Below are 230,686 nucleotides of genomic sequence, written 5' to 3' on the forward strand. Positions count from 1 at the left end.
CGGCCTGCGGCGTGTTGGGCGGGCAGCAGCGGATGCAGGCAACCTGGACGTGGCGCGTATACCCGTGGCCGCCATGGCTGGAGGTTTATGCAGATGCAGGCAGTGGCTGCGCTACACCCCGGCAGGCCCGACACCGCCAATGCGCATCACACCGCGCGGTCGATGCCCAGCAGTGCCTGCAGGCGTAGTGCATTGGGCACCGCCAGGCCGGCGGCGGTGTTGTCGAAGATGATCCAGCGTTCGGTCTGTGGCTGGCCGGCCGCACGCACCGCTTCGGCCAGTGCCTGCAGCGCCCCCTCGTCGTAGGCGCTGTAATAGATGCGCGGGCTGCCATGCCACCGCCAGTACTGCGGCCCGGCGCTCGCGCTCGGTGCCGCTGCTTCAGCCACCGGGGCCGGGTCGGCCGCGCAGCGTGCGATGCGGTGGCGCGCCAGCAGCGCCTGTGCCTGCGGCAGGAACCAACTGGCGTGGCGCGGTTCGCACACCACCCCACCGTCCCAGCGCCGCCGCAGCATCGCAAAAAACCTCGCTGCCACGCGCGCGTCGAACGCCGCGCTGGGTGGCAGCTGCAACAGCAGGCAACCCAGGCGCGTGCCCAACGCGCCGGCCTGTGCCAGAAATGCATCCAGCAATGGCCCGGCAGCTTGCAGGCGTGCATCGTGACTGATGCTGCGCGGCAGCTTGACCGAAAAACGGAAATCCTCCGGCACGCTGTCGGCCCAGCGTGCGTAGGTGCTGGCGCGGTGCGGGCGATAGAACGAGGAGTTGATTTCCACCGCAGCAAAACGCGTGGCGTAGCGCTGCAGCACGCTGGCACCCTCACCGAACGCGGCGCGGTCGGCGGCAGGAATCGACCAGCCCGCGCAGCCACAGCGCACACGAGCATCGGCAGTGGGGAGACGAGCAGGCATGGCAGACGAGGCAAGGGGCGGCAGCACTCTATGCAGGGGCATCCGTCAGCAAAGCGTGTGCGCAGCGATCACGGCCGACTCACGAGCGGCTTCGATACTGGGCGCATGCCAGAAGGTCCCTCACTCGTCATCCTGCGCGAAGAAACGGCTGCCTTTGTCGGCCGCAACATCCTTCACGTTTCCGGAAACAGCAAGCAGGACATCGCACGCCTGGAACACCAGAAAGTGCTGGCGCTACGCACCTGGGGCAAGCACTTTCTGATCGAATGCGCACAGTTCAGCGTGCGCATCCACTTTCTGTTGTTCGGCAGCTACCGCATCAACGAAGAAAAACCCAATGCGGTGCCGCGCCTGCGCCTGGAATTCTCCAAGGGCGAGCGCCTGAACTTCTATGCCTGCTCGGTGCAATTCATCGACCGCCCGCTCGATGAGGTCTACGACTGGACTGCCGATGTGATGAACCCGCTGTGGGACCCTGCGCAGGCGCGTCGCAAGCTGCGCGCCGCGCCCGGCATGCTGGTGGCCGATGCCTTGCTGGATCAGACGGTATTCGCCGGCGTGGGCAACATCATCAAGAACGAGGTGCTGCACCGCATCCGCGTGCATCCGGAGAGCGAAGTGGGCGCACTGCCGGCGCGCAAGCTCGGCGAGCTGGTGACCCAGGCACGCGACTACAGTTTTGATTTCTACACCTGGAAAAAAGCTTTCGTGCTGAAAAAGCATTACCAGGTGCATACCAAGGCCAGCTGCCCGCGCGATGGTGCGCCGCTGCAGTACCGCAAGCACCTGGGCAAGGCCGGGCGACGTGCGTTTTTCTGCGAGGTGTGCCAGCGGCTGTATCGGGCCGACCAGACGTAGCAACCGGCGCGGGAAGCGTTGCGATGGGCGCTGGGTCCGGACGACCGTTCTGCGTTCGATCGGGTGCGTACGGTAGAGCCAGGCAGTGTTCCTCGATCACCGAGTGCGCAGCGCTGGCCAATCCTGCCGCGCAGGGCGCCAGGGTGCAGGGCGGGTCAGAAGTGGGCGCCCAATGTGAATGGCGGCTGGGGACGCCTGGCCAGACAACGAATTCCAAACGCGCGCAAACGCTGCGCCCGCTAGATTTGCCCGCTGGGCACCAGGGTCAGCGGTGCCGCTCCCGTCTTTCACTCACCGGTCTCCCGCATTGTGACTACCCGCAGGAAGGAAGCGCTTGTCCCGCATGTTGCTGCTGCCGCATGCACGGGCGCCATCCTGTTTTTCCTGGCCTGCCTGTTGCTGTACATGCCGGCGCCGCGCCAGACCCTGCAACACGACGACAGCTTGCAGGTGTATTTCGTGCCACGGCCGCAAGAGGCGCCCCCCACACCGCAGGAACCGCCGCAGGAACCCGAGCGCACACCGCGCGCTGCGGCAGCGTCGGCTGCGCGCACTGCGCCGCCACCCACGCGCACCCCGCCACCGCAGCGGCAGGTGGCCGCCGCCGATGCGCCTGCCAGCGACGCCATGGCGGCTCAGCTGTATACCCGCGAAGGGCGTCTGCGCATGGCGCAGGTGGACCCGATGGCACAGACCGGCGGCGCGGCGCCGCCGGGCATGACCGACGAGCGCGCGCAGGCCAAGGCGCGCAACGTGATGGAGCGGGTCAACCCGGTGCAGTACCAGGACACCCGCTTTGCCAAGGACTGGAAGAGCGATGGCACCCTGGGCGATGTGGCGATGCAGGAAATGAATCGCGGCATGAAGAAGTTCAACGACATGCTCAACGGGCCGCAGACGCAGGTGGCCAAGGCCCGCCCGCCGCCGGAGGTGCGCTTCAATCCGGCGCTGGCCGGCAACCAGGCCGAGATGGGCAGCGAGGCGACCGGCGATGCGTACAAGGCCGCGCCGATCGCGCATGAAACGCCGCCGGATCTCAAGGGCGAAGCCAGCCGCCGCATCCGCGAGGCCCTGGCGGCGCTGGAACAACGCAGCGCACGTTGCGACGCCTCCAAGCGCAAGTCGCTGTTATCGCCGGTGCGTACGCACCTGGGCGATCTGGAGCGTGCCGAGTATGCCTTGAACAACGGCGCCGATCCGGTGATGGCCGCGCAGCTGCTGCCGCGCCAGGCCGACAGCGCCTACGACCTGGCACGTCGCGCGCTGTGGTACGCAGACCGGCAATTGAAGCAGTGCGCGGTGGGGTGAGTGGCGCGGTGGTGGCGCGTTGACGCGTCGGCGGCTGGTGACCGTGGCGATTGGAGAGCCAGTCAGTCGGGGCGAGGTTGGGGTGAGGGTACGGATGCGACGCAGTGCCTACGCCAGGCTCTGCCGGTAACGATCCTTCTCCGCGCTCAACGCAATTTCCGCGCGCAGGAAGACGTGCCCGATGGGTTCGTCGGCGCGGCTGGCCAGGGCTTCGCCGAGCAGTACCGTCAGGCCCAGGGCCTGCTGCTGATGGGCCACGTCGCGCAGGTGTTGCAAGGTGCGTTCGGCATCAGGGCCGCGTAGCACGGCGATGAATTCCGCGCTGTCGGTGACCCGGTCGATGCTGTTGCCGGGCCCCTGCACCAGTGCGGCAAATGCCTGGTCGAGTTGCTGCAGCGTGCGGCCAAGCAGCCGCTCGCTCTGGCGTTCGGCCAGGGCGGCCAGCTCCTGTACTTCCAGGATCACCAGCCGGTACGGGCCTTCCGCATCCACTGCGGGTGCGGCCGCCGCTGCCGCCGCTGCCGGCTGCAGGATGGCGGCGCGTTCCTGCTGCAGCGCTTCCTGGCGTGCGTCGAGCAGGTTCATGGTGACGCGCGCCAATGCCTGCAGCCCGGTGCGTTGCAATTCATTGAGCGTGCGCGGCTCGGTATCGAGCACGCACACGGTGCCCAGCGCCACGCCCTCGGGCGTCACCAACGGCATGCCCGCGTAAAAGCGCGCGCCGGTCTCGCCGGTGACCACGGAAATATCGCGAAAGCGCGGGTCCTGGGTCAGGTCCGGCACTTCCATCAGGTGGCTGGGGTCGCGGATGGCGTGGTCGCACACCGCCTGGCTGCGGTCGGTCTGTTGCAGCCCCAGGCCGAGCTGGGCCTTGAACCACTGGCGGTCGCGGTCCACCAGCGACATCAGTGCAATCGGCGTTTCGCACAGCGCGGCGGCCACCTGCACGATGTCCTGGTAGGCAGCTTCGGGCAGGCTGTCGACGATGCGATAACCGTCGAGGACCTGCTGGCGGGAGGCTTCATCTGCCGTCGGCATTTCTTTCATCGGATCAGCCAAACACCTGTCGAAGAGAGCGGCCAACCTTACCGGGCTGGCCGATAACATGGCGTCGACGTGAACGTCGACGCCGCTGGAGATAAAGCGATGGATGCGCGCGCGACCGATGCCTGATCAGTCCGGCCCGGCGGCGAGCCCGCCCATCGACTGCGCTTGCGAACACGTATGCAAGCAGGCCGCTGATGATCAGTCGATCGATCGACGGTCTTGGTCGTCATCGCCGATCGGCCGGCGCCGAGCACCGGTGGCACTCAGCCCATCATCCCACCGCGCCTACACGCCGCACAGCGCGCCAACGCCGTGCACCTGCCCGCCTGCGTGGCGCAAGCGGGCAGGGCAGGCGGGCCGTCAGCGCTTGACCGGCTTGCCGTCCACGTCCAGCACCTGCACCTCGCCCAGCTTGAGCACACGGACGGGGGCTTCGATCTTCTTCAGGTCGCCCACGATCACCCAGGTCATGGCCTCCGGCTTGATGATCTGCTTGATGGCCTTTTGCGCGGCCGGCTGATCGATCGCTTCCAGGCGCGGCTTGAGCGTCTGCACGTAGTCATCGGGGCGATCGAACTGCACGATGCCTTCAATCGCGCCCAGCACCGCACCGGTGGTTTCGAAGCTGCCGGGCAGGGCGCGGATGCGCTGGTTCTTGATCTTCTCGATCTCGTCGTTGGACAGCGGCTTGTCGCCGATGATGGCGGTGGCTTCCTTGAAGATCTCGTTGGCCGATTCGGCGGTCTTGTCGGTCTGCACCGGTGCCGAGAACAGGTACGGCCGCTGGCCCTGCGCATCCACCATCTGGGTGCGCGCACCGTAGGCCCAGCGCTTGTTCTCGCGCAGGTTCATGTTCAGACGCGAGGTGAAGGTGCCGCCGAAGGCGCCATTGGCAACACCGATCGCCAGGTTGTCCGGTGCCTTGGTGGAGGGGGCCAGCAAGCCGGCCAGGATCACCGACTGCGGTGCGTCCGGGCGGTTGATCAGGTACACGCGCGGCTTGGGCTGTGCGGCGACGTTGGCCAGGTTTTTCTTCGGCAACGCCGTCGTCGGGGCCTTCCAGTCGCCGAATGCGGCATCGAGCTGGGGGATGATCTGCGCCAGCGTGGTGTCGCCGGCCACCAGGACGCGCAGGTTGTCCGGACGCAGCCACTGGCTGTGGAACTGCTGCAGGTCCTGCGCGTTGAGGCTCTTGATCGCCGCCTCGGTGCCGCTACCGGTGAGCGGGATGCCGTACGGATGCTGGTTGCCGAACAGCAGCGGCGGCAGCGCGCGCAGGCCCAGGCTGTTGGGCTGGGTCTTTTCCTGGGCGATGCCGGCCAGCCACTGGCCGCGCACGCGCTCGATGTCGGCGGCCTTGAACGCGGGGTTGCGCACGATGTCGGAGAACAGCTGCAGCGAGGGCTGCAGCTGGTCGTTGAGCGCATCCAGCGAGGCGCTGCAGCTGTCCAGATCGCAGCCCACCGACGTGATGGCGCCCAGCCGCTGGCGGCGCTGCGCCACTTCGACCGAATCCAGCGCGGCGGTGCTCTCGTTCATCAGCGCGGCGCTGAAGCTGGCGGTGCCGAGCTTCTTGCCCTGGTCTGCGGCGTAGCCGGCATCGAACAGCAGCTCCACCTGGGTGACCGGGATGGTGTGGCGCTCGGCCAGGATCACCTCGATGCCGTTCTTCAACTTGCCGCGCTGCAACTGCGGGAAGCTCAGGTCCGGGAATTGATCGGTCTGCGGCACGCCCTTGCTGCGATCGAGCGTGCTGGCAACGGTCTTGTACTTGCCTGCGGCCGGCAGCTTCGGCGCCGGCTTGCCGGCTTCTTCGCCGCGTGCAACCACCGCCTTGTCCTCGGCGGCCGGGTCGAAGTCCTTGCCGGCCGGCAGCACGGTGAGCAGGTAGTCGCCCTTGCCGAACCAGGTGGCAGCGGCCTGCTTGACGCTGTCCACGGTGGCGGCCTGGCCGCGTTGCAGATCTTTCTTGTAGGCGCCCGGGTCGCCGCGGTAGACCTGGCCTTCGGCCAGGATCACCGCCTTGCCACTGAAGCCGCCGACCTTTTCCAGCCCGCGCACGAAGCCGGCGCGGTAGGCCACCTGCGCGCGCTGCAATTCGTCGGTGGTCGGGCCTTGCGAGATGAACTTCTTGAGTTCCTCGTCGATGATCGCCTCGACCTTGGCCGGGTCCACGCCGTCCTTGACGTCGGCCTGGATCTGCACCTGGCTGGACAGCGCGAACGGCTGCACCGAGGCGGAGACGTCATCGACCAGGTTGTCCTGGTAGACCAGGCGCTGGTACAGCCGCGAAGTCTTGCCGCCGCCGAGCACGGTGGTGGCCAGGTCCAGCTGGATCACATCGTCGGTGCCCAGCTGCGGCGCGGCCCAGGTGCGGTAGATGCGCGGCTGCGAGACATGGTCGTGCTGCACGCCGCGCTTCTGCGCGGGCAGCGGTGTCACCCACGGCTGCTGGCGCGCCACCGGCTTGCCGGACGGGATATCGCCAAAATACTGCGCGGCCTTGGCGCGCGCCTGCGCCACGGTGATGTCGCCAGCCAGCACCAGGGTGGTGTTGGCAGCGCCGTAGTTGTCGTTGAACCACTCTTTGACGTCGCCCAGCGACGCTGCGTCCAGATCCTCCATCGAGCCGATGGTGTCGTGCTGGTAAGGATGGTTGGCCGGGAACAGGTTGGACAGGATGTTCTGGTCCACGCGGCCGTAGGGGCGGTTTTCGCCCTGGCGCTTTTCGTTCTGCACCACGCCGCGCTGGGTATCGAGTTCTTCCTGGCCGATGGCGCCGAGCAGGTGGCCCATGCGGTCCGATTCCAGCCATAGCGCGGTGTCCAGCGCGGTGGTCGGCACGGTCTCGAAATAGTTGGTGCGGTCGAACCAGGTGGTGCCGTTCATGTCGGTGGTGCCGACCTTTTCCAGCGGTGCAAAGAAGCTGCCCTTGTTGTTTTCCGAGCCGGAGAACATCAGGTGCTCGAACAGGTGCGCAAAGCCGGTCTTGCCGGCCGGCTCGTCGCCGGAACCGATGTGGTACCAGATGCTCACCGCCACCACCGGCGCCTTGTGGTCTTCATGCACCACCACGGTCAGGCCGTTGGGCAGGGTGAAGCGGGTGTAGGCGATGTCGGGAATGGCGCTGCTGGCCGCGCTCTTGGCCAGGCTGGCCGGGGCGGCAGCGACGGCGGGGGCAACGGTACCGGTGGCGACACCGAGCACACCGGCGATCAACAGGGACAGCGGACGCAGCATGTGACACTCCAGAACAGGGCAATCGGCCGAGGGTAGTGGCTGCTTGGCGGCGCCGCAAATGCAGGGCTGTGGACCACGCGTTTGGCTGCCGGTTAAGCGGGCGCCGCCGCACGTGCTCAAGTTGACCATCGCTTCGCCGTTACTTCGGGCGACCTACCCTCGCCAGACGCTACCCGCCAAGCACGCCATGACCGTCCTGTTGCCGCCCGTGCCGATTCCCGCCGACGACGCCCTGCGCGTGGACGCGGTGCGTCGGCTGGGCGTGCTGGATACCGAGGCCGAGGCCGAATTCGACGACATCGCCTGGCTGGCGGCGCATGTCACCGGGGCGCCGATGGCGCTGGTGTCGCTGCTGGACGCCGACCGCCAGTGGTTCAAGGCACGCTGCGGCACCGACCTGGAAGGCACCCCGCGCAGTGTGTCGTTCTGTTCGCACACGGTGATGGGCACCGAACTGATGGAGGTGCCGGACGCAGAGGCCGACCCGCGCTTTGCGCAGAACCCGTTGGTGACGGCGGCCCCTGGCGTGCGCTCATACGTGGGCGTGCCGTTGATCGGCCGCGAGGGCTACGCCTACGGCACCTTGTGCACACTCAGTACCAAATCGCGCGTGCTCGATGAACAGCAGAAGCAGGCCTTGATCCGGCTGGCGCGCCAGGCCGCCAAGCAGCTGGAGGCGCGCCGCGACCGGCTGGCCGCGCAGGCGCAGCGGCAGACCCTGAGCATGTTGCTGGAAGCCATGCCTGACGGCGTGGTGGCCTGCGGCACCGACGGGTTGCTGCGCGAGTTCAACCATGCCGCGCGACAATGGCATGGCACCGACCCGCGGGTGCTGCCGCCGGCGCAATGGGCGCAGCATTTCGACCTGTATACCGCCGACGGCAACGGCTTGCTGCCCACCGAGGCCATTCCGCTGGTGCGCGCCTGGCGCGGCGAACACGTGCGCAACGCCGAGCTGGTGATCCGTGCCAACGGGCAGGCGGCGCGCACCGTGCTGTGCAACGCGGACCCGGTGGTCGGCGACCAGGGCACCGCGCTGGGCGCGGTGTGCGTGATGCACGACATCACCGAGCTCAGGGATGCGTCGGCAGCCTTGTCTGCCGAGCGCGCGCGGCTGCAGGCGCTGGTGGATGCCTCGCAGGACGTGGCGATCATCGCCTTCGATCCGCATGGCCGGATCGAGTTGTTCAACCCCGGTGCCGAGCAACTGCTGGGCTACACCGCCGAGGAGGTGCTGGGCCGCTGCCCGGCGCAGTTCCACCTGCAGGCCGAGCTGGACCGCCACATGGCCACGCTGGCGTTGTCGCCTGCGTCGTACGTGAAGCTGGCGGCGGCCGCTGCCGGCGATGTGCTGGCAGAGGAACTCTGGACGCTGGTGCGCAAGGACGGTGAATTGCGCCGCGTGCGGCTGTGCTTCAACGTCATCCACGACGCACAGCAGGGGTTGGCCGGATACCTGGCCATGGCCATCGACGTCACCGCCGAGCTGCAGGCACAGGCGGCCGCGCAGCTGGCCGCCGAACGTTTCACCGGTGCCTTCGAAACCGCGCCGCAGGGCATGGCGATCGTCTCGCTGGATGGCACGTGGCGCGACGTCAATCCCTCCCTGTGCAGCATTCTTGGCTATCCGCGCGAGCAGCTGTTGCGCACCACCTTCCAGCAGATCACCCATCCGGACGACCTGCAGCTGGATCTGCAGCTGGTGCAGGAATTGATCGACGGCAAGCGCGACAGCTACAGCCTGGCCAAGCGCTACATCAGCCAGCACGGGGCGGTGATCTGGGCACAGCTGTCGGTGTCGCTGGTGCGCGACGGCAGCGGTGCGCCGGTGCATTTCGTCTCGCAGATCCAGGACGTCACCGAGCGCCATGTCGCAGCCGAGCGGCTGGCCGAAAGCGAAACCCGGCTACGCGCGATCAGCGATGCCACCCCGGCGTTGGTCAGCCAGTTCGATGCCGAGCAACGCTGCCTGTTCGCCAACCAGGCACACCGCGACTGGCTGGGCGTGGAGCCGGCCAGCCTGGTCGGGTCACCCATCACCCGTCTGCTCGGCACGCCGCTCAGCGGCCCGGCACGGGCGGCACTGGCACAGGTGGCCGACGGCCAACGTGCCAGTTTCGAGCATGTGCTGCAGGTGGGCGGCAGCGCCCGCGATGTGGAGATCACCCTGGTGCCGGAAACGGTGGGCACGTCGGCGGGCACGCAGGGATTCTTCCTGATGGCCCAGGACGTCACCGCGCACAAGACGCTGCACCGGCTGATGCACGAACGCGCCACCCGCGATGCGTTGACCGGCCTGCCCAATCGCCACGCCTGGACCGAGGCGCTGCAGGCGGCGGTGCTGCAGGCGCATCAGCTGCAGCGCGCGGTGGCGGTGATGTTCCTGGATCTGGATGGCTTCAAGCGCATCAACGATACCTATGGCCACCGCGCCGGCGACGCGGTGCTGGTGGGGTTCGGCCAGTGTCTCCAGCGCGCGGTGGAAGGCCGCTACCTGGTGGCGCGTCTGGCCGGCGATGAATTCGTGGTGCTGCTGGACAATCTGCAGACACCGCAGATGGACTGCGCCACGGTGGCCGAGCGCATCCGCCAGGCCGCGGCGGCGGGAGCGATGTTTGGCGGGCAGTGGTTGCCGATCCAGCCCAGCATCGGCGTGGCCTGGCAGCACGGCGATCAGGCCGAGGCCGCAAGCCTGATGCACGCCGCGGACGAAGCGATGTATGCGGCGAAAAATGCGCGCTGCAAAGACACCGCGACGAACGGCCGCGACGCTACGCGTTGAAGACGCAATGCGTTGAAGAAGTGGGTCATTGACGGCGCGTCGCTGTTCCTTCTCCCCTCGGGAGAAGGTGCCCGAAGGGCGGATGAGGGTACGTCAGCCGATGCGGTGATGGCAGTCGCCCGTTCTACGCTGCCTGAGCGGCGCCGTGGCGCTGCGTCGACCCAGGCTGCGCCGGCACCAACCGGAACACCGCCACCGCACGGGTCAGATCCGCCGCCTGGTCTTCCATGCTGCGCGCTGCCGCGGTGGCTTCTTCAACCAGGGCGGCGTTTTGCTGGGTCATTTCGTCCAGCTGCATCACCGTGGTGCTGACCTGTTCGATGCCGGCGCTTTGTTCGGTACTGGCGGCGGTGATCTCGGCCATGATGTCGGTGACGCGCTTCACCGAGCTGACCACCTCGGTCATGGTACTGCCGGCCTGTTGCACCAGGCTCGAGCCTTGCGCCACTTTGTCCACCGAATCGGAAATCAGCTGTTTGATCTCCTTGGCGGCACCGGCCGAGCGCTGCGCCAGGGCGCGCACTTCGGTGGCCACCACGGCAAAGCCGCGGCCTTGTTCGCCCGCGCGCGCCGCTTCCACGGCCGCATTCAACGCCAGGATATTGGTCTGGAAGGCGATGCCGTCGATCACCCCGATGATGTCGGAAATGCGGGCCGACGATTGCGTGATCGCCTGCATGGTGCTCACCACTTCCTGCACCACGCGGCCACCGCTTTCGGCCACCTCGCCGGTGCCCTTGACCAGCTGATTGGCCTGGCGTGCGTTGTCCGCGTTCTGGCGCACGGTGGAGGTGAGTTCTTCCATCGAGGCGGCGGTTTCTTCCAGGTTTGCAGCCTGGTGTTCGGTGCGCGTGGACAGGTCGGCATTGCCGCTGGCGATCTCGCCTGCCGCGGTGTTGATCATTTCGGCCGAATGCTGGATGCCCTGCACGATGCCGGTCAATTGAATGGCGGTGCGGTTGGCCGCATTGGCCAGACGCCCGAACGCGCCCTCGTAATGCGACTCCACGCGTTGCGACAGATCGCCGTCGGCGATGGCGGCCATGATGCGGCCCACATCGTCCAGCCCCGCGTCGGCCTGCTGCATCAGCCGGTTCAAGGCCTGCACCATTTCCGCAAACGCAAACTGGTAGCGCGATTGATCGCCCCGTGCAGAGAAATCGCCGCGCGCGGCCGCATCGGCCAGGCGTGCGATATCGCCATTGATGGCGGACAGATTGTCTTTGACGGTATCCAGCGCTTGATGCAGTGCGGCGCGCTGGCCGGGCAGGCGACGCATGTCGCGGCGCAGGTCGCCGCGGCCGTACTCGCTCATCACGTCCATCGCTTCATTGATGGCATCCAGATGTTCGAACACCACCGTGTTCACGCCGTGCGCCAGCGTGCCGTAATCGCCGGGGAAATCCTCCGGAATGCGGTGCGCGATGTTCTCGCCCTGCTGCAGCCGGATCATGGTCTGCATCTCATCGTTGAAGCGCTGCAGCTGGTTCTGCATCTGCTGCATGCTGTGCATCAGCTGGCCGGTTTCATCGCGCGATTCAACGCGGATGTCGTTGTCGAAGCGGCCCGAGGCAATCGCTTCCGCCGTGCGCGAAGCGGCACGCAGCGGCGCAGCCATGGCCGAGGCGATCAACCAGCACAGGCCGATCACCAGCGCCACCAATGCGCCACCGATCAAGGTCAAGGTGCGCGTGAATCCCCAGGCCTGCACTTGAATGTCTTCGGCATACACGCCCATCACCAGGACCCAGTTCCAGGCCGGGAAGGTCTTGGCGTAACTGATCTTCGGCAGCTGTTCTTGTTTGCCCGGCTTGGGTGCGTCGTAATAGCTGAAGCCGTCGCCGCTATCGATGGCGGTCTTGATGTCGCGATACACGTATTGCCCGGCATCGCTCTTGTAGTCGCTCATGTCGGTGCCGACGGCGCGCTTGGGATGCATCAGGATGCGCATCTGCGGGTCGACGATGAAGAAATAATCCACGCCGTCGTTGGTGCGCATGTCCGCCAAGGTGGTGCGCGCCGCTTCCTTGGCCTGGTCCAGGCTGAGTTCGCCGGCTTTGACCTTGTCGGCGTAGTGCTGCATCACGGTGAGGCCCATCTCCACCTCGGTCCTGACGCTGAGCTTGCGTGCCTCGATCAGGTCCAGGTACTGCAGGCGCGCGGCGGCCATCGCCAGCAGGATCACGCCCACCGTCAACAGCGTGCACAACAGCACGAACTTGCGCGTGAGCGGGAGATTGGCAACGTGACGACGCAACAGGGAGACAACGGGCATGACAACGACATCCAGAACGCGCCGAAGCGCTATGTCATGGATAGCGGCTGATGCACGCAGGTGTTGAACACTATCTGCGGCAGCGCCTGCTTGGGCGAGACATTCGATAGGTGATGCGCGATGCGGAATGTGCGGATGTATTCTGCGTCACTGCCATGTAGGAGCGCCCTTGGGCGCGATGCGGCGTTATCGACAACGCTGCATCGCGCCCAAGGGCGCTCCTGCCTTGTTTCTACAGAAATCTGCTGTAGTCAGCGCGGTTGCAACAACGACATGCATCGATCGAATGCGCTGCATGTCGTCATCGCGCGCAGCGCAGACTGTTGCAGTCTGCGCTGCACCGTTGGGCGCGAGCTGCACGCCCAACGCGTGTCGATCAACCTGCCGCGCAGAAACCGAATTCTGCCGTCGCACCTGCCGCCAGGGTGCGGTTGAAATCCACCCCGCTGGCCTTGAGCGTGGTGCCACTCTGCGACCAGGTGACGTTCCAGGCGTTATTGACGGAGCCGGTGACCGGCAGCGAGATCGCCCAGGTACCGCTGGCGGTGCCGGTGTTGGTGACCTGCACGCGATTGCAGTAGCCACCGTTCCACTGGCTGTCCACGGTCACCTTGGTGCTGAAGCCAGCGCTTGGTGTCGGCGTAGGCGTCGGTGTCGGAGTAGGCGTGGGGGTCGGAGTCGGCGTCGGAGTTGGCGTGGTGGTGCTCACCGTTCCCCACAGCGTCCGCAACAGCGTCATCTTGTCCTGGCGCACGGTGGTCCAGTCATCGCGCAGGATGCCGCCGGTGTCGCCGCTGTTGGGGTTCCACGACCAGTAGAAGCCTTCGTTGATGCCCTTGCTGCGCAGGTACTTCACCAGCGCGTCCTGCCACACCTTGTCGCGCGCATCGCCTTCGCCGTACTTGCCGCCGAACTCGCCCAGCAGCAGCGCGTACTTGCCGGCGAACTGGCCGAAGTGGCGGTCCCAGATGGCCGGCATGTTGTTGGGGAAGTTGCTGTCGTTGAAGTACGACTGCACATACACGTCCGGGCCGTACACGTGCGGCGCCAGCAGCAGGCGGTTGGCCGGAATGTTCAGCGGGGTGCAGGCCAGCGGCTGCAGGTTGCCACCCCAGAAGATGCCGCCGTTGGTCGAGCACACCGGGTTATCGGTAATGCCTTCCACCGCGATGATCCACTTCGGCGCCACGGCCAGCACCGCAGCCGAACCGCGCTCGGCGGCCTTGTTCCAGTCGGTGGCGGCGTTGCCGGTGCCCCAGGTCGCGGCGCCGTGGGGTTCGTTCTTCAGATCCAGGCCGAGCACGTACGGCACGTTCTTGTAGCGGTTGGCCACAAAGCGCAGGTCGGCCAGCCACTGGGCTTCGGTGTAGGAGTCGGTGTACCAGAGCTCGGAGATGCCGGCGCAGTCGGGGGTGTGGTGGTCCAGCAGCACGTACATGCCGCGTGCGTTGAACTCGTTGATCACCTTGTCCAGGATCTGCAGCGAGGTCAGGCCCTGCAGGTCGGCATTGCGGCTGTAGTCGATGCTGCTGGGCATCTGGCCGCTGCGCAGCGTAGCCGGGCAGAACGGCAGACGCACCGCATTGAAGCCCAGGCCCTGCATCTGGACGATCATGTCCTTCCAGTTGCGCGCCCACAGGCCATGCATGACATGGTTGCCGGTCTCGAAACCGAAGACGTTGACGCCCTTGAGCTGAACCACCTTGCCGCTGTCGTCGACAATCTTGTTGTTGCTGATGGAATAGCTGAATGCCGGTGCGGCGGCCAGGGCCAGCGCGGTGGCGAGTGCAAGCGTACTTGCAGTCCTGAAGATGGACATGGTGGTCTCCTAGATGACCGGACTCGACACCCGAGCCCGGTGAGGGGGGCATCTTGGTCTGCGGCAGCGTCGCGTGGCGTGATCGCAGCCACAGAAAGGCGCATTGGCGCACGGGTCACAGGCAGGCTGCGGGCGCGGTCGCTTTCCCGCACACTATTGCCGCTGCGTGCTGTCCGCAGGCTGTCCTTTCTGTCCCCGGAGTGTCCCCGATGTCCCTTTTGCGTGCCGAACTGGCGCAATGGCGCGCCTCACCTGCGCGCGAACTCATGGCCGGTGCGGTCGCCACCTTTGCGCTGATTCCCGAAGTGATCGCGTTCGCGTTCGTGGCGGGCGTCGATCCGCAGGTGGGTCTGTTCGCCTCCTTCGTCATCGGCATCGTGATTGCGTTCTGTGGCGGACGCCCGGCGATGATTTCTGCTGCTGCCGGCTCGGTGGCGCTGGTCGCGGCGCCGCTGGTGGCCGCGCATGGGCTGCCGTATCTGCTGGCCGCCGGCTTGCTGGCCGGCGCGGTGCAGGTCCTGTTCGGCGTGCTGCGGCTGGGCGTGCTGATGCGCTTTGTCAGCAGTTCGGTGCGTACCGGTTTCGTCAACGCGCTGGCGGTACTGATCTTTGCCGCGCAGCTGCCGCATCTGCTCGGCGCCAACATGACCACGTGGGTGATGCTGGGCATGGGCCTTGCGATCATCTACGGCCTGCCGCGGCTCCGCGTGCCCGGGCTGTCGGCGATTCCCTCGCCGCTGCTGTGCATCCTGCTGCTCACCATCGCCGGCAGCGCGCTGCAGTTGCCGCTCAAGACCGTGGCCGACCTGGGCAAGTTGCCGAACGCGCTGCCGTTCCTGCAATGGCCGGCGGTGCCGATGACGCTGGAGACCTTGCGCATCATCGCGCTGCCGGCCTTGGCCATTGCCATGGTGGGCCTGCTCGAATCGCTGATGACCGCGCGCGTGGTCGATGAACTCACCGATACGCCCAGCAACAAGAACCGCGAATGCACCGGGCTGGGCATCGCCAACGCCGCGGCCAGCCTGTTCGGCGGCATTGCCGGCTGCGGCATGATCGGGCAGACCGTGGGCAACGTGAAGTACGGCGGCCGTGGCCGGCTCTCCACCTTGTTTGCCGGCGTGTTCCTGCTGATCCTGATGGTGCTGCTCAAGCCGTGGGTGTCGCAGGTGCCGGTGGTGGCACTGGTGGCGATCATGGTGATGGTGTCGGCGGAGACCTTCGACTGGCGCTCGCTGCGCACCGTGATCACCCATCCGCGCACCTCCAGCGTGGTGATGCTGGCCACGGTGGCGGTGACCTTGATCACCCACAACCTGGCCGCCGGGGTGGCGGTGGGCGTGGTGCTGAGCGGGGTGTTCTTCACCTTCAAGGTGGCCGGCCTGCTGCAGATCGCCCACAGCGACGGCACGGACGGCGTGCGCACCTACACCGTGCGCGGGCAGGTGTTCTTCGCTTCCGCCGATGTGTTCATCGACGCCTTCGACGCACGCGAGGTGCCCGGCCGCGCGGTGGTGATCGATGTGGGCCGCGCGCATTTCTGGGACATCACGGCGGTGGCGGCGCTGGACAAGGTGGTGCAGCGGCTGCGCCATCACGACCTGGAGGTGCAGGTGAAAGGCCTGAATGCCGGCAGCCGGCGGCTGATGCAGCGGCACGCACTGGGCGAAGACGCGCTGGAATCCGCACTGCCCTGAGCCAACAGGCCGAGTCCCCGCTTGGCGCCGTGCGATGCGCTGGCTGGTGTGCCGTGCTGGCTGGCTGGCCCGGTGCTGAGCAGGGCCGGCGAGCGGTCTCAAGTTTGCCTGGCGGGCGCCGATGAACCGGCATCCAGATTGCCGGTCGCTGTCGTGAAGCCTGTGCATTGCCATTCCCGTTGTCGGTCGGCCTGCTGCGTGCGGCACGGCCGGCCTGCGTCCGCGCATCGGCGGGGGCTGCAATGAGCGACGCGCCGTTGCTGGAGCGGATGGTGGACATGACCGCCATCCGCGATGCCGATCTGCTGGACCTGAGCCTGCTGCGCACCATGCGCGAGGTCTGCGCGGCCGAGGAGCTGTCGTTGCTGCGCATCGCGCCGGACGGCCGCACCATGGCCGAAACCCGGCTGCGCGACGACGGCCGCCTGTCGTTGACGGTGGCCGAGCTGAAGGATGCGCAGATGCGCTCCCAGCTGGCCGATGTGCATGGCCCGGGCGAGGCCGTGCAGCTGCATCAGGACGGCCGCGCGCTGCTGGTGTACCCGATGATGGAAGCACGCGGCATCCGCACCTGCCTGCGGGTGGCCGGCGCCCGCCCGCCTGGCGCCGCCGAGCAGGCCATGCTGCAGGGCTTTGCACGCTTCTTCCAGAACTACCGCAGCCTGCTCGACGATGCACAGCGCGATGCCCTGACCGGCCTGCGCAACCGCAAGACCTTCGACGACGTGATCCTGCGCCTGTTCTCCGGGGCGCAGTCCACGACGGAGCAGGGCGTGTGGCTGGGTATCGTGGACATCGATCACTTCAAGCGTGTCAACGACACCTTTGGCCATCTGTACGGCGACGAGGTGCTGCTGCTGGTCGCGCAGCTGATGCAACGCACGTTCCGCCAGGACGACCTGCTGTTCCGCTTTGGCGGCGAGGAGTTCGTGATCGTGTTGCGCGGCGTGGACCGCGAATGCGCGGTCGGCCTGTTCGAGCGCTTTCGTCTGGCCGTGGCCGAGCATGTGTTTCCGCAGGTCGGCCAGGTCACGCTCAGCACCGGCATCGTGGAATTGACCCAGGGCCGTCTGATCAGCCAGTCGCTGGACGAAGCGGACAAGGCGCTGTACTGGGCCAAGCAGCATGGCCGCAACCGCGCGGCCGTGTACGCCGAGCTGGTGGGCAATGGCCAACTTCAGCACGCCACCCAACCCACCGGCAGCGTCGATCTGTTCTAGCGGCGCCCGCCCGGGCCTGTGGCACGCGGAATCGCGTTGGGCAGTCCTGCTGCCCCGGCAATACGCGGCGGCACGACAGCGTGCAGTGCCCGCATGCATCCGCTTGCACCCGCGGCTGGCTACACTCCAGGGCTGTCTGATGATCTGGGGTATGCAATGAAGCGAGTTGCGGTAGGACTCTTGGCAATGGCGGTCTCGACCGCACTGATGGCGGCGGCGCCGACCTTCGATGGCGCGCGCATCTCGCGCGACGTCAAGGAGTTAGCCTCCGATGCCTATGAAGGCCGCGGCCCGGCCACGGCCGGCGAAGACAAGACCATCGCCTATCTGAGCAAGCAATTTGCCGACGCGGGCCTGCAGCCCGGCGGCGATCTCACCGGCGGCAAGCGCCTATGGACCCAGGCGGTGCCGCTGCGGCGCGCCGATATCGTCGGTGCGCCGACCATTGCGCTGGCCAATGCCGGCAAACCGCAGACCCTGACCCAGGGCCAGCAGATCGCCATCCGCGCTGCGCTCGATGGTTCGTCCAAGGTCGACATCGCCAACGCACCACTGGTGTTCGTCGGCTACGGCGTCAAGGCGCCGGAGCGCGACTGGGACGACTTCAAGGGCGTGGACCTGAAGGGCAAGATCGCGGTGGTGCTGATCAACGACCCGGATTTCGAAACCGGCAAGGGCGCCTTCGATGGCGCCGGCATGACCTACTACGGCCGCTGGACCTACAAGTACGAAGAAGGCGCCCGCCAGGGCGCGCTCGGCGTGCTGGTGGTGCACGAAACCGCGCCGGCCTCCTATGGCTGGGACACGGTGGCCAGTTCCAACACCAACACCATGTTCGATGTGGTGCGCGACAACCCGCGCAGCGCGCATCCCACCCTGGAAGGCTGGATCCAGCGCGATCTGGCTGCCGACCTGTTCAAGCACGCCGGGCTGGACTTCGACACCTTGAAGAAGCAGGCGCAGACGCGCGATTTCAAGCCGGTCGAGCTGAAGGGCCAGCGCCTGAGCGCCAGCTACCAGGTCAAGTCCGACGTGATCACCTCGCACAATGTGGTGGCGCGCCTGGAAGGCAGCAAGCGCCCGAACGAAACCCTGATCTACAGCGCGCACTGGGACCACATCGGCGTGGGCAAGCCGGACGCACGCGGCGACACCATCTTCAACGGTGCCTTGGACAACGCCAGCGGCACGGCCGCGTTGCTGGAGCTGGCACGCGGCTTCGCCACCGGACCAAAGCCCGAGCGCTCGGTCGTGTTCCTGGCCGTCACTGCCGAAGAAAAGGGGTTGCTGGGTTCGGAGTTCTACGCCTCCAAGCCGCTGTACCCGCTGGACACCACCGTGGCGGTGATCAACATGGACGGCATGAACCCGTTCGTGCCCTCACGCGATTTCGGCATCTACGGCACCGCCAAGCTCGAGCTGCTCGACCAGCTCAAGCGCGTGGCCGCGCAATCCAAGCTGCGTTACACCCCCGATCCCAAGCCGCAGGCCGGGTATTTCTTCCGTTCCGACCACTTCTCGTTTGCCAAGCGCGGCGTGCCGGCGCTGTCGTATGCGGCCGGGCAGGATTGGGAAGTAGGCGGCGTGGCGGCAGGCAAGGCCGCATCGGACGACTACACCGCCAAGCGCTATCACCAGCAGGGCGACGAGTGGAAGCCGGACTGGACCTTCGCCGGTGCCGCGCGCGATCTGGGCGTGCTGTACACGCTGGGCCAGCAGCTGGCCGATTCGCGTCAATGGCCGAACTGGAGCAGCGATTCGGAGTTCCGCGCCACCCGCGATGCCAGCGAGGCGGCGCGCAAGTAGCAGCCGCTCACCAATTTGCGGGCGGCAAGGGCACCGCCCGCTACCAGACGTGAAGACAGCCAGGTGTTCGCGAGACGCACAGTGCAGGCGTCTCGATCTGATGGCTTAGTACGGAAAGGTCAGGCGCAGAGTGGATCATCTGCGCCTTTGCTGCAGGGGCTCTTGACCAGACTTGAAGATCGCCAAACGCTCGCGATACGCACATTCCTTTGTCTCAACCTGATTGCTCGCTACGGACAGATCAGGCGCAGAGCGGATCATCTGGGCCTTTGCTGCAGGGCCCTTGCCCGCCCACCATCGCAGGACACGCCGCAAGTACATCCATGTAGCTCCTTGGCGGCATCCATGCCGCCAAGGGTCCTGCGACGGTGGGCGGGCAAGGACCAGTGGAGTTGGTCGGTGCGCATGGATACGAACCAGCGACGATCAGGCTGGCGATGCGGTGACCTTGTGCTTGCAATAAAACCACCAGCCAACTGTCTGGCGTGGTGTCCTCGCCGATTGCGGGACCGTGTGGCGGCATGGATGCCGCCACCGAGCCTCCACGGACGGATTCACGGCGTGTCCCGCGAGCGGTGAGGGCGCCGCGCCCTCGACCAAGCTTGAAGATCGCCAAACGAGCGCGATACGCGCGATGCAGGCGTCGCTATCTGATTGCTCGATCCGGACAGATCAGGCGCAGAGCTGATGATCTGCGCCTTCGCTGCAGGGCCCTTGCCCGCCCACCATCGCAGGACACGCTGCAAGTACATCCGTGTAGCTCCGTGGCGGCATCCATGCCGCCAAGGGTCCCGCGACGGTGGGCGGGCAAGGACCAGTCGAGTTGGTCGGTGTGCATAGATTTCAACAGCAACCAGCACACCGTGCGACGCGGTGTCTTTGCTTTTCAACAAAACCGCCAGCCAACTTTCTAGCGTGGTGTCCTCACCGATTGCGGGACCGTGTGGCGGCATGGATGCCGCCACCGAGCCTCCACGGACGGATTCACGGCGTGTCCCGCGAGCGGTGAGGGCACCGCGCCCTCGACAGACTTGAAGATCGCCAAGCGATCGCGAGACGCACGATGCAGTCGTCGCTGCCTGATTGCTCGATCCGGACAGATCAGGCACAGAGCGGACCATCTGCGCCTTTGCTGCAGGGCCCTTGCCCGCCCACCATCGCAGGACACGCTGCAAGTACATCCATGTAGCTCCGTGGCAGCATCCATGCCGCCACAGGGTCCGGCGACGGGGGCGGGCAAGGACCAGTCACGATGGTCGGTGCGCTGTGTCTGCAGTCGGTGCGCAGTGTTTCAACAAGCAGCCGACCAGTCACACCTTACCGTCTAGCTTGACCGAATCCAGCGGCTCGACGCCAGGGCTCCGTCGCTGCAACCGATTGCGCCTAATGGCACGCCACTTGCAATCTTGCGGTATGACAGCCCGGCCAGCGGCTCGTGACAGCGCGTGTGCCAGGCTGCAATCTGTTGGGGTTGCGTTCGGTCGTCACGTCGTAGTCTGCCGCGCGGTCCTCGTCGGGAGGGGCGAAGACTGCACAATGGCCTTCGTTTCCTTTAACGGTCGATTCTTTAGGATGAGCCGCGACGTTGCGTCGCCGCCAGGAGAGTTTGTGCATCGGAGTGGTTTCATAGCTGCCAACACCGCGACCTGGTCGCACGCCGCCGGGTACGTCCTGCATGCGGCGCACCTAGCAACGTCGCTACGCGTTGCGGGGATGGACCTCCCGCATCAGCCCTTACTGTCGCCAGCGTGCGACGGGCAGCCTTGATGGACGGCACCGTGACCCTTCCCCCCGCACCAACCGCAGTCTCTTCCGTTTCCGCCCTCGACGCCGGCCAGCCCACGCTGCCGCCGGAAGCGCCGTTGGCGATGCCCGAGCAAAGCCTGCGCGAAGGCAGCCTGCAGGTTCGCCACCAGCGCACCTCGCCGGTGGGCATCGGTGTGCGCCGCTTCTATCTGATCGGCGGCACCTTCGCCACTACGGCCATTGCGGTGTGGGTGATGCTCAGTGTGCTGTGGCCTGACGGCATCAGCGTGCTGGAAGGCTGCCTGCTCGGCCTGTTCGTGCTGCTGTTCGCGTGGATCGCGATGTCGTTTGCCAGCGCGGTAGCCGGTTTCTTCACCGTGGTGGCGCGCGCCGGGCGCAAGCTCGGCATCGACCCCGAACAACCGCTGCCCACGCTGCGCTCGCGCACCGCGCTGCTGATGCCGACGTATAACGAAGACCCGCGCCGCCTGTTGGCCGGCCTGCAGGCCATCTACGAATCGGTGGCCGAAACCGGCCAGCTGGAGCACTTCGATTTCTTCGTGCTCAGTGACACCACCCGCGACAACATCGGGCGTGCCGAAGAACTGGTTTACAACGAGCTGTGCGACCGCGTCGACGGGCACGGCCGCATCTTCTACCGCCGCCGCGCCGACAATGCCGCACGCAAGGCCGGCAACGTGGCCGACTGGGTGCGCCGGTTCGGTGGCAGCTACCCGCAGATGCTGATCCTGGACGCCGACAGCGTGATGACCGGCGACACCATCGTGCGGCTGGTTGCCGGCATGGAAAACAACCCGGACGTGGGCCTGATCCAGACCCTGCCGGCCGTGGTCAATGGCCAGACCCTGTTCGCCCGCATGCAGCAGTTCGGCGGCCGCGTGTACGGGCCGATCATCGCCTTCGGCGTGGCCTGGTGGCATGGCGCCGAGAGCAACTACTGGGGCCACAACGCCATCATCCGCACCCAGGCCTTCGCCGATCATGCTGGCCTGCCCTCGCTGCGCGGGCGCAAGCCGTTCGGCGGGCATGTGCTCAGCCACGACTTTGTCGAAGCGGCGCTGATGCGCCGTGGCGGCTGGGCCATGCACATGGTGCCGTACCTGCAGGGCAGCTATGAAGAAGGCCCGCCCACGCTCACCGATTTGCTGATCCGCGACCGCCGCTGGTGCCAGGGCAACCTGCAGCATGCCAAGGTGGTCGGCGCCAAGGGCCTGCACTGGATCAGCCGCATGCACATGCTGATCGGCATCGGCCACTATTTCACCGCGCCGATGTGGGGCCTGCTGATGCTGATCGGCATCGGCATTCCGCTGGCGGGCGGCGGCATCGATCTGGCCGGCAACCTGCCGTTCTCGCCGGCGCGCTACTGGCACGGCAGCAGCCAGGGCAATGCGATCTGGATCTTCGTCTGCACCATGTTCGTGCTGCTGGCGCCCAAGCTGCTGGGCTATATCGCCCTGCTGCTCAACCCGCGCGAACTGCGCGCCTGCGGCGGCGCCATCCGCGCCATGCTGAGCATCCTGCTGGAAACCGTGCTGGCTGCCTTGATGGCGCCAGTGGTGATGTACCTGCAGTCGCGCGGCGTGTTCGAAGTGCTGGCCGGCAAGGATTCCGGCTGGGACGCCCAGGTGCGCGACGACGGCAAGCTGTCGTGGCCGGCCTTGCTGCAAAGCTATGGCGGGCTGACCGTGTTCGGCCTGTTCATGGGCGCGGTGGCCTACACGGTGTCGCCGTCGCTGGCGGCCTGGATGGCGCCGGTGATCGTGGGCATGGCGTTGTCGATTCCGGTGGTGGCGCTGACCTCGCTGCGTCGCACCGGCATGGCGCTACGCCGCGCCGGCATTTTCTGCATCCCCGAAGAACTCGACCCGCCCAAGGTGCTGGTGCGTGCGTCCGAGCTGCGCCGCGCCGCCGCGCTGGAACCTTCGCTGATCTGAGTGCCCGCAGGGTGATCCGCCATAGCTGACCGGCGCCTGCCCCGGCGCGCGCGCCGATCGCTGCCGACCCATGTGCCCGCGTCCGGTCCTGCGCTGCGGCGGTCCGGCCCTGGCGTGATCGGGCCGATCCGGCGCGCAAGGCATAATGCCCAGCCCGCAAGCGGAGCTGGATGATGCTGGAAGTGATCGAACGCGAGACCGGACCGAACCCGCAATGGAGCGTGCTGTGGCTGCACGGGCTGGGCGCCGATGGCAGCGACTTCGCCCCGATGGTGCCGGAGCTGGTGCGCCCGCAGTGGCCGGCGCTGCGCTTCGTGTTCCCGCATGCGCCGATCCGCCCGATCACCATCAACAACGGCGTGCGCATGCGCGGCTGGTACGACATCGTCGGCATGGATTTCGCCCAGCGCGCCGACAAGGCCGGCATTGCCGAGTCGGTGGCCCAGGTCGACGCCCTGATAGCCCATGAGCAGAGCCGCGGCATCGCGCCTGAGCGCATCCTGCTGGCCGGCTTTTCGCAAGGCGGTGCGGTGACCCTGGCCGTTGGCTTGCAGCGCAGCGTGCCGCTGGCCGGGCTGATCGCCCTGTCCACCTATCTTCCGGATCCGGCCGCAGCCGCCAGCCAGTTGCAGCCGGCGGCCCTACGCCAACCGCTGTTCATGGCCCATGGCACGGCCGACCCGGTGGTGCCGTTCGCGGCCGGCCAGGCCAGCATGCAGGCCCTGCGCACGCTGGGCTTCGCACTGGAGTGGCAGACCTATCCGACGGGGCATCAGGTCTGCCTGGAAGAGATCGAGGCCCTGCGCGACTGGATGCAGGCGCGCTTCACCGCCGCCTGAGCCCATGGCCACCGGCGCGCCGCAGATTACCTGGATGCCGGACCTGTGCCGGCTGCCACGGCTGGGCGCGATGCTGGGCCTGGCCGAACTGGTGGTGCTGGTGGTGACCCTGGTGCCCGACGCCGGCGCCGCGCGCGGTATCACCCTGTCGCGCTTCGTCTCGGCCAGTGGTCTGGCGCTGTGGCTGGCCCTGGCGGTCAGCGTGCTGCTGTGCGTGTTGCGGCCCTGGCTGTCGCGCTTGCCGCCCAGGCTGGGCGGGCTGGCCGCGCTGTCGATCGCCGCAGTTGTGGCGATGCTCGGTGCCGGGATCGTGCACGGCCTGTACGCGGTGCTGGACCAGGCCCCGCTTGGCCGCCTGGTCGGCTTCTGGCGGTTCACCCTGGGCAGTGCCGCCACGGTGGTGCTGATCACCGCGCTGGCGCTGCGCTATTTCTACGTCAGCGACCGCTGGGAGGCGCAGGTGCAGGCCAACGCGCGCGCCGAGGCCGATGCCCTGCAGGCGCGCATTCGGCCGCATTTTTTGTTCAACAGCATGAATCTCATCGCCAGCCTGCTGCGGCGTGACCCGGTGGTGGCCGAGCAGGCCGTGCTGGACCTGTCGGACCTGTTCCGCGCCGCGCTGGGGGCCGGCGAGGGCCTGTCCACCCTGCGCGCCGAATGCGAACTGGCCGAACGTTATCTGGCGATCGAATCGCTGCGCCTGGGCGAGCGCCTGCAGGTGCGCTGGCACCGCCAGGAGCCATTGCCCTGGGAACTGCCGATGCCGCGCCTGGTGCTGCAGCCATTGGTCGAAAACGCAGTGCTGCATGGCGTGTCGCGCATGCCCGAGGGCGGTACGCTGTACCTGTCGTTGCGCCAGCGCGGCAACCAGCTGCAGATCCGCATCGTCAACCCCGCCCCGCAACCGGGCACCCAGTTGCCGCTGCTGGCCGGTGCCGGGCACGCCCAGGCCAGCATCTCGCACCGGCTGGCGTTCCAGTTCGGGGCCGGGGCACGGATGGCGGCCAGCTGGACTGAAGGCTACTATGCCTGCGAGATCACATTGCCGCTGCCGTGAGGGGAAAGTCACTGCAGCGAGGGGGAGCCCATGACGGCCACGCAAGTGCGGGTGCTGATCGCCGATGACGAGCCACTGGCGCGCGAGCGCCTGCGCATGCTGCTGGCCGAGCATCCGCAGGTCGAGGTGATCGGCGAGGCCGAAAACGGCGCGCAGGTGCTGCAGCAGTGCGAACACCTGCACCCGGATCTGGTGCTGCTGGATATCGCCATGCCCGGGGTGGACGGGCTGGAAACCGCCCGCCTGCTGCGGCAACGCCAGCCGCCCCCGGCGGTGGTGTTCTGCACCGCCTACGACCAGCATGCGTTGTCGGCATTCGATGCAGCCGCGCTGGATTACCTGATGAAACCGGTGCGCCCGGAACGCCTGGCGTCTGCGCTGGAAAAGGTGGCCACCTTCCTGGCCGGCCGCGCGCCCAGCGTCGCGCAGGCCCCGCTGCGCACGCATCTGTGCGCCCGTCTGCGCGGCAGCCTGCGGTTGATCCCCATCGGCGATATCCGTTACCTGCAGGCCGAGGAAAAGTACGTCATCGTCCATCACACCCGGGGCGAAGACCTGATCGAAGAGTCGCTCAAGTCACTGGAGGACGAATTTGCCGACCGTCTGGTGCGCATCCATCGCAACTGCCTGGTCGCCCGCGATGAACTGGTGGAACTGCGCCGCAGCAGCGATGGCCAGGTGCACGCAGTGCTGCGCAACGTGCCGCAGCCGCTGGAAGTGAGCCGCCGTTGCGTGGCCAGCCTGCGCGAACAACTGCGCTAGAGCAGGTGGATCGCCGTGGCCGAGTGGAGCGGCGCACGGCACGGAGCAGCGGGCAATGGCGGGTGGAGCTGTGCCGTAGCAGTAATCGCCGGCGCACGCGGTGTAGCGCAACGTGGCCCAGCCGCTGGAAGTGCCGCGACGCAGCGTAGCCAGCCTGCACGAACGACTGCGCCAGAGCAGGCAAATCGCCGTGGGCCGGGTGGAGCGGAGCGCATGCCCAGACACGGCGTGTGCGCCTCCGCCGCGCCGCTGACGCCGGACGAGCAAGTCCTTCGCCGAAAGATGACGCTGCCACCGCTGGAACCTGCTCCGCGGTCTCGGGCGTCATCGGTTGCACCGCTTACAGCGCTGATCACTCCCATGTGCCGCAGGCTGGCGCCAGCCTGCGGCGCCGCGCGCTGACGGCCCTGCCGTCGCCTCAGCCTTCCTGTTGCGGGGTGTGTATGAGTTACGCGCCGGCTCCGCGATAATGGGCGGATGACCACGCTCCGCATCGCCACCCGCAAGAGCCCGCTCGCCTTATGGCAGAGCGAACACGTCGCCGCCGCGCTGCGCCAGCACCATCCCGGCCTGGAGGTCGTGCTGGTGCCGATGAGCACCCGCGGCGACGAGGTGCTGGACCGCTCGCTGGCGGCGATCGGCGGCAAGGGCCTGTTCCTGAAGGAGCTGGAGCTGGCCATGCTGCGCGGCGAGGCCGACTGCGCGGTGCATTCGCTCAAGGACGTGCCGATGGAGCTGGACGCGCCGTTCGTGCTGCCCGCGATCCTGGGCCGCGGTGATGCCGCCGATGCGCTGGTGTCCAACCTCTACGCCAGCCTGCAGGCCTTGCCGCTGGGCGCACGCGTGGGCACCTCGTCGCTGCGTCGTCAGGCGCAGCTGCGCGCCGCGCGCCCGGATCTTGAGCTGATCGACCTGCGCGGCAACGTCAATACGCGTCTGGCCAAGCTGGATAACGGCGGCTACGACGCCATCGTGCTGGCCTGTGCCGGCCTGCAGCGGCTGGGTCTGGATGCGCGCATCAGTGCGCGATTGGACGCGCCGGAGTGGTTGCCGGCTCCGGCGCAGGGCGCAGTGGCGGTGGAGTGCCGTGGCGACGATGCACGTGTCCACCGTCTGCTGGCGGTGCTGGACGCGCCCGCCACTCGCGTCTGCGTGGAAGCCGAGCGCGCAATGAACCGTGCGCTGCACGGCAGCTGCCACGTCCCGGTGGCTGCATTCGCGCGCTGGGAAGGCGAGGGCCTGTACCTGCAGGGCATGGTCGGCAGCGCCAGCGACGGACGCCTGATCCACGCCGAGGCCCATGGCAGCGCCGCAGACACCGAAGACCTGGGCCGCCGCGTCGCGCAGGGCCTGTTCGACAAGGGTGCCGCGCAGCTGCTGGCCGAGCTCTGACCCGGCCCGGAACAGACATCTGCCTCGTAGGAGCGGCCCTGGCCGCGAGGGCTTTCCCGGTAAAGCCCGCGCGGCCAGGGCCGCTCCTACAGGGCGCAGTTGCGGATTTGAACGTGGGACCGATCGACCGCCGCCTCGGCCAGGCCTATCCGGCAGGGCGCCGCTCTTCGTAGGAGCGGCCCTGGCCGCGAGAGGCTTCACCGGGAAAGCCCCTCGCGGCCAGGTCCGCTCCTACAGGGCGCAGTTGCGGATTCGAACGTGGGACCGATCGACCGCCGCCTCGGCCAGGCCTATCCGGCAGGGCGCCGCTCTTTGTAGGAGCGGCCTTGGCCGCGAGAGGCTTCACCGGGGAAGCCCTCGCGGCCAGGTCCGCTCCTACAGGGCGCAGTTGCGGATTCGAACGTGGGACCGATCGACCGCCGCCTCGGCCAGGCCTATCCGGCAGGGCGCCGCTCTTCGTAGGAGCGGCCTTGGCCGCGAGAGGCTTCACCGGGAAAGCCCTCGCGGCCAGGTCCGCTCCTACAGGCGCAGTTGCGGATTCGAACGTGGGACCGGTCGACCGCCGCCTCGGGCAGGCCTATCCGGCGGGGCGCCGCTCTTCGTAGGAGCGGCCTTGGCCGCGAGGGCTTCACCGGGAAAGCCCTTCGCGGCCAGGTCCGCTCCTACATATGCGGCGCTGTTTACTTGAACGTATAGACCAGGTTGACCGTGGTCAGCGTGTCGGTCTTCTTGTCGCCATCGCTGACCTCGCTGTTGTGGCGCATCTGCCAGGCCGCCTTCAGCGCGAAATGCGAGTTCATGCTCACCTGCACGCCGAAGTCGTTCTGCGCATACGTGTTGTATTCGCCCGATTCCACCAGCAGCGTGTTGATCAGGTCGGTGTTGTCGGTGACGGTGTACTTCAGGTCGAACAGCCCGCGCCCGATCAGGCCGGTCTCGTTGCGGTCCTCGTCGCTGTTGTGCGCGCGGCGGATACCCGGGCCCACCTGCGCGTCCAGATAGAACCGGTCGGCGTTGATCAGGCGTGTGCCGTAGCCGATACCGAAGGTGGCCAGGCGATCGTAGGTGGCGAAGTCGTCGTGTTCATAGCGGCCGGTGGCGGTGAGCTGGCGGTGTTCGCCCAGCTGCAATGCGCTGCCGGCGCTGCCGGTGTAACGCTCGGCGGTGGTCTGGCGCTCGCGCGTGGTGCTGCCGTCGTCATTGGTGTTGGTGTATTCCGAGCTCGAACGCAGCGCGGTGGCATCCAGGCTGTGGATCCAGTCGCCGTCGGTATAGCGCAGGCGGATGCGACCGTTCAGGCTGTCGGTGGTGCTGTTGCCATGCGCGGCGGCGTAGCCAAGCTCGCCACTGCTGCCGCCCCAGGGCGATGGCATCACCGCCGCGGCGGGGTCCACCGGCGTTGGTGCAACTGCCTGGGCCCAGACGGCGGGCGTGATCAACAACAACGGCAGCAAGGCAGACAACGGGGCACGGCGGGACATGGGCGGCTCGCTTGAGGGCAGGGCAGGAGGGTGGAAGCGATTTCATGATAACGGACTGTGCGGTCCGTCATAACCGGGTGAACGCCACGCTTCATTGGCGGTTGGGATGCTGATGCCGACCGTTCCGCTTGAGCTCGGCACCGGGGTTTGGTTGCCGCAGCGCTGCTGGAATCCACCACCGCGCCCGCGGTCTGTGCCTGGATCCCTGGCACCGGGCCATGGATGGATTGCGCTGCCACCGAGGTCGCACGCCAGCCGCCCGGAAGCGCGTCTGCCGGCAGCGCTTCCAGCACACCACGCGCCTGTGGGCACCCGCCGCACCACGGCGCAGGCGCCACGCTCACCCCGTCGCGCGAAGACTCGGACATAATCGGCGCATGGACCGCTATGAACGCATCAACTCCCTGCATCGCTTGCTCAAATCGGCGCGCTACCCGGTCACGGTGGCGCGGCTGCAGGATGAGCTGAGCTGTTCCCGTGCCACCGTGTACCGCGACCTGGCGTTTCTGCGCGATGCGCTGATGGCGCCGGTGGAAGGCGATGGCGAATCGGGCTTCCGGTATCTGTCCGGCGAGAGCGATCGGTTCGAACTGCCTGGCCTGTGGCTGAGCTCGGAAGAGCTGCACGCGCTGCTGGCCTCGCAGCAGTTGCTCGCACGCACCGGTGGCGGGGTGTTGTCCTCGATGCTGGCGCCGTTGCAGCAGCGCATCGAAGGCCTGCTGGCCGCCCAGGCGGGTGTATCGCAGTGGCCGGTGGATCGGGTGCGGGTAATTCCGCACCGCGGCCGCAAGCTGGACGAAGCCAGCTTCCGCACGGTGGCTTCCGGCGTGCTGGAGCGCAAGCAGCTGAGCTTCGATTACCGCGCGCGCTCTACCGACGAGTCGACCAAGCGCACCGTGTCGCCGCAGCGCATCACCCATTACCGCGACAACTGGTACCTGGATGCCTGGGACCACGGCCGCGACGGCGTGCGCAGCTTCGCGGTGGACCGCATCAACCACGCGCGCCTGCTCGACGCCGCGCCGCGCGATGTGCCCGACAGCGAGCTCGATGAGCAGCTCGCGGCCAGTTACGGCATCTTCTCGGGTGCGCCCAAGGGCTGGGCGACCATCGTGTTCAGCGCCAAGGCCGCGCGCTGGGTGGCCGACGAGCACTGGCATTCCAAGCAGCAGGGCCGTTTCATGCCCGATGGCCGCTACGAGCTCAGATTGCCGTACAGCAATTCGCGCGAACTGCTGATGGACGTGCTGCACTACGGCTCGGACGCAGAAATCGTCGAGCCGATCTCACTGCGCGAGCAGGCCAAGGCGCTGCTGTCGCTGGCATTGAGCAACTACGACTGAGCCAGAGGGGCCGCCTCTGCGCAGGTATTTTGTGCACCTGTTGGGCGGCCCGCTAGCGACATCCAGGGTCACGGGCCATCTCTTCAACGCAGGCACGCTGCTGACGGGTGCGCCCGCGCGCGGCGCCGGTAGCCGGTGCCTCCGCCACTGTGCGTGCACGCAACGCGCGTGGACGATCACTTGCTGCACAGAGACAGGCTTGCTGCCGCAGCGTAACGGCAGCCGGCTTAGCGCTCGTTCGGCACTTCAAAGCCCAGGCGGCCCACCTGTTCACGCAGCTGCGGCACCCGCTTGAGTTTGTCGGTGTAGATGGAATAGTCGTCGCGCATCTTGTTGACCAGTGTGCGGTACTGGTCGCGGCTCATGTCCGGCTTGCGCGAGAAGATCCAGGCCAGGTCGCGGCCGGGGTAGGAGATCAACATCCACGAGCCATCCGGTGCGATTTCCAGGATGCGCTGCTTGGCCGGGATCACCTTGTAGAACCACACCCGCCAGTCGCGATTGCCGCTCTCTGCATCCACCGACGCGCGTGCGTTGACTTCCTTTTCCGGCTCGCTGAAGCCTTCGCGATACAGATAGCGCACCGCCACCTTGCCGTCTTCGACCAGGGTGTATTCGTCGCGGCTTGTCACGTGGCCGCGCTCGACCGCGTTGGGCATGCGCGCAATCACATACCAGGTACCCATGATCTTGGACAGATCGATCGCCGGCTCGGTGGTGGACGTGTCCCTGGCATGTGCCACGGGCAGGCCGAGGACGAGCAGGAAAGCGAGGGCGATCGTAACGGTCAGGCGCATCGCAACATCACAAAGGGGCGGTAGGTGCAGCACACTACCGCATGCAGGGGGCAAGTTCGCGTCAACGGTCGGGCCTGGCGCGCGCCACCGGCCCAACGGCAGCCGCTGGCACCCCGAACGGCGGGTGACGCGTACGCAGCGGGTGCCGGTCAGTCCGGCCAAGGGCATTGCTGCGCATGGCTGGAACACCGGCGCGGTGCCCGTGCCGCGTTGACGGGGGCCGCAGATCGGGTTGCGGTGGCGAGGTGCGACATTGGACAGGCGTCGTGGCTGGCCGATCGACGCACTGAACGCGCATCGGGGCCGTCGGCTACCTTCTCGCTGACAGGCCAGCGCTGCCGCATGTCGGCAATGCGACGAGGCGGTGCGAATGGCGTTGACCCAAGCAAGAGTGCCAATCCCGAATCCCGAATCCCCGCCAGCCCACCCAACGCGCCCACGATCGCCACATGCCGCCGCCGAACGGCGCCGCCCAGCCGTCCGCCGCCGCCCAGGCCCCGCGCAGCACCCGTCCGAGCGCCCGGCGATCCCAGTATCCAGGTCGCAGTCGGTGAGATGGACGCAGGCAATGCTGCACGCCTGTTCCGATCCCTTCTGCCACGGAGTGCCGCCATGTCGCATCGTTCTTCCCGTCGTTCCGAACGCCCCGACCCGCGTGTGTTGCGCCCGATCCGGCAGATCGCCCTGGCCGGCCTGGCGCTGGTATTGGTGTGGCCGGCCGCGCGCGGGCACAGCGAGTGGATCGGCTGGCTGCCGCTGTGGCTGGTCGGCATGCCGATGCTGGCCTGGTGGAGCCTGCACCGGTTTGCATTGCCCACCCTGGTGCGCCCGGGCTCACGGCGGGCCACGCCGCGTCGACGCGGCCCGCAGGCACAGCGCCGGCGGGTGACCTCCCGGGCCACCGCCCCGGCGCGGGCGGCCTGACCTTCGGCAGGGGAGGGCCGGCGGAGCCCTGTGGTAGGTTTTCGGGCATTGGTTTTTCCGGAAAAATACATGCCCAAGTTCGCCTCGATCTGCCTGGTTGCCGGCCTGATCACCGCTGGCGCCGTCTCTGCAGAGGAAACCGCTGTGTCCAACGACCCCTACGCCTGGCTGGAAGATGTCACCGGCGCCAAACCGCTGGACTGGGTCAAGGCCCAGAACGCCAAGACCGAAGCGCGCCTGGCCACGACGCCGGCGTTCAAGCAGATGGAAACCAGCATCCGCGAGGTGCTGGATTCGGATGCCAAGATCCCGGGCGTGCAGAAGATCGGCGCGTACTACTACAACTTCTGGAAGGACAAGCAGCACGAGCGCGGCCTGTGGCGGCGCACCACGCTGGACGAATACCGCAAGCCGGCGCCCAAGTGGGAAACGGTGCTCGACCTGGACGCGCTCAACAAGGCCGAGGGCGAGAACTGGGTCTGGCACGGCGCCGACTGCCTACGCCCGGAGTACCAGCGTTGCCTGATCGCGCTGTCGCGCGGCGGCGCCGATGCCGATGTCACCCGCGAGTTCGACCTGGGCAGCAAGCAGTGGGTCAAGGACGGCTTCTTCCGTCCCGAGTCCAAGGGCGGGCTGGGCTGGATCGACCGCGACACGGTCTATGTCTTCACCGATTTCGGTGCCGGCAGCATGACCAGCTCCGGCTACCCGCGCATCGCCAAGCAGTGGAAGCGCGGCACCCCGCTCAGCGCTGCGGCGGTGGTGTACGAAGGCAAGCCGACCGACATGTACATCGCGGCGATGCACGACGACACGCCCGGCTTCGAGCGCGATTTCGTCAGTCGCACGCTGGCCTTCTACAACGACGAGCTGTATCTCAAGGGCGCCGACGGCAAGCTGGTCAAGGTGGATGTGCCCAATTCGGCCAGCAAGGCGGTCAAGCGCCAATGGCTGACGCTGGAGTTGCGCGAGCCGTGGACGGTCGGTGGCAAGACCTACAAGGCCGGCTCGCTGCTGGCCACGCGCCTTGACGACTTCATGGCCGGCAAGCGCAGCTTCGATGTGCTGTTCGAACCCACCGAGACCACCTCGCTGGCCGGCGTGGCGTGGACCAAATCGCACCTGGTGTTGAATGTGCTGGAAGACGTCAAGAACCGCCTGAGCGTGGTCACCCCGTCGCAGGACGGCTGGAAGAAGAGCGCCTTCGTCGGCGCGCCCGCGTTCGGCACGGTGGATGTCAGCGCGGTGGACAGCGACGACAGCGATGCGCTGTGGCTGACCGTCACCGACTACCTGACGCCCACCACTTTGTCATGGGTCGAGGTGGGCAGCGCGCCGCAGCCGCTCAAGACCATGCCGACGTTCTTCGATGCCGGCAAGGACAGGATCGAGCAGCACTTCGCCACCAGCAAGGACGGCACCCGCGTGCCGTACTTCCTGGTGCGCCCGAAGGACCTCAAGCTCGACGGCAGCACGCCGACGTTGCTATACGGCTATGGCGGTTTCGAGATTTCGATGACGCCCAATTACTCCGGTGGCCTGGGCCGCGCCTGGCTGGAAAAGGGGGGCGTCTACGTGGTGGCCAACATCCGCGGCGGCGGCGAATACGGCCCGCGCTGGCACCAGGCCGCGCTCAAGCAGAACCGCCACAAGGCCTATGAAGACATGGCCGCGGTGGCCAAGGACTTGGTGGCGCGCAAGATCACTTCCACCAAGCACCTGGGCGTGCAGGGCGGCAGCAACGGCGGCCTGATGACCGGCAACATGCTCACCCAGTACCCGGAGCTGTTCGGTGCGGTGGTGGTGCAGGTGCCGCTGCTGGACATGAAGCGCTACAGCCACCTGCTGGCCGGCGCCTCGTGGATGGCCGAATACGGCAACCCGGATACCGACGACTGGAAATTCATCCAGACCTTCTCGCCGTATCACCTGTTCGATGCGAAGAAGACCTACCCGCCGGTGATCTTCCTCACCTCCACCCGCGATGACCGCGTGCATCCAGGCCACGCGCGCAAGATGGCGGCCAAGATGATCGAGGCCGGCAAGGACGTGACCTACTACGAGAACATCGAAGGCGGCCACGGCGGCGCAGCCAACAACGCGCAAGCCGCGCATATGGCCGCGCTGGCGTACAGCTTCCTGTGGGAGCGGTTGGCCGACTGAGCTGGTCTTGGAAGCAAATCCTCAACTTGATCTGCTTTTTTATGTGTTGCGTTGAACCAAGCCCTGGGCCGAGTGGTCCAGGGCTTTTTGTTATTTCCTTCTCCCGCCGGGAAAAGGTGCCCGAAGGGCGGATGAGGGTACGGTCGCACGCAGAAGGAGGTGTTCCTGAGCGCAAAAAGTAAAAGCGCAGAGCCTGAAAAAAGCTGCTTTTATCGACCGCAGTGAGCGATGTTGCGGCTGAATGCCGCTACAGCGATGCGCCGTGCGAAACGCGCGGCATGTGATCAAAAATGCTTCAACCCACGCGCGATCCGCTCCACCGCCTGCTGCAGGCGTGGCAGGCTCTGCGTGTAGGCGATGCGTACGTGCTGGTTGGCGCGGTGGAAACCGAAGTCGATGCCGGGGGTGAATGCCACATGTTCGGTCTCCAGGAAGTGCGCGCAAAACGCCTGTGCATCGTCTGAAAATCCGCTGATGTCGGCATAGAGATAGAACGCGCCTTGCGGTTCGACGGCGATCGTGAAGCCTAGCTCGCGCAGGGCGGGCAGCAGGTAGTCACGACGTTGCTGGAACTGCGCGCGGCGCGCTTCGAAGATGGCGATGCTGTCCGGGGTGAAACACGCAAGCGCCGCGTGCTGCGCAATGGTGGAGGCGCTGATGTAGAGATTCTGCGCGAGTTTCTCCAGCTCCGGCACTGCGTCGGGCGGCGCGATCAGCCAGCCCAGCCGCCAGCCGGTCATGCCGAAGTACTTGGAAAAACTGTTCAGCACAAACGCGCTGTCGTCCACTTCCAGCACGCTGTGTGCGTCCAGCCCATAGGTCAGGCCATGGTAGATCTCGTCCACCACCAGATGCCCGCCATGTGCACGCACGGCATGCGACAACGCGGCCAATTGATCGCGTGACAGCACGCTGCCGGTGGGGTTTGCCGGCGAGGCGACCAGCGCACCTACGCTGTCGGTGTTCCAGCACGCGTCCACCAGGGCCGGGGTGAGCTGGTAGTCGCTGTCGGGCCCCACAGGCACCAGCTGCGCGGCACCTTCGACCAGGCGCAGGAAGTGCCGGTTGCACGGGTAGCCGGGGTCGGCGAGCAACCAGTGCTTGCTGGGGTCCACCAGCAGGCTGCTGGCCAGCAGCAGCGCACCGGAGCCGCCGGGGGTGACCAGGATGCGTTCCGGGTCGACGGTGCAGCCATAGCGTTGCGCATAAAACCCGGCAATCGCCTCGCGCAATGCGGGCAGCCCGCGTGCGGCGGTGTAGCGGGTATGCCCGGCGGCCAAGGCGGCCTGCCCGGCAGCCACGATCGGCGCGGCGGTGGTGAAGTCGGGCTCGCCGATTTCCAGGTGGATCACATCGTGACCTGCCTGTTCGAGTGCGTTGGCGCGGGCCAGCAGCGACATCACATGGAACGGGGCGATGTCCTGGCTGCGTCGGCTATACCCGGCCGCGGGCGAAAGCGTTGAGTTCATTGCGAAGATGATAGGCCAGCATGACCTAGGACACATGACGTCCGGCGACGGGCTCTTCCACACTCGGGCGCTGGGATGGCATTGCGTTCATCCGACGGACCCCAATCTGATGAAACCTGTCCTGACCTTGTTGATCGCCAGCCTGATGACCACAACCGCATCCTCTGCACTTGCCGCTCTCCCCACGCCGCCAGACGTCGCCAGGCACCCGCATGTGGTCAAGGCGCCGTTCGGTGCGACCCGCAACGACGACTACTACTGGCTGCGCGACGACAAGCGGCAGGACAAGGCGATGCTGGCCTACCTCAACGCCGAGAACGCCTACACCGACAAGGTGATGGCGCCGCTCAAGCCGCTGGAAGATACGCTCTACGGCGAGATCGTGGGGCGCATCAAGCAGGACGATGCCAGCGTGCCGTATCGCGAGCGTGGTTATTGGTATTACACCCGGTTCGAGGCCGGCAAGGATTACCCGATCCAGGCGCGCCGCAAGGGCAGCATGGAAGCGCCGGAAGAAATCCTGCTGGACGTCAATCAGATGGCGCAAGGCAAAGGCTACTTCAGCGTGGGCGAGGCGGAGGTCAGCCAGGACAACCGCATTCTTGCCTGGGCGGACGATGCGATCGGCCGCCGTCAGTACACGATCCGTTTCAAGAACCTGGACACCGGCGAGATCTATCCCGATACGGTGGAAGGCGTTGCGGCCAACCTGGTGTGGGCCGATGACAACAAGACGGTGTTCTATGTCGAAAACGACCCGGAGACGCTGCTGACCGTCCGCGTCAAGAAGCATGTGCTGGGCACTCCCGCCAAGGACGATGTGCTGGTCTACGAGGAAAAGGACGACAGCTTCTACATGGGCGTGGGCCGCACCCGCGACGACAAGTACATCACCATCGGCGTGGAAAGCACGGTGTCCTCAGAAACGCGTTACGCATTGGCGGCCAAGCCGGACACCTTCAAGGTGCTGGCCAAGCGCGAGCGCGATGTGGAATACAGCGCGGAACACTTCGATGGCCGTTGGGTGATCCGCACCAACGCCGATGGCGCCGAGAACTTCAAGCTGGTGACTGGACCGACCGACGCGACCACGCGTCAGCAGTGGACCGACTGGGTGGCACACGACGAGAGCGTGTACATCGAAAACTTCGAGTTGTTCGACGGCTTCACCGCCATCGAAGAACGCTCCGGCGGCCTGGAGCGTGTGCGCCTGCTCAAGCGCGATGGCAGCCATGAATACGTCAAGGCCGATGAGCCGGCATATTCGATGGGCCTGTCGGTCAATCCCGAGCCGGACACCGCGTGGCTGCGCTACAGCTACACCTCGTTGACCACGCCGGCGACCACCTACGAACTCAATACGCAGACCGGCGAACGCAAGCTGCTCAAGCAACAGCCGGTGATCGGCTACGACCCGGGCAAATACGTCACCGAGCGGGTCTGGGTGACCGCGCGCGACGGCGTCAAGGTGCCGGTGTCGCTGGTCTACAAGCAGGGCTTCAAGAAGGACGGCACCGCTGCGTTGTTCCAGTACGCCTACGGCAGCTACGGCATGTCCACCGACCCGGCGTTCAATCTGCCTGCAGTGAGCCTGCTCGATCGCGGCGTGGTGTATGCGCTGGCGCATATCCGTGGCGGCCAGGAGATGGGCCGCAAGTGGTACGACGATGGCAAGTTGCTGCACAAGAAGAACACCTTCAACGATTTCATCGACGTCACCCGCGGGCTGGTGGCGCAGGGGTACGCCGCCAAGGACCGGGTTGCGGCGTCCGGCGGCAGTGCCGGTGGGCTGTTGATGGGCGCGGTGGCCAACATGGCGCCACAGGACTATCGCGTGCTGGTGGCGCAGGTGCCGTTCGTCGATGTGGTGACCACCATGCTCGACGCCAGCATTCCGTTGACCACCAACGAGTACGACGAGTGGGGCAACCCGGAAGAGAAGGACTATTACGAATACATGCTGTCGTACTCGCCGTACGATAACGTGCGCAAGCAGGCGTACCCGGCGCTGTTCGTGGGCACCGGCTTGTGGGATTCGCAGGTGCAGTACTGGGAGCCGGCCAAGTGGGTGGCGAAGTTGCGCGATGACAATACCGGGACGCAGCCGATCGTGTTCCGCACCAACATGGAGGCGGGGCACGGTGGCAAGTCCGGGCGTTTCCGGCGCTACCGCGAACTGGCCGAGTCGTATGCGTTCGTGCTGGATCAGCTGGGCGTGAAGTGATCTGCGGGGCAAAACGACGCAACTGAGACTGCGGCTTGCATCCTTCTCCCGCCGGGAGAACGGGCCCGAAGGGCAGATGAGGGGAAGGTTGCGCAAAGGCATTGCAGCGATGCGATGACACGCGTCGTCTGAAGTTGTGAGTCCAGCCTTGAAGGCAGGGCTTGCGCTCGGCCTGGCGCGTCGGGCCGTGTGGCCGGGAGGACCGGTGCGATTCAATGCGGTGCGCCGGCACCTCGGGTCGGGACAGGCAGGACGCGCGGCTTGGCTGCGCTGGAGAGACCACCGTGGCCCGCTGTGGTCGTATCATTTGGCCATGACGCGACCGAACCGATTCCGCTGGGCCTGGTGGTTGCTGGCCTACGCCAGCCTGGCCACCGGCATCGTCGGCATCTTCGTGCCCGGGTTGCCGACCACCGTGTTTATCCTGATCTCTGCCTGGGCGGCGTCGCGTGGCTCCGAGCGGCTGCATGCGTGGCTGCTGTCGCATCCCCGCTTCGGGCCGGCGATCGTGGAATGGCAGACCTATCGCGCGGTCAGCCGCAAGGCCAAGTGGATGGCGACGCTGACCATGACGGTATGCGCCGGGATCATGCTGTGGTGCGTGCCGGTGTTCTGGGTGAAATGCCTGTCGATCGGCAGCATGGTGGTGGTGGCGATCTGGTTGTGGTTGCGTCCGGAGCCGCCGCCGCGGACGATGCCGGCGCCGCAGTGAGCGCACACGGCAGTCAGGGTGTTCTGGCTATACTCCGGTCCATGAGCATCATGTCCCGACCGTCTGTTCGTCTCGCACTGGTTGGTGCGACCTTTGTCCTGCTTGCCGCCTGCGGCAACAAGGGCCCGCTGGTGATGCCGCAGAAGCCGGTGCCGGTGGAAGCCCAACCGGTGCCGCAGCCGCCGGATGCGCCGCAACCGCTGGATGAGTCGACGCCGGCACCTGCGCCGGTGCAGACCGAGCCCAAGCCCGCCCCCACCACCGACCAGCCCGCTAGCAGCGGCAATGAGCGCTGACGGTCGCAGCGCGCGTCTGCGTTTCACCAAGATGCATGGCGCCGGCAACGATTTCGTGGTGCTGGATCTGCGCGACGGGGCGCCACCACCGGACGCCGCATTGGCCGCGCGGCTGGCCGACCGGCATTTCGGTGTGGGCTGCGACCAGATCCTGACCATCGAAGCCCCGCGTAGCGACGGCGCCGTGGCGGCCTATGGCATCTGGAATTCCGATGGCTCGCCGGCGCGCCAATGCGGCAACGGCGCGCGCTGCGTCGCGGCCTGGCTGGTGCGTGACGGCACCGCCCAGGGCGAGCGCTTCGTCATCGACAGCCCGGTCACCGCGCATGCGGTCGAGCGCGTGGACGCCGGCACCTACGCGGTGGCCATGGGCGTGCCGCAGTTCGAGCCGTCCCGCATCCCGCTGGCAGGGTTTGCACATGCGCGCGAGGAATATGCGTTGCCGGTGCACGGCGAGACGGTGCGCTTTGGCGCGGTCTCGATGGGCAATCCGCACGCCGTGCTGGAGGTGGGACGCGTGGATGCTGCACCGGTGGAGCGCCTGGGCAGCTTGTTGCAGCAGAACGCTGCCTTCCCCGATTCGGTCAACGTCGGCTTTGCGCAGGTGGTGGACCCCACGCATGTGCGGTTGCGCGTATTTGAACGCGGCGTCGGCGAAACGCTGGCCTGCGGAAGCGGGGCATGTGCCGCGGCGGTGGTGCTGATGCAGCGCGGCCGCGTGGAGCGCGACGTACGTGTATCACTGCCCGGAGGCGAGCTGCGCATTCGCTGGCCCGGCGATCAGGACGAGGTGGTGATGTCCGGCCCGGCCGTGTTCGTCTTCGATGGAGAATGGAACTGATGAGTGACAACACGGACAAGTTCGGTGCGCACGAGGTCGCAACGTGGTTGCGTCGTCATCCCACCTTCCTCAAGCAGTTCCCGGATCTGGCCGTAAGCCTGCTGGTGCCGCGCGACGACGGCCCCACTGCCTCGCTGGCGACCTATCAGCTGGAAGTGCTGCGCGACAAGAACCGCGAGCTGTCGCGACGCCTGCACGAGCTGGGCAGCAATGCGCAGATCAACGAGCGGCTGGCGGTACGCACGCACCAGTTGACGCTGGCGTTGATGCGCCAGACCAGCGCAGCCGACACGCTCAAGGCAATGGCGGCCTCGCTGGCGGAAGATTTCAACGGCGAACTGGTGCGGCTGGTGTTGCTCAAGCCGGTTGCTGCGCTGGAGGCAGACTGGCTGCAGGTCATCGCCGCCGACGATGCGCGGCTGGCCCCGTTTCGCGATTGCCTGAGCGATGGCGAGCCGATCTGCGGCCGCCTGCAGGCCGACAAGCACGCGCTGCTGTATGCCGACCAAGCGGGCGAGGTGCAATCCACGGCGTTATTGCCGTTGCCGGGCATCGGCCTGATCGCTGTCGGCAGTAGCGATGCCAACCGGTTCTATCCCGGCATGGGCACCTTGTTCCTGCGCATGATGGGCGAGTCGCTCGGCGTGGCGCTGCAGCGTTTCGACGCGTGATGCCGGTCGCGCGCCGCATCGTGTTGCGGTTGCGGTGCAACGCAGCGTCGATGGCGCGGCAAGGGGGTGGCTGAAGTGTCGTCGTCGGTGGATGCCTTCCTGTCGTACCTGCAGGTCGAACGCCAGGTCTCGGCACATACGCTGGATGCCTACCGGCGCGATCTTGCGGCCTTGCTGGGCTGGGCGGCCGAACAGCACGGCGACGGCGCGCCTGTCGAGGTTGCGCAGCTCGATAGCGCGCAGCTGCGGCAGTTCGTGGCGGCCGAGCATCGGCGCGGCCTGTCGGCCAAGAGCCTGCAGCGGCGCTTGTCCGCCTGCCGCAGTTATTACGCGTGGTTGCTCAAGCATGGCCGCATCGCGGCCAGCCCGGCAGCGGCGTTGCGCGCGCCTAAGGCGCCGCGCAAGTTGCCGCAGGTGCTCGACGCCGACGAGGCGGTGCGGCTGGTCGAAGTTCCCACCGATGCGCCACTGGGCCTGCGCGACCGTGCGCTGCTGGAGCTGTTCTATTCGTCCGGGCTGCGCCTGAGCGAACTCTGCGCGTTGCGTTGGCGCGACCTGGATCTGGCCAGCGCACTGGTGATGGTGCTGGGCAAGGGCGGCAAGCAGCGGCTGGTACCGGTGGGTTCGCATGCGATTGCGGCATTGCGCGCGTGGCAGCGCGACAGCGGCGGCCGCGCGGACACGTATGTCTTCCCAGGGCGCGCGGGCGGTGCGATTTCGCAACGCGCGGTGCAGATCCGCATCAAGCAACTGGCGGTGCGCCAGGGCATGTTCAAGGACGTGCACCCGCATATGCTGCGGCATAGTTTCGCCAGCCACATCCTCGAATCGTCCGGCGACCTGCGAGGTGTGCAGGAATTGCTCGGGCATTCGGACATCGCCACCACGCAGATCTACACGCATCTGGATTTCCAGCACCTGGCCAAGGTCTACGACGCCGCGCATCCGCGTGCGAAGCGTAAGAAAGCGCCCGAGTGAGCGCTGGGGTGTGTGATGTCAGTGACATCGCTGCATGATTGGCTGATGCAACTGATCTGGCTAATGCAGCGGCGAGCCGTCCATTAGCGGCGGCGGGCGCGTTCTGGAGAAGGGGCTAGGTGGCCAGCGCGTTGGCATGGCCTCACTGTTTGCTTTCGGAGCGAGTGCGGCGCGCGTCCTGTTGAGGCAGTCGATCGCCGTGTCGCGACGCTTCTCTGTGTCGCGTGCCCGCGTCGCTTCGTCGCAGCGCGCTTGAACCCGGCAGGGGCGTCCCCACCTCTTTGGAAACCCCCGGAGGACCCATGGATCCCAGCCAGAACCCCAACATCGTTCACGCCACCACCATCATTTCGGTTCGGCGTGGTGGGCATGTCGCCGTCGCGGGCGATGGTCAAGTCACGCTCGGCCATACGGTCATGAAGGGCAACGCGCGCAAGGTGCGCCGTCTCGGCCGCGAAGGTCAGGTGCTGGCGGGTTTTGCCGGTGCGGCCGCCGATGCCTTCACCCTGTTCGAACTGTTCGAAGCCAAGCTCGACAAGCACGGTCAGCTGACCCGCGCCGCCGTGGAACTGGCCAAGGACTGGCGCACCGAGCGCCGCCTCGGCAAGCTCGAAGCGTTGCTTGCGGTGGCCGACAAGGAGACTTCGCTGATCATCAGCGGCACCGGTGATGTGATCGAACCGGAAGACGGCATCATCGCCATCGGTTCCGGCGGTTCTTACGCCCTGTCGGCCGCACGCGCGCTGCTGGCGCATACCGAACTGGACGCCAAGACGATTGCCGTCGAAGCAATCAATATCGCGGGCGATATCTGTATCTACACCAATCGCAATGTGGTGGTTGAAGAGCTGTGAATCGGAGTGGGGAATCGGGAATCGCAACAGCGGTTTCGTCTCCACTCCAATGACATAGGCTTTTGAGTGCCTCCACGCTTCCCCATTCCCAATTCTCGATTCCCCAATGCCAAATCCCGATACTTCAACCATGACTCCGCGCGAAATCGTGCAGGAGCTCGATCGTCATATCGTTGGCCAGCACGACGCCAAGCGCGCGGTCGCCATCGCGCTGCGTAACCGCTGGCGCCGCATGCAGTTGCCGGAAGAACTGCGCAACGAGGTGATGCCCAAGAACATCCTGATGATCGGTCCGACAGGTGTCGGCAAGACCGAGATTGCACGACGTCTTGCAACGCTGGCCAACGCACCGTTCGTCAAGGTCGAAGCCACGCGCTTTACCGAAGTAGGCTACGTCGGCAAGGACGTGGAGCAGATCATCCGCGACCTGGCCGACACCTCGGTCAAGCTGTATCGCGAGCAGGCCAAGGTGCGCGTGCGCAACCAGGCCGAGGAACGCGCCGAAGACCGGATCCTGGATGCGCTGCTGCCGCGCCGTGCGGCCGGCATCGGGTTCGACCCGGAAGCGGCACGTAACGAGCCGTCGTCGCAGGACAACGAGACCCGCATCAAGTTCCGCCGCATGCTGCGCAACGGTGAGCTGGACGAGCGCGAGATCGAGCTGGAAGTGGCCGTCAATGCCAGCATGGACATCATGACCCCGCCAGGCATGGAGGAAATGGGCCAGCAGCTGCGGCAGATGTTCGCCAATATCGGCGGCGGCAAGTCGCAGAAGCGCAAGCTCACCATCAAGGCCGCGCGCCCACTGTTGATCGAAGAAGAGGCCGGCAAGCTGGTCAACGAGGACGACGTGCGCACCGCGGCGATCGAGGCCTGCGAGCAGCATGGCATCGTGTTCATCGATGAGATCGACAAGGTGGCCAAGCGCGGCGAAGCCGGCTCCAACGGCGGCGATGTCAGCCGCGAAGGCGTGCAGCGCGATCTGCTGCCGCTGGTGGAAGGCTCCAACGTGTCCACCAAGTACGGCACGGTCAAGACCGACCACATCCTGTTCATCGCCTCCGGCGCATTCCATTTGGCCAAGCCCAGCGACCTGATTCCGGAGCTGCAGGGCCGCTTCCCGATCCGGGTGGAATTGACCGCGCTGACCAAGGCCGATTTCGTGCGCATCCTCACCGAGCCCAAGGCGGCGTTGATCAAGCAGTACGAAGCCCTGCTGCAGACCGAGGGCGTGCACCTGAGCTTTGGCGCAGATGCGGTGGAGCGCCTGGCCGAGATTGCCGCACAGGTCAACGAGCGCCAGGAAAACATCGGCGCGCGCCGGCTGCACACGGTGCTGGAGCGCCTGCTCGATGTGCTGAGCTACGAGGCACCGGATCGTGACGGGCAGAGCGTCACCGTCGATGCGGCCTATGTCGATGCGCAGCTCGGCGAGCTGGTACAGGACCCGGACCTGAGCCGCTACATCCTCTGATCGCAGCGCAGCTGCGCGCAGGTGTCGAATGCAATGCATGGATGGTAGTCCGCATCCATGCATTGCAAGCATGGCAGGGACGCATCACAGGATGATGCAAGCGAGCTGCATCCTGTCAGATACAGCCGAACGCCGAGTCGGTCGAGGGCGCGGCGCCCTTACCGCTTGCGGGACACGCCATGAATCCATCCTTGGAGGCTCGGTGGCGGCATCCATGCCGCCACACGGTCCCGCAAGCGGCGAGGACACCGCACCAGACAGTTGGTCGGCGCTCATCTAAAAAAGCTGTCCGTCGTCTGGTGTGCATCAGACCTGTAGCCGATGCTTCAACGATCGAACAAGGCGCATCAAGCACCGCTCTACCATGCATACCGACCATCTCGACTGGTCCTTGCCCGGCCACCGTCGCGGGACCCTGAGCGGCATGGATGCCGCGCCGGAGCCTACATGGACGTACTTGCGGCGTGTCTCGCGATGGTGGCCGGGCAAGGGCCCTGCAGCCAGCTTGCAGATCACTCCCTGCAACGACCCCTGCAACGACGGCTCAGATCATCGCCTCTGCAATGGCCCCGCACCTTGGCAGCCGCCTGCACTGCACAGCCAACCTGCTAAATCCGGCAAACCGCTCAGTCCTCGCCGATGTCCTCGTTCCACACATCCGGGTTGGCGGAAATATAGCCACCGAGCAGATCGATGCATTCCTGGCTCTGCAGGTCGATGACAGTGACGCCATGTTCGCGCAGCCAGGACACACCGCCCTGGAAGGTGACCGACTCGCCGACCACCACGGTGCCGATGTTGAACTGGCGCACCAAGCCGCTGCAGTACCAGCATGGCGCCAAGGTGGTGACCATGATGGTGTCCTTGTAGCGGCGCTGGCGGCCGGCCTTGCGGAAGGCATCGGTTTCGCCATGCACGGACGGGTCGTTTTCCTGCACGCGGCGGTTATGGCCGCAGCCGAGCAGGCGCCCGTCGTTGTGATACAGCGCTGCACCGATCGGGATGCCGCCTTCCGCCAGGCCCTGGCGGGCCTCGGCAATGGCGGTGTCGAGCAGGGCGCGGTAGTCGGGGGTGGTGATCATGCGGACTCCAGGGTGGCCGCGCCGGCAGGGCGCAGCATGTCGAGATGGGGAATGCCGTCTTCCAGATACTGCGCCGATGAGGGCACAAATCCGTGGGCGGCGTAGAAGGCCTGCAGGTGGGCCTGCGCACCCAGTTGAATCGCGCTGCCGGGCCAGTGCGCGTGCACCAGCCGGATGCCTTCGCGTAGCAGCGCGTGGGCCAGGCCGGTGCCGCGCTGTGCGCCGGCGACGACCACGCGGCCGATGCTGGGCTCGGGGTAACTCAGCCCCGGTGGCAGCACACGCAGGTAGGCGGCCAGCTCTCCGGTCTGCGTGCTGCCCAGCACATGCAGCACGCCCGGCTCGGTGTCCTTGCCATCCAGCTCGGGATAGGCGCACTGCTGTTCCACCACGAAGACATCCGTGCGCAGCCGCAGCAGCGCATACAACTGCACGGTGCTCAGCTGCGCAAAGCGCAGGTGCTGCCAGTGCAGGGGTGGCGTTGGCATGGAGGGCATGGGTGCATGATAGCGGCTGCTCCGCCTGCGGGCGGTAAGTGGGTGCGGCGCATGGGTGCTGCGCCGGCGACCGAAACGCTCTGCACTGCAGTGCACGCATCTGGGTCCGCACGCCGTGCCTGTGCAAGCGCGGTGCCGTCAGCCGCGCTCAGTCGCCCGCGCTGGCGGTATCGACCGCGACCACCACCGACATGCCCGGGCGCAGCCGCGGTGCCAGCGCCTGGCCGGGGTCGACGCTGATCCGTAGTGGAATGCGCTGGGCGATCTTGACGAAGTTGCCGGTGGCGTTATCGGCCGGCAGCACGCTGAATTCCGAGCCGGCGGCCGGCGAGATCTCCTGCACGCGGCCATGCAGGCGTGCGTTGTCCAGTGCGTCCACGGTGAAGCTGGCGCGCTGGCCCACGCGGATCTCTGCCATCTGGGTTTCCTTGAAGTTGGCCACGACCCACAGCGTGTCCGGCACCAGCGACATCAGTTGGGTGCCGTTGGTGACGTAGGCGCCCTGGCGCACGCCGAGCTGACCAAGCTGGCCATCGCGCGGGGCCACGATGCGGGTATTGTCCAGATTGATCTGCGCCAGCTGCAGGGCGGCCTGTGCATTGGCAACGGCCGCCTCCAGCGCGGCGCGATTGACGGTGACGCTGCGCGCGTTTTCTTCGGCTGCCTGCACGGCAGCACGGGCCTGGGTGACGCCGGCATCGGCCTGCGCGCGTGCGGCAAAGGCCGTGTCGCGGTCCTGCTCGGAAACCAGCTTCTGGCTGGCCAGCTGTTGCGCACGCGCATACGCCGAGCGGGTACGGTCGCGCTGCGCCTGATTGCTGCTCAGCGCCGCACGTTGTTCGGCAATGGTGGCCTCGGCGCTATGCCGCTGCTGCTCCCAGTTGGTCAGGTTGGCCTGTGCGGTCTGCACTTGCGCCCTGGCCTGTTCGAGTTGCTGGGCGTAGATGCGGTCGTCGATGGTGGCCAGCAACTGGCCGTGTTTGACGTGGGCGAAGTCCTGCACCGGCACGTCGGTGACGTAACCGCTGACCTGCGGCGCGATGACGGTGATCTGGCCATGCACCATGGCATTTTCGGTGCGCTCCACGGCACTGACGAACGGCGGCAACTGCCAGGCGTAGAGCACCAGCGCCACGCCGATCAAGGCGAGCCCGCCAAAACCAATCGCGCCGGTGATGCGCCGGCGGCGCCGGCGTTGCTGATCGGCGACGGAGGGAGCTTCGGCAGGTGTATTCATGGGCGCACAGGAGAGGCAGGAGAAGGAGACGGCACGGACGGGCGCAGATAACGCCGCCACACCAGCACGGACAGGATCCACAGCCCGGTGGCGATGGCAATGCAGCCGATCAGCAGGAACACATCGTTGTAGGCCAGCACATTGGCTTCGCGCGTGGCCACGCTGCCCAGTGCACGCACGCCCTGCGCCTGGCGCAGCGCCGGGTCGCCGATGGCGCGCCCGTAGACATTGGCGTATGCCTGCACGCGCGCGGCCACTTGCGGGTCGGTCAGCACCAGGTGCTCGACCAACTGGCTGGAATGGTATTTCTCGCGTACCACCTGCACGGTGCCGAGCAGGGCGCTGCCGAGCAACCCGCCCATGTTCTGTGCCATGCCGAACAGCACGATGAAGCTGATCAGGTTGCCCGGTTGCGCAATGACCCGCCCGATCCCGGCCACCATGGCCGGGCCGATGAAGAACGTGCTGCCGAAGGCGAGCAGGAACTGGCTGACGTACATCTGTTCGGGGCGGGTGAGGCTGGTGGCGTCGGCGTCCATGAAGCAGCCGATGCAGATGGCGGCCACCGCGATGATCAGGTGTTCGGCAACCCGCGCCGGGTTGATCAGCCACGCGCTGGCGGCCACGCCCACCACCGCGCCCAGCAGCATCAGCGCAAACAGCGTCTGCAGCTGCACGTTGGCCAGGCCCAGGGTCTGGAAGAAGCCGATCGCGCCGGTGCTCTGTTCCGACAGCACCAGGCGGATCAGCAGGATGGCCAGCCCCAGCCGCAGCATGTCCGCGCTGGCCAGCCAGCGCGTGTTGATCATCGGGTTGCGGCGGTTGTGTTCGATCCACGCCGCCAGGCACAGCAGCACGATCGAGGCCGCCAGCACCACGCCCAGCCACGGCGTACTGGTCCACCACAACAGCCGGCCCAGCGACAGCACCGCCGCCAGACCGGCCGCACCGGCGGCGAACAGGCTGAAGGTGAGGAAATCCAGCGGCTCGAATACCCGGTAACGGTCGCCCGGCGGCAGCTTGAGCGCCAGCACGCAGGCCAGCGCAAACACCGCCAGCCCGAACTCGAACAGATACAGCCCCTGCCACTGGCCGAATTCCAGCAGGTCGGTGGAAAACACCCGCGCCAGCGGCAACGCCAGCTGGGTGACGCCCAGCCCCAGCACCACGGCCTTGAGCCGGTATCTGCCCGGAAACGCCTGGATCACGTAATACAAGCCCAACGAGCTGAGCGCGGCGCCGACCAGGCCGTGGGCGGCACGCACGGTGATCGCCGAGCTCAGGCTGTGCACGAACAGATGCGCCAGTGCGATGGCCGCATACAGGGCCAGGAAGATCTCGGTGAAGCGGCCCAGCCCGAACTGCTGGCGAAACTTCACCAACAACAGGTTCGCCGACATGTTGGTCATCACATAGGCGGCCGGCAGCCAGGCCATTTCGGTGGCGTAGGCGCCCAGCGCGCCCTGCAGGTAGGGCAGGTTGGCGGTGACCAGCGCATTGCTCAGGCCCCCGGTCAGCGCCACCACCACGCCGACCAGGCCGTACTGGATGCGGCGCCGGGTGGGGTGCAGCGGGGTGGAGGCCGAGCCCGGCAGGGTGGGCCTTTCGTGGGGCTGCCAGTCGCGCTGGGCGTACTTGTCACGCACGCAATGCTCGCAGGGCAGGGGCGGAAGAGTGCGCGATTGTGGTCCGGTTGCGGTCATGGTGGCGTCAGCAGTGCGATAATCCGCCCATGAGCGAATCCCCCTATACCTCCGGTACCACCCATTTCGGCTTTCGCGATGTCGCTGCCAAGGACAAGCAGAAGCTGGTCGGCGAAGTGTTCACCTCGGTCGCGCGCAACTACGACCTGATGAACGACCTGATGAGCCTGGGCGTCCATCGCGCATGGAAACGCTACTTCGTGGCGACCGCGCAGGTGAAGCCGGGCGACCGCGTGCTGGACCTGGCCGGCGGCACCGGCGACATCGCCGTGCTGCTCAAGGAGCGCGTGGGCGAAGAAGGCGCGGTGGTGCTGGGCGACATCAATGCCGGCATGCTGTCGGTGGGCCGCGACCGGCTCACCAACCGCGGGCTGGTGTCCGGGTTCGACTACGTGCAATGCAACGCCGAAGCGCTGCCGTTCCCGGACCAGAGTTTCGACCTGGTGACCATCTCCTTCGGCCTGCGCAACGTCACCGACAAGGACGCTGCACTGCGCGAGATGTACCGCGTGTTGAAGGTGGGCGGGCAGGCGCGCGTTCTTGAGTTTTCCGAAGTGACCGCCGACTGGTTCAAGCCGATCTACGACTTCCATTCGTTCAAGATCCTGCCCAGGCTGGGCCAGCTGTTCGCGCGTGATGCCGACAGCTACCAGTACCTGGCCGAAAGCATCCGCAAGCACCCGCCGCAGGAGTCGCTCAAGGGCATGATGGGCGAGGCCGGATTCGCGCGTTGCCATTACAAGAATCTGACCGGCGGCATCGTGGCCATCCACTCCGGTTACAAGATCTGACCACGCGCGCCGGGCCGCCGAGGCGGCGCATGCATCGCGTGCCGCGGTCTGGATGAGCTCGCGCCGCTTGGGTTCGCTTGGCGCGCCCTGGTTGCTTGCACAGGTGTGCGCACCAGCGGATTTCTGGGACGTTCGTCGCGTTGGCTCCACCGACTGTCGGCGACACTAGGCGCCCCTTTGCCGGAGAGTTGGATGCGCTTGTACGCCGGGCTCTCGCGCGTGTTTCCCCGTTCCTTCAGCGCCAAGTTGCTGGCGGTGACCTTCATCGGGATCCACCTGCCGCTGCTGTTGTTGATCGCCTGGCTGGCCTCGCAGAGCGAGCTGGAAGGCCGCCCGTTGTGGTCGGTGATCATCGTGGCCTTGCTGGCCACCTTGGCAGGCACCGCGCTGACGCTCTCGGCGCTGTATCGCCTGCTTGCCCCGTTGCGCATCGCCGCCGACGCGCTGGACACCTACTACGCCGACCAACGTCTGCCCAGCCTGCCCGAGCATGGCGACGACGAACTTGGCCGGCTGCTGCGCGGCATCAACCGCAGTCTGCGTGGCATCGACGCGGGCATGCGCGATCTCAGGAAGCATGCGCTGTTCGACCCGCTGACCGAAGCGTTGAACCGGCGCGGTTGCGAACAGGCCATGCGCGATTCGGTCGCCGCCTCGCAGCGCGAAGGCTGGCCGTTCGTGTTGTTCGTGCTGGACATGGACAACCTCAAGCCGATCAACGACCGCTTCGGGCATCTGGCCGGCGACCGCGTGCTGGTGCGGCTGGTGGAATCGGCCTATGGCTGGCTGGGCGCGCAGGACTGGATCGGGCGCTGGGGCGGCGATGAATTCCTGATCGGCGTGCATGCCAGCGAAGACGAAGCCACGCTCAAGCTCAATCAGTGGCTGTCGATGCTTGAACGCGAAGACGGCGATGAAGCGCCGCTGCATCTGAGCGCCGGTAGCGCGGTCTGCGAACAGGGGCTGGACGCCACCGAACTGTATCGGCGCGCGGACGCGGCGATGTACCGCGCCAAGTTCTCCGGTGGGCGGCGGCTGGTGCGCGATGGCCACGACACCCCGCGCAGCCATCCGGTGACCTGAGCGCCGGCGACGCGGCAGCGCTGACCGTGAGCAAGCGCAGGCTGTCGGCTGCGCGCCCGTACCCGGCGGCACGGGCAGGCCGTGGCCTGGAGCGCTAAAATGGCCAATTCCCTCGCTGCGGTGCTGTCGATGCGCTTCACTTCCCTGTCGCTGTCCCTGGCCGTGTCCCTCGCACTGGCCGGCTGTTCCAATGAGTCCACGCCGCCGGCTGCCACCACCGCCGCACCGGCCGCCACTGCCAAGGCCCCCGTGAAAGCAGACGCCCGCACCCACGACGAGAGCTCCTACGCCCAGCCGCAGCTGGTGGTCATCAAGGACCTGGCGCTGGACCTGAAGCTGGACTTCGATGCCAGGCAGATCGGCGGCACCGCCACCTACACGCTGCAGTGGAAGGACGAGGCCGGCAAGCAGCTGGTGCTGGACACGCGCGAGCTGAGCATTGCGCAGGTGCAGGCCGACGATGGCAAGGGCGGTCTGTCGCCGCTGCAATTCGCACTGGCGCCGGCCGACAAGACCTTTGGCAGCAAGCTCACCATCGAAGCGCCGAACCAGCCGGGCAAGGTCGTGATCACCTATCACACCGCGCCCACCGCCTCGGGCCTGCAGTGGCTGGAGCCGGCCATGACCGAAGGCAAGCAGCTGCCTTTCATGTTCAGCCAGTCGCAGGCGATCCACGCACGCAGCTGGGTGCCGCTGCAGGACACCCCGAGCGTGCGCTTCACCTATAGCGCGCATGTCACCTCGCGTCCGGACGTGATGGTACTGATGAGCGCCGACAACGACCCCAAGGCCGCGCGCGACGGCGATTACAGCTTCAAGATGCCCGAGCCGATTCCGTCCTATCTGCTGGCGATCGCCGCCGGCGATGTGGTGTTCAAGCCGATTTCCGCACGCTCGGGCGTGTGGGCCGAACCGGCGATGGCCGACAAGGCTGCCAAGGAGTTCGAAGACACCGAGAAGATGATCGGTGCTGCGGAAAAACTCTATGGCCCGTATCGCTGGGGCCGTTACGACATGCTGGTGCTGCCACCGTCGTTCCCGTTCGGTGGCATGGAAAATCCGCGCCTGACCTTCGCCACGCCGACCGTGATCGTCGGCGACAAGTCGCTGGTGTCGTTGGTGGCGCACGAACTGGCGCACAGCTGGTCCGGCAACCTGGTGACCAACGCCAGCTGGAAGGACATCTGGCTCAACGAAGGCTTCACCACCTATGTGCAGGGCCGCATCACCGAAGCGTTGTACGGCACGGAGATGGCCGAGATGGAGCGCGAGATCGACCAGGGCGATCTGCTGGCGGAAGTAAAGGACATGCCGCCGGCCGACCAGGTGCTGGAGTTGCCGCCGCTGGCGCAACGCGACCCCGACGACGCCTTGAGCCAGGTGGCCTACGTCAAGGGTGCGTGGTTCCTGCAGTTCCTGGAGCAGCGTTTCGGCCGCGAGGTGTTCGACCCGTTCCTGCGTGGCTGGTTCGACGATCATGCGTTCCAGAGCGCCACCACCGACCAGTTCGTCGATTACCTCAAGAAAAATCTGTTGGACAAGCATCCCAACACGGTGAGCGCCGCCGAAGTGGATGCCTGGCTGAAACAGCCGGGCATTCCGGCGTTCGCCGCAAAGGCGCGCTCGCGCAGCTTCTCCATCGTGGACACCGCACGCATCGCCTGGAGCGGCAGCGGCACGCTGCCCAGCAAGCAGGTCACCGGCGAATGGGGCACGCAGGAATGGGTGCATTTCCTCAGCGGCATGGGCGCCACCTTGAAGCCCGAGCAGCTCAAGCAGCTGGATGAGGCGTATCACTTCACCGGCACGCCCAATGGCGAGATCGCCATGCGCTGGTATCCGCTGGCGATCCGCAGCGGCTATACCGAGGCGCGCCCGGCCGCCGGTGAGTTCATCGAGCGCGTCGGCCGTCGCAAGCTGGTGCTGCCGATCTATACGGAACTGTTGAAGACCCCGGATGGCATTGCGTTTGCCGAACAGGCGTTCGAAAAGGCCAAGCCGGGTTACCACCCGATCACCACTGCGTCGGTGACCGAGATGATCGCCAAGGCCAAGGCGACTGCGCCGACGCAGCCGTAATGGCAGCGGAGGGCGTCGCAGACGCCCTCCGTCGCTTCCATCGCCGCATCGTGCCTGCAACCGCCCTCGTAGGAGCGCACCCGGGCGCGACAGGGCTTTCCCGGTAAAACCCCGTCACGCCCGGGTGCGCTCCTACGGTGTGCGGCGGTTGATCGCGGGTCATGCGGGCGGGCTGGTATCGTTGCCGCTGCTTTTCATGCATTCCGGAGTCGACGATGAAGTATCTGCTGAGCGCGGCCCTGTGCGTCGCGGCCCTGACTGCCTGCACCGACCGCGAGGCGCAACGCAAGGCGCAGGAAACTGCACAGGCGCAGGCCAAGGAGACCCAGGCCGATGCGCTTGCCAAGCAATACGACGAGGCGGTCAAGGCGCAGAACTGGGACATGGCGCGCGCCCACGGCGCCGCCTTGCTCGAAGGCTATGCCGGCACTGCAGCCGCCACACGCATCGAGCCCGGCTATGCCGACATCAAGGCCAAGGGCGAGCAGGCGCGCGAACTGCGCCGCATGCAGGCGCTGTGGCAGTACTCGCAGGTGCCGGCCAAGGGCGGCACCCAGCGCTCGGCGATGATCGAGGCCAAGGAACGCGTGGATGTGGATGGCAGCGGGCCAAAGCCGGTCAGCCTGGTGTTCCGCGATCATCCGCAGTGGAAGCGCCACAGCTATCTCGTGCTCAAGGCCGGCGACTTCAATTGCTACGCTGGCTGCAAGGTGCAGGTTGCGACCGACGGCGGCGCGCCACGCGCGATGGCGGCGCATCGCCCGGATACCGATGAAGCGATCGCCATGTTCATCGACGACGACAAGGCGCTGTGGAAGCTGGTGCGCAACGCCAAGCGCATCAGCATCGCCTTCCCGGTCAAGGCAGGCGGCACGCGGACCGCGGAATTCGAGGTGGGCGGGCTGGACACCACCCAGATGCCGGGCTGGAAATAACCCATGGACGGCGCGATTGCCGCACGCCTGCCGCTGTCTGCCTGCCGGCATTGGGTGTTCGACATGGATGGCACGCTGACCGAGCCGGTGCACGATTTTGCATTGATCCGACGCGCGCTGGAGATCCCGCCCGACGCGGACATCCTGCATCACCTGGCTGCATTGCCGGCCAATGAGTCGCAGGCCAAGCATGCCTGGTTGCTGGAGCACGAGCGTGCCCTGGCAGAGGCTGCACGCCCTGCGCCCGGTGCGCAGCAGCTGGTGCGCGCGCTGCAGGCCGATGGCTGCCGGCTGGGCTTGCTGACCCGCAACGCACGCAGCCTGGCGCAGGTGACATTGGAGGCGATCGGTCTGGCCGATGCCTTTGCGCCGGACGACATCGTCGGCCGTGACGAAGCGGCACCCAAACCCGCGCCCGATGGCCTGCGCTATTTCCAGCGGCGCTGGGCAGTGAGCGCCGCGGCACTGCTGATGGTCGGCGACCATCACAACGACCTGGCCTGTGGCCGCGCCGCCGGCGCAGGCACCGTGCTGGTCAACACCCCGGGCGATCCCTGGCCTGGCCTGGCCGATTGGCGCCTGCGCGATTGCGCTGACCTGTTACAGCACTGGCAGGCCCGCGCTGGTCGGTAGTTTCGCTGTCTTCACTTGGCACGGCGGCATATCGTTTGGCGCTCGCGCATTGGGTTGACCCGACGTCGCGCCGACGCAGCTCGCTAATCCACTGCCGCGCGCCTTGCGGCATGGGTTTGGCAGGCTGCGATCGGTCAATCTGCGGCACCGTGTTGCAGCGCTGTGCTGCACAGCGCGCACTGTATTGAGTTTCTGCAGAACACCTGCCCTCATCCGCCCTTCGGGCACCTTCTCCCGGTGGGAGAAGGGAGGCGTCTGATGTGGTGATTGAAAGCGGTAGCGTTGCTACTGGTGAGCAGAACAAGAGCAAGCTCCGGCGCTTAGCAAAGTGCTAGAGCGCTTAGCAAAGTGCTAGAGCGCTCAGCAAGGTGCTAGCCCCTCTCCCCGCGGGAGAGGGGTTGGGGTGAGGGTACGGGGTACGGCCCAGGCGCGGTCGGCACATCCTCGCGCCGTCGGCACATCCTCAGTGCATCGCGCAACGACGCTGCGCGATGCGTGCATCGTCGTGAGCAGTGCACCGTCTCCAACCGTCCAATGCCCGCTCTCATCCTTCATCGTGCTTGGTCTCCCAGCGGGCGAAGGCAGGCAACACTTTCCAACGATCCTGCGCACGTGCCTGGGCACCGCAATAGCGCCACACCTTCACCCAACCGCACGCAGTGCTCCACCAGCGCGACAGCACGCCCGGCGCAAACTGTGCCAAATGCGTGACACCTGGCGTGCCGCGGCAACCACGCATGCGCAACGCGCTGCCACTGCAAGGTGCTGCGACGCAACAGTGCGCTGGCACGCACTGTGCTCTGTCGTCTCCCGGTACCCACCGTGTGCGCCGTCGCTGCGCAGCAAACGCGCGTGGCTCTTCGTTCGATTGGATTCTTCACCGAGAGGGGTAGACGCATATGCACCAATCTTCCTGTCGCCGCATCGGCAGCTCGGCGCTGCTGATGCTTGCGCTGAGCACCGTGTTGGCCGGTTGCAAGAAAGACACGCCGGCTGCCGATACCGCACCGCCCGCACCTGCCGCCGCACCCGCCGCGACGCCGGCCGCCGCCGTGGTCGACACCGATGGCGAATTCACCGCCAACGCCAGCAATGCAGACAACTGGGGCGGCGTGGGGCGCGACTTTGCGCTGACCCGGCATAGCCCGCTGGCCGAGATCAATCGCGACAACGTCAAGAATCTGAAGATGTCGTGGGAGATGAAAACCGACGCCACGCGCGGCCACGAAGGCCAGCCGCTGGTGATCGGCAGCATCATGTACATGGTCAGTGCGTACCCGAACAATGTGTTTGCCATCGACCTCGCAGCACAGGACGATGGCGGCAAGGTGCTGTGGAAGTACACCCCGCAACAGGATGAACGCTCGGTGGCGGTGGCGTGCTGCGACACGGTCAACCGCGGCACCTCGTATGCCGATGGCAAGCTGGTGTTCGGCAGCCTCAGCGGCGATGTGATTGCGCTCGATGCCAAGACCGGCAAGGAAGTGTGGAAGCAGAAACTCGCGCACCCGGACAAGGGCGAAACCATCACCATGGCGCCGATCATCGCCGATGGCAAAGTGGTCGCCGGCATCAGCGGCAACGAGTTCGGCGTGCTCGGGCGCGTGGCCGCCTACAACCTGTCCGACGGCAAGCAGGCCTGGTCCTGCGATGCGGCCGGCACCGACAAGGCCATCTGCCTGGGCCCGGATTTCAACAAGGCCAATCCGCAGCATGGCCAGCTCGGCGATCTCGGGGTGAAGACCTTTCCCAACGACGAGTGGAAGCGCGGTGGCGGCGCGGCCTGGGGCTGGTACAGCTACGACCCGAAGTTGAAGCTGGTCTACTACGGCACCGGCAATCCCGGCCTGTGGAGCCCGTCGTACCGCTGCGGCAAGACCACGCACGAGGAATGCAACAACGGCGAGCATGACAACAAGTGGTCGATGACCCTGTTCGCACGCAAGATCGATACCGGCGAAGCGGTGTGGGGCTATCAGAAGACACCGTTCGACCAATGGGATTACGACGGCATCAACGAGCCGATCCTGGTGGACCTCACCATCGACGGCAAGCAGGTTCCGTCGGTGGTGCAGTTCGATCGCAACGGGTTTGCCTATGTGCTCGATCGTCGCGACGGCACGTTGTTGCGCGCGCATAAATTCGTGCCGGCCAACTGGGCCGAACGCATCGACATGAAGACCGGCCGCCCGGTCAAGGTGGCGGCGCATTCGCCGCTGGAACGCGGCAAGAAAGTGCAGGCGTTCCCCTCGGCGATGGGTGGCAAGGACCAACAACCGTGCTCGGTGGACCCGGCCAACGCGGCGGTGTTTTTCTGCGGCACCAACAACTGGCACATGGAGCTGGAGCCGCAGGAGCGCGGCAATACCATGATGGGCCTGCCGTACGTGTTCGCCAACGTGATGATGAAACCGAACGAGCCGGGTGCGCTGGGCATCGTCAAGGCGTTCGACGTGGTGGAGGGCAAGTCCAAGTGGGAGATCAAGGAGAAGTTCCCGGTGTGGAGCGGCACCCTGGTCACCGATGGCGGGCTGGTGTTCTACGGCACGCTGGATGGCTGGTTCCGCGCGGTGGACAAGGACACCGGCAAGAAGCTGTGGGAGATGAAGCTGCCGTCCGGCATCATCGGCAACCCGATCGCCTACAAGGCCAACGGCCACCAGTATGTGGCGGTGTTCTCCGGCATCGGTGGCTGGATCGGCCTGCCGGTCGCAGCGGGGTTGGATCCGAGTGACCCGTATGGCGCACTGGGTGCGGCCGGGCTGGCGTTCGGGGCGGGCTTCGACAAGATTCCGCTTGGCGGCATGGTGCATACCTTCCGCCTGGATGGCGCCGGCAAGACCGTGTCGACCACCACGACGGCCACCGCAGCGGCCGGGGGCGGCGGTACCGCCAACGCAGCAGCGAAGACGGCACGATGAGCTCCACGCACGGCGTTGGACGCGCATGTCGGCAGATGCCTGCCGGCGTGCGCGGCATGACCGCGCACCTGCACACGGTGCTGCTGGTTTGCAGCCTCGGACTCGTCGCCGTAGGTTGCACACGCGGGCCGTCTTCACCGACGGCTCGCGTTTCTGATTCCGGTGCGGTGCCGGCCGCGGTGCCGGCACCCACCGCGCCACCGGCATCCACCGCAGCGTCGGTGTCTGCGCCGCCGCCCACGCCCGATCCAACGGTGCTGCGGGTGTGTGCAGACCCGGGCAACATGCCGTTGTCCAACCAGGCCGGCGAAGGCTTCCAGAACAAGATTGCGCAGGTGGTGGCCGCTGCCATGGGCCGGCGGCTGGAATACGAGTGGCGCACCTATTACCAGCGCGGGCTGGCCCGCAGCACGATCAACGCGGGTCGCTGCGATCTGTTGATGGATCTCAACAGCGACTTCGAGCAGGGGCTGACCACGCGCCCGGTGTATCGCTCGGCCTATGTGCTGGTGACGCGCAAAGGCCTGAGCCTGGTACCGACCTCGCTGGACGACCCCGCACTGAAGAAGCTGCGGCTGGGCGTGTTCCAGAGTTCGCCGGCGCGCCAGGCGCTGTACGAACACGGCGTCAGCGGTGAGGTGCAGTACCTGTTCTACGACTCGGCCACTGCACCGGAAGAACACCCCGGCAAGCTGGTCGAGCGGGTGGCTGCCAATGCATTGGATGCGGCCGAATCCTGGGGCCCGGTGGCCGGCTATTACGCGGCGCGCAGCGGGCTGGGCGTGGTGCCGTTGAACACCATCGACGATGCGGTGCTGGAATACTCGATGGCCTGGGCGGTGTCGCGCAAGAATGCGGCCTTGCGCGATGCGTTGAACACCGCGCTGCAGGACAACGCCGCCAAGATCGCCGACATCCTGCGCAGCTATCACGTGCCACTGGTGCGCTGCGAGGACTGCGTGGTCACCGGCACGCTGCCCTCGCACGGGCCATACGCCACGCCGGCCCCCGCATCGCCTGCACCGAGTCCTGCCGCGTCCTCGCAGGACCTGGCGCAATTGCAGCTGCGCATCGCAGGCGGTGCCGACCCGAACCAGGAACTGGCGCATGCGCTGGATGGCGGCGATGCCGTGCGTGCAGCGTGGTTGCTGCGGCATGGTGCCGATGCCAACACCCCCAACCTGCTCGGTGAGCCGCCGCTGCACCAGGCCATCCGCAATCAGGAGCCGGACCTGGTGGGCCTGTTGCTGGACGCCGGTGCGCAGCTGGAGACGCGCGATGCCAGTGGCTGGACTGCGCTGATGAAGGCCGCCTGGGCCAACGATGCCGACAGTGTCGGCCGGCTGTTGGGCAAACGCGCGCGTGTCGACACCGTCTCCGGCGATGGCTGGAGTGCGCTGGATCTGGCGGTGTCGTATGCGGATGTCGGCGTGGTGCAGGCGTTGCTGGCAGCCGGGGCAAACGTGCAGCGCGCCAATGCCAGCGGATTCACCCCGCTGATGTTCGCCGTGGCGCGCGATGACCCGGCCATTCTCGATGCCCTGCTGGCACGCGGTGCCGATGTGCGGCATGCCAATGATGCAGGTGTCACCGCCCTGATGCTGGCCGCCGCGGCCGGACGCCAGGACGTTGCCACGCGTCTGCTGGCCGCCGGCGCAGACCCGGCCGCACGCAATCGCGACGGCAAGACGGCCGTGGCACTGGCGCAGGCACGTGGCGACACCGCATTGGCCACGCTGTTGACCGACGCCAGGCGCCCAGTGCGCAGATGACTGCATCACCCGCCGCGTGCACGGGGTGCGCGGCGTTCCCTCCGATCAGAAAGGTTCGTTCATGCGCAAGTCCACCGTGGGTTGTATCGATCGTTCCGTCCGCGCTCCGTTGTGCGCGTTGCTGCTTGGCGCGCTGCTGGCCGCATGCGGCAAGGAGTCTCCGCCGGCCCCCGCAGCCGATCCGGCACCTGCACCGGCCGCCGGCGCGTCGGCACCGGCGGCCCCCGCGGCCACGCCCGCAGCGCCCCCGCCAGCGGGCGCCTCGCCTGCCATGCCCAACCTCGCTGCCGGACCCGCACCGGACCCGTCCACCCCGCCGGCACCGCCGGCCACCGTGGTGCCGATTCCGAAGGGACCCGAGGTCAAGGTCACCCCGGAGCTGGTGGCCGAAGGCAAGAAGATCTATTTCTCTGCCGGCTGCAATGCCTGCCATGGCGGCACCGGTGGCGGCGGCATGTGCCCGCCGCTGACCAACGACATCTGGGTGTATGGCAGCGACGACGACACCTTGCGCGCGCTCATCAGCGAGGGCACTGCCGCGATGATCACCCACGGCAAGACCCGCATCGGGCACGAAAAGGTGGTCGGCCAGATGCCGCCGTTCGCACCGGTGCTCAAGCCGGGCGACACCGAAAAACTGCTGGCCTTCATCCATTCGATCAACAAGACCGCAGGCAAGCCGCAATGAAGCATGGCCCGCTGCGAACGGCGTGCGCAAGCTGGCAGCGCCGCTGCACCGTGGTTGCGGTGGGCGCACTGCTGGCGTTGGCCGGCTGCCAGCGCGATGCGGCAGTGCCGGCGGCGGCTGCCGGTGCGTCGCCTGCTCCGGTAGACGCCGCACCTGCGCCTGCACCCGCACCGGTCGTTGCCTATGTGCCCAACCAGCGCAGCGGCACGGTGTCGGTGATCGATACCGGCACCGACACGGTGGTGCGCACGCTCAGCGCGCAGGGCCAGCTCGGCAAGCGGCTGCAGCAGGTGTTGCCCGGCCCGCAGGGGCATCTGTACCTGATCGATGCCGAGCACCACCGCTTGATCGAACTGGACACCGCCAGGGATGCGGTGCTGCGTCAGGTCGACATCGGAGAAAACGCCGAGGGCATCGCGCTGTCGCCCGATGGCAAGCAGTTTGCCGTGTGCGTGGAAGGGCAGAACCAGGTGATGCTGATCGATGCCGCGCAGTTCCGCGTGCAGCAGGTGATCGCCACGCGCGGGCAGGCACCGGAGCACTGCGCGTATACGCCCGATGGGCAGTGGCTGCTCACCAGCAACGAGGGTTCCAGCGACATGGACATGATCGAGCTGGCCACGCACCGGTCGCGTGGCGTGGTGGCTACCAGCGGGCATCCGCGCGGCATGGCGTTCGCCCCGGACGGGCGCAGCGTCTACATCGCGCAGGAGACCGCCAACGTGGTGGACGTGATCGACCTGCAGACCCGCACCCGCCGCGCCAGTCTGCCGGCCGGCGTGCGCACCGCCGGGGTCGCCTTGTCGGGCGATGGCACGCGGCTGTACGCGTCCAACGGCGGTGCCGGCACGGTCAGCGTGATCGACACGCAGAGCGGGCGCAGCGTGGCCGAGATCCCGGTCGGGCTGCGGCCCTGGAATCCGGCGCTCACCCCAGCCGGCGACAAGCTCTACGTGGCCAACGGGCGCTCCAACACGGTGAGCGTGATCGACACCGCCAGCCTGCGCGAACGCAAACAGATCCCCGTCGGCGAACTGCCGTGGGGCGTGGTCATCGCGCGCTGAGCGGCGGCCATGCCGACGCGCGCCGGGGAGGCGGGATGAAGACACGCGCTGCGGTGGCCTGGGGTCCGCATCAGCCGCTGACCATCGAGGAGGTGGACCTGCAGCCGCCGCGTCCCGGCGAGGTGCTGGTGCGCCTGGTCGCCACCGGTGTCTGTCATGGCGACGCGCATGCATTGGTACATGGCCGCGCGAGCAGCTTCCCGGCGATCCTGGGCCAGGAGGGCGCGGGTATCGTCGAAGAGGTCGGCATCGGCGTCACCAGCGTGCGCGCCGGCGATCACGTCATCCCGCTGTACATGCCCGAATGCGGCGTGTGCAAGTTCTGCCGCTCCGGCCGCACCAACCTGTGCCAGGCGATCCGCAGCAGCCAGGAACGCGGCCTGATGCCCGATGGCAGCAGCCGGTTTTCGTTGAACGGCCGGCCCATCCTGCATCACATGGGCACCAGCACGTTTTCCCAATACACCGTGCTGCCGGAGATTGCGGTGGCACGCATCCACCCCGACGCGCCGCTGGACCAGGTCTGCCTGCTGGGCTGCACGGTCACCACCGGGGTGGGCGCGGTGCTCAACAGCGCGCATGTGCGCCCCGGCGATTGCGTGGCGGTGTTCGGCTTGGGCGGCATCGGCTTGTCGGTGATCCAGGGCGCGGTGCTGGCGCAGGCCGGGCGCATCGTCGCGGTGGATATCGACCCGGGCAAGTTCGCACTGGCGCGCGCGTTGGGCGCCACCGATTGCCTGGACCCGCGCGACTACGGTGCACCCATCCAGCAGGTGATCGTGGACCTCACCGATGGCGGCGCCGACCACAGTTTCGCGTGCGTGGGCGACGTCGCGGCGATGCGCGCGGCGCTGGAGTGCTGCCACAAGGGCTGGGGCGAGAGCGTCATCCTCGGCGTCGCCGACGACGCACAGGAAATCAGCACCCGTCCGTTCCAGTTGGTCACCGGGCGGGTCTGGCGCGGCAGTGCATTCGGCGGGGTGAAGGGGCGCAGCGAATTGCCCGGCTATGTCGAGCGCTATCTGCAGGGCGACATCCAGCTGGCACCGCTGATCACCCGCAGGCTGGCGCTGGAGGACATCAATCAGGCGCTGGCGGATCTGCGCGCAGCGCGCGGCATCAAATCGATCGTGCTTTATTGAAGGAGACGACATGACGTCGACCCACCAGGTGCTGGTTCATTGCAGGACACCGCGACCTCGCGCTGCACAACATCGATGCAACGCGCCACGAAAGCAGCGCTTGGCCTGCGCCTGCGCAGCGCTGCTGTGCAGTAGCACGATCGGCAACGTCCTTGCCGACGATACCCCGCAGGTGACCTGGCTGGACCGTATCGAAGTCACCGCCACGCCCATCCCCGGCACCACCATCGATGCGGCGCAATTGCCGTACATGGTGCAGTCGGCGACCAATGCCGAGCTGTCGCGCGGGCGCAGCAACAACTTGAGCGATCTATTGCAGCGGCGCTTCGTGGGTGTGGACGGCAACGACGTGCAAGGCAGCGCGTTCCAGAACGATCTCACCTTCCATGGTTTTCGCGCCTCCGCCTTGCCGGGCGCATCGCAGGGCGTGTCGGTGTATCTGGATGGCGTGCGCGTCAACGAACCGTTTGCCGACATCGTCAGTTGGGACATGCTGCCCGAATCGGCGATCACTGCGGTGACGCTGATGCCCGGCTCCAACCCCTTGTTCGGGCCGAATACGCTCGGCGGCGCGGTGGTGCTGTCCACCGCGTCCGGGCTGACCGCGCCCGGGTTGCAGGGCGAAGTGAGCAGCGGCAGCGGCGCGCGCAAGCGGCTGGATGCCAGTTACGGCGTCGCTGGCGCCGATGGCTGGCATGGCTTTGTGGCGGTGACCGGGTTCGATGAAAATGGCTGGCGCGATGCCTCCGAGGGGCGGCTCGGCACGCTGTTCGGCAAGCTGGGCAGGCAGGGCGAGCAGACCGACTGGAGCCTGTCGCTGCTGCATGGCCGCAGCCGTCTGATCGGCAACGGGCTGCTGCCCGATACGCGCTACACCGACGAAGGGCCGGCGCCTGGCTTGTACCGCGCCGATCGGCGTTCGGTGTACACCTCGCCCGATCTCACCCGCAATCGCAATACGCTGCTGACCGCGCAGCTGGACCACCGTTTCGATGAAGACACCGCGTTGCACGCGCTGGCCTATTCGCGCGTGGGTCGTCGCGACACTGTCAATGGCGATATCGGCGAAGACTACGAAGAGTTCGTGGAAGAATGCGCCTCTGGCTACGCCGCCGACGGCAGCGCGCTGGATGCCGAATGCGATGTTGCGCGCGCCGATGCCGATGCCTTGCCCACCGGCGCGCTCAATACCACCCAGATGCGTCAGGAAGCACAAGGCGTTGCGCTCAACCTGAGCACGCAATGGGGCGCACATGCGCTCACCACCGGCGTTACCTTCGACCGCGGCCATGTGCGGTATCGGCAGTTCGCCCGCGAGGGCTGGGTGCAACCGGACCGTTCGGTGGTGGCCGATCCGGCTGCAGAGCGGGCGTTCTTCTCCGGCGTGCGCGGCAGCTCCAAGACGCTCGGCGCGTTCGTCGCCGATACCTGGGAGCTGGACGCTGCCACCCACCTCACCGCGGCGGTGCGCTGGAACCGCGTGGTGGTGGACAACATCCTGTCCACCGCAGAAGACGGCGACCGCGCGCGGGAGCGCTTCGTCTATGCCAAGGCCAATCCCTCGCTGGGGCTCACCCACCGGCTGGAGTCCGGGCTGACGGTGTACGGCTCGGTCGCGCAGAACACGCGTGCGCCCACGGCGATCGAGCTGGGCTGCGCCGACCCCACCCAGCCATGCCGGCTGCCGACCGGCCTGCAGGCCGACCCGCGCCTGGAGCAGATCGTGTCGCGCACCTACGAACTGGGCGCGCGCTGGGCGCCGTCGGCCGACAGCAACGCCACCGTGTCGGTGTACCGCGCCGACAATCGCGACGACATCCTGTTCCTGCGCGCGCCGGAGACCCAGCTGGGCTACTTCGACAACGTGGGCCGTACCCGCTACCAGGGCGCCGATGTCGCGCTGGCGCTGCGCAGCGGCGCTTGGCAGTGGTCGGCCGGGTACAGCTATCTGGACGCCACCTATCGCAGCGACGGCGAACTGTTGTCCGGCGAGCGTGTGATCACCCTGCGGCCCGGTTTACGGATCGCCGCGCTGCCAAGGCACCAGCTCAAGCTCGGGGTGGACTGGCAACGCGACGCGCTGACACTGGGCGCCGGCGTGCGTGCGGTGTCCGGGCGCGTGGCCAGCGGCAACGAAGATGGCCAGGTCGACAACGCGCAGGAGGGTGAGGCCGCGCCAGAGCGCATCGACATCGGCACCGCCGGCTACGCGCTGGTCGATCTGCAGGCGCGCTGGGCCGTCACCGCGCGGGTAGCGGTCTTCGCACGCATCGACAACCTGTTCGATCGCCAGTACGCCACCTATGCCGCCGTGGCTGAAGACGTGTTCCCCGACGGCGAACTCGCCCGCCCGCAGGACGCGCCGGTGGAAACCGGACCGGCACGCTTCCTGGCGCCCGGGGTGCCGAGGCAGTACGTGATCGGGGTGCGGTGGGCGTTTTGAAGCCGGGATTGGGGATTGGGCATTAGGGATTCGCAACATCGAAGGCCAGCACCGCCGCTGCGCTGGTGTTGACGAATCCCCAATCCCCAATCCCCAATCCCAGCCCCTCATTCACCCGGTATCGAGGCCGTGCTTGCGCAGCTTGCGATACAGCGTATTGCGGCTGATTCCCAGCGCGTCGGCGGTGCGGCTGACATTCCAGCGGTGGCGTTCGAGTTGTTGTTGCAGCACCAGGCGTTCGGCCTGGTCGAGTGCGACGCGGCCGGGCATGTCGTCGGCGGCCACCGCGCGCCCGTCGACCAGGCACGGTGCGCTGCCGGCGTCGACGATTTCCTGCGGCAGGTTCGGTAGCCGGATCACCCCGTCGCTGCACAGCACCGCCGCGGTGCGCAACACATTGCGCAGTTGGCGCAGATTGCCGGGCCAGGCGTAGCTGAGCAGGGTGTGCATGGCTTCTTCGCTGATGCGCACGCTGTGCTCTGGGTTCTCTTCGCGCAGCAGGGTGCGGATCAACTCGGCCTTGTCGCTGCGCTCGCGCAAGGGCGGCAAGTGCAGCACCACGCCGTTGAGGCGGTAATACAGGTCCTCGCGAAATTCGCCAGCGGCCACGCGTTGCGCCAGATCGCGATGGCTGGCGCTGATCACATGCAGCTCCAGCGGCACCGCGCGCTCGCTGCCGAGCGGGGTAACGCATTGTTCTTCCAGCACGCGCAGCAGGCGGCTCTGCAACGGCAGCGGCATGTCGCCGATTTCATCGAGAAACAGGGTGCCGCCGCTGGCCTGCAGCAATTTGCCATGCCGGCCTTCGCGCGCCGCATCGGTGAATGCGCCGCGCGCATAGCCGAACAACTCGCTTTCGATCAATGCCTCGGGGATCGCCGCACAGTTGATCGCCACGAACGCGCCACCGGCCCACGGCGAGCCGCGATGGACAGCCTTGGCAAATTCTTCCTTGCCGGTGCCGGTGTCGCCACGCAGCAGGATCGAGACGCGATGCGCGGCCAACTTCAATGCATTGGCCAGGTTGTGGCGCATGCGCGGGTCCGAGCCCACATGTTCGCCCGGCGGCTGTTCGCCCTCCGGCGCCACCTGCGCGGCGGCGCCCACCGATGGCATGGCCGGGCGCGAGCGGGGCGGGCGCACCAGCGCGTAGAACCGCCGCCCGTGGCAGGCGCAGCGGATCGACCACAGCGTGCCCGCGTCGCTGCCGGCACGATGTTCCAGCGTATCGAAATCCAGCTGCATCACCTGCGAGATATCGCGGCCGACCAGCTGGCTGCGGTCGAGTTTGCCCAATTGCTCCAGCACCGCTTCGTTGACGGCCAGCACGCGGCCATCGGCGCCGATCGCGATCAATGCCTCGTGCAACAGTCCGGCAAATTCGGGACGGCTGTGAAAGCGCAGGATGAAGGCATGGCCGAACTGGTTGAGGAAATGCGAACGCGAGATCTGCGCGGCCGACATGCTTACCAGGGCCACGGTGTGCCGCTGGATCTGCTTGCTGTCCTGCGCATTGGGGGTGGACGCATCCAGCACGGCCAGCAGTCCGCCATGCGGGTCCAGAATCGGCGCCCCGCTGCACGACAGCGGCAGATGCCGGGTCAGATAATGTTCGCCACGATGCACGCTCACCGCAGTGCGCTCGGCCGCGCAGGTGCCCAGGCCATTGGTGCCTTGGTGGCACTCGGCCCAGCTGGCGCCGCAGAACAGGCCGGCCTGGCGGAACTCGCGCAGCAGGGTGGAGTCGTGCACGCTGTGCAGCACGGTGGCCTCGGCATCGCCGAAGATCACCGCATACCCGCTGCCGGCAATCTGCTCGTAGAGGTTTTCCATCTCCACCCGGGCGATGCGCAGCACCTCGCCCAGGCGTTGCTGGCGCTCGCGTACGTGCAGCGCGTCGTGCACCAGGGGCTCGGGCGTGGCCTCGGGCAGCAGCGCGTAGTCGTCCAGGCAGCGCCGCCACGAGCGCGACAACGGCGCCGCCAGCGACGCGATATCGCGCAGCCGCCGGGTCTGCCTGAGGACATCCGGCTCGATCTGGGGCGGGGCGGTGGAAGCGGCGGCGACAACGCTTGGCTCGGACATGGCCCAGCGTTCCTCAATGGACGCGAGGCGGCAGTAGAGACACAAATCGTCCCCATGCTCAAACTGCGTTGCAGCAAAGTGCGCTGCCGCTGCCGCTGCCGATGTCGCTGCCGATGTCGCTGCCGATGTCGCCGCCGCGATGTCGGCATAAAGCCCCTCTCCCGTCGGGAGAGGGGTTGGGGTGAGGGTACGGCGCGCGTAGCGCCCGAGTTCTCGAACTGCGCGAGGCTTCGCCCGTACCCTCATCCGCCCCTGCGGGGCACCTTCTCTCGGTGGGAGAAGGGCGAAGGGGGCGTCAGAGCGCGTAGCCGAACTGTTGCTTGAACTGGTCGTTGAACTCGGCGAAGTCGAAGCGCTGGTTCTGGGTGCCGGGGTGTTCCACCTTCAGCGCGCCCATCAGGTTGCCCATGCGCCCGATCGTCAGCCAATCGTAGTTGTGCTGGATGCCGTAGATCAGGCCGGCGCGGAACGCGTCGCCGCAGCCGGTGGGGTCGACCACGCGGCGTTCGTGCGCCGGCGGAATGTCGTAGGTTTTTTCCGGCGTATGCACCAGCGCGCCCTTCGGGCCTTGCGTGGTGATGTAGGCCTGCACACGGGACACGATGTCCTTCTCGTCCCAGCCGGTGCGTTCCTGCAGCAGGTTGGACTCGTAATCGTTGACCACCACGTAGTCGGCCTGCTCGATGAACTGGCGCAGCTCCGGGCCGTTGAACAACGGCATCGCCTGGCCCGGGTCGAAGATGAAGGGGATGCCGCCGGCAGCGAACTCTTCGGCGTTCTGGATCATGCCTTCGCGCCCGTCCGGGCCGACCAGGCCCAGGGTCACGCCCGGCACGTCCTTCACGTGGTTTTCGTAGCTGCGCATCATCGCGCCCGGATGGAAGGCGGTGATCTGGTTGTTGTCGTGGTCGGTGGTGATGAAGGCCTGCGGGGTGAACAGGTCGTCGATGATCTTCACCCGCGACAGGTCGATGCCGAGCATCTCGAAATGTTCGCGGTACGGGCCGAAATCCTGGCCCACGGTGCCCATCGGAATCGGTGCGCCACCCAGCAGGTGCAGGTTGTAGGCGATGTTGCCGGCGCAGCCGCCGAACTCGCGGCGCATGCGCGGGACCAGGAACGACACATTCAGGATGTGCACCTTGTCCGGCAGGATGTGGTTCTTGAACTGGTCCGGGAACACCATGATGGTGTCGTAGGCGAGGGAACCACAGATCAGTGCGGACATCGAGTCAGGCCTTTGCGTAAGGAAATACCCGCCAGTTGCCGGGCATGGCAGCGGGACGGCAGCAACGCCGCGGCGCAAAGGGTAACGGCTGCGACCGATCAGGGCCACAACCGCGTGCCATGGCCGGCGTGACCGGCACATGAAAACCGGGCCGGCAGATCCGATTTTTCCTTGCTCACCCCGGGGGGGATTGCTAGGCTAGCCGACTTCGTTTTCTGCCCAAAATTTCGCCACGCTGGCGGCCGGGCGCGCGACTTACCCAGGACCAACTCCCTCGATGTTCAAGAAACTGCGCGGCATGTTCTCCAACGACCTGTCCATCGATCTGGGCACGGCCAATACGCTGATCTACGTGCGCGGGCAGGGCATCGTGCTGAACGAGCCATCGGTGGTGGCGGTGCGTCAGGACCGCGCAATCGGCGGCACGCGTTCGGTGGCGGCGGTCGGCGCTGAGGCCAAGCAGATGCTTGGCCGCACGCCTGGTCACATCACCACCATCCGCCCGATGAAGGACGGCGTCATCGCCGATTTCACCTACACCGAGGCAATGCTGAAGCACTTCATCAAGAAGGTGCACAAGTCGCGCGTCCTGCGCCCCAGCCCGCGCGTGCTGGTGTGCGTGCCGGCCGGCTCCACCCAGGTAGAGCGCCGCGCCATCAAGGAATCCGCGGAAGAGGCCGGTGCGCGTGATGTGTACCTGATCGAAGAACCCATGGCTGCCGCGATCGGCGCCGGCATGCCGGTGACCGAGGCGCGCGGCTCGATGGTCATCGACATCGGCGGCGGCACCACCGAAGTGGCGGTGATCTCGCTCAACGGCATCGTGTATTCGCAGTCGGTGCGTGTGGGCGGCGACCGCTTCGATGAGTCGATCACCAATTACGTGCGCCGCAACCACGGCATGCTGATCGGCGAAGCCACCGCCGAGCGCATCAAGTTGCAGATCGGCTGCGCCTACCCGCAGGACGAGGTGCAGGAGATGGAAATCTCCGGCCGCAACCTCGCCGAGGGCGTGCCGAAGATGATCAAGATCAACTCCAACGAAGTGCTCGAAGCGCTGCACGAGCCGCTGTCGGGCATTGTCTCCGCGGTCAAGCTGGCACTAGAGCAGACCCCGCCGGAACTGTGTGCCGACGTGGCCGAGCGCGGCATCGTGCTCACCGGCGGCGGCGCGCTGCTGCGCGACCTGGACCGCCTGATCTCCGAAGAAACCGGCCTGCACGTGCAGGTGGCCGACGACCCGCTCACCTGCGTGGCCCGCGGCGGTGGTCGTGCGCTGGAGTTGGTGGACATGCATGGCAATGAGTTCTTCGCGCCGGAGTGATGCGTTCGGGATTCGGGAGTCGGCATTGGGGATTCGCAAAGGCGGTTCCTGCCTACGGCCCGGCGGGACTGCCGCGCAGTCCCGCTGATTCACGTGTTTAGCCGCATTCGTCTCGGGGCCAGCCAAATGCTCCCCGAATCCCCACTCCCGAATCTCCAATCCCGGCCCTGAAAGTGCCCTCCTACGCCGGTCCTCCCGTCGCCTCCCGCCCGGGCGAAGTCACCTCCACGCTGCGGCTGCTGGTCTATCTGGTGCTGGCGATCACCCTGATCGCGCTCGATAGTCGCGGGGGCTGGCTGAGCCAGGTGCGCCTGCAGGCCAATCTGCTGATCCAGCCGATCTGGGCGGTGGCCGGGTTGCCAGGGCGGATCGGCTCGCAGGTGCGCGACAACGCCGCCACCCATGCGCAACTGGTGGAAGAAACCCGCGACCTGCGCAATCAGCTGTTGGTGGCCAACGCGCGCCTGACCCGGCTGCAGACCGCTGCGCTGGACAACGCGCAGCTGCGCGAACTGCTCAACGTGGCCGAGCGCCGCGGCCTGGACGTGCAGCTGGCGCCGATCCTGGATATCGACCTGGACCCCACCCGGCAGCGCCTGCTGCTGGATGCCGGCAGCCGCGACGGCGTGCTGATGGGCCAGGCGGTGATCGATGCCGGCGGCCTGATGGGGCAGGTGATCGAAGTGACTCCGCTGCATTCCACCGTGCTGCTGCTCACCGACCCCGACCATGCGGTGCCGGTCAGCGTGGCGCGCAACGGCGTGCGCCTGATCGTCTACGGTCGCGGCGACCGCCTGGAACTGCGCGACATCCCGTTGAGCGCCGGCGTGCAGGTGGGCGATGAGATCGTCACCTCCGGCCTGGGCGGCCGCTTCCCGGCCGGCTTCCCGGTCGGCAAGGTCTCTGAGCTGCATCCCGACGACACCCACGCCTTCCTGGTCGGCGAACTCACCCCGGCAGCCAAGCTCGATCGTGGCCGCGATGTGCTGTTGCTGCGCGCGGGCAAGCCGCTGCGGGTGGTGCCGGGAATGGGGAATGGGGAGTCGGGAATCGGGAATGGCAACAGCAACAGCAACAGCAACAACAACGCGGTGCCCGCTGCCACTACCGGGCCAGCGAACGCGCCGATGAGCGCAGCAGCGCGTCCGTCGGCGGGCGGGGTTTCCAATGCAGTGATCGATCCGGCACGTCCGACGACAGGCGCGCCGGCGTCCAGCCGTCAGGCCAATGTGCCCGCCGCTCCTTTCGCGTCGAACCTCGCCAGAAACCAGACTCCCGATTCCCGCCCGGCTCCACAGCAGGGTGGCAACCGCGCCTCACCGCCGCAGAGCACCGCTCCTACCGATTCCCGATTCCCGACTCCCCAGTCCCGTCCGTCTCCAACGGAGACGGACCAATGACCCGCATGCGCAACACCTGGATCCTGCCGGCCAGCATCTTCATCGCGCTGGTGCTGGGGCTGCTGCCGTTGCCGGCCGTGGTGCAGCCGTTGCGTCCGTACTGGCTGGCGCTGGTGCTGGCCTACTGGGTGATCGAGGAGCCGGACCGGGTTGGATTGGGCGTGGCCTTCGTGGCCGGCGTGCTGGCCGACCTGCTGTACGGCGGGCTGCTCGGCGAGCAGGCGCTGCGGCTGGTGATCATGACCTTCATCCTGCAGCGCTTCCGCGCGCGGATGCGCTTCTTCCCGGTGTCGCAGCAGGCGCTGGCGATCGGTGGGCTGCTGCTCAACGACCGCATCGTCTCCTCGGCGGTCCATCTGGCAGTCGGCGAGCCGACCCTGCCGTGGAGTTACTGGTGGGCGCCGCTGCTGGGCATGGCGCTGTGGCCGCCGCTGTTCGTGTTGCTGGATGCGGTGCGGCTGGGCAAGCGGAGCAAGAAGTAGCCCATGCACGGCCGTCGCCAGCCCAAGAACCCGCACGCCGAGGCCGAGCAGTTCCGTCGTCGCGCGGTGCTGGGCTTTGTGATGGTGGTGATCTGCCTGGTCGGGCTGGGCGGCTGGTATTTCAAGCTGCAGGTGCTCGACCACGAGGTCTACGCCACCCGCTCGGAGGCCAACCGCATCAAGCCCAAGCCGGTGGTGCCCGGGCGCGGCATGATCTACGACCGCACCGGCCGGCTGCTGGCCGAAAACGTGCCGGCCTTTCGTCTGGACGTGACCCCGGACAAGGTGGCCGACATGGACGCCATGCTGGCCGCGCTGGGCAAGGTGATCCCGATCGCGCCGGAGGATCTGGAACGCTTCAACCGCGAGCGCAAGGCTCGCCGCAGCTTCCTGCCGGTCACGCTCAAGCTGCGCATGAGCGATGAGGAAATGGCGCGCTTTGCGGTGGAGCGCTGGCGCTTCCCCGGTGTGGAGCTGGAGCCGTACCTGACCCGGCGCTACCCGTACGGCCCGCTGTTCGCGCACATCATCGGCTACGTCGGCCGCATCGACGAGAAGGACCTGGCGGTGCTGGGCGAGGGCAATGCCGCGCTCACCCACATGGGCAAGTCCGGCCTGGAGCGCTACTACGAGCAGGACCTGCGTGGGCAGGTCGGTTACGAGCAGGTCGAAACCAATGTGCAGGGGCGGGCGATCCGCACTGTCGGTCGGGTCGCGCCGCAATCCGGTGCCGACCTGCGCCTGTCGGTGGATGCCGACCTGCAGCGCGCGATGGTGGCCGCGTTCGGCGAGCACGAAGGTGCGGCCATTGCCATGGACCCGCGCACCGGCCAGATCCTGGGCATGGTCAGCCTGCCCAGCTACGACCCCAACCTGTTCGTCAACGGCATCTCGCATACCGATTTCAAGATGCTCAACGACAATCCGTCGCGGCCGCAGTTCAACCGGCTGGTGCTGGGGGGCGTGGCGCCAGGCTCCACGCTCAAGCCGCTGATCGCGCTGGCCGGCCTGGACAGCGGCCTGCGCCGGCCGGAAGACCGCGTGCTGTCCACCGGCATGTTCTACCTGCCCGGCGTCAGCCGCGGCTGGGGCGATTCGCACCGCGGCGGGCACGGCTGGACCGACCTGCGCAAGTCCATCGCCCAGTCGGTCAATACCTATTACTACCGTCTGGCGGTGGACATGGGCATCGAGCGCTTCGACCACTACATGGCCGAATACGGCTTTGGCGCGCCCACCGGGGTGGACCTGCTGGGCGAGATCGGCGGCATCCTGCCGTCGCCGGCCTACAAGTACAAGACCCGCAAGGAACGCTGGTACCCGGGCGACACCGTCAACATCGCCATCGGCCAGGGCGACTGGAAGGTGACCCCGCTGCAGCTGGTGCGCGGCGTCTCGGGTATCGCCAGTGGCCTGCTGCTGCGCCCGCACCTGGTGCTGGAGCAGCGCACCGGCTTCGATCACCCCTGGCAGCCGATGATCCAGCCGCCGGGCAAGCCGATCAGCCCGAGCGCGGCGCATCTGCAGGTGGTGCGCGAGGGCATGATGGACACCATGCGCCCGGGCGGCACCGGCTACGCCATCACCCCCGGCGCGCCGTATCAGATGGCCGGCAAGACCGGTACCGCACAGGTGGTCAGCCGCAAGGGCGTGGCAGCGGTGGACCCGCGCAGCCTGCCGTTGCATCTGCGTCACCGTGGCCTGTTCGTGGGTTTCGCACCGGCCGACAACCCGGTCATCGCGGTGGCGGTGGCAGTGGAGGGCGGCGGTTTCGGCACCAGCTCGGCGGCGCCGATCGCACGCAAGATCTTCGACGCCTGGCTGCTGGGCAAGATGCCGGCCGGCATCCTGCCGCTGGACAGCGAGCTGGGCATGACCGCGGTGGGCATCAACCAGTTCGAAGCCGGCGCCACCGACGCGCGCGCAGCCGGCGACGCGGCCGCCGCCACGCTGGACGAGCTGCCGGTGGTGATCGGCCAGGCCGCCGTTGCGCTGGACCCCAACACGCCCGCGCAACCGGTGGTGCCGGACGTGCCGGACGCGGTGCAGGAGACCGACCATTGACTGACATCCTGCGCTGGCTGGTGGACATGGCCGCGCGCTTCACGCGCAGCCTGGACTGGGTGCTGTGCCTGGCGCTGGGTGCATTGATGGTGATCGGCCTGTCAGTGCTCAAGAGCGCCGGCGGCGCTGCCAATGGCGATCACCTGGTGATGGCGCAAGGCGTGCGCTTTGCCATCGGCGTGGCCGCGATGTGGGGTATCTCGCGCATGTCGGTGCTGCGCCTGCGTGCCTGGACGCCGTGGGTGTACGGCCTGTCGATGCTGCCGTTGCTGGCGGTATTCGCGCTGGGTACGGGTAAATACGGCCGCCAGTGGCTGGACCTGAAGGTGTTCTATCTGCAGCCGGCCGAGTTGCTCAAGATCAGCCTGCCGATGATGGCGGCCTGGTATCTGCACCGCATGCCGCTGCCGCCGCGCATCTCCACCGTGCTGGTCACCTGCATGATCATCGGCGTGCCCACCGCGCTGATCATGCTGCAGCCGGACTTCGGCACCGGCGTGCTGATCGCCGCCAGCGGCGTCTTCGTGCTGCTGCTGGCCGGCCTGCCGTGGTGGTGGGTGGCGGTGGGCGTGGGCGGTGTCTCGGCGGCGGCGCCGGTGGCCTGGTTCTGGCTGCTGCGCCCGTACCAGAAGGACCGCATCATGATGTTCCTCAACCCGGAAAACGACGCGCTCGGTGCCGGCTGGAACATCATCCAGTCCAAGATCGCGATTGGTTCTGGCGGGCTGGATGGCAAGGGATGGGGGCTGGGCTCGCAATCGCATCTGAACTTCATTCCCGAACAGACCACCGACTTTGCGTTCTCGGTGCTCAGCGAAGAATTCGGCTGGATCGGCGTGGCCACCGTGCTCACCCTGTATCTCATCGTCATCGGCCGCTGCCTGTGGATCGCCTCGCAGGCGCGCGACACCTATTCGCGCCTGGTCGCCGGCGCCACCGGCCTGGCGTTCTTCGTCTACGTGCTGGTCAACGGCGGCATGATCTCCGGCCTGTTGCCGGTGGTGGGCGTGCCGATGCCGCTGATGAGTTACGGCGGCACCTCGGCGGTGTCGCTGCTGGCCGGCCTTGGGCTGGTGATGGCGGTCAAGACGCACCGGCCGGTGCACGGGTATTGATGCGGGAGTGTCGCCGCGTTGCGCCAATGCCGTGCGCGTGTCCTCGGGTACTCGGCGCATGCAATCCCGCAGCGTCGATCGATGCGACAGGCGTATGTCAAACGCTGACACGTTTTCGGGCGCATCGCGTTTTTGCGCAGTGCATTGCAACGACGCGACACCGGCGTAGGCCTGCTTCGTTCGTGCGGTGCCGGGTTCGCGCGCCTGCTGCATGCGGGCACAGCGCTTCGTAGAGTCCGCCTGGCCGCCGCAGCGTTGGCGGCCGCGTCGCCTCGCCTGCACAGGCGCGCGCCATTCCTCATTCGGGTGACCTCTTCCATGAAACTGCTAACCGCCACCATCGGCGGTGTCTGCCTGTCGCTTTGCGCGCAGGCGGGCGCCGTTACCTTTGCCACCGGCGATACCCGCGCGGTCGCGCAACCGACGATTCCAACCGTGTGTTCGTCGCTGCCCGCCCACCTGACACCGACCGGGCACCTGTTCGATGCGGCGCTGGAAAGTGCGCCGCCCGATACCAAGACCATCCAGGCGGCACTCAGCGCCTGCAAGAACGGCGCGGTGCTGCTCACCGGCGGCAGTGGCAACGCCTTTCTGACCGGCCCGCTGACGATTCCCACTGGCGTCACCCTGGTCATCGATCAGGGCGTGACCCTGTACGGCTCGCGCAACCCGGCCGATTACGGCAGCGGCTGCGGCAGCGCCGGCTCCAAGAGCGGCGGGTGCGTGCCCTTGATCAGCGTCAAGGGTGCGAACTCAGGCGTGATGGGCATCCGCACCGACGGGCGACAAGGCACCATCGACGGCCGTGGCGATCAGGTCATGCTTGGCAAGAGCACCACCTGGTGGGAGTTCGGCGAGAACGCCAAGGCGGCCGGTCAGGTGCAGAACAGCCCGGACCTGATCAAGGTGCAAAACTCCAGCCAGTTCACGCTCTACAACGTCAATCTGGTCAATGCCGCGTATTTCCATTTCTTCTCGCACATCGTCAATGGCCTGACCATCTGGGGCGTGCGGGTGAAGTCGCCGGCCACCAGTCCCAACACCGACGGCCTGGATCTGGACAGCGTGGTCAACGCCACCATCCACGACAGCGATGTGATGGGCGGCGACGATTGCGTGGCGATCAAGACCATCGCCTCCAAGTCGGCCAACATCACCGTGCGCAACAGCCGCTGTTACGGCACGCATGGCATTTCCATCGGCAGCGAAGTGATGTCCGGCGTCAGCAACGTGCTGGTCGACAACAACGCACTCGTCTCCACCGACGATGCGGGCAATCGCAGCACCGACAACAGCGGCCTGCGCATCAAGACCAGCATCGTCAAGGGCGGGCCGGTCAGCCAGGTGACCTACCGCAGTACCTGTCTGTACGGCGTCACCAGCCCGCTGGTGATTAACCCGTTCTATGCCGGCGGCAGCAGCGGCACCAAACCGACCTTCAGCGACATCGTGGTCGATGGCCTGCGCAGTGCCAACGACGCCGGCGGCAAGGGTTGGATCCTGCGCGGCTACGATGCACAGACCCCGCTGGATCTGGTGTTGGCCAATGTGGCCACGGCAAGCGCCTCGGTCACGGTCACCGCCAGCAATGCCCGGATCGGGCTGAGCAACAGCACGCTGACGCCCACCGGCAACGGTGTCACCACCGCCCCGGTGCAAGTGGGCGGTGCGGTGCCCACCTGCTCGGGCGCACCGCGCTTCCCCGCGCTGTGAGCTGAGAGTCAGGCGCGGCCGCCGGGCCGGTCGCGCCTGACCCATTACCTGGATCGAATCATCGAGGCCGCCATCGACCCATGCCGCCAGCGGTTAGGTATCGGCCGGCTGCCGGCAAGCACCGCGGCCAGGCAACCATCCCCATCGCTGCGCGCTGAAGCAGCGACCCGTACAGGCATCGCCTCCACCCACAACGCGGCGCGCGCTACGTCGCCAAACCGGACGCAACACCGCCCCGCACGTCGCGCCCATCCTCTGATCCGTTTCCCCATTCCCGATTCCCCATTCCCCATTCCCATTCCCCATTCCCATTCCCCATTCCCCATTCCCATTCCCCATTCCCCATTCCCCATTCCCCATTCCCCATTCCCCATTCCCCATTCCCGATTCCCGATTCCCGATTTCCGATTCCCGAATCCCGAACCAACAAAACCACCCCCACTGCTGCGGCCGCCCTTGACTTTGGCTAAAGTCTTTTCGTTTCATGGTCTTATTGCCAGAAGTTCATCCGATGTCTGTTACCCTCGGCCGATGATTCGACGCACTCTGACCTGCCTGCTCACCCTCGGCCTTGTCGCCTGTGCGACCCAGCCCAGTCCTCCGTCCCCGCCGCCGGCCGCCAGTGCGCCCCCGGCCAAGCCGCCTGCTGCCCCGGTTGCAGCTGCCGTGCCTGCCAGCGCTGCCGCCGAGGCACCTGCCTTGCCGCCGGTGGATCTGACCCCGGTGCCGTTCGAGATCGCGCGTGCCAATTTCGTGCGCGACACCGCCGCCAAGTACGGCCTCGATGCCACGCAGATCGAAGCGACCCTGGCCCAGGCCCAGTTCAAGGACGCCATCGTCACCGCCATGTCGCGCCCGGCCGAGCGGGTCAAGCCGTGGAACGAATACCGTCCGATGTTCATCACCCAGGCGCGCATCGACGGGGGGCGCAAGTTCCTCGCCGAGCATCGCGCCGAGCTGAGCAAGGTCGAAGCCGCCACCGGCGTGCCGGCGCAGGTCATCGTGTCCATCATCGGCGTGGAAACCAGCTATGGCAGCAATGCCGGCAAATACCGCGTGCTGGATGCGCTGTACACGCTGGCGTTCCGCTACCCGCGCAGTGGCGACCCGGCCAAGCTCGAGCGCGAAGTGCGCCGCGAGCTGTTCTTCCGCGATGAGCTCGGCCAGCTGTTCGCGCTGGGCAAAGAAGAGCAACTCGATGTCACCACCCTCATCGGCAGCTACGCCGGTGCGATGGGCATGGGCCAGTTCATGCCGTCCAGCTACCGCCAGTTCGGCGTCGATGGCGATGCCGACGGCAAGCGCAACCTGTTCACCGACTACAACGACGTGTTCGCTTCCATCGCCAACTACTTCGTCAAGAAGGGCGGCTGGGTACGCGGTGGGCAGGTCGCCGTGCCGGCCACACTGGCCGTCGGCCACGAAGAATTCAATCCCACCGACTGGTCGCCGGTGTACACGTTGGCCGACCTGTCCTCGCGTGGGTATCACCCCAGCGCGCCGGTGGTGGCCGGCAGCACCGCCACCCCGATCAGCCTGGACGATGCCAACGGCAAGCAGTACTGGCTGGGCTTCCAGAACTTCTACGCAATCACCCGCTACAACATTTCCAAGATGTACGCGATGGCCGTGTTCCAGCTGTCCGAGGCCATCGCCGGCAAGGAGTTACCCCCGGCATGAACAGCACGACAGGCCCCAAGTGGCTGATCCCGATAGCGCTGATGCTCGGCCTGGCGGCCTGTAGCAGCGCACCGAAGAAAAGCGCGGGCAACGCCGGCGGCGGCGCGGTCAAGGGCGTCAAGGTCGAAGGCAAGGGGCCGGCTTATGTGGCCACCGGCTGCCCATCCACCTCGCCATACGCTGCCGCCAAGGAAGACCCATCCACGCGTGGCGACTACACCGCCGGCGGCCTGTACAAGCCCGGGGTCAAGGACAGTACGCCCGACCATGTGCCCAACGTGGCCTGCATCCCCGAGCCGCTGGTCACCAACGAGCCGCGCTCGGCGGTCGGCAACCGTTCGCCGTATGAAGTGCTGGGCAAGCGCTACGTGGTGATGGACAACCCCGGCGATTATGTCGAGCGCGGCACCGCCTCGTATTACGGCAACAAATTCCACGGCCGGCTGACCTCCAACAAGGAGGTCTACGACATGTACGCCTTCACCGCCGCGCACAAGACACTGCCGCTGCCGAGCTTTGCACTGGTGACCAACACCGACACCGGCGAGTCGGTGGTGGTGCGCGTCAACGACCGTGGCCCGTTCCACGACGGCCGTGTGATCGATCTGAGCTACGCCGCCGCGGTCAAGCTGGGCATTACCGGCAAGGGCACCGGCAACGTCGAAGTGCGTGGCCTGACCGAAGCCGACAACGGCAATCTGCTCGCCAAGCGCCGCAGTGGCCAGGCACCGGGGAACGCCGCGATTGCCAGCGCGCGGCCGGCTGCCAGCGCCAGCCAGATCGATGGCCTGGTGCAGCGGCTGCCCACACGCACCGTGCCGCCACGCGCAGCTGCGGCAGGCACTGCAACAGCGGCTGCCGCGCCGGTCGCCGCATCGGCGGCGGCGCCGGTCACGGCCGCCGGCGAGCGTTGGCGCTATCGCGTGGCCGACTCGCGTCAGCCCGGCAATGCCGACAACTTCGATGCGTGGATGAAATCGCAGGGCGTGCGCGTGGCCACCGGCAAGCCCGCCGCCGCGACCCCACGCCCGGCTGGCGCAACCACCGCTCCCGTGCCGGCAGCACCACCGGTCGCCGTTGCGGCAGTCAAGGCGCCGGACAGCGCGCCCGCGCGTCCGCTCAAGACCGCGCAGACCCCGGCCCAGGTCCCGGCCAAGGCGCCAAGCGTGGCCGAAGCGGCGCTGGGCGACATCCTGTTGCAGGTGGCCAGCTTCGCCAGCCGTGAAAACGCCAACCGCGCACTGTCGCAGCTGGCCTCGGCCGGCATCGCCGGTGCCAGCGTCAGCGACATCGTCAGCGGTGGCCGTACCCTGTGGCGCCTGCGCGTCAATGCCCGCGATCATGCCAATGCGTCGGAAATCTCCCAGCGGATTGCAGGGCTGGGCTTCGGGCGGCCGCAGATCGTCGCCAACTGAGCGCCGCTGCGCGGGTGTGCCATCGCCTGGCACGCCCGTTGAATACACTCGCCCCGCGTGCGATGCGGTGGTTTCCAGCGTCGCCCACTCATCGTCTGCGGCGTGCCACCCGCAGTATGGGGCGCGCGGACACTGAACTGTGCAAGCGCGCTCGCACCTTCGCGCATCGCCCCGATCGCCGTGGCGCCTTACAATTTCGCATTACCCAGCCTTCGGGCCCGTCAGGAGTCGTTCTTCAATGAAATTCCGCTTCGCCGCCGCTGCCGTGGCCACGTTCGCCTTCGGCCTGGTCTGCGCCCAGACGCCTGCGCCGCAGCCGACGCCCGCTGCGGCTACCGCGCCGGCCTCACAGGCTGCATTGCCGGTCCCACCCGCGCCGGCGCCGGCCGTGTCCAAGTCCTGGATCCTGATGGACTACGCCACCGGGCAGGTACTCGCCGGCGAAAACATCCACCAGCAGCTGGCACCGGCCAGCATCACCAAGGTGATGACCTCGTACGTGGTGGCCGCTGAAATCAAGAACGGCAAGGTCACCCGCGACGACCAAGTCATGATGAGCGAGCGCGCCTGGCGCGAGGGCGGCGCCGGCACCGACGGCAGCTACAGCGGCTTCCCGGTCAACCAGACCGCGCGTCTGGAAGACATGGAAAAGGGCATGGCGATCCAGTCCGGCAACGATGCCGCCATCGCCCTGGCCGAGCACGTGGCCGGCAGCGAGGAAGCCTTCGCCTCGCTGATGAACAGCTACGCCGCCAAGATCGGCATGAAGAACTCGTACTTCGTCAATGCGCACGGGCTCAGCGCCGAAGGGCACCATTCGACCGCCTACGATCTGGCCATGCTGGGCCGCGCGATGGTGCGCGATTACCCGGAGACGTACGCCTACAACAAGATCAAGGAATTCCAGGTCGGCACCATCAAGCAGAGCAACCGCAACCGGCTGCTGTGGCGCGACCCGGCGGTGGACGGCATCAAGACCGGCCACACCTCCGAGGCCGGCTACTGCCTGCTGAGCTCGGCCAAGCGCGGCGACCAGCGCCTGATCGCCGTGGTCATGGGCGACAGCTCCGAAGAGCAGCGCGCCACCGACAGCCTGGCCCTGCTCAACTGGGGCTTCCGCTTCTTCGAAACCCACAGCCTGTACGCGCCCGGCAAGGTCGTGACCCAGCAGAAGGTGTGGAAAGGACAACAGGACGAAGTGCAGCTGGGCGTGGCACAGCCGCTGCTGGTCAGCCTGCAGCGCGGCCGCTACAACGACCTCAAGCCCAGCATGGAAGTGCCGAAGAATCTGCAGGCGCCCATCAAGAAGGGCCAGCAGGTGGGCACGGTGAAGGTCAGCCTGGACGGCAAGATCATCGCCCAGGCCCCGCTGGTCGCCATCAACGCGGTCGAGGAGGGTGGATTCTTCAAGCGCCTATGGGACGCGTTCTGGATGTGGTGGGAATCAGAGTGATCCAAAGAAAAAGCCGGCGAAAGCCGGCTTTTTCTTTGCGGGATTGGGGATTCGGCATTCGGGATTGGTAAAGGCCAGGGCAGCAGCGAATCATCAGCAACCCGCTCCTACAAATCCCCAATCCCGGCTCCCAATCCCCGCCCTCACGATATCCGACTAACCGGCATCCTACCGATCTCAGGCAAGATTGCGAGGTTAAGCATCGGCAAGCACGAGCGGCGAATCACCAGCAGCCCGCTCTTACGAATCCCCAATCCCGACTCCCCAATCCCAGCCCTCAAAGCATCCGACTGATCGTGAAACTGCCATACACCGGCGTCTCGCGCTGGGTCTCGAATTCGCGGGTGCGGTGGTAGCGGGCGAGGGCGAATTTCCAGCGGCCGTACATCACCGCCAGGCCATAGCCGACGTCGCCCACGAACGGGCGCTTGTCCACGCTGTGGCTGTTGCGGAAGGTGTTGCCGTCCAGGGTGATATCGCGGATCACCCAGCGCGCATCGGTGGTCAGGAACACATGCCCCGACCAGCCGCTGGCGCGTCCCAAGCGACTTGGCGCAGTGTTCTCGCCGGCCGGCCGGGTGGGCGTGCTGCCGAAGTCGTCCGGCAGCTTCCAGCCAAAGCGCGCTTCGCCGCCTGCGTTCACATGCGTGGCCATGTTGCCGAGCGAACCGCCCCAGTGCGAGATGAAGTCCCAGCCGAAGCCGCCGGCATTACCGCTGGCGTCCGCCGGCCAGCGACGCATGCGTTCGTGCACCAGGTTGATCAGCGGCTCGTTATGCAACTGGTTGTCCCAACCCTGGAATTTCTCGTCGCCCAGCGCGTCGTGGATCGCATCCTGCGCCTCCTGCGCAAAGGCCCACGGGCCGACCACGCCAATCTGCAGCTGGGTGGTCCGCAGGTGGGCATCGTTGCGGGCGTTGTAGCCGAAGCTTGCCAGCAGGATGCCCGCATACGGGCGGTCGTCCGGGATCACGTCGCGGCGGGTGTAGTCGGTCGGGGTAAAGATGGCCTGGCCGATCGAGAACACCATGTTCTGCTGGTCGAACTCGCCCGGATGCAGGCGTTCCAGATAGCTATTGACCCAGCGCGCGGTGCGCGGCAGGCAGGGGTCGTCGGTGTAATCGACCAGGTTGGGCGAGACCAGGGTCAGCACGGCACCGTTGGAATACCCCTGGTCCTGGTCCTCGCCGCCAAACAGGTCGTTGTCGACCCGGAAATTCACCGCCGGCGGCGTACGCCCCAGCCGGCTCGAATCGCATTGATCCGCCGCCAGGGCCGGCAGCGACAGCCCGGTAAGAGAGAGCAACAAGGCAACAGACAACGCGCGCGGTCGGAGCATGGAGGACCTGGGGAGTAAGGAGTGACCTGGTTCGGCAAAGGTGCCTGGGTACACGGCTGTGCCGCGTGAAGTGCGCGCCATCATGCGCCTGCATGACCGAGCTGTAGCAAAAGCTGCTGGCACCGGTGCGTTCCATTTGCGAGGTGGTCGGAACCGCACGCCCGAGCCATGAAAAGCCGGCGCGAATAGCATATGATCCGCCCCCGGGGGAAACGCCCCAAGGAACGGCGGCCTTTGCAGGCCATCTCATCACCAACGGATCGCGTTCGCCGACGGCAGCGCAGGTGTTAGGGGACTACTTATGAGCAAGACTATTTCTGTAAGCGCGGCAGTGCTGTCGGGCATGCTGGGTGTTGCGTTGAGCGGCGTCAGCGCGCCGGCATCGGCCGGCTTCAAGGATGCCTTCAAAGGCTCTGCACAGGACCAGCGCAAGGAGGCCGCCGCGCAGATTCCGGTGTGCGCCAAGCCGCTCGGCAGCCTGTCGGTGATCGAGCCGGAAGACGCGGTCAACTGGTGGTCGGGTCAGCAACTGCCGGCGCCGTCCAAGTTGATCAAGGTGTTCGTCAACAAGTCCCGCTGCTTCACCCTGGTGGACCGTGGCGCCGGCATGGCGGCATCGCAGCGCGAGCGCGAGATGGCGGCCAATGGCGATCTGCGTGCACGTTCCAATGTCGGCAAGGGCCAGATTCGCGCGGCCGACTACGTGATGACGCCGGACCTCATTTCGCAGAACCGCAATGCCGGCGGCAGCGCCATTGCCGGCATGCTGGGTGGCCTGGTGGGCGGCAATGCCGGCAACCTGGTAGGCGGTCTGAATCTCAGCAAGAAGACGGCAGACGTGGTGTTGACCATCACCGACGTGCGCTCGTCCGAACAGGTCGCCATGGCCGAAGGCAACGCCAAGAAGACCGACCTGGGCTGGGGGGCGCGCGGCAACGTGTTCAGTGGCGGCGACTATGGCGCGGCCGGTGCGGGTGGTTACGCCAATACCGAAATCGGGCAGGTGATCACCCTGGCCTATCTGCAGGCCTATACCGATATCGTCAGCCAGCTCGGCGGCCTGTCCGGCAACGCGGCTGCATCCAACGCGCAGCAGGCGGTCACCGTGACGCGTGCAGGTCGGTTGCTGGCCAATGCCAAGGGCACCGGCGCAGCAGTGCGTACGCTGGAGCCCGGCATGATGCTGTATCCCACCGGTACCAAGGAAGGGGTGATGTGGGAAGTGGAAGACGAGATGGGCAACCGCGGCTGGGTGTCCTCGGCCATGCTCGAACTGTCCAAGTAAGTGCTGTCCTCGGGCCGCTGCGCTGCCTAGTTCACGCAGCGGTTCGATACGCTTGCAAATAGTCGCTGACCGGTAGACAGATGGTCGAGTGACGTGCCGCCGCCTGAGCAGCGGCATGGTCGATGGGGCATGGTCGCCGCGCGTTCCGGCCACCGCGGTCCGGCAGTTCCAGCCAGGCGTTAATGCCTGGCAAGGCAGCGGAGCCAGTGCCCGGCACATGGCTCCGCGCGTCGTTTCAGGCGGCGTGGACTTGGGTTTACCCACTGCCGGCCCGATAATGGGGCGATGGATATCAGCACCGACAACCCTGATCACGGCTTTCAATTCCCCGGCACCTTCGAGCTGAGCGCGATGGGCGCGGCCGAACGCGGTCTGGAAACCGAGCTGCCGCGTCTGCTTGCTGCGACCGGCGTGGAACTGCTGGAGGAAAGCGTCAGCTGGAAGCATTCGTCCAGCGGCAAGTACGTCTCGGTCAAGATTGGCTTCCGTGCCGAGAGCCGGGAGCAGTTCGACGCGGCGCATCAGGCGCTGCGTGATCACCCGGAAGTGAAGTGGACGCTGTAGCGACCCAAGCGGCGCCGGCCGCCGTGTCGGTGCCGCCCGCATCGCTGCGCGACCTTGGCCGGCAGGACTATGCGCCGGTATGGCGCGCCATGCAGCGCTTCACCGACGCGCGCGATGCATCCACCGCCGATGAGGTGTGGATGGTCGAGCATGCGCCGGTGTTCACGCTGGGCCAGGCCGGCAAGCCGGAGCACGTGCTGGCGCCGGGCGAAATCCCGGTGCTGCAGGTGGACCGTGGCGGGCAGGTGACCTATCACGGCCCGGGCCAGCTGGTGGTCTATCCGCTGCTGGACCTGCGCCGGCTCAAGATCGGTGTGCGCGACTACGTGTGCAAGATCGAGCAGGCGCTGATCGACACGCTGGACGAGTGGAATATCGCGGCTGAGCGCCGCGACGGCGCGCCCGGCGTCTATGTGGGCGATGCCAAGATCGCCGCGCTGGGCATCCGGGTGCGGCGCGGCTGCACCTTCCACGGGTTGTCGTTCAATGTGGCGATGGACCTGGAGCCGTTCCACCGCATCAATCCGTGTGGCTACCAGGGCCTGCGGGTGACCTCGGTGCTAGACTTGGGCGGCCCCTCCGGGATGGCCGCCGTCAAGGCGGTGCTGCTCGATCAGCTGGCGCGCCAGTTCGGTCTCGTGTTGCAGCCTGTCTCCGCATTGCCCGACCTTTCGCTTCCGGCCTGAGCGCCCGTACCGTCATGACCCAGCCTATCGCCCGTTCCATTCCCTTGCAGGTCGTCTCCGGCGACACCGTCGCGCCTGCGCCGCTGCAGACCGGCGTCAAGCAGGTCGGTGGCGACAAGATCAATCGCTCGCCGGTGCAGTTCGTCGATGCGCCGGTGCTGCGCAAGCCGTCGTGGATCCGGGTGCGGATTCCCTCCGGCAATGCGGTGCAGAACCTCAAGGCCAAGCTGCGCGAAAACCGCCTGGTCACGGTGTGCGAAGAAGCCAGCTGCCCGAACATCCACGAGTGCTTCAGCCACGGCACCGCGACCTTCATGATCCTGGGCGAGGTATGCACGCGGCGCTGCTCGTTCTGCGACGTGGCGCACGGCCGGCCCAAGCCGCCGGACGCCGGCGAGCCGGCCAGCCTGGCCGCCACCGTGGCCGACATGGGCCTGAAGTACGTGGTGGTGACCAGCGTGGACCGCGACGATCTGCGCGACGGCGGCGCCCAGCATTTCGTCGACTGCATTTCGGCCATCCGGGTCAGTTCGCCCAAGACCCGCATCGAGATCCTGACCCCGGATTTCCGCGGCAAGGGCCGCATGGACCGCGCGCTGGAGATCCTGGCCCTGAGTCCGCCGGATGTGTTCAACCACAACATCGAAACCGTGCCGGACCTGTACCCGAACGTGCGCCCCGGTGCCGATTACCAGTGGTCGCTGACCCTGCTGCAGCGTTTCAAGGCGCAGCACCCGTCCATCGCCACCAAGTCCGGCATCATGCTGGGGCTGGGCGAGACGATGGAGCAGGTGCAGGCCACCTTGCGCGACCTGCGCGCGCACGATGTGGACATGATCACGATAGGCCAGTATCTGCAGCCGACCCCGCACCATCACCCGGTGATGCGCTACTGGACGCCGGAGGAATACAAGGCGCTGGAGGAGTACGGCAACGCGCTCGGCTTCAGCCACGTCGCCTCCGGGCCGATGGTGCGTTCGTCGTATCACGCCGATCGCCAGGCGGCCGGCGCAGGCGTCGCTGCCTGAGCCAAGCAGCGTGTACGCCCGGGCAGCGTCGGGGCCTTGGCGCCGATCATCCAGCCCACCTGGGTGGGGGCGATGCCCATCGCCGCTGGTGACCTGCTGGCTGACCAGCCAATAGACCGTTTGCGCTTCCATACGGCCTCGTGCATCGCACGGGGCCGTGTCGTTTTTGGCGCGGGAGCGCGCGGTTGCAAGGTACGGTCGCGTTCACAATCTGCTACGTGCCCGGCGCTAGGCTGATTCAGCCAGCGGATGACAACGCCAGCAACTTTGGGCACTGTCATGCTGTCTGATCCGTTCACCGCCTCTCTTTCGTCGGCCCCGTGCCGAGAGCCATTCGATGACCTACAACGTTTCTGCGTCTATGAAGGCCGGCCTGCTGGCGCTGGTGTTGACCACTCCGATGGCATTGCTGGCGCGCGCCGATACCGCGCTGCCCGCGGCCGCCACGCCCGAACAGGCAACGGCCACCAAACTCGTGTACGGCCTGCTGTCCGACAGCCGCTATGCGTATCGTCCGCGCACCCTGGACGAGGCGATGTCCAAGGACGTGTTCAAGCGCTACCTGGAAACGTTGGACGGCGGTAAACAGTTCTTCACCCAGACCGACATCGACGGCTTTGCGCCGTTGCAGGCCGGTGTGGGCGACGCACTGCGCGGCGGCAACCTGGAACCGGCGTTCCAGGTGTTTGCGGTTTACAAGAAGCGCGTGGACCAGCGCGTCAAGTACGCGCGCGACCTGCTCAAGCAGGACTTCGACTTCACCGGCAGCGACAAGTTCGAGTACGACCGCAAGGACGTGCCGTGGGCCAGCGACGACAAGCAGCTGGATGTGTTGTGGCGCCAGTCGGTCATGAACGACTGGCTGCGGCTGAAGCTGGCCGGCAAGAAACCCGATGACATCCGCAAGACGCTGGACAAGCGCTATGCCGCGCTCGCCGATTCGGTGAAGCAGCTCAAGGGCGAGGACGTGTTCCAGTTCTTCGTCAACGCCTACACCAACGCCGTCGACCCGCACACCGATTACTTCACCCCGCGCACGGCCGAGACGTTCAATCAGCAGATGTCGCTGTCGCTGGAAGGCATCGGCGCACAGCTGCAGAAACAGGACGACATGGTGGTGATCCGCGAGGTGATCCCGGGTGGTCCGGCAGCGGTGGATGGCACGCTCAAGCCGGGCGACCGCATCGTCGGCGTGGGTCAGGCCAAGAATGGCGCGATCGAGGACGTGATCGGCTGGCGTATCGATGACGTGGTGGCCAAGATCCGCGGCAGCAAGGACACCCAGGTGCGCCTGGAGTACATCCCGGCCGAATCCGGTATCGACGGCAAGCACCGCACGGTGACGCTGACCCGGCAGAAGGTGCGTCTGGCCGAGCAGGCCGCCAAGGGCGAAACCATCACCTTGCCAGCCAAGGGCAGCGAGCCGGAACGCCGCATCGGTATCATCAAGCTGCCGGGCTTCTATCAGGACTTCGAAGGTCGTCGTCGCAACGCAACCGACTATGCCTCGGCGACCCGCGACGTGGCCAAGCTGCTGGCCGGTTTCAAGACCGACAAGGTCGACGGCGTGGTGCTGGACCTGCGCAACAACGGTGGTGGTTCGCTGGACGAGGCGATCGAGCTGACCGGGCTGTTTATCGAACAGGGCCCGGTGGTGCAGGTGCGCGAATCCGGTGGCCGGGTCACGGTCAATGGCGACAGCAATCCGAAGGTCGCCTGGGACGGTCCGCTGGGCGTGCTGATCAACCGCGGTTCGGCCTCTGCCTCGGAGATCTTTGCCGGTGCCATCCAGGACTACGGTCGCGGCCTGGTGATCGGCGAAACCAGCTTCGGCAAGGGCACGGTGCAGAACATCGTCGACCTGGACCGTTGGCCGGCCGCAGAAGGGCAGCGCTATGGGCAGGTCAAGCTGACGATCGCGCAGTTCTTCCGCGTGAGCGGCTCCAGCACACAGCACAAGGGCGTGGTGCCGGACATCGCCTTCCCGGCCAGCGTGGATGCCACCGAGTTCGGCGAGAGCACCTACGACAACGCGCTGCCGTGGACGCGCATTGCCGCTGCGCCGCACACCCAGTACGGCAACTTCGCGCCGCTGCTGCCCAAGCTGCAGTCCCTGCACACCGCGCGCATCGCTGCCGACAAGGAATTCCAGTGGTGGGAGGAAGACGTCAAGCAGTTCCGCGATGAGAAGGCCAAGAAGTACATCTCCTTGAACGAGGCCGAACGTGTCGCCGAACGGCAGAAGCAGGACCAGCAGCGCAAGGATCGTCAGCAGGTCCGCAAGCAGCTGGGTTTGCCGCTGGATCCGCTGGCCGATGACAGTGACGACGGGCTGACCGGCAACGAGCGCGACATCGTCAAGGACACTGCACGCGAAAAGGCCGCAGAAAAGCGCCCGGATCCGTTGCTGCATGAGTCGGCGGCCATCCTGGCCGACGCGCTGGGCCTGCTTGCGCAGGATCGGCCGCTGTCGGCGCAGGTACTGCCGCAGTCCACAGCGCCGGGGCGCTGGGCGGACTGACAGCCCGCACTACCGAGGACTGACCAACGCCACCGCCTGTCGGTGGCGTTTGTTTTGGGCCAATGCACCGCGCCGGCCGCACAGTGGCAACGGCCTGCCGCGTCTCAGCTCAGCGCCTGCCAGCAGGCCTGCAGGCCCAGAAGCAGCAGGGTGCAGAAGAACACGCGCCGGAACGTCTCGGCGGAAATGCGCCGCCGGACCCGGGTGCCGGCCCAGACCCCCAGCGCCGTCGGCAGCAAGGCCAGCAGCGACGGCACCCCTGCCGACAACGGCACGCCACCGTGCCAGACCAACGCGATGGCCAGCGCGAGCGTTGCGGTGCCGAAGCAGGTTGCCAATGCGCGGATCAGCATCTCGCGAGGCAGCCCCAGCGCGGCCAGATACGGCGCCACCGGCAGCACCACGACACCGGTGGCGCCGTTGAGCAGGCCGCTGGCCAGGCCGGTCAACGGGCTGGCCCAGCGTTCATGGCGGGATGGCAGCGTCCACTGCCAGCGCGCCAGCCCGAGCAACGCGTAGGCCACCAGCAGGGCGCCGAGCCCGGCGCGCAGGTTGCGTGGGTCGCCCCCGATCATGATGCCCACGCTCAGCCAGGTGCCCAGGCTCATCAGCGTCAGCAAGGGCCAGATGCGCCGCAACAGCGCCCCCGGTGCCGGTCCCCAGGCCTGCTGCAGATTCGTCACCAACGAAGGCAGCACCAACAGCGCAGCTGCCTGGCTCGGCGATAGCCACAACCCCAGCAGGCCCATCGCCACGGTGGGCAGCCCCATCCCCGCGACACCCTTCACCCCGCCAGCCAGCAGGAACACGCCCGCAATCAGGACCCAGTGCAATCGATCATCAGTCATGCCGGGCAGGATCCGGCGGCGGTGGCGACACGGCAAGCTGTCTTTGTTTGAGGCAGACTTCGTCCACGCCGAAGGCTGTGGGTGCGCAATGCAAGTGGAGTTCGTCGATTTGCGGATCTTCGTGGCGGTGGCCGAGACCGGCAGCATCACCGCCGGTGCCGACCGCGTGGCGCTGTCGCTGGCCGCCGCCAGCGCCCGTATCCGCGCACTGGAGCTGCAGGTCGGCGCGGCGCTGTTCGAGCGTGGCCGGCGTGGCGTCACCCTTACCGCTGCCGGCCAGGTCTTGCTGCGCCACGCGCGCACGCTGGCCCGGCAAGCGCAGGCGATGCGTACCGAACTGGGCGATTACGGCGCGGGCGGGCAGGTCAGCCTGCGGCTGGCCGCCAATACGGCGGCGCTGTCGGAATGGCTGCCCGAATGCGTGGCCGACTTCCTGCTGGCGCATCCGCGGGTGGACCTGACCCTGGCCGAATGGGGCAGCGAGGAGGCCGCCGATGCAGTGCGCGAGGAGCGTGCGGATCTGGCGGTCGTCGCCGGGCATGCGGATTTCACCGGCCTGCAGCGGCGACCATTGCGCCATGATCGCCTGATCGTGGCGGTTGCGGCCGGCCATCCGCTTGCCGGAGCGACCGCGCTGCGGCTGGCCGATCTCACCGACATGCAGTTGCTGGCGTTATCGGTGGACAACGCCCTGCAGCGCCATTTGCGCACCCATCTGGCACGGGCGGGCGTGCACCTTCGTATCCGCGCGCGTGTTCCGGGGATCGAAACGCTGTGCCGCATGTTGGCGCGCGGCATCGGCGTGGCCATCGTGCCGCGCGCCGCGCTGGCGTGCTCCAGCGTCAGCCAGCAGCTGGTGGCCGTGCCGCTGGACGAACCCTGGGCGCGGCGCGAGCTGTCCATCGTGTGGCGCGACACGCCCTCGGTGATCCTGCAGGCCTTGCTGGAATGGTTGCAGGCAGGTGCGGCGCAGGCAGGGATTCAGCCGCCGTAAGCGAGCGTGCTGGCCAACCAACCAACCAACCAACCAACCAACCGACCAACCGGCGAACCGGCGAACCGGCGAACCGGCGAACCGGCCAATCGACCAATCAACCAATCAACCAATCAACCAATCAACCAATCGACCAATCGACCAATCGACCAATCGACCGGCCAATCCCGCGTGCGTGCGTGCGCTCAGCGCGGCCAGGCGAACTCGGCGAGCACCGGATAGTGGTCTGACGGCAACACGCCGCCGGGGCGGTCATCCAGCGTGACGAATTGCGTTGGCGTCAGCCCGCGGAACAGGATCCAGTCGATACGCCGGGTCGGGTGAGTGCTGAAATCCTGGAAGGTCTTTTCCGGTCCGCTGCGTTTTGACGCCTTTGCGCGTGCATCGCCCAGCACGGCAGTCAGCGTGGGGTAGGTGATCTTGTCGGGGTCGCTGTTGAAGTCGCCGGTCAGCACCACCGGGATCTCGCTCGGAAGCTGCGCGATGCGCGACAGGATCAGCTGCGCGCTGCGTTCGCGCGCGGGTTCGTCTTCGTCTCGATAGGGGAGGTGCGTGTTGAACAGGTAGAAGCGACGCTTGTCGCTGCGCCGTTCGAACAATGCCCAGGTCACCATGCGCGGCAGCACGTTGCCCCAGGTGATGCTGGCGGGGACCTCTGGCGTGTCGGAGAGCCAGAAATTGTCGGAGTCCACGACATCGAGCTTGCGCGTGTCGTAGAACACGCCCATGTGTTCGTCGCTGTCATCGCCGCGTCGCCCCTGGCCGAACCAGCGATAGTTGGGCAGCTGTGCAGCCAGGTAGCTGGCCTGCTCGCTCACCAGTTCCTGCGTCCCGAACACATCCGGATGCGTCTGCCTGATCAAGGCGACCATTGCACTGCGACGCACCTGCCAGCGCTTGTCGCCCTCGGTGTCGGCAGGAACCCGCACGTTGAACGACATCACGCGCAACGGTGCGATGACCGGTGCGGCCAGTGCCGGCAAGGCAATGCACAACAGGGCGATGGCGAGGAGGCAGCGCGTCAGTGCGCGTGTGATCGGACGTGGCATGCAGGCAGATTCCCGATGAACAAGACGCCAAGTCTAGCCAGCAACGATGACGGCCGTGACAGCGCAGCGGTGGGGTTCGTCGCTGCAGCTGCACGCTTGACGTCCCTGCGCAACGGCGTAGCATTTGTTGCAGGCCTGCGGATAGACCGCTGGCCTCACCACTCAACCGTGAGGGATTCTCATGGCAGCACCGTACGACTATCTCGTGTTTATCGGGCGTTTCGAGCCCTTTCATAACGGCCATGCCGCCGTCGCCCGCCACGCGCTGGGCAAGGCGCGCAAGCTCATCGTGTTGATCGGCTCGGCCGACACCCCTCGCACCATCCGCAATCCATGGACCGTCGCCGAACGTGCGGTGATGATCGAGTCTGCATTGCCGGGTGAGAGCGAACGGTTGATCCTGCGTCCGCTGCGCGACCATCTGTACAACGAAAGCCTGTGGATTGCCGAGGTGCAGCGTCAGGTTGCCGAGGCCGTGCAAGCCGATGGCGGCACGCCGGATGCGCGTATCGGGTTGATCGGCATGGACAAGGATGCCAGCAGCTATTACCTGCGTGAGTTTCCGCAGTGGCCGCTGGAAGATGTGCAGCACACCGCCACCCTCTCGGCCACCGAATTACGCCGTTATCTGTTCGAGGCCGGCGACATCGGATTTCATGGCGGGCTGTTGATGCTGCGTGGCAATGTGCCCGCGCCGGTGTACGACATGCTGGAAGCGTTCCGGCGCAACTCGCCCAGTTATGCGCAGCTGGTGGCCGAATACCGCTTCATCGAGCAGTACCGTGCCGCGTGGAAGGACGCGCCGTATGCGCCGACCTTCGTGACCACCGATGCGGTGGTCGTGCATTCGGGGCACGTGCTGCTGGTGCGGCGTCGTGCCGAACCGGGCAAGGGCCTGTGGGCGCTGCCGGGCGGTTTCATCGCTCAGGACGAAGGCCTGCTGGAAAGCTGCCTGCGCGAGCTGCGCGAAGAGACCCGGCTCAAGGTGCCGGTGCCGGTGCTGAAGGGCTCCCTGCGTGGCCGCCAGGTATTCGACCATCCAGAGCGCAGTCTGCGCGGGCGCACCATCACCCACGCGTTCCACTTCGAATTTCCCGCAGGGGAGTTGCCTGCGGTGCGTGGCGGCGACGATGCCGACAAGGCGCGCTGGATTCCGATCGCCGAAGTGATGGCGATGGGGCCGCGGCTGTACGAAGACCACCTGCATATTCTTGAATTTTTCCTGGGCCGTGGCTGAGGGCACTGCCATCGCCTGCGTGCTGCCGCCGACCGACGTCGACACGGTGCGCTGGGCTTGCCTGATCCACGACCTCCCACCGGCGGACAGACCGCTGGTTACCCGACGCGAAGGAGCTTCCGTCATGCATTACCTCGATAACCTGCTGCTCAACACCGACAGCTACAAGGCCAGCCACTGGCTGCAATATCCGCCCGGCACCGATGCCTCGTTTTTCTATGTCGAATCGCGCGGTGGCGTGTACGACCAGACGGTATTCTTCGGGTTGCAGTCGATCCTGAAGGAAGCGATCAACCGGCCGGTGACGCATGCCGATATCGACGATGCGAAAGCATTGCTGGCCGCGCATGGCGAACCGTTCAACGAAACTGGCTGGCGCGACATCGTCGACCGACTGGGCGGGCAGTTGCCGATCCGCATCCGCGCGGTGCCCGAGGGCGCGGTGGTGCCCACCCACAACGTATTGATGACCATCGAGTCCACCGACGCCAAGGCGTTCTGGGTGCCCTCGTATCTGGAAACCCTGTTGTTACGCGTGTGGTACCCGGTGACGGTGGCCACGGTGAGCTGGCAGGTCAAGCAGACCGTGCGCGATTACCTGGAGCGTACCAGCGACGATCCGGAAGGGCAGCTGCCATTCAAGCTGCATGATTTCGGTGCGCGTGGCGTGTCCAGCCTGGGCTCGGCTGCCTTGGGCGGTGCCGCGCATCTGGTGAATTTTCTCGGCACCGACACCTTGTCGGCGTTGCTGCTGGCACGTGCGCATTACCACACGCCGGTGGCCGGCTATTCGATCCCGGCAGCCGAGCACAGCACCATCACCAGCTGGGGCCGCGAGCGCGAGGTGGACGCGTATCGCAACATGCTGACGCAGTTCGCACGCCCGGGATCGATCGTGGCGGTGGTGTCGGACAGCTACGACATCTACCGCGCCATTCGCGAACATTGGGGCACGACCCTGCGCGAGGAGATCATTGCATCGGGCGCAACGGTGGTGATCCGTCCGGACTCCGGCGACCCGGTGGACGTGGTCGAGCAGTGCCTGGTGCTGCTGGACGAGGCGTTCGGGCATCAGGTCAATGGCAAGGGCTACAAGCTGCTCAACTATGTGCGGGTGATCCAGGGCGATGGCATCAACCCGAGCTCGCTGCGCGCGATTCTGGAGCGCATCACTGCCGCCGGCTATGCCGCCGACAATGTTGCCTTCGGCATGGGCGGGGCGCTGCTGCAGAAGGTGGACCGCGACACGCAGAAGTTCGCATTGAAGTGTTCGGCGGTGCGTGTGGACGGACAGTGGATCGATGTCTACAAGGACCCGATCACCGACCAGGGCAAACAGAGCAAGCGTGGCCGGCTGACCTTGCTGCGCGACCGTCGCGACGGCAGCTATCGCAGTGCGTTGCTCGATGAAGTGGCTGCCCATGCCGAGAGCGAGGACGCCTTGGTGACGGTGTGGGAAAACGGCGCAATGCAGCAGGAGTGGACGCTGGAGCAGGTGCGCGCGCGTGCCGACGCTGCACGCCGTTGATGGCCTGCCGGCGGGCATGAGCATGCCCGCCTGCAGCGATACGGGTCCTGCATTGCCCCCCTCGGCACTGCTGGTGCAGCTGCGCGCCGCAGCACCGAGCCTGCAGCAGCGCGTGCCGCTGGAAGACGACGCCGGCCGTTGGCACCGGCTGCAGATCGGCGCACGGCGCTTGCGCGCGGCATTGCCGATCACGTTCACCCCGTATGCGTCGGTGCGGCCCTGTTCGGCACGCTGCGGGTTCTGTTCGGAAAACCTGCGCCAGCACGGCAGTGGTCCGGCGGCGTCGATGCTGCGCCCGGGGCCCGCATACTTCAGGCAGCTGCGTGAGGTATTGCAGCTGCTGCATGCAGTGCCGTTGTCGTATTCGTTGTCCGGTCTGGAAATGACCGACGACCCGGACTGGCTGCAGACCCTGCTGCAGACCTTGTCGACCACCGCCGAGGGTCCGCAGGTCGAGCAGCGCGTGCTGTACAGCAACGGCGCCGGTCTGGCGCGCGTGCATGGCGGCCGTCTGATCGAGGCACTGCTGCAGTTCGGCCTGTCGTGGATCGAGCTGTCGCGCCACCATCCGGTGCAGGCGCGCAACGATGCGATCATGCGTTTCCGCCCCGGCGAGCCGGTTGCCGATGCGGGCGTCTTCCTGCAGACGGCCCGCCGCTTGGCTGCGCGTCTGCCGGTACGCCTGGTCTGCATCGTGCAACGCGGCGGTGTGTGCAGTGCCGATGATGTTGCGCAGTACATCGACTGGGCACGCAGCTGTGGTGCGCAGCAGGTCATCTTCCGTGAGCTGTCGCGGCTGGACGATGCGTATCGCAGCAATGGCACCTGGCGCTACATCGCACAGCACCGCGTCGGGGTGGAGCCATTGCTGGCCGAGTGCATGCAACAGCCGTGGTGGTCGCGCTGGCAGCTGGACAGCATGACCGAAGGGTATTACTTCTGGAATGTGCGCCTGCGCAGCGCGGACGGCATGCAGGTGGTATTCGAAAGCGCCGACTATGCCGCCATGCATGCGCGTCACGCCACCGGGGATGTGTACAAGCTGGTGTTTTTTGCCAATGGGCGCCTGTGCGCAGGTTGGGACCCGGACGCAGATGTGTTGTGGGACGCCGCCGGGGCGGAAGCGCGCCATGGATGAGTTCGATCAGCGCAGCTGGTGGACGCCGGCGGCGGACGATGCGGCCTGGGCGTTGCCCGATGATCTACGGGCAGCCGATCCGCTCAACGGGCGCGATTGCGGATGGGTCAACCAGATGCGGCCGTTCGTGCGCCATTTCAGCCAGCCGGGCGAGCAGGTGTTCGACCCGTTCTGCGGGTTTGGCAGCACCTTGCTGGCGGCGGCTTTCGAAGGTCGCGCTACGCACGGCATGGAGATCGATGCCGGGCGCGCCCAGCTGGCCCGCACGCGCCTGCAACGGCACGGGGTGACGGTGCCGATCGTGGTCGGCAGCCTGGTGCACACCGCGCCGGCGGCAGCGATCGATCTATGCCTGACCAACGTGCCGTACTTCGGCTGTCAGTGGCGCGGGCAGACAGTGCCGGGCCAGCTGTACGCCAGTGCCGACTACGCCAGCTATCTCGCGGGAATGCGCGCCGTATTCCACGCGCTACGGCAGCGAATGCGGCCAGGTGCATTCGGCGTGGCCATGGTCCAGAACGTGCGCATCGGCGGGCGCTTGCTGCCGCAGGCGTGGGACCTGGGGCGGCTGGTGGGCAGCCTGTTCACACTGCACGAGGAGCGCGTGCTGTGCTACCAGCGCCCGGCCGATGCGCTGCCCCACGCGCGCACCGGCAGCAACCGCAGCCACGAGTACGCGCTGATCTTCCAGCGCTGCCATACCCGGATGGACCTGCAGCAGGCGGCACAACTGCTGCAGGCGGTGCAGGCGCTGGGCCTGCCGGTGGTGGTGCACGGCAGTTACGCGCGCTGGTTGCAGTCGCCGACGCTGGTGCCGGACGGCCCGGCGGACCTGGATCTGATGCTGGCTGCCGAGCAGCCGCTCTGGGACCGCCTGACCAGCTGGCTGCAGGCGCAGGGCTTCAGCCTGAGCCTGTGGGGCGGGCCGTGCCGCGCACCTGTGTCGTTGGCGGCGGTGCGCGCCCATCACTACCTGCGTGCCGAGCGCATCGGCGCCGACGGCAGCCGCCTGCAGGTGGACCTGCAGCTGCCTGCGGATGAACCGCCGGTGCCCTGAGCCGGCAACGCGACGCCGCGCGCACATGGCTTGCGGCTATGCTCTGACCGGTTTTGGATGATGGAATCTCCCAATGTCTTGCACTTCCCTGATCGCGCGTGGCGCGCTGCTCGGCGCGCTGGCAACCCTGGCCGGCTGCGGTGGCAGCAAGGGCGACACGATGCTGATGCGCGAGTCGTTCAATTCCGATGACACCTATTCGCGCAGTGTGGCGGCCAGTTCGCCACAGGCCTGCGAAGCCGCACGCCGCGTGTTGCTGAGCCAGGGCTACGCGGTCACGCGCGCCGACGCCGCAGCGGTGGAGGGCAGCAAGAATTTCCAGCTGAAGGAAGCCGAGCAGAGCGAGCAGCTCAATCTGCGCATTTCCTGCGCAACCCAGGACGGCGGCAAGGCGCAGGTGTTCGTCAGTGCGTTGCAGGACCGCTACGCGCTGAAGAAGAGCTCCACGTCGGCCAGCGTGGGCGTCGGCGTGCTCGGCTCGTTGTCGTTGCCGGTGGGCAGTAGTGGCGACTCGCTGGTGCGCGTCTCCAGCACCACGGTTCAGGATGCGGCCTTCTACAAGCGGTTTTTCGAGCGTCTGAACTCCTATCTGCCCAAGGTGACCGACGTGGCGCCCGCCGCAGCGAGCGCTGCGCCGGCACCGACACCTGTGGCTCCGCACCCGCCCGCGCCGGTGCCTGCAGCGGCATCCACCGCTGCGCAGGCGGTCGGCACGCCAGCAGCCGCAGCCACGCCGCCGGCCGCATCCGGCACCGTGGCGCAGCCGCCGGTTGCACCGTTGCCGGTGGAAGCGCAGGACCCGCCGCCGGCGCCGGTCGATGTGCCACAGAGCGAGCCCGCCAAATAGCCGTGATGGCGCGGTTCACGCACCGCTCCAAAGCCTGAATAGAGGCGCGTGCGCTTCACGTCGTGTTCTCGACGCAGCGAACAGAGTGCAGCCACGACTCGCCGAGTGGGCGAGGACGATGGAGACCGACGATGAAGATGCGTAATTCCTTGCTGGGTATGTCCCTGATCGGCCTGATGGCGACGAGCACGTTTGCACAGGCGCAGAACTACTCGCATCAGCAGCGGTATTCCGAGGCAGACGAAGGCCGCAAATTCTCCGATGGCACGCGCGTGCGCTGCCGTAACGTGGAAGTGCAGAAGAATTCGACCGACCCCAATCGCATCGGCGGTACGGTTGCTGGCGCTGCGATCGGCGGCCTGCTCGGCAACCAGGTCGGCGGCGGCAACGGCAAGAAGCTGGCCACGGTGGCCGGTGCAGTTGCCGGTGGCGCGGCAGGCCGCACCATCCAGGGCAATCGCCAGCAGGCCAATGGCAACCGCCAGGTCGAGCGCGTCTGCGAACGTCGCTAAGCCTGATGAGGTGACTGTCACAAGCCCCGGCCCTGCCGGGGCTTTCTTTATTGCCAAGGCGGCCGCGTGCTGCCGAGTCGACCGCTGATCGATGCGCGCCTTCCGGATCTGCCCACCGCAACACCTGCCGATGCGACATGCAGCGCGACGTCGCGTTGCTGCGGTGGTGTGCGCCTTTGCCGTGTTGGTTGCGCAGACGCAGCAGGTCGCTGGTGCAGCGCCCAGTGCGGCCGCAACCGCGGCCAGTGCCGACTGCGTGGAAGGGCTGCTGCGCCGGCTGGGCTGGAGGATCGAGCGCGCCGCCGTATCTGCACCGGTCATCGAGCGCGGTGCGCCGTGCACGCGCGGCTCGCTTGCGCAGGCGCATGCTGCCGGCGACCTGACGTTGACCGTGCCGACCGCCTGGGATGCGCAACAGCGCAGCGCGTCGCTGACGGCCTTGCTGGATGACAGCGCCACCCAGTGTGCGTATGCGTTCGAGGTCGGTGCGGCAACGCGTCGCGCCGTAAGCCAGTTGCAGGACAATCCGGGGTACCGTTTTTCTGCGCTGCAGCTGGGCTGGATCGGCTTCGGTTGGCGCGGTGCGGCCGCGCAAGGGTGGAGCGGCTTTCGCAGTCTTGGCCGCGGCTATCAACCGCGAGGCAGCAACGCACAGGCACTGGATGCGTTCTACCGCGGGCGAGTGCGGTCTGAATGCGGCGTGGGGCGGCAGGTTGCCCAGCTCGCCACCCAGCGCGAGTTGTACGGCGATGCGGGTTTCGACCAGGTGTTTACGCCTGGCGAGTTGTCGATCGGCACCTTCCTGACCTTGCACGACACCGACAGCATTCTGCTCGGCGCACATGCAGGCGACTTTCTTGCCGACGGCAAGGCGGTGAAGACCTCGCAACTCGGGAGGCAGGCCTTCGTCGGTGCGCCGGGTTTCATCGCGCATGTGTTCGACAAGGCGTTTCTCGACGATATCCATAATCAGGCCGAAAACTTCGTGGTGGTGGACGTCAGCGATGCCGCCGCGAAAGCCCTGGCGCAGCACGGTGGCTTTGCGCATTACGACGCGCTCAACCGCCAGATCTGGGAGCTGGCTCAGCCGTTGCGCGGACCAGGCAAGCGGCGTTTCGAGCGCCTGCTGTACGAGCGCGATACGCAGCTGCGCGCCACCCTGGATGCGCAGCAGCAGGCACGGCTGTACCAGCTGCAGACGCTGCTGGACGACCCGTTCTATCAGGGCTTTCTGGTTTATGTGCATCCCAAGGGCGTCAAGCCGATCGGTTACCACGTGGCGCGCCTTCTCGACCGCAACCCGCGCACGCCGTATGCGATCGACCTCACCCTGCACAATCTGCGCACCACCTTGTATTGGCGATGGATCGACTGGCAGCTGCAACAGTGCGCTGCGCGCATCGCCACGGAACAATCCATTGAGGATTCCGCGACGCCGGCGTACGCCGGCCGTGGCACCCTGCACTGATCAGATCACGAGGAGTCGTTATGGAACTGGGTATGGTGGGTTTGGGCCGCATGGGTGCCAACATGGCCGAGCGTCTGGTGCATGGCGGACACGTTGTGCATGGGTACGATCCGGGCGCGGCCGCACGCAGCAGTGCGCAGGCCAAGGGAATCGTGGCCGCCGATGCGCTGGCATCGCTGGTGGCGGCGCTGCCCAGCCCGCGCGTGGTGTGGTTGATGGTGCCGGCCGGCAAGATCGTCGACGACACCTTGGCACAGCTGCTGCCGTTGCTGCAGGCCGGTGATATCGTCATCGATGGCGGCAATTCGTATTACAAGGATTCGCAGCGCCGCGCGGCGCAGTTGCAGGCCAGTGGGATCGCGTTTGTCGATTGCGGCACCAGCGGCGGCATCTGGGGCCTGCAGGAAGGCTACAGCCTGATGGTGGGTGGCGAGGAAGCCGCAGTGACCACGCTGCATCCGATCCTGGCCACGTTGGCGCCAGCGCCCGACAAGGGCTGGGGCCGGGTCGGCCCGAGCGGCGCCGGCCACTTCACCAAGATGGTCCACAACGGCATCGAGTACGGAATGATGCAGGCCTATGCCGAAGGCTTTGCGTTGATGCAGCACAAGAGCGATTTTGCGCTGGACCTGCACCAGGTGTCGGAGATCTGGCGCGACGGAAGCGTGGTGCGCTCGTGGCTACTGGATCTGACGGCCGACGCGCTACGCCACAACCCCACCATGTCCGGTATCGCGCCGTTCGTGGCCGATTCGGGCGAAGGTCGCTGGACGGTGGCGGAGGCGATCGATCTGGAAGTGTCTGCACCGATCATCACCCTGTCGTTGATGGAGCGGCTGCGTTCGCGCGACAAGGATTCGTTCACCGACAAGTTGCTGGCGGCGATGCGCAACCAGTTTGGTGGGCATGCGGTGATGACCACCACCACCGCAGCGCCGACGATCGGCAGCAAGGACGCATAAGCGCGATCCGTCAGATGGCCGCGCGTGCCTTGCGGCAGGCGTAGCCGTTGGGTAGCGGCACTGTGCTGTCAGGGTCAGGCGTGTTGCGCCAAGCCTCACGCCAAGCCGTCTGCGGCAGGTACGCGGTTCGCAGGTTCGAACGACGCAGCGCTCAGCGTATCGGCTGTACCGACGGATCGCGCATTCCGACGCCACGCGCTTTCCGGGCAGCCGTGCGCGCGCTGACAACGCAGGCCCTGTTGGATCACGATCGATGGCGCTGCATCGTCGGTCGCCTGCGCGGTCTGCGCGACGCAGGCTGCAGGCACATCCCCATCATTGCCGGATGCTTTCGCGGACCAATAGCGCACGCTCACATGACTGATGCGCGTGCTGCGTGGGCCGCGTGCACCGTGTAGTTGATCGTGGCCTTACAGGCCGCGCGCGCCATCCAGCCACTGCACCTGGCCGCTGGCGGCGCTGCGCTGTGCCAGCTCCAGCAAGTGGATGAGCAGCACCGCGTCGGCGCCGTCCACCGGTGCGGGGCCGGTGCCGGCCAGGGCATCGCGGAAGGCGGCATAGCACTGGCGGTAATCGCCCGGCAGGTTTTCGGGTTGATGGCTGTGCACGCGACCTTCGTCGTCGACGCGGGTGAGCGTGCCCGGCAGCGGGTCCACCCCCCAGCCCACCGTGCCCGGACGGCGGCCGGCACGTAGCTGGTCTTCCTGCGTGTCCAAACCATGCTTGAGATAGCTGCCACGCGTGCCGTGCACGGCGAAGCGCAGGCCGTTGTCGGCCACCAGCGAGCCGGCATGCAGGATCACGCGCAGCCGCGGGTAGTGCAGGGTGACGTGGAAATAATCGTCGCTGCGCGCCTGGCTGCGCTGGCGCTGCAGGTCCGCAGCGATGGCCTGCGGCGTGCCGAACAATTGCAGCGCCTGGTCCAGCAGATGCGGGCCCAGGTCGTACCACAGGCCTGCACCGGGAGCATCGCTTTCGCGCCAGCGGTCGCGTACCTGCGGGCGGTAGCGATCGAAGTGCGAATGGAATTCCACCACCTCGCCCACCTGGCCTTCTTCGATCAGGCGGCGCACGGTGAGAAAGTCCGCGTCCCAGCGGCGGTTCTGGAACACGCTGATGATGCGCCCGGCGTTGGCGGCCGCATCGACCATGGCGCGTGCTTGGGCGGCGTCGAGTGCGAATGGCTTGTCCACCAGCACATGCTTGCCTGCGGCCAGGGCCTGCAGCGCGAACGGCGCGTGGGTCTGGTTGGGCGTGGCAAGGACGACCGCGTCGAGCGCAGGGTCGGCCAATGCACTGTCGAGGTCGGCAACCACGGTAACGTCGGGGTAGTCGGCTTGCGCTTGTTGCGGCTTGGACGACACCACGCTATGCAACCGCAGGCCAGGCGTGCTGGCGATCAGCGGGGCGTGGAAGGTGTGGCCCACATAGCCGTAGCCGACGACGGCCAGATTGAACGGTTTAGGCATTGAAAACGGTTCATCGCAACGACGGAGGAAGCCGGCATGGTATTGCACACGCCTGTGTGCGCCGGGTTCACAACCTCTGCATGTTGCGGTCACGCCTGCTCGACGAGCGCCACCGCAAGCTCCACGCACATTCAACAGGAGCGTCTCGGATGAAGAACATGATGCATGCACGCAAGCTGCTGGCAGTGGCGCTGTCGCTCGGCCTGACCCTGGGCGCCTCGCAGGCGTTCGCCGCACCGCAGGACATGGGTGCGCACAAGGACCACGCCACCAAGGACCACGCTGCCGACAACATCAACGAGTCCAAGAAGCCGGTGACCGACACCTGGATCACCACCAAGGTCAAGGCCGACCTGCTCGCTACCGACAATGTGTCGGGCACCGACGTCAAGGTCGAGACCAAGAACGGCATCGTGACCCTGACCGGCACGGTGGCCACCCAGGCCGAGCACGACAAGGCTGTGGCTGTCGCCAAGGGCATCGAAGGCGTCAAGAGCGTCAAGTCGACCGGCCTGAAGGTCACCGCTGCGAAGAAGTAAGCGCAGCCGCTGCGAATGCCGGGCCGGCCGAGGCGAGGCGGCGGGACCGGGCACCAGGCGCACTCCCCAGGAGTGCGCCTTTTTTGTTGCCGTACTGCCGACGTCGGGGACGCCGCAGCGCGACCGGATGCTCTCGTGGTTTTCACATTTGCTGCACGTATGATATGCCCATTCAGCTATGTCACGACGGCATCTGATTTGCTGAATCGTTAATCTCGTTCGGGGCGCAATCGGAGACAATGCCGGCTGGTCCCGGGCACACGCAGCGAGCGAAGACAGACCTGGTAATGCAGACAACGGTCCAAGCAGACAGATGGGATCGCTGGCGCCTGCCTTCATTGGCGGCGGCCGTGTGTCTGATCGTCGTGGTGCCGTCGTTGCTGCTGCAGCAGATGGCGCACAACGCCAATCAGGCGGCGGTATGGGTGTCGCACAGCCAGGACGTGCAGGAAAACGCGCAGCGCCTGGAAGCGGCGATGCGCAATGCCGAGTCGGCTGCGCTGATGCGCTCGCACGGCGTCGAGCGACCGGCGCTGCTGGAGCGCATGCGCCGTGGGCGCAGCGAGGCCTTCGCTGCGGTGCAGCGTCTGATCGAACTGACCAAGGACAATCCCGCGCAGCAGGTGCGCATGGGGCGGATCCAGAGCACGATCGAGCGGCGGATGGTGCTGGCCGAGCGCATCGCGGTGACCACCTCGCCGGAGCAGATCCGCGCGCTGATCAACGAGATGACGCTGAGCAACCCGATCCGCGTGCTGATCGACGAGGTGCAGGTCGCCGAGGGACGCTTGCTGACCTTGCGCAGTGCGCGCGCCGAGACCGAACGCCTGCATTACGCAGTGTTGAGCTGGGCCGCGCTGGCGGTGCAGCTGCTGTTGCTGGCCACGGTGATCTGGCTGCTGCAGCGGCAGATCCGTCGTCGCCTGGCGGCCGAGCAGGAATACCTGCGTGCCAACGGCCGTGCCAGTTCGGTGCTGCAGACCGTGCGCGAGCCGATCGTGTTGCTGGATGCCAGCCAGCGCATCGTGCTGCACAACCCGGCGTTCGCCGAGCTGTATGGCCTGGAGGATCGCGGCAACGAATTGATGACGTTGGACGAGGTGGGCGAGGGCGCGTGGCGCGATCCGCAGATCCACCAGCGGCTGGCCGATGTGTTGCTGCGCGGCCGCGAGCTGTGGGATTTCGAGCATGAGCAGCGCGGCGCCGATGGCGTGTTGCGCACCATGCTGATCAACGCGCGGCGCATGACGTTGCCCGACACCGCCGACGAGGACGTGGTGCTGATGACGGTGAGCGATATCAGCCTGCAGAAGGCGTCGCAGCTGCGCATCCAGGAGCTCAACCGGCAGATGGAAGGCAAGGTGGAGCAGGTTTCGGAGGTCAACCGCGAGCTGGAAGCCTTCAGCTATTCGGTCTCGCACGACCTGCGCGCGCCGTTGCGGCACGTGGCCGGTTTCTCGGACAAGCTGGCGCGCCACCTGGGCGATGCAGCCGACGAAAAATCGCGCCATTACATGGAAGTGATCAGCTCCTCGGCGCGGCGCATGGCCTCGCTGATCGACGACCTGTTGGTGTACTCGCGCCTGGGCCGCAGTGCGTTGCGGCTGCAGGCGGTGGACATGCAATCGCTGGTCGCCGAAACGCGCGCGATCCTGGATTCCAACCTGCAGAGCGAGAATACCGGTCACCGTGTGGACTGGCAGATCGCGCCGTTGCCGGTGCTGGTGGCCGACGAAAACATGATGCGCCAGCTGTGGATGAACCTGCTGGGCAACGCCGTCAAATACAGCGCCAAGCGCGAGGTGGCCAAGATCGAGGTCACCTATACGCCGATGGCCGATGGCGGGCATCAGTTCAGCGTGCGCGACAACGGTGCCGGCTTCGACATGGAATACAGCGCCAAGTTGTTCGGCGTGTTCCAGCGGTTGCACAAGGCCAGCGAGTACGCCGGCACCGGCATCGGTCTGGCCAGCGTGCGGCGCGTGCTGACGCGCCATGGCGGCCGCATCTGGGCCGAAGGCATCGTCGATGAAGGTGCCACGTTTTATTTCGTGCTTCCCCCTGCGCTCGAAGCGCCCAACCAAGAGTTCACCGTATGACCGCCATTCGTACCATTCTTCTGGCAGAAGACAGCCCGGCCGATGCGGAAATGGCGGTCGACGCCCTGCGTGAAGCCCGTCTGGCCAACCCCATCGTGCACGTCGAGGACGGTGTGGAAGCGATGGATTACCTGCTGCGCCGTGGCGCCTTCGCCGATCGCGAGGAAGGCCTGCCGGCGGTGTTGCTGCTGGACATCAAGATGCCGCGCCTGGACGGGCTGGAAGTGCTCAAGCAGGTGCGCAGCGACGAGACGCTCAAGCGCCTGCCGGTGGTGATCCTGTCGTCTTCGCGCGAAGAGAGCGACCTGGCGCGCAGCTGGGACCTGGGCGTCAATGCCTATGTGGTCAAGCCGGTGGATGTCGACCAGTTCTTCAACGCGGTCAAGACGCTCGGGACCTTCTGGGCGGTGATCAACCAGGCACCGGAGCTGGACTGAACCATGCCGCATGAGGGTGGCAAGCTGGAGCAGCTGAAGATCCTTCTGGTGGAAGATTCACCGGAAGATGCCGAGCTGTTGTCCGATCAGTTGCTCGATGCCGGCATCGATGCGGCGTTCGAGCGCGTGGACAGCGAGCCCTCGCTGCGGAGCGCGCTGGATACGTTCCAGCCGGACATCGTGCTGTCGGACCTGAGCATGCCGGGGTTTTCCGGTCACCAGGCGCTGCGGTTGGTGCGCCAGAACGGCGCCACCCCCTTCATCTTCGTCTCCGGCACCATGGGCGAGGAGACCGCGGTCAAGGCGCTGCAGGATGGCGCCAACGACTACATCATCAAGCACAACCCCACGCGATTGCCGAGTGCGGTGGTGCGCGCGATCCGCGAGGCGCGCGCCGATCTGGAACGACAGCGCGTGGAGAGCGAGTTGATGCGTGCGCAGCGCCTGGAAAGCCTGGCGATGCTGGCGGCCGGCCTGAGCCACGATCTGCGCAACATCCTGCAGCCGTTGCTGATCGTGCCCGACCTGCTGGCCGGGCGCACCGACGACCCGCAGTTGCGGCAGCTGGCCAATGTGGTGGCCGAATGCGGCCGGCGTGGCCACGAGATGGCCGAGTCGATGCTCTCGTTCGTGCGCGGCTCCAACAAGCCGCGCGAGCAGGTGTCCATCGCCAACCTGTTCCAGGCCGTGCAGATGCTGCTCAAGAGCAGCCTGCCCGACGGGGTGCGCCTGCAGATGGACGCCATCGCCTCGGACCTGACCATCGAAGCCAACTACACCGAGTTGCAGCAATGCCTGCTCAACCTGGGCTTGAACGCGATCCAGGCGATGCCCGGCGGTGGCACCCTGATTCTGTCGGCCGACCAGCACGATGCCACGCGCGTGCGCATGAGCGTGGCCGATACCGGCGTGGGCATGAGCGACGAAACCCGCGCACGCCTGTTCAGCCCGTTCTTCACCACCAAGGCCGATGGCACCGGGCTTGGCCTGATCTCGTGCAAGCGCATCGTGGAAAGCTACGGTGGCAGCATCCAGGTCGACAGCCGCCTGGGCGAGGGCACGCGCTTCGACATGATCGTGCCGATGCGTGCGGCGGCAGTCGTGGCGGCCGAGGCCGACCCGCCGCTCGCGCTGGGCCACGGGCAGCGCATCCTGTTGGTGGATGGCGAGGCCACGCGCCTGTCGCTGCTGGGCAATGCCCTGTCCAGTCAGGGCTATCAGCCGCAGCTGGCCACCGATGGCGCTGCCGCGCTGCAGCTGGTGCAGCAGCACGCCATGCCGGATCTGGTGATCATCGACAGCGACATCATCCTGCTGTCTGCGGTGAGCGTGCTGCTGAGCATGCAGGAGCTGGGGTATCAGGGCCCGGCAATCGTGCTGGAAGACATGGGCGCGCCGTTGCAGCGCGTGCACTTTCCGCCGGATATCCCGGTGCATGTGTTGCGCAAGCCGCTGGAGATGCGCCGCGTGTTCCGTGCCGTGGCGCACGCGCTCGAAGTGGCCTGAGGCCGCATCGGTCCGCTGCGTGGGTGCCGGATCACCGCCGGCATGCCGCAACAGTTGACGCTGACGCCGGCCGCATGCGCGAATACCGCATGACCACCGTGCTTCTCAGCCTCGGCAGCAATGTCCAGCCGACTCATTACCTGCGCTTGGCCGTGGCGGCCTTGCGCGCGCGCTTTGGCCCGCTCGCGGTATCCCCGGCGTATCGCACGCCGGCCGTGGGCTTCGACGGGCCGGATTTCGTCAACAACGCCGTGGCGCTGCAGACCGATCTGGAGCTGCATGCGCTCGATCACTGGTTGCATGCGCTGGAAGACGCGCACGGCCGCGATCGCAGTGGGCCACGCTTCAGCGACCGTACCCTGGATGTGGACGTGGTGTTCTTCGGCGATTGCATCATCGAAGGCCCGGGCCAGTTGCGCATCCCGCGCCCCGAGCTCAAGCACGCGTTCGTGCTGAAGCCGCTGGCCGACATCGCGCCGGACTTCGTCGATCCGTTGAGCGGGCAGACACTGGCCGCGCTCTGGCAGGCGCATGCGCAGTACGGCGCTGCCTTCACCACGGTGGACCTGGAGCGCGCAGCGGCAACGGCCGATATCGCGCAGTAGCGCCGCCGCCCGACCGGCGTCACTGCGCTACCGTGGTTGCGTGCAGCGCAGGGCGATCGCGCGGATGCGCTGTGACTGGCGAAGGTAGCCGGCGTCGCAGCCGCGCGTGCAGGCACGCAAGCCCGCCAAGAGCGGCCGACAAACCGTAGCGAGCAGTGTCAGGTGTGGGCGCGGCCGGCGCGCATGAACCGGAGCGTACGAGCGGCACATGCCGGTTCCGGGCAGCGGCCGCGCGCGCCTGGCAGCCGTGGCGCTGGCCGCTCTAGCTGAGCTGACGGCCGCCATCCACATGCAAGGTGTGGCCGGTGATGAAACCGGCGTCGTCCAGCAGCCAGCGCACGGCCTCGGCAATTTCTTCCGGCGTGCCGATGCGCGCCAGCGGGGTGCGTGCCAGCAGCGCCTGCTTGGCGTCGGAGGGCTTGCCTTCTTCCGGCCACAGGATCGCGCCGGGCGCCACCGCATTGACGCGCACCTGGGGCGCCAGCTCCAGCGCCAGCGAGCGGGTGAGCATCTCCAGTGCGCTCTTGGAGGCGCCATACAGGGGGTGGTTGCGCATCGGCTGCTGCGCGTGCAGGTCGGTGAGGTTGACGATGGCGCCATGGTGCTGGCGCAGCTGCGCGGCAGCGGCCTGGGCAATGAAGAACGGCGCACGCGCATTGACCGCGAACAACGCGTCCCATTGCTCCGGCGTGGCCTCGCCCAGGGCGGTGGGAAAAAACGCCGAGGCGTTGTTGACCACCGCATCCAGGCGGCCGAACGCATCGATGCACTCGGCCACCAACTGCGCAGGGGCCTGTGGCAGGCGCAGATCCGCAGACAGTGCGTGCGCACTGCCGGCGCGTTGTGCGCACAGTTCGGTCACGCGTGCGTCCAGCGCCTGGCCGGAGTGGTGCGCATGCAAGGCCACGCGGTAGCCGGCTGCGTGCAGCGTGGTGGCGATCTGCGCGCCGATGCGGCGGGCTGCACCGGTGATCAACACCACCTTGGAACTGTCTGTCATGGCGTACTCGCTCGGCGTTGCAAAGGGCTCGGCTATCCTGTGCATTGTCCCCGCAACCGGTGCCCGCATGCACGCCGACCTTCCCACTCCCGATTCGGACGCGCTGGCGCACAGCGACCAATTGGCCGCGCACCTGCGCGCCGAAATCCAGGCCGCTGGGGGTGCGATTCCGTTCTCGCGCTTCATGGAGCTGGCGCTGTATGCGCCGGGCCTGGGCTATTACAGCGCCGGCGCAAGCAAGTTCGGCGAGGCCGGTGATTTTGTCACCGCACCCGAGCTTGGGCCGCTGTTTGCGGCCACCGTCTCCGGTGCGCTGGCCCCGGTGCTGCAGCAGCTCGGGCCGCAGGCGCGGGTGCTGGAAGTCGGTGGCGGCAGCGGCGCATTTGCCGAAGTCACCCTCAAGCGGTTGCTGGAGCTGGATGCGCTGCCCGAGCGCTACGCGATCCTGGAGCCCAGCGCCGACCTGCGCGAGCGGCAGCGCGAACGCCTGGGCCGCAGCCTGATTCCGCCGGTGTTCGATCTGGTCGAGTGGCTGGATGCGCCATTCCCCGACGATTGGGATGGCGTGCTGTTCGCCAACGAGGTGATCGATGCATTGCCGACGCCGCGGTTCGCGTTGCGCGATGGCGAGGTCTACGAGGAAACCGTGGTGTTGGACGCGCAGCAGCAGTTTGCACGTGGCGAGCAGCCGGCCGATGCGTTGTTGAGCGCGGCGGTGCGCCACCTCGAGCGCTACCTGCAACAGCCGTTTGCCGACGGGTACCGCTCCGAGTTGCTGCCGCAGCTGCCGTACTGGATCCAGGCGGTGGCCGGTGGTTTGAGACGCGGTGCAATGCTGTTTGTCGATTACGGTTATCCGCGCGGCGAGTTCTATCGTGCGCAGCGCGAAGACGGCACCTTGCGGGCGTTCTATCGCCATCGCATGCATGAAGACCTGTATCGCTGGCCAGGTCTGCAGGACCTGACGGCGTCGGTGGACTTCACCGCATTGGCCGAGGCCGGCACCGGTGCCGGTTTCGAGTTGGCCGGCTACTGCACGCAGGCGAGTTTCCTGTTGGGCAATGGGCTGGATGCCTTGCTGGCCCAGGCCGAGACGCGCACCGATGACGTGGGGCGCATGCGTCTGCGCGAGCAGATCAAGCGGCTGACCTTGCCCAGCGAGATGGGCGAGCGCTTCCAGGTGATGGGGTTCTCGCGCGATGTGGACTTCGCTCCTGCATTCCTGGCCGGCGATCTTACGTGGCGGCTGTGACCCCGGCGCTACGGCCGTTCCATCGGCCGCGCGTGTGGGTAGGATTGTGGGTCGCGGCCATCGGCGTTCTCATCGCGGTGTGCCTTGGGCCGCCGCCGGAATTTCCGGAGCTGCCGTCCAACAGCGACAAAGCGGAACATTTCCTGAGTTTTGCGCTGTTGTGCTGGGGGGCGGTGCAGTTGTTCGCAACGCGACGTGCGCTGTTGCTGGCGGCGTTCGGGTTGGTGCTGTTGGGGATCGGGATCGAGATCGCGCAGGGGGCACTGACCACCAATCGCAGTGCCGATCCCTATGACGCGCTGGCCGACACCTTGGGCATCCTGGCCGGGTTGTGCCTGACATGGACGCCGCTGCGCTTGGTGATGCTGCGAATGGATCAGCGTTTGTTTGGTGCACGCTGATTCTGCAAGACGGTATGGGCAGGGCCGCAGATTCACGGGGTGTCCTGCCGGCAGTGAGGGTGCGGCGCGTTCGACCAGACTTGAAGACAGCCAAGTGATCGCGATACGCACAGTGCAGTCGTCGCTACCTGATTGCTCAGTACTGGCAGATCAGGCGGAGAGCGGATCATCTGCGCCGTTGCGGCAGGGTCCTTGCCCGCCCACCATCGCAGGACACGCTGCAAGTACGTCCATGTAGCTCCTTGGCGGCATCCATGCCGCCAAGGGTCCAGCGACGGTGGGCGGGCAAGGACCAGTCGTGTTGGTCGGTGTGCAGAGCTATCAGCAGAGCAACCAGCAAACCATGTGATGCGGTGTCTTCGCTCTTCAGTAAAACCACCAGCCAACCGTCTGGCGTGGTGTCCTCGCCGATTGCGGGACCGTGTGGCGGCATGGATGCCGCCATCGAGCCTCCACGGACGGATTCACGGCGTGTCCCGCGAGCGGTGAGGGCACCGCGCCTTCGACCAGACGTGAAGATCGCCAAGCGCTCGTGATACGCACAGTGCAGGCGTCTCGACCTAATTGCTCAAGACGTACAAATCAGGCGGAGAGCGGATCATCTGCGCCGTTGCTGCAGGGCCCTTGCCCGCCCACCATCGCGGGACACGCTGCAAGTACGTCCATGTAGCTCCGTGGCGGCATCCATGCCGCCAAGGGTCCCGCGACGGTGGGCGGGCAAGGACCAGTCGAGATGGTCGGTCCGCATGGATATAAACCAGCGACGATCAGGCTGGCGATGCGGTGACCTTTGCTCTTCGATAAAACCACCAACCAACTGTCTGGCGTGGTGTCCTCGCCGATTGCGGGACCGTGTGGCGGCATGGATGCCGCCACCGAGCCTCCACGGACGGATTCACGGCGTGTCCCGCAAGCGGTGAGGGCGCCGCGCCTTCGACCAGACGTGAAGATCGCCAAGCGCTCGCGATACGCACAGTGCAGGCGTCTCGACCTAATTGCTCAAGACGTACAAATCAGGCGGAGAGCGGATCATCTGCGCCTTACTGCAGGGCCCTTGCCCGCCCACCATCGCAGGACACGCTGCAAGTACGTCCTTGTAAGCTCCGTGGCGGCATCCATGCCGCCAAGGGTCCCGCGACGGTGGGCGGGCAAGGACCAGTCGCGATGGTCGGTACGCAGCGTTTTCGACAAGCAATCGACAAGCAGCGTGACGCGGTGTCTCCGCCGTGGAGCTGATCTAATCCTCCGGACAAGTCGTCGGCAGCGGGGCAGTCCCATGGCGACCGCATACGGAGTGCTTGTCGTTGTCAGACGGGCATGCGTACCGGGCGCTCGCGCAACCACTTGGTTGCCACCCACTTTTCGCCGGCCAATACGGGGGCGCCGGCATGCAGGCTACGCGTCATCGGGTGCGGGCGGTCGTAGCTGAAAAACACTGCGTTACCTTTCACTGCGGCAACGTCCAGATGCACATCGGGGAAGCGGGTGGCACCACCGCGTTCGGGCGTGTTGAGGTACATCACCAACGACGCGACGCGTTGACCGCCGGCCTGCAGCAACACCGGCGTGCCCGCGGCGTCGGGGTCGAAGTAATCGTAGTGCGGCTGATATTCCGCACCGGTGACGTAGCGCAACACCTGAAGGCCTTCGCCGTGGTCCACCGGCCAATCGAGCAGGCGCGAGATGCGCGCTTCGATGCTTCGGCAAAGTGCATCCTGGCCCAGCTGCAGGCACATGCTGTGGCTGGTGCGTGCGGCATGCACGATCTGCGCGCCGTTGCGGTTGTCTACCGTACGTGAGCGCACCAGCTGCGGTTGTGCGAGTGCGATCAGTGCATCGCATTCGGCATCGGACAGGAACTTCTCCAGCACTACCACGCGCGGCAGCAGCAGGCTGATCAGTACGCGCACCTGACGGTCGCCCAGATCCAGTAGCGATGCATCGTCGTGTTGCAGCAGTGCGGGTACGCGCACCGGCAAGGGCAGGCCGTTTGCCTGTGCGTGTTGCTGGATATGGGCGCGCACCAGCGTCTCGACTGCATCGATGGCGTCCTGCTCGTTCCAGCCCTGATCGAGCAACGGCTGTAGCGCTTGCTCGGGTGGTTGGCCGGCCACGGCCTGCGCAACGATCCAGTCGGCCAGTGCTGGAGCAATCGGGAGGGATGTCATCCCGCCACAGTGCATGCCGAGGTGTGTCAGTGGTGTGTCAAATGTGTCGCGGTAAGACAAATGCAACAGACGCCCCCTATAACGGTGACGGGGATCTTGAACGTGCTCGCCACTGCAGTGAGCGGAACGCAACCAATTCTTGACGACTCCTCTTCATACCGGACCTTTTGACCTGGAGATCAGCCGCATGTCCGTTCGCAATAGCAGCAAGACACTTCTCATGACGTTCGGGACCGCGCTGGCGTTGTCTGCCTGCGGTGGCGGTGCCGACCGTGTCGCGTCGCCGGGCGAAGGCGCGTTTCCGCCCGCACCGGCGCCCGCACCGACGCCGGCGCCCACGCCTGCACCGACGCCTGCACCCACACCGACCGGCCCGGCCGCGGATTGCCCGACCGGCTTTTCCAACGTGGGCACCATCGCCAACAACACGCTGCGCTCGTGTCAGTTGCCGGAGACCATCACCGGCAATCTGGTGGTGCCGGCCCGTGCAGGCACGGCGTATTCGATCAGCGGGCGTGTCAACGTCGGCACCGATCGCGGCGGCAATGCCACCGCGCCAGCGGCCGGCAGCACGCAGGGCATCCTGACCATCGAACCAGGCGTGACCTTGTACGGTTCTGCCGGTAGCGACTACATCGTGGTCAACCGCGGCTCGCAGATCTTTGCCGAAGGCAGCGCCACCGCACCGATCGTATTCACTGCGCGCCAGGCGCTGGATGGCACGGTGAGCGCCAACACCATCGGCCTGTGGGGCGGCATCGTGGTGCTGGGGCGCGCGGCGATCAACAACTGCCCGGGCACCACCGTGTCGGGCACACCGGAGTGCCAGGCGCAGGTCGAAGGTACCAACGCGTTCTACGGCGGTAACAGCGCAACCGACAACAGCGGCTCGCTACGCTACCTGCGCGTGATGTATTCGGGCTTTGAAATCTCGCCCAACAACGAGCTGCAGGGCATCACCCTGGCCGGCGTGGGCAGCGGCACGCGCCTGGATTACGTGCAGATCCACAACAGCTCCGACGACGGCATCGAATGGTTCGGTGGCACCGTCAACGGCAGCCACATCGTGATCACCGGCGCCGACGACGATTCGCTGGATACCGATGCCGGCTGGAGCGGCGCCCTTCAGTACGGCATCGTGGTGCAGCGCGCCGGTGGCGGCGACCGCATGAACGAGTGGAGCAGCCTGCGTCGCCAGCCGTATTCGCGCCCGAAGGTGGCCAACTTCACCTACGTGGGCAATGCGCGCGCCGGTGCGGCGATCATGCTCAACCAGGGCACCCAGGCAGCGTTCTACAACTCGGTGTTCACCCGTCCGGCCGGCGGCACCGGCGATGGCCTGGTGTGCCTGAACATGGCCGACGCCGACACCGCGGGCACCTTCCACTCGGTGTTCTTCGCCTGCCCGACCGCATTCGGCAGCGATGCGCGTGCAGCCAGCCAGTTTGCGGCCGGCACCAACAACGTTGCCAACGGCGTGTCCACGCTGCAGAACACCTTCGTCAATGGCGCCAACGAAACCGCGGTGCCGGCGTTCCAGGGCTTGAACGGAGTGAGCAGCTTCTTCCAGCAGGTGAACTACATCGGCGGCGTGCGCGATGCCAACGACACCTGGTGGCAAGGCTGGACCTGCGGCCTGACCGCCGATCGTCCCTGCTGAGGCACGGCATCGCGCGGCGGCCCGACGCCGCCGCGCGATGCGTCCCGCTTCATCTTTCTGTTGCCAGGGCTCCCACGATGCGAACCTCCACTGTTGCCCGTCTCTCGCGGACGGGCCTGTCTCTTTCCATTTCCACCTTGCTGATGTCCGGCGCCGCACTGGCGCAGTCGGCCGCCAGCGATGCTGCCGGCGGCAGCAGTTCCAGTGCTGCTGCCAGTACGCCCAAGCAACTCGACCAGGTCGTGGTGCGCGGCGAGTACATTCCCGAACCGATGCTGCAGACCTCCGAAGTGGCCTCGTTCGTCACCCGCGAGGACATGGAGCGCACCGGCGACAGCAGCGCGGCGGTGGCGTTGACGCGCGTCACCGGGCTGAGCCTGTCGCGCGGCAAGTATGTGTATGTGCGCGGCCTGGGCGAACGCTATTCGTCGGCGCTGTTCAACGGCTCGCCGTTGCCCAGCCCGGAGCCGATGCAGCGCGTGGTGCCGCTGGACCTGTTCCCCAGCGACGTACTGCAAAGCGTGACCGTGCAGAAGACCTATTCGGCCGATTATCCGGGTGAATTCGGCGGTGGCGTGATCGATCTGCAGTCGATGACGGTGCCGGACAAGCCGTTCCTGTCGCTCACCGTGGGCGGCGGCGCCAATAGCGTCAGTACCGGCGAGAAGGGCCTGACGTATTACGGCTCCGGCGACGACGAGTGGGGCTTTGATGATGGCACGCGCAAGCAGCCGGGCGCGTTGCGCGATGCGATCGGCAGTGGGCGCCGCGTGGACCTGGGGAATTTCTCGCGCGAGGACATCCGCCGCATCGGGCGCAGCATGAACGATGCCAACCTGTATGTGCTGCAGGAAAAGGACAGCATTGCCCCGGACGTCAACGTGGGCGCCAGCGCCGGCTACAGCATGGACGTGGGCGAGGCCAAGCTGGGCATCGTCGCCGTTGCCAGCTACGACAACGAATGGCGCACGCGGACCGGCAAGCAGCAGGACGGCATCTTTGTCGGCGACAGCGTGGAGTTCAATTCCAACTACGACTTCGCCACCACCCGCAACAACGTGCGCAGCAACGGCATGCTGGGGCTGGGCTGGGAATATGGGCGCCACAAGATCGGCTGGACCACCTTGTATGTGCACGACGCACTGAAGGTGGCGCGCAGCCGTGCCGGCCGCGATGAGCTGGCAGGTTTCGATGTGCGCGACGACAACACCGAGTGGTACGAGCGCCAGCTGATCAACAACCAGCTGCTCGGCTCGCATGCGTTCGGCGAATACGATGACCTCAAGATCGAGTGGCGCGCCGCAGTGGCCAATGCAAGCCGTGATGTGCCCTACGAGACCGGCATCCGCTACGAGCTGCTGGATGGCTACTGGGCGCACGATGCGTCGCGCGTGCAGAACTACACCCGCTTCAGCAAGGTCGACGACACCGTGGCCAGCGGTGGTGTGGATGTCACCTGGCGCCTGCCGATCGAGCACGACCTCACCATCAAGGGCGGCCTGGCGTATCTGGACAACGACCGCAGCGCGTGGAGCCGCGAATTCCGCTTCCTGGCGCTGGACGGCCCGCTGCCCTTCCTGAACCAGTATCAGCGCGTGGACTATCTGCTCTCCGACTACAACCTCAGCAACGATCTGCTGCGGCTGCGCGAGACCACCGGCAGTTTCGGTGCGGCCGCCTACGACGCCACCTTGAAGGTGAAGGCGGCGTACCTGCAGGCCGAAGGCGAGATCGTGCCGACCCTGCGGGCCACCGTGGGCGTGCGTTACGAGGACGCCACCCAGGCGGTGCATCCGTACGACATCTTCACCGGCACGCGGCAGGACAGCGTGGCGCCGCTGCAGAACAGCTACGCGCTGCCCTCGGCGACGGTGACCTGGAATTTTGCCGAGAACCAGCAGCTGCGCTTCGGTGCCTCCAAGACCATCGCGCGACCGCAGTTCCGCGAAATGGCGCCGCAGCAATATCTTGACCCGGATATCGACCGCCAGTTCTTCGGCAACCCGTTCCTGGTGGACAGCGAGCTGGTCAATCTGGATGCGCGCTACGAGTGGTTCTTCGAGCCGGGCCAGTACGTCACCATCGGCGCCTTCTACAAGGACATCGACAAGCCAATCGAAGCCATCGTCAACGACGCGCCTGGCGGCGGCATCGTGCAGAGCTTCATCAATGCGCCCAAGGCCACGCTGTACGGTGTGGAGCTGGAGGCCAAGAAGTATCTGGATCTGCCGATTGCCGCGGACTGGTGGGGCGACAAGCGCGTGTTCGTGTCCGGCAATTACACGCGTACCACCTCGGAGGTAAGTGCCAGCGCCGGCGACACGGTGCAGCCGTTCGGCTTCAGTGCACCGGTGCAGGCCAACCTGTTCATTCGTGATGGCTCTGCACTGCAGGGGCAGTCGGATGACATCGCCAATCTGCAGATCGGCGTGGAAAGCGAGAGCACGCACAGCCAGGCCACGTTGATCGCCAACTATGTGGGCGAGCGGGTGTCGGCGCGTGGCCGCCCCGGCCAGCCGGACTACATCGACAAGCCCGGCACTTCGCTGGATCTGGTGATCAAGAAGGGCCTGGTGTGGTCGGGCGATACGTTGTCGGTGAACTTGGCCGCCCGCAATCTGCTCAAGACCAAATACCAGGAGTATCAGAAGCTGGGCAGCAACCGGGTGGACCTGTACACCTACCAGCCCGGCATCAATTATGACATCAGTGTGACCGCACGTTTCTGAGCCGTCGCACGCGTCCGTCACCGCAAACGCCCGTCGTGCCACGCACGGCGGGCGTTTACGTTCTGCCGCACGTCGGCCTGTGCCGGCTTGTGTCATCGCTTTCTTCGAACTGACACATTGCTGCCGCATTCTGTCATCCGTTCGCAATCCTGAGACGGATGTCTGCTTTGCAGCGCGTATTACCCCCCTTGAATGCCGTCATGTCGCTGCGTGGTGTACGCCCCGCCGTGGTCTGCGCGCTGGCCATCCTGCTGGCGGTACAGGCGCTGCGCCTGGTGTGGCTGGTGGTCACGCCGATCGGCCCGCTGGGCACGCGAACGCCCGCCATCGAGGCGACATTGGATCTGTCTGCGCTCGGCCGCGACGTGTTCTATCGCAACGTCGGCGACGCCAGCAGCGATGGGATCGTGCTGCATGGTGTGCGCGCCGGTGACACGCACGCGGCCGCCTATCTCAGTCGCGGCGACGGCAGACAGGGCGCCTACCGGGTCGGCGATGCGGTGGTGCCCGGCGTGGTGGTGCAGGCGATCGCTGCCGACCATGTGCTGCTACGCACCGGCAGCGGCGTGCGCCGGCTGGGGTTGATCGACGCTGCGCCGCAGGTGCCCGCCTCGACCACACCGGTAGCCGGCACGACGACAGCAGGCACGGCCGCTGCGGTGATGTCGAACGTGGGCAACGCCACCAACGCCACCAACGCATCCGCCGCCGCTGCCGTGGACCCGCAGCAGTTGCTGAGCACCGCCGGCTTACGCGCAAGCGAGGACGGCAGCGGCTACACGCTCATGCCGCGCGGCGATGGGGCATTGCTGCGACAGGCCGGCCTGGCCGCCGGCGACGTCCTGACCCAGATCAACGGCCGCACTCTCGATGCCGAACACCTGCGCGAGCTGCAGGACGAACTACGCGATGGTCAGGCGGCCACGCTGACCTACCGCCGCAACGGCCAGACCCACACCATGACCCTGAAGCGCCCGCAATGAGTGCCGTTCGTCCCCTCTGGCTGATGACGGCCACCTTGTTGCTCGCGCTGCCCGCCATGCCGGTCGTATCGCTGCGCGCGGCCGATGCGCCGGCCGTGCGCCTGCAGGACGTGGACCTGCGTGCCTTCATCCAGGATGTGTCGCGTGCCACCGGCATCACCTTCATCGTGGACACGCGCGTGCAGGGCACGGTGAACGTGGCGCGTGCGCAGGCGATGTCCGAGGCCGATCTGCTGGGCATGCTGCTGGCGGTGCTGCGTGCCAATGGCTTGATTGCAGTGTCCAGCGGGCCGGCGACCTACCGCATCATTCCCGACGACACCGCCGCGCAACAGCCCGGCAGTTCGGCCGATGGCAATCTGGGGTTCGCAACGCAGGTGTTCACCCTGCAGCGTGTGGATGCGCGCAGTGCGGCAGAAATCCTCAAGCCGCTGATCGGGCGCGGCGGGGTGATCATGGCGATGCCGCAAGGCAACAGCCTGTTGATCGCCGACTACGCCGATAACCTGCGCCGCATCCGCACCCTGGTGGCGCAGATCGATACCGACCGCGCGGCCATCGATACGGTGACGTTGCGCAACAGCTCGGCGCAGGAACTGGCGCGCACCCTGACCACGCTGTTCGGGCAAGGCGGCGAGCGCAGCAATGTGCTGTCGGTGTTGCCGGTGGACAGCAGCAATTCGTTGATCGTGCGTGGCGACCCCGCACTGGTGCAGCGTGTGGTGCGCACAGCAGTGGACCTGGACGGGCGCGCGGAACGTCGCGGCGATGTCAGCGTGGTGCGGCTGCAGCACGCCAGTGCCGAGCAATTGCTGCCGGTGCTGCAACAACTGGTCGGGCAGACCCCGGGCAATGAGGCGCAGCCCGGGCAGGACACCCGCTCCAACGCGGTGGATGTCGCCAATGCAGCGGGCGCCGCGCAGACGCAGGTGATCGCCCCGGCCGCTGGCAAGCGCCCGGTGATCGTGCGTTACCCGGGCTCCAACGCCTTGATCATCAATGCCGACCCGGAAACCCAGCGTGCGCTGATGGAGGTGATCCGTCAGCTGGACGTGCATCGCGAGCAGGTGCTTGTGGAAGCGATCGTGGTGGAGATCTCCGACACCGCCGCCAAGCGCCTGGGCGTGCAGCTGCTGCTGGCCGGCCGCAACGGCACCGTGCCGTTGATCGCCACGCAGTACAGCGGCGCATCGCCGGGCATCGTGCCGCTGGCCGCGGCGGCGGCTGGCACGCGCAGAGCCAATGCCGACGACGATTCGGTGCTGGAACAGGCGCGTAATGTGGCCGCGCAATCGCTGCTGGGCCTGAGCGGTGGTTTGATCGGGCTGGCCGGGCAAAGCAACGATGCGGTGTTCGGCATGATCATCGATGCGGTCAAGAGCGACACCGGCTCCAACCTGTTGTCCACCCCGTCGATCATGACCCTGGACAACGAACAGGCGCGCATTCTTGTTGGCCAGGAAGTGCCGATCACCACTGGCGAAGTGCTGGGTGCGGCCAACGACAACCCGTTCCGCACCATCCAGCGCCAGGACGTGGGCGTGGAACTGGAAGTGCGCCCGCAGATCAACACCGCTGGTGGCATCACCCTGGCGATCAAGCAGGAAGTCTCGGCCATTGCCGGGCCGGTCAGCGCGCAATCCTCGGAGCTGGTGTTCAACAAGCGCCAGATCGAAACGCGCGTGGTGGTCGAGAACGGCGCCATCGTTGCGCTTGGTGGCCTGCTCGACCAGAACGATCGCCAGACCGTCGAAAAGGTGCCGCTGCTTGGCGATGTGCCTGGGCTGGGTGCGTTGTTCCGGCACAGGTCGCGCAACCGCGACAAGACCAACCTGATGGTGTTCATTCGCCCCACCATCATCCGCGATGCGGCCGATGCGCAGCGCATGACCGCACCGCGCTACAGCTATCTGCGCGACCGCCAGCTGGCTGATGGCGACCCGGAAGCAGCGCTCGATGCGTTGGTGCGCGACTACTTGCGTGCACAGCCGCCGCAGCTGCCGGCCGGCCCACCGTCGGTCGTGCCGAAGCCGACACCGGCACCCACGCCTGTGCCCGCCGCACGTCCCGCGCAGCGCTGATGCCATGACCACTGCACGCGCCAGCATTTCCTATGCATTCGCCAAGCGCCACGGCGTGGTGTTGCTCGGCAGCGACACTGCCGCGCAGATCGGCCTGCGCGAAGGCGGCGATGTGCAGGCCTTGATCGAATTGCGGCGTGCGCTGGGCATGCCGCTGCAGGTGCGCACGCTGGCGCCATCGGTGTTCGACCGGCACGTGTCGGAGATCTACGCCGATGCCGGGCTGGAGCAGGGGGTGCAGGTCGAAGCGCTGGACCTGCATGGCAGTCTGGATTCGTTGATCGACGACATCCCCACCGCCGACCTGCTCGACAGCCAGGACGATGCGCCGATCATCCGCCTGATCAACGGCATCATCGCCGAGGCCGCGCGCCTGGGCGCGTCCGACGTGCATCTGGAATCTTACGAATCGCGCTTGCGGGTGCGCCTGCGCGTGGATGGGGTGATGCGCGAAGCGGCGACGTTGCCCGGGCGCATCGCGCCGCTGCTGGTGTCGCGCGTCAAGGTGATGGCGCGGCTGGATATCGCCGAAAAACGCATCCCGCAGGATGGCCGCGTGTCGCTGGTGATGGGCGCCAAGGCACTGGACGTGCGCGTCTCCACCTTGCCCACGCGCGGCAGCGAGCGGGTGGTGCTGCGTATTCTGGACAAGGAACAGGGCACGCTATCGCTGGCGCAGCTGGGCATGCCGCCGGCGGTGATGCACACCGTGCAGCGCGCCTTGCAGGTGCCCAATGGCATCGTGCTGGTCACCGGCCCTACCGGTTCGGGCAAGACCACCACGCTGTATGCGGCGCTGAGCCTGCTCAACGATGGCTCGCGCAACATCCTCACGGTGGAGGACCCGGTGGAATACGCCATTGACGGCGTCGGCCAGACCCAGGTCAACGCACGCGTGGGCATGACCTTCGCCGCCGGCCTGCGCGCCATCCTGCGGCAGGACCCGGACGTGGTGATGATCGGCGAGATCCGCGACACCGAGACCGCGCAGATCGCGGTGCAGGCCAGCCTCACCGGCCATCTGGTGCTCTCCACCGTGCACACCAACGACGCGGTGGGGGCGGTCACGCGCCTGCGCGACATGGGCATCGAACCGTTCCTGCTGGCATCGAGCCTGCGGTTGATCCTGGCGCAGCGGCTGGTGCGGCGCTTGTGCCCGCACTGCCGCCGCGAGCGTACGATCGATGCGGGTACGCGCCAACTCCTGGATGCGCCTGCCGACGCATTGATCTACACAGCCGTGGGCTGCAGCGTCTGCCATCACAGCGGCTACGCCGGGCGCGTGGGGATCTACGAAGCCATTGCGGTGGACGACGCGATGCGCCGCCTGATCGGCGACAACGCCGACGAAGACGCGCTGGCGGCGGTTGCCTTCGCGCGCGCGCCGCGGCTGGGCGATGCCGCACGCGCCGCCGTGTTGCAAGGCCTGACCACGCTGGAAGAAGCGCTGCGTGTGACCCGTCAGCAGGACGATGCGCATGCCGCAGTTTGATTACACCGTGCTCGATCTGCAGGGGCGCAACCGGTACGGCGTGATCAGCGCCGACAGCGTGCACAGTGCGCGTGCGCAGCTGGAGCAGCGGCAATGGGTGCCAGTGCGCGTGGAAGCGGCCGCAGCGACAGCCGGCACGGCCGTGCGCGCAGCGCGCTTCAGCGGCAAGGACCTGGTGTTGTTCACCCGCCAGCTCTCCACCCTGGTGGAAACCGCGCCACTGGAAGAAGCCCTGCGCACCATCGGCACCCAGTCCGAACGCCGCGGTGTGCGCCGGGTCACCAGCCAGACGCACGCGTTGGTGCTCGAAGGGTTTCGCCTGTCCGATGCGATGGCACGGCAAGGTAACGCATTCCCGCCGCTGTACCGCGCCATGGTGGCCGCCGGCGAAAGCGCGGGCGCCTTGCCGCAGGTAATGGAACGCCTGGCCGATCTGCTGGAACGCCAAGCGCAGGTCCGCAGCAAGTTGCAGTCTGCACTGGTCTATCCCGCCGCACTCGCCCTGACCGCCGGTGCGGTGGTGATCGTGCTGATGACCTTCGTGGTGCCCAAGGTGGTGGACCAGTTCGATTCGATGGGCCGCGCCTTGCCCTGGCTGACGCGTGCGGTGATCGGCGTGTCGCAGTTTCTGCTGCATGCAGGCATCCCGTTACTCCTTGCGCTGGTGGTTGCGGCGGTGGCCACGTTGCACGTGCTCAAACGGCCGGCGCTGCGCCTGGCGGCAGACCGCGCGCTCTTGCGTGCGCCCCTGCTGGGCCGGCTGATCCGCGATCTGCACGCCGCGCGCATGGCACGCACGTTGGCGATCATGGTCAACAGCGGCCTGCCGCTGATGGAGGGCCTGATGATTGCCGCGCGCACCGTGGACAACCGCGCGTTGCGGCTTGCCACCGACAGCATGGTCACCGCGATCCGCGAAGGCGGCAGCCTGGCCGCGGCGATGAAGCGCGCGGGAGTGTTTCCGCCGACGCTGCTGTACATGGCCTCCAGTGGCGAAAACAGCGGGCGCCTGGCGCCGATGCTGGAGCGCGCCGCCGATTATCTGGAACGCGAATTCGAGTCGTTCACCACCGCCGCGATGAGCCTGCTGGAGCCGGCCATCATCGTGCTGCTGGGCGGGGTGGTGGCGGTCATCGTGCTGTCGATCCTGTTGCCCATCCTGCAATTCAACACCCTCGCGCTTGGTTGAGCGCCGCCGTTTCTCCCGGAGACCTCCATGCAGCCCCTTCAATGCCGTGCACGCATCGACGCACTCACCTCGCGCAAACGCGCGCGTGGCTTCACCCTGGTCGAGCTGATGGTGGTCATCGTCATCATCGGCCTGCTCGCCACCGTGGTGATGATCAACGTGATGCCCAGCCAGGATCGCGCGATGGTGGAAAAGGCGCGCGCCGACGTGGCGGTGCTGGAACAGGCGCTGGAAACCTACCGCCTGGATAACCTCAGCTACCCGAGCACCGAACAAGGGCTGCAGGCCTTGCTCAACCCGCCGAGCGGATTGACGCGACCGGAGCGTTATCGACAGGGCGGTTATATCCGCCGGCTACCGGAAGACCCGTGGGGCCACGCCTATCAATACCGCCGCCCGGGCCGCAACGGCGGCTTCGACGTCTACTCGTTTGGCGCCGATGGTGCAGAGGGCGGCGACGCCGACAACGCCGATATCGGCAACTGGCGCTGAGTGCTCACAGTGCCTGCCACTGCACAGCGAGCATCCATGTGCATGCGAATGCACGCGGCGCCAGCGCACGCGCGCGGCTTCACCCTGCTCGAGGTGCTCGCGGTGCTGGTGATCACCGCGCTTGCCAGCACGCTGGTGGTGATGACCTTGCCCGATACGCAGCGCGATCTGCACGATCACGCCGATACGCTGGCCAGCGCGTTGATGCAGGCACGTGATGAGGCGATCATGAGTTTGCGCATGGTAGAGGTCAGTATCGATGCCGGCGGCTACGCGTTCCGTCGCCAGGCGCAGCAGCGCTGGATCGCGTTGGATGAAACGCCGTTCGCAGCCATGCGCTGGCCGAAAGGCATTCAGGCGCAGTTGCCCGCCGGCAGCGAGCGACTGAGCGTGCGCTTCGATCCCACCGGCGCGGCCACGCCGCAACGCATCGCATTGGGGGATGGTCGGCAGCAGATGCAGGTGGTGGTGGATGCCGCCGGTGTGGTGCAGGTCAATGCGCCCTCTCGCTGAGCCACGCGCATCGGGCGGATTCTCGCTGCTCGAACTGATAGTCGCGCTGGCGATCTTCGGCATGGCGGTGGTCGGTCTGTTGAATCTGTCCGGCGAGAGCACCCGCACGGCGGTGGTGCTGGAAGAGCGTGCACTGGCTGCGGTGGTGGCAGAGAACCAAGCGATCGAGGCGATGCTGGCGCCCGCTGCTGCCGTACGCGCACCGGCGAACGGCCAGGCAGTGCTCGGCGATCGCCGCTGGGAGTGGCAACGCCAGTCGATGCCGGCCGGCGCTGCAGGCCTGGTGCGGATCGAGGTGCGCGTGCGCGCCGCAGGCCAGGCGCATGAAGTGGCCAGCTTGAGCGTGCTGCGGAGTGCCGAATGATCCGCAGGCAGCGCACGCGCGGCTTCACCTTGATCGAACTGCTGGTGGCTCTGGCGGTATTCGCGCTGGTAGCCGCAGCGGCGGTGGTGGTGATGCGGCAGAGCATCGATCAGCGCGGTGCCGTGCGCGCGCGCCTCCAACAAATCCGCGATTTCCATCTTGCGCATGGCTTGCTGCGCAGCGACCTGCAACAGGTCGCGGTGCGCCGCACCCGCAACAGCGAGGGCGGTGCCGCCCGCAGCGCATTTGCCGCAAGCGCGCCGGGGACGCAGGGGCCGTTGTTCGGCTTCGTGCGGCGTGGCTGGAGCAACCCGGACCAGTTGCCGCGTGCGTCGCTGCAATACGTGGAATACCGCGTGGTGGATGGGCGGCTGGAGCGCAGCGCACGCCCTGCGCTCGACGGCGCAACCGCCGGCACGCCGCAAGTGCTGTTGCGCGGTGTGCGCTCGGCAGTGGTGGCGTTCCATTACCGCGCGCAGTGGAGCGATGGCTGGAGCGGCGGGCTGGAAGCAGTGCCGGATGCGGTCGCGCTGGAGCTGGAGCTGGACCACTGGGGACGGGTGCGTCAGCTGTTCCTGTTGCCGGAGGGGCGCACATGAGCGCGCTGTGCGTCCCTGCCAGTCAACGGGGCGTGGCCTTGCTCACGGTGTTGCTGCTGGTTGCAGTGATGACCTTGCTGATGGCCGCCGTGCTGGACGATCTGCGCTTTGGCTTGCGCCGTAGCGGCAATGGCGCGGCGATGACGCAGGCGCAGTGGTATGCACTGGGAAGCGAGGCCGTCGCGCGGCAACGGCTGCAGGCCATGGCAAAGCGCGATCCGCTGCGTACCACCCTGGACGGCGGCTGGAACGACCAGCCGATCCGCTTTCCATTGGACGACGGTGCCGTGAGCGTGCGCCTGCGCGACCGCGGCGGCTGCTTCAATCTCAACAGCGTGGTCGTCGGTGCGCCCGAGCAATGGCAGCGCAGCGATGAAGGTGCACGTCAATACCGCGCCTTGCTCGAAGTGCTGGGCATCGCCCCGCAACAGGCGCAGGCGCTGACCGATGCGCTGGTAGACTGGATCGACAGCGACGCGCAGCCCGGCGCGCAAGGTGCCGAAGACGACCGCTATCTGCAGGCGGCCGTGCCGCTGCGCACAGGTGCGACCTTGCTGGCCGGCGTCAGCGAACTGCACGCCATTGTCGGCTACACGCCGCAACTGGTCGCGCAACTGCAGCCGTACGTGTGTGCGCTGCCGGAAGGACGCCTGTCGCCGATCAACGTCAACACGCTGCGTCTGCAAGATGCGCCGGTGCTGGTGGCGCTGACCGAAGGCGCACTGGGCCTGCCGGCCGCACGTCGCGTGATTGCGGCGCGGCCGGCTGGTGGTTGGCGCGATGCGGCAGTGTTCTGGAGCGCACCTGCATTGCTGCAGGTGTCGCTGCCGGATGCGGTGTACCAGCAGATCGAACTGCGCACTGCGTATTTTTCGCTCTTCAGCCAGGTCGACCACGCCGGGGCGCAGGTCATGCTGGAGGCTTTACTGCAGCAGGATCCTGCCGGCCGCGTGCGGTTGGTGGCGCGTCAATGGAGTTCCGACCAATGAGTATCACCCTGGCATTGCTGCCAGCCGATGCAGCTGCGCCGCTCACACGGCTGCACGTGGATGCGCACGGGCACGCGAGGTTGCACGCGGTAGGGAGCGAGCAGCCCGCCGCTGCCAAGCAGACGGTGTTGGTGGTACCCGGCGCGGATGTGCATCTGCGCTGGATGCGCGTGCCCGGGCGCAGCATTGCGCAATCGGTAGCTGCGGCACGCCTGCAACTGGCCGAGCACCTGGCGGTCGACGGAAGGGCTTTGCACGTGGTCATTGCCGACCAGGCAGACAGCGATGGCGAACGCCTGGTGGCGGCCGTGGATGCAGACATCATGCGGCACTGGCTGGAGCGTGCTGCCGCCTTTGGCATCGTGCCCGATCGCGTGGTACCGGACTGCCTGCTGCTGCCCGAGGCAGCGCCCGGTCAGCCGCCCACGCTGGTGGGCTGGGACGGCCGCTGGTTGATGCGCGGCAGGCGCCTGGCCTGCAGTCTGGAACCATCGCTGGCGGCCGTGCTGCTTGCAGCCCTGCCGCAGGCACCGCAATCACCGCAGGAAGACTCGCAGCACGCCATCGCGCACTTCGCCCGACACGCCGCAAGCGCGCCGATCAATCTGCGTCAGCAGGGCTTTGCCGTGCCAACGCCACAACGCGCACGCGGTAGCCGGCGCACGCTGGCCTGGCTGTCCGGGCTACTGCTGGTCTCGCCCGTGCTGCTCATGCTTGCCCAGAACCTGCGTTACGAGATCGGCGCGCAGCGACTGCAGCGAGCCATCGCGCAGCTGCCCGGCGCCACCGACGACAGCGGCAGGCGCGGTGCCTCGACCGCGGCACGAGGTGCGGATCAACCGGGTGCATTCACCGCGCAGCTCGCAGCGCTGTTCGCCGCTGTCGATGCCGTGCCTGGCGCAGCGTTGGATGCGCTTGTCTATCAAGATGGCAGGCCCTTGCGCGTCACGGTGTTGCACAGCGATGCCGCGCAGCTTGAACACATCACCGCTCAGCTCAGCCGTGCCGGCTGGCAACTGCGGCCCGGCACCAGCCAGACCCAGGACGACCGCATGCAGACTCCTCTTGAACTGGAGCCGCCACGATGAGCGCGCTGCAACGCATGCATCCGTGGTGGCAGGCGCGTGCGCCACGCGAGCGCATCATGCTGTCGGTCATGCTGCTTGCGATCGCGGCGTTCATCGCGTGGTATGCGCTGCTGGTGCCGTTGCGCCACTGGCGCCTCAGCGCGCAAGCGCGTTACGACCAGGCCGCAGCGGTGCTGCTCATTGCGCGTGCCTCACAGCGCAGCGCTACAGTGGCCGCAGTCCCGCTTGCGCGTATCGTGCAACGTGCGCAGGAGGCCGACATCCTCATCACCCAGCAACGTCGCGGTCCCACAGGTGCGCTTGAATTGCAGATCGACGCCGTTGCCGGCCCCACCTTGTTCGCCTGGCTGGAGCAGCTGCGCCAGCGCGACGGCGTGACGCCAACCGGGCTGGACATCCGGCGGCACGACGGCCAGCTGCAGGTGCGTTGCCGCCTGACGGGCATCGCACCGTGAGGGTGGTGCGCTGGATGCTGCTGAGCGGTGTGCTGCTGGCGGCAGGCGTGATCGCCACCTTGCCGCTGCGCCTGGTGCTGCCTGTCGACACGCTGCCGTTTGCCGCACTCGAAGCGCAGGGCTCGATCTGGAACGGCAGCTTGCGTGGTGTGACCTGGAATGCGCTGGAGGTGGGCGATGTGGACGTGCACCTGCGCCCGCTGCCCCTGCTGCGCGGCGAGCGCCAGGTGCAGCTGCGCTCGGCCACTGCGGAGCTGGTTGCCGTGCAGGGGGCACGGCACGGCGTGGAGCAGGCCAGCGGGCGCCTGCTGCTGCGTACGCCGGGCGGCGTGCAGCTGCTGGACCTGGCGATCGACCTGCGTGCCGTGCGTGCGGTTTTTGATGCCAGCCGCTGCCTGCAGGCCGGTGGCGACGTCGCCGTGCAGGTGATCCCCAACGACGGCGGCGCGGCCGCCGGCGTGCTGTCCCTGCGGCTGCGCGGCACCCCGCGCTGCGTGGACGATGCCGTGGTGTTGACGCTGACGCCCGACGATGGCCTGCCGGCAGGCGTCCAGCTCGGCGCAGAGCTGCGCCTGCAGCGCGATGGCCAGTGGCAGTGGCGCATCCAGGTCGACCCCGGCAGCGACAGCGCCCTGCAACTGGGGTTGCAACTGCTCGGCTTTACCCGGACCCCGGAACGCTCGCTGGTACGGCTGGATCAGGGGCAGTTGTAGATCACGCGCAGGCTTGGGTCATCCCGCTGCCGACCATGCACTACGCTTTGAATCGCATGGTCAGCACCTGCAGGGCAGGTCGCCCCTGGCGATCTGAAATTGGTCTGATCCGAATGCGGCGATGTACGGCCGCGCCTCGCCCTTCGTCCCGCTCGCCAATCCCGAAACAGGCACCGAAAAGGCAGAGCACGGACCCACCATGCCCTAGCCAGCAGTTCATTGCCCCAGGTGCGGCGGTGCCTGGCCGCCGCCGGCCCGAAACCACTCTACCCGACCAGCCAGGGGCAGGGCTGGTGCGCTGGCGTCGATTGGTACTATATTGGACCTATCGAATTGGGCGGCAGGATTCAAGAATGGCCAAGGCCAAGGCGGATGCCGATAAGCGACTGGACGACCTGCAGCTGGACGCATCCGCGCCGACCCCGCTGTACCTGCAATTGGCCGGCAAGCTCACCGACGCCATCCGTGGCGGCCAGTGGAAGGCCGGCGAGGCGCTGCCGGCCGAGCGCCAGCTGTGCGAACGCCTGCAGATCTCGCGGGTGACCCTGCGCCAGGCGGTGGATGTGCTGGTCGAACAAGGCCTGGTGTCGCGCCGGCAGGGCGCCGGCACCTTCGTCACCACCCAGATCCAGCATCAGCTCAGTGGCCTCACCAGCTTCAGCGAGACGCTGCGCATCAAGGGCTACGAACCCGGCACGCGCTGGCTGGAGCGGCGGCTGCGCCCGGCACACGGCGAAGAAATCCTGCGGCTGGGGTTGTCGCCGGATGCGGCGGTGGCCTCGCTCACGCGCCTGCGCAGCGCCGACGACCGCGTCACGGCCTATGAGCACGCGGTGCTGCCGCAACGCATCGTCGCCGACCCGCAGCAGATCGGCGATTCGCTGTATAGCTACCTGGACGCGCAGGGCACGCCGGTGGTGCGTGCGCTGCAGTATTTCCGCGCGATCAATCTGCCGGCGCGGCTGGCCGAACACCTGCGCATGAAGACCGGCGAGGCGATCCTGCACGTGGTGCGCGTGGGCTATGCCCGCGATGGCAGCGCGATCGAATTGACCGACACCTATTGCCACAACGACTTTTACGATTTCGTCGCCGAACTGCGCCGCTGACGCCGACGGCATCCCCCACGACAACCTCAGAGCCCGCCGATCCATGACTACCGCCAGGCCCGCAAATCCCGTTGTCTCGATCGCCATCGTCGGCGTGATGTTTTTCATCATCGGCTTTTTCACCTGGATCAACGGGCCGCTGATCACCTTCGTGCGGCTGGCGTTCGACCTCAACGAGGTCAACGCGTTTCTGGTGCTGATGGTGTTCTACCTGTCGTACTTCTTCCTGGCCTTGCCCTCGTCGTGGATTCTCAAACGCACCGGCATGAAGAAGGGCCTGGCGCTGAGCCTGGTGGTGATGGCGGTGGGTGCAGCCGGCTTCGGTCAGTTCGCCACGCAGCGCTGGTATCCCGGCGCGTTGGCAGGGCTGTTCGTGATCGGTAGCGGCCTGGCCTTGCTGCAGACCGCGATCAACCCCTACATCAGCATTCTCGGGCCGATCGAAAGCGCCGCGCGCCGCATCGCCCTGATGGGTATCTGCAACAAGATCGCCGGCATCCTGGCACCGATCCTGATCGGCTCGCTGGTGCTGCATGGCATTGGGGATCTGTCCGCGCAGGTGGCCAGCGCCACGCCAGCCGCCAAGGAACAGTTGCTCACCGCGTTTGCGGCAAAGATCCACGCGCCGTATCTGGTGATGTCCGGGGTGCTGCTGGTGCTGGCCATCGGCGTGCTGTTCTCGCCGCTGCCCGAGCTCAAGGCCTCCGAAGCCAATGCCACGCCAGGCGCGACCGGCGTGCAGAAATCCAGCATCTTCCAGTTTCCGCACCTGTGGTTGGGCGTGCTGTGCCTGTTCGTCTACGTGGGTGTGGAAGTGATGGCCGGCGATGCCATCGGCACCTACGGCCACGGCTTCGATCTGCCATTGGACAGCACCAAGCTGTTCACCTCCTACACGCTGGGTGCGATGTTGCTGGGCTACATCGCCGGCCTGGTGCTGATCCCCAACGTCATTTCGCAGGCGCGTTACCTGAGCGTGTCGGCGGTGCTGGGTGTGCTGTTCTCGCTCGGCGCGTTGTTCACCCACGGCTACGTGTCGGTGGGCTTCGTGGCTGCGCTTGGGTTTGCCAACGCGATGATGTGGCCGGCGATCTTTCCGCTGGCCATTCGCGGGCTGGGCCGCTTCACCGAAATCGGCTCGGCACTGCTGGTGATGGGCATTGCCGGCGGCGCGATCATTCCGCAGTTGTTCGCCATTCTCAAGCAGCACTACGACTTCCAGGTCGTGTTCGCTGCGCTGATGGTGCCGTGCTATCTGTACATCCTGTTCTATTCGCTGCGCGGTCACCGCGTGGGCCTGCCGGCCCAGGCCAAGTGAACCAGCCAGCATGATGCGTTCCGACGAACAAGGCACACCCATGCGCAGGCCCACCATCAAAGACGTCGCCGAGCGCGCCAAGGTCTCGTTGAAGACCGTGTCGCGGGTGATCAACAACGAGCCCTCGGTGATGCAGGCCACGCGTGCACGCGTGCTGCGTGCCATTGCCGACCTCGACTACGAACCCGACCCGTCCGCGCGCAACCTGCGCAGCGGCACGCCGTTCGTGATCGGCCTGGTCTACGACAACCCCAACCCGTACCACATCATCGGTATCCAGAACGGCGTGCTGGCCGCCTGCCGAGAAACCGGCTTCGGCCTGCAGATCCATCCCTGCGATTCCACTTCGCCACTGCTGGCCGAAGAACTGGCCGAATGGGTGCAGCGCTCGCGCCTGGCCGGCGTGGTGTTGACCGCGCCGATGTCCGAACGCCCGGAACTGCTCGCCGGCCTGGCCGCGCGTGGCATCAAGAGCGTGCGCATCATCGCCTCCACCGAAGATCCGGGCGATGGCCCGTGCGTCTACATCGACGACCGCGATGCCGCCTATGAAATCACCGAGCATCTGATCCAGCTCGGCCATCAACGCATCGGTTTTCTGTGGGGTGGCCCGCAGCACCGCTCCAGCGGCGAGCGCTATGCCGGCTACGAAGCGGCGTTGAAGGACTACGGCATCGGCCTGGACAAGCATCTGGTGATTCCCGGCGACTACACCTTCGACGATGGCTTCCGCGGTGCGCGTCGGCTGTTGTCGTTGCGCGAGCCGCCCACGGCCATCTTCGGCAGCAACGACGAAATCGCTGCCGGCGTGCTCGCCGCGGCCAAATCCACCGGCATGAACGTGCCGTACCAGCTGTCCATTGCCGGCTTCGAAGACAGCCCGTTTTCGCGCCAGTCGTGGCCGGCATTGACCACCGCCAAGCAGGCCACCGAAGACATCGCGCGGCATGCCGCACGCTTGCTGATCAGCCAGTTGCGCAGCGATGCCTACGACGACCAGCCCGCGCAATTGCAGAACCGCGGCTTCGTACCGCAACTGGTGGTGCGCGGCTCCACCGCGCCGGCGCCTGCATCCACCGGCAAACCCCTCCCCCCCGAATCCGCCTGAGCCACGATGAGCCTTCCCACCGAAACCGACACCTTGATGTTCCGCGAGGCGGCGCAGACCGCCGATGTGGTTGCTGCACAGTTCGCGCGCAACGCCAACACCATCGCCGCGCTTGCGCAGTCGCTGCGCGACAACCCCCCACCGTTCGTGGTGACCTGCGCGCGCGGCAGCTCCGATCATGCCGCCACCTACGCCAAGTATCTGTTCGAAACCCAGCTCGGCATCGTCACCGCGTCTGCGTCGCCGTCGGTGGGCTCGGTGTATGCAGCGCCGCTGCAACTGCGTGGCGCGCTGTACATCGTGATTTCGCAATCGGGCAAGAGCCCGGACCTGTTGCGCAATGCCGAAGCGGCCAAGGCCGCCGGCGCGCGCGTGGTCGCCCTGGTCAACGTGGAAGATTCGCCGCTGGCGCAGCTGGCCGATGTGGTGATTCCGCTCGGCGCGGGTCCGGAAAAAAGCGTGGCCGCTACCAAGAGCTATCTCGCCTCGCTGGCCGCGGTGCTGCAGCTGGGTGCCGTGTGGAAGAACGACCCGGCCCTGCTCGCGGCAGTGGATGCGTTGCCGCAGCAACTGCGCAGTTCCTGGCAGGCCGATTGGTCGGCACTGACCACCGGTTTGACGCCCGCGCATAACCTGTTCGTGCTCGGCCGTGGCCTGGGCCTGGGCGCGGCGCAGGAAGCGGCCCTGAAGTTCAAGGAAACCTGCGGCCTGCATGCCGAAGCCTACAGCTCGGCCGAGGTCAAGCACGGGCCGATGGCATTGGTTGGCCCGGGCTTTCCGGTGCTGGTGTTCGCGCAGCCGGATGAAACCGGCGCCGGCACCCGCGCGCTGGCCGAAGAATTCCGCGCACGCGGTGCGCAGGTGTGGCTGGCGGCGCCCGATGGCGATCTGCCGCTGGCCGACGCCGCGCATCCTGTCTGCGCACCGCTGCTCACCGTGCAGAGCTTCTATCGCGCGATCAATGCGCTGGCGCTGCAGCGCGGCCATAATCCCGATCTGCCGCCGCACTTGAACAAGGTTACGGAAACCGTTTGAACATGGATGCTTCCCGCACTCAGGCATTGTGCAACGCACGCGTACTCACCGACGACGGCCTGCAGGATGGCCTGGCCGTATTGCTGGACGGTGCGCAGATCCAGGCGATCGTGCCGGCTGATGATGCACGCGTGGCGCAGGCGCACACGCGCGTGGATCTGGGCGGCGCCACCCTGCTGCCGGGCTTCATCGACATCCAGGTCAACGGCGGCGGCGGGGTGTTGTTCAACAACGCACGCGACCCGCAGGCATTGGCCACGATCGCCGCGGCGCATCGCCGCTTTGGCACCACTGGCATGCTGCCCACGTTGATCAGCGACACTGCCGAGGTGATGGCCGAAGCGATCGATGCAACGCGTCAAGCCATCGCTCAAGGCGTGCCTGGTGTGCTCGGCATCCATCTGGAAGGCCCGTACCTCAGCCCCGCGCGCAAGGGCACGCACGACGCGCACAAGTTCCGCGTGCCGGATGCGCACGAGATTGCGGTCGACACCTCGCTGGACAATGGCGTCACCCTGATCACGCTCGCGCCCGAGCGCGTGCCGCTGGACGATATCCGTGCCTTCGTTGCCGGCGGCGCGATCGTGTTCGCCGGCCACACCGCGGCGACCTACGAGCAGGCACGCGACGGGATTGCGGCCGGCGTCAGTGGTTTTACGCATGTGTACAACGCGATGTCGCAACTGGCCGGGCGCGAGCCCAACGCAGTCGGCGCGGCGCTGGAAGACCCCAATGTGTGGTGCGGCGTCATCGTCGATGGCGTGCACGTGCATCCGGCCAGCCTGCGCGTGGCGCTGGCGGCCAAGCCGCGCGGCAAGTTGCTGCTGGTCACCGACGCCATGCCGATGGTCGGCAGCGACAGCCCCAGCTTCGACCTGTATGGCGAAACCATCACTGCGGTGGACGGCGTGGTGCGCAACGCCGATGGCGCACTCGCCGGCTCCGCCTTGGACATGGCCACCGCCGTGCGCAACAGCGTGCAATGGCTGGGCGTGGACCTGGCCGAGGCCGCACGCATGGCATCCACCTATCCCGCGCAATGCATCGGCCTGGGCGACCGCCTGGGACGCATCGCGCCGGGCTACCAGGCCGACCTGGTGCTGGTGGACGCAGAGGTACAGGTGCTCGGCACCTGGGTCGCCGGGCAGCGCGACTGACCGCTGCAAGCAGGCCGCTGCGCCCACACATTGTGGGTGTAGCCGTCGATGACAGTGAGGCCCGACGCCGGTTGCTGGCCGTGGGCAGGCCCTGCATCCGGCATGGGATGTAGCGAGAGGTACCCGGCATCGATGTGGAGATCCATCTCCCGTCATCCGGGCCAGCGACGCCCAACGGTTCAGAGGCAAGGCAGAGCTGTCCGAAGCCCTGCAGTGCCTGCCCATCGACCACGCACGTGCGAAGGCTTAACCGCTGCGCCGGGACGCGCGGTGCCTGGCTTCGATCGTGTTCGAAATCGCTGCTAAAGTCGAAGCAATCTCGTGACATGGATGCACTCGATGAAAGACACATGGATATGCTGGTGGCTGTTGTTCTGCCTGCTGTGCTGCGGGCGCGCTGCTGCAGCCCCAGCCAATTGGCAGCTGTTTGCCGGTGGCGCGGATTACCACCTGGATGCAGCACACGGCGACGTGCAGACCGCCGAGGGAGCGCAGCTGCGTCTGACGGCCAGCGCCAACCGCACTGCCGCGTTTGGTGCGGCGGCCATACAGTTGGACGCGATACCGCTGCGCGGTCAGTCGTTAGCTCTGGACGGCCTTCTGCGCACCTCCCGAGCCGTACAGGGGGCGAACCTGTGGATGCGCGCAGTCGATGCGCAGGGCAAGGTCCTGGCATTTGAAACGTCGCAGGCTGAGCCGGTGAGTGGCAGTACCCAGGAAAGCCGCAGTATCGCAATGCAGATTCCCCTGCAAGCCCATCGCCTGGCAGTTGGCATGGTGCTGCGTGGGGATGGTGCGCTGGAGATTACCGGCCTGCGGCTGCTGGTGCGTGCCACCGTTGATGCTGCATCGGCAACCGAGATCTTCGATGTCGCCATCCCGGCCATGCGCGATCATGCATTGCAGCGCACACGAATCGACTGGGCCTACCGTGAGCCACAGTTACGCGCACAGGCCGCCCGCATGCATGAAGCCGACGCATACGCCGCCATCGACGCGCTGATCGCCGAGCTCGATGATGGCCACAGCGTCCTGATACGTCCCACGGCGCGCCGCCAGATGGAGGCGCGCGCCGCCAAGCAACCCGCAGTGCAGGCGCGTCTGCTGCAGCCTGGGGTGGGCTATGTCGAACTTGTTGGGTTGGCAACCTCGTCCGGGGACGGCGCCTATCAACGATCGCTCAGCGCCGCGCTTGATGGCATGGCATCGCAAGCGCGCTGCGGATGGATCATCGATCTGCGACAGAACACTGGCGGCACGATGTGGCCGATGTTGAATGGGCTGGGAGTGTTACTGGGTGACCAGGTGCTTGGTTACTTCGTCGATGTGGCGGGCAAGCAGACGCCCTGGCGTGCGAGGCCCGTGCCGCCAGCCAACGGCAAGGGGGCGTCGCAAACCGGGCGTCCGGTGGCGGTGTTGATCGGGCCACGCACGGCCAGCGCAGGCGAAATGGTCGCCATCGCGTTCCGTGGTCGCCCGGCGACGCGTAGCTTTGGTCAGCCAAGTGCAGGTCAAACGACTGGAAACAGCTCCATCGATCTGCCTGGTGGCGGCGTTCTCGCCATTGCCAGCAGGATTACGCAGGATCGCAGTGCGCAGCGTCTTGATGGCCCCGTACAGCCGGATGAGATGCTTGATCCGCAGGTCGATGCCGTCAACGCGGCCGTGCAGTGGCTGCGGGCGCAGCAGTGCAACCAGCCACGGTGACGTATGCAGGCGAAGTGCAGGCGTCGACCGAACAGGCAATGCGCGCTGCACTGATGGGTAGGCAACTTGCGCGCAACTGCACACGCATCCACAGCAGGTAAACCAACGTTGCCGACGCAACAGCGACGTGCATTCCTCGATCGTCATGGGCACGCGGTGTGGCCCTTGGCGCTGGGCATTGCCACGCGGCATCGGCGCAATGCCTCGTTGCCACTGAGCCTGCACCGCATGCAATCGATGCAATGCATCGCCGCAGCGCGACACCGTGCCTTGCAGCATCGCGTTGCAGTGCGCAGCGTGTTGCAGGCTTGCAGAAAAGAATGCGATCGGCATCACGCCGTCATTCCGTTATCGGCAGCGTATGCAGTGCATTCCGCACAAATACGGATGCGATCGGCAGCAGGTTGACAGTGCCAGGTGCGGCAGGCACCTTCGCTGATAACGTTCTCAGCGAACAGGAGCTCGCTCCCTCAATGACGACGTGCCGCCCGATCGCTGATCGGTTTGGCATCCGACGTGCACTCGCTCAGCAGTGCAGGTCCCTGCTCGCGATCCGGTACAGGGTGCGGATCGCAGCGTGCCGCGCATCGCGCGTGCTTGTGCAACCGCCAAGGTTGCGACCTGACGAATCCGCCATGAGGTCATCGCAATGCTGTTTCCCCGTTTGTCGCTGTTGTTTGCCGATGCAAGACACCCACCCCGCGCGCAGCCGACCGAGGCGCACCAGAACTGCTTGTCCGCACCGCGCGGTGGATACCCGCCTGGCAGCGCGACCACGGTGCAAGCCGCAGCGGCAGGACGGGGTGGCACGCCGTCCTGCACTGCGGCGCTCAGGTGTCGGCCGCAACATGCCGCGCTGGGAACCGCAGTCCGCGCCTTGTTGATCGGAGGTGCGGCGGCGAGCTCGGCCATGGCGCTGCCCGCGTCGGCGCAGCCGCAGAGCGCACCGGCCCCCGTACCACCACAGCCCGCATCCGCGGCGACGCAAGACCCGGCGCCAGCGACGCCATCGGTCTCCACCCTGGATGAAATCAAGGTGGTGGGCTATCAGGCCAGCCTGGGCAAGGCGCTCAACGTCAAGCGCAATGCCGACGCGATCGTGGATGCGATCAGCGCCGAGGATATCGGCAAGTTCCCCGATACCAATGTGGCCGAATCGTTGTCGCGCCTGTCCGGCATCACCGTGGATCGCCAGTTCGGCGAAGGCGAAAAGGTCAGCATCCTGGGTACCGATCCGGCGCTCAACCGCGTGCTGCTCAACGGGCAGACCATCGCGTCGACCAGTTGGGGCGGCGACCCCAACGACCCGGATAGCCGCTCGTTCAACTACAGCACGCTGGCGCCGGAAGTGGTGGGGCTGATGGAGGTCTACAAGACGCCGGAAGCGCGCATCGACGAAGGCTCCATCGGCGGCACGGTGATCGTGCACACGCGCAAGCCGCTGGACCTGGAGCGCAATACGCTGACCGGCACGGTGAGCTACGGCTACAACGACCGTTCCGAGGAGGGCAAACCCAACGCATCGGCGCTGTACAGCTGGAAGAACCAGGACGAGACACTTGGCGTGCTCACCTCGTTGATGCATTCGCAGCGTGTCCTGCGCCGCGACGGTGTGGAGATCTTCGGCTATGACGATGTCGCCGGTGCCGGGTTTCCGCCGGGTGTGGTCGGCAACAACACCGGCGTGTTCCCCACCTCGATCAATACCGCGCTGTTCCAGCAGACCCGCAAGCGCGACGGCGTCAGTGCGGCGCTGCAATGGAAGCCCGATGCCGACTTCGAGCTCAATCTGACCGGTTTGTACGTCAAGGAAAGCTTCGACAACTACAACCAGAGCCGCTATGGCTACTGGGGCTCCAACCCTGGCGATGCGCAGGCACTGGGCTTCGAAAATGGCGTGGCCACCTCCGGGACGTTCGGCGATCAATCCACCACGTTCCTGGATGGCTACCTGCGCAACAGCGATGTCACCACCGGCAGCATCCACCTGCGTGCAGACTGGCATGGCGATGGCTGGAATGCATCGAGCCAGGTCGGCTACACCAGCTCACAAGGCGGTGCCGAGCGCATCTACGGCATCCAGTTCCGTAACCTGGCCGGCTACAGCTACAACATCGACGGGCGCCGCACCGCGATGGACTACAGCACCGACCCCACCAACGCAGCGGCGATGCAGCTCAACAACGCCTCGGCCAGCCATAGCCCGCAGTACGACAAGGAGCGTTACCTGCAGCTGGACTTCGACCATGCGGTGGAGTGGGGGCCGTTCACCCAGATCCTCACCGGCATCAAGCTGACCAACCACGCCACCGGGCAATCGTCCTACAGCCGCACCTGGGCACCGAACGATGGCAGCACGCTGGCCGATTTCTCGCCGGGCATCACGCCATCGAGCTACCTGGACGGCCTGTCCACCAGCGCCGACATGCAGCGCTGGTCCACCATTGATCGCGGCGCCATCAGCCAGTACATCAGCGGCCTGGAAGGCGACGACGGGTTGCCGATCAGCTACGCCGGCAACTACAGCATCGAAGAACAGAACCGCGCCTGGTTCCTGCAGGGCAACTTCTCCGGCGCGCGCTATCGCGGCAATATCGGCGTGCGCTACGTGCATACGCGCGACTCCACCGATGGTTTCAGCTACGCACCGGGCGGCAGCTACACACCGGTCAACTTTCTCAGCAGCTACGGCAAATGGTTGCCGTCCTTCAACATCGCCTACGACCTGCGCGACGATCTGCTGCTGCGCTTTGCCGCCTCCAAGGTCATTGCGCGGCCGCGCTATACCAACATGACTCCGTATGTTGCCACCGACGACACCACGCTGACGGCGTCCACCGGCAATCCCGGCCTGAGCCCGTACGAATCGACCAATCTGGGCGCTTCGGTCGAGTGGTACTTCTCCGACAGCAGCCTGCTCAGTGGCGAATTCTTCTCGCGCGATATCTCCAACTACATCCTGACCACGGTGCAGGACCGGGTGTTCTTCAACAACGCCACCGGTGGGTCGAGCACGTACCAGACCTCGGTGCCGACCAATGCCGGCGATGCCAAGGTGCAGGGCGTGGCGCTCAACCTGCAGCACAACTTCGGCAACGGCTTCGGTGTGGTGGCCAACTACACGTACTCCGATTCCAACACCGATGGCGATTACAGCCTGCCGTACAACTCGCGCAACGCCTACAACATCAGCCCGTATTACGAGCAGGGCAAATGGAGCGCGCGGGTCAACCTGGGCTGGCGTTCGGAATACTTCACCCAGATCGGCCGGCTCAACGGCCAGCAGATGACCGATGCGTTTACCCAGGTGGATGCCTCGTTCGGTTACCAGGCCACCGAGCGGCTACGCGTGGCGCTGGAGGCCACCAACCTGCTGGATGAAACCTACTACAGCTATATCGGCAACAAGAACCAGCCGTACTACATCTACAAGAACGGCCGCTCGTTCATGCTGAGCCTGAATTTCAAGATGTGATGGAGACGGGGCGGCTGCACGTAGCAGTCGCTCCAGCATCGGTGCCGCACAGAGCGCAGGTCACGGCCGGCTCATCGCGTGATCAAAAGCCAGTGACACACCAGCGATGGCGCAGCCCGGCAAGGCCGCTGCGCTACTGCAACCACACAGTCACGCAGTCACGTTGCGCAGCCGCCCGGCACTGCACGGCTGTGCCGCCGAGTGCAGCCAGATCCCTGATGCGCCGCAGCGCCCGATCAAGGTGCGGCAACAGACTCCGTGCCGCCGCCGTGTCTGTCGGCGCCGCGCGCGGCAGCAATCGCGGCGATGCGTGCCCTGGCCAGTGCTTCGCCGACCTGCGGGCCTTGCAGGCCTTCGGCTGCCAGGTCGCGTGCATTGATCGCCAGGGCAGCAGCGTGCAGGCGTGTGAGTTCGGCCCCTTGCGGGTAAGGCATGTCGGCGCTGCCCAGCCTGCCGCGCTTGTCGGCCTCGCACACCAGCGCCAGTTGCGCGATGCGTTCGGGCCGCCGGAACCCGTCGCAGCGCACCAGCAACTCGTGCACCGTGCGATCGCGCAGTTCCGCCAGGCGATGCACGTTGAGATGCTCGCGGCAGGCGGTGACCGCAAGCTGACGATAGTCCTGCGGTACCTTGAGGCGTTCGCACAGCGCCTGCAGCGGCGCGACCCCGCGCTGTTCGTGCATGACGTGGCGCGGCCATTGGTCCGGCGGTGTCAGCGCCTTGCCCAGATCGTGCGTCAATGCGGCAAAGCCGATCAGCGCATCGCCGGGCGCCAGCCGCGCGGCCATGTCGCTGACCATTTCCTGATGCACGCCGGTGTCCACTTCCGGATGAAACTCGGCACGTTGCGGCACGCCGTACAGTGCGTCGATCTCCGGCAGGATCACGCGTAGCGCATGCGTTTCATGCAGCGTGCGCAGAAACGCCGAGGGCCGGGCGCAGGTCAGTGCACGGCGCAGTTCCTGCCACACGCGCTCGGGCACCAGGGCGTCCAGCTCGCCGCTGGCCGCCATCTCGCGCATCAGCGCCGCGGTTTCCGGGGCGAGGCTGAAACCCAGTGGCGCCAGTCGCGCCATGAAGCGCGCGGCACGCAATACCCGCACCGGGTCTTCGACGAAGGCCGGGCCTACATGCCGCAGTACCCGTGCCTGCAGGTCGCGCGCACCGCCGTACGGGTCCACCAGCTCGCCGCTGTCTTCGTCGCGTGCGATGGCGTTGATGGTGAAGTCGCGCCGCAGCAGATCTTCTTCCAGAGTCACCGATGGATCGGCATCCACCACGAAGCCGCGGTAGCCGCGTCCGGACTTGCGCTCTGTGCGCGCCAGGGCATATTCCTCGCCGCTACGCGGATGCAGGAAGACCGGGAAGTCCTTGCCCACCGGTTTGAAGCCCTGTGCCTGCATGTGCGCCTGATCGGCGCCCACCACCACCCAGTCGCGGTCGCCGGGCGGCTGGCCAAGCAATGCATCGCGGACGGCGCCGCCAACGAGATAGATCTTCATCGCCACATGATGCCCGATGCGGCGTATGCGTCGAAACAAGGTGCGGCCAGCGCTGGCGGGTTTTGCTTGGGTGTGGTGCCCGGCGGGAGCATCGCGTAGATATCGGTGTCTGCAAGCGATTGCTGCGGATGGATGATGCGCCAGGCGTCTGGTCTGCGCCTTGGCTGCAGGGCCCTTGGCCGCCCACCATCGCGGGACACGCCGTGAATCCGTCCATGGAGGCTCTTCTGCGGCATCCATGCCGCAGAAGGTCCCGCGACGGTGGGCGGCCAAAGGCCAGTCACGATGGTCGGTGCACCACCAAGCAGTGCGTGCATTCATCGCTCTGAGCGATCCGCCCAGTGCCCGGCCCGGTGTTGCCGTCGCATCGGTGCCGCTTGCACGGATGCGTGGCCGTGCAGTTGCAACGCACCGAGACGATCCGCTGCGTCAGATCTTGGCGCGCTGTTCCCGCAGGCCCGTCAACTGCACGGTCCAGTCGTTCAGGCGGGCACGTTCCTGCTCCACCACGGCGGCGGGCGCGTTCTGCACGAAGGTGGCATTGCCGAGCTTGCCCTTGCACTTGCCGATCTCGCCTTCCACGCGCTTGATCTCCTTGTCCAGGCGGGTGCGCTCGGCTTCCATGTCGACCAGGCCTTCCAGCGGCACCAGCAAGGTGAGCTCGCCGACGATGGCGGTGGCGGCCGGTGGCGTGTCCTGGCCGGCGTCCAGCCAGTCGATCGTCTCCAGTTTGAGCAGGAACGACAGCTGCGAGGCGAAGCGGGCAACGCGCGGGCGGTCCTCGGCGGTGCCGGCCTGCAGCAGCAGGCGCACCTGCTTGGAGGGCGGCACGTTCAATTCGCTGCGCACGCGGCGCAATGCCGACACCATCGACTTCAGCCATTCGACATCGGCGTCTGCGCTGGCGTAGCTGCTGGTGTCCACATCGCCGACCTGCGGGAAGGCCTGCAGTGAGATCGTTGCAGCGGTGATGCCCAGGCGCGGTGCAGCCTGCTGCCACAGCTCTTCGGTGACGAACGGGGTCAGCGGGTGCAGCAAACGCAGCAACGCATCGAGCACGTAGAGCAGGGTGTGGCGGGTGCTGGTCGCATCCGCGGCGTCCTCGCCGTTGAGCGCAGGCTTGGCCAGTTCCACGAACCAGTCGCAGAACGCGTTCCAGGCGAACTCGTACAGCGACTGCGCGAGCAGGTCGAAGCGATAGTTGGCGTAATGCGCATGCGTTTCGGCGGTGACCTTGTCCAGCCGCGCCAGGATCCACTTCTCCGCTTCGGTACGCGGCTGCGGCACGCCGTTGAAGCGTGCGCCTTCGGTGTTCATCAGCACGAAGCGCGTGGCATTCCACAACTTGTTGCAGAAGTTTTTGTAGCCTTCGGCGCGCCCCAGGTCGAACTTGATGTCGCGGCCGTGGGTGGCCAGCGCGGCGATGGTGAAGCGCAGCGCATCTGCACCATGGGCGATGATGCCGTCCGGAAATTCCTTGCGCGTGGCTTTTTCGATCTTTTCGGCCATGCGCGGTTGCATCAAGCCATGCGTGCGCTTGGCAACCAGCGCTTCGATGCTGATGCCGTCGATGATGTCCAGCGGGTCGAGCACGTTGCCCTTGGACTTGGACATCTTCTGGCCTTGCGCATCGCGGATCAGGCCGGTGATGTAGACATCGCGGAACGGCACCTGGCCGGTGAAGCTGTCGGTGGCCATGATCATGCGCGCCACCCAGAAGAAGATGATGTCGAAACCGGTGACCAGCACGCTGGAGGGCAGATAGCGTTCGAAGCCGCGTTCGGCCATCGCGGCCGCCTCCGGCCAGCCCAGCGTGGAAAACGGCCACAGCTGCGATGAGAACCAGGTTTCCAGCACATCGCTGTCCTGATGCAACGCGATCTCTGCGCCCAGGCCATGCGTCGCACGCACCTCGGCTTCGTCGTGGCCGACGTAATACTTGCCGGCATCGTCGAACCACGCCGGAATGCGGTGGCCCCACCACAGCTGACGGCTGATGCACCAATCCTGGATGTTCTCCATCCAATGGCGATAGGTGTTGATCCAGTTCGGCGGCACGAACTTGACCTGGCCGCTTTCGACCAGCTCCAGGCCGCGCTTGGCCAGCGCGTCCATCTTCACGAACCATTGGTCGGTGAGATAGGGCTCGATCACCTGGCCGGTGCGATCGCCGCGCGGCACCTGCAGCTTGTGCGGCTTGGTTTCCACCAGGATGCCGAGGTCTTCCAGCTCGGACAGCACCAGCTTGCGCGCGTCGTAACGATCCAGCCCGCGATAACGCTCCGGCGCGTTGTCGTTGATGGTCGCGGTAACGGTGAATAGGTTGATCAACGGCAAGTCATGCCGCACACCCACCGCATAGTCGTTGAAATCATGCGCAGGCGTGACCTTGACCACGCCGGTGCCGAACGCGCGGTCCACGTAATCGTCGGTGATCACCGGCACCTGGCGGCCAGTGAGCGGCAGCACGATGCGTGCGCTGTGCAGGCTGGCATAGCGCGCATCGTCCGGGTGCACCATCACCGCGGTGTCGCCCAGCATGGTTTCCGGGCGCGTGGTGGCCACCACCAAGTAGTCGCGGGTTTCGCGCAGGGTCTCGACGCCATCGGCATCGTGCTCGACGTGTTCGTAGCTCACGCCATCGGCCAACGGGTAACGGATCGACCACAGGAACCCGTCTTCTTCGACGTTTTCCACTTCCAGATCGGAGATGGCGGTCTTCAGCACCGGATCCCAATTGACCAGGCGCTGGCCGCGATAGATCAGGCCCTGCTCGTACCAGCGCACGAACGCTTCGTTGACCGCCGCCGACGGCTGCGGATCCATGGTGAAGGTGCTGCGCGACCAATCGCTGGAGGTCCCCAAACGGCGCATCTGGCGCTCGATGGTGTCGCCGGATTCGGCCTTCCATTCCCACACCTTGGCGATGAACCCTTCGCGCCCCAGCGAGTCGCGCGTTTCACCGTTGCCTTCCAGCGCCAGATTGCGCGACACCACCATCTCGGTGGCAATGCCGGCATGGTCGGTGCCCACCTGCCACAGCGTGTCGTAGCCGCGCATGCGGTGATAGCGCACCAGCGCATCCATCAGCGTCTGCTGAAACGCATGGCCCATGTGCAGCGTGCCGGTGACATTGGGCGGCGGCAGCAACACGGTGTACGGCTCGCCCTTGCCGGACGGCACGAAATAGCCAGCCGCCTCCCACTGCGCATACAGGCGCGATTCGAAGGAAGCGGGATCGTAGCTGGAGGCGAGGGTGGTCATAGAGGGGCTGGGATTCGGGAATCGGGAGTCGGGATTGGTTGCGTCATGGGGCCGGCGAGAATCACTGGCCATCCACTCGTTAACGTCAGTGTTGGTGCTGTGGAGCGAACATCGGCCGCGTTGGATTGGTCGTTGGATGTAGCCTCGGGGCGCGCAGCAATCTGCTTTGACGAATCCCCAATCCCAACTCCCCAATCCCAGCCCCACTCACATGTCGTACTTGGTCAGTTCCAGGCCCAGGGCCTTGTACTGCTTCCAGCGTTCGCGCAGCGGTTCGCGGGCGGCGGGGTCGGCGGGGACCACTTCCAGCACGCGGTCGCAGGCGCCCAGGTACGGGTCGTCGCGCAGGTTGATCACCAGCGGGCGCGAGGGTGCGGCGAATTCGGGCGCGGCGATCAGCACCGGCGCCAGTTCGTCTTCCTCGTCGGTGCCGGCGATCTGGTGCGGCACATAGGCCTCGTCATCGAACGCCCACAGCAGGTCGTCCAGCGCTTCGGCCTGCGCCGCGTCGCGGGCCAGGATCAGCGTGGGCAGGTTGGCGTCGTTGGCCTTGCGCGCCAGCTCGCAGACCAGCCGCAGCGGTTCGTTGAGGAAGCGCGGCTTGGCGATCAGATAGAAGTCGGCACGGGGCATCAGGGCAGGGAATCGGGAGAGGGGAATTGGGACTGGGCACAGCAGCGCCGTGACCTCCGAGGTCGCGGCGTTGCTTGAGGATGAGGGGCTTTCACAATTCCCGATTCCCGATTCTCAATTCCCACCTTCGGCGCGGTCCAGCAACCACTGCGTCAGCAGCCCGACCGGGCGGCCGGTGGCCATGCCGCGCTTGCCTTCGTCGCTGGCCACGCCGGCGATGTCCAGGTGCGCCCAGCGCTGGTTTTCGGTGAAGCGCGACAGGAAGCAACCCGCCGTGATCGCGCCGCCCCAGCGGCCGCCGATGTTGTAGACGTCGGCAAAGGTGGAGTCCAGCAGGCCCTGGTATTCGTCCCACAGCGGCAGGCGCCAGGCGCGGTCGAACACGTGCTCGCCGGCGGCCAGCAATTCGTTGGCCAGGTCGTCGTGCTTGCTCATCAGGCCGGCGGTCTGGTGGCCCAGTGCCACCATGCAGGCGCCGGTCAGCGTGGCCACGTCCACCAGCGCTTCGGGGTTGAAGCGTTCGGCGTAGGTCAGCGCATCGCACAGGATCAGGCGGCCTTCGGCGTCGGTGTTGCCGACCTCGATGGTCTTGCCGGACATGCTGGTGATCACGTCCGACGGGCGGTACGCATTGCCGTCGATGGCGTTCTCGACCGCCGGCACCACCACCACCAGGTTGATCGGCAGCTCGGCCTTGACCGTGGCCACGAAGGTGCCGATGACGTTGGCGCCACCGCACATGTCGTACTTCATTTCCTCGATGCCGCCCTGCGTCTTGAGGTTGACGCCGCCGGTGTCGAAGGTGATGCCCTTGCCGACCAGCACATACGGGCGCGCGTCGCCGCCGCCGTTCCACTTCAGCACGATCAGGCGCGGGCGGTTGGCCGAGCCGCGCGCCACCGACAGCAGCGAGCCCATGCCCAGCGCTTCCATCTGCGCCTCGTCCAGGATCTCGGCCTCGGCGCCGGGGAACCTGCCGGCAAACGCGGCCGCGGTGTCGGCCAGGTAGGCCGGGGTGCAGTAGTTCGGCGGCAGGTTGCCCAGCTCGCGGGCGAACTCCACGCCCTCGGCGGTGGCCACGCCCACGGCCAATGCGCGGGCGTCGTCGCCGGCGATGGCCAGGGTGCTCAGGCCGCTCTCATCGACCTTCTTCTTGCCCAGGGTGGCGGTGTAGCGGTAGGCCGCGTGGTCGCTGACGGTCACCGCCTGGCGGATGTTCCAGGCTGCATCGCGGGCCTTGACGGTCAGCTCGGTCAGGGTGAGCAGGGCGGTGCCCACCGCGCCGGTCTTCAGCGCACGGGTCGCATCGCCGATGGCCTTCAGGTAGGGCGCCACGCCGAACTTGCCGGCTTCGCCCAGCCCCACCACCAGCACGCGCGGGGCGCTGACGCCCGGCAGGTCATGGACCAGCGTGGTGCTGCCGGTCTTGCCGGTCACGTCGCCGCGTGCCACCAGGGCGCTCAGACGGCCCTGGCTGGCGCTGTCCAGCGCCTGGGCGGCAGGCGAAAGGGTCTTGTCGGCGAACACGCCAACCACGATGCAGTCGACGGCAGCGCTTGCCGGCGCGTCTTGGTTCAGGGTGAATTGCAGGGCCATTGATCAGATTCCGTAGGCAAATCCGTACAATCGCGGGCTGTTTACGCCAACCGGACTAGGCTGGCGGCGCCGCGAACGAATCCGAGAGTTTAAAACAAGCCCACCCCATGCCGAAGCTCGATCGATACCTGCTTAGCGATTTCACCCAGAGCTTCCTGGCCACCTTGATCGTGCTGCTGGTCGTCAGCGTCGGCGGTGTGCTGGTGGATATCCTCGGCAATATCGCCGACGGCCGCATCCCCGCTCGCTTGCTGCTGTCGCAGGTGGGCCTGCAGTTCGTGGCCTACCTGCCCATCATCCTGCCGCTGGCGCTGATGCTGGGCCTGTTGTTGGCGCTGGCGCGGCTGTACCGCGATTCAGAAATGGCCGTCATCACCGCCATTGGCGTGGGCCCAAAGCGCATGTTGCGGCCGATGCTGATGCTGGTGGTGCCGGTGGTGGCCATCATCGGGCTGTGTTCGCTGTGGTTGGGCCCCTGGGCCAGCCGCACCGCCGAGACCATGCTGGAAGACGCCAACCGCAGCGTGCTGATGGCCGGCCTGGAGTCGGGCAAGTTCACCCCGCTGTCCGGCGGCGGCGTGGTCTACCTGACCACGATTTCGGCCGACGGCAAGGGCCTGGGCAAGGTGTTCCTGCAGCGCCAGAAGGACGACCGCATCGATGTGGTCACCGCGCAACGCGGGGCGATGTTCTTCGAAGGCAAGACCGACCGCTACCTGCGCCTGGAAGACGGCTACCGCATCGAGGGCCCGGCCGCAGGCGCCACCCTGGACTACCGCTTGATGAAGTTCGCCAGCAACGACGTGGCGCTGCCCGACCGCACCCAGGTGCACGATGCCAACGACCCGGAAGTGATGTGGACCACCCAATTGCTCAGCGATGAACGCCCGGCCGCGCGTGCGCAGCTGCACGAGCGTCTGGCGCCGCCGCTGCTGGCGCTGGCCTTTGCCCTGCTGACCCTGCCGCTGTCGCGCAGCGCGCCGCGCCAGCAGCGCTATGGCCGGATCATGCTCGCGTTCCTGGCTTACATGGTCGGCACCAATCTGATGATCGTCGGCACCCAGTGGATCGCCAACGGCAAGACCCCGGCCGCGCTGGGCCTGTGGTGGCTGACCCTGCCGCTGCTGGGCGTGGCGATCTGGGCATATGCGCGCGATGGCCGCGTGCGTCGGCCGAGGGTGCGCGCATGAGGCTGATGCCGCGGGTCCACGATTGGTATGTCGGTCGGGTGGTGTTGTTCACCGTGCTGCTGACCTGGGCGGTGCTGTTGGGCCTGGACCTGGTCAATGCGTTTGCCAGCGAAGCCAAGAGCATCGGGCAGGGCAGCTACAGCTTCGGGCATGCGGTGGCCTATGTGGCCTATACCGTGCCGCGCCGGGCTTACACCTTGTTCCCCACCGCCGCCGTCATCGGCGCCCTGATGGGCCTGGGCCAGTTGGCGGCAACCTCGGAATTGACCGCGCTGCGTGCGCTGGGCGTGTCGCGCAAGCGCATGTCCGCCTCGGTGGTGGCCGCAATGGCGCTGCTGACCGCAGGCATGGTGATCAGTGGCGAGACGATCGGGCCATGGGCCCAGAACCAGGCCGACACGCTCAAGACCAGCGCGCGCTACAACAGCAACATGGCAATGGCGCGCTACTCGGGGCTATGGGCGCGCGAGGGCGACACCTTCCTCAATGCACTCAGCGGCGAAGAAAAGCTGCTCGAGGGCGGCGGTACCGCGCTGGCCCTGCACGACGTGCGCCTGTATCACCTGGATGCCAACGGCCGCATGCAGCAGCTGACCTACGCAGCGGTGGCCGAGCACCGTGACGGCCGCTGGACCTTGCACCAGGTGCGCCGCGATACCTTCCAGGAACGCTCGGTGCAGCGCGAAACCTTCCCGGAACTGCCCTGGCAGTCGCAGCTGAGTCCTGCGGCGCTGGCGGCCGGACTGGCCAAGCCGCGCAATCTTTCGGCCCACGAACTGCAGCAGAGCATCGAGTACCGGCGCCGCAACGGCCTGGATGCGCGCGATTACGAAGACCAGTACTGGAGTCGCTGGTTCTACCCGCTCAATGTGCTGGCGCTGTGCATGGCGGCCATCCCGTTTTCGTTCGGCTCGCTGCGCAGCGGTGGTCTGGGCAAACGCCTGTTCCTGGGCATCCTGTTTGCACTGGGATTCTGGCTGCTGCAGCTGTTCTTCGGTCGCATGGCCGGCGCGCTCAAGCTGGACTACCGCATCGCCTACGCATTGCCGCCGATGGTGATGCTGGGGGTGTCGGTGTGGTTGTTTAGGCGACGCAGTAGTTGAGCCGCGCAGCGCAGGCCTTGCCCGATGCCGACCGACGTGCGCTTGCGCAGGCGGTCAGCGAGGTACTGCATTATCTGTGGGATCCGATCGGAGTTGCGGGCGTGCCGCAGGCGCGTGATGAGTACGACAGCTATGTTCCCGAAATATGCACGCTGCTCTCGCAGGGTGCTGATCAGGCAACGGTCGCCACGACTCTGCGTGAGATCTCCGGGCAGCGCATGGGTCTTGACGACACGGACGCTTTAGCCGAGCAGGCGGCCCGCCGTTTGATGGCGTGGCGCGAGGTCATCACCCGTTAGAGGGGTGGGGAAATCCGTCAGGCATACTGGCTGGCCGGTTCCGGCAGCCGACGCGCCGCCGTTCATTAGGTGAGCGCGTGTTCGACCTCGCACGTGCGGGCAGGTCCCCGAGGCGGCTGCGTAGTGCCCTTGCCAGCGCATGCCGTTGACAGGCTCACAGGAGCTCGCTGGTATCCGCAATCGGCATGTCGCAAAACGGCCACTCAGCCGCAGCACATTCCCCTAACTAGCATTAGCTGGCGACGTGTTGGTTGTGGCTAATGCTTGGGAATGCGCTCCAGCCGGGTGCCACTCGCACGGTCATGCCAGGTCAGGCGCTCGCGATCCAGCCATGCCCACCAGAATCCGGCGCCGCCCAGCATCAGCGACAGCGTGCCCACTGCATAACGCATCCAGGCCTGTCGCCAGCTGGGTGATGGCCCTTGCAGCTGCAGTCGCCACGGGCGCATGCCCAGGGTCTGCCCACCGCGCCGCCAGCTCACCGTGGCGTAGATTCCGCCGGCGACCCAGCAGCACAGCCACAGCAGCCACTGCCAGCTGCTGAAGGGAGCGATGTTTTCGCGCGCCGGGTGCCCGGCGAGCGTAAAGCCCAGCGTGAACGCGGCGGAGATCAGCATCGACAGCGCCAGCACCGGCCAGGCGTCGTAGCACAGCGCCAGCAGTCGCCAGCCCACCAGGGCGGGGGGTCGTGCAACGCGAGGCGACGGGATCGAGGTCATGGCGCGAGCATAGCGGCCGGCAGGCACGGCGCAACGCTGCGCTGCGGTGACGGCGATCCGAGCGAGCACGTGCTGCGCCATCGCTACATCGCGCCGCGCCAGGCGTCTCGATCGGGCGCGTGCCTATGCCCAGCGTCTGCCTGCCGTGGTGCCGGCCCGCGGCGCGTAGACCGCCGCATTCCCGCCACACCGCTGCCGGTTGTCGGTCTCTGTGCAGGTGACGCGGTCGGTCAAGCCTGGCAAGGCCGTTTGGCGCAGCGGCATCACGACGCCGCGCTTCCAGGCAGGCTGCGTGCAGGCGACATCCAGCGCAGCGCCCCTCAGCCGCGCCGCCCGTTATGCTGTTGCGATGTCAGCCAGCAGTCCCGCCGAACGCCGCCAGCTTGCCCAGCAGTTGCCACCTGTCCAGGCGGCCGACGCCGCGGCCATCGAGCGCTTTCTGGATCGGTTGTGGGCCGAACAGGGCGTGGCGCGGCAGACCCTGGAGAGCTACCGGCGCGATCTGGAGGGCCTGGCACGCTGGCGCGATGGTGCCGGCGGCGGCCTGCTCGGCGTCGACCGCGCGGTGTTGTTCGACTATCTGCGCTGGCGCACCGAGGTGCGGTATTCGCCGCGCAGCAATGCCCGGCTGTTGTCGACCTTGCGCGCCTTCTACGGCCTGTGCCTGCGCGATGGCGTGCGCAGCGACGACCCCACCACGCTGCTGGACCCGCCGCGATTGCCGCGCTCGCTGCCCAAGGCGCTGACCGAAACCCAGATCGATGCCTTGCTGGCCGCGCCCGACATCCAGACGCCGCTCGGCCTGCGCGACCGCGGCATGCTCGAGCTGATGTACGCGGCCGGGCTGCGCGTCAGCGAGCTGGTCACGCTGCCGGCGGTGGGCGTCAACCTGCGCCAGGGCGTGCTGCGCGTCACCGGCAAGGGCAGCAAGGAGCGCCTGGTGCCGTTGGGCGAAGAATCGCAGCACTGGCTGGAACGCTATCTGCGCGAGGCGCGCACGCTGCTGGCCGACGGGAAGCCGGTACCCGCCGTGGACGGGCAGGTGCCCCTGTTCATCGACGCTGCGCGCCAGCCGCCCAGCCGCCAGCAGTTCTGGGCGCTGGTCAAACGCTACGCGGCGCTGGCCGGCATCGACCCGGCAACGGTCAGCCCGCACGGCCTGCGGCATAGCTTTGCGACCCATCTGCTCAACCACGGCGCCGACCTGCGCGCGCTGCAGATGCTGTTGGGCCACAGCTCGCTGTCCACCACCCAGATCTACACGCTGGTCGCACGGCAGCATCTGCAGACGCTGCATGCCAGGCACCACCCGCGCGGCTAGCGAGGTGTTGCCGGGACGGCCCCGTCGCCTGCATGCGCGTTCCCCGAGGATCGATGGTGCCGGTCGCGCAATTGGTAGCGCCCGCGGGCCTGCGGTGCATGCCCGGCGTCGAATGGTAACGAACCCACCGGCCGGCGAACGAACAAACTGTCGCGGCCGCTGCCTGGCTTCATCTGCCCTGTGCGAGAATCCAGCCACCCCATTCCACTGGATGCGTGAATGTATCGTCTTGCCATCGCCGCACTGCTGGGCGCCCTCAGCCTCACCGCCTGCGCGCAATCCTCGCAGCCCGCGGCAAGCAACGCTGGCGCCAAGCCGGCCGCCACCGCGCCTGCCGCTGCCGGCAATGTGGATCAGCGTGTGGGCGCGGCGCTCAAGGCGCTGGACCCGGACTTCAAGCCCGACTACATCGGCGCCGCGCCGTTCCCCGGCTTCCGCGAAGTGGTGGTCGGTGGGCAGGTGCTGTACGTCAGCGATGATGGCCGCTACCTGATCCAGGCCCAGCCGTTCGACATCCAGAACAAGCAGTTCGCGGCCAGCCCGGGCCTGCTGGCCTATCGGCGCAAGCAGCTGGACACCGTGCCCAAGGCCGATCGCATCGTGTTCGCGCCGGCCAACCCGAAGTACACCGTCACCGTCTTCACCGACGTGGAGTGCGGCTACTGCCGCAAGCTGCACAGCGAGATCGGCGAGCTCAACAAGCAGGGCATCGCCGTGGAATATCTGGCGTTCCCGCGCATGGGGCTGGGCAGCCAGGACCACAAGGAAATGATTGCGGTCTGGTGTGCGGCCGATCGCAAGCAGGCGCTCACCGCCGCCAAGTCCGGCCAGTCGGTGGCGTCCAAGGACTGCAAGAACCCGGTGTCGATGGAATACACGCTGGGCCAGCGCCTGGGCGTCAATGGCACCCCGGCGATCTTTGCACCGGACGGGACTCAGCTCGGTGGCTACCTGCCGCCGGCGCAGTTGCGTGAAGCGCTGGAAAAGCGTGCCGTGACCACGGCGGGCGGCAGCCGCTGAGGCGGGCTCAGCCCTGATCATCGCGGCGCCTCGCTATCGCGCCGTTGCGGTGTTGGTCTGTGCAATGACAAAGGCCCGGGTGCGTCCGCATCCGGGCCTTTGCTGTTAACGGCGGTGGGACGCCATCTGGCCATCACATGCTGCCGCCCGGCGCTACACGCCGGCATGGGCACGGGTAGCGCAAAGGCCTGCATGCCTGACGATTCCGACTCCCGACTCCCGACTCCCGACTCCCGACTCCCGACTCCCCATTCCCCATTCCCCATTCCCCATTCCCCATTCCCGATTCCCGATTTCCGATTCCCGATTCCCGATCCGTAACGCCGCACACCCGACCGACGCCGACCCACCGGCTCCGTTACAATCTGCAGCCCCGTTTCTGACACGGTTCCCCGGACATGATGGTCCTCGAGGGCGCTTCCGCCCTTTCGCCGTTCCGCCGCGCTCGGCTCGAAACCCGCCTGCAAACCCTCGTTCCCGCGCTGCGCATCACCGGCGCCTGGCACGTGTACTTCATCCGCGCCGAAGCCGGGCAAGCGCCCGATCAAGCCACCTTGCAGCGGATCCTGCAGGCCGACACCGCCCCCGCGCCGCGCGACGCGGATGCCTCCTCGCGCTATGTGGTCCCGCGGCTGGGCACGCTGTCGCCGTGGTCCAGCAAGGCCACCGAACTGGTGCGCGGCGCCGGGCAGCCGATCCAGCGCGTGGAGCGCGGCACCCGCATCGACCTGGCCGGCTGGCCGGAGGACGCGGCCGCGCAGGCTGCCGTGGCCAAGCTGCTGCACGACCCGATGATGCAGTCGCTGCTTGGCTCGGCCGCCGCTGCCGAGGCACTGTTCAACGTGCCCGACCCGGGCCAGTTGCAACGCGTGCCGCTGGACGCGCTGGAGCAGGCCAACCGCGACCTGGGCCTGGCGCTGGCGCAAGACGAGATCGACTACCTGCGCGAACGCTTCGCCGCGCTGGGGCGCGACCCGGCCGACGTCGAATTGATGATGTTCGCCCAGGCCAATTCCGAGCATTGCCGGCACAAGATCTTCAACGCCAGCTGGACCATCGACGGCAAGCCGCAGGAACGCTCGCTGTTCCGCATGATCAAGCACACCCACCAGCAGACCCCGCAGCACACCTTGTCCGCCTACAGCGACAACGCGGCGGTAGTGGAAGGCGTGCCGGCCGCGCGCTATCGCCCGGACCCGGCCAGCGGCGAGTACCGCAGCGAGGCGGTGCTGCCGTCGGCCTTCGCGATCAAGGTGGAAACGCATAACCACCCCACCGCGATCGCGCCATTCCCCGGTGCGGCCACCGGTGCGGGCGGCGAGATTCGCGACGAGGGCGCCACCGGCCGCGGCGGCAAGCCCAAGGCCGGCCTGACCGGGTTTTCGGTGTCGCACCTGCGCATTCCGACCCTGCCGCAGCCGTGGGAAGCGCCGCGCGCGCTGAATCCGCGCATGGCGCCGGCGCTGGACATCATGCTCGACGGCCCGCTGGGCGGTGCCGCCTTCAATAACGAATTCGGCCGGCCCAACCTGCTCGGCTATTTCCGCAGTTTCGAGCTTGCAGAAGGCCCGGGCCTGACCCGCGCCTACGACAAGCCGATCATGCTGGCCGGTGGCCTGGGCGCGATCGATCGCAACCAGGTCGAAAAGCTGCGCCTGCAGCCGGGCGATGCGGTGATCGTGCTGGGCGGCCCGGCGATGCTGATCGGCCTGGGCGGTGGTGCGGCCAGTTCGGTAGCGGCCGGCGACAGCGCCGAAGCGCTGGATTTCGCCAGCGTGCAGCGCGAAAACCCGGAAATGGAGCGCCGCTGCCAGGAGGTCATCGACCGCTGCGTGGCGCTGGGCGTCGACAACCCGATCCGCTGGTTCCACGACGTGGGCGCGGGTGGTCTGTCCAACGCCATTCCCGAGCTGCTGCACGACTCAGGCGTGGGCGGCATCATCGACCTGGGCCGCGTGCTCACCGACGACCCCTCGCTGTCGCCGCTGGAACTGTGGTGCAACGAATCGCAGGAACGTTATGTGCTCGGCGTGCCGCAGGCGCGCCTGGAAGAATTCGCCGCCATCTGCGCGCGCGAACGCTGCCCCTTCGCCGCAGTCGGCGTGGCCACGGCCGAGGAGCGGCTGGTGGTGGGGTATGGGACGTTGGACGCTGGAACTCGGGACCCGGGACCCGGGGCCCGGGAAGAGCAAACGCAACAGCTTGCGTCGGAAGGTGCTGCGATACCGACGGCAGCGCGGGACGCCGCCGTTACGGGTCCCGGGTCCCGGGTCCCGGGTCCCGGCTCCTCCAACGATCTCCCCATCGACCTCCCAATGGACGTGCTCTTCGGCAAGGCGCCGAAGATGCATCGCGATGCCGTGCATCCGCCGGCGCCGCAGTGGCCGGTGTTGCAGACCGCCTCGCTGGACCTGCAGCAGGCCGGTTTGCGCGTGCTGGCGCATCCCACCGTGGCATCCAAGAGTTTTCTGGTCACCATCGGCGACCGCAGCGTGGGCGGGTTGACTGCGCGCGAGCAGATGATCGGGCCGTGGCAGTTGCCGCTGGCCGATTGCGCGATCACCCTGGCCGGCTTCGACACCTTCGAAGGCGAGGCGATGTCGATCGGCGAGCGCACCCCGCTGGCACTGTTGAACGCCGCCGCGTCCGCACGCATGGCAGTGGGCGAGGCGATCACCAACCTGTGCGCTGCCCCGGTGCAGCGGCTGGACAGCATCAAGCTCTCGGCCAACTGGATGGCCGCCGCCGGCCACAACGGCGAAGACGCCTTGCTGTACGACGCCGTGCGCGCAATCGGCATGGAACTGTGCCCTGCGCTCGAACTGAGCGTACCGGTGGGCAAGGACTCGCTGTCGATGCAGGCGCAGTGGGTTGTCGGGAATGGGGAATCGGGAATCGGGAATGGCGAACTGCCACAGCCGTCCGCTTCTACCATTCCCGATTCCCGACTCCCGATTCCCGGTGAAACGCTGAAAAGCGTTTCGCCGGTCTCGCTGATCATCAGCGCCTTTGCGCCGGTCGGCGATGTGCGCCGACAGTTGACGCCGTTGTTGCGCAACGACGAAGAGAGCGAGCTGTGGTTGATCGGGCTGGGTGGCGGCAAGCAGCGTCTGGGTGGATCGGTGCTGGCGCAGGTGTATGCCGATGACGCGGCGTTGCCGGCGTTTGGCGGCGAAGTGCCGGACCTGGACGATGCGCAGCGGCTGCGCAGCTTCTTTGAGCTGATTGGCGATGCACGCGAGAGCGGTCTGCTGCTGGCGTACCACGACCGCAGCGATGGTGGTGCGTTTGCGGCGCTGTGCGAGATGGCGTTCGCGTCGCGTCAGGGCCTGGACATCACCCTCGATGCATGGGGCGAGGACGCATTCCGTAGCCTGTTCAACGAAGAGCTCGGTGCGGTGGTGCAGATCGCCAGCGAAGACCGCGCCGCGTTCGCCGATCTGGTCGAGCGTCACGCCTTGACCGAATGCGCGCAGCGCATTGCACGCCCCACCGGCGCGCCGCGCATCCGCGTGAGCGGGCAGGGTCGCGTGCTGGCCGAATGGCGCTGGGAAGAGCTGTTCGACGCGTGGTGGTCGGTGACCCATGCCATGCAGAAGCTGCGCGACAACCCGGACAGCGCCGACGAGGAGCGCGCGCTGGCGCGCGATTTCCAGGCGCCCGGGCTGCGTCCGAAACTGGTGTTCGACCCCTCGGAAGATGTGGCGGCGCCGTTCGTGGCCACCGGTGCGCGGCCCAAGGTGGCGATCCTGCGCGAACAGGGCGTCAACGGGCAGATCGAAATGGCCTACAACTTCGAGCGCGCCGGTTTCCGCGCCTACGACGTGCACATGAGCGACCTGATCGAAGGCCGCGTGGAGTTGAGCGAGTTCGTCGGCTTCGCAGCGTGCGGCGGTTTCAGCTACGGCGACGTGCTGGGTGCCGGGCGTGGCTGGGCAACCTCGATCCTGGAGCGTTCGGCATTGCGCGATGCGTTTGCCGCATTCTTTGCGCGCGGCGATACGTTCGCGCTGGGCGTGTGCAACGGCTGCCAGATGCTCAGCCAGCTCAAGGACATCATTCCCGGTGCCGAGCATTGGCCGCGCTTTCTGCGCAACCGCAGCGAACAGTTCGAAGCACGCACCGCGCTGCTGGAAGTGGTGGAATCGCCGTCGATCTTCCTGCGCGGCATGGCCGGTTCGCGGATTCCGGTGGCGGTGGCGCACGGCGAAGGCCGGGCCGAGTTCGAGACTGCCGTGGACCAGGCCGCCGCGCGCGTGGCCTTGCGTTTCGTCGATGGCGACGGCGCAGCGGCCTTGCGTTACCCGCTCAATCCGAACGGCTCGCCGGACGGCATCACCGGGCTGACCAGCACCGATGGCCGCGCCACCATCCTGATGCCGCATCCCGAGCGCACCCCACGCACGGCGAACTTGAGTTGGCATCCGGCCGACTGGGGCGACGATTCGCCGTGGCTGCGGATGTTCCGCAACGCGCGCGTCTGGTGCGGCTGATGGCTGCACGCCGCGCGCGCTGACCCGGGCGCGCGGCGATCCGGCTGCATTTGGCGCACGCCGTGCGGCCGGCGCGGGAACCAGCCGCATGCCGGCCGATTGCCGGAACCAGCCGGGTGAGCGACGGACGTCGCCCGCTGCCAGCACCATCATTCACGGCCGTGTGCAGCCCTGCGCGCGGCCGTTGTCGTTTGCGCGATGGCCTGACATCGGCATTTGCCAGGCGCGCCGCGTGGTGGCAGGGATGTCCCTGCGCCGGTGATTGATGGCGCCCGCTGGGCGGCCAGCGCGACCGCTGCGCCGTGATATCTGCTGCGCCGGGCCTGGCGCGGGGCCGGCCAGCACGACAGCCGAGCGCACTCCGCACCCCACCCCCGACCGCCCACGGCCGCCAGCAGATCGAAGCGCAAGCGCGCTGCGCGATGCCGGTCTGCAGGTGGCATGAAGATCGTATGCAAGTAAATGAAAACGCCGGTACGTGGTATTTTTTAAGTAACTAATAAAAATACTAGTTTTTCAGGGGTGGATGGTCGCCACTTCGATAATGCGACGTCTAGCGCATTTGAATACTGTGTTTTTCAATAGATTCATCTGGCGTTATCCATTTGCGGAATTTCCGCATTATCTGCTGCATCCGTTTATTTACTTGATTGAATCTTTTGCGCGGGAGGTTTTCCGCCGCAGAAGGCGTGTGTGCGCATGTCGACAGAGCCTCAGGGGGACCGTGCGATGCAATCGCGCGGTGGCCGGTTTTTTTACACACCAGGCCAATGGGGAGTAAGGCGTTAATGAAACGACATTATCTGCAGGACGGTCTCGAGCAGGGTGCTCTCGACCGAATGGCGGCGCATGCCTGCGCCACCGGACATCACCGGCCAAGCATGCGGCGGGCACAGGCCGGCAGCCTGCTGACGGCATCCATGGGGGTGGTGCTGTTCGGCATGGCGGGCGTTGCCGGTGCGGTCACCGCGCAGGCGGCGCCGGGCGCGCAATGCCGCCTGATCGATGGCCAGCAACACTGCGGTCCCGATGCGGGCATCGATGCCGCTGCCACGGCTGCACCGTTGGAGCGTGCAACGACCCAGCGCGCGGCAACACCCGCTGCCGACAGCGACCTGCCGCCCTTTGCCGACGGGCAGGATGCGCTGGCCCTGGGCAATGCAAGCAATGCCCTGGGCGATGGAACCATCGCGCTCGGCGGCGGCAGCCTGGCGGTGGAGCGCAATGCCACCGCAATCGGCTACAACGCAGCGGCAGCCGGAGAATCGGCCGTCGCCCTCGGTGGGGTGGCCACCGTTTACGACTACGACGCGTTCGGGTTCGTCATTGGTCAACGCGAACTGGCTGCGCAGGCGGCAGGCGTTGGCGCCACCGCCATCGGGGGCGGTGCGGTGGCCGCCACGCCATTTGCCAGCGCGCTTGGCAGTGGTGCCAGCGCCGACGGCGTGCAGAGCACGGCGCTGGGCTACCGCGCGCAGACCTTCAGCGATGGGGCGACCGCAGTAGGCGGCCTGTCCACGGCAAGCGGTTTCCTGTCCACTGCAGGTGGCTATCTGTCGCGGGCCAGTGCCGACACGGCAACCGCCTTCGGTTACCGGGCGCGCAGCGATGGCGCCAGCAGCGTTGCGATCGGCGATACCGCTTTCGCCATCGGTGCGCAGAGCGTGGTGATCGGGGGTGTCAGCGATTTCGGCGCGATCACGGCGGCCACCGGGCGTGGTGGCATCGCCTTCGGTGCGGGCGCGCAGAGTCAGTCCGACTACGCCATTGCGATCGGCTACGACTCCAACGTGTTTCCCAACCGACCCGGCAACACCGATTCGATAGCGATCGGGCACTCGGCGGGCACCTTCGCACCGGGCACCGTGTCGCTGGGCGGTTTTGCGTTGACGATGGGCGATGGTGGCATCTCGATCGGCCAGGACAGCGTCACCTATACCGAAAACAGCGTCGCGCTCGGTGCCCGTGCCAGCACCTCGTGGTTCAACGGCAACAACACCGCCATCGGTGCCGATGCGCAGACCAACGGGGTCGATGCGGTGGCACTCGGCTATGGCGCGCGGGTAGGCGACTTTGTCGACGATGCGTGGAACCGTTCTGCCTCCAGCGCAGTGGCGCTGGGCGCGTTTTCCTACGCGGACCGCAGCAACACGGTGTCGGTGGGCAACGTGCAGACCGGCCTGACCCGGCAGATCACCAATGTGGCGGCCGGGACCGAGGCATCGGATGCGGTGAACGTCGCGCAGCTGGATAGCGTGCGCGCGGTCGCTGCACGCCTGGATAGCCATCTTGCGTTGGCCAAGTCCGACACCGACGAGCCGGCGGCCTTTGCCGAAGGCAGCAATGCGATTGCGCTTGGCAGTGCCAGCAATGCGCTGGGCGAGGGTGCGGGTGCGCTGGGATCGGGCAGTGCGGCGATCGGGCGCGACACCGTGGCGGTTGGCCGCAATGCCAGTGCCTCCGACGCCTCGGCGCTGGCGGTAGGCGGTGTTGCCACGGTGCCGCTGGTCGATGCCGCCGGCTTCATCATCGGCGAGCAGGAGCAGGCCACCACCGCGCAAGGGCGCGGCGCAGTTGCCCTGGGCGGCGGCGCCACCGCCATGCAGGTGTTTGCCACCGCCGTGGGGACCGGTGCCAGGGCACTGGGCACGCAGTCGACCGCGGTGGGTTTCGGTGCGCAGGCGCTGGCGGACACCACCGCCGCGTTGGGAAGCTTCTCGGCCGCACGCGGCGCCGGATCGTCGGCGTTCGGGTTCAATGCCACCTCCGCCGCCAGCCTGGCGACGGCGGTGGGCTTCAATGCGCTGGGTTTTGGCGAAAGCAGTATCGCCGTTGGCAGCAGCGCGGCATCGACCGGCGAGCGCAGCATCACCGTGGGCGGCTTCTCGCTCATCGGCAACATTCTGAGCAGCGCCGGCGCGTCCGGTGTCGGGGGCATTGCCATCGGGGCTGGCGCGCAGAGCCAGGCCGACTATGCAATCGCCCTGGGCTACAACGCCAATGTCTTTCCCAATGGCAGCAATACCGATGCGGTGGCGATCGGCCACAGCGCAGCGGCGTCCGCGCCGCGTGCCGTGGCGCTCGGGGGCGCGACCTCGGCCTGGGGCGAGGAAGGCATTGCCATCGGCTACGACGCGCGTGCCGCCAACAACCGCAGTATTGCCATCGGCAGCGGTGCCGACACCTCGATCATCCATCGCGATGCCATCGCGCTGGGCACCAGCGCCCGGGCCGACGCCGCCGATGCGATTGCGATCGGGCGCAACGCCAGCGTCGGTGTGTTCGTCGGCGACATCGGCAGTGCGGCGGTCGCGTTGGGCGTGCAGGCGCGTGCGCTCGGCAACAACAGCCTGGCACTGGGCCACAACGCCTTTACCCGCGAGAGCGGGCGCAACGCGGTGGCGGTGGGCACCAACGCCGGTGCCAACGGCGCCGATTCCGTCGCGCTCGGCGCAGGTGCACGCAGTGACCAGGCCGAGGTGGTCTCGGTGGGCAATGGCAACGGCCGCGGCGGTCCGGCGAGCCGTCGCATCGTCAATGTCGGTGCCGGTGCGATTGCAGCGGGCAGCACCGATGCGCTCAATGGCGGGCAACTGTTCCAGTCGTTGAGCAATGCGGCCAGCTTCCTTGGCGGCGGTGCGGCGATCGGCGCGCAGGGCGTGTTTGTCGCGCCGACCTACGTGATCCAGGGCAGCAGTTACAGCAATGTGGGCGCTGCATTGACGGCCCTGGACAGCAAGGTCAGCGAGCTGGATGCGCGTGGCGGCACCGCAGTGGCGTCACGCGGCAGCGCCGCGCGCGCGGCGTCGGTCAGCGTGTCGTCGGCGGCCAATGCGGTGGCCGGCAGTGGTGCAAGCGACCTTGCCGCTGGCGCACTGGCAACGGACGACACCGGCGCTGTCGCGGTCTCGCTCGCCACGGCGTCGGCCGGCAGTCCTACGCAGGCCGATGGCGTGCAGGGCACGCCCACCGCTGCCGTGGTCGGCAGCATCACGCCGGCGGCAACGTCCACGGCAGTGGGCACTGCTGCAGTGGCCAACCACGTCACCGGTACTGCAATTGGCGGCAGCGCGTATGCGCATGGTCCCAACGACACGGCGATCGGCAGCAATGCACGCGTCAATGCCGATGGCAGCACGGCGGTGGGCGCCAATACGCAGATTGCCGCGGTGGCCACCAATGCGGTGGCGATGGGCGAGGGCGCGCAGGTCAGCGCGGCCTCCGGCACGGCGATCGGTCAGGGCGCACGTGCCAGTGCGCAGGGCGCGGTTGCCCTGGGGCAGGGCTCGGTGGCCGATCGTGCCAACACGGTGTCGGTGGGCAGCGTCGGCGGCGAGCGTCAGGTGGCCAATGTGGCGGCCGGCGTGCGCGCCACCGATGCGGTGAACAAGGGGCAGCTGGACAGCGGGGTTGCCGCGGCCAACAGCTACACCGACAGCCGCTACAGCGCGATGGCCGACAGCTTCGAAAGCTACCAGGGCGATATCGAAGACCGCCTGCGTCGGCAGAACCGTCGCCTGGACCGTCAGGGCGCGATGAGCTCGGCGATGTTGAACATGTCCGCCAGCGTGGCGGGTATCGCGTCGCAGAACCGCATCGGTGCCGGTGTGGGGTTCCAGAACGGCGAATCGGCATTGTCGGTGGGCTACCAGCGTGCGATCAGCCCGCGCGCCACATTGACGGTGGGCGGTGCGCTCAGCGGCGACGACAGCTCGATCGGCGTGGGTGCCGGTTTCGGCTGGTAACGCAGGCCTTGCACGCGTAGCGGTGGCATGTGCGGCCGCTGCGCGCTCACTCATTCGCCATGCATTTCATCTTGAAGAGGACGTCATCGTGATTCAGACCCATCATTCCCGCGCGCTTGCCATCGCCTGCAGCGCCGTACTCTTGCTGTCCGGCGGCAGCGCCCTTGCGGCTGCCGCCGATGCCGGCATGCGCACCGTGCAACGTCAGCAGGCCCTGCGCGATGCGCCGGTTGACGGCATCATCGTCAAATATCGCAGCGGCACGGTGGCCGCGCGCAGTGTCGGCGCCGCGTCGGTGGCCACGATCACCGCGGCCGCGTCACGCGCTGCCGTGCAGTTGGCTCCGGCCGCGCGCAGCGGCGTGCATCCGGCGCCGACGCATGTGCGGACGCTGGCAGTGGGCAGCGAGTTGATCAAGTTGCCCACTCGACTGCGCCGCAGCGACGCCGATCGCCTGGTACGTGCGCTGCAAGCGGATCCTGCGGTGGAATATGCGCAGATCGACACGCGCATTTATCCGTTGCAGAACAGCGGTGGCAGCCTCCCCAACGACCCGTTGCTGGCGAGCAATCAATGGCATCTCACCGATCCGGTCGGCGGCATCGATGCGCCGGCGGCGTGGAAGACCGCGCGAGGCGAGGGCGTGGTGGTGGCCGTGATCGACACCGGCATCTTGCCGGGGCACCCGGATCTGGCCGGCAATCTGTTGCAGGGCTACGACTTCATCACCAACGCCGACACCTCGCGACGCGCCACCGATGCGCGCGTGCCGGGGGCGCTGGATTACGGGGATTGGGAAGCGACGGACGGCGAATGCGGCATTTTTTCAGCGGCCCGCGACAGTTCCTGGCACGGCACGCACGTGGCCGGCACCATTGCCGAAGCCACCGGCAACGGCATCGGCGGCGCCGGCGTGGCCTACAAGGCCAAGGTGTTGCCGGTGCGCGTGCTCGGCCATTGCGGGGGTTCGTCTTCGGACATCAGCGATGCCATCGTGTGGGCGTCCGGCGGGCATGTGGATGGCGTGCCGGACAATCGCGATCCGGCGGAAATCATCAACATGAGCCTGGGCGGCTTCGGTCCCTGCGATTCGGTGACGCAGGCGGCGATCAACGGCGCGGTAGCGCGAGGCACCACCGTGGTGGTGGCGGCCGGCAACGACAGCTCGGATGTATCCAGCGCGGTGCCGGCCAACTGTGCCAACGTGGTGTCGGTGGCGGCCACCCGCCTGACCGGCGGGTTGGCGTACTACAGCAATTTCGGCAGCTTGATCGATCTGGCCGCACCCGGCGGCGGCGCGCGCAATCTGGAAACCGACACCTTGTACGACGGCCTGATCGGCAGCTGGATCTGGCAGACCGGCTACACCGGCAAAACCACGCCCACGTCCGGGCAATTCACCTATGTCGGGCCTGGTTTTGCCGGGACCTCGATGGCCTCGCCGCATGTGGCCGGGACCGCCGCACTGGTGCAAAGCGCCTTGATCGCCGATGGCAAACCGCCGTTGACACCTGCGGCGCTGGAACGCCTGCTCAAGCGCAGCGCGCGCGCCTTTCCCGTGCAGTTGCCGCTGACCACGCCGGCCGGCAGCGGCATCGTGGACGCCGCCGCGGCCATCGATCGTGCACTGCGCCGCTGCGACAGTGGCGACCTGAGCTGCCAGCTGGACGCGCAGACGCTGCGCAACGGCGTGGCCGAACGCGGTCTGTCGAATGTGGCCGGCGATGCCGGCGTCTTTGCCTTCGAAGCGAATGCCGGCGCGGTACTGAGCTTCATCAGCTTCGGCGGCAGCGGGCAGACCGCGCTGTATGTCGCGTTGGGCCGCGCGCCGACCGCGACTGATAACGACGGCATGTCCAGCCGCAGCGGAACCAGCCAGACCGTGCGCTTCACCGCGCCACGCACCGGAACCTATTTCCTCCGGCTCGATGGCAGTGGCTTCGATGGTGTGAGTCTGTTGGCGCGTCAGTGATCCGACACGCGGCAGCGCAAGGGAGCGCTGTCGTCGGTTTCTTGGCGCAGTTCTGTAGGTAACACCGGTCTCGGCGACGAGGGCGCAGCCTGAGGACGGCGGCGCGGGAGCGCGCTGACCGGCCTTCTGACCAGTTCCGCGTACGGTTTTGCGCAACCAAGCCCGCTGGCGTCCTGCCAGCGGGCTTTTTTGTCCTCACCAGACACGGCTATTCAGGATCCGAATGTCTCGTGAGACACGATCTAGGTCGCTGTTTTCCAAAGAATTATCAAAAAAATAATAAAAGCAAGCAGAAGTGTGACCAAATGCGCGCTTATCTTCGCTTTCTGTCAAAAACTTGACGCCTGATTTGACGACTGTTAACACTTCGCGCAGTTCTATGGTTGGGTAGCGTTCACTTTTTGACTATCCAGGGTGCAGGCGCGAGCCGCCCATCGCCGCAAGGTCCATAGCGCAACCAACCGCGGGGAATCGCCTGGCCGAACGGCCTTCCGATGGTGGGTGTTCGCCAAAAACCAGTCCAAACAACTCAGGAGTCGTGCGTCGATGAATCGGATTTATCGCAAGGTCTGGAACAAATCACTGGGCGTATGGGCCGTGGCATCGGAATTGGCCAGCGGTGACAGCCCCGGAGCCGTCGCTCCAGCCTCGCTCATCGACCGCCGCCAGAGCCTGGCCCTGGCCGCCGCCATCACCCTGGCGCTGGGTGGCGCCGGACTTGTCACCCCGCTCCCCGCAACCGCGCAGTCGGTCGAAGTCGGCCGCGGCGCTGCTGCACCCGCCGCCAAGGCGACCGCCATCGGCGCAGGCAGCCATGCCAGCGCGACCGGCGCAGTGGCCACCGGCGCCGACAGCAGCGCCAGCGGCGTGAACAGCAGCGCGATCGGGCGCCAGACCAATGCGATCGGCGAAAACGCCGTGGCCATCGGCTACAACAGTTTCGTGCGTCAGGCCGGCGAAAACGGCGTGGCGCTGGGCGCCAATGCCGGCGTCACCGGTGCAAATTCCGTGGCGCTGGGCGCAGGCTCGCGCACCCACGAAGACGACGTGGTGTCGGTGGGCAGCGGCAACGGCCGCGGTGGCCCGGCCACGCGCCGCATCACCAACGTCACCGCGGGCGTCAACGCCACCGACGCGGTCAACGTCGCGCAGCTGCGCGACGTGGCCGACGTGGCCGAAGACACCGCAACGTTCTTCAAGGCAAGCCAGGGCGAAGACAGCGTCGGCGCCTATGTCGAAGGCGAGCGCGCCCTGGCTGCAGGCGATGGCGCCAATGCAGTGGGCGCCGCCGCCACCGCGCTGGGCAGTGGCGCCAATGCCGTGGCCGAGAACGCAACGGCAGTGGGGTTCAATGCACTGGCATCGGGCCAAAACAGCGCGGCCTTCGGCCATAACGCACAGGCCACTGGCCCGGCCAGCGTGGCCGTTGGCGGCGCGGCCGTGAACGAAGACGGCCAGCCGTTGATCACCAACGGCGGCGTGCCGGTCGATACCGGCGCCACCAGCGCCGGCGTCGGCGGAACCGCGGTTGGCGCCAGCGCCAATGCCGATGGCTTTGCCGCGTCCTCGTTCGGCGTCGGCGCGTATGCGGCCGGTGCGCAGTCGTCCGCGTTCGGCGCGGTGGCCAATGCGGCCGGCGATTACGCCACTGCCGTGGGCACGCAGACCAGCGCCAGCGGCACCAGCAGCACCGCTGTCGGCGGCCCGGTGGACCTCATCCCCGGCCTGGGTTTCTTCGTGCAGACCCAGGCCAGCGGCGAAGCGGCGACTGCGCTCGGCGCTGGTGCGATCGCATCCGGCACCTACACCACGGCCGTCGGCACGCTCAGCGAAGCCTCCGGCACCGAAGCCACCGCCGTGGGCTACTTCGCCTACGCACCTGGCGAAGGCGCCACCGCGGTTGGCCCGGAATCCTGGGCCAGCGGCGAACTCAGCACCGCGCTCGGCTACTACAGCACTGCACGCGGCGCCAACTCGGTTGCGTTGGGTGCCAACTCGGTCGCCACGCGCGCCAACACCGTGTCGGTGGGCGCGGCCGGCGATGAGCGTCAGATCACCAATGTGGCCGCTGGTACCGAGGGCACCGATGCGGTGAATCTCGACCAGCTCACCGCGGTGTCCGACGTTGCATCCACCACCGCGCGTTCCTTTGTCGCCACTGGCGATGGCGCCGCCGTTGCAGAAGGCGTCGACAGCGTCGCTGCCGGTTCCAACGCATCGGCCTTCAGCGATTACAGCACCGCGCTGGGTTCGAGCAGCGCGGCCTCTGCGCAGGGCGCAACCGCCGTTGGCAGTGGCGCCAATGCCACCACCGACAACGCTACGGCGGTGGGTTTCAACAGCGCCGCAATCGCCGAAAACACCACCGCGCTCGGCGGCAACAGCAGCGCTTCGGGCGAGTCCAGCACCGCAGTGGGCGGCGCAAGCCAGGCCACCACCAGCGGCGCGACCGCCCTGGGTTACGAAAGCATCGCCAACGGCGCCGATTCCACTGCGCTGGGTGTGGGCAGCGTGGCCTTCGGCGACACCAGTACGGCCGTGGGCGGCGCAAGCGTCGCGTTCGGCGATGACAGCGCCGCCTTCGGTGCCAATGCCGCCGCCGGTGGCAGCGCATCCACAGCGATCGGCGCAAACAGCAGTGCCTTCGGCGAGCGCACCGTTGCGCTGGGTAGCACCAGTAACGCGTCGGGCGACGACGCCATTGCGCTCGGTGCGGGCAGCCAGGCCTCCGCGCTGGGCACCACGGCGGTCGGCAGCAATGCCAACGCCAGCATTGCCAATGCCACTGCGATCGGTTTCAACAGCAGTGCCGGCGACGACTACGCCACCGCGCTCGGCGGCGACAGCAATGCATCGGGATATTTCAGCACTGCCGTCGGCGGCAACAGCATTTCCAACGGGCGTGGTGCAACGGCAATCGGTTACGAAAGCATCGGCAACGGCAGCGCATCGACTGCGCTGGGCTTTGCTAGCGTGGCATGGGGTAACGGCGGCACCGCCATCGGTACCGAAAGTGTGGCCTACGGCGATGACAGCACGGCAGTGGGCGCGAACGCGTTTGCGGCCGATACCGGCGGGATTGCGGTGGGCACCTATGCAAATGCGTATGGCCCGCGTGCCATTTCGCTCGGTGGCCAATCCAGCGCGACTGGCGATGACAGCATTGCACTGGGTTGGGGAGCGCAGGCTGAAAGCGACCAGAGCATTGCGCTCGGCGCGGGCAGTCAAGCCGATGCGTACTCCACGGCCATCGGCGGCTATGCCATCGCCAGTGGCGCTGGCGCCACGGCGGTGGGGAACAATAGCCACGCCGTCGATTACTACGCCACCGCGCTGGGTAGCGACAGCGTGGCATCGGGTTATTTCAGCACGACCGTCGGTAGCGCTAGCGTCGCCAGTGGGCGCGGAGCAACGGCGATCGGTGCTGAAAGTGTGGCGCGGATGGATCGCGACACTGCGATCGGTACCGAAAGTGTGGCTGATGGTGGCGACAGCACGGCGGTGGGCGCAAATGCGCGGGCAATCTACGATTCGTCGGTGGCACTGGGCGCAAATGCGCGGGCAGACAACTACTATTCGGTCGCCCTGGGCACTTACGCCCTTGCGACGGGTACAAGCGCCACGTCGATTGGCGGCCAGTCCTATGCGCCTGGTGCCGAGAGCGTCGCGCTGGGCTGGCAATCCAACGCCTCAGGCGAGCAGAGCGTCAGCCTAGGCAGCGGTGCGTATACACCTGCCGACAACAGCGTTGCGCTGGGTGCAGGCGCCGTCGCCGATCGCGCCAACACGGTGTCGGTGGGCACGGCCGGCAGCGAGCGCCAGATTGCCAATGTTGCGGCCGGCACCGAGGGCACCGATGCGGTGAATCTCGATCAGCTCAACGCCGTGGCTGGCGCTGCGGAAAATACCGCGCGCCTGTACGCGGGCACCGGTGACGGCACCGCCCTCGCACAGGGCGACGACGCGACCGCGGCCGGTTCCAATGCCACCGCGGACGGCGATTACAGCAGCGCATTCGGTGCCGGCAGCCAGGCCACCGCAATCGGTGCGGTGGCCATCGGCAGCGGTGCCAGCGCCACGGCGCAGTACGCCAATGCGGCCGGTTACAACGCCGCGGCCAGCGGTTTCGGCAGCGTGTCCAATGGCGCCTTCAGCCAGGCCAGCGGTGACTACGCGGTGGCCGTGGGTGGCGAGAGCGAAGCAGCCGGCGCGCAGAGCACCGCGCTCGGCGCAGCGGCAGGCGCCTATGGCGATGGTTCGCTGGCGGTCGGCGCGTTGAGCGAAGCGCAAGGCAGCGAATCCACCGCGATGGGCTATTTCGCCAGCGCCAGCGGCGAGTCGGCCACCGCGGTCGGTGCGGAAAGCGTCGCCAACGGCACCAGTGCGGCGGCCTTCGGCTTCGGTGCCGAAGCCACCGGCAACTACACCACCGCCTTGGGCGGCTATTCCACCGCCAGCGGTTTCAACAGCACCGCGCTGGGTAATTTCAGCACGGCCAGCGGTTCCAACACGCTGGCCGTGGGTAGCGATGCAACCGCCACCGGCGCCTACAGCGTTGCGGCCGGCCAGGGCAGCGTGGCCAGTGGCTACAACAGCGTGTCGGTCGGCGGTGCGGTGCTCGGCCTGTTGCCGACCGAAGCCTCCGGCGATTTCTCCACGGCACTCGGCGGCGCGGCGTGGGCGCCGGGCCTCAACAGCACCGCGCTGGGGAATTTCTCCGAATCCACCGGCGAAAGCAGCGTGGCGTTGGGCGCCGATTCGGTGGCCGATCGTGACTTCGCGGTGTCGGTGGGCAGTGCCGGCAACGAGCGCCAGATCACCAACGTGGCAGCCGGCACGCAAGGTACCGATGCGGTGAATCTAGACCAGCTCACCGCGGTTGCCGAAGCCGGTGCAGCCACCAGCAAGTACTTCCAGGCCAGCGGCAGCGACGACAGCGACGCCGGCGCGTATGTGGAAGGCGACAACGCGTTGGCGGCAGGCGAGGGCGCCAATGCCACCGGTACCGGCACCACCGCATTGGGCGCAGGGGCGCAGGCAGTAGTCGACAACGCCACCGCAGTTGGCGTCGCCGCGTTGGCTGGCGGCGTCGGCGCGGCAGCGGTGGGCAACAACGCTCAAGCAGTGGGCGAAAACAGCAGCGCGGTCGGCAGCAACGCATTGGCCAGCGATATCGGCGCCACCGCGAACGGTGCCGGCGCGCAGGCGATTTCCACCTACACCACCGCACTCGGCAGCGAAGCGGTGGCCTCCGACAACCAGGCGACCGCTGCGGGTTTCCGCAGTGCCGCCTCCAATGTCGGCAGCGCCGCATTCGGTGGCTACAGCGAATCCAGCGGCCGCCTGTCGTCGGCACTGGGCTACGGCGCAGTGGCCTCGAGCGACTACAGCACCGCCGTCGGCGCTGCCTCGCTGGCCTCCGGCGCCAGCGCGGTGGCCGTGGGTGAATTCAGCGAAGCCACCGGCGACGAAAGCGTGGCGGTGGGCGGCAGCACGTTCTTCGGGTTCATTCCGGCGCGTGCGTCCGGCACCGGCGCGGCCGCCTTCGGTGCAGGTGCGTGGGCAACCGCGGACTACACCACCGCAATCGGCTGGAATTCCTATGCCGACGGCGCCAATGCGACTGCACTGGGCCAGAGCGCAGCCGCGCTTGCCGACAACACGCTGGCATTGGGTGGCGGCAGCCGCGCCGATGCGGTCGGTGCCAGCGTGGTCGGTGTGGATGCATCGGCCACCGGTATAAACAGCACCGGCGTCGGCCGTCAGGTCAACGTCATCGGCGAAAACGCCGTCTCGGTTGGCTACAACTCGTTCGTGCGCCAGAGCGCGGTCAACGGCGTGGCCCTGGGTGCCAACGCCGGTGCAACTGGTGCCGATTCGGTGGCGCTGGGCTCCGGTTCGCGTACCTATGAAGCCGACACGGTGTCGATCGGCAGCGGCAATGGGCGCGGCGGTCCGGCCACGCGCCGCATCGTCAACGTCAGCGATGGCCAGGCGGCGACCGATGCGGTCAACAAGGGCCAGCTCGATGCGCTGACGGCCGATGTGCAGAACACCAGCAGCAAGTTCAAGACCACCGGCGATGCAGTGGCCTCGGCGACCGGCGAGCGCAGCACCGCTGCCGGCTCGGCCGCCGCCGCCACAGGCGCACGTAGTGTGGCCATCGCCTCCGGCAGCAGCGCGTCGGCCACCGGCGCCAGCGCGATGGGCGTGGACAGCAGCGCCAGCGGCGTGAACAGCACCGCGATGGGCCGTCAGACCAGTTCCATCGGCGAAAACGGCGTGGCGCTGGGCTACAACTCCTTCGTGCGCGAAAGCGGCAGCAATGCCGTGGCCCTGGGTGCCAACGCCGGTGCAACCGGTGCCGATTCGGTGGCGTTGGGCTCCGGTTCGCGGACCTATGAAGCCGACACGGTGTCGATCGGTAGCGGCAATGGCCGCGGCGGTCCGGCCACGCGCCGCATCGTCAACGTCAGCGATGGTCAGACCGCCAGCGATGCGGTCAACAAGGGCCAGCTGGATGCATTGGCGGCCGATGTGCAAACCACCAGCGGCATGGTCAAGACCACCGGCGACGGCGTGGCCGTGGCAACCGGTGACCGCGCGACCGCTGCGGGTGCGGGCGCCACTGCCAGTGGTGCACGCAGTGTGGCCATTGCCTCCGGCAGCCGCGCGTCGGCCACCGGCGCCAGCGCGATGGGCGTGGACAGCAGCGCCAGCGGCGTGAACAGCACCGCGATGGGCCGTCAGACCAGTTCCATCGGCGAAAACGGCGTGGCGCTGGGCTACAACTCCTTCGTGCGCGAAAGCGGCAGCAATGCCGTGGCATTGGGTGCCAACGCCGGTGCCAGTGGCGCCCATTCGGTGGCGTTGGGCTCGGGCTCGCGCACCTACGACGCCAACACGGTGTCGGTGGGTAGCGGCAATGGGCGCGGCGGTCCGGCCACGCGCCGCATCGTCAATGTGGGCGCCGGTGCGATTGCCGATGCCAGCACCGATGCCATCAACGGTGGCCAGCTGTTCCAGTCGTTGAGCAATGCGGCCAGCTTCCTTGGCGGCGGTGCGGCGATCGGCGCGCAGGGCGTGTTCGTTGCGCCGACCTACGTGATCCAGGGCGCCAGCTACAACAACGTGGGCGCGGCGTTGACTGCGCTGGACAGCAAGGTCACCGAACTGGATGCACGTGGTGGCAGCGCGGTTGCCGGCACGACGGCCGGCACCGCGTCGCTGCGGGCCGCAACGGTGCCTGCGGTTGCCGCAACTGTCACAAGCGATGCGGCCGGCAACGTGAGCGCCTCCACGGCGACGAGCGGCGTGCAGGGCACGCCCACCGCTGCCGTGGTCGGCAGCATCACGCCGTCGGCAACGTCCACGGCGGTCGGCACTGCTGCGGTGGCCAACCACGTCACCGGTACTGCAATTGGCGGCAGCGCGTATGCGCATGGTCCCAACGACACGGCGATCGGCAGCAATGCACGCGTCAATGCCGATGGCAGCACGGCGGTGGGCGCCAACACGCAGATTGCCGCGGTGGCCACCAATGCGGTGGCGATGGGCGAGGGCGCGCAGGTCAGCGCGGCCTCCGGCACGGCGATCGGCCAGGGCGCACGTGCCAGTGCGCAGGGCGCGGTGGCCCTGGGGCAGGGCTCGGTGGCCGATCGTGCCAACACGGTGTCGGTGGGCAGCGTCGGCGGCGAGCGTCAGGTGGCCAATGTGGCGGCCGGCGTGCGCGCCACCGATGCAGTGAACAAGGGGCAGCTGGACAGCGGGGTTGCGGCGGCCAACAGCTACACCGACAGCCGCTACAGCGCGATGGCCGACAGCTTCGAAAGCTACCAGGGCGATATCGAAGACCGCCTGCGTCGGCAGAACCGTCGCCTGGACCGTCAGGGCGCGATGAGCTCGGCGATGTTGAACATGTCCGCCAGCGTGGCGGGTATCGCGTCGCAGAACCGCATCGGTGCCGGTGTGGGGTTCCAGAACGGCGAATCGGCGTTGTCGGTGGGCTACCAGCGTGCGATCAGCCCGCGCGCCACGTTGACGGTGGGCGGTGCGCTCAGCGGCGACGACAGCTCGATCGGCGTGGGTGCCGGTTTCGGCTGGTAACGCGGCACACGCACGCGCAGTTGCATCACACGCGGCGGCGCGCACATGCGCCGCCGCGGCAAGGCAAGGCCTGAGGGGGCGGGCAAGGACCGTGGCTAGGCCAGCCAACGGATTCGCATGGAGTGATGGCCGTACCAGGAGCGATCCACAGCAACAGCGCAGGCCGTTTGACGGCTGCGCGCCGTTGCCGACGTCGTTCCAAGCCTGATTCACGAAAAACACGAAGAGGATTTCACCGTGATCGACAAGACCTTCCGCCTCACCCCGCTGACTGGCGCCATCCTGATGATGGCCCTGGGTGCATCCGGCACCCTGGCTGCCGCACCGAAACTGCTGGTCAAGGAACCGACCCAGGCAGCTCCGGCCGGCGCCGCATTCAGTAGCCGCCTGATCGTGCGCTACAAGGACAACACTGCCGCTGCGACCGATCGCAGCAGCAAGCTCAATGCCGTGCAGGCCGCTGTCGGCCGCGTGGGCGCCAGCACCGGCGCACGCAGCGCTGCCGCCGCTGCCAAGGCGACGTATGTGCGCAAGCTGGGCATCGGTTCGGACCTGATCAGGCTGTCCAGCACGCTGACTGCCGCACAGGTGAACAATGTGGTGGTGGAGCTGAAGAACGACCCGTCCGTGGCCGACGTGCAGATCGACCGCATGCTGCGTCCGATCGACATCCAGAAGAACGTGCCGGCCACCGACGTGAGCCCGCAACTGGTGCCCAACGACCCGCTGTACGCGCAGTACCAGTGGCACCTGAGCAACCCGACTGGCGGCATCAATGCGCCGGCGGCATGGGACCTGTCGCAGGGCGCCGGCGTGGTGGTGGCAGTGCTGGACACCGGCATCCTGCCGGGCCACCCGGACTTTGCCGGCAACCTGCTGCAGGGCTACGACTTCATCACCGACGCAGAAGTCTCGCGCCGCCCGACCGATGCCCGCGTGCCGGGCGCGCTGGACTACGGCGACTGGGAAGAGGCCGACAACGTCTGCTACACCGGCTCGGTGGCACAGGAAAGCTCCTGGCACGGCACCCATGTCTCGGGCACCGTGGCCGAGGCCACCAATAACGGCATCGGCATGGCCGGCGTGGCGCCGAAGGCGACCATCCTGCCGGTGCGCGTGCTCGGCCGTTGCGGCGGCTACACCTCCGACATCGCCGACGCCATCGTGTGGGCGTCCGGCGGCACCGTCGAAGGCGTGCCGGCCAACACCAATCCGGCCGAAGTGATCAACATGAGCCTGGGCGGCGGCGAGCCGTGCGACTCGGCCACCCAGCTGGCGATCAATGGCGCGGTCTCGCGCGGCACCACCGTGGTGGTGGCGGCCGGCAACAGTGGCGAAGATGCAGCCAACCATTCGCCGGCCAGCTGCAACAACACCATTACCGTGGGCGCCACGCGCATCACTGGCGGCATCACCTATTACTCCAACTACGGCAGCAAGGTCGACCTGTCCGGCCCGGGTGGCGGTGGCAGCGTGGACGGCAATCCGGGCGGCTACATCTGGCAGGCCGGCTACGACGGTGCGACCACGCCGACCTCCGGTTCCTACATCTATATGGGAATGGGCGGCACCTCGATGGCGTCCCCGCACGTGGCCGGCGTCGTGGCGCTGGTGCAGAGCGCGTCCATCGGTCTGGGCGATGGCCCGTTGACCCCGGCCGCGGTGGAAGCCCTGCTCAAGCAGACCAGCCGCCGTTTCCCGGTGACCCCGCCAGCCAGCACCCCGATCGGCAGCGGCATCGTCGATGCCAAGGCCGCGCTGGAAGCGGTGCTGGTGGAGCCGTGCGACCCGTCCACCGAGAGCTGCGCGCCGACCGCCATCGCCCTGACCAACAAGGTGCCGGTGACCGGCCTGAGCGGCACTGCCGGCAGCGCCACGCTGTACAGCTTCGAGGCCAAGGCCGGCGCCGTGCTGAGCTTCATGACCTATGGCGGCACCGGCGATGTCTCGCTGTACGTCAGCCATGAAGCCGAGCCCAGCGCCACCAGCTTCGATGCCAAGTCGACCCGCCCCGGCAACAGCGAAACGGTGCGCTTCACCGCGCCCAAGGCAGGCACCTACTACATCAAGTTGGTGGGTGCGTCGGCCTATGCGAAGGTGACGCTCGTTGCGCGACAGTAAGCGCATGCAATAGTGTGACCGATGCCCCCGGCTCATCACCGGGGGCATCGTTTTTCAGGGGGATTCAGATGCGTGCGGTTGATCGTCGCGGCAAACTGCTACAGTCGGCGCCGGACCAGTGGAGACGAGTGTGAACGCGGTTGCCGTCGATCCAATTGAGCAGCGAAGTGCCGAAACGCGCATCGTCGAAGCACTGCTTGAACGCCGTCGTCTGAAAGACTCCGACCTGCTGCGCGCGCGCCAGTTGCAGGCCGAGTCAGGCATGGGTCTGCTGGCCCTGCTCGGCCGTCTGGGCCTGGTGTCCGAACGCGATCACGCAGAGACTTGCGCCGATGTGCTCGGCCTGCCGTTGGTGGATGCGCGCCAACTCGGCGATACCCCGCCGGAAATGCTGCCGGACGTACAGGGCCTGTCGCTGCGCTTCCTCAAGCAATTTCATCTGTGCCCGGTGGGCGAACGCGATGGCCGGCTGGAGCTGTGGATCGCCGACCCCTACGACGATTACGCCGTGGATGCCGTTCGCCTTGCCACCGGCTGCGCATTGTTCCTGCAGGTCGGCCTGCGTTCGGAAATCGACGATCTGATCGAGCGTTGGTACGGCCAGGGCCGCAGCGCGATGGGCACCATTGTCGAAACCGCCGATGGCGATGCCAACAGCAACGACGACATCGAAGCGCTGCGTGATCTGGCCTCCGAAGCGCCGGTGATCCGGCTGGTGAACCTGGTGATCCAGCACGCGGTGGAACTGCGCGCCTCCGACATCCATATCGAACCGTTCGAAAGCCGGCTCAAGGTGCGTTACCGCGTCGATGGCGTGCTGGTGGAGGGCGAGAGCCCGCCAGCCAAGCTCACTGCCGCGGTGATTAGCCGCATCAAGATCATGGCCAAGCTCAATATCGCCGAGCGTCGCCTGCCGCAGGACGGCCGCATCATGTTGCGCGTGCAGGGCAAGGAGCTGGACCTGCGCGTCAGCACCGTGCCCACCGCGCATGGCGAAAGCGTGGTGATGCGCCTGCTCGATCGCGAAACGGTGGTGTTCGACTTCTACAAGCTGGGCTTCACCGAAGAGTTTCTGCCGCAGTTCCGCAAGGTGCTGGAGCAGCCGCACGGCATCATGCTGGTCACCGGCCCCACCGGCTCGGGCAAGACCACCACGCTGTACACCGCGTTGAGCCAGCTCAATACCTCCGACGTCAAGATCATCACCGTCGAAGACCCGGTGGAATACCAGATCGAAGGCATCAACCAGATTCAGGCCAAGCCGCAGATCGGGCTGGATTTCGCCAATGCGCTGCGCAGCATCGTGCGCCAGGACCCGGACATCATCATGATCGGCGAAATGCGTGATCTGGAGACCGCGCGTATCGCGATCCAGTCCGCGCTCACCGGCCACCTGGTGCTCTCCACGTTGCACACCAACAACGCCGCCGGCGGCATCACCCGCCTGCTGGACATGGGCGTGGAAGATTACCTGCTGACCTCCACCATCAACGGCATCCTGGCCCAGCGGCTGGTTCGCAAACTCGACCTGGCCAATGCCGAACGCTATGCCGCATCGCCGGAGGAGATCGACAAGTTCGATCTGCGCCGCCTGCAGCCGGAGGGCGAGATCTACCTGTATCGCCCGCGCCCCTCCGCCGCCGCACCCACCGGTTACCTGGGCCGCACCACCATCGTCGAGTTCCTGGTGATGAACGATGAACTGCGGCGTGCGGTGATGCGCCGCGCCGGCATGGGCGAGATCGAACAACTCGCACGCCAGGCCGGCATGCGCACCATGTACGAAGACGGCCTGTCCAAGGCCCTGCGTGGCGAAACCACCATCGAAGAAGTCCTGCGCGTCACGGAGGATGCGTGAGAGGGCCGGGACCGGGGACCCGGGACCGGGGACCCGTGAACAGCCAAGGCATGGGCGCGTTGGGGTGCTTCGTATTCGCTGACCAAGGCGCTGGCGCGTTTCGGTGCGGCAGTGGAGTGCTGCTGGCGGGACCCGGGAACAGCCTCGTCAACGGCGCTGTTGGTGAGGCCGCATGCGCCGACCAACGCGCTGCCAAGTCTCAGTGCTGCATCGTGCTGCGTTTCCCGGGTCCCGTGTCCCGGGTCCCCGGTCCCGGTCATTCCTGATGCCCCTCTACCGTTACAAGGCCCTGGACGCCCACGGCGAAATGCTCGACGGCCAGATGGAAGCGTCCAGCGATGCCGAGGTGGCGTTGCGCCTGCAGGAGCAGGGCCATCTGCCGGTGGAAACACGCCTGGCCACCGGCGAGAACGACTCGCCATCGCTGCGCATGCTGTTGCGCAAGAAGCCGTTCGACAATGCGGCACTGGTGCAGTTCACCCAGCAGCTGTCCACCCTGATCGGTGCCGGGCAGCCGCTGGATCGCGCGCTGTCGATCCTGATGGATCTGCCCGAAGACGAAAAAAGCCGGCGCGTCATCGGCGACATCCGCGATACCGTGCGTGGCGGTGCGCCGCTGTCGTCGGCGCTGGAACGCCAGCATGGGCTGTTCTCCAAGTTGTACATCAACATGGTGCGTGCGGGCGAGGCCGGCGGCAGCATGCAGGACACCCTGCAACGCCTGGCCGATTACCTGGAGCGCAGCCGCGCGCTCAAGGGCAAGGTGATCAACGCGCTGATCTATCCGGCGATCCTGCTGGCGGTGGTCGGCTGCGCATTGCTGTTCCTGTTGGGCTACGTGGTGCCGCAGTTCGCGCAGATGTACGAAAGCCTGGATGTGGCCTTGCCCTGGTTCACGCAAGCGGTGCTGAGCGTCGGCCTGTTGGTGCGCGACTGGTGGATCGTGCTGATCGTGGTGCCCGGCGTGCTTGGGCTATGGCTGGATCGCAAGCGCCGCAACGCTGCATTTCGTGCGTCGTTGGATGAGTGGCTGCTGCGCCAGAAAGTGGTCGGCAGCCTGATCGCGCGGCTGGAAACCGCACGCCTGACGCGCACGCTGGGCACCTTGTTGCGCAATGGCGTGCCGTTGCTGGCAGCCATCGGCATCGCACGCAATGTCATGTCCAACCTGGCGCTGGTCGACGATGTGGCCACTGCGGCCGACGACGTCAAGAACGGGCATGGCCTGGCGATGTCGCTGGCACGCGGCAAGCGCTTCCCGCGCTTGGCGCTGCAAATGATCCAGGTGGGCGAGGAATCCGGCGCGCTGGACACGATGTTGCTCAAGACCGCCGACACCTTCGAGCTGGAAACCGCGCAAGCCATCGATCGCGCACTGGCGGCACTGGTGCCCTTCATCACGCTGGTGCTGGCCTCGGTGGTGGGGCTTGTCATCATCTCGGTGCTGGTGCCGCTGTATGACCTCACCAATGCGATCGGCTGAGCGCAATGACCAACATCGCTGCAGCGCCGTCAGCCGGACCCGAGCGGGGCTCGGCATCGGTACGTATCGCTCGTACACTTCGGTGGCAATGCACAGCTCCCTGACCGCAGTAACGGCTTCACGACAACTTTCCGGTGACCGCACGACACCCATGCGGGAACCAATGCAATGGCCGCCGTGTCCTTTGTTGGCGGCAGCATCCTTCATCGACGTGCAAGGAAATCGTTCATGATCAAGCGCTCCATCACCCGTAGTCCGTCGCGCGCAGGCCAGGCCGGCATGAGCCTGCTGGAAATCATCATCGTCATCGTGCTGATCGGTGCAGTGCTCACCCTGGTCGGTAGCCGCGTGCTCGGTGGTGCCGATCGCGGCAAGGCCAATCTGGCCAAGTCGCAGATCCAGACCCTGGCCGGCAAGATCGAGAATTTCCAGCTCGACACCGGCAAGTTGCCGGGCAAGCTCGATGACCTGGTGACCCAGCCCGGTGGCAGCAGCGGCTGGCTGGGCCCGTACGCCAAGCCGGTGGAACTCAACGACCCGTGGGGCCATACCATCGAATACCGCGTGCCCGGCGATGGCCAGCCGTTCGATCTGATCAGCCTGGGCAAGGACGGCAAGCCCGGCGGCAGCAGCTACGATTCGGACATCAAGTACCAATAAGCCCTCGCCATGCGCGTTGCGTGTCAGCCGTTGCGTCATCGGCATGGAATGGTCGGCCCTGGTCGTCCGCGCACGCGTGGCACATCGTTGCTGGAAATGCTGCTGGTCATCGCGTTGATCGCCATGGCCGGCGTGCTCGCGGCCGCGGCATTGAACGGCGGCATCGACGGCATGCGCCTGCGCAGCGCCGGCAAGGCGATCGCCTCGCAACTGCGCTACACGCGCACCCAGGCGATTGCCACCGGCACGCCGCAGCGGTTCCTGATCGACCCGCTGCAACGTCGTTGGGAAGCCCCCGGCGGCCATCGCGGCGACCTGCCGTCGTCGCTGCAGGTGCGTTTCACCGGCGCGCGCCAGGTGCAGTCGCGCGAAGACCAGGGCGCCATCCAGTTCTTTCCCGACGGCGCCTCCACCGGCGGCCGCATCGATCTGCAGGTCAAGGACGCGCGCTGGCGCGTGGACGTGGGCTGGATCACCGGCGAGGTGCGTTCGGGCCCATTGCGGACGCCGTCGCCATGAAGCGCCAGCGCGGTTACACCCTGATCGAAGTGATCGTCGCCTTCGCGCTGCTGGCGCTGGCGTTGAGCCTGTTGCTGGGATCGTTGTCGGGTGCGGCGCGGCAGGTGCGTGCGGCCGACGACAGCACCCGCGCCACGCTGCACGCGCAATCGTTGCTCGCCCTGCAGGGCATGGACAAGCCGCTGGTGCCCGAGCAGCAGCAGGGCAGCTTCGAGAACGGGCATTTCCGCTGGTCGATGGATGTGCGCCCGTACGACGAACCGCGGCGCAACCCGCAGGCGCCGGTCGCGCCGGGCGCGCACAAGCTGCTGCAACTGACCCTGGTGGTGCGCTGGGGCGAGCAGCCCAATCAGATGCTGCAGTGGCGCACCTTGCGGCTGGTGGCCGCCACCGCGCAGGACGGCGCCTGATGCGCCGTTCGCGCAGTGCAGGGTTCACCCTGATCGAGGTGCTGCTGGCCACCATGCTGCTGGTTGGCGGCCTGGCGCTGGCCTTTGCCACGCTGCGCTCGGCCAGCGCAGTGAGTCAGCGCGGCGAGGCGATTGCCCAGCGCAGCGAGCGCGTGCGCGCGGTGGAAGAATTCCTGCGCCGCCGTCTGGCGGCCGCGTTGCCGCTGGCGATGAGCATCGACCCGCAGAGCCAGCAGCCGATGCTGTTTGTCGGCGAGCCGCAGCGCATGCGCTTTGCCGCCGACGTGCCGGATTACCTGGGGCGCGGCGGCCCGTATCTGCATGACCTGTCGGTGGTCGGCGACGGCGAGCAGCGCACCTTGCAGATTGCCCTGACCATGCTGCAGTCGGGCAAGTCGATCGAAGAGGGCAGTGCGCTGCCGCCAGAGCCGCTGGCGCAGGACGTGCAGCAGGTGAGCTTCCGCTATCGCGGCATGGACCCGCAGACCGGCCGCCTGAGCGCGTGGTTGCCGCAGTGGGAATGGCACGACCGCCTGCCGCTGCTGGTGCGCATCGACATCCGCAGCGGCGATGCGGCATGGCCGTCGCTGGTGGTGGCGTTGCCGCAATCCAGCAACCCCGGAGCAGGGCAATGAGCCGGACGCGCGGCGCGGCGCTGGTGCTGGTGTTGTGGCTGATTGCCCTGCTCACCGCGATGATCGGTGCGTTCGCGCTCACCGCACGCGTGGAAGCGTTGCAGGGCAGCATGCTGCGCAACGGCGCGCAGGCGCAGGAATACGCGCGTGCTGGCCTGGAATACGCACTTTCGCGCTTGCAAAGCACCGATGCCCAGGCACGCTGGCGCGCAGACGGCCGGCGCTATCGTTGGCAGCTGGACGATGCCACGGTGGAGATCCGCGTCACTGACGAAAGCGGCAAGGTGGATCTGAACATGGCCGAGCCGGCGCTGCTGGCCGGGCTGGTGCGTGCGGTGGGCGGCGAACAGGGCCGCGGCACGCGCATTGCCGGTGCGATCGTCGATTGGCGCGATGGCGACTCGCTGAGCCAGCCCGGTGGTGGCGCCGAAGACCGCGACTATGCCGACGCCGGCCTGCCGTACGGCGCAAAGGACAGCCCCTTCGAAACCCTGGGCGAACTGCGGCTGGTGCTGGGCATGGACAGCGAGTTGTATCGCAAGCTGCTGCCCAACCTCACGCTGTACAGCGGCCGCTCGCGCCCCGAAGCGCGCTTTGCGCCCGGCCCGGTGTTGACCGCAATGGGCCTGGATGCGCGGCAACTACTGGCGCAGCGTGACGCGCCGCTGGGTTTGCCGGGCAGCGAGGCGACGGTCGGTGGGTCTGACACTTATAGTATCGAGAGCCGGGCGCGACTGAGTCAGGGACGCGAGGCTGTGTTGCGGGCGGTCGTGTCCACCAGCGCGTCCGCAGTACCGGGATCGGCCTACACCGTGTTGCGTTGGGAAGAGGGAGCAGCAGTGCAATGACCGCATGGCGGGATACCTTGGGTCGTATCGGCGTACGCGCCATGCCGGGAGCCGGAGGCTTCTGGCGTTGGTGGCAACAATCGCTGCTGGCCTGGCTGCCGCAACGGTGGCAGTGGCAGTTGGGTCTGTCGCAGGCACGCCTGTTGTTGCAGCTCGATGGCGATACCTTGCAGTTGCTGCGCCAGCGCGACCATAGCCGCGAGGCCGTCGCCAGCCTGCCGTGGCCGGTGCAGCCGCAGGAAGTCAACGCCGTGCTGCCGAGTGCGCTGGATGGGTTGCCGCGGCATTGGCTGCTGCCGTCGGCGCATGCGCTGCGGCGCCCATTGCGGCTGCCGGCCGCCGCCGCCGCACGCCTGCAGGACGTGGCGCGTTTCGAGATCGACCGGCAGACCCCGTTCACGGCCGACCAGGTGTATTTCGATGCGCGCGTGCTCGACGTGCGCGAAGACGGCCAGCTCGATGCCGAACTGGTGGTGGTGCCGCGGCGCATGATCGACGGCCCGGCCGGCGTGCCCGATGCCTGGACCAGCGCGTTGTCCGGCATCGACGTGGCCGACACCCAGGGCGTGCCGCTGGGGGTGAACCTGCTGCCGCCGGCGCGCCGGCTGCGGCGCAGCGACCCCATGCAGCGCTGGAACCTGATGCTTGCCGCCACCGCGCTGGTGTTGCTGGCGGTGGCCGGCTGGTTGCTGCTGGACAACCGCCGTCAGGCGGCCGACGACCTGCGCGCCAAGGTGCAGGCCAATGCCGCGCGTGCGCGCCAGGTGGCCGCCGAACGGCAGCAACTGATGGACCTGGTCGAAGGCGCCAACTTCTTCCAGAAACAGCGCGCCACGCGTCCGACCTCGGTGGAAATCTGGGACGAGCTGAGCCGGCGTCTGCCCGGTGGTACCTATCTGGAAAAATTCTCGGTCGAAGGCGGGCAATTGCAGTTGATCGGCTTGAGCAACGAAGCCTCCTCGCTGGTGCGCCGTCTGGAAGGCTCGCCGTTGTGGCGCACGCCCTCGCTGACCGGCGTGCTGCAGAGCGATGCCGGTCGCAACGTCGACCGCTTCACCATCACCGCCGAGCTGGCCGGCCCCGACGCCAAGGAGGCGGCCGATGCCACGCAGCGTTAAGCGCGATCGCTGGATCGCTTTGGGGTTGTTGCTGCTGGTGCTGGGCGTGGCGTATCTGGTGCTGGTGCACCCGTGGTTCACCCAGCCGATGATCGCCGTGCAGGACGACCTGCAATCGCTGCGCGAGCGCGAACTGCGCGTGCGCGTGCAGCTGCAGCAGGCGCCGGAAGTCAGCAAGCGGCTGCGGCAGGCACGCCAGACGCTGGAAAGCCGCCCGGGCTTCCTGCCGGAAACCTCCGCCGAGCTGGCCTCGGCAGGGTTGGTGCAGCGGCTGGAACGCGCGGTGGTGGAAGCCAGCCCCGGCAACCGCAGTTGCGCCATCAGCAACCGCTCGCCGCTGCAGCCGGAGAGCAAGGACCGTTTCACCCGCGTAGCCGTGCAGGTGCGCCTGCGCTGCGGCACGCCGGAGCTGGCCTCGGTGTTGTACAGCCTGGAAAACGGCACGCCGCGGCTGTTCGTGGACAACCTCAATGTCATGGCGCAGCGCTACCAACTCTCTCCCAACGAAAGCGGCAACGGGCTGGATATCGCCTTCGAACTGGCCGGCTACCTGCGTCCCGGCGCCAGTGCCGCACCGTTGAACACCGATGCCGCGCCCGCCGCCGCCGGGGAGGCCAGCAATGCGCCTTGACCTGATCGGTTTACGCACCTGGTTGCTGGCCACCGTGGTCGGCTGGGCGCTGCTGGTGTGCATCCTGGCGGTGGCCGGCCTGGGCAAGCGCGTGGAGTTGCTGCCCGACGACCCGGCGCTGGTGCAGCGCCTGCCCACGTTGCCGGCACCGGCGCCGGAACGGCTGGGCGCGTTCGAGAAGTATTCGGAGATCGCCGCGCACCCGGCCTTCGCCGAGGACCGCCTGCCGCATCCGTTCTTCCTGTCCGGCAACGATGGCAGCGGCGCGGCCTCGACGGTGCGCCTGACCGGCGTGCTGCTGACGGAAAACTTCAAGATGGCCACGTTGACCCTGGACCCGCAGGATTCGGTGCGCGTGCAGCTCGGCGGCGACGCGGTCAAGGGCTGGCGCCTGCTGGCCCTGCAGCCGCGCAGTGCCACCATCGAAGGCCCCGGCGGCACCCAGACCCTGGAACTGCACGTGTTCAACGGCCAGGGCGGGCAGCCGCCCACCGCCAATGCCGCCGCGCGCGGGGCTGCGGGCGCCACCCCGCCGTTGCCCTCGCCCGACGCAGCCGATCCTGCCGCCACGGCGCAACCGCCGCAGCCGCAGCCGGCCACCCCGCCGCAGCAGCAGCCCGGCGGGCAGGCCCCGCCCACGGTGCCGCCGCAGCGCAGCGATGGCGCCCAGGAAGCCCCACGCCCCTCCGACGATCAGATGCGTGCCATCCGCGAACGCATCGAAGCCCGACGCCGCCAGCTGCAACAGCAGCGCCAGAGCGGCTCTACCCCCGGTCAGACCCAATGAGTGAACGCATGACGCCGCGCCTGTTTCCCGTGTCCCTGCTGATTGGCCTGCTGGCCGGTTGCGCCACCACTCCGCCACCGGACGTGCGCCGCAACGCGCGCCTGGACCCGCAAGTCGGCGCTGCCGGCGCCACCCAGACTCCCGCCGAACAGCGCGCCGACGGCGATGCCAACGCCAAGCCAAGCCCGGTGATCCGCCGCGGCAGCGGCACCATGATCAACCAGAGTGCCGCTGGCGCGCCGGCGCCCACGCTCGGCATGGCCAGCAGCGGCAGCGCCACCTTCAATTTCGAAGGCGAATCGGTGCAGGCCGTGGTCAAGGCAATCCTGGGCGACATGCTCGGGCAGAACTACGTCATCGCGCCGGGCGTGCAGGGCACCGTGACCCTGGCCACGCCCAACCCGGTCTCGCCCGCGCAGGCGCTGAATCTGCTGGAAATGGTGCTGGGCTGGAACAACGCGCGCATGGTGTTCAGCGGTGGCCGCTACAACATCGTGCCGGCCGACCAGGCACTGGCCGGCACCGTCGCGCCCAGCACCGCATCGCCGTCGGCCGCGCGCGGGTTCGAAGTGCGCGTGGTGCCGTTGAAGTTCATTTCCGCCAGCGAAATGAAGAAAGTGCTCGAGCCGTACGCACGGCCGAATGCCATCGTCGGTACCGACCCGGCACGCAACGTCATCACCCTCGGTGGTACCCGCGCCGAGCTGGAAAACTATCTGCGCACCGTGCAGATCTTCGACGTGGACTGGTTGTCTGGCATGTCGGTAGGCGTGTTCCCGATCCAGTCCGGCAAGGCCGAGAAGGTCTCTGCAGATCTGGAAAAGGTGTTCGGCGAACAGAGCAAGACGCCCAGCGCCGGCATGTTCCGTTTCATGCCGCTGGAGAACGCCAACGCCGTGCTGGTGATCACGCCGCAGCCGCGCTACCTGGACCAGATCCAGCAGTGGCTGGACCGTATCGACAGCGCCGGCGGCGGCGTGCGGCTGTTTTCGTACGAGTTGAAATACATCAAGGCCAAGGACCTGGCCGATCGGTTGTCGGAAGTGTTCGGCGGCCGCAGTAGCGGTGGCGATTCCAATGCCTCGCTGGCGCCGGGCGCCGAGAGCAGCGTGCTCGGCGGCCAGCTGGGTAATCGCGACAGCACGATGGGCGGCAGCTCCGGCCTGACTGGTGGCAGCGTCGGCGAAAGCGGCGATGGCAGCGGTTCGGGCAGCTTCGGCGGTAGCAGCGGCATGGGTGGCGGCAGCAGCGGTAGCGGCGGCCTGGGCAACGGCAGCTTGCAGCTGTCGCCGCGCAGCAACGGCAATGGCGCGGTGACGCTGGAAGTGCAAGGCGACAAGGTCGGCGTATCGGCAGTGGCCGAAACCAACACCTTGCTGGTGCGCTCCACCCCGCAGGCATGGACGTCCATCCGCGATGTCATCGAGAAACTCGACGTGATGCCGATGCAGGTGCATATCGAGGCGCAGGTGGCTGAGGTGAATTTGACGGGTGAGCTTCAGTACGGCGTCAACTGGTACTTCGAGAACGCGGTCAATGCTGCAACGGCGGCTGGTGGTGCCGGACTTCCCTCTGCGGCGGGGCGCAGCATCTGGGGCGACATCTCGGGTACCGTCACCAACGGCGGCGTGGGCTGGACGTTTCTCGGCAAGAATGCTGCGGCAGTCATCAGTGCCCTGGATACGGTCACCAATTTGCGACTGCTGCAGACACCGTCAGTCTTTGTGCGAAACAATGCCGAAGCCACGCTCAATGTTGGCTCACGCATTCCGATCAATTCCACGTCGATCAATACTGGCCTGGGCAGCGACAGTAGTTTCTCGTCGGTGCAATACATCGATACCGGTGTGATCCTGAAGGTGCGCCCACGCGTCACCAAGGACGGCATGGTGTTCCTGGATATCGTGCAGGAAATCAGCACCCCGGGCGCACGGCCTCAAGCGTGTACGGCAGCAGCCACAACCACCGTCAACAGCGCTGCTTGCAATGTCGATATCAATACGCGTCGTGTCAAAACCGAGGCGGCAGTGCAAAGTGGTGACACGATGATGCTGGCTGGCCTGATCGACGACAGTACGACCGATATCAGTGCTGGCGTGCCATTTCTCAGCAAGTTGCCGGTCGTCGGCGCCCTGTTTGGTCAGAAAAATAAAGATACCAACCGCCGTGAAGTCATCGTCTTGATCACTCCCACGATCGTGCGCAACCCGCAGGAAGCGCGCAATCTCACCGACGAATACGGCCAGAAGTTCAAGGCCATGGAGCCGCTGAAACCCAGCCAGAAGCCGCAATGAGTGCGGCACTGCCCGTCGTGCTGGTGCCGGTCGGCACCGACGACGAGGCGCTGGACGCGTGCCTGGGTGCACTGGATGCGGCCACACCCGCAGATACACGGGTGTGGCTGGCCGACGATGCGCAGGCCGGCCCGCGCGGGCGTGCGGTGATCGAACACTGGTTGGCACGCACTCGATTGCAGGCCCATCACACCCGTCGCCAACGCATGCTCGGCGAGGTGGCGCATCTGGATGAAATGCTCAGCGCCTGCGGCGACGCCGATGTGGTGGTGTTGGGCGTGGATGCCTGCCCATTTCCGGGCTGGTTGAGCCAGTTGAGCGCGTGCTTTGCGCGCGATGCGGCGATCGCCACGGCCACGCCATGGAGCAATGTGGGCGAAGCCTGCAGTTGGCCGCGGCTGGGTGAACTCAACCCGTTGCCGGCCTCACCGGAACGGTTGGCCGCTGCCTGTGCGGCCATGCCGCCGTTGCACCCGGAGCTGCCTTCGGCGGTCGGCCACGCGGTGCTGTTGCGCGGCACCGCGCGACGCAAGACCGGCGGCCTGGATGCCAGCAGTTACGGCTCGTGGTACGCCGCGCTGGTGGACCTCAGCCTGCGCATGGGCGGGCTGGGCTGGCGCAACGTGTTGTGCGACACCGCCTTCGTCGCTTCCCCGCACGAGGGCCGCCCGGCCGATGGCGACATGGATGCACTGGCCACGCGTTGGCCGGCCTGGCATGCACGCCTGGCCAACTTCCTGATGCACGACCCGCTGCGTGCGCAACGCGAACAGCTGAGCCGGCTGCTGGCCGAACTGCCGCCCCCCGATCCGCAGCGCATGCTGTTCGACGCCTAGCCGTCCGCAATCAAGGCCTTCCACGCATGCCAGCGGTGGTGCAGCGACGTCGCGATGACGGACGAGACGTCGCGATCACGCAAGAAGATGCAAGGGCAAAACCATTGCGCAGTGGTCAGCACACGCAGCTGCTGCCCGGTACAGCACACAGCACAGCGATCCGCATTTGCGCCGCTCGCCGCCTGGTGTCAGCTGCAAGACCATAATCACCAAGACACACGCAACACTGCCGATAGCAGCGCATGCTTTTCCCGATTCCCGATTCCCGATTCCCGATTCCCGATTCCCGATTCCCGAATCCCGAATCCCGAATCCCGAATCCCGAATCCCGGCGCTAAAGCGCATCCCGCGTCGGCGCATCGGTCCGCACCACCACATCCAGCGCATCGTGACGCCAGGATTCGATATCCAGTTCCACCGCGCGGCCGTCTTCGGCGAAGCTGATGCGTTGCAGTCGAAAACAAGGTGTGCCGGTGGTGGACTGCAGCAGCAGCGCCTGGGTGGCATCCAGGCCGGCCGGATGCATCGACACCTGCGCACGGCTCAGGAACAGCCCCAGTTTCTGGTTGAACACGCTTGACAGCGAGCCGGCCAGATCGTGTTCCAGCAGGCCCGGCGCCCACGCTGCAAGCACCACATTGGTTTCCAGCAGCACCGCGCGGCGGTCGATCCAGCGCCGGCGCTGCAGCACGAAGACATCCTCGTAGGGCGACGCCAGGCGCAGCGCGGCGGCGAAGGCGGCGCCGGCCGGTTGCCGGGTCGCACTGAGCAGCTCGGTACGCGGCTTGCGCCCTTGCGCGGCCACGTACTGCATGAAGCCGGCAATGCTGGTGGGGTCGTAACGCACGCGTGGCGCGCTGACGAACCAACCGCGGCGGTTTTCGCGGTAGATGCGTCCCTGCGCTTCCAGTTGCTGCAGGGCCTCACGCAAGGTGATGCGGGTGCAGCCGAACCGCTCGGCGAGTTCGCGCTCCACCGGCAGGCGCTGGTCAGGGCCCCATTCGCCGGCAGCGATCTGCGCGGAGATGATCTCGGTGATGGCGTGCTGGCGCGAGGCGCTCATGCGGCGTGCCGCCCGGCAAGGAGTTGACGCATCGGTAAGGCAACAGGCTGAAAGTCGTGCATGCGCCGATGGTAAAGAAGAACGCGCCGGCAAACCGCGCCGGACTCAGCGCAGCGCCGCCGGATTCCGGTTCTGTTGGGGTTTCCAGCTGCGCCACCCATAGACCGCCAGCGCCACGAAGCCGGCATAGAGCAGGGCAGTGGGGTACAGGCCCTTGCTGACGAAGACGCCGACATACACGCAGTCCAGCACGATCCACAACACCCAGTTGGCAATGCGCTTGCGCGCGGCCCACACGCTGGCGACCAGGCTGAAACTGGCCAGCGCCGCGTCCAGCCAGGGCAGTGCGGCGTCGGTGCGGTGATGCATGTACGCGCCCAACCCCGCAGCGAACGCAGCACCGATGCCCAGCGAGATCCACAGTTCCTGCTGCGGCATCGGCAACGGGCGGATGCGCGTGTCCGTGGCATTGCCGCGCTGCCACTGCCACCAGCCATACAGCTGGGTCAGCACGTAGACGCCCTGCAGCAGCATGTCCGAGTACAGCTTCCACTGGTAGAACAGCCACGCGTACAAGGCCACTGCCACGATGCCCACCGGCCAGCACCAGCGGATGCGTCGCGCGGTCAGCCACACGCCCAGCAGGTTGATCACGACAGCGATGGATTCGAGCAACGACATGCAATGCCTGATGGATAGTGGAGAGCGGGGAGCAGGTGCAACCCGTGCAAAACCGTGTTGCAGTCGCAAGTGGATGCTGCGCGACTCCGAGCCTGTATGCGATGGAAACCCAACAGCGTCCTCACCGCCGAGCCCCTGCCTCAAGAGCGGCTGACACAAGCTGGCGCCCGCCCGCCTGGCGGCCGCGCAGGAGTGCTGTCAGCTGCTCTCAGTTGCCGCCATTAGCCAGTGCCTGAAACCCGCCCAAGCACAGCTGATTCCGACGCCCTTCTCCCGCTTGCGGGGGAAGGTGCCCGAAGGGCGGATGGGGGAGGCAGCAGACCTCAAAAATCCACCTGCACCGTCAGCCGCGCCGTACGCGGTGCACCCGGGAACAGATACGCATCGCCCTGGTATTCGCCGGAATCGCGCCAGTAGCGCTTGTCGAACACGTTGTCCACGTTCACCCGCCACGTGGTTGCCAGTGTGCCCAGCGTCGTGGCGTAGCGCGCGCCCAGATTGGCCACCGTGTAGGCGGGCACGCTGGCACTGCCAAGGCGGTCGGCGAACTTGCGCCCGCTGTATTGCACCCCGGCCAGCAGCGCCAGCCCATCGACGCCACGTACGCTGTAGTCGGCCTGCACGCTGGCGCGCAGCTTGGGCACGTTGATGGCCTGATGGCCCTCATACGCTGCAATGTCGGTGTCTTCTGCGCGGGCGCGGATGGCCGCGATGCTGGCGAACAGGCGCAACTGCTCGGTCGCCGCGCCATCGGCCGACAGCTCCAGGCCGCGGTTATGCAGGCGGCCCTGCTGCACGAACAGCAGGCCACCGTCGGCTTGCGGCTGGGTGAACTGGTAGGCCTGGCGGATGTCGAACAGCGCCGCGCCCAGGCGCAGGCCCTGCAGGTCGATCTTGGCGCCGGTTTCCAGCTGATACGCACTGGTGGGCGGCAGGATCTCGTCGGCATTGTCGGCAAACCACGGCGCGGTGCCGCCGGCGGCCAGGCTCTTGGCGTAGCTGGCATACAGCGACACGTTCTGCTGCGGCTTGAACAACAGTGCCGCCTGCGGCAGCACCGCGTCCTTGCGGGTGCGGCGTTCCAGCACGCCGTCGCGATCGAACGCACGTTCGTCCAGCCGCACGGCGCGCGCGCCCAGCGACAGTTCCCACTGCTCGCCCAGGCCGATGCGGTCGGCCAGCACCAGCGCACGCTGGCGGCTGTCCAGGCGGCGTTGCCTGGGGTCCAGCGCTACGTCGGTCTGCGCGAAGACTTCCGGGTCGCGGTCGATGCTGCCGCTGCCGACGAATTCGTTGACCGAACCAAAGCGGTCGATGGTGCGGCGCAGCCAGTCGCCGCCGATGCTCAGGCGATGCTCCAGCGCACCGGTGACCACGCGGCCTTCCAGGGTGGCGCGCAACTGGTCGTGCACGCGGGTGTCGTCCGGGCTGCGGTAGTCGTAGACGTCGTACTCGCCCTGCGCGCTGAAGAAGTTCGGCGTGGCGATGTCCGCGCAGCTTGCCGCGCCGTAGCAGCCCCAGGCGAACGCGGAAAAATCGTTGATTGTCGAGCGGCTGCGCGACGCGTCGACGGTGGCGCGCCAGTCGTCGTTGAACTGATAGGCGTAGCGCAGCTGCGCGTTGAGCGAGTCCATTTCCACCGGGCGTGACCAGGGCTGGTACCCGAGCAGGCGGCGCACGTCGATATCGCGCGGCACCTGCGTGCCGCCGAGCAATTGGTAGCCGGGCACCGATCGCTGTTGCCGATGCTGGTATTCCACGTCCAGCTGCAGCAGCGACTGCGGTGTGATCTTCCAGTCGCCGGCCAGCGACAGAAAATTACGGTAGCCATCCGCATGGTCGACATAGCTGTCGATGTCTTCACGTGCGGCATTCACGCGCAGGCCCAGGCTGCGCTCGGCACCGAACCAGTCGCCCAGGTCGGCCGCGACATAGCGCGAGCCCTGCTCGTCGGTACCCAGGGTCACGCTGCGCACACGCTCGGGCCGCTTGGTGCGGTAGTCGATCAGCCCGGCCGGTTCGTTGACACCGGACTGCAGCCCGGCCAGGCCTTTGAGGATCTGGACCTGCTGCTTGTTCTCCAGCGCGATCGACTGTTCGCCCACCGCACTCAGGCCATTGATGCGGTAGCTGTTGGCGGCATTGAGCGAATACCCGCGCACCACGAAGTTTTCGTAATAGCCGATCGGCGCATACGCATCGCCGGCGGAGGCGTCGGCACGCAGCACCTCGCTGAGCACGCGCGCCTGGCGATCGAGCAATTGCGGGCGGTCGATCACCGCGATGGAGGCGGGCGCATCCAGCAGGCGGGTGGCGCCGAAGCCGGTCAGCGCGGTGGCTGCCTCGCTGCGTTGCCCAAGCACGTTGACCGCGTCCAGTTCCACCGCTGCGCTGTCGGGTTGTTGTTGTGCCAGGACGGGGCTGGACAGGCACACCGCCAGGGCAAGCGCGAGCGGGCGGCGGGACAGCAGGCGAGTGGATGCGAAGGACATGGGTAAGGCTCGATGGAAGAAGGGAAACCGCTCAGGGCGAGCGGTGCGCGCGCGCATGCAAATGCGCGAGCAGGGCCTGGCCATCGGCGCTGGAAAACCAGTCCGCATGCCCAAGCAGATAACGGTGATAGGCGATGTCCACGTTGTCGGCGGAGCGCGTGATGCCGGCGAAATAGTCGATCTCGCTCAAGGCGAAATCGACATGCACGATCGGCAGCAGTGCGGCCAGGCAACGCAGCTGTGCGGCACCGAGCGGGCAATGCGCTGCGTAGCCATCCAGCAATGCATCCAGCTGCGCCAGCTCGGGCTGCGCGCGTGCGCCGGTGTCCAGGTGCAGCCACGGGATCAGGTTGCGTTCGATGGCGGTGGCCAGATCGAACAGCGCGCTGTTGCGATCGCTCAATCCGAAATCGAAGATCGCGCTGACCCTGGTGGCGCCGTGGTCGGTGTTCCAGAGCAGGTTGGACGCGTGCCAATCGCCATGCGTCCACAGCGGCGGCATGGCGCCCGGTGCAGACAGCAAGGGCCAGGCACGTGCATGCCAGGGCAGCACGTGGGTGGCCAGGTCGCGCTGCCAGGAATACCCGTGCAGGGCCGCGGCCAGATGCGGCCGTGTCGGTAGCGCGCGCTGCAGTGCCGGCAGTGGCTCGGCCTGCGCGAACACCTGCAGGTTGGCAACCAGCACGGCGCTGGAACGCGCTGGTGCAGCAAAGCCCCGCGCAGCGCGGTGAAGCTGCGCCAGCGCCGCGCCGGCGGCGTGTGCATGGGCGGTGTCGATGAACGGCGTCCACGACACCGCGTCGCGATACAGGTCGTGCCCGGCACCGGCGCGCTGCACTTCGTAGACCCAGGCGTCGTGGGCAAACGCGGTCTGGCCATCCGCCGCATGCAGCACCTCGACCACCGGCGCCCCGGCCCGGCGCAGATGCGCCATGAACGCGTGCTCCTCGCGCAACGCGGCAACGCTGCGCACGCGGCGATGGTGGCGTTTGACGATCACTGGCCCGGTGGCGGTTTCCACGCGGGCGGCGGCAGAGAACGGGCGCGCACTGTGCCACTGCACGTCCTGCGCACCGCCGAGCGTGGGCAGGCGCTGCAGCACGCGCCGGATTTCCTTCAGGGTCAGCGCCGGCCAGTCGGGCGGCGCCAGCGCCAGGCTCATGCCATGGACCTGATGCGGCGCGTTCACGGCTGCAGGCTCCACGCGCAAGCCATGGGGATATCGAGTGGTATAGACCAACCGAGTAAGGCCGATCCGACGGGCCCGGCGCGTGTGCCGGCATTGCGGACGGCGCTGCCGGGCCGTCGGTGCAGGGCGGGCGCCATCAGGCGGTCGCACTGCATGGAATGAAAGGGCAGCGCGAAACCGAAAGGTCGCTGGCCGTCATCTCTGAGGATCAAGTGGGGGTGCCGCGGACGGCGCCGACGCAGGCCGCGTGGCGGCTGTCGGGCGCGCAGTATGCCTGCTGCTGCGGCACGCCGCCATGCCGGGGCGCCACACGCGATGGCGCGGCGGTGGCCCCGCACCGGATAATGGGCGGATGACTCCAGTCCAGATCGCCGCCGTCGTCGTCACCTACCAGAGCAGCAGCACCATCAATGGCTGCCTGTCGCGGTTGCGCGCGGCCGAGGGCATCAGCGAGATCCGGGTGGTCGACAACGCCTCCAGCGACGACACCCTGGACGTGGTGCAGCGGCACGCGTTGGCCGACGCCCGCGTGCACTTCATCGCCAACCCGGACAACCCCGGCTTTGCCACCGCCTGCAACCAGGGCGCGCGCGACTCGCAGGCGCCCTGGCTGGTGTTCATCAACCCGGATCTGATGGTCGAGTCCGACACCCTGGTGCAGTTGTGCGCGCGCGCGGCCGGGCATGCTGCCGTGCTGCTGGGCGTGGAGCAGGTGGACGAGCAGGGCCGCCCCGACGCCGCAGTGCGCCGCCGCGACCCCGACTTTGCGGCCATGCTGCGCGCGCCGCGTGCCGCCGCCCAGCTGGCGATGCCGGCCGACCCGTCGCAGGCGCTGCAGGCGGTCGATGCAATCTCCGGTGCGCTGATGCTGATGCAGCGCAGCCTGTTCGACCGGCTGGACGGCTGGGACGGCCATTACCGGCTGCATGCCGAGGATCTGGACCTATGCCGCCGTGCCCGTCAGGCGGGTGCGCTGGTCGCCGTAGCCAACGATCTGCAGGTGGTGCACGTGCGCGGCGTCTCCAGCCGAGCCCGCCCGTACTTCGTTGAATGGCATAAACACCGCGGTCTGTGGCGCTATTTCCGCAAGTTCGAAGCCGCCCAGCGCGGCCCGCTGACCCGGGTCGGCGTGTGGCTGGCGATCTGGGCGCATGCGGCTGCGCAACTGCCGCGGTTGGTGCGTCGGGCATGACGCGCGGCCCGTTAAATTAGTGATAAATCCGTGATGGGGAGCCGGTCGTAACTGTGATACGTTGCGTGGCGAAGTGTGATCCAGTCAGTGCTTCCTGTCCCTAACGGGTCCCCCATCAGGAAACGTACAAATGTCCTTACAGATCGACCCGCGCTCGCGGGTACGTCAGTCGTGCCTTATCCCCGAGCAGTCCCGTCCGGTTGCCCGGCCGTCGGCCTCTTTTCGTTCCCTCGGCCGCAAGCCGCTGGCCGCGCTGGCGCTGGGCTGCACGCTGGCCGCATTGCCGGGTGCTGCGCTTGCCGGTGCCTGGACGCAACCGCAGGGCGACACGCTGGTGATCGTCAAGGCGCTGCATAGCGATGGCCGCGGGTGGTTCGACGACAGCCATCACCGCACGACCTTCGGTGACGGCCAGCAATTCGACGGGAACGGGCGTAGCCGCCAGGACCAGCTGAATGTCTATGTCGAGCACGGGCTGACCGACAGGCTCAGCGTCATCGGCAATTTCTATTTCAGCGATGTCGGTTTCAGCAGCCATGACAGTGGCCGCGGCCGCCAGCAGACCAGCACCACCGGGTTTGCCGATCAGGAAATCGGCCTGCGCTATGCGTTGCCGAGCGCGCCGGACGATGTCTGGCGCAGCTCGGTGCAGGGGCTGGTCAGCATTCCGGCGTATGGGCGCAGCAAGACCTACCACCCGAACAATCCCCAGGCGAACACCGATCCTGCGCTGGGTTTGGGCGATTACGGCCTGGAGCTGCGTTATAGCCGTGGCCGCGGTTACACGCTGGGCGGACGCAATGGCTATGTCGATCTGGGTGGCGCGGTGCGCCTGCGCGGCAGTGCTGCCTCCGATGAGGTGCGGGTGGATGCCTCGACGGGTTTGAGCCTGACTCCGAGCTGGTTGTTGCTCGGCGAACTGAACGTCATCCAGGGGCTGGGCAATGGGCGTAACAACTTCGATGTCGCAGGCTCTGCGGGCGGCGTGGGTTTCGTCGCCACCGGCACCAACTACGACCTGACCAAGCTGCAGCTGTCCACGCTGTACACCGCCCCGGGCGGCAGTCAGTGGCAGCTGGGCTACCAGCAGCCGGTGATGGGACGCAACACTGCTGCCGCAGGCGGGCCGTTCGTAGCCGCCTGGTGGCGTTTCTGAGGACGCCACGCCCATGACGGTCAGCTGCGAAAGCGAGGCGCTGGGACGGGTGCCGGATATCGGCCGCGAACGCGGCCTGCTGGGGCGTGCGCTGGTGTCGGCGGGCGTCATCACCGACGAACAACTGCGCGCGGCGCTGGCGTTGCAGCAGCGCTGGAACTCGCGCCTGGGCGATGTGATCCTGGCCCAGCGCGGGGTGCCGGCGCAGCGCTTCTACGCCATCGTCGCCGCGCACTTCGGGCTGGAATTCATCGACCTGGTGCAGCAGCCGCCGGATCCGGCGCTGCTCACTGCCGGCGATCTGGACAGTTACGCCCAGCGCCTGCTGCTGCCCTGGCGGCGCGAGGACGGCGTGCTGGTGCTGGCCGTGGCCGATCCCGACCCGGCGCTGTTCGCCTGGGCGCGCGCGCACTACGGCGAAGACGTGCGCTTTGTCGGCACCGCCAAGTTCGACATCATCTGGAGCCTGCAGCGCCACGCCGACGAGCAGCTCACCGACAACGCGCTGAACCTGCTGGCCGCGCATGCGCCGACCTACTCGGCACGCCAGGTGGTGACGCGCGGGCAGAAGCACACGTTGTGGGCGATTGCCGCAGCGTTGCTGATCGCGATGGTGGTGTTTCCGGTGCCGGCCCTGATCGCCATCAACGTGCTGGTGGCGCTGGGCTTTCTGGCGACCTTCGGTTTGAAGCTGCTGCTGGTGTGGTTTGGCTCGCGCCACCGCATCGACATCAAGGTCACCGAAGACGAAGTGGCCGCGCTGCGCGACGACGACCTGCCGGTCTACACCGTGCTGGTGCCGATGTACAAGGAACCGGAAGTCCTGCCGATCCTGGCCAATGCGCTGCGCAAGCTGGATTACCCGATCAGCAAGCTCGACGTGAAACTGGTGCTGGAAGCCGACGACTTCGAGACCATCGAAGCGGCCAAGAAGCTCGGCCTGGAGGCGTTCTTCGAAATCATCCGGGTGCCGCCGTCGCAGCCCAAGACCAAGCCCAAGGCCTGCAACTACGCGCTGCATTTTGCACGCGGCGAACTGCTCACCATCTACGACGCCGAAGACAAGCCCGAGCCGGATCAGCTCAAGCGCGTGGTGGCGGCCTTCCGCAAGGCCGAGAAGGACGTGGTGTGCATCCAGGCGCGGCTGAACTACTACAACGCCGACGAAAACTGGCTGACGCGGATGTTCACGCTGGAGTACACGCTCTGGTTCGACTTCTACCTGCCGGCGCTGGAATACCTGCGCATCCCGATTCCGTTGGGCGGCACCTCCAATCACTTCCGTCTGGATGTGTTGCGCCAGGTGCGTGCGTGGGACCCGTACAACGTCACCGAAGACGCCGACCTGGGCGTGCGGCTGATCCAGAACGGCTACCGCGTCAACGTGGTGAACTCCACCACGTTCGAAGAGGCCAACGTCAGCATTCCCAACTGGATCCGGCAGCGTTCGCGTTGGCTCAAGGGCTACATGCAGACCTGGCTGGTGCACATGCGCGACCCGGTGCATCTGTATCGCAGCACCGGGTTCAAGGGGTTTTGGGGATTCCAGTTTTTCATCGGTGGCAATTTTTTCATCGCGCTGGGTGTGCCGGTGATGTGGGCGTTTTGCCTGATCAGCATCGTGAGCGGTGCGCGCTTCTTCGATGCGATTTTCCCGCCGTGGCTGGCTGCCGTGTCGCTGGTCAATCTACTGCTGGCCAACGCGTTCTTCATCTACATCACGCTGGTGGCGGCGTTCAAACGCGACTACTTCAAGCTGGCGCCATATGCGCTGACGGTGCCGTTCTATTGGGTGCTGCAATCGATCGCAGGCTTCAAGGGGCTTTGGCAGCTGATCCACAATCCGTTCTACTGGGAGAAGACCACGCATGGCATCAGCAAGCATTCGGAAAACGAGCGCCGCGCCGCACTCGAAGAGTGACTCGGTAACGCCGCGTCGCGAAAGCGGGCTGCCGGCGTTCCTGGTGGCGGTGGTGGCGCTGTCGTTGCTGAGCCAGCCGTTGCTGGTGCAGTCGATGGGCGGTGCCGCGCCGGTGAGTGCGCCGGGCGTCGGGTTGCCGGCGTCCGGCGTGCTTGCCTGGGCGGTCGATCTGGCGTTGCACCACTGGCAGCTGCCGTTCCAGATCTGGCCGTTCCTGGCGGTCGCTGCCAACGCGTTGTTCCTGTCGCTGCTGTGGCGCGATCTGGCCGGCGTGTTCGGGCGTGGCTGGGCCAGCGGCCTGACCCTGCTGGTGGGCTGCAACCCGCTGTTCCTGCTGCCGATCGCGGCGGGCGGCAGCCAGGCGGTGGGCCTGCTGGCGTTCTACGGCCTGTGCCGCACGCTGCGCCGCCTGCAGGCGCCGGTGGAAGCGTTCACCTACCTGCGCATCGCCGGGTGGCTGTGCATCCTGCTGTGCCTGGATCTGCAGACCCTGGCGTTGTCGACGATGGTGGCGCCGTGGCTGCTGCTGGTGATGCCGCCGCAGATGCTGCGCAAGGCGCCCGGTTCGTTCTATCTGGTGTGCTATCTGCCGTTCGTGTTTCTGGTCGGCATGTGGGCCTACGTCAATCTGACCGTGTTCAATGCGCCGTGGCCGACGCTGTCGAGCATCGGTCAGGCGGCACATCCGCTGCCATTGCCGCTGGCCGCCCAGGCGCAGGACTGGTTGCCGGCCGTGCGTTGGGGCGTGGCCGCAGTGGTCTGCTTCCCGGTGCTGGCGCTGGTGGTGCGCACGCGCAGTGGTGCGCTGGCCCGCGGCGTCATCGCCAGCGCCGGCACGGTGATCTGCGCGGCGGCGCTGTCGTTTGCGTTCGGCTGGGCCGGGTTCGACGCCTTGTTGTTGCTGTGGGTGCCGGCGGCGTTGTTGCTGCGCGCGCTGCAGGCCGACCAGCGCACCCAGGCAGCCGGTTTGTTGCTGCTTGGTCTGGTCGGTGCGGCCTGGGTGCAGCCGCCGGGCTGGGGCAGCTGGCTGCGTGCGGCGCCTGCCGACGAGCAGTCGCTGCTGCAGGGTGAGGCGGTCGTCATCGCCGCGCCGGTATCGCTGCCGGTCAGGCCCGCAGCGACGCCGTCGGCAGCCGTGCCTGCAACGCCGCGGCTAGGGGACGATGCCGTGCTCACCGCGGCGGCCTCACCGGTGGCGAGCGCACCGGCGGGGCTGGCGGGCCCTGCCACGGCGACGGTGGCGCAGCCCCAACCCGGCAATGCAAGTGTGCAGGGCAGCACATGCGTGCAGGGCACGACAGGGTCGACCACCGAGGCGTCTGCGGCATGTTCAAGCGCGTTCTGACGCTCGTGGCGGTGCTGGCGGTGTGCCTGCTTGCCAACGGCTGCAATGCAGCCACGCCGATGTGGATGGGCGCCAACGTCAAGGTGTCGGCCAATGCGCCGTGGCAGAGCGCCGCCGCCGCGCAGTCGCTGGATGCGTTGGCCGGCACCGGTGCCAGCAAGGCGTTGCTGGTGGCCTTCGTGTGGCAGGCAACACCGCATTCCAGTGACCCGGTCCTGGGCAGCGACAGCAGCCTGGAGGCCATGCGCGCTGCGTTGCGGCAGAGCCAGCGCTCCGGTTTGCAGCCCACGCTCAAGGTGCATGTCTGGATACCCGGCCACTGGGCTGGCGAGGTGGCGCCCGGTGATCAGGCCGCCTGGTTTGCGGCGTATCAACGAGCGCTGCTGCCGCTGGCGCAATTGGCCGAAGACGAACACGCCGAGGCGCTGGTGGTCGGCACCGAACTGCGCAAGCTGCAGGACGCGCCGCACTGGCCCGAGCTGGTGGCCGCGGTACGCAAGGTCTACCACGGCAAGCTGCTGTACGTGGCCGATGGCATGGAACATGCCGAGAGCTTCCGTTACTGGTCGCTGTTCGATGCGGTCGGCACCAGCCTGTATCCGCGCCTGTCCGAGGCGGGCGATGCCCGCACGGCGGAAATGAACGTAGCCGCGCAGCGCCTGCAGCAGCTGGGCCAGCGCGTCGGCAAGCCGGTATGGGTGGCCGAGCTGGGCCTGCGCTCGGCACGTGGCAGCCTGGCCGCACCCTGGGAAAGCCCGGAGCAACGTGCTGCCGCAGTGGACACGCAGCTGCAGCTGCAGGTACTGCAGCAATGGCGCAAGGTGCTGCAAGCGCATGGCATCGACGGGATTGCGCTGTGGTGCTGGTACACCGACCCCAAGGCCGGCGGCCCGGGCGACAGCGACTTCACCGTGCAAGGCAAGCCGGCCCAGCAGGTGCTGGCGCGCTGAGGCGCTCAGCTGCGCCTGCGGACGGCGTGCGCGGCGGTGGATCGAGTGGGAGGCTTGGCGCGCAGCTGCCTGCGGCAGCGGCGGCAGCGGCGGCAGCGGCGGCAACGACCGATGGTCGGCACGCTGGGCGGGGCGCGTGCGCGTGGCAGCCGGAGCGTTGGCGGCCTTGCACGTCCCGCCAGCGCCGCTGCGGGCATAATCCGGCGGCATGATCATCCATTCGCTGCTCGACACCGACCTGTACAAATTCACCATGATGCAGGCGGTGCTGCATCAGCACCCGGCCGCGCAGGTGGAGTACCGCTTCAAGTGCCGCATCCCTGGCGTGAACCTGGCGCAGTTCATCGACGAGATATCGCGCGAGATCGATGCGCTGTGCCGGCTGCGCCTGCGCGAGGATGAAGTGGATTACCTGCGCAGCCTGCGCTTCATCAAGCCGGACTTTGCCGACTTCCTGGTGCTGTTCCATCTGGACCGCAAGTACCTGCAGCTGTCGGCATCGACCACCCATCCGGGCGAGATCGAGCTGACCATCCGTGGCCCGTGGCTGCACACCATCCTGTTCGAAGTACCGCTGCTGGCGATCATCAACGAGGTGTGGTTTCGCAACACCTCCGAGCCGGATTTCGAGGAAGGCCGCAGCCGCCTGCGCGCCAAGGTCAGCAGCCTGCGCAGCATGCCGGCCGGCTGCAAGATCGCCGATTACGGCACCCGGCGGCGTTATTCGCGGCACTGGCACGGCGAGCTGCTGCCGCTGCTGCGCGATGGCCTGGGCGAGCAGTTCGTGGGTACCAGCAACGTGTATTTCGCCAAGCACTACGGGTTGACCCCGCTGGGCACGATGGCGCACGAATACCTGCAGGCATTTCAGGCGCTGGGGCCGCGGCTGCGCGATTCGCAGGTCGCGGCGCTGGAGTCCTGGGCGCGCGAATACCGCGGCGACCTGGGCATTGCGTTGTCGGATGTGGTGGGGCTGGATGCGTTCCTGCGCGATTTCGACCTGTACTTCTGCAAGCTGTTCGACGGCATGCGCCACGATTCCGGCGACCCGTTCGAGTGGGGCGAGCGGGTGATCGCGCACCTGGAGGCGCACCGCATCGATCCCCGGACCAAGGTGCTGGTGTTCAGCGACGGCCTCAATATCGACAAGGTGATGCAGCTGTACCAGCACTTCCACACGCGCTGCCGGCTGGCCTTCGGGGTGGGCACCAGCCTGACCAACGACCTGGGACCGACCCCGTTGCAGATCGTGATCAAGATGGTCCGCTGCAACGGCCAACCGGTGGCCAAACTCAGCGACTCGCCCGGCAAGAGCATGTGCGAGGACGTCGGCTACCTGCGCTACCTGCGTGATGTGTTCGGCCTGCCGCCAATGCCGGGCGACAGTGGCACTGCGCGTCAATAGGTGACGCCCGCCGGCAGGCAGAACGGTGGACAAGCCACCCTGGTGTAGGGGAATCGCCAGAAAAAATGAGAACCCCATCGCGCTTGCACGTTGGCTGACGTTAACATTGGCATCACGCCGCCATCACATTTGATGCGGCGGTCGCTTCTGACGTCCCACCTTGCGAAGTCCGTTGATGCCCGCACTCGACCCGTTATCGCTGTACCGCGCGCGTCGCTGCTCCCGGCAGTGGCTGGGCTTCGTCCGCGCCATGGCCGAGGAGTTCGGCGCCGAGTTGCCCGAGCACGATCTGGCCACGTTGATGGCGCGGATCGGCCGTCGGTTTGCGCGCGAGCACAGGCTGGCGCCCTGCAACGCGCTGGCCGAGGTGCAACAGGCCGCCAACGCGATCTGGGACGGCTGCGACTGGGGCCAGTGCGCGATGGACGAGCACGCCGACCATGTACAGATCCGGCACGGCGGTGCGCCGCTGGGCGTGGCGCTGGATGGCGCCGCCTGGAGCGACGGATTCCTGCAGGGCGTCTACGAAGGCTGGTTCCAGCAATTGGGGATGCTGGCGGGCCTGTCCGTGCAGGCCGTGCCGGGAGAGAGCGTCGACCTGCGCCTGTTGGTGCTGGCGCGGACGCCATGAACAGCGGTCATCGGACAAGGAGAATGTGATGGCGCCAAAGAACACCAGAAACACACCGGGACACGACGATGTGTCCGGCCTGTTCGCACGTCTGGGGACGCAGGCGAGTCAGGGGTACCAGGATTTCGCCTATCCCCAGTTGCCGCCGCGCAAACCCGGCGGCCTGCCTGCCGGCGCGCCGGTCGCTGGCGCAGCGGTGCCGGATGCGACCGACGCGGTGGCGCCGCCCGCGCCAGCATCGCCAGCTGTACCGGTAGCCGGCACGCCACCTGCTGCGCCGCCGTCACCGGTGCTGCAAGCAGCTGCGGCGGCGGAACAGACCGCAAGCCTGCAGCGCAGCGATGCGCTGGCACCGTTACGCAAGCTGCGCCAGCTCGACGAGCCCGGCCCGCGGGGCCTGCCATCGCCGTCGCGGCCTGCGCAGACGCCACTGGAGCAGCTGTTTCAGCGCCTGCTGCAGGCCGACGCCCGCAGCAACGCGCACAGCCCGCTCAAGCGCCTGCGTTCGCGTTGATGCCTGCCCACCCGTAACGCCCGGCACGCGTAGCGCGCGTATCCCGGTGCCGTACCGCACGTCTGCCATGTTTTTCAGGATTGCCCGATGACCGTTGCCCACCGTCGTTCCGTCTCGCCGCTGCCCACGCTGGCAACCTGGGCGCTGTGGCTGCTGGGCGCGCTGCTGCTGGTCTTCGTGGTGGCCGTGCCGATGGACGTCACCCAGCAGCTGGTGTTCTCCGGGGTGCTGTTCGCCGTGGCGCTGGCGGTGCGCAAGCGCGGCGGGCGCGTGGTGGTCCTGATGATGATGGGCATGTCGCTGGCGGTGTCGTGCCGCTACATCTGGTGGCGCATGACCCAGACCATGGGCCTGGGCAGTGCAGGGGATTTCATCCTCGGGATGGGTCTGCTCGGCGCCGAGCTGTATGCCTTCGTGATCCTGGTGCTGGGTTACTTCCAGGTGCTGTGGCCGCTCGATCGCAAGCCGGTGCCGCTGCCGGCCGACCAGCGCCTGTGGCCGAGCGTGGACGTGTTCATCCCCACCTACAACGAGCCGCTGTCGGTGGTGCGCACCACGGTGCTGGCCGCCAGCGTGATCGATTGGCCGGCCGGCAAGATCACCATCCATCTGCTCGACGACGGCCGCCGCGACGCGTTCCGCGATTTCTGCGCCGAAGTCGGCATCAACTACGTCACCCGCACCAACAACGCGCATGCCAAGGCCGGCAACATCAATGCCGCGTTGAAGAAATGCAGCGGCGAATATGTGGCCATCTTCGACTGCGACCACATTCCCACCCGCAGCTTTCTGCAGGTGGCGATGGGCTGGTTCCTGCGCGACACCGGGCTGGCACTGGTGCAGATGCCGCACTATTTCTTCTCTCCCGATCCGTTCGAACGCAACCTCGACACGCATGGCAAGGTGCCCAACGAGGGCGAGCTGTTCTACGGGTTGCTGCAGGATGGCAATGACCAGTGGAATGCCACGTTCTTCTGCGGTTCGTGCGCGGTGATCAAGCGCAGTGCACTGGAAGAAGTGGGTGGGGTGGCGGTGGAAACCGTCACCGAAGATGCGCACACCGCGCTCAAGCTGCAGCGCCGCGGCTATCGCACCGCGTATCTGGCGGTGCCGCAGGCCGCAGGTCTGGCAACGGAGAGCCTGTCCGGGCATGTGGCGCAGCGCATCCGCTGGGCGCGCGGCATGGCGCAGATTGCGCGCATCGACAATCCCTTGCTGGGGCGCGGGCTCAAGCTGTCGCAGCGGCTGTGCTATCTCAACGCGATGCTGCATTTTTTCTACGGGCTGCCGCGCATCATCTATCTCACGGCGCCGCTGGCCTATCTGTTCTTCGGTGCGCACGTGATCCAGGCGTCGGCGCTGATGATCCTGGCCTACGCGTTGCCGCACCTTCTGCAGGCCAACCTGACCAACCTGCGCGTGCAGAGCCGCTTTCGGCACCTGCTGTGGAACGAGGTCTACGAGACCACGCTGGCCTGGTACATCTTCCGCCCGACGCTGGTGGCCTTGCTCAATCCCAAGCTGGGCAAGTTCAACGTCACCCCCAAGGGCGGGCTGGTGGCGCGCAGTTATTTCGATGCGCAGATCGCCAAGCCCTATTTGTTCCTGCTGCTGCTCAACCTCGCCGGTGTGGTGGCCGGCGTGCTGCGTCTGGTGTATGTCGGCGGCAGCGGCGAGCAGCAGACCATCTGGTTCAACCTGGCCTGGACGCTCTACAACATGGTGCTGTTGGGCGCCACGATCGCCACCGCCAGCGAGACCCGCCAGGTGCGCAGCGCGCATCGGGTGCCGTTGGATATCCCGGTCACCCTGTATCTGCCCGACGGCAGCGTGTTGCCGAGCCGTTCGGTGAATTTTTCCACCGGCGGCATGGCGATCAAGCTCGCGCAGCCGCAGCCGATCGAGCCTGGGTCGGCGGTGCAGATCGGCCTCAGCCATCGCGGTGTGGAGCAGACCTTGCCGGCGGTGGTGCGCCAGGACCGCGACGGCCAGGTCAGCGTCCAGTTCACCGTGATGTCGATGGAACAGGAGCGCTGGCTGGTGGCATCGACCTTTGCGCGCGCCGACATCTGGCTGTCGCAATGGGGCCAGCACGACCGCGATTCGTTCTGGCGTTCGATGGGCCAGGTGCTGGCCGCCAGTGCGCGCGGGTTCGGGCGCCTGGGCCGGCATATGGCTCACAGCGCACGCCAGGGCTTCCGCCCGGCACGTGCAGTGGATCTGGAGTCGTGAGCGTGATGCCTGGTGTTTCCCTTTCCCTTGCCAAGAAACCACTGATGCGAATTTCTTCGCCGCTGTTGACCTGCGCGCTGACGTTGCTGGCGGGCCTGGCGCAAGCGCAGCAGGCTGCGCCCACCTCCACCGACGGACCGGCCGGCAGCACTGCACAGACCGCCACCGCAGCGCCGCTGGCACCTGCCGCACTGGCGCCGCTGCCGGGCGGCAGCACGCGCGCGGCCTCGCTGCGCGATCTGGGCATCGACTACGAAATCACCTTGCGTGGTGTGCAGGGCAGTGCCGGCGTGCCCTTCAGCGTGCGCAGCGACGAGATCGTCACCGCCGCCACGCTCAATCTGCGATACAGCTACTCGCCGTCGTTGTTGCCGGACCTGTCGCACGTCAAGGTCACCGTCAACGGCGTGACGGTGGCGACCTTGCCCGCCGACAAGGCCAATGCCGGCAAGCTGCTCTCGGCCGATCTGCCGATCGACCCGCGCCTGATCACCGACTACAACCAGCTCAACCTGCAGTTGATCGGCCATTACACGCGCGAGTGCGAAGACCCGGACCACAGCAGCCTGTGGGCGAATGTGGATGCGGCCACCAGCCTGTCGCTGACGACCACGCCGCTGGCGCTGGCCAACAACCTGGCGTTGCTGCCGGTGCCGTTCTTCGATGTGCGCGACACGCGCCGGCTGGAACTGCCGTTCTACTTTCCGCAGCAACCGGACCTGGCCACGCTGCAGGCGGCCGGCACGGTGGCCTCGTGGTTCGGCACCCTGGCCGGCTATCGCGGCGCGGTGTTTCCGGCATCGACCACCAGTCTGCCGGCGACCGGCAACGCGGTGGTCTTCGCCACGCCCGACACCTTGCCTGCGCAGTTCGCCACCGCCGACAGCGGTGTGGCCGATATCCGCGGCCCGACGGTAGCGGTGGTGGTCAACCCCACCGATCCCAACGGCAAGTTGTTGCTGGTGCTAGGCCGCAACACCGAGGACCTGCAACGCGCGGCCACGGCGCTGGCGCTGCACGCGCCGTTGAGTGGTGCGGTGGCGCGCATCGGCGAGCTGTCCGCGCCGGCGCCGCGCCAGCCCTACGATGCTCCCAAGTGGGTCTCCAGCGAGCGCCCGGTACGCTTCGGCGATCTGGTCAGCCAGCCCGGCGCGCTCAACGTCACCGGCTATCACCCGGACCTGATCCGGGTTGGCCTGCAGCTGCCGCCGGACCTGTTCGTGTGGGAGCGCGACGGCATTCCGGTGGCGTTGAAATACCGCTACACGGTGCCGGAGGCAGACAACAAGTCCGCGCTCAATGTCAGCATCAACCGGTCGTTCGTGACCACGCTGCCGCTGACCGGGCGCCCGTTCGCCGAATCCACGCCGATGCGCTGGTGGAACAGCCTGGGCACGCGCGGCAGCATGCCGGTGCATCAGGACCTGACGCTGCCGGTGGGCGCGTTTTCGGCCAATAGCCAGCTGCGTTTCCACTTCTTCTTCGATCGCCCGCAAGGCGAGGCGTGCAAGAACTCCTTCCCCGACGTGTCGGGCGCGATCGATGCCGATTCCACCATCGACCTGAGCGGCTTCCATCACTACATGGCGATGCCCAACCTGGCGGCCTTCGCCAATGCCGGCTACCCGTTCACGCGCCTGGCCGACCTGTCCGAATCGGCGATCGTGCTGCCCGACAATCCGGGCGACCAGGATCTGGGCAACGTGCTGACCCTGCTCGGACGTTTCGGGGCCTCCACCGGCTACCCGGCGCTGCATGCGCAGATCATCGCCGCCAGCGCCGTGCAGCAGCACGCCGACCGCGATCTGCTGCTGCTGGGCAGCGCCGAGTCGCAGCCGTTGTTCAAGCAGTGGCGCGCGCAACTCCCGGTGAGCCAGGACGGGCAGAGCCGACGCATCGGCCTGACCGACTGGCTGTTCGAAAAACTGCCCGGCTTCCTGTCCTTCGATGCGCGCCGCACCGACCTGCCCACCACCAGCGAGATCGCATTGCAGCCGCAGCCCGATGACGTGCTGTTGATGGGCTTCGAATCGCCGCTCAAATCCGGGCGCAGCGTGGTCGCGTTCCAGACCGAAGACCCCGCCAACATGGGCCGCCTGTTCGATGCCTGGTTCGACCCGACCTTGCTCAAGGACTTCCAGGGCAGCGTGGTGGTGCTGCAGCAGAAGAAGGTCACCAGCCTGGTCGGCAACCAGACCTATTACGTAGGCCACCTGCCGCTGCCGACCTGGCTGCGCTGGTACTTTTCGCACCATCCGGTGTGGCTGGCCTTCACCGTGGTGCTGCTGGCGCTGCTGCTGGCCCTGGCCGCGCGCGTCCTGCTGCGCCGGCACGCCGCCGAGCGCCTCAACGAAGGCGGCAGCGCATGAAGGCCGGTGCCCACGTCACGACGATGACGCGCCGCTTCCTGCTGCGTGCCGGCGCATTGGCCGGCCTGGCCGCGGCGCTGCCGGCCGGCGCCAGGCCGGCAGCGGCGCAGTGCGGCAGCTGGCCGCTGTGGAATGCCTTCGTGTCCAGGCACATCCAGCCCGATGGCCGGGTGGTGGATTTCCTCAACGCCGATCAACGCTCCACCTCCGAAGGGCAGTCGTACGCGCTGTTCTTCGCCCTGGTCGCCAACGACCAGGTGCTGTTCGACAAGGTGCTGGGCTGGACCCGCCACAACCTGTGCGGCGGCCGCCCGGATCTCAACCTGCCGGCCTGGCTATGGGGCCGCGACGACAGCGGCAGCTGGCGCGTGCTCGATGCCAACACCGCCAGCGATGGCGAGCTGTGGATCGCCTACGCCCTGCTGGAAGCCGGCCGGCTGTGGAGCCGCCCCGGCTACGTCAAGGCCGGCCAGCAGATCCTGCAGCTGATGCGTGCGCAGGAAGTGGTCGTGCTGCCCGGCCTGGGGCCGATGCTGTTGCCCGGCCGCAGCGGATTTGTCGAGCCGGGCCGCTGGACCCTCAATCCCAGCTATCTGCCGATCCAGCTGCTGCGCCGTTGCGCCAATGCCGATCCCAAGGGCCCGTGGGCGGCGATCGCCGGCAACGCGGCGCGCGTGCTGCGCGAGAGTGCACCGGTCGGCGTTGCGCCGGATTGGACGGTGTGGGACGGCAAGGCCTTCGGTGCCGATCCCAAGCGCGGCAACCTCGGCAGCTACGACGCCATCCGCGTGTACCTGTGGGCCGGCATGCTCGATGCCGGCGAACCGCTGCGGGCGCGGTTGCTGCAGGACCTGTCCGGCCCGTCCGACCTGCTCGCGGCCGGCACCGGCTTTGCCGAAAAGACCGACACCGCGCGTGGCGTGGGCAGCGGCACGCTGCCGGTCGGGTTTTCCGCCGCGCTGCTGCCATACCTGAGCGCGAGGGCTCAGCCGGCACTGCTCAAGGCGCAGGCGCAGCGCATCCCCGCCGCCGCCCAGCCCGCGGCCGCCGCGCTGCCGTATTACGAACGCACGCTGGCCCTGTTCGGACAGGGCTGGCTTGAGAACCGCTACCGCTTTGCCGCAGACGGGCGCCTGTTGCCTGCCTGGAGAACCCCTGCATGCTCCGCAAACACCTGACGCCGCTCTACCTCGCCGGCCTGCTCGACCTGTGCCTGCTCGCCTGCCCGGCGCAGGCGCAGACCAGCGCCACCCAGCAACTGGTGGGGCAGGGCAACTACTGGCACGACCAGGGCCGCGACGATCTGGCCGCCGATACCTGGAAGAAGCTGCTCGGCATCGACCCGGACCAGCCCGACGCCCTGCTCGGCCTGGCGCAGATCGATCTGGCACAGGGGCGCCAGTCCGAAGCGCGCAAGCGCCTGCAGCAACTGGACGCGGCCCACCCGCAATCGCCGCAGGCCCAGCGCCTGCGCGTGGCGATCGGCGCGCGCGGCAGTGCCGCCGCCGGCGAAGATCCCAACCTGCGCAACGCCCGCCGCGCCGCCGCGGCCGGGCGCTACGTGGAAGCGGCGCGCAGCTACGAGGCCGTGTTCGCCGGCAAGCCGCCGCCGCCGAACCTGGCGCTGGAGTACTACCAATCGCTGGCCGGCACGCCCACCGGCTGGGAACGCGCCCGCAACGGGCTGCGCACGCTGCAGGCCAGCGAACCGGGCAACCCGTCGCTGCAGCTGGCCCTGGCCCAGGTGCTCAGCTACCGCGAGCCCACTCGCCGCGAGGGCATCGCGCAATTGCGCACGCTGGCCCAGCGTGCGGACGTGGGTGGCCCGGCGCGCACCAGTTGGCGTCAGGCGCTGCTGTGGCTCAATGCGAGCAGTGCCGATGCGCCGCTGTATCAGGCCTTTCTCGCCGGCACCCCGAACGATGCCGAAGTCACCGCCAAACTTGGCCAGCTACGCGAACAGCGCGCCGCTGCGGCCGCGGCACCCGCCGATCCCAATGGCATCGCGCTGGGCGAGGGCTTTCGCGCGCTGAGCGCCAACAATCTGAGCGTGGCCGAACAACGCTTCACCCAGGTGCTGCGTGCCCGTGCACGCAACCCGGAAGCGCTGGGCGGGCTGGGTTCGGTGCGCCTGCGTCAGCAGCGCTTTGCCGAAGCACAGGAATTGCTGCGCCCGGCCGCGGCCAGCAACGGCAAATGGAAAAGCGCACTCGACAGCGCCCGCTACTGGCAGCAGCTGCAGCAGGCCGAGGCTGCGCGTGCGCGTGGCGACATCGCCCAGGCACGCCAGCTGGTGGAGCAGTCGGTACAGTTGCTGCCGAACGAACCGGCCGGCCACGTGGCGCTGGGCGGCTTGCAGGCCGCCACCGACCCGGACGCGGCCGAGGCCAGTTATCGCAAGGCGCTGTCGCGCGATGCCGACAACGCCGGCGCCTTGCAGGGCCTGGTCGGGCTGTACAGCCGCCAGGGCCGCATGCAGGAAGCCAGCGACCTGTTCAATCGGCTGCCGGCGGCCGAACGCGCCAAATCCGGCGGCCAGGCGCTGTTGCGTTCCAACGTGCAGCGCGCCCGCGCCCGCGCGTCGCTGGAGGCCGGCGATGTCGTCAGCGCGCAGGCCGAGCTGGAAACGGCCATGGTCGAACGCCCGGGCGATGCCTGGATCCGCCTGGATCTGGCGCGTCTGTACCAGCAGGCCGGTCGCCCCGACCAGGCGCGCAGCGTCATGGACGGCCTGCTTGCCGTGCATGCCGATCAACCCGAAGCGCTGCATGCCAATGCCTTATTCGCCCAGGAAAGCGGTGACTGGCAGGGCGCCTACGACAGCCTGGAGCGCATCCCGGCCGCCGCGCGCACGCCGGAGATGACCCAGCTGCGCACCACCGCCTGGATCGAACTGCAGGCACGCCAGGCGCGCCTGCTGGTGGAGCAGGGCCGGGTGGGCGAGGCGCAGCAATTGCTCGCGCGCACCGAAACCGCGCTCGGCCACCAGCTCGACGACCCGCAACTGCTGGCCGCCCTGGCCGGCGCGCACGCCGACGCCGGCAACACCCAGCGCGCGCTGGTGCTGGCGCAGCGCCTGGTCACCGGTGCCAATCCGCGCACCGAAGACCGCCTGCAATACGCGGGCGTGCTGCTGCGCGCACATCAGGACGCCGAGCTGTCGGCCGTGTTGCGCCAGCTGCAATCCACCACCATGACGCCGGCGCAGCTGCGCCGCGCCCAGGCGCTGCGCAGCGCCTACACGCTGCGTCAGGTGGATGCGTTGCGCGAGCTGGGCAATCTGGAAGCTGCCTACGACGCGCTGTCGCCGATCCTGGCGCAGCAGCCGGACAACCGCGATGCGCAGGCCGCATTGGCCCGCCTGTACGCGGCCTCCGGCGATCAGCGCCAGGCCCTGGCGATCTATCAGCAGATCCTGCAGCGTCATCCCGACGATCTGGACGCGCTCACCGCCGCCGCCAACAGCGCGGCCGCGCAGTCGGATCTGCGCAATGCCGAAGGCTATCTGCAACGCGCACTGGCGCAGGCACCGCAGTCGCCGGATGTGCTGGCGGCTGCGGGCCGGGTGTATCGCAGTGCCGGCAAGAACCGCAAGGCCGAGCAGTATTTCCGCGCCGCGTTGGCCGCGCAGCAACGCCAGGCCGGGCAGCTCGACAACGGCCTGCCGGCCGCGCGCGGCCCGGCTGCAGTGGCCAGTTCCGGCCGCCCGCTCAATCCGTTCTCCGGCATGACCGGCGCCATGCCGCGCTCGCCGGCGGTGGTGTCCGAGCGCATGGACGCCGGCAGTGCCTATCCGCAGACCGCGTTGGCGCCGCTGCCCGCGCAACCGGCCGCTGCCCGCTTCGCTACGCCCGTTCCCGCGCCTGTGACTGCCGACGCGTATGCCTACGCCGGCAACAGCGCCGATCCCCTGCCGCCGCCGGTGAGCGCCAGCGCAGCGCCGGCCAGCCGTTCGCACCTGCCCACACGCAGCACGCCGACGCTGGCACCGGCCGACGACCTGCGCCCGCGCGGCGTCGCGGCGCAGGCACTGCTGCCGGCCAGCAGCGGCAATAGCGTGCTCGACGAATTACGCGCCGTGCAATCGGAAAACAGCGACAACCTGGCCGGTGGCGCGCTGTACCGTTCGCGCGATGGCGAAGATGGCCTGGGCCGCCTGGACGATATCGAAATGCCGCTGCAGGCCGAGTTCGCGGTGGGCGAGGGCAAGCTCGGCGTCACGCTCACGCCCACCGTGGTCGATGCCGGCACGCTGACCACCGACTACGCGACCGCCAGCCGCTTTGGCGCCGGCCCGCAGAGTGCAGTGAACGATGCGCTGGCCGCCGATCGCAGCCCGATCGATGCATTGGTCAGCTCGTCGGTATACCAACTGCTTGCCACCCAGGGTGACACCGCGGCCACGCGCGAGCGCCTGCGCCGGTATGCCTTGAGTACCGGCCTGTTCGGCGAGCTGCTCACCGAAAACAACAACAGCACACCCGCCGCCCTGGCCGCACTGGCCAATCAACCGTTGCCTGCGTATCTGCTCAGCGTCAACGCGTCCAACACGTCGATCGCGCAGCTGGCACGCGACATCCTCGGCAACACCGCCATCAGCGCGCAACTGGCCGTCGGCGATGGCGCCGCACTGCAGGCGCTGGCCAGCAGCAGCGCCGCCGCGCAGCAGACGCCCGCAGCGCTGGCGGCCACCCTCAACAGCATGGCCGCCACCGGCAACGGCGCGCGCCGGCTCAGCCAGGACGACACCGGCGTGGGCGTCGGCGTGCGCTACCGCAACGGCGGGTTCAGCGCCGACGTTGGCAGCACGCCAATCGGCTTCCAGGAGCAGAACGTGGTGGGCGGGCTTGGCTATCGCGGCGAACTCGGCGAAGCGGCGGGCTGGTCGGCCGATGTATCGCGGCGCGCCGTCACCGACAGCGTGCTCTCGTTCGCCGGCGCGCAGGATGCACGCAATGGTCGCGAGTGGGGCGGGGTGACCAGCAACGGCATCGCCCTGTCGGCCAACGCCGACAACGGCCTGCTCGGCGGCTACGCCAATCTTGCCGCGCATCGGGTGACCGGCACTCACGTGGCCGACAACGACCACCGTCAGGCCGATCTCGGTTTCTATGTGCACGCGCTGGAAACGCAGAATCAGTCGCTCACGGCCGGCGTCAATCTGACCGCCATGCAGTACGACAAGAACCTCAGCGGCTTCACCTACGGCCACGGCGGTTACTTCAGCCCGCAGGAGTATGTGGACCTCGGCTTCCCGGTGCACTGGAGCGGGCGCAGCGCGGGGCAGAGCGTCAACTGGAAGCTCGATGCCAGCATCGGCGTGCAGCATTTCAAGACCGACCCCACGCCGTACTTCCCCACCGACCCGGGCCTGCAGCAGGCCGCCTACGACGCCGCATCGCTGGCCGCGCTGCTCGGTCTGGTCGACCGTTACACCGACCCGGTGTACGCGGGCGAAAGCCGCACCGGGGTGTCCTACAACCTCAGTGGCGCCGCCGAATGGCAAGTGGCCCCGCAGTTGTTCCTGGGTGGGCGCATGACCTTCAACAACGCACGCGACTACAACCAGTTCAGCAGCAATCTCTATCTGCGTTTCGTGATGGATCGCCTGGGCGCTGCGCTGGGCCGCGTACCGCAGGTGCTGACCTCGCCATATGCTGCGGATCGCTGAGTCAGGCAACGAGGCACGGCGAGTGAGGCCAGGCGTCTTGTGATGCCATGCAACCGGGCGTGTGCGCATCAGTGAAGCACGCACCGGTTGCCGTCGCGCAGCCGTATCGCATCACGGCCCGGAGGTGACCTGCCATCAATGCCGTGCATCGGCGCGCAATGCCGCAGGCAATGCCGTTCTGATCGCGGATAAACGAACGGCGCCTCCCGGCGCCGTTCGCATCTTCTCCAGCCACATGCGCCTGGCTTACGGGCGCACCTTGGTCGCGCAGACGAACGTGGCAGCCTGCTGCACACGGCTGATCGCACCCTGGTCTTCCAGCTCGCGGATGTGGTCGTTCATGCAGGTCAGGTAGCCGAGGCGGTTGCCTGCGTTCTGCGTCTTGCACAGGCTGCTTTCGGCCGTCAGGTTCGCGCCGACGATCAAGCCGCCCGGCTCCACGGTGGGCACCAGCGTGTTGCAGCTGCCCAGCCGGGTCAGGCCACGGTTCAAGGTCCAGCCGATATCGGCAAACATCGCCGGGGTCAGGTCGATGTTCAGATGTGCCTGCACCTCCGGCGTGTCGAACGGCTCCATCAACGCATTCGGCTGCAGATCGGTATCGAAGTGCGAGAACGTCGACCCGCCGGCCACCACGCTGGGGGCGTACAGGCGGGTGCGGCCCGCGGTGTCGGTGCCCTGCAGCAGCTCCGGATCCTCGTACAGCCCGGCTATCACGGCGGTGCTGCCCTTCAGGCGTGCGCCGTCGGCCTGCGAGACCATGATCGCCGGAATGGTGATGTCGGTGATCGGTGGCGCGGCATTGCCCATGGTCTGCACGCCGGCGACGTTGTTGGCCACGATCACGCCCACCGCACCGTTGAGCTGGGCGTTCTTGACCTTGATGGCGAAGGCGCAGGTACCGCGGTCGATCAACGCCACCTTGCCGGCCACCGCTGCCGCATTGACGAATGGCGTCTCGCAGCCATCGCTGCTCGATGCGGCGGCAACGCCGTCATCGACCGTGACGACCGCACGCGCCGGGAAGTTGCGCGCGGTGGCCAGCGGCCCGAAGCTGGCAAAGCCCACCTCGAACTTGCCCGCCGCAGCGCTGGGCGCGGTCACCCGCAGCAGGGTGCGCGGATCCAGGATCAGGGCCGCCTCGCGATTGACGCCGGTCCCTGCCCACACCGTGCGGCCAGGCGTGCGCATCGCTTCGGCACGCAGGGCATTGGTCATGGCCGGGTCGTCGAAGCGCTTGTTCTGCACGTTGTCGTAGGCCTGCGAGGTGTACACGTCGGTCAGGCCGCTGCCCGAGCCGAGCACACCGGTGGTCTTGTTGAGGAAACCGGCAGCACCCAGGCCATGGCCGATCTCGTGCATCACCACGTTGAGGAAGTTGATCTGGCCTTCCGGCGTCTTGCCGTCCAGACCCAGGTACCAGCCGGAGCCGGCCAGGCAGTCGTCCTTGCCCAGGTCGCCGTTGAACTGCGAGAACACATCGGCCGGATCGGCCGGGTCGGGCACCAGGTCCTGTCCGGCGATTGCATCGCCGAGCGCCGACGGGTACAGCGTGTTCGGCTTGGCGCCGGGAAAATTGTTGACGATCCAGTTCGGGCCGGCCTGGCCCAGCGTGCCGCCGGTGGCGGTGCAGTTCAGCCGCGCGAACGAGGCATAGACCTTGATCTCCACATTGCTCTGCAGCACCGCACCCCACAGGTCCATCGCGTACTGGTAGGCGATCCGGCGCTGCTCGCCCACCGAGCGCCCGGGATTGCCGCCCAGCGGCGTGGCGGCGGTCGGGTCGTTCAAGCCGACCACGGTGCCGGCATCGCCATTGATCAGCGTGACGGTGGCAGCCGAGGCCTGCAGCGGAGCGAGCGCCGCACCCACCGCCAGGGACAACAGCAACAAGGGCTTATTCATGCGGCAGCGCTCCGTGCTCGGCGTGGGCGGGTTGGGTCTGGGCGTCGTCACTGTGTTCGATCACGACACGGCCATCTGCCTGGCGGGTAGCGGTCAACGAACTCATTTGCGTGGCCGGCAACTTGCGCGCCACGGTGCCGTTGGGCAGGCGGCGTTCGGTGGCGCGGGCGGCCGCTTCGGTCTGCGGCAGCGTCGGGCCGGTCGTCGCACGACGGGACGCCGCACCGGTCTGCTGGGCCTGTTGATCCAGCGCCGCGCTTTCGGCATCGGTCAGTGGGCGCAACTTGCCGGTGACCGGGTCGATGCCGACCTTGGAACTGGCAGCGACGTCCTGCGCCCCGGCCACAGCCGGCAGGCAGGCAACGCACAAGAGGCCGGACAACATCCATCCGGGCTTGCGAAAGCTCATCATTGTTGGGGTTTCCTTGGGGTCCAACCAGAGAAAGAACGCCGTGCAACAACCGGTGTTCGGGAGAATCCTTCCGATTTAGTCTGTTCATGACTGAATCATGAATCCGTGACTTGTGTCAATCTTTTGACAGCCGAGGCACTGGAAGCGAAGGCGTGGCCTGAAAAAGTCAGCTTGCGGCTTGTGTTTTGCTAGTTTTCAAAAATTCAGTAAGCACTGCCGGGCGGGCCGGGTCAGAAATTTGGCGCCAAGGCCGGCCCGGTGCGCGTGTGTCACCCAGGTGCCCGGCGCTGCGCGGTGGCTCTGACGCTTTTACGGATCAGGCTGATTGCGGCGTGTGGTTTTCTGAGAGGGCGCCGAGAGCGCTCCGAGACGGTCCGGCGGATGAGCGAAAGGTGCCGGAGCAGGGGGCCGAACTCCGCCGGCGCGCTGTCTTCGACTACGCGAAGAAGGGGGAGGAGCAAGGGCGAAAAAGGGGGCACCCGGCGCATCAACGGATCCGCAACGGCTCCCTTCTCCCATCGGGGAGAGGCGCCCCGCATGGCATCGACGGATCTGCATCGGCTCCCTTCTCCCATCGGGAGAAGGTGCCCGCAGGGCGTCAACGGATCCGCATCGGCTCCCTTCTCCCGTCGGGAGAAGGTGCCCCGCAGGGGCGGATGAGGGTACGGGCCTAGCCTGGTGCAGGCGGGCGGCGTGAGCGGCTTCGCCACGTACCCTCACCCCAACCCCTCTCCCGCAGGAGAGGGGCCTGCAGTCCTGCTGCATCGAGACCGTCGGCATTTAGGCAGTGGCTGGAAACAGCAAGCGGCAAACAACTACTGACCAACGAGCTAACAAGCGAAAGCAGGCTTCAGAACGCAGACAGCAACAGCAAAGAGCAAGCAGCAAAGAGCAAGCAGCAAAGAGCAAAGCGATCAAGTCTCAAGCTAACAATCGTGCAAGTGCCCTTAAAAAGTGTTGGTGTTGGTGTTGGTGTTGGCGCTAAGCGCTAAGCGCTACGAGCTACGAGCTAAGCGATAAAAAGCGATAAGCGATAAGCGATAAGCGATAAGCGATAAGCGCTGGTGCTAAGTACTGAGCGCTAAGTACTGAGCACCAGTGCACGTAGCCTCACGCATCCCCCGTACACTGGGCGTTGAGCGTGTCGCTGCGTCATCAGCGATCGCAAAATCCAGTCTTTATCGAACCAGTCGGGCCGCGCATGCACGTCGTCATCTATCACAACCCTGCCTGCGGCACGTCCCGCAATACCCTGGCCTTGATCCGGCATGTCGGTATCGAACCGCAGATCGTCCACTACCTGCAGCAGCCGCCGGACCGGCAGACGCTGCGTTCGTTGATTGCCGACGCTGGTCTGTCGGTACGCGGGGCCATCCGCCAGAAGGGCACGCCGTATCTGGACCTGGGGCTCGATGACCCCGCGCTGGACGAGGCGGCCCTGCTGAGCGCCATGCTGGCGCATCCGATCCTGATCAATCGCCCGTTCGTGCAGTCGCCGCTGGGTACGCGCCTGTGTCGTCCATCCGAGCAGGTGCTGGAGGTATTGCCGCCGGCCACCGGCCCTTTCGTCAAGGAAGACGGCGAGCGCGTGCTGGACGACACCGGGCAGCGGATCGTGCGCTGAACGCTGCGGTGCCCGGCAAGAGCGCGGCAATCGAGTCGCGGTGTGACGTCCAGGCCGTCATGTACCTCGCCGTGGCATGGCGGCACCGCATGCAGCACTGTGTTCGGCGACCGTCGCCGGACAAGGCGGCATCTGTGTCTTGAGGAGGCAGGCCGCTCCGCTCACCTCAAGGTACGCCACACGCCCTAAGATCGCTGCACCGTTTATCAGGAGCATCCGCATGATTCGCGAGATCATCCGCATGGGCGACAAGCGCCTGCTGCGTGTCGCGCCCCCGGTGACCAACCTCGGCAGTGCCGAGTTGCAGGCTTTGGTGGCCGATATGTTCGAGACCATGGACGATGCGCGCGGCGTGGGCCTGGCCGCGCCGCAGATCGCGGTGGACCTGCAGTTGATGGTGTTCGGTTTCGAGGCCAGCGAGCGTTATCCCGAGGCGCCCGCGGTGCCGCGCACGGCGTTGGCCAATGCGCAGATCGAGCCGTTGTCCGAGGAGATGGAAAACGGCTGGGAAGGCTGCCTGTCGATCCCCGGCCTGCGCGCGGTGATCCCGCGTTACCGCTACATCCGCTATCGCGGTTTTGCGCCTGACGGCAGCCCGATCGCACGCGAGGCCGAGGGCTTCCATGCGCGCGTGGTCCAGCACGAGTACGACCATCTGGTCGGCCGCCTGTACCCCTCGCGCATCGAAAACTTCGACACCTTCGGGTTCGAAGATGTGCTGTCGTACGAGCTGTAACATCTGGGGCGACCGCCGCAGCTTGCGGTGTTGCCGCAGGTAGCACCTGGCTGCCCGCTACATCGCTCCAGGCGCGTAGCATCCACGCCCGCGCAGCCGCCGGGACGGAAAACGACAAGGGCGCCTGACGGCGCCCTTGTTGTGCTTACTTCAGCGCCTTGAAGCGCAGGCGTTTCGGGCCGGCGTCATCGCCCATGCGGCGACGCTTGTCTTCTTCGTACTCGCGGTAGTTGCCCTGGAAGAACTCCACGTGCGAGTCGCCTTCGAACGCCAGGATGTGCGTGGCGATGCGATCCAGGAACCAGCGATCGTGCGAAATCACGAAGGTGTTGCCGGGGAATTCCAGCAAGGCGTCTTCCAGCGCACGCAGGGTTTCGATGTCCAGGTCGTTGGACGGTTCGTCGAGCAGCAGTACGTTGCCGCCCTGCAACAGGGTCTTGGCCATGTGCAGGCGACCGCGCTCACCGCCGGACAGCGAGCCGACCATCTTCTGCTGGTCCTGGCCCTTGAAGTTGAAGCGGCCGATGTAGGCGCGCGACTGGATCTCCACGCCGTTGATGTTGAGGATGTCCAGCCCGCCAGCGATCTCCTGGAAGACGTTGTGGTTGCCTTCCAGCGCGTCGCGGCTCTGGTCCACGTAGGACAGCTGCACGGTGGGGCCGACCACGATTTCGCCGGAATCGGGCTTCTCCTGCCCGGTGATCATCTTGAACAGGGTCGACTTACCGGCACCGTTGGGGCCGATGATGCCGACGATGGCGCCGGGCGGCACGATCATCGACAGGTTGTCGATCAGCAGGCGGTCGCCGAACTTCTTGGAGACGTTCTTGAACTCCATCACCGAGTTGCCCAGGCGCTCGCCCGGCGGAATGAAGATTTCATTGGTCTCGTTGCGACGCTGGTAATCCACCGACTGCAATTCTTCCAGGCGCGCCAGGCGTGCCTTGCCCTTGGTGCGACCGCCCTTGGCATTCTGCCGCGACCATTCCAGTTCCTTCTGGATCGCCTTCTGGCGTGACTTTTCCTGGTTGTCTTCCTGCTTGAGGCGCTCGTCCTTCTGGGTCAGCCAGTCGGTGTAGTTGCCCTTCCACGGAATGCCGCGGCCGCGGTCCAGTTCCAGGATCCACTCGGCGGCGTTGTCCAGGAAGTAGCGATCATGCGTCACCGCCACCACGGTGCCGGTGTAGCGCGCCAGGAACTGTTCCAGCCATTCCACCGACTCGGCGTCCAGGTGGTTGGTGGGTTCGTCGAGCAGCAGCATGTCCGGCTTCTGCAGCAGCAGGCGGCACAGCGCCACACGGCGCTTCTCGCCGCCGGACAGCTTGCCCACGATCGCTTCCCACGGCGGCAGGCGCAGCGCGTCGGCGGCCACGTCCAGCTGGTTTTCCAGGGTGTGCGCATCGCCGGCGGCCAGGATCGCCTCCAGGCGCTCCTGTTCCTTGGCCAGCGCGTCGAAATCGGCGCCTTCCTCGGCATAGGCCAGATACACCGCATCCAGCGCGGCCTGGGCCTGCAACACGTCGCCCACGCCTTCTTCCACCGCTTCGCGCACGGTGTGCTCGGGGTTGAGTTGCGGTTCCTGGGCCAGGTAGCCGACCTTGATGCCGGCCTGCGGGCGGGCTTCGCCCTCGAAGTCGGTGTCCACGCCGGCCATGATCTTGAGCACCGTCGACTTGCCCGCGCCGTTCAGGCCCAGCAGGCCGATCTTGGCGCCCGGGAAAAAGCTCAGCGAGATGTCCTTGATGATCTGCCGCTTGGGCGGGACCACCTTGCTGACGCGGTTCATGGTGTAGATGTATTGCGACATGGGTGCTCCGTGGACGCAGGCAGCCCGCCGGCCGAGGCCGGAGGCAGCGGAAAAGGGATTGCGCCGATTATACCGGCAAGTGCCGCGAGCCCGGCAGGCGACAGCGCAGCTAAACGGCAGCCTACCTATTACCTGAATAGGCGTTTTCGTAACCGATTCCAGCAAGAATGCGTTAAGGCGAGCGGCGTCTTAATGAAATTGCGACATCGCAAACAGGAGCTGGGCCATGAACCGCAAACGCATCGTTACCGCTGTGCTTTCCTCCATCCTGGCGCTGGGCTGCGTGGCCCCGGCGGCGTTTGCCGGCGACTGGGACCGCGACCACGACCGCCGCGGACATGACCGTGGCCATCGCGATCACCGTGGTGACCGCGGTGACTGGCGCAACGATCGCCGCGAGTGGCGGGATGACCGCCGGGCCGACCGCCGCGAATGGCGCGACGACCGCCGTTACTACAGCAGCGGCTACCGCGAGGGGTATCGTGACGCCCGCCACCAGGACCGTCGCTACGACCGCAACCGGGTCTATGTCTACGACCGCCCTGCGTACTACCGCGCCGGCCCGCCGCCGCGTCCGTACTGGGCGCGCGGTCAGCGCTATCACGGCCCGGTCTACGTGATCAATGACTACGACCGCTACGATCTGCGCCGCCCACCGTACGGCTACCGCTGGCAGCGCGATGACCGCGGCAACCTGCTGCTGGTCGCGATTGCCTCCGGCATCATCGCCGACCTGGTGCTCAACAACTAAGCGCCGCTAACCACGCTACTGCACAGCCGTCAGGCGGGCGCGGCCGGCGTTCGGAATCCTCGTGTACCAAGCGTACACATCGGCTGCGGCGCGTCGCCACACCCACCTGACGACTGCCGGCGACGTTCTGTTAGCCGCTCTAGGCCGGCGGTGCCCGGTTCGCCTGTTGGGCAATCGGGCCGGTCATCACACAAGGGCGCACTTCGGTGCGCCCTTGCTGTTTCGCGGCGCACGCCTGGCGCCGGCCGCGCGCCAGGCGCCAGGCATGCGATTGGTCACCCGTGCGGCGGGGGCTTACAATCGGCGGCCCCACTGGCTGCAGCTGCTCCGGAGCTTTGCATGTTCTCGCGCGACGTCCGACTGGAAACCTACGACCCCGAACTGGCCAAGGCCATCGCCGCTGAAGTCGGCCGCCAGGAGGATCACGTCGAGCTGATCGCCAGCGAAAACTACTGCAGCCCGCTGGTGATGGAAGCGCAGGGCAGCCAGCTGACCAACAAGTACGCCGAAGGCTATCCGGGCAAGCGCTACTACGGTGGCTGCGAATACGTCGACATCGCCGAGCAGCTGGCGATCGACCGCATCAAGCAGGTGTTTGGCGCGGGCTCCACGGAAGATATGTATGCAAATGTGCAGCCGCATAGCGGCTCGCAGGCCAACCAGGCGGTGTATCTGGCGCTGCTGCAGCCGGGCGACACCATCCTGGGCATGAGCCTGGCCCATGGCGGCCACCTCACCCACGGCGCCAAGGTCAATGTCTCCGGCAAGCTGTTCAACGCCGTGCAGTACGGCGTCAACGAGCAGGGTCTGATCGATTACGACGAGGTGCAGCGCCTGGCCACCGAGCACAAGCCGAAGATGGTCGTGGCCGGTTTCTCTGCGTATTCGCAGAAGATCGACTGGGCGCGCTTCCGTGCCATCGCCGACAGCGTCGGTGCCTACCTGTTCGTGGACATGGCGCACATCGCCGGCCTGGTCGCCGCCGGTGTGTACCCCAGCCCGATGGAGCACGCGCACGTGGTCACCTCGACTACCCACAAGACCCTGCGCGGCCCGCGCGGCGGCATCATCGTGGCCAAGGGCGCGAGCGAGGAGTTGCAGAAGAAGCTGCAGTCGATCGTGTTCCCCGGCATCCAGGGCGGCCCGCTGATGCACGTCATCGCGGCCAAGGCCGTGGCCTTCAAGGAAGCGCTGGAGCCGGCCTTCAAGACCTACCAGCAGCAGGTCGTCAAGAATGCCCAGGCCATGGCCAACACGCTCATTGCACGCGGCTACAAGATCGTCTCCGGTGGCACCGAAAATCACCTGATGCTGGTGGACATGATCGGCCGCGATGTCTCCGGCAAGGAGGCAGAAGCTGCGCTCGGCACGGCCCACATCACCGTCAACAAGAACTCGGTGCCCAACGACCCGCGCTCGCCGTTCGTGACCTCGGGCCTGCGCCTGGGGACCCCGGCCATCACCACGCGCGGCTACAAGGAACAGGACAGCATCGACCTGGCCAACTGGATCGCCGACGTGCTGGACGCACCAACCGACGAGGCAGTGCTCGCCAAGGTCCGCGATGCGGTGACCGCGCAGTGCAAGAAATATCCGGTGTATGGCTGAGATGCCGGGATTGGAGATTCGTGATTCGGGATGCGCTAACCGCGCGTCCTTGCTTGTGCTGTTGCCAATCCCGAATCCCCAATCCCAAATCCCGGACGTCTGATGCACTGCCCCTTCTGCCAGCACAACGACACCCGGGTGATTGATTCGCGCGTGTCCGAAGACGGCACGACGATCCGTCGGCGGCGCGAGTGCGAGGCCTGCGGCGAGCGTTTCAGCACCCTGGAAACGATCGAACTCAAGTTGCCCACCGTGGTCAAGAGCGACGGTGGACGCGAGGCGTTCGATGCGCGCAAGTTGCGCACCAGCTTCGACCGCGCGCTGCAGAAGCGCCCTGTCGCCGAAGAACAGATCGAAGCGGCGGTGCGGGCGGTCGTGCATCAGCTGCGCATGTCCGGCGAACGCGAAGTGGGTTCGCTGCGGGTAGGCGAATACGTGATGGTCGAGCTGCGCAAGCTCGATCACGTCGGCTACGTACGCTTTGCCTCGGTGTATCGCAGTTTTCAGGACGTGGCGGATTTTCGCGAAGAGATCGAAAAGCTCGAACGCGAACTGCCGGTCGGCAGCGAACAACTGCCGCTGCTGGAAGCGGCACTGGAACGCGCCGGCAAACCCGGCAAGCGGTGAGCGCGATGCGCATCGCCTGCGTTGCAGAAACGCCGGACGATCTGCCTGCGATTGCGCAAGCGCATCTACAGGCCTTCGGCGCGTTGTTGCCGGAGTGGAACCTCGGTGAGGCGCTGAGCGAACTGCGCAGCCATACACGTGATGGCGTCATCCCGACGACCTGGGTGGCGCTGGATCGGACGCAGTGGCTCGGCTCGGTGAGCCTGCTCGAAAACGACGACGCCCGTATGCGGCAATGGTCTCCCTGGCTGGCCTCGTTGTACGTGCGGCCGCAGGCACGCGGGCAGGGCATCGGCGAGGCACTGGTGGCGCATTGCGTGCAGGCCGCCGCGCGTCTGGGCGTGCCGCTGCTGTACCTGTACTGCCAGCCGGCCCTGGTGCCGTTCTACCAGAGGCTGGGATGGCAGACGCATACCGAATTCTTGCTGGGGCCGATGCAGATCGTGGTGATGTGCATTGCGCCGGGAGTGCAACGCAATGACTGAGACCACGACGGGCGCGAGTGCCGACGACCACCGCTGGATGGCGCAGGCCTTGCGCCTGGCCGAGCGCGGCGCCTACACCACGCGCCCCAATCCGATGGTGGGCTGCGTGATCGTGCGCGACGGCGTGTGCGTGGGCGAAGGCTTCCACCAACGCGCCGGCGGCCCGCATGCCGAAGTGTTCGCATTGCGCGCAGCCGGCGAGCTGGCGCGCGGGGCGACCGCCTATGTCACCCTGGAGCCGTGCGCGCATTACGGGCGCACGCCGCCGTGTGCGTTGGCGTTGATCGAGGCAGGCGTCATGCGTGTGGTCGCGGCGATGGCCGACCCGTTTCCACAGGTCAATGGCGGCGGTTTCGCGCTGCTGCGCGAGGCTGGAATCGCGGTGCTGAGCGGGGTGATGCAAGCCCGGGCGCGCCTGCTCAACCAGGGCTTCCTGTCGCGCGTGGAGCGTGGCCGGCCGTGGGTACGGGTCAAGCTCGGCGCCAGTCTGGATGGACGCACCGCCCTGGCCAGCGGCGAATCCAAATGGATCACCGGAAGCGACGCGCGCGCCGATGTGCAGCGTTGGCGCGCACGTGCCGGCGCGATCCTGACCGGTGCCGGCACCGTGCTGGCCGACGATCCGTCGATGACGGTGCGGCTCGGCGACGACACTCCGTTCGTGCCGCCGTTGCGGGTGGTGCTGGATGCCGGCCTGCGCAGCTTGGCGTGCAGGAACATTCGCCACGGCGATGCACCGACGTTGTATCTGCATGGCGATGCCGCCGCGCCGACTGCGGTGGATGGTGCGGAGTGCGCGGCATTACCGCTGCACGCTGGTCGCTTCGATCTGGCTGCGGTGCTGGCCTTGCTGGCCCAGCGTGGCATCAACGAAGTGCACGTGGAAGCCGGCGCCACGCTGGGCGGTGCGCTGTTGCAGGCCGGGTTGGTCGATGAGCTGTTGGTCTACCTGGCCCCGGTGTTGCTGGGCGACACCGCACGGCCGCTGCTCGCTGGCCTTGGCATCGAAACGATGGCGCAGCGGCATGCATTGCAGCTACGCGATGTGCGTCAGCTCGGGCAGGATCTGCGTCTGCGCTATACGCCGCTCGCGATGGCGTGAGCGCCGCAAAAAGAATGGCCCCGCATGCGGGGCCTTCCATTGCCGGCAACGCGCGTGATCAGAAGCTGGCGCGGACACCGACGCGGTACTGGTTGGCGTTGTCGATGAACTCGACTTCGCCGACCAGGCCCCAGGTGGTGGTGAAGTTGACCTGGCCGCCGAGGGTACCGACGAATTCGCCTTCGTCCACGTCGCTGCCGTCGATGTAGCCGGCCTTGATCCAGGCTTCGGTACGCGGCGAGGGCTTGCCACGCAGGCCCAGGTTGCCGAAGCCCAGGGTGCTGGTATCGGACGAATTGCCAAGCGAACGGCCGCCGCGACGCAGATCGGATTCGACCTTGGAGCGCAGCACGCTGATGTCGGCGGTGAATTCGACGCGCTCGGTCATTTCCTGGCGGTAACCAATACCCAGATTCGCCTGCTGCAGTGTGCCTTCGAGCACGAAGCCCGCGCCCAGGTTGAAGTCCTTCTCGGCACGCTGGTAGCCAGCGAACACGTAGACGGGCTCGGCGATCTGCCACGAACCGCGGATGTAGCCGCCATCCAGGTCGTCCGAATCGTCGTTGACGCTGATCTCGGTACGGTTCCAGCCGCCTTCAACGTAGCTATAGCTCAGGCCTTCCGCAGACGCGGCAAACGGGGCGGCGGCCAGCACGGCAGCCAGAATCAGGGTAGTGCGCATTGAGTGGTCTCTCCGAAATGATGTCCGTGTCTCCACCCCGTTGCGGGGCGGAAGGGCGACGTCTCCCGTCGCGGGGCGCAATTTAACAGACTCTTCACAAAACTGGCTATGGGGGATTTCCTGACATGACGCAGCGTCCTGTCAGCCATGGCTTTCAGACAGCTGAGGGCAGAACAGGCGCTGCTAAACTGCGCGGGCCGGTTCGCTGGCACTCACGAACGTCTTCAGGGCGGGGTGCGATTCCCCACCGGCGGTAGGCACGTGCAAGCGTGCGAGCCCGCGAGCGCTTCGCCGCGATGGTTGGCACTGCATGTGTCGGGCATCGCGCGAAGGTCAGCAGATCCGGTCCAATGCCGGAGCCGACGGTATAGTCCGGATGAAAGAAGACGGCCACCGCGCAGCCTTGCGGCTGTGCGCGCGCCTGTTTGCTTTGCCTTGTGGCGTTTTTCGCTCAACTCCTGCGAGAAACGACTATGTCTTTGCATCACCCGCTGCGCTGTAATGCACCTGTCCACCGCCCGACGTCCGCGCAGCGCTCGCTGCAGAAGGGGGCGAGCTGATGTTCACCGGAATCATTGAAGGCGTCGGCCGCCTGGCCGCGCGCCAGCCGCAGGGCGGCGATGTGCGTTTCACCTTCGCCACCGGCAGCCTGCCGTTCGACGCCGTGCAGCTGGGCGAGAGCATCGCGGTCAATGGCGTGTGCCTGACCGTGATCGCGTTCGACGCAACCAGCTTCCAGGCCGATGCGTCCACCGAAACCCTGTCGCTGACCACATTGGGTGCGTTGCCCGAAGGCGCGGTGCTCAACCTCGAACGCGCGATGCGGCCCACCGACCGGCTCGGTGGGCATCTGGTCAGCGGGCATGTGGATGGTCTGGGCCAGGTGCAGTCGGTGCATGGCGATGCACGGGCGCAGCGCTGGCGGTTTGCCGCTCCGTCATCGGTACTGCGCTATGTGGCCAAAAAAGGCTCGATCTGCGTGGACGGCGTCAGCCTGACCGTCAATGAGGTGGACGAAGACGGGTTCGAGGTTGCGCTGATCCCGCATACGGTGGCCAACACGGCGTTTTCCGCAACCGCGGTGGGCGCGGCGGTGAATCTGGAAATCGACCTGGTGGCGCGCTATGTCGAACGCCTGCTCGGCGCGCGGGGTGCGGCATGAACTTCGCACCGGTTCCCGAGCTGATCGAAGAGTTGCGTGCCGGGCGCATGGTGGTGATCGTCGACGACGAAGACCGCGAAAACGAGGGCGACCTGATCATGGCCGCCGAGCTGGTCAAGCCGTCGGACATCAACTTCATGGTGACCCACGCGCGCGGGCTGGTGTGCCTGTCGCTGACCCGCGAGCGCTGTGCGCAGCTTGGGCTGGCGCCGATGGTGCGCAACAACACCGCGCAGTTCCAGACCAACTTCACCGTCAGCATCGAGGCGGCCGAGGGCGTGACCACCGGTATTTCGGCCTACGATCGCGCGCACACCGTGCGTACCGCAGTGCGCCCGGATGCCCGGCCGCAGGATCTGAGCCAGCCGGGCCACATTTTCCCGCTGATTTCCCAGCCCGGGGGCGTGCTGACCCGTGCCGGCCACACCGAGGCCGCCAGCGACCTGCCGATGCTGGCCGGGCTGGAGCCGGCCGGCGTGCTGGTGGAAGTGCTCAACCCGGACGGCAGCATGGCGCGTCGCCCGCAGCTGGAAGTGTTCGCACGCGAGCACGGGCTGAAGATGGGCTCGATCGCCGACCTGATCGCCTACCGCCTGGCCAACGAGCACACCGTCGAGCGGGTGGACGCGCGCGAGATCAGTACCGAATTCGGCCCGTTCCAGCTGGTGACCTACCGCGACCGCATCGCCCACGACCTGCACTTTGCCCTGGTGCGCGGCGCTGCTGATCCGGCCACGCCCACGCTGGTCCGGGTGCAGGTGGAAAACCCGCTGGCCGACCTGCTGCACTGGCAGCGCGAGGATTTCGGCGTGGCCGCCACCGATGCCTTGCGCGCGATCGCCGCCGAAGGGCAGGGGGTGATGGTGGTGCTGTCGGCCCCGCGCGACAGCGAATCGTTGTTGGCACGGCTGCGCCAGCAGCCCGAAGCTGCGGCCAACGCCAAGGATGTAAGCCAGTGGCGGCGCAATGGCGCCGGTGCGCAGATCCTGGCCGAGTTGGGCCTGGGCAAGCTGCGCGTGCTCGGCACCCCGCGCCGGCAGGTGGGTCTGGCCGGGTTCGGGCTGGAGGTGGTGGAGTACCTAGAGTGCCATCCCGGCGAAGGCGTGCGCTCAGTGCCGCCGTCCGCGGTCCCCTGAGCTGGCGGCGAGCCATTGCCGCCGTCAGCTGATCCGCCCCGAAGACCCCGGCCGCTGCCGGTGCTGAGGCCGGGCTGGCGGCGCGCGCCGTCAGTCGTGTCCCGGCCCGGTGTCGGCGGCCGGTTGCCGCCGTGGGCTGCGCCAGCTGGCGCACCGGCGGCGAGTCGCCGCCCCGTCTGTGTCTTGAACCGGATGGCCGGGTCTGCTTGTGCGGGACCCGGCCTGCACGCGGCGGCCGGGCCTGGCGCGGCAGCTGTTAAACTTCCCGCCCCCTCGAGTTGCCGACCCGCATGACCCACTACGAAGGCGATCTCCGCCCCACCACCGCGCGCTTTGCGATCATCGCCAGCCGCTGGAATGCCCGCATCACCGACGTGCTGGTTGCCGGCGCGCGCCAGAGCCTGGCCGGCAACGGCATCGGCGAGGACGCCATCGACGTGATCCGCGTGCCCGGCGCCTGGGAAATCCCGATCGCTGCCAACCGCGTGGCGCAGTCCGGCCAGCATGGCGCGATCATCGCGCTGGGCTGCGTGATCCGTGGCGATACCCGCCACTACGAGCACGTGGCCGACCTGTGCGCCGAAGGCCTGATGAGCGTGCAGTTGCAGACCGGCGTGCCGGTGCTCAACGGCGTGCTGGCGGTGGAGCGCGTGGAGGATGCCGAGGCGCGTGCCGGCGGCAGCCACGGCAACAAGGGCGAGGAATGCGCGCTTGCGGCGCTGGAACTGGTGAATCTGATGGAGTTGTTGCCATGAGCAAGTCCGGTGGACATGCCCGCCACGGCCGTCGCGACGGCATCGACCCGGTGCTGCGCTCGCGTGCGCGCCGCCGCGCCCTGCAGGCAGTGTATGCGTGGCAGATTTCCGGCGGATTCGCCAAGCAGGTGATCGCCCAGTTTGCGCACGAGCAGGCGCACGAGGTGGCTGATCTGGCGTACTTCGAAAGCCTGGTCGATGGCGTGATTGCCAATCGCGTGGAGCTGGATACCGCGCTGACGCCGTATCTGGACCGCGGCGTGGAAGAGGTCGATGCGATCGAGCGTGCAGTACTGCGCCTGGCGGCCTACGAGTTGCTGTACCGGCAGGACGTGCCGTACCGCGTGGTGATCAACGAAGCGATCGAAACCGCCAAGCGCTTCGGCTCCGAACATGGGCACACCTACGTCAATGGCGTGCTCGATCGCGCGGCGGTGGAGTGGCGCAAGGTGGAGTCGGGTGCCTGAGGCGCCGAGATTCGGCATTGGTGATTCGGGATTGGCAACGAGCGACGGTGCCTGTAATGCAAGGTGCTAGCGCCTTCGCTTGAGCGGCCCAGCCGTGGCTTGAGCGACGCCACCCTGCCCTGCCGCATCCATCGATGGTGCAGCTGGTCGGCTGTCGTTCCATACCTCGCAAAGCCCGCTGTCACCAATCCCGAATGCCCAATCCCAAATCCCGGCCCTTCAAATGCCTGAATTCGATCTGATTGCCCGTCTGCGCGCGCGCATTGCCACGCGGGCCGACGTGCCGTTGGGCATTGGCGACGACGCGGCATTGCTGCAACCGCCGGCAGGCGAGCAACTGGCCATCACGGCCGATACGCTCAATGCCGGGGTGCATTTTCCGCTTGAGACGCGCGCCGACGATCTCGGCTGGAAAACGCTGGCCGTCAATCTGTCCGATCTTGCCGCGATGGGCGCGCAGCCGCGCTGGTGCACGTTGTCGCTGTCGTTGCCGCACGACGATCTGGCCTGGGTGGAGGCATTTGCCGATGGCTTCTTCGCGCTGGCAGATGCGCACGAGATTGCCTTGGTCGGCGGCGATACCACGCGCGGGCCGCTGTCGTGTGCGGTGACTGCCATCGGCAGCGTGCCGCCGGGTGCGGCGCTGCGTCGCGATGGCGCGCGCGTGGGCGATGACGTGTGGGTGACCGGTGCACTCGGCGAGGCGGCGGCGGCGTTGTCGTTATGGCAGGCGGGCCAGTTGGATGTCACGCGCGTGGCGGCTGATCCGGTGCACGAACGCTGGCGTGGCCGGCTGCTGCGTCCGCAACCACGGGTGCAGGCCGGCCTGCGCTTGCGGGGTCTTGCGCACGCCTGCGTGGATGTCTCGGACGGTCTGCTGGCCGATCTGGGCCACTTGTGCGAGCGCAGCGGTGTGGGCGCACAGTTGGCGTCAGCGTCCTTGCCGGCGATGGCGCGCAGCGCAGGAATCAGCGCACTGCAATGCACCGGCTGGCAATTGGGCGGCGGCGACGATTACGAGCTGTGTTTCACCGCCGCGCCACAGCACCGCGACGCCGTGCTGCAGGCGCTGGCATTTGCCGACGTCGCGGCCACGCGCCTCGGTCGGATCACAGCCGCGCCTGGCGTGGTGGTGCACGACGCCGAGGGCCGTGCCTGGCAACCACCGCAGCGCGGATACCAGCATTTCGTCGGCTGACCCGTAAGGATTGCTGCAGGCGCGAATGCTGCGCTGCTCGATGGCAGCGGCGGCGGGGTGATGCGGCGCGCAGCAGCAGGTGCTTCGATCATCGGACCGAGTGACGTTGTCTCGACGATTTCGTGGCCCTCATCGCGCAGCTGCAGCGCCAATTTCTCTGCTGCTTGCGCAGCAACCGCAGGCACGATCGCCCCGGCAGCGACGCGCGTGCGCATCGAGTCGGGCCGGGATTCGAGAATTGCGAATGCCGTGTTCGCCACATCCGCTCGTTGACACTTCTCCCGCAGGCGAGAAGTGGACGTGCCCTGCCGTGCCGATCCGGATCTGAGACAGGCGATTGCCTGCGCCAACGGGGACCAGGCTGGCCCTTATCTTCGCCTCCCCATTCCCGATTCCCGGCCCTTGAGCCCCACCGTACCGTCTGGTACGTTCGCTCGGCGCTCTCCCCGAACCACGGATGCATGGCAATCGCCGCTGGGCCATCCCGGCCCGGCCTCGCGTGGGAGAGAGCAGCATGAACAGGGTTTGGATCCGAGGCATCGCCGCCATCGCGTTGCTGGTCGCGGCGGCGTCAGCAACTGCGGGCGCTTTCAGCAAGACCTACGAACGCATCCCCGGCTGGGATGGGGCGCCGATGGGCGCACTGGTGCTGGTGCCGCAAGGGCAGGGGAGCGGGCCGTTTCCGCTGATCGTGATGCCGGCCAGCTGGTCGTTGCCCAACCTGGAATACCTGGGCCGGGCTACCCAGCTGGCCAGCGATGGCTACGTGGTCGTCAGCTACACCTCGCGCGGGTTCTGGGACTCGGCCGGGCAGATCGACATTGCCGGGCAGGACACCGTGGAAGACGTCAGTGCGGTGATCGATTGGGCATTGGCGCACACGCCCTCCAATCCCGATGCGATCGGTGCGTCGGGCATCTCCTACGGCGCGGGCATCAGCCTGCTGGCCGCCGAGCGCGACCCGCGCATCAAGGCGGTGGCGGCGCTCAGCGGCTGGGCGAACCTGGAGGCGTCGCTGTATTCCAATCGCACCGTCAGCCAGCAGGGTGTCGGTCTGTTGGTGGGCGCAGGCGCGCTGACCGGGCGGCCGGGACCGGATCTGGCGCAGATCGGCGCACGCGTTGCGCAAGGCGATTACGACGGCGCGGTGCAGGGCTTCCTGCCGCAGGCCGCCTCGCGCAGCCCGGCCACCGACGTGGCGGCCCTCAACGCGCGCGGCACCGCCGTGCTGCTGGGCAATGCCTTCAACGACGGGCTGTTCCCGCCGAACCAGACGATTGCCTTCTTCAATCAGCTGCGCGGCCCCAAGCAGTTGCTGCTCAGTCAGGGCGATCACGCCACCACGGAGTTGCCCGGCGCGCTGGGGCTGCCGAACGAGGTCTATACGGCGGCCACGCGCTGGTTCGATCGCCATCTCAAACAGCTGCGGAACGGCGTGGACGCCGAGGCACCGGTGCGGCTGTCGCCGCGCGCCGGGCAATGGCTGGCATATGCGGATTGGGCGGCGGTGCAGCAGGGCAGCACGCGCCTGGGACTGTCTGCACCGACCGGCGTGCTCAGTCCGACCGGTGGGTTGATCGGCGGCACTGCCAGTGGCTGGCAGTCGCGCATCGCCACTGATGTGCCAACGGTGGCAGACTCCGGCGTGGTGCTGGTCAGCGGCCTGCTGCAGGGCATCGGCGTGCCGGTGACCACCTCGATTCCGCTGGTCAACCGCGCCGGTGCTGCGGTGTGGGTGGGCTCGCCATCGAACGGTACGCGGCGGCTGGCGGGCAGCCCGTCATTGCGAGTGACCGTGGTACCCAGCCAACCGAAGGTGAGCCTGTTCGCATATCTGTATCGCATGGACGCCCTGGGCGTGGCGCACCTGATCACGCATGCGCCGTATTCGCTGCGCGATGCAACGCCCGGCCGCGCGGTGACGCTGGACTGGCAGCTGCAAGCGGCAGCAACAGAGATTCCTGAGGGGCAGCGGCTGGTGCTGGTGATCGATACCCGCGATGCGCGTTACACGGATGCCAGCGACGGCGGTGGCACGGTGACATTCTCCTCGCCGGTGGCGACGCCTTCGGTGTTGAACCTGCCGCTGCGTTAATGCGTCGACCAGCGTGCGGCGCATGGCGTTTTCGTGGAGTGGGGTGGGCCTGGGTTCCGCATGCGGAGGTATCGGATGACACGCCAGGGTTCGGAGCCAGGCAACGCCATGACCTCAAGAACCTTCCGCTGGCGAATGATTGCTAGCCTGGATGATTGAGCTTCAGAGCTTCAGAGCTTTAGAGCTTTAGAGCGTCAAAGCTGCAGCTCTGCACCGTTGCTGCAGGGCCCTTGCCCGCCCACCATCGCGGGACACGCTGCAAGTACGTCCTTGTAAGCTCCGTGGCGGCATCCATGCCGCCAAGGGTCCCGCGACGGTGGGCGGGCAAGGACCAGTCGAGATGGTCGATGTGCATGGATCTCAACCAGCGACTAGCAAGCTGGTGCCGCGGTGTCTTTGCTCTTCAACAAAACCACCAGTCAACTGTCTGGCGTGGTGTCCTCGCCGCTTGCGGGACCGTGTGGCGGCATGGATGCCGCCACCGAGCCTCCACGGACGGATTCACGGCGTGTCCCGCAAGCGGTGAGGGCGCCGCGCATTCGACCAGACGTGAAGACAGCCAAGCGATCGCGACACGCACAGTGCAGCCGTCTCGATCTGACTGCTCAATACCGGCAGATCAGGTGGAAAGCGGATCATCTTCGCCTTTGCTGCAGGGCCCTTGCCCGCCCACCATCGCGGGACACGCTGCAAGTACGTCCCTATAGCTCCTTGGCGGCATCCATGCCGCCAAGGGTCCCGCGACGGTGGGCGGGCAAGGACCAGTCGCGTTGGTCGGTGCGCAAAGTTTTCAACGAGCAACGACAAGCCGCGACACGCTGTCTTGATTCTTCGACAAAACCACCAGCCGACTGTCTGGCGTGGTGTCCTCATGGGTTGCTGGACCGTTGGCGGCATGGATGCCGCCACCGAGCCTTCTCTGTTCGGAATGTGGCAGCGTAGGTGTCCAGGGCCTGCGTGGGCACCGCACGCTCGCAGGCCTCGGCTCGACCTGGCAGGAACGTGCCTGCAGCTCATCCGCATTGCATGATTTATGCGGAATTTACGCGGCGGCCAATTCAGGTCCATAGCGACTTTACGCCGGGCAGGCAGAGACTGCGCGCAGTGGCGGAGCGGTTCCGCCGTGGACGATCCTGATGCATCCCTTGACCTGTCTGCTCCATCGGCGCGGCGCGCACGGTGCGGCAGCGCTTTGCCGTGTTGGCACGCGCCCGTTGCCTACGCCGTCGCACCTCGCATCCAACGCGACGCGCTGTGCGCGTCTGGGGGAGTAGCCCATGCCTGCCTGGATGTCCCTGTTGTGCGGCGTGGCCGTACTCGTTGCTGCGGCCTACCTGTTGTACGTGGTGCTGCGGCCCGAAGACTTCTGATGCGAGTGCGCTCCAATGAGTGAAACCTTTCTTGTCTATGCGCTGGCCATCGTGCTGGCGTGGCCCCTGGGCCGTTATCTGGCTGCGGTGATGCGCGGCGCGCCGATGCGCGGCGATGCGTTATTCGGCTGGATCGAGCGTCCGCTGTATGCCTTGCTCGGCACGCGTCCGCAGCAGGGCATGTCGTGGCGCGGCTACAGCGTGGCCTTTCTGCTCAGCAATCTGGCCGTCGGCGTGCTGACCTGGGTGGTGTTCATGACCCAGGCCTGGCTGCCGTTCAACCCGGACGGCATCGCGAACCTGCGCTGGGATACGGCGCTGCACACCATGGTGTCGTTCGTCACCAACACCAACCAGCAGCATTATTCCGGTCAGGCGCAGCTGTCGTATCTGGCGCAGATGACCGGCATCGTCGGTCTGCAAGTGGTGACGCCGATGATGGGCCTGGCGTTGGCGGTGGCCACCTTGCGCGCGTTGTTCGGTGGGCGAGTGGCCGCGGGTTTGCCCGATGCCTTGCCGGTATTGGATACGACGGCGACCACGCGGATGCAGATGGTCGCTCAGCCCGATCCGGACGCAGCAGCAATGCGGCAGGGATGGCAGCAGCCGACGCCTGACGCAGCGCTTTCGCCTGACGCCGACGTGGGCAATTATTGGGCCGACGTCATCCGCGCCAGCGTGCGCGTGCTGTTGCCGCTGTGCCTGTTGTGGAGCGTGCTGCTCGGCTGGCAAGGCGTGCCGTCCACCTTGCAGGGCGCGGCGACCGCAACGCCCCTGGATGGCAGTGCCAGCATGCCCAGCCAGACCATTCCGGTCGGCCCGGTGGCGGCGATGGTGGCGGCCAAGCAGCTCGGTACCAACGGCGGTGGCTGGTATGGCCCCAACAGTTCAGTGGCGCTGGAAAACCCCACGCCGTTGAGCAATCTGCTTGAAACGCTCGCATTGGTATTGCTGCCGATGAGCGTGGTGTTCATGGTCGGCTCTCTGACCGGGCGCAAGCGCCTCACTGCGTTGGTGTTCGGCACCATGCTGACGATGTCGGCCGCGTCCACTGCATTGTTGCTGTGGTCCGAAGCGCACTCGGCCAGCGCGGGCTCGCCCGCACTGATGGAAGGCAAGGAAGTGCGCATCGGTGCCGATGCTTCGGCGTTGTGGGCGGCATTGACCACGCAGACCTCCAACGGCTCGGTCAACGCGATGCACGATTCGCTGGCGCCGTTGAGCGGCCTGGTCACGTTGGTCGACATGCTGATCAACGCCATCTGGGGCGGCATTGGCTGTGGCTTGCAGCAGTTCGTGGTGTATCTGTTGCTGAGCGTGTTTCTGGCCGGGTTGATGACCGGACGTACGCCGGAATTGTTCGGCCGCAAGATCGAAGCACGCGAAGTGCAGTTGCTTGCGTTGTTGATTCTGCTGCAGCCGCTGGTGGTCTTGGGCTTCACCGCAGTGGCGCTGGCGGTGCCGGCATTCACGGCCAATTCCAATCCTGGTTTCCATGGCATCAGCCAGGTGTTCTACGAGTACACCTCGGCGTTCGCCAACAACGGGTCCGGTTTTGAAGGCCTGGGCGATGCAACGTATTGGTGGAATCTGAGCTGCTCGGCGGTGTTGGCGCTGGGGCGCTATCCGGCCTTGATCCTGCCGCTGATGGTGGCCGCGCGCATGGCAGTGAAGCGGCGCGCGCCGGAGTCGGCTGGCAGCCTGCAGGTCGAGACGCCTACCTTTGCGCTGACCCTGATGGCCATCGTGCTGGTGCTGACCGTGCTGCAGTTCATGCCGGCACTGGTGCTGGGCCCTATCGCTGAACACCTCGCCCTGGCGGCGTCCTGAGAGTCTTGAGCAATGTCTACGATCGATACGACTGAAAAACGCGCGCGCGGCGACGCGGCGTTGTTCGACGCTGCCGTGCTGATGGCGGCGATGCGCGCGGCCTTCATCAAGCTGTCGCCGCGGCATCTGCTGCGCAGCCCGGTGATGGCGGTGGTGATGGGCGGCACGGCGCTGGCGGCGGTGATAACCGCCAGCGGGCATGGCAATGCCGGCTTCGGCTGGGCGGTGACGGCGATCCTGTTCGTCACCGTGCTGTTCGGCAATTTCGCCGAGGCCATTGCAGAAGCGCGTGGCCGCGGCCAGGCCGCCTCGTTGCGGCGTGCGCGCAAGGATCTGGTGGCACGCCGGGTGGAAACCGCACTGGGCGGGCGCGAGACGCGCGTGCCCGCCGCCGAGCTGCGACCGGGCGATTATGTGATGGTGTCCGAAGGTGAATTCGTACCGGCCGATGGCGAGATCGTGCGTGGCGTTGCAACGATCAACGAAGCAGCGGTGACCGGCGAATCGGCACCGGTGCTGCGCGAGGCGGGCACCGACCGCAGCGGTGTGATCGGCGGCACGCGGGTGCTCTCCGACGAGATCGTGTTCAAGGTCACCGCCGAACCCGGCCAGAGTTTCCTGGATCGCATGATCGCGCTGGTGGAAGGCGCCAACCGGCAGAAGACACCCAACGAAATCGCGCTGACCTTGTTGCTGGCCGCGATGACGCTGACCTTCCTGATCGTGGTGGCCTCGTTGCCGGCGATTGCCGGGTTCGTCGGCGTCACGCTGGATCCGTTGCTGCTGATCGCGCTGCTGGTGTGCCTGATCCCCACCACCATCGGTGGCTTGTTGCCGGCGATCGGCATTGCGGGCATGAACCGCGCGCTGTCGGCCAATGTGCTGGCCAAGTCCGGCAAGGCAGTGGAGGTGGCCGGCGACGTGGATGTGCTGCTGCTCGACAAGACCGGCACCATCACCTACGGCGATCGGCAGGCCACTGCGTTTCATCCGTTGGCCGGCATCGACCGTGCGCAACTGCGCGATGCGGCGATGCTGGCCTCGTTGGCCGATCCGACGCCGGAAGGTAAATCCATCGTCAAGCTGGCACGCCAGCAGGGTGCCGTGGCGGTCGAGCCGGAGGGCGCGCATTTCATCGGCTTCACCGCGCAGACGCGCATGTCCGGCGTGGATCTTGCCGGGCGCAGCATCCGCAAGGGCGCCGGCGATGCGATCGTGGTCTATGTGCAGGCGCAGGGCGCCACGGTGTCGCCGGAATTGCAGGGGCGTATCGAAGAAGTCGCGCGTGGCGGTGCCACCCCGTTGGTGGTGGCCGAAGGCCGGCATGTACTCGGTGTGGTCGAACTGAGCGATGTGGTCAAGCAGGGCATCAAGGAAAAGTTCGCGCAGCTGCGTGCGATGGGCATCAAGACGGTGATGATTACCGGCGACAACCCGCTCACCGCCGCTGCCATTGCCGCCGAAGCCGGCGTGGACGACTACATCGCCCAGGCGCGCCCGGAAGACAAGCTCGCGCGCATCCGCGCCGAGCAGGCCGGTGGGCGGCTGGTGGCGATGGTCGGCGACGGCACCAACGATGCACCGGCGCTTGCCCAGGCCGACGTGGGCCTGGCGATGAACTCCGGCACGCAGGCGGCCAAGGAGGCCGGCAACATGGTGGACCTGGATTCGGATCCGGCCAAGCTGCTGGCGGTGGTGGAAGTGGGCAAGCAACAGCTGATCACGCGTGGCGCGTTGACCACGTTCTCGCTGGCCAACGACGTCTCCAAGTATTTCGCGATCCTGCCGGCGCTGTTTGCCGCCGCCATCCCGTCGATGGCCGCGCTCAACGTGATGCAGCTATCGAGCCCACGTCACGCGGTGCTGGCAGCGTTGATCTTCAATGCCCTGATCATTCCGGCGTTGATTCCGCTGGCCTTGCGCGGCGTGCGGTTTCGTCCGTCCAGCGCCACCGCGTTGTTGCGCCGGAACATGCTGATCTACGGGCTGGGCGGCGTGCTGCTGCCGTTTGCCGCCATCAAATTGATCGACCTGGCGCTTGCCGCCACCCTGGGTGCCTGAGCCATGACCACATCTTCCATCACCACTGCCACCACACTGCCCTTGCGCGATGACGGCGCAGTACGCGCATCGATCGTGCTGGCGCTGTTTATCTTGTTGGGATTGGGCCTGGCCTACTCGCTGATCGCCAC

Annotated in this window: 168 protein-coding genes, 2 other RNA genes, 3 pseudogenes and 1 riboswitch (1 of these 174 running past the window's edge); of the genes and pseudogenes, 138 read left to right on the forward strand and 35 right to left on the reverse strand. The window is 66.9% G+C overall.

Going from position 1 to position 230,686, the window contains the following annotated elements:
* Window positions 1–146: 146 nt before the first annotated feature.
* Complete coding sequence (locus RZV17_RS03170; RefSeq protein WP_355607174.1) at window positions 147–911, reverse strand: DUF72 domain-containing protein; 765 nt, start codon at window positions 909–911, stop codon at window positions 147–149.
* Window positions 912–1,016: 105 nt separating this feature from the next.
* On the opposite strand from RZV17_RS03170, the gene RZV17_RS03175 reads away from it, so the two are divergent.
* The gene (locus RZV17_RS03175; RefSeq protein ID WP_104579186.1) at window positions 1,017–1,769 is read left to right on the forward strand and encodes a DNA-formamidopyrimidine glycosylase family protein; all 753 of its coding nucleotides are present in this window, start codon (window positions 1,017–1,019) and stop codon (window positions 1,767–1,769) included.
* Window positions 1,770–2,078: 309 nt separating this feature from the next.
* Complete coding sequence (locus RZV17_RS03180; RefSeq protein WP_355607179.1) at window positions 2,079–3,077, forward strand: hypothetical protein; 999 nt, start codon at window positions 2,079–2,081, stop codon at window positions 3,075–3,077.
* Window positions 3,078–3,185: 108 nt separating this feature from the next.
* Here the strand turns inward: RZV17_RS03180 and RZV17_RS03185 are convergent, their stop codons facing one another.
* Together RZV17_RS03185 and RZV17_RS03190 are read right to left on the reverse strand one after the other, a co-directional pair.
* A complete protein-coding gene (locus tag RZV17_RS03185; protein WP_047697250.1) occupies window positions 3,186–4,124 on the reverse strand; it encodes a GAF domain-containing protein in 939 nt (312 codons plus the stop codon).
* A gap of 360 nt (window positions 4,125–4,484) precedes the next feature.
* Window positions 4,485–7,364, reverse strand: a complete 2,880-nt coding sequence (locus tag RZV17_RS03190) for a pitrilysin family protein (protein WP_355607182.1) — start codon at window positions 7,362–7,364, stop codon at window positions 4,485–4,487.
* Window positions 7,365–7,422: 58 nt separating this feature from the next.
* Here RZV17_RS03190 and RZV17_RS03195 point away from each other — a divergent pair, with 58 nt between their 5' ends.
* Window positions 7,423–10,146 (forward strand): PAS domain S-box protein, encoded by a 2,724-nt coding sequence (locus RZV17_RS03195; protein WP_355607185.1) that lies wholly within the window; start codon window positions 7,423–7,425, stop codon window positions 10,144–10,146.
* A gap of 124 nt (window positions 10,147–10,270) precedes the next feature.
* Here the strand turns inward: RZV17_RS03195 and RZV17_RS03200 are convergent, their stop codons facing one another.
* Together RZV17_RS03200 and RZV17_RS03205 are read right to left on the reverse strand one after the other, a co-directional pair.
* Window positions 10,271–12,403 (reverse strand): methyl-accepting chemotaxis protein, encoded by a 2,133-nt coding sequence (locus tag RZV17_RS03200; protein ID WP_355609147.1) that lies wholly within the window; start codon window positions 12,401–12,403, stop codon window positions 10,271–10,273.
* Between the two features lie 394 nt (window positions 12,404–12,797).
* Entirely contained in the window at window positions 12,798–14,240 is a 1,443-nt protein-coding gene (locus RZV17_RS03205; RefSeq protein WP_355607188.1) for a cellulase family glycosylhydrolase, read from the reverse strand.
* A gap of 209 nt (window positions 14,241–14,449) precedes the next feature.
* Between RZV17_RS03205 and RZV17_RS03210 the strand changes: the two genes are divergently transcribed.
* The 8 genes from RZV17_RS03210 to hemC all read left to right on the forward strand — a co-directional run bounded on the left by RZV17_RS03210 (window position 14,450) and on the right by hemC (window position 26,717).
* Window positions 14,450–15,937, forward strand: a complete 1,488-nt coding sequence (locus tag RZV17_RS03210) for a SulP family inorganic anion transporter (RefSeq protein ID WP_166778449.1) — start codon at window positions 14,450–14,452, stop codon at window positions 15,935–15,937.
* A 242-nt stretch (window positions 15,938–16,179) separates the two neighbouring features.
* Window positions 16,180–17,157, forward strand: coding sequence for a GGDEF domain-containing protein (locus tag RZV17_RS03215; protein ID WP_047697241.1), 978 nt, complete (start codon window positions 16,180–16,182; stop codon window positions 17,155–17,157).
* A 156-nt stretch (window positions 17,158–17,313) separates the two neighbouring features.
* The gene (locus RZV17_RS03220) at window positions 17,314–18,963 is read left to right on the forward strand and encodes a M28 family metallopeptidase (protein ID WP_179453613.1); all 1,650 of its coding nucleotides are present in this window, start codon (window positions 17,314–17,316) and stop codon (window positions 18,961–18,963) included.
* 1,766 nt (window positions 18,964–20,729) lie between these two features.
* On the forward strand, window positions 20,730–22,667 hold the full coding sequence (mdoH, locus tag RZV17_RS03225) for a glucans biosynthesis glucosyltransferase MdoH (protein WP_355607193.1): 1,938 nt from the start codon (window positions 20,730–20,732) through the stop codon (window positions 22,665–22,667).
* A 170-nt stretch (window positions 22,668–22,837) separates the two neighbouring features.
* Entirely contained in the window at window positions 22,838–23,506 is a 669-nt protein-coding gene (locus tag RZV17_RS03230; RefSeq protein ID WP_355607196.1) for an alpha/beta hydrolase, read from the forward strand.
* Window positions 23,507–23,510: 4 nt separating this feature from the next.
* Window positions 23,511–24,563 carry a sensor histidine kinase gene (locus RZV17_RS03235; RefSeq protein ID WP_104579175.1) on the forward strand — a complete coding sequence of 351 codons (1,053 nt, stop codon included), beginning with the start codon at window positions 23,511–23,513 and terminating at the stop codon, window positions 24,561–24,563.
* A gap of 30 nt (window positions 24,564–24,593) precedes the next feature.
* On the forward strand, window positions 24,594–25,325 hold the full coding sequence (locus RZV17_RS03240; RefSeq protein ID WP_184389786.1) for a LytTR family DNA-binding domain-containing protein: 732 nt from the start codon (window positions 24,594–24,596) through the stop codon (window positions 25,323–25,325).
* Window positions 25,326–25,802: 477 nt separating this feature from the next.
* Window positions 25,803–26,717 carry a hydroxymethylbilane synthase gene (hemC, locus tag RZV17_RS03245; protein WP_184369346.1) on the forward strand — a complete coding sequence of 305 codons (915 nt, stop codon included), beginning with the start codon at window positions 25,803–25,805 and terminating at the stop codon, window positions 26,715–26,717.
* Window positions 26,718–27,397: 680 nt separating this feature from the next.
* On the opposite strand, the gene RZV17_RS03250 is transcribed toward hemC, so the two are convergent.
* The gene (locus RZV17_RS03250; protein ID WP_039415146.1) at window positions 27,398–28,198 is read right to left on the reverse strand and encodes a YdiY family protein; all 801 of its coding nucleotides are present in this window, start codon (window positions 28,196–28,198) and stop codon (window positions 27,398–27,400) included.
* A 377-nt stretch (window positions 28,199–28,575) separates the two neighbouring features.
* Between RZV17_RS03250 and RZV17_RS03255 the strand changes: the two genes are divergently transcribed.
* On the forward strand, window positions 28,576–29,541 hold the full coding sequence (locus tag RZV17_RS03255) for a YafY family protein (RefSeq protein WP_047697230.1): 966 nt from the start codon (window positions 28,576–28,578) through the stop codon (window positions 29,539–29,541).
* Window positions 29,542–29,768: 227 nt separating this feature from the next.
* Here RZV17_RS03255 and RZV17_RS03260 read toward each other — a convergent pair whose 3' ends face one another.
* Window positions 29,769–30,338: a lipocalin family protein gene (locus RZV17_RS03260; protein ID WP_047697228.1), complete on the reverse strand. Its 570-nt coding sequence runs from the start codon at window positions 30,336–30,338 to the stop codon at window positions 29,769–29,771.
* 612 nt (window positions 30,339–30,950) lie between these two features.
* On the opposite strand from RZV17_RS03260, the gene RZV17_RS03265 reads away from it, so the two are divergent.
* Both RZV17_RS03265 and RZV17_RS03270 read left to right on the forward strand, forming a co-directional pair.
* The gene (locus RZV17_RS03265) at window positions 30,951–31,262 is read left to right on the forward strand and encodes a hypothetical protein (protein WP_355607201.1); all 312 of its coding nucleotides are present in this window, start codon (window positions 30,951–30,953) and stop codon (window positions 31,260–31,262) included.
* Window positions 31,263–31,331: 69 nt separating this feature from the next.
* Entirely contained in the window at window positions 31,332–33,425 is a 2,094-nt protein-coding gene (locus RZV17_RS03270) for a prolyl oligopeptidase family serine peptidase (RefSeq protein WP_355607204.1), read from the forward strand.
* A gap of 284 nt (window positions 33,426–33,709) precedes the next feature.
* Here RZV17_RS03270 and RZV17_RS03275 read toward each other — a convergent pair whose 3' ends face one another.
* On the reverse strand, window positions 33,710–34,894 hold the full coding sequence (locus RZV17_RS03275) for a pyridoxal phosphate-dependent aminotransferase (protein WP_104579170.1): 1,185 nt from the start codon (window positions 34,892–34,894) through the stop codon (window positions 33,710–33,712).
* A gap of 109 nt (window positions 34,895–35,003) precedes the next feature.
* Here RZV17_RS03275 and RZV17_RS03280 point away from each other — a divergent pair, with 109 nt between their 5' ends.
* The 8 genes from RZV17_RS03280 (at window position 35,004) to hslU (ending at window position 42,944) form a co-directional block, all read left to right on the forward strand.
* The gene (locus RZV17_RS03280; RefSeq protein WP_355607208.1) at window positions 35,004–37,118 is read left to right on the forward strand and encodes a S9 family peptidase; all 2,115 of its coding nucleotides are present in this window, start codon (window positions 35,004–35,006) and stop codon (window positions 37,116–37,118) included.
* A 313-nt stretch (window positions 37,119–37,431) separates the two neighbouring features.
* The gene (locus RZV17_RS03285) at window positions 37,432–37,830 is read left to right on the forward strand and encodes a YbaN family protein (protein WP_039565531.1); all 399 of its coding nucleotides are present in this window, start codon (window positions 37,432–37,434) and stop codon (window positions 37,828–37,830) included.
* 41 nt (window positions 37,831–37,871) lie between these two features.
* On the forward strand, window positions 37,872–38,126 hold the full coding sequence (locus tag RZV17_RS03290) for a lipoprotein (RefSeq protein ID WP_166752988.1): 255 nt from the start codon (window positions 37,872–37,874) through the stop codon (window positions 38,124–38,126).
* Window positions 38,116–38,967, forward strand: coding sequence for a diaminopimelate epimerase (gene dapF / locus RZV17_RS03295; protein WP_166752989.1), 852 nt, complete (start codon window positions 38,116–38,118; stop codon window positions 38,965–38,967). Before RZV17_RS03290 ends, dapF begins: the two co-directional genes overlap by 11 nt.
* Window positions 38,967–39,638: a DUF484 family protein gene (locus tag RZV17_RS03300; protein ID WP_047697298.1), complete on the forward strand. Its 672-nt coding sequence runs from the start codon at window positions 38,967–38,969 to the stop codon at window positions 39,636–39,638. Before dapF ends, RZV17_RS03300 begins: the two co-directional genes overlap by 1 nt.
* 75 nt (window positions 39,639–39,713) lie before the next feature.
* Window positions 39,714–40,616, forward strand: coding sequence for a tyrosine recombinase XerC (gene xerC, locus RZV17_RS03305; RefSeq protein WP_355609150.1), 903 nt, complete (start codon window positions 39,714–39,716; stop codon window positions 40,614–40,616).
* A gap of 302 nt (window positions 40,617–40,918) precedes the next feature.
* On the forward strand, window positions 40,919–41,470 hold the full coding sequence (hslV, locus tag RZV17_RS03310) for an ATP-dependent protease subunit HslV (protein WP_047697213.1): 552 nt from the start codon (window positions 40,919–40,921) through the stop codon (window positions 41,468–41,470).
* Window positions 41,471–41,576: 106 nt separating this feature from the next.
* Window positions 41,577–42,944 carry an ATP-dependent protease ATPase subunit HslU gene (gene hslU, locus RZV17_RS03315; protein WP_047697211.1) on the forward strand — a complete coding sequence of 456 codons (1,368 nt, stop codon included), beginning with the start codon at window positions 41,577–41,579 and terminating at the stop codon, window positions 42,942–42,944.
* Between the two features lie 158 nt (window positions 42,945–43,102).
* On the opposite strand, the pseudogene RZV17_RS03320 reads toward hslU, so the two are convergent.
* The 5 genes and pseudogenes from RZV17_RS03320 to RZV17_RS03340 form a co-directional block, all read right to left on the reverse strand.
* Window positions 43,103–43,374 (reverse strand): annotated as a pseudogene (locus RZV17_RS03320) (hypothetical protein).
* A gap of 196 nt (window positions 43,375–43,570) precedes the next feature.
* Complete coding sequence (locus tag RZV17_RS03325) at window positions 43,571–44,026, reverse strand: nucleoside deaminase (protein WP_016903626.1); 456 nt, start codon at window positions 44,024–44,026, stop codon at window positions 43,571–43,573.
* Entirely contained in the window at window positions 44,023–44,523 is a 501-nt protein-coding gene (locus RZV17_RS03330) for a GNAT family N-acetyltransferase (protein ID WP_355607213.1), read from the reverse strand. Before RZV17_RS03330 ends, RZV17_RS03325 begins: the two co-directional genes overlap by 4 nt.
* Window positions 44,524–44,671: 148 nt before the next feature.
* Complete coding sequence (locus tag RZV17_RS03335) at window positions 44,672–45,760, reverse strand: HlyD family secretion protein (RefSeq protein ID WP_355607217.1); 1,089 nt, start codon at window positions 45,758–45,760, stop codon at window positions 44,672–44,674.
* On the reverse strand, window positions 45,757–47,406 hold the full coding sequence (locus RZV17_RS03340; protein ID WP_355607220.1) for an MFS transporter: 1,650 nt from the start codon (window positions 47,404–47,406) through the stop codon (window positions 45,757–45,759). Before RZV17_RS03340 ends, RZV17_RS03335 begins: the two co-directional genes overlap by 4 nt.
* An 86-nt stretch (window positions 47,407–47,492) precedes the next feature.
* Here RZV17_RS03340 and ubiE point away from each other — a divergent pair, with 86 nt between their 5' ends.
* The 11 genes from ubiE to RZV17_RS03395 all read left to right on the forward strand — a co-directional run bounded on the left by ubiE (window position 47,493) and on the right by RZV17_RS03395 (window position 63,014).
* A complete protein-coding gene (ubiE, locus tag RZV17_RS03345; RefSeq protein ID WP_039413099.1) occupies window positions 47,493–48,254 on the forward strand; it encodes a bifunctional demethylmenaquinone methyltransferase/2-methoxy-6-polyprenyl-1,4-benzoquinol methylase UbiE in 762 nt (253 codons plus the stop codon).
* A 192-nt stretch (window positions 48,255–48,446) separates the two neighbouring features.
* Entirely contained in the window at window positions 48,447–49,337 is an 891-nt protein-coding gene (locus RZV17_RS03350) for a GGDEF domain-containing protein (RefSeq protein WP_047697202.1), read from the forward strand.
* Between the two features lie 129 nt (window positions 49,338–49,466).
* Window positions 49,467–51,416 (forward strand): M1 family metallopeptidase, encoded by a 1,950-nt coding sequence (locus tag RZV17_RS03355; protein ID WP_355609153.1) that lies wholly within the window; start codon window positions 49,467–49,469, stop codon window positions 51,414–51,416.
* 215 nt (window positions 51,417–51,631) lie between these two features.
* On the forward strand, window positions 51,632–52,351 hold the full coding sequence (locus RZV17_RS03360) for a hypothetical protein (RefSeq protein ID WP_166752522.1): 720 nt from the start codon (window positions 51,632–51,634) through the stop codon (window positions 52,349–52,351).
* A gap of 3 nt (window positions 52,352–52,354) precedes the next feature.
* Window positions 52,355–52,984, forward strand: coding sequence for an HAD family hydrolase (locus RZV17_RS03365; protein WP_355607224.1), 630 nt, complete (start codon window positions 52,355–52,357; stop codon window positions 52,982–52,984).
* 899 nt (window positions 52,985–53,883) lie between these two features.
* On the forward strand, window positions 53,884–55,905 hold the full coding sequence (locus RZV17_RS03370; RefSeq protein WP_355607227.1) for a methanol/ethanol family PQQ-dependent dehydrogenase: 2,022 nt from the start codon (window positions 53,884–53,886) through the stop codon (window positions 55,903–55,905).
* Window positions 55,902–57,677, forward strand: coding sequence for a quinoprotein dehydrogenase-associated putative ABC transporter substrate-binding protein (locus RZV17_RS03375; RefSeq protein WP_355607230.1), 1,776 nt, complete (start codon window positions 55,902–55,904; stop codon window positions 57,675–57,677). Before RZV17_RS03370 ends, RZV17_RS03375 begins: the two co-directional genes overlap by 4 nt.
* Before the next feature lie 25 nt (window positions 57,678–57,702).
* The gene (locus tag RZV17_RS03380; RefSeq protein WP_184383973.1) at window positions 57,703–58,365 is read left to right on the forward strand and encodes a cytochrome c; all 663 of its coding nucleotides are present in this window, start codon (window positions 57,703–57,705) and stop codon (window positions 58,363–58,365) included.
* Complete coding sequence (locus RZV17_RS03385; RefSeq protein ID WP_355607234.1) at window positions 58,362–59,429, forward strand: beta-propeller fold lactonase family protein; 1,068 nt, start codon at window positions 58,362–58,364, stop codon at window positions 59,427–59,429. Before RZV17_RS03380 ends, RZV17_RS03385 begins: the two co-directional genes overlap by 4 nt.
* A gap of 35 nt (window positions 59,430–59,464) precedes the next feature.
* Window positions 59,465–60,571, forward strand: coding sequence for an S-(hydroxymethyl)glutathione dehydrogenase/class III alcohol dehydrogenase (locus RZV17_RS03390; protein WP_104579155.1), 1,107 nt, complete (start codon window positions 59,465–59,467; stop codon window positions 60,569–60,571).
* 121 nt (window positions 60,572–60,692) lie between these two features.
* Window positions 60,693–63,014, forward strand: coding sequence for a TonB-dependent receptor domain-containing protein (locus RZV17_RS03395; protein ID WP_355609156.1), 2,322 nt, complete (start codon window positions 60,693–60,695; stop codon window positions 63,012–63,014).
* Between the two features lie 111 nt (window positions 63,015–63,125).
* Here RZV17_RS03395 and RZV17_RS03400 read toward each other — a convergent pair whose 3' ends face one another.
* A complete protein-coding gene (locus RZV17_RS03400) occupies window positions 63,126–65,099 on the reverse strand; it encodes a sigma-54-dependent Fis family transcriptional regulator (RefSeq protein WP_039404313.1) in 1,974 nt (657 codons plus the stop codon).
* A 295-nt stretch (window positions 65,100–65,394) separates the two neighbouring features.
* Window positions 65,395–66,327, reverse strand: a complete 933-nt coding sequence (locus RZV17_RS03405) for a carbohydrate kinase family protein (protein ID WP_039564127.1) — start codon at window positions 66,325–66,327, stop codon at window positions 65,395–65,397.
* A gap of 277 nt (window positions 66,328–66,604) precedes the next feature.
* On the opposite strand from RZV17_RS03405, the gene RZV17_RS03410 reads away from it, so the two are divergent.
* The 9 genes from RZV17_RS03410 to RZV17_RS03450 all read left to right on the forward strand — a co-directional run bounded on the left by RZV17_RS03410 (window position 66,605) and on the right by RZV17_RS03450 (window position 78,973).
* The gene (locus RZV17_RS03410) at window positions 66,605–67,651 is read left to right on the forward strand and encodes a rod shape-determining protein (protein ID WP_010368259.1); all 1,047 of its coding nucleotides are present in this window, start codon (window positions 66,605–66,607) and stop codon (window positions 67,649–67,651) included.
* Between the two features lie 173 nt (window positions 67,652–67,824).
* Entirely contained in the window at window positions 67,825–69,051 is a 1,227-nt protein-coding gene (gene mreC / locus RZV17_RS03415) for a rod shape-determining protein MreC (RefSeq protein WP_355607238.1), read from the forward strand.
* On the forward strand, window positions 69,048–69,533 hold the full coding sequence (gene mreD, locus RZV17_RS03420) for a rod shape-determining protein MreD (protein ID WP_039404324.1): 486 nt from the start codon (window positions 69,048–69,050) through the stop codon (window positions 69,531–69,533). The genes mreC and mreD overlap by 4 nt, the downstream gene beginning before the upstream one ends.
* 3 nt (window positions 69,534–69,536) lie before the next feature.
* Window positions 69,537–71,597, forward strand: coding sequence for a penicillin-binding protein 2 (gene mrdA / locus RZV17_RS03425; protein ID WP_355607241.1), 2,061 nt, complete (start codon window positions 69,537–69,539; stop codon window positions 71,595–71,597).
* Entirely contained in the window at window positions 71,594–72,712 is a 1,119-nt protein-coding gene (gene rodA, locus RZV17_RS03430) for a rod shape-determining protein RodA (protein ID WP_355607244.1), read from the forward strand. The genes mrdA and rodA overlap by 4 nt, the downstream gene beginning before the upstream one ends.
* A 318-nt stretch (window positions 72,713–73,030) precedes the next feature.
* Entirely contained in the window at window positions 73,031–74,425 is a 1,395-nt protein-coding gene (locus RZV17_RS03435; protein ID WP_355607247.1) for a glycosyl hydrolase family 28 protein, read from the forward strand.
* 531 nt (window positions 74,426–74,956) lie between these two features.
* Window positions 74,957–76,105, forward strand: a complete 1,149-nt coding sequence (mltB, locus tag RZV17_RS03440; protein ID WP_355607249.1) for a lytic murein transglycosylase B — start codon at window positions 74,957–74,959, stop codon at window positions 76,103–76,105.
* On the forward strand, window positions 76,102–77,520 hold the full coding sequence (locus RZV17_RS03445) for a septal ring lytic transglycosylase RlpA family protein (protein ID WP_355607252.1): 1,419 nt from the start codon (window positions 76,102–76,104) through the stop codon (window positions 77,518–77,520). Before mltB ends, RZV17_RS03445 begins: the two co-directional genes overlap by 4 nt.
* A gap of 238 nt (window positions 77,521–77,758) precedes the next feature.
* Window positions 77,759–78,973, forward strand: coding sequence for a D-alanyl-D-alanine carboxypeptidase family protein (locus RZV17_RS03450; RefSeq protein ID WP_039404337.1), 1,215 nt, complete (start codon window positions 77,759–77,761; stop codon window positions 78,971–78,973).
* Between the two features lie 277 nt (window positions 78,974–79,250).
* Here the strand turns inward: RZV17_RS03450 and RZV17_RS03455 are convergent, their stop codons facing one another.
* Window positions 79,251–80,312, reverse strand: a complete 1,062-nt coding sequence (locus tag RZV17_RS03455; protein WP_047697175.1) for a lipid A deacylase LpxR family protein — start codon at window positions 80,310–80,312, stop codon at window positions 79,251–79,253.
* A gap of 301 nt (window positions 80,313–80,613) precedes the next feature.
* Between RZV17_RS03455 and RZV17_RS03460 the strand changes: the two genes are divergently transcribed.
* From RZV17_RS03460 to RZV17_RS03480, 5 genes are all read left to right on the forward strand, one after another.
* On the forward strand, window positions 80,614–81,597 hold the full coding sequence (locus tag RZV17_RS03460; RefSeq protein WP_166743834.1) for a CsgG/HfaB family protein: 984 nt from the start codon (window positions 80,614–80,616) through the stop codon (window positions 81,595–81,597).
* Between the two features lie 285 nt (window positions 81,598–81,882).
* Window positions 81,883–82,161, forward strand: coding sequence for a YbeD family protein (locus RZV17_RS03465; protein WP_039404344.1), 279 nt, complete (start codon window positions 81,883–81,885; stop codon window positions 82,159–82,161).
* Entirely contained in the window at window positions 82,149–82,847 is a 699-nt protein-coding gene (gene lipB, locus RZV17_RS03470; RefSeq protein ID WP_355607257.1) for a lipoyl(octanoyl) transferase LipB, read from the forward strand. The genes RZV17_RS03465 and lipB overlap by 13 nt, the downstream gene beginning before the upstream one ends.
* Before the next feature lie 14 nt (window positions 82,848–82,861).
* Window positions 82,862–83,875, forward strand: a complete 1,014-nt coding sequence (lipA, locus tag RZV17_RS03475) for a lipoyl synthase (RefSeq protein WP_184372750.1) — start codon at window positions 82,862–82,864, stop codon at window positions 83,873–83,875.
* 361 nt (window positions 83,876–84,236) lie between these two features.
* Window positions 84,237–86,396 carry a carboxy terminal-processing peptidase gene (locus RZV17_RS03480; RefSeq protein WP_179453870.1) on the forward strand — a complete coding sequence of 720 codons (2,160 nt, stop codon included), beginning with the start codon at window positions 84,237–84,239 and terminating at the stop codon, window positions 86,394–86,396.
* Window positions 86,397–86,500: 104 nt separating this feature from the next.
* On the opposite strand, the gene RZV17_RS03485 is transcribed toward RZV17_RS03480, so the two are convergent.
* Window positions 86,501–87,244, reverse strand: coding sequence for a sulfite exporter TauE/SafE family protein (locus RZV17_RS03485; protein ID WP_184442540.1), 744 nt, complete (start codon window positions 87,242–87,244; stop codon window positions 86,501–86,503).
* Window positions 87,245–87,332: 88 nt separating this feature from the next.
* Between RZV17_RS03485 and RZV17_RS03490 the strand changes: the two genes are divergently transcribed.
* From RZV17_RS03490 to RZV17_RS03500, 3 genes and pseudogenes are all read left to right on the forward strand, one after another.
* On the forward strand, window positions 87,333–88,238 hold the full coding sequence (locus tag RZV17_RS03490; RefSeq protein WP_355607262.1) for a LysR family transcriptional regulator: 906 nt from the start codon (window positions 87,333–87,335) through the stop codon (window positions 88,236–88,238).
* A 6-nt stretch (window positions 88,239–88,244) separates the two neighbouring features.
* A pseudogene (locus RZV17_RS03495) lies at window positions 88,245–88,313 on the forward strand (PT domain-containing protein); the annotation flags it as partial.
* Window positions 88,300–88,503, forward strand: a pseudogene (locus RZV17_RS03500) (hypothetical protein); the annotation flags it as partial. The pseudogenes RZV17_RS03495 and RZV17_RS03500, both read left to right, overlap by 14 nt.
* On the opposite strand, the gene RZV17_RS03505 reads toward RZV17_RS03500, so the two are convergent.
* Complete coding sequence (locus RZV17_RS03505) at window positions 88,424–89,287, reverse strand: endonuclease/exonuclease/phosphatase family protein (protein WP_355607265.1); 864 nt, start codon at window positions 89,285–89,287, stop codon at window positions 88,424–88,426. The pseudogene RZV17_RS03500 and the gene RZV17_RS03505 overlap by 80 nt on opposite strands.
* Before the next feature lie 181 nt (window positions 89,288–89,468).
* On the opposite strand from RZV17_RS03505, the gene RZV17_RS03510 reads away from it, so the two are divergent.
* The 8 genes from RZV17_RS03510 (at window position 89,469) to gnd (ending at window position 98,036) form a co-directional block, all read left to right on the forward strand.
* On the forward strand, window positions 89,469–90,524 hold the full coding sequence (locus RZV17_RS03510; RefSeq protein WP_047697165.1) for a bifunctional nicotinamide-nucleotide adenylyltransferase/Nudix hydroxylase: 1,056 nt from the start codon (window positions 89,469–89,471) through the stop codon (window positions 90,522–90,524).
* Window positions 90,525–90,648: 124 nt separating this feature from the next.
* The gene (locus RZV17_RS03515; protein WP_355607268.1) at window positions 90,649–92,052 is read left to right on the forward strand and encodes a nicotinate phosphoribosyltransferase; all 1,404 of its coding nucleotides are present in this window, start codon (window positions 90,649–90,651) and stop codon (window positions 92,050–92,052) included.
* A gap of 22 nt (window positions 92,053–92,074) precedes the next feature.
* Complete coding sequence (locus tag RZV17_RS03520; protein WP_166752536.1) at window positions 92,075–93,190, forward strand: hypothetical protein; 1,116 nt, start codon at window positions 92,075–92,077, stop codon at window positions 93,188–93,190.
* On the forward strand, window positions 93,183–94,247 hold the full coding sequence (locus tag RZV17_RS03525; protein ID WP_355607271.1) for a DNA methyltransferase: 1,065 nt from the start codon (window positions 93,183–93,185) through the stop codon (window positions 94,245–94,247). Before RZV17_RS03520 ends, RZV17_RS03525 begins: the two co-directional genes overlap by 8 nt.
* Window positions 94,248–94,320: 73 nt before the next feature.
* The gene (locus RZV17_RS03530; RefSeq protein WP_355607274.1) at window positions 94,321–95,094 is read left to right on the forward strand and encodes a DUF2242 domain-containing protein; all 774 of its coding nucleotides are present in this window, start codon (window positions 94,321–94,323) and stop codon (window positions 95,092–95,094) included.
* A 131-nt stretch (window positions 95,095–95,225) separates the two neighbouring features.
* Window positions 95,226–95,606, forward strand: coding sequence for a glycine zipper 2TM domain-containing protein (locus RZV17_RS03535; RefSeq protein ID WP_047697156.1), 381 nt, complete (start codon window positions 95,226–95,228; stop codon window positions 95,604–95,606).
* Window positions 95,607–95,730: 124 nt separating this feature from the next.
* A complete protein-coding gene (locus RZV17_RS03540; protein ID WP_355609160.1) occupies window positions 95,731–97,074 on the forward strand; it encodes a hypothetical protein in 1,344 nt (447 codons plus the stop codon).
* 20 nt (window positions 97,075–97,094) lie between these two features.
* Complete coding sequence (gene gnd, locus RZV17_RS03545) at window positions 97,095–98,036, forward strand: phosphogluconate dehydrogenase (NAD(+)-dependent, decarboxylating) (protein ID WP_355607278.1); 942 nt, start codon at window positions 97,095–97,097, stop codon at window positions 98,034–98,036.
* 410 nt (window positions 98,037–98,446) lie between these two features.
* On the opposite strand, the gene RZV17_RS03550 is transcribed toward gnd, so the two are convergent.
* On the reverse strand, window positions 98,447–99,505 hold the full coding sequence (locus RZV17_RS03550) for an oxidoreductase (protein WP_166743843.1): 1,059 nt from the start codon (window positions 99,503–99,505) through the stop codon (window positions 98,447–98,449).
* 149 nt (window positions 99,506–99,654) lie between these two features.
* Here RZV17_RS03550 and RZV17_RS03555 point away from each other — a divergent pair, with 149 nt between their 5' ends.
* From RZV17_RS03555 to folK, 5 genes are all read left to right on the forward strand, one after another.
* Complete coding sequence (locus tag RZV17_RS03555; protein WP_047697150.1) at window positions 99,655–100,044, forward strand: BON domain-containing protein; 390 nt, start codon at window positions 99,655–99,657, stop codon at window positions 100,042–100,044.
* A gap of 287 nt (window positions 100,045–100,331) precedes the next feature.
* On the forward strand, window positions 100,332–102,143 hold the full coding sequence (locus tag RZV17_RS03560) for an ATP-binding protein (RefSeq protein ID WP_355607282.1): 1,812 nt from the start codon (window positions 100,332–100,334) through the stop codon (window positions 102,141–102,143).
* On the forward strand, window positions 102,140–102,580 hold the full coding sequence (locus tag RZV17_RS03565; RefSeq protein ID WP_039404375.1) for a response regulator: 441 nt from the start codon (window positions 102,140–102,142) through the stop codon (window positions 102,578–102,580). Before RZV17_RS03560 ends, RZV17_RS03565 begins: the two co-directional genes overlap by 4 nt.
* A gap of 3 nt (window positions 102,581–102,583) precedes the next feature.
* Window positions 102,584–104,086 (forward strand): hybrid sensor histidine kinase/response regulator, encoded by a 1,503-nt coding sequence (locus RZV17_RS03570; protein WP_166749568.1) that lies wholly within the window; start codon window positions 102,584–102,586, stop codon window positions 104,084–104,086.
* 89 nt (window positions 104,087–104,175) lie between these two features.
* Window positions 104,176–104,691: a 2-amino-4-hydroxy-6-hydroxymethyldihydropteridine diphosphokinase gene (folK, locus tag RZV17_RS03575; protein WP_166749567.1), complete on the forward strand. Its 516-nt coding sequence runs from the start codon at window positions 104,176–104,178 to the stop codon at window positions 104,689–104,691.
* A gap of 133 nt (window positions 104,692–104,824) precedes the next feature.
* Here the strand turns inward: folK and RZV17_RS03580 are convergent.
* Both RZV17_RS03580 and RZV17_RS03585 read right to left on the reverse strand, forming a co-directional pair.
* Window positions 104,825–104,901: non-coding RNA, sX9 sRNA (locus RZV17_RS03580), on the reverse strand.
* Between the two features lie 52 nt (window positions 104,902–104,953).
* A complete protein-coding gene (locus tag RZV17_RS03585; protein ID WP_104579136.1) occupies window positions 104,954–105,691 on the reverse strand; it encodes a pteridine reductase in 738 nt (245 codons plus the stop codon).
* On the opposite strand from RZV17_RS03585, the gene RZV17_RS03590 reads away from it, so the two are divergent.
* Window positions 105,690–106,943, forward strand: coding sequence for a class I SAM-dependent methyltransferase (locus RZV17_RS03590; RefSeq protein WP_355607288.1), 1,254 nt, complete (start codon window positions 105,690–105,692; stop codon window positions 106,941–106,943). The genes RZV17_RS03585 and RZV17_RS03590 overlap by 2 nt on opposite strands.
* Window positions 106,931–107,344 (forward strand): VanZ family protein, encoded by a 414-nt coding sequence (locus RZV17_RS03595; protein WP_047697142.1) that lies wholly within the window; start codon window positions 106,931–106,933, stop codon window positions 107,342–107,344. The genes RZV17_RS03590 and RZV17_RS03595 overlap by 13 nt, the downstream gene beginning before the upstream one ends.
* Window positions 107,345–108,651: 1,307 nt before the next feature.
* On the opposite strand, the gene RZV17_RS03600 is transcribed toward RZV17_RS03595, so the two are convergent.
* The gene (locus tag RZV17_RS03600; protein ID WP_047697140.1) at window positions 108,652–109,512 is read right to left on the reverse strand and encodes a 2OG-Fe(II) oxygenase; all 861 of its coding nucleotides are present in this window, start codon (window positions 109,510–109,512) and stop codon (window positions 108,652–108,654) included.
* 187 nt (window positions 109,513–109,699) lie between these two features.
* Here RZV17_RS03600 and RZV17_RS03605 point away from each other — a divergent pair, with 187 nt between their 5' ends.
* The 21 genes from RZV17_RS03605 to RZV17_RS03705 all read left to right on the forward strand — a co-directional run bounded on the left by RZV17_RS03605 (window position 109,700) and on the right by RZV17_RS03705 (window position 135,768).
* Window positions 109,700–111,172 (forward strand): hypothetical protein, encoded by a 1,473-nt coding sequence (locus RZV17_RS03605; RefSeq protein WP_039414079.1) that lies wholly within the window; start codon window positions 109,700–109,702, stop codon window positions 111,170–111,172.
* Window positions 111,173–111,249: 77 nt separating this feature from the next.
* Window positions 111,250–113,901 (forward strand): TonB-dependent receptor domain-containing protein, encoded by a 2,652-nt coding sequence (locus RZV17_RS03610; RefSeq protein WP_355607293.1) that lies wholly within the window; start codon window positions 111,250–111,252, stop codon window positions 113,899–113,901.
* A gap of 158 nt (window positions 113,902–114,059) precedes the next feature.
* Complete coding sequence (locus RZV17_RS03615) at window positions 114,060–114,884, forward strand: type II secretion system protein N (RefSeq protein ID WP_355607296.1); 825 nt, start codon at window positions 114,060–114,062, stop codon at window positions 114,882–114,884.
* Entirely contained in the window at window positions 114,881–116,965 is a 2,085-nt protein-coding gene (gspD, locus tag RZV17_RS03620; RefSeq protein WP_355607299.1) for a type II secretion system secretin GspD, read from the forward strand. The genes RZV17_RS03615 and gspD (RZV17_RS03620) overlap by 4 nt, the downstream gene beginning before the upstream one ends.
* A 4-nt stretch (window positions 116,966–116,969) precedes the next feature.
* The gene (gspE, locus tag RZV17_RS03625) at window positions 116,970–118,457 is read left to right on the forward strand and encodes a type II secretion system ATPase GspE (protein ID WP_355607302.1); all 1,488 of its coding nucleotides are present in this window, start codon (window positions 116,970–116,972) and stop codon (window positions 118,455–118,457) included.
* The gene (gspF, locus tag RZV17_RS03630; protein WP_355607305.1) at window positions 118,444–119,646 is read left to right on the forward strand and encodes a type II secretion system inner membrane protein GspF; all 1,203 of its coding nucleotides are present in this window, start codon (window positions 118,444–118,446) and stop codon (window positions 119,644–119,646) included. The genes gspE (RZV17_RS03625) and gspF overlap by 14 nt, the downstream gene beginning before the upstream one ends.
* 27 nt (window positions 119,647–119,673) lie before the next feature.
* Window positions 119,674–120,138, forward strand: coding sequence for a type II secretion system major pseudopilin GspG (gene gspG / locus RZV17_RS03635; RefSeq protein ID WP_039414061.1), 465 nt, complete (start codon window positions 119,674–119,676; stop codon window positions 120,136–120,138).
* A 42-nt stretch (window positions 120,139–120,180) separates the two neighbouring features.
* Entirely contained in the window at window positions 120,181–120,651 is a 471-nt protein-coding gene (locus RZV17_RS03640) for a GspH/FimT family pseudopilin (RefSeq protein ID WP_355607308.1), read from the forward strand.
* Entirely contained in the window at window positions 120,635–121,015 is a 381-nt protein-coding gene (gene gspI / locus RZV17_RS03645; protein WP_228334850.1) for a type II secretion system minor pseudopilin GspI, read from the forward strand. Before RZV17_RS03640 ends, gspI begins: the two co-directional genes overlap by 17 nt.
* Window positions 121,012–121,614, forward strand: a complete 603-nt coding sequence (gene gspJ, locus RZV17_RS03650; protein ID WP_228334851.1) for a type II secretion system minor pseudopilin GspJ — start codon at window positions 121,012–121,014, stop codon at window positions 121,612–121,614. Before gspI ends, gspJ begins: the two co-directional genes overlap by 4 nt.
* A complete protein-coding gene (gene gspK / locus RZV17_RS03655; protein WP_355607312.1) occupies window positions 121,611–122,603 on the forward strand; it encodes a type II secretion system minor pseudopilin GspK in 993 nt (330 codons plus the stop codon). Before gspJ ends, gspK begins: the two co-directional genes overlap by 4 nt.
* Window positions 122,600–123,691, forward strand: coding sequence for a type II secretion system protein GspL (gene gspL, locus RZV17_RS03660; protein WP_355607315.1), 1,092 nt, complete (start codon window positions 122,600–122,602; stop codon window positions 123,689–123,691). Before gspK ends, gspL begins: the two co-directional genes overlap by 4 nt.
* A complete protein-coding gene (gene gspM / locus RZV17_RS03665; RefSeq protein WP_355607318.1) occupies window positions 123,688–124,146 on the forward strand; it encodes a type II secretion system protein GspM in 459 nt (152 codons plus the stop codon). Before gspL ends, gspM (RZV17_RS03665) begins: the two co-directional genes overlap by 4 nt.
* Window positions 124,147–124,160: 14 nt before the next feature.
* A complete protein-coding gene (gene gspN, locus RZV17_RS03670) occupies window positions 124,161–124,859 on the forward strand; it encodes a type II secretion system protein N (protein WP_184440100.1) in 699 nt (232 codons plus the stop codon).
* A gap of 386 nt (window positions 124,860–125,245) precedes the next feature.
* Window positions 125,246–125,968, forward strand: coding sequence for a GntR family transcriptional regulator (locus RZV17_RS03675; RefSeq protein ID WP_355609163.1), 723 nt, complete (start codon window positions 125,246–125,248; stop codon window positions 125,966–125,968).
* A gap of 43 nt (window positions 125,969–126,011) precedes the next feature.
* Window positions 126,012–127,286: a sugar MFS transporter gene (locus RZV17_RS03680; RefSeq protein WP_355607321.1), complete on the forward strand. Its 1,275-nt coding sequence runs from the start codon at window positions 126,012–126,014 to the stop codon at window positions 127,284–127,286.
* A gap of 40 nt (window positions 127,287–127,326) precedes the next feature.
* The gene (locus RZV17_RS03685; RefSeq protein WP_166743860.1) at window positions 127,327–128,394 is read left to right on the forward strand and encodes a LacI family DNA-binding transcriptional regulator; all 1,068 of its coding nucleotides are present in this window, start codon (window positions 127,327–127,329) and stop codon (window positions 128,392–128,394) included.
* A 6-nt stretch (window positions 128,395–128,400) separates the two neighbouring features.
* Window positions 128,401–129,429: an SIS domain-containing protein gene (locus tag RZV17_RS03690; RefSeq protein ID WP_355607325.1), complete on the forward strand. Its 1,029-nt coding sequence runs from the start codon at window positions 128,401–128,403 to the stop codon at window positions 129,427–129,429.
* A 2-nt stretch (window positions 129,430–129,431) separates the two neighbouring features.
* A complete protein-coding gene (gene nagA / locus RZV17_RS03695; RefSeq protein WP_355607328.1) occupies window positions 129,432–130,586 on the forward strand; it encodes an N-acetylglucosamine-6-phosphate deacetylase in 1,155 nt (384 codons plus the stop codon).
* A 339-nt stretch (window positions 130,587–130,925) separates the two neighbouring features.
* Entirely contained in the window at window positions 130,926–132,293 is a 1,368-nt protein-coding gene (locus RZV17_RS03700; protein WP_355607331.1) for a S41 family peptidase, read from the forward strand.
* A 910-nt stretch (window positions 132,294–133,203) separates the two neighbouring features.
* Window positions 133,204–135,768: a TonB-dependent receptor gene (locus RZV17_RS03705; RefSeq protein WP_355607334.1), complete on the forward strand. Its 2,565-nt coding sequence runs from the start codon at window positions 133,204–133,206 to the stop codon at window positions 135,766–135,768.
* 236 nt (window positions 135,769–136,004) lie between these two features.
* Here RZV17_RS03705 and RZV17_RS03710 read toward each other — a convergent pair whose 3' ends face one another.
* From RZV17_RS03710 to RZV17_RS03725, 4 genes are all read right to left on the reverse strand, one after another.
* Window positions 136,005–137,270 (reverse strand): multifunctional CCA addition/repair protein, encoded by a 1,266-nt coding sequence (locus RZV17_RS03710; RefSeq protein WP_355607337.1) that lies wholly within the window; start codon window positions 137,268–137,270, stop codon window positions 136,005–136,007.
* A gap of 429 nt (window positions 137,271–137,699) precedes the next feature.
* A complete protein-coding gene (locus RZV17_RS03715) occupies window positions 137,700–140,534 on the reverse strand; it encodes a valine--tRNA ligase (RefSeq protein WP_355607340.1) in 2,835 nt (944 codons plus the stop codon).
* A gap of 207 nt (window positions 140,535–140,741) precedes the next feature.
* Window positions 140,742–141,167, reverse strand: a complete 426-nt coding sequence (locus tag RZV17_RS03720) for a DNA polymerase III subunit chi (RefSeq protein WP_047697096.1) — start codon at window positions 141,165–141,167, stop codon at window positions 140,742–140,744.
* Between the two features lie 114 nt (window positions 141,168–141,281).
* Complete coding sequence (locus tag RZV17_RS03725; RefSeq protein WP_355607343.1) at window positions 141,282–142,763, reverse strand: leucyl aminopeptidase; 1,482 nt, start codon at window positions 142,761–142,763, stop codon at window positions 141,282–141,284.
* A 107-nt stretch (window positions 142,764–142,870) separates the two neighbouring features.
* On the opposite strand from RZV17_RS03725, the gene lptF reads away from it, so the two are divergent.
* From lptF to RZV17_RS03740, 3 genes are all read left to right on the forward strand, one after another.
* Complete coding sequence (gene lptF, locus RZV17_RS03730; protein WP_166743866.1) at window positions 142,871–143,953, forward strand: LPS export ABC transporter permease LptF; 1,083 nt, start codon at window positions 142,871–142,873, stop codon at window positions 143,951–143,953.
* Window positions 143,950–145,056: an LPS export ABC transporter permease LptG gene (gene lptG, locus RZV17_RS03735; RefSeq protein ID WP_355607346.1), complete on the forward strand. Its 1,107-nt coding sequence runs from the start codon at window positions 143,950–143,952 to the stop codon at window positions 145,054–145,056. The genes lptF and lptG overlap by 4 nt, the downstream gene beginning before the upstream one ends.
* A 101-nt stretch (window positions 145,057–145,157) precedes the next feature.
* Window positions 145,158–145,355, forward strand: coding sequence for a hypothetical protein (locus RZV17_RS03740; protein WP_184371842.1), 198 nt, complete (start codon window positions 145,158–145,160; stop codon window positions 145,353–145,355).
* Window positions 145,356–145,612: 257 nt separating this feature from the next.
* Here the strand turns inward: RZV17_RS03740 and RZV17_RS03745 are convergent, their stop codons facing one another.
* Window positions 145,613–146,074, reverse strand: coding sequence for an RDD family protein (locus RZV17_RS03745; RefSeq protein WP_184371619.1), 462 nt, complete (start codon window positions 146,072–146,074; stop codon window positions 145,613–145,615).
* A 349-nt stretch (window positions 146,075–146,423) separates the two neighbouring features.
* Between RZV17_RS03745 and xerD the strand changes: the two genes are divergently transcribed.
* The 19 genes from xerD (at window position 146,424) to RZV17_RS03840 (ending at window position 181,931) form a co-directional block, all read left to right on the forward strand.
* Window positions 146,424–147,395, forward strand: a complete 972-nt coding sequence (gene xerD / locus RZV17_RS03750) for a site-specific tyrosine recombinase XerD (RefSeq protein ID WP_355607351.1) — start codon at window positions 146,424–146,426, stop codon at window positions 147,393–147,395.
* 219 nt (window positions 147,396–147,614) lie between these two features.
* Entirely contained in the window at window positions 147,615–148,415 is an 801-nt protein-coding gene (locus RZV17_RS03755; RefSeq protein ID WP_047697084.1) for a DsbC family protein, read from the forward strand.
* 398 nt (window positions 148,416–148,813) lie between these two features.
* Window positions 148,814–152,908, forward strand: coding sequence for a phosphoribosylformylglycinamidine synthase (gene purL, locus RZV17_RS03760; protein ID WP_355607354.1), 4,095 nt, complete (start codon window positions 148,814–148,816; stop codon window positions 152,906–152,908).
* A gap of 920 nt (window positions 152,909–153,828) precedes the next feature.
* Window positions 153,829–157,653: a YadA-like family protein gene (locus RZV17_RS03765; RefSeq protein ID WP_355609168.1), complete on the forward strand. Its 3,825-nt coding sequence runs from the start codon at window positions 153,829–153,831 to the stop codon at window positions 157,651–157,653.
* Between the two features lie 88 nt (window positions 157,654–157,741).
* On the forward strand, window positions 157,742–159,625 hold the full coding sequence (locus tag RZV17_RS03770; RefSeq protein ID WP_355607357.1) for a S8 family peptidase: 1,884 nt from the start codon (window positions 157,742–157,744) through the stop codon (window positions 159,623–159,625).
* Window positions 159,626–160,171: 546 nt separating this feature from the next.
* The gene (locus tag RZV17_RS03775) at window positions 160,172–167,731 is read left to right on the forward strand and encodes an ESPR-type extended signal peptide-containing protein (protein WP_355607360.1); all 7,560 of its coding nucleotides are present in this window, start codon (window positions 160,172–160,174) and stop codon (window positions 167,729–167,731) included.
* Between the two features lie 237 nt (window positions 167,732–167,968).
* Window positions 167,969–169,852: a S8 family peptidase gene (locus tag RZV17_RS03780; protein WP_047697706.1), complete on the forward strand. Its 1,884-nt coding sequence runs from the start codon at window positions 167,969–167,971 to the stop codon at window positions 169,850–169,852.
* Between the two features lie 130 nt (window positions 169,853–169,982).
* Window positions 169,983–171,710 (forward strand): type II secretion system ATPase GspE, encoded by a 1,728-nt coding sequence (gspE, locus tag RZV17_RS03785; RefSeq protein WP_047697705.1) that lies wholly within the window; start codon window positions 169,983–169,985, stop codon window positions 171,708–171,710.
* A 265-nt stretch (window positions 171,711–171,975) separates the two neighbouring features.
* Entirely contained in the window at window positions 171,976–173,193 is a 1,218-nt protein-coding gene (locus RZV17_RS03790) for a type II secretion system F family protein (RefSeq protein ID WP_047697704.1), read from the forward strand.
* Window positions 173,194–173,421: 228 nt separating this feature from the next.
* Window positions 173,422–173,853: a type II secretion system major pseudopilin GspG gene (gspG, locus tag RZV17_RS03795; protein WP_039408341.1), complete on the forward strand. Its 432-nt coding sequence runs from the start codon at window positions 173,422–173,424 to the stop codon at window positions 173,851–173,853.
* Between the two features lie 9 nt (window positions 173,854–173,862).
* A complete protein-coding gene (locus RZV17_RS03800; protein WP_166752475.1) occupies window positions 173,863–174,372 on the forward strand; it encodes a GspH/FimT family pseudopilin in 510 nt (169 codons plus the stop codon).
* Window positions 174,369–174,782 carry a prepilin-type N-terminal cleavage/methylation domain-containing protein gene (locus RZV17_RS03805; RefSeq protein WP_047697702.1) on the forward strand — a complete coding sequence of 138 codons (414 nt, stop codon included), beginning with the start codon at window positions 174,369–174,371 and terminating at the stop codon, window positions 174,780–174,782. Before RZV17_RS03800 ends, RZV17_RS03805 begins: the two co-directional genes overlap by 4 nt.
* Window positions 174,782–175,417: a type II secretion system protein J gene (locus RZV17_RS03810; protein WP_104579104.1), complete on the forward strand. Its 636-nt coding sequence runs from the start codon at window positions 174,782–174,784 to the stop codon at window positions 175,415–175,417. The genes RZV17_RS03805 and RZV17_RS03810 overlap by 1 nt, the downstream gene beginning before the upstream one ends.
* Complete coding sequence (locus tag RZV17_RS03815; protein ID WP_355607367.1) at window positions 175,414–176,265, forward strand: type II secretion system minor pseudopilin GspK; 852 nt, start codon at window positions 175,414–175,416, stop codon at window positions 176,263–176,265. The genes RZV17_RS03810 and RZV17_RS03815 overlap by 4 nt, the downstream gene beginning before the upstream one ends.
* Entirely contained in the window at window positions 176,262–177,383 is a 1,122-nt protein-coding gene (locus tag RZV17_RS03820; RefSeq protein ID WP_039408326.1) for a PilN domain-containing protein, read from the forward strand. Before RZV17_RS03815 ends, RZV17_RS03820 begins: the two co-directional genes overlap by 4 nt.
* Window positions 177,367–178,014 (forward strand): type II secretion system protein GspM, encoded by a 648-nt coding sequence (gspM, locus tag RZV17_RS03825; RefSeq protein ID WP_039566153.1) that lies wholly within the window; start codon window positions 177,367–177,369, stop codon window positions 178,012–178,014. The genes RZV17_RS03820 and gspM (RZV17_RS03825) overlap by 17 nt, the downstream gene beginning before the upstream one ends.
* Window positions 178,004–178,801, forward strand: coding sequence for a type II secretion system protein XpsN (xpsN, locus tag RZV17_RS03830; protein ID WP_039408320.1), 798 nt, complete (start codon window positions 178,004–178,006; stop codon window positions 178,799–178,801). The genes gspM (RZV17_RS03825) and xpsN overlap by 11 nt, the downstream gene beginning before the upstream one ends.
* Window positions 178,798–181,095 (forward strand): type II secretion system secretin GspD, encoded by a 2,298-nt coding sequence (gspD, locus tag RZV17_RS03835; RefSeq protein WP_355607371.1) that lies wholly within the window; start codon window positions 178,798–178,800, stop codon window positions 181,093–181,095. Before xpsN ends, gspD (RZV17_RS03835) begins: the two co-directional genes overlap by 4 nt.
* The gene (locus RZV17_RS03840; RefSeq protein WP_179453672.1) at window positions 181,092–181,931 is read left to right on the forward strand and encodes a glycosyltransferase; all 840 of its coding nucleotides are present in this window, start codon (window positions 181,092–181,094) and stop codon (window positions 181,929–181,931) included. Before gspD (RZV17_RS03835) ends, RZV17_RS03840 begins: the two co-directional genes overlap by 4 nt.
* A gap of 334 nt (window positions 181,932–182,265) precedes the next feature.
* Here the strand turns inward: RZV17_RS03840 and RZV17_RS03845 are convergent, their stop codons facing one another.
* The 4 genes from RZV17_RS03845 to RZV17_RS03860 form a co-directional block, all read right to left on the reverse strand.
* On the reverse strand, window positions 182,266–182,994 hold the full coding sequence (locus RZV17_RS03845; RefSeq protein WP_123137447.1) for a UTRA domain-containing protein: 729 nt from the start codon (window positions 182,992–182,994) through the stop codon (window positions 182,266–182,268).
* A 105-nt stretch (window positions 182,995–183,099) separates the two neighbouring features.
* Complete coding sequence (pnuC, locus tag RZV17_RS03850) at window positions 183,100–183,675, reverse strand: nicotinamide riboside transporter PnuC (RefSeq protein ID WP_184375826.1); 576 nt, start codon at window positions 183,673–183,675, stop codon at window positions 183,100–183,102.
* A 323-nt stretch (window positions 183,676–183,998) separates the two neighbouring features.
* Window positions 183,999–186,167, reverse strand: a complete 2,169-nt coding sequence (locus RZV17_RS03855) for a TonB-dependent siderophore receptor (RefSeq protein ID WP_355607377.1) — start codon at window positions 186,165–186,167, stop codon at window positions 183,999–184,001.
* A 31-nt stretch (window positions 186,168–186,198) separates the two neighbouring features.
* Window positions 186,199–187,356 (reverse strand): phosphotransferase, encoded by a 1,158-nt coding sequence (locus RZV17_RS03860; RefSeq protein ID WP_355607380.1) that lies wholly within the window; start codon window positions 187,354–187,356, stop codon window positions 186,199–186,201.
* 352 nt (window positions 187,357–187,708) lie between these two features.
* Here RZV17_RS03860 and RZV17_RS03865 point away from each other — a divergent pair, with 352 nt between their 5' ends.
* The 12 genes from RZV17_RS03865 (at window position 187,709) to RZV17_RS03920 (ending at window position 206,742) form a co-directional block, all read left to right on the forward strand.
* Window positions 187,709–188,548: a glycosyltransferase family 2 protein gene (locus tag RZV17_RS03865; RefSeq protein WP_355607383.1), complete on the forward strand. Its 840-nt coding sequence runs from the start codon at window positions 187,709–187,711 to the stop codon at window positions 188,546–188,548.
* A 130-nt stretch (window positions 188,549–188,678) separates the two neighbouring features.
* On the forward strand, window positions 188,679–189,704 hold the full coding sequence (locus tag RZV17_RS03870) for a hypothetical protein (protein WP_355607386.1): 1,026 nt from the start codon (window positions 188,679–188,681) through the stop codon (window positions 189,702–189,704).
* 13 nt (window positions 189,705–189,717) lie between these two features.
* Entirely contained in the window at window positions 189,718–191,625 is a 1,908-nt protein-coding gene (locus RZV17_RS03875) for a glycosyltransferase family 2 protein (protein ID WP_355607388.1), read from the forward strand.
* Between the two features lie 49 nt (window positions 191,626–191,674).
* Complete coding sequence (locus RZV17_RS03880; protein ID WP_355609171.1) at window positions 191,675–192,970, forward strand: hypothetical protein; 1,296 nt, start codon at window positions 191,675–191,677, stop codon at window positions 192,968–192,970.
* Window positions 192,952–193,920 (forward strand): glycosidase-like protein, encoded by a 969-nt coding sequence (locus RZV17_RS03885; RefSeq protein ID WP_355607391.1) that lies wholly within the window; start codon window positions 192,952–192,954, stop codon window positions 193,918–193,920. Before RZV17_RS03880 ends, RZV17_RS03885 begins: the two co-directional genes overlap by 19 nt.
* A 208-nt stretch (window positions 193,921–194,128) precedes the next feature.
* The gene (pncB, locus tag RZV17_RS03890) at window positions 194,129–195,325 is read left to right on the forward strand and encodes a nicotinate phosphoribosyltransferase (protein ID WP_355607394.1); all 1,197 of its coding nucleotides are present in this window, start codon (window positions 194,129–194,131) and stop codon (window positions 195,323–195,325) included.
* Window positions 195,326–195,500: 175 nt separating this feature from the next.
* Window positions 195,501–195,956 (forward strand): cellulose biosynthesis protein BcsD, encoded by a 456-nt coding sequence (locus RZV17_RS03895; RefSeq protein ID WP_047697674.1) that lies wholly within the window; start codon window positions 195,501–195,503, stop codon window positions 195,954–195,956.
* Window positions 195,957–195,984: 28 nt separating this feature from the next.
* Window positions 195,985–196,470, forward strand: coding sequence for a hypothetical protein (locus RZV17_RS03900; RefSeq protein WP_047697673.1), 486 nt, complete (start codon window positions 195,985–195,987; stop codon window positions 196,468–196,470).
* 87 nt (window positions 196,471–196,557) lie between these two features.
* Window positions 196,558–198,702 carry a UDP-forming cellulose synthase catalytic subunit gene (gene bcsA, locus RZV17_RS03905; protein ID WP_355607397.1) on the forward strand — a complete coding sequence of 715 codons (2,145 nt, stop codon included), beginning with the start codon at window positions 196,558–196,560 and terminating at the stop codon, window positions 198,700–198,702.
* Between the two features lie 44 nt (window positions 198,703–198,746).
* Window positions 198,747–201,071 (forward strand): cellulose biosynthesis cyclic di-GMP-binding regulatory protein BcsB, encoded by a 2,325-nt coding sequence (bcsB, locus tag RZV17_RS03910; RefSeq protein ID WP_355607400.1) that lies wholly within the window; start codon window positions 198,747–198,749, stop codon window positions 201,069–201,071.
* On the forward strand, window positions 201,068–202,249 hold the full coding sequence (bcsZ, locus tag RZV17_RS03915) for a cellulose synthase complex periplasmic endoglucanase BcsZ (RefSeq protein ID WP_355607403.1): 1,182 nt from the start codon (window positions 201,068–201,070) through the stop codon (window positions 202,247–202,249). The genes bcsB and bcsZ overlap by 4 nt, the downstream gene beginning before the upstream one ends.
* Window positions 202,231–206,742, forward strand: coding sequence for a cellulose synthase subunit BcsC-related outer membrane protein (locus RZV17_RS03920; protein WP_355607406.1), 4,512 nt, complete (start codon window positions 202,231–202,233; stop codon window positions 206,740–206,742). Before bcsZ ends, RZV17_RS03920 begins: the two co-directional genes overlap by 19 nt.
* A 246-nt stretch (window positions 206,743–206,988) precedes the next feature.
* Here the strand turns inward: RZV17_RS03920 and RZV17_RS03925 are convergent, their stop codons facing one another.
* Together RZV17_RS03925 and RZV17_RS03930 are read right to left on the reverse strand one after the other, a co-directional pair.
* Window positions 206,989–208,647 carry a PA domain-containing protein gene (locus RZV17_RS03925; protein ID WP_355607409.1) on the reverse strand — a complete coding sequence of 553 codons (1,659 nt, stop codon included), beginning with the start codon at window positions 208,645–208,647 and terminating at the stop codon, window positions 206,989–206,991.
* Window positions 208,640–209,059, reverse strand: a complete 420-nt coding sequence (locus tag RZV17_RS03930; protein WP_039408266.1) for a post-PEP-CTERM-1 domain-containing protein — start codon at window positions 209,057–209,059, stop codon at window positions 208,640–208,642. The genes RZV17_RS03925 and RZV17_RS03930 overlap by 8 nt, the downstream gene beginning before the upstream one ends.
* Window positions 209,060–210,260: 1,201 nt before the next feature.
* Between RZV17_RS03930 and arsC the strand changes: the two genes are divergently transcribed.
* Both arsC and def read left to right on the forward strand, forming a co-directional pair.
* Entirely contained in the window at window positions 210,261–210,683 is a 423-nt protein-coding gene (gene arsC / locus RZV17_RS03935) for an arsenate reductase (glutaredoxin) (RefSeq protein WP_355607412.1), read from the forward strand.
* Window positions 210,684–210,903: 220 nt separating this feature from the next.
* Window positions 210,904–211,419, forward strand: a complete 516-nt coding sequence (gene def, locus RZV17_RS03940; protein WP_047697660.1) for a peptide deformylase — start codon at window positions 210,904–210,906, stop codon at window positions 211,417–211,419.
* Window positions 211,420–211,564: 145 nt separating this feature from the next.
* Here def and ettA read toward each other — a convergent pair whose 3' ends face one another.
* Window positions 211,565–213,226 carry an energy-dependent translational throttle protein EttA gene (gene ettA, locus RZV17_RS03945; RefSeq protein WP_039408257.1) on the reverse strand — a complete coding sequence of 554 codons (1,662 nt, stop codon included), beginning with the start codon at window positions 213,224–213,226 and terminating at the stop codon, window positions 211,565–211,567.
* Window positions 213,227–213,452: 226 nt separating this feature from the next.
* Between ettA and RZV17_RS03950 the strand changes: the two genes are divergently transcribed.
* The 6 genes from RZV17_RS03950 (at window position 213,453) to ribD (ending at window position 217,799) form a co-directional block, all read left to right on the forward strand.
* Window positions 213,453–213,977, forward strand: coding sequence for an RcnB family protein (locus tag RZV17_RS03950; RefSeq protein ID WP_355607415.1), 525 nt, complete (start codon window positions 213,453–213,455; stop codon window positions 213,975–213,977).
* Between the two features lie 61 nt (window positions 213,978–214,038).
* A non-coding RNA gene (locus RZV17_RS03955) (sX9 sRNA) lies at window positions 214,039–214,113 on the forward strand.
* A 203-nt stretch (window positions 214,114–214,316) separates the two neighbouring features.
* Window positions 214,317–215,585 (forward strand): serine hydroxymethyltransferase, encoded by a 1,269-nt coding sequence (glyA, locus tag RZV17_RS03960; RefSeq protein ID WP_104579084.1) that lies wholly within the window; start codon window positions 214,317–214,319, stop codon window positions 215,583–215,585.
* Between the two features lie 102 nt (window positions 215,586–215,687).
* Entirely contained in the window at window positions 215,688–216,212 is a 525-nt protein-coding gene (gene nrdR, locus RZV17_RS03965) for a transcriptional regulator NrdR (protein ID WP_003490311.1), read from the forward strand.
* Entirely contained in the window at window positions 216,209–216,697 is a 489-nt protein-coding gene (locus RZV17_RS03970; protein ID WP_146093132.1) for a GNAT family N-acetyltransferase, read from the forward strand. Before nrdR ends, RZV17_RS03970 begins: the two co-directional genes overlap by 4 nt.
* Window positions 216,690–217,799 (forward strand): bifunctional diaminohydroxyphosphoribosylaminopyrimidine deaminase/5-amino-6-(5-phosphoribosylamino)uracil reductase RibD, encoded by a 1,110-nt coding sequence (gene ribD, locus RZV17_RS03975; RefSeq protein WP_355607421.1) that lies wholly within the window; start codon window positions 216,690–216,692, stop codon window positions 217,797–217,799. The genes RZV17_RS03970 and ribD overlap by 8 nt, the downstream gene beginning before the upstream one ends.
* A gap of 58 nt (window positions 217,800–217,857) precedes the next feature.
* Here ribD and RZV17_RS03980 read toward each other — a convergent pair whose 3' ends face one another.
* Complete coding sequence (locus tag RZV17_RS03980) at window positions 217,858–218,481, reverse strand: hypothetical protein (RefSeq protein WP_355607424.1); 624 nt, start codon at window positions 218,479–218,481, stop codon at window positions 217,858–217,860.
* A gap of 216 nt (window positions 218,482–218,697) precedes the next feature.
* Window positions 218,698–218,873, forward strand: a riboswitch (FMN riboswitch).
* 167 nt (window positions 218,874–219,040) lie between these two features.
* Here RZV17_RS03980 and RZV17_RS03985 point away from each other — a divergent pair.
* From RZV17_RS03985 to kdpC, 10 genes are all read left to right on the forward strand, one after another.
* Window positions 219,041–219,643, forward strand: a complete 603-nt coding sequence (locus RZV17_RS03985; protein WP_047697646.1) for a riboflavin synthase — start codon at window positions 219,041–219,043, stop codon at window positions 219,641–219,643.
* A complete protein-coding gene (gene ribB, locus RZV17_RS03990; protein WP_104579080.1) occupies window positions 219,640–220,779 on the forward strand; it encodes a 3,4-dihydroxy-2-butanone-4-phosphate synthase in 1,140 nt (379 codons plus the stop codon). The genes RZV17_RS03985 and ribB overlap by 4 nt, the downstream gene beginning before the upstream one ends.
* A 290-nt stretch (window positions 220,780–221,069) precedes the next feature.
* Window positions 221,070–221,534 carry a 6,7-dimethyl-8-ribityllumazine synthase gene (gene ribH, locus RZV17_RS03995; protein WP_003490334.1) on the forward strand — a complete coding sequence of 155 codons (465 nt, stop codon included), beginning with the start codon at window positions 221,070–221,072 and terminating at the stop codon, window positions 221,532–221,534.
* Window positions 221,531–222,001, forward strand: a complete 471-nt coding sequence (gene nusB, locus RZV17_RS04000) for a transcription antitermination factor NusB (protein ID WP_184371670.1) — start codon at window positions 221,531–221,533, stop codon at window positions 221,999–222,001. The genes ribH and nusB overlap by 4 nt, the downstream gene beginning before the upstream one ends.
* A gap of 223 nt (window positions 222,002–222,224) precedes the next feature.
* Window positions 222,225–223,199 (forward strand): thiamine-phosphate kinase, encoded by a 975-nt coding sequence (gene thiL, locus RZV17_RS04005; RefSeq protein ID WP_184371675.1) that lies wholly within the window; start codon window positions 222,225–222,227, stop codon window positions 223,197–223,199.
* Window positions 223,200–223,713: 514 nt separating this feature from the next.
* The gene (locus RZV17_RS04010; RefSeq protein WP_355607429.1) at window positions 223,714–225,294 is read left to right on the forward strand and encodes a CocE/NonD family hydrolase; all 1,581 of its coding nucleotides are present in this window, start codon (window positions 223,714–223,716) and stop codon (window positions 225,292–225,294) included.
* Window positions 225,295–226,571: 1,277 nt separating this feature from the next.
* On the forward strand, window positions 226,572–226,664 hold the full coding sequence (locus RZV17_RS04015; protein WP_039408212.1) for a potassium-transporting ATPase subunit F: 93 nt from the start codon (window positions 226,572–226,574) through the stop codon (window positions 226,662–226,664).
* A 15-nt stretch (window positions 226,665–226,679) separates the two neighbouring features.
* Entirely contained in the window at window positions 226,680–228,494 is a 1,815-nt protein-coding gene (gene kdpA, locus RZV17_RS04020) for a potassium-transporting ATPase subunit KdpA (RefSeq protein WP_104580970.1), read from the forward strand.
* Between the two features lie 12 nt (window positions 228,495–228,506).
* Complete coding sequence (kdpB, locus tag RZV17_RS04025) at window positions 228,507–230,555, forward strand: potassium-transporting ATPase subunit KdpB (RefSeq protein WP_355607433.1); 2,049 nt, start codon at window positions 228,507–228,509, stop codon at window positions 230,553–230,555.
* A gap of 3 nt (window positions 230,556–230,558) precedes the next feature.
* Window positions 230,559–230,686 carry the 5' portion of a potassium-transporting ATPase subunit KdpC gene (kdpC, locus tag RZV17_RS04030; RefSeq protein WP_355607436.1) on the forward strand. 523 nt of this gene lie beyond the right edge of the window, so the window shows 128 of its 651 coding nt (coding positions 1–128); it begins with the start codon at window positions 230,559–230,561; the stop codon falls past the right edge of the window.

Source organism: Xanthomonas cannabis (assembly GCF_040616535.1).
Classification (GTDB): domain Bacteria; phylum Pseudomonadota; class Gammaproteobacteria; order Xanthomonadales; family Xanthomonadaceae; genus Xanthomonas; species Xanthomonas cannabis.

What these genes read in the sequence shown, in the direction of transcription:
- RZV17_RS03170 (WP_355607174.1), bottom strand. Translation starts at nt 911, where the DNA reads ATGCCTGCTCGTCTCCCCACTGCCGATGCTCGTGTGCGCTGTGGCTGC.
- RZV17_RS03175 (WP_104579186.1), top strand. Translation starts at nt 1,017, where the DNA reads ATGCCAGAAGGTCCCTCACTCGTCATCCTGCGCGAAGAAACGGCTGCC.
- RZV17_RS03185 (WP_047697250.1), bottom strand. Translation starts at nt 4,124, where the DNA reads ATGAAAGAAATGCCGACGGCAGATGAAGCCTCCCGCCAGCAGGTCCTC.
- RZV17_RS03190 (WP_355607182.1), bottom strand. Translation starts at nt 7,364, where the DNA reads ATGCTGCGTCCGCTGTCCCTGTTGATCGCCGGTGTGCTCGGTGTCGCC.
- RZV17_RS03195 (WP_355607185.1), top strand. Translation starts at nt 7,423, where the DNA reads ATGCAGGGCTGTGGACCACGCGTTTGGCTGCCGGTTAAGCGGGCGCCG.
- RZV17_RS03205 (WP_355607188.1), bottom strand. Translation starts at nt 14,240, where the DNA reads ATGTCCATCTTCAGGACTGCAAGTACGCTTGCACTCGCCACCGCGCTG.
- RZV17_RS03210 (WP_166778449.1), top strand. Translation starts at nt 14,450, where the DNA reads ATGTCCCTTTTGCGTGCCGAACTGGCGCAATGGCGCGCCTCACCTGCG.
- RZV17_RS03215 (WP_047697241.1), top strand. Translation starts at nt 16,180, where the DNA reads ATGAGCGACGCGCCGTTGCTGGAGCGGATGGTGGACATGACCGCCATC.
- RZV17_RS03220 (WP_179453613.1), top strand. Translation starts at nt 17,314, where the DNA reads ATGAAGCGAGTTGCGGTAGGACTCTTGGCAATGGCGGTCTCGACCGCA.
- mdoH (WP_355607193.1), top strand. Translation starts at nt 20,730, where the DNA reads ATGGACGGCACCGTGACCCTTCCCCCCGCACCAACCGCAGTCTCTTCC.
- RZV17_RS03230 (WP_355607196.1), top strand. Translation starts at nt 22,838, where the DNA reads ATGATGCTGGAAGTGATCGAACGCGAGACCGGACCGAACCCGCAATGG.
- RZV17_RS03235 (WP_104579175.1), top strand. Translation starts at nt 23,511, where the DNA reads ATGGCCACCGGCGCGCCGCAGATTACCTGGATGCCGGACCTGTGCCGG.
- RZV17_RS03240 (WP_184389786.1), top strand. Translation starts at nt 24,594, where the DNA reads ATGACGGCCACGCAAGTGCGGGTGCTGATCGCCGATGACGAGCCACTG.
- hemC (WP_184369346.1), top strand. Translation starts at nt 25,803, where the DNA reads ATGACCACGCTCCGCATCGCCACCCGCAAGAGCCCGCTCGCCTTATGG.
- RZV17_RS03250 (WP_039415146.1), bottom strand. Translation starts at nt 28,198, where the DNA reads ATGTCCCGCCGTGCCCCGTTGTCTGCCTTGCTGCCGTTGTTGTTGATC.
- RZV17_RS03255 (WP_047697230.1), top strand. Translation starts at nt 28,576, where the DNA reads ATGGACCGCTATGAACGCATCAACTCCCTGCATCGCTTGCTCAAATCG.
- RZV17_RS03260 (WP_047697228.1), bottom strand. Translation starts at nt 30,338, where the DNA reads ATGCGCCTGACCGTTACGATCGCCCTCGCTTTCCTGCTCGTCCTCGGC.
- RZV17_RS03265 (WP_355607201.1), top strand. Translation starts at nt 30,951, where the DNA reads ATGTCGCATCGTTCTTCCCGTCGTTCCGAACGCCCCGACCCGCGTGTG.
- RZV17_RS03270 (WP_355607204.1), top strand. Translation starts at nt 31,332, where the DNA reads ATGCCCAAGTTCGCCTCGATCTGCCTGGTTGCCGGCCTGATCACCGCT.
- RZV17_RS03275 (WP_104579170.1), bottom strand. Translation starts at nt 34,894, where the DNA reads ATGAACTCAACGCTTTCGCCCGCGGCCGGGTATAGCCGACGCAGCCAG.
- RZV17_RS03280 (WP_355607208.1), top strand. Translation starts at nt 35,004, where the DNA reads ATGAAACCTGTCCTGACCTTGTTGATCGCCAGCCTGATGACCACAACC.
- RZV17_RS03285 (WP_039565531.1), top strand. Translation starts at nt 37,432, where the DNA reads ATGACGCGACCGAACCGATTCCGCTGGGCCTGGTGGTTGCTGGCCTAC.
- RZV17_RS03290 (WP_166752988.1), top strand. Translation starts at nt 37,872, where the DNA reads ATGAGCATCATGTCCCGACCGTCTGTTCGTCTCGCACTGGTTGGTGCG.
- dapF (WP_166752989.1), top strand. Translation starts at nt 38,116, where the DNA reads ATGAGCGCTGACGGTCGCAGCGCGCGTCTGCGTTTCACCAAGATGCAT.
- RZV17_RS03300 (WP_047697298.1), top strand. Translation starts at nt 38,967, where the DNA reads ATGAGTGACAACACGGACAAGTTCGGTGCGCACGAGGTCGCAACGTGG.
- hslV (WP_047697213.1), top strand. Translation starts at nt 40,919, where the DNA reads ATGGATCCCAGCCAGAACCCCAACATCGTTCACGCCACCACCATCATT.
- hslU (WP_047697211.1), top strand. Translation starts at nt 41,577, where the DNA reads ATGCCAAATCCCGATACTTCAACCATGACTCCGCGCGAAATCGTGCAG.
- RZV17_RS03325 (WP_016903626.1), bottom strand. Translation starts at nt 44,026, where the DNA reads ATGATCACCACCCCCGACTACCGCGCCCTGCTCGACACCGCCATTGCC.
- RZV17_RS03330 (WP_355607213.1), bottom strand. Translation starts at nt 44,523, where the DNA reads ATGCCCTCCATGCCAACGCCACCCCTGCACTGGCAGCACCTGCGCTTT.
- RZV17_RS03335 (WP_355607217.1), bottom strand. Translation starts at nt 45,760, where the DNA reads ATGAATACACCTGCCGAAGCTCCCTCCGTCGCCGATCAGCAACGCCGG.
- ubiE (WP_039413099.1), top strand. Translation starts at nt 47,493, where the DNA reads ATGAGCGAATCCCCCTATACCTCCGGTACCACCCATTTCGGCTTTCGC.
- RZV17_RS03350 (WP_047697202.1), top strand. Translation starts at nt 48,447, where the DNA reads ATGCGCTTGTACGCCGGGCTCTCGCGCGTGTTTCCCCGTTCCTTCAGC.
- RZV17_RS03355 (WP_355609153.1), top strand. Translation starts at nt 49,467, where the DNA reads ATGCGCTTCACTTCCCTGTCGCTGTCCCTGGCCGTGTCCCTCGCACTG.
- RZV17_RS03360 (WP_166752522.1), top strand. Translation starts at nt 51,632, where the DNA reads ATGAAGTATCTGCTGAGCGCGGCCCTGTGCGTCGCGGCCCTGACTGCC.
- RZV17_RS03365 (WP_355607224.1), top strand. Translation starts at nt 52,355, where the DNA reads ATGGACGGCGCGATTGCCGCACGCCTGCCGCTGTCTGCCTGCCGGCAT.
- RZV17_RS03370 (WP_355607227.1), top strand. Translation starts at nt 53,884, where the DNA reads ATGCACCAATCTTCCTGTCGCCGCATCGGCAGCTCGGCGCTGCTGATG.
- RZV17_RS03375 (WP_355607230.1), top strand. Translation starts at nt 55,902, where the DNA reads ATGAGCTCCACGCACGGCGTTGGACGCGCATGTCGGCAGATGCCTGCC.
- RZV17_RS03385 (WP_355607234.1), top strand. Translation starts at nt 58,362, where the DNA reads ATGAAGCATGGCCCGCTGCGAACGGCGTGCGCAAGCTGGCAGCGCCGC.
- RZV17_RS03390 (WP_104579155.1), top strand. Translation starts at nt 59,465, where the DNA reads ATGAAGACACGCGCTGCGGTGGCCTGGGGTCCGCATCAGCCGCTGACC.
- RZV17_RS03400 (WP_039404313.1), bottom strand. Translation starts at nt 65,099, where the DNA reads ATGTCCGAGCCAAGCGTTGTCGCCGCCGCTTCCACCGCCCCGCCCCAG.
- RZV17_RS03405 (WP_039564127.1), bottom strand. Translation starts at nt 66,327, where the DNA reads ATGTCCGCACTGATCTGTGGTTCCCTCGCCTACGACACCATCATGGTG.
- RZV17_RS03410 (WP_010368259.1), top strand. Translation starts at nt 66,605, where the DNA reads ATGTTCAAGAAACTGCGCGGCATGTTCTCCAACGACCTGTCCATCGAT.
- mreD (WP_039404324.1), top strand. Translation starts at nt 69,048, where the DNA reads ATGACCCGCATGCGCAACACCTGGATCCTGCCGGCCAGCATCTTCATC.
- mrdA (WP_355607241.1), top strand. Translation starts at nt 69,537, where the DNA reads ATGCACGGCCGTCGCCAGCCCAAGAACCCGCACGCCGAGGCCGAGCAG.
- RZV17_RS03435 (WP_355607247.1), top strand. Translation starts at nt 73,031, where the DNA reads ATGAAACTGCTAACCGCCACCATCGGCGGTGTCTGCCTGTCGCTTTGC.
- mltB (WP_355607249.1), top strand. Translation starts at nt 74,957, where the DNA reads ATGATTCGACGCACTCTGACCTGCCTGCTCACCCTCGGCCTTGTCGCC.
- RZV17_RS03445 (WP_355607252.1), top strand. Translation starts at nt 76,102, where the DNA reads ATGAACAGCACGACAGGCCCCAAGTGGCTGATCCCGATAGCGCTGATG.
- RZV17_RS03450 (WP_039404337.1), top strand. Translation starts at nt 77,759, where the DNA reads ATGAAATTCCGCTTCGCCGCCGCTGCCGTGGCCACGTTCGCCTTCGGC.
- RZV17_RS03455 (WP_047697175.1), bottom strand. Translation starts at nt 80,312, where the DNA reads ATGCTCCGACCGCGCGCGTTGTCTGTTGCCTTGTTGCTCTCTCTTACC.
- RZV17_RS03460 (WP_166743834.1), top strand. Translation starts at nt 80,614, where the DNA reads ATGAGCAAGACTATTTCTGTAAGCGCGGCAGTGCTGTCGGGCATGCTG.
- RZV17_RS03465 (WP_039404344.1), top strand. Translation starts at nt 81,883, where the DNA reads ATGGATATCAGCACCGACAACCCTGATCACGGCTTTCAATTCCCCGGC.
- lipA (WP_184372750.1), top strand. Translation starts at nt 82,862, where the DNA reads ATGACCCAGCCTATCGCCCGTTCCATTCCCTTGCAGGTCGTCTCCGGC.
- RZV17_RS03480 (WP_179453870.1), top strand. Translation starts at nt 84,237, where the DNA reads ATGAAGGCCGGCCTGCTGGCGCTGGTGTTGACCACTCCGATGGCATTG.
- RZV17_RS03485 (WP_184442540.1), bottom strand. Translation starts at nt 87,244, where the DNA reads ATGACTGATGATCGATTGCACTGGGTCCTGATTGCGGGCGTGTTCCTG.
- RZV17_RS03490 (WP_355607262.1), top strand. Translation starts at nt 87,333, where the DNA reads ATGCAAGTGGAGTTCGTCGATTTGCGGATCTTCGTGGCGGTGGCCGAG.
- RZV17_RS03505 (WP_355607265.1), bottom strand. Translation starts at nt 89,287, where the DNA reads ATGCCACGTCCGATCACACGCGCACTGACGCGCTGCCTCCTCGCCATC.
- RZV17_RS03510 (WP_047697165.1), top strand. Translation starts at nt 89,469, where the DNA reads ATGGCAGCACCGTACGACTATCTCGTGTTTATCGGGCGTTTCGAGCCC.
- RZV17_RS03515 (WP_355607268.1), top strand. Translation starts at nt 90,649, where the DNA reads ATGCATTACCTCGATAACCTGCTGCTCAACACCGACAGCTACAAGGCC.
- RZV17_RS03520 (WP_166752536.1), top strand. Translation starts at nt 92,075, where the DNA reads ATGCCCGCCTGCAGCGATACGGGTCCTGCATTGCCCCCCTCGGCACTG.
- RZV17_RS03525 (WP_355607271.1), top strand. Translation starts at nt 93,183, where the DNA reads ATGGATGAGTTCGATCAGCGCAGCTGGTGGACGCCGGCGGCGGACGAT.
- RZV17_RS03530 (WP_355607274.1), top strand. Translation starts at nt 94,321, where the DNA reads ATGTCTTGCACTTCCCTGATCGCGCGTGGCGCGCTGCTCGGCGCGCTG.
- RZV17_RS03535 (WP_047697156.1), top strand. Translation starts at nt 95,226, where the DNA reads ATGAAGATGCGTAATTCCTTGCTGGGTATGTCCCTGATCGGCCTGATG.
- gnd (WP_355607278.1), top strand. Translation starts at nt 97,095, where the DNA reads ATGGAACTGGGTATGGTGGGTTTGGGCCGCATGGGTGCCAACATGGCC.
- RZV17_RS03550 (WP_166743843.1), bottom strand. Translation starts at nt 99,505, where the DNA reads ATGCCTAAACCGTTCAATCTGGCCGTCGTCGGCTACGGCTATGTGGGC.
- RZV17_RS03555 (WP_047697150.1), top strand. Translation starts at nt 99,655, where the DNA reads ATGAAGAACATGATGCATGCACGCAAGCTGCTGGCAGTGGCGCTGTCG.
- RZV17_RS03560 (WP_355607282.1), top strand. Translation starts at nt 100,332, where the DNA reads ATGCAGACAACGGTCCAAGCAGACAGATGGGATCGCTGGCGCCTGCCT.
- RZV17_RS03565 (WP_039404375.1), top strand. Translation starts at nt 102,140, where the DNA reads ATGACCGCCATTCGTACCATTCTTCTGGCAGAAGACAGCCCGGCCGAT.
- RZV17_RS03570 (WP_166749568.1), top strand. Translation starts at nt 102,584, where the DNA reads ATGCCGCATGAGGGTGGCAAGCTGGAGCAGCTGAAGATCCTTCTGGTG.
- folK (WP_166749567.1), top strand. Translation starts at nt 104,176, where the DNA reads ATGACCACCGTGCTTCTCAGCCTCGGCAGCAATGTCCAGCCGACTCAT.
- RZV17_RS03590 (WP_355607288.1), top strand. Translation starts at nt 105,690, where the DNA reads ATGGCGTACTCGCTCGGCGTTGCAAAGGGCTCGGCTATCCTGTGCATT.
- RZV17_RS03585 (WP_104579136.1), bottom strand. Translation starts at nt 105,691, where the DNA reads ATGACAGACAGTTCCAAGGTGGTGTTGATCACCGGTGCAGCCCGCCGC.
- RZV17_RS03600 (WP_047697140.1), bottom strand. Translation starts at nt 109,512, where the DNA reads ATGACATCCCTCCCGATTGCTCCAGCACTGGCCGACTGGATCGTTGCG.
- RZV17_RS03605 (WP_039414079.1), top strand. Translation starts at nt 109,700, where the DNA reads ATGTCCGTTCGCAATAGCAGCAAGACACTTCTCATGACGTTCGGGACC.
- RZV17_RS03610 (WP_355607293.1), top strand. Translation starts at nt 111,250, where the DNA reads ATGCGAACCTCCACTGTTGCCCGTCTCTCGCGGACGGGCCTGTCTCTT.
- RZV17_RS03615 (WP_355607296.1), top strand. Translation starts at nt 114,060, where the DNA reads ATGTCTGCTTTGCAGCGCGTATTACCCCCCTTGAATGCCGTCATGTCG.
- gspD (WP_355607299.1), top strand. Translation starts at nt 114,881, where the DNA reads ATGAGTGCCGTTCGTCCCCTCTGGCTGATGACGGCCACCTTGTTGCTC.
- gspE (WP_355607302.1), top strand. Translation starts at nt 116,970, where the DNA reads ATGACCACTGCACGCGCCAGCATTTCCTATGCATTCGCCAAGCGCCAC.
- gspF (WP_355607305.1), top strand. Translation starts at nt 118,444, where the DNA reads ATGCCGCAGTTTGATTACACCGTGCTCGATCTGCAGGGGCGCAACCGG.
- gspG (WP_039414061.1), top strand. Translation starts at nt 119,674, where the DNA reads ATGCAGCCCCTTCAATGCCGTGCACGCATCGACGCACTCACCTCGCGC.
- RZV17_RS03640 (WP_355607308.1), top strand. Translation starts at nt 120,181, where the DNA reads ATGCGAATGCACGCGGCGCCAGCGCACGCGCGCGGCTTCACCCTGCTC.
- gspI (WP_228334850.1), top strand. Translation starts at nt 120,635, where the DNA reads ATGCGCCCTCTCGCTGAGCCACGCGCATCGGGCGGATTCTCGCTGCTC.
- gspJ (WP_228334851.1), top strand. Translation starts at nt 121,012, where the DNA reads ATGATCCGCAGGCAGCGCACGCGCGGCTTCACCTTGATCGAACTGCTG.
- gspK (WP_355607312.1), top strand. Translation starts at nt 121,611, where the DNA reads ATGAGCGCGCTGTGCGTCCCTGCCAGTCAACGGGGCGTGGCCTTGCTC.
- gspL (WP_355607315.1), top strand. Translation starts at nt 122,600, where the DNA reads ATGAGTATCACCCTGGCATTGCTGCCAGCCGATGCAGCTGCGCCGCTC.
- gspM (WP_355607318.1), top strand. Translation starts at nt 123,688, where the DNA reads ATGAGCGCGCTGCAACGCATGCATCCGTGGTGGCAGGCGCGTGCGCCA.
- gspN (WP_184440100.1), top strand. Translation starts at nt 124,161, where the DNA reads ATGCTGCTGAGCGGTGTGCTGCTGGCGGCAGGCGTGATCGCCACCTTG.
- RZV17_RS03680 (WP_355607321.1), top strand. Translation starts at nt 126,012, where the DNA reads ATGACTACCGCCAGGCCCGCAAATCCCGTTGTCTCGATCGCCATCGTC.
- RZV17_RS03685 (WP_166743860.1), top strand. Translation starts at nt 127,327, where the DNA reads ATGCGCAGGCCCACCATCAAAGACGTCGCCGAGCGCGCCAAGGTCTCG.
- RZV17_RS03690 (WP_355607325.1), top strand. Translation starts at nt 128,401, where the DNA reads ATGAGCCTTCCCACCGAAACCGACACCTTGATGTTCCGCGAGGCGGCG.
- nagA (WP_355607328.1), top strand. Translation starts at nt 129,432, where the DNA reads ATGGATGCTTCCCGCACTCAGGCATTGTGCAACGCACGCGTACTCACC.
- RZV17_RS03700 (WP_355607331.1), top strand. Translation starts at nt 130,926, where the DNA reads ATGAAAGACACATGGATATGCTGGTGGCTGTTGTTCTGCCTGCTGTGC.
- RZV17_RS03705 (WP_355607334.1), top strand. Translation starts at nt 133,204, where the DNA reads ATGGCGCTGCCCGCGTCGGCGCAGCCGCAGAGCGCACCGGCCCCCGTA.
- RZV17_RS03710 (WP_355607337.1), bottom strand. Translation starts at nt 137,270, where the DNA reads ATGAAGATCTATCTCGTTGGCGGCGCCGTCCGCGATGCATTGCTTGGC.
- RZV17_RS03715 (WP_355607340.1), bottom strand. Translation starts at nt 140,534, where the DNA reads ATGACCACCCTCGCCTCCAGCTACGATCCCGCTTCCTTCGAATCGCGC.
- RZV17_RS03720 (WP_047697096.1), bottom strand. Translation starts at nt 141,167, where the DNA reads ATGCCCCGTGCCGACTTCTATCTGATCGCCAAGCCGCGCTTCCTCAAC.
- RZV17_RS03725 (WP_355607343.1), bottom strand. Translation starts at nt 142,763, where the DNA reads ATGGCCCTGCAATTCACCCTGAACCAAGACGCGCCGGCAAGCGCTGCC.
- lptF (WP_166743866.1), top strand. Translation starts at nt 142,871, where the DNA reads ATGCCGAAGCTCGATCGATACCTGCTTAGCGATTTCACCCAGAGCTTC.
- lptG (WP_355607346.1), top strand. Translation starts at nt 143,950, where the DNA reads ATGAGGCTGATGCCGCGGGTCCACGATTGGTATGTCGGTCGGGTGGTG.
- RZV17_RS03745 (WP_184371619.1), bottom strand. Translation starts at nt 146,074, where the DNA reads ATGACCTCGATCCCGTCGCCTCGCGTTGCACGACCCCCCGCCCTGGTG.
- xerD (WP_355607351.1), top strand. Translation starts at nt 146,424, where the DNA reads ATGTCAGCCAGCAGTCCCGCCGAACGCCGCCAGCTTGCCCAGCAGTTG.
- RZV17_RS03755 (WP_047697084.1), top strand. Translation starts at nt 147,615, where the DNA reads ATGTATCGTCTTGCCATCGCCGCACTGCTGGGCGCCCTCAGCCTCACC.
- purL (WP_355607354.1), top strand. Translation starts at nt 148,814, where the DNA reads ATGATGGTCCTCGAGGGCGCTTCCGCCCTTTCGCCGTTCCGCCGCGCT.
- RZV17_RS03765 (WP_355609168.1), top strand. Translation starts at nt 153,829, where the DNA reads ATGGGGGTGGTGCTGTTCGGCATGGCGGGCGTTGCCGGTGCGGTCACC.
- RZV17_RS03775 (WP_355607360.1), top strand. Translation starts at nt 160,172, where the DNA reads ATGAATCGGATTTATCGCAAGGTCTGGAACAAATCACTGGGCGTATGG.
- RZV17_RS03790 (WP_047697704.1), top strand. Translation starts at nt 171,976, where the DNA reads ATGCCCCTCTACCGTTACAAGGCCCTGGACGCCCACGGCGAAATGCTC.
- gspG (WP_039408341.1), top strand. Translation starts at nt 173,422, where the DNA reads ATGATCAAGCGCTCCATCACCCGTAGTCCGTCGCGCGCAGGCCAGGCC.
- RZV17_RS03800 (WP_166752475.1), top strand. Translation starts at nt 173,863, where the DNA reads ATGCGCGTTGCGTGTCAGCCGTTGCGTCATCGGCATGGAATGGTCGGC.
- RZV17_RS03805 (WP_047697702.1), top strand. Translation starts at nt 174,369, where the DNA reads ATGAAGCGCCAGCGCGGTTACACCCTGATCGAAGTGATCGTCGCCTTC.
- RZV17_RS03810 (WP_104579104.1), top strand. Translation starts at nt 174,782, where the DNA reads ATGCGCCGTTCGCGCAGTGCAGGGTTCACCCTGATCGAGGTGCTGCTG.
- RZV17_RS03815 (WP_355607367.1), top strand. Translation starts at nt 175,414, where the DNA reads ATGAGCCGGACGCGCGGCGCGGCGCTGGTGCTGGTGTTGTGGCTGATT.
- RZV17_RS03820 (WP_039408326.1), top strand. Translation starts at nt 176,262, where the DNA reads ATGACCGCATGGCGGGATACCTTGGGTCGTATCGGCGTACGCGCCATG.
- gspM (WP_039566153.1), top strand. Translation starts at nt 177,367, where the DNA reads ATGCCACGCAGCGTTAAGCGCGATCGCTGGATCGCTTTGGGGTTGTTG.
- xpsN (WP_039408320.1), top strand. Translation starts at nt 178,004, where the DNA reads ATGCGCCTTGACCTGATCGGTTTACGCACCTGGTTGCTGGCCACCGTG.
- gspD (WP_355607371.1), top strand. Translation starts at nt 178,798, where the DNA reads ATGAGTGAACGCATGACGCCGCGCCTGTTTCCCGTGTCCCTGCTGATT.
- RZV17_RS03840 (WP_179453672.1), top strand. Translation starts at nt 181,092, where the DNA reads ATGAGTGCGGCACTGCCCGTCGTGCTGGTGCCGGTCGGCACCGACGAC.
- RZV17_RS03845 (WP_123137447.1), bottom strand. Translation starts at nt 182,994, where the DNA reads ATGAGCGCCTCGCGCCAGCACGCCATCACCGAGATCATCTCCGCGCAG.
- pnuC (WP_184375826.1), bottom strand. Translation starts at nt 183,675, where the DNA reads ATGTCGTTGCTCGAATCCATCGCTGTCGTGATCAACCTGCTGGGCGTG.
- RZV17_RS03855 (WP_355607377.1), bottom strand. Translation starts at nt 186,167, where the DNA reads ATGTCCTTCGCATCCACTCGCCTGCTGTCCCGCCGCCCGCTCGCGCTT.
- RZV17_RS03865 (WP_355607383.1), top strand. Translation starts at nt 187,709, where the DNA reads ATGACTCCAGTCCAGATCGCCGCCGTCGTCGTCACCTACCAGAGCAGC.
- RZV17_RS03870 (WP_355607386.1), top strand. Translation starts at nt 188,679, where the DNA reads ATGTCCTTACAGATCGACCCGCGCTCGCGGGTACGTCAGTCGTGCCTT.
- RZV17_RS03875 (WP_355607388.1), top strand. Translation starts at nt 189,718, where the DNA reads ATGACGGTCAGCTGCGAAAGCGAGGCGCTGGGACGGGTGCCGGATATC.
- RZV17_RS03885 (WP_355607391.1), top strand. Translation starts at nt 192,952, where the DNA reads ATGTTCAAGCGCGTTCTGACGCTCGTGGCGGTGCTGGCGGTGTGCCTG.
- pncB (WP_355607394.1), top strand. Translation starts at nt 194,129, where the DNA reads ATGATCATCCATTCGCTGCTCGACACCGACCTGTACAAATTCACCATG.
- RZV17_RS03895 (WP_047697674.1), top strand. Translation starts at nt 195,501, where the DNA reads ATGCCCGCACTCGACCCGTTATCGCTGTACCGCGCGCGTCGCTGCTCC.
- RZV17_RS03900 (WP_047697673.1), top strand. Translation starts at nt 195,985, where the DNA reads ATGGCGCCAAAGAACACCAGAAACACACCGGGACACGACGATGTGTCC.
- bcsA (WP_355607397.1), top strand. Translation starts at nt 196,558, where the DNA reads ATGACCGTTGCCCACCGTCGTTCCGTCTCGCCGCTGCCCACGCTGGCA.
- bcsB (WP_355607400.1), top strand. Translation starts at nt 198,747, where the DNA reads ATGCGAATTTCTTCGCCGCTGTTGACCTGCGCGCTGACGTTGCTGGCG.
- bcsZ (WP_355607403.1), top strand. Translation starts at nt 201,068, where the DNA reads ATGAAGGCCGGTGCCCACGTCACGACGATGACGCGCCGCTTCCTGCTG.
- RZV17_RS03920 (WP_355607406.1), top strand. Translation starts at nt 202,231, where the DNA reads ATGCTCCGCAAACACCTGACGCCGCTCTACCTCGCCGGCCTGCTCGAC.
- RZV17_RS03925 (WP_355607409.1), bottom strand. Translation starts at nt 208,647, where the DNA reads ATGAATAAGCCCTTGTTGCTGTTGTCCCTGGCGGTGGGTGCGGCGCTC.
- RZV17_RS03930 (WP_039408266.1), bottom strand. Translation starts at nt 209,059, where the DNA reads ATGATGAGCTTTCGCAAGCCCGGATGGATGTTGTCCGGCCTCTTGTGC.
- arsC (WP_355607412.1), top strand. Translation starts at nt 210,261, where the DNA reads ATGCACGTCGTCATCTATCACAACCCTGCCTGCGGCACGTCCCGCAAT.
- def (WP_047697660.1), top strand. Translation starts at nt 210,904, where the DNA reads ATGATTCGCGAGATCATCCGCATGGGCGACAAGCGCCTGCTGCGTGTC.
- ettA (WP_039408257.1), bottom strand. Translation starts at nt 213,226, where the DNA reads ATGTCGCAATACATCTACACCATGAACCGCGTCAGCAAGGTGGTCCCG.
- RZV17_RS03950 (WP_355607415.1), top strand. Translation starts at nt 213,453, where the DNA reads ATGAACCGCAAACGCATCGTTACCGCTGTGCTTTCCTCCATCCTGGCG.
- glyA (WP_104579084.1), top strand. Translation starts at nt 214,317, where the DNA reads ATGTTCTCGCGCGACGTCCGACTGGAAACCTACGACCCCGAACTGGCC.
- nrdR (WP_003490311.1), top strand. Translation starts at nt 215,688, where the DNA reads ATGCACTGCCCCTTCTGCCAGCACAACGACACCCGGGTGATTGATTCG.
- ribD (WP_355607421.1), top strand. Translation starts at nt 216,690, where the DNA reads ATGACTGAGACCACGACGGGCGCGAGTGCCGACGACCACCGCTGGATG.
- RZV17_RS03980 (WP_355607424.1), bottom strand. Translation starts at nt 218,481, where the DNA reads ATGCGCACTACCCTGATTCTGGCTGCCGTGCTGGCCGCCGCCCCGTTT.
- RZV17_RS03985 (WP_047697646.1), top strand. Translation starts at nt 219,041, where the DNA reads ATGTTCACCGGAATCATTGAAGGCGTCGGCCGCCTGGCCGCGCGCCAG.
- ribB (WP_104579080.1), top strand. Translation starts at nt 219,640, where the DNA reads ATGAACTTCGCACCGGTTCCCGAGCTGATCGAAGAGTTGCGTGCCGGG.
- ribH (WP_003490334.1), top strand. Translation starts at nt 221,070, where the DNA reads ATGACCCACTACGAAGGCGATCTCCGCCCCACCACCGCGCGCTTTGCG.
- nusB (WP_184371670.1), top strand. Translation starts at nt 221,531, where the DNA reads ATGAGCAAGTCCGGTGGACATGCCCGCCACGGCCGTCGCGACGGCATC.
- thiL (WP_184371675.1), top strand. Translation starts at nt 222,225, where the DNA reads ATGCCTGAATTCGATCTGATTGCCCGTCTGCGCGCGCGCATTGCCACG.
- RZV17_RS04010 (WP_355607429.1), top strand. Translation starts at nt 223,714, where the DNA reads ATGAACAGGGTTTGGATCCGAGGCATCGCCGCCATCGCGTTGCTGGTC.
- RZV17_RS04015 (WP_039408212.1), top strand. Translation starts at nt 226,572, where the DNA reads ATGCCTGCCTGGATGTCCCTGTTGTGCGGCGTGGCCGTACTCGTTGCT.
- kdpA (WP_104580970.1), top strand. Translation starts at nt 226,680, where the DNA reads ATGAGTGAAACCTTTCTTGTCTATGCGCTGGCCATCGTGCTGGCGTGG.
- kdpB (WP_355607433.1), top strand. Translation starts at nt 228,507, where the DNA reads ATGTCTACGATCGATACGACTGAAAAACGCGCGCGCGGCGACGCGGCG.